Consider the following 230,686-nt stretch of genomic DNA (forward strand, 5'->3'; position numbering starts at 1 on the left):
ATCTCGTAGGCCGTCTTCTGCTTGAAAAAAACCATATATTGCAGGAGAATCCGATTTATCTCCGACTGGTTCTCCCTGATCACGGTATTCAAGGCGCGTTTCCACTCCTGGTCGGAGGGACGGACTCCCATGGTGATGCGATAGGACATATGGCTGACCTTCTCCTTGAGAAGCGGCACCACGACAAGATCCGGATTTATTTCCTTGACATAGTAGCCGGCCATCGGCCCCCAGAGAACGGCCACATCGATGACGTCGTTCTGAAGATCCTTCAACATTACCTCGGCCATGGACGGCATCGAGCGCGTATCCACCATCAGAGGATAGGTCTTGGCATTCCGCATCAGGTTGGCCTTTGCCATGCTGGCGCTCGGCGGCGTTCCGGCGACAATGCCGAGCCGTTTGCCGGCCAGTCTGGGATCTTCGATGGCTTCTGCGCCATCCAGGCCGCTACCCTTCTTGAAAACCATGACATAGGTCGAGCGGTAGTAGGCATTGGTGTTCTGCACGAGTTCGTCACCTTGGGCGTAACCCATGATGATATCGCAGCGGTTGGCCCGCAGCGTATTCCGGACGAAGCCGGTTGCCATCGGATACCATGTGTAGGTGACCGACTTGCGGCCAGTCTTCACCGCAACGAGTTCCGCCAGCTTGTTTTCGAAGCCTTCCCCGCTTTCATCCGTGAACGGCATGTTGGAAGGGTCGGCGCAGACACGCAGCACGTCCGGATCCACCAATTCGCCTGCGGCGCCGAGCCCGGCTGTCTGCGTGAATGCCGCGGTGGGAACCGCGGCAATCGCCGCGATCACGCAGAGCATATAAAGACCGCAGGATTTGCGTGCAGGCATATGCTCAGCTCCCCATGCACGATGCTTCTTGATCTTTGGCGGCCTGCGGCTTGTCAGCTTTCTTGGGAGGTCTGCCGCGCGGGATCCCATCGACGGCACGCGCTCGCAGATAAATGTAGATATCGTCCATATAGCAATAGACGTTCTTGTTGTTGCCGAAAGCGGGCATGACGTTTTCCTTGCCGCCGCCGACATTCTTACGCCCCTCGGCGACGATCGAAAGAAACGTCGCGTAATCCATCGTCTTCAACGAGTTGACCAGCGCCGGAGCATAGCTGGAACCCATTCCGTCTGGTCCATGACAGGTGTGACAGTCCGAATGATAACGGCGATATCCACTGAACGTGTACCAGTCCACCGTCCCATCATCCTGAAGCTTGAACGTCGGGTTTCCATCGGCGTCAAAATACTTACCGTCTTCATCGGTAACGGCTGCAGCCTTTTGTTTGTCGTCAGCGGCAAAGGTGATGCTGGAGCTGATGACAATAGACATAGTGATAACCGAGACTGTTTTGCAGACAGACATTCCTACCTCTTTCTCATTTCGCCACGAACACAGCTTGGCTGTCGCAATGCGGCGTTGACAGGTGGGTTGTGGGTTGCGTGGCAAAATCGAGAGCCCGCCAGGGAATTCCCGGTGATCCGGGCCCTCGTTTCTCTGCCTGCCGCCTCTTTAAGCGAGGTCGGCGTGCCTATGGTTCCCGTTTATCAATCCGGGAGGCCGAAGACGGTGAGCTGACCGCCCAGCGTCGTATAGTCGGCGAGAGCGGCATACCCACCGACCGCGCCGAGACCTGCTGTTGAAATCGACTGCTGTTCATCGGTGGGCGCTTTCTGGCCGGCGACAGCCGTTTGCCAGGCAGCCGCGCCTTCGGCCTGGAGCAGACCACCTGCGAGGCCGATACCAGCCCAGCCGCCAACACCCGAAAGCACGGCGATATACTGTTTGCCGTTGTGCTCGAAGGTGTTGATGTTGCCGATGATCCCGGACGGCGTCTTGAACTTGTAGAGTTCGTTGCCGTCCTTATCGACAGCCTTGATGTAGCCTTCCAGCGTGCCGTAGAAGATGACATCGCCTTCGGTCGACAGCGCGCCTGACCACACCGAGAACTGCTCGGGCTTGGACCAGACGATCTCACCCTTGGCAGCATCCCAGGCTATGAAGTTGCCCATGCCGCCATGGCTCTTGGGAGCCGGATACATCGACACTGTCGCACCCACATAGGGCTGACCTGCCGTATAGCTCACCCTGTATGGCTCGTAGTCCATGCAGACATGGTTCGTCGGCACGTAGAACAAACCGGTTTTCGGTGAGTAGGTAGCCGGCTGCTGGTCCTTGGTACCAAGCGCTGCCGGGCATACGCCCGTCGTGTTGGTATCCTCGCCGTTCTGCTGGGTCGAATACTGAGCCACGACCTGCGGACGCCCATACTGATCACTCTTCGGGTCCATCACGACTTCCGTCGCCCAGTTGACCACCGGATCGTATTTCTTGGCAACCAGCAACTCGCCGTTTCCGCGATCCAGCGTATAGGCAAAGCCATTACGATCGAAATGAACCAGTACATCCCGGGCTGCACCGTTGATCTGCATCCCGTCGACGAGGATCATCTCGTTCACGCCATCGTAGTCCCATTCGTCATGCGGGGTCATCTGATAGACCCACTTCGCCATGCCGGTGTCGGCGTCACGGGCGAAGATGGTCATCGACCATTTGTTGTCGCCGGGCCGCTGTACCGGGTTCCACGTCGAGGGATTGCCGGTTCCGTAATAGACCAGGTTCAGCTTCGGATCGAAGGCGTACCAGCCCCAGGTCGTTCCGCCGCCCTGCTTCCATTGCTCGCCTTCCCAGCTGCTGATGCCGGAGTCCTTGCCAACCGGTTTGCCGAGCTGGGTGGTCTTCTCACCATCCATCAGGGTTTCCGAGTCGGGCCCGGTCGAATAGGCCTTCCAGGCAACAGAGCCATCCTTCAGGTTATACGCGGTCACATGGCCGCGAACACCGAACTCGCCGCCCGATATGCCGATCAGAACCTTGTCATTGAAGATCATCGGTGCGGACGTTCCACTCTCCCCCTTGCCGCCAGCGGTATCCTCGCCGTTCTTCGCCTGCCAGGCGACTTTGCCTGTCTTGGCGTCGAGAGCGGTGACGGTCGTATCCGCTTGGTTGAGGATGATCTTGCCGTCGCCATAAGCAACGCCTCGGTTGACCGTGTCGCAACACATGATCGGAATGACGTTCGGATCCTGCTTGGGCTCGTATTTCCAAAGGATCTTGCCGTCATTGTTGAGGTCGAGCGCATAGACTGTATTGGGGAACGGCGCATGAACGTACATGACGTCGCCGATCACCAGAGGTCCACCTTCATGACCGCGCAGCACGCCTGTCGAAAACGTCCACTTGACCTGAAGGTTCTTCACATTGTCCTTGTTGATCTGGTTCAATTTTGAATAGCGGGTGTTGGCATAATCACCCGTCGGAATCGCCCAGTTCTTGGAATCGGAGATCAACTTCTGGACTTCATCATTGGCAAACACTCCTCCAGCCAACGACAAAGACACCGCAGTCGCCACTAATCCCGATTTTATGAAGTTTGCACGTACACGCATTTAGTCCTCCCGAAGTTCGCACAGATGACTTATTGCGGCGGCACCTGTTTCATAACAGAAGCCCGCGTCACCGGTTCAGCATGTGGGAAGTATTTCCGGCAGCGTGTCACGACCTAAGCCAGGCGCGCGGAGGGCACCGTTACCGCCCACCCGCTTGGCCTACGAAGACTGTCACCACTCCCTTGACGGCAACGTCCTTGAAGCCGGAAACAACCTAACCATAAGAGATAGAATTACTTTCCGCAAGCGTGTTTCTCAGCAATATTCGCTGCGACGCAGCATATTATTCTGCAATGCAGCAATTTATATTCGGAAAATTATCCTATGTTGCTGGATATTGACGCGATTTTGGAATTATACTTAGGAAAGTATTTGCCCCTCTTGCCAGAGGCGACAACTGCGCTATACGGAAAGGACATCCCATGGTTACGCTTGCGAAGTTTCCCGTCGCCGTGTTCGCATCTGCAGCAATAGGTTTCGCAGTCCCAGTGGCAGCGGCGACCACCTATCCGACCAATGTCATCGCTGAATATGTCTATGCCTGCATGAAAGCCAATGGTGAGAACCGGGCCACTCTCGATCGCTGCTCCTGTTCGATCGATGTCATCGAATCCATCATTCCCTACGACCGCTACGAGACAGCCGCCACATTCAGGCAAATGGGGTTGGTCGCTGGAGAAAACGGCGCACTGTTTCGCGAAAGTGCCCCTGCCAAAGCCGCAATAGCGGAACTGAAAAGGGCACAGGCCGAAGCGGATATACGCTGCTTCTAAGTCAGGTAGCGGCCCGTGCCGGAAATTTCTCGTGGAACGAGCGCAGGATGTCGCTGCAAACTTGAGCATTTCTGGATTGCCGGGGAATGCGCACCAGAAACGAGCCCACGACATGGGATGGGCGTGGCGACAGTACAATGATCCGGTCGGCCAGCATGATAGCCTCGAGAAGGTTATGCGTCACCATCAAGACCGTCGTCGGACGCTCCGACCAAATTTCGAGCAGCAGATAACGGAGCTGCTGTGCGGTCGCTTCATCAAGGGAGACGAAGGGTTCGTCGAGAACCAGGAGATCGGGCTCGATTGCAAGCGCCCGGGCAAGAGCAGCGCGGCGTGCGAGCCCGAGTGAAAGTTCTCCGGGATAAAACGCGCGCATCCCCGACAGACCAAGCGCATCGAACAAATGGTCGAGGTTTTTGCCAGACAGGCTTCTCGGTAATCCCAGACGCACATTTTCCTCGACCGTCCGCCAGGGCAGGAGAATCGGCTCCTGAAAAACCATGCCTATGCGCGGCTCCCTTTCTCCCGGAAGCTTTATGCGCCCCTCAAAGGAATGGTCCAAGCCGAGGAGCAATCGCAGCGTCGTGGTCTTGCCACAGCCGGAAGGACCGACCAGGCAGACGAATTCGTTCCGCTCCACCGCAAAGTTCAGATCGCGCAGGACTTCGATGCTGCCGCCCCTGGACGCCTCGAACGATTTGTGCCTGACTTCGATTTCAAGCTGCGCGTCTGCGCCAACGGGTTGAAGTGTGTTCAAGGGGCTGTACCAGGAGAAATTCGATGACAAGCATTACGCAGACGAAGGCCAGCGTATAGGCTAGGATGGAAGCGACGTCGAAAAGCTGAAAATAGAGATTGATCTGGAAACCGACACCATTCGACCGACCCAGAAGCTCTACGACGAGGACGATCTTCCAGATCAGCGAAATGCCGGAACGTGAGGCCGCAGCCAGATAAGGCTGCAGCTGTGGCAGCAGGACATGGCGCAATCGCGCAAGAGGCCCGAACTTGTAGACCTTTGCCATGTCCGTGTAATTCAGATCGAGCGCACGAGCCCCTTCCCTCATCGTGACAATCACATTCGGGATCTTGTTGAAGGCCACGGCGCCGATAGCAGCCACCTCATTCAGCCCGAACCAGATATAGGCAAGAACGATGATCACCAGTGCCGGGATGTTCAGGGAAAGAATGACCCAGGGATCGAGAAACCGGTCGGCGCGCGGATGGCTTCCGAGAAAGATGCCGATCGCCGAACCAATGATCATGGCGAGCAGGAATGAGACCGCTACGCGACCAAGAGTGATCGCCAGATGATAGGGTATCTCACCCCTCGCCGTCTCGCGGGCCATGGCGCGCAGGACGTCAAGCGGTGGCGGGAAGGCATGACTCGGCCACAGGGTCGCTGACAGATGCCACACTATGGCCAGAACGACGACCGATGCCACGACCGTCAGGAACGGCCCGAAGCTGCGTCTTCGTGCCGTTTTCTCTGTTTGCCCTTGCGACGATGAGCCAAGAGAGGCCGAACTCACCTATTCCGCCCCCCAGAAGGTGCCCGGCGCCAGTTCTTTCGACGATCCGACGAGATCCTCGCCGCCGATCGTCGCCAAGACGGAATAAAGCGTTTCCGCGTCCTTTTCCGCTTCTGCGGGCGGGCGTTTGGGAATGCCTTCGCGATAGCGATCGCGCATGACCTTCTGCTCACTCTCGTCACCCCGAAGCATCGGGGCAAGCATTTTCCACTCGTCATCGGAACTTTCGAGCAGCGCCTTTGCATCGGCACTTGCCGCTACGAAGCCGTCGATCGCGGATGGATGAGCCTTGCCCCAGGCTTCATGAAAGATATATCCCAGAGCAACGATCGGCCCGGAGGCGCCAAGCGCGGCGGCGGCCTCATGTCCTCCGGTCAGTCTGCGAAATCCCTTCGCCTCCAGCCGTGCACAATAATTCCAGAAATTGAGAACCGCATCGAGTTCCCCCTGCTGCACCTTCTCCGTCAGCAATGGCGGAGCGCCGTAGACGATCGTGTTTGTCTTGGCCAGGTCCCTGGAATAATCCTTCTTCGCCATGGCCTGGATCAGAAGCCAGTTCTTGTCCAAAGGACCGCCCGCAACGCCTATTTTCTTATCGGTGAGATCGCCGAGGTTTTTGATCGGAGAGTCTGGCGGAACCATGATAGCTCCGACCGCCGTGGAATAGGGAACGAAGGTCAAGTCGATGCCTGTGGCGCGCTGCCGCGAAACCCACAACCAGTCCGAAACGATCACATCGACCGCTCCGGCCATCAACGCGACATTCGTGGCGTCTTCGCCGGCAAATTCCTGCACATCCACGGTGATCCCGTGTTTCTCGTCGAGCTTATGCCGTTTGATCGTATCGAGCTCCCAACTCACCGTACCGAATTTGAGAACGCCGACACGAACGACCTCCGCGGCCGCGGCCTGCCCTATCGCTTGGGTAGAGAATGTCGCCAGCGACAATAATGCAATCCGAAATAACCGGCCGATCCCGCCTCCCATAAGTCCTTCCTCCCATGCGCCGCATCCGATGTTTCGTTTCTAGATGTCCCGGCTCTTCGTCGGGTATTCACATCGCCATCTGACAACACGCAGACGCGGATGTTCCGTAGACCACTTCGCAATCTGCGGGGGTGCCTGGAGCATACAGGTTGTCAGGCTTCCCCTATCTTCGAAATGGAGGTGCTCCTCCCGACAGCTCAAAGGCTTGTCCGCAAGACAAATTGTCAAAATGAGTTCGATAAAAGGCATATCGCACCTTTCGACCCACGGGCTTGCCGCAGCCGTTCCTTCTGCACAGGCGGCTGCATGCGCCGCCACCAGCCAATCACAGCCTCTTCCGGTGCCGGGAAGAGATAATGGGGAAGTTAGGAGCATCACGTCGGCCCGTCAATCACAACTTCCGATCCGTGCCATCCATGGCAGGCCCGATTGGCGTATCAAGGGTTGACTTACATTCGCCGGCAGGTAACTTTTTTGAATGGATCAAAAGTCCCTGTCGCCATTGCGCGAGAGGTCCAGCGATCCGGATGGCCGGTGCCACAGGAGGAATAGCGGCACCTGCCCTCGTCAAAGGGCACCCTTGGCGAACGAGGAGATACCATGAAATATCAAATCCTTCTGATCGGCGTGTCAGTTGCGATCTTTTCTGCCTGCGGGGTTAATGCTCAGGAGGGCGATGCCAACGCGGGAGCAACGGTGTTCAACAAGTGCAAGGCCTGCCATGACGCCGAGACGGATAAGAATAAGGTAGGTCCGTCCTTGAATGGTGTGATCGGCAGGGTTGCCGGCACCCATGCCGGGTTTGCCTATTCCAAGGCGATGGTCGAAGCAGGCAAAGCCGGCCTCCAATGGGACGAGGCATCGTTGCGTGACTACCTTCACAATCCCAAGGCGAAGGTGAAAGGTACCAAGATGGCTTTTGCCGGCCTGAAGGACGAAGGCGAGATCAGCAATCTGCTCGCCTATCTCGAACAGTTTTCGAAAAAGCAATGAAGCAAGGGGCTGCCGGTCTTCCCGGTAGCCCCATCATGCATTTCGCATCACTCGCAATTGAACTCAGGCCGCCCGACGCGCCAGTGACCTGTCCGCTTGCCGGCGGATCGCCTCGATATTGCCAGCATAGGCGGTTCTATCGTTGCCCGCGAACACGGCGGAGCCGGCCACGAGGACATTCGCGCCGGCGGCCGAGACCAGCGGCGCGGTTTCAGGAGTAACTCCCCCGTCCACCTCGATATGAATCGGACGATCGCCGATCATTGCGGCGACGCGGCGTACTTTCTCAACAACGGCCGGAATGAAGGCCTGCCCACCGAAGCCTGGATTGACCGTCATCAGCAGGATAAGATCCAGCCGGTCGAGCACATATTCGATGGTGCTTTCGGGCGTCGACGGATTGAGCGACACACCGGCCTTCTTTCCCAGTCCACGGATCGCCTGAAGCGTCCGGTCGAGATGCGGACCGGCTTCGGCGTGAACCGTGATGACATCGCAGCCTGCATCCGCGAAGGCGGCGATATAGGGGTCCGCCGGCGCAATCATCAAATGGCAGTCGAAGACGGCGTTCGTGCGCTTGCGGATGGATCGGATGACCTGCGGCCCGAACGTGATGTTGGGCACGAAATGGCCGTCCATGACATCGAGATGAATCCAGTCGGCGCCCGCCTTGACGACGTCTTCTACTTCCTCGCCCAGCCGGGAAAAATCCGCGGACAGGATGGAAGGTGCGATGATCGTCTTTGTGCTCATGATGCGGCCTCCTCTTGCATCGTCCCGCTGTTGAAAATGCGGCTTGCCCTGATATCGACGGCAACGATCGTCGACAGCGCATCGGCACCGATCGATCCGTTGGACGTTTCGAACAGCCGGTTTGCCTGGCGCAGGCGTGCCCTGTCGAGCGCGTTGCGGATGGAGCGGGCATTGGCGAAATGCGGCTGTCGACGGCGCAGCGCGATATATTGCTCCATGGCGGCCCGCCCCTCGACGTCAAGACTGTAGTTCTGCTTGGCGAGCATTACCTCCGCGATCCGCAGCAGCTCGTCATCCGTATAATCGGGAAAGTCGATATGATGGGCGATGCGCGAACGAAAGCCTGGATTGCTTTCGAAGAAGCGATCCATCCGGTCGGCATAACCCGCCAGTATGACGACGAAATCCTCGCGCTGATGCTCCATGACCTGCAGGAGAATTTCGATCGCCTCCTGACCGTAGTCACGCTCGTTTTCCTGCCGATAGAGATAATAGGCCTCGTCGATGAAGAGGACGCCACCCATAGCCTTTTTCAGGATTTCCTTCGTTTTCGGCGCGGTATGGCCGATATATTGCCCCACCAGATCGTCGCGGGTCACCGACACCAGATGCCCCTTGCGGATATAGCCGAGGCGATGGAGCAGATCGGCCATGCGCAGCGCGACCGTGGTCTTGCCGGTTCCCGGATTGCCGCTGAAGCTCATGTGCAGGGTCGGCGTCTCATGGGCGAGACCGAGACGCTTGCGCGCGCGCTCGACCAGGAGCAAGGCCGCGGTCTCCCTGATCCGCTGCTTGACCGGAGCAAGGCCGATGAGCGAGTTGTCCAACTCTTCCAGCACGTCCTTGACACCGGATTCGACATATTCCGCCCGCAGGTCGATGGTGGAAGGCACTTCGCCGTCGACCTTAGGTCTCATGGAAACCGCCTCAGCCATAGCGCTCTCCCGCCGGCTTGTCCGCCGCATAGGACCGGGTGGTGTAGCGGATGCTTCTGCCGCCCGCCTCCTGCCGCTCCAGCCGGAAGCCCGGCTCTGCCGCAGGACGGTTGACGATGAAGGAAAGGCGGACGGATTCCCATCCGTGGGTGCTGTCGAAAGCGACGAAGCGGATATAGCGGTCGCCATAGACCTTGCGGCACTCCTTCAGCTCCATGATCAGCGCAGCCGCATCCGGATTGTCGAACATCGGGTGGCCCCACATGTCCCAATAGGTGTTACGGGGATGCGGATCATCCGTGAATTCGAGGCTCATCGCCCAACCCTTGTCGATACAATACTGGGCCTGCCTGGCGATCTGCTCGTCCGTCAGCGGCGGCAGGAACGAGAACGCTCCCTGAGTGATATGCATGTCGCTTCTCCTATTCTGCTGCGGTGGCTGTCGGAACAAAGTCCGGCGTGTCGGTCGAGGTGTAGTCGAAGGTCACGTCCTTCCAGACATCGAGCGCCTGCTGCAGCGGCTGGCAGTGGCGCGCGGCGTCGCGCAGGATCTGTGGTCCTTCACGCAGGATATCCCTCCCCTCGTTACGGGCGAGCACCATGCATTCGAGCGCCACGCGGTTGGCCGTGGCACCGGCGGCGATACCCATCGGATGCCCGATCGTACCACCGCCGAACTGCAGCACGACGTCCTCGCCGAGGAGGTCCAGCAACTGGTGCATCTGTCCGGCATGGATGCCACCGGAAGCGACCGGCATCATCCGGTTGAGCGATGCCCAGTGCTGGTCGAAGAAGATACCATTCTCCAGCCTCATCGGATTGAAGTCCTCGCGGCAGATGTCGTAATAGCCGCGGGTTGTTGCGGGATCGCCTTCCAGCTTGCCGACAACGGTGCCGGCATGGATGTGGTCGACGCCCGCAAGCCGCATCCATTTGGCGATGACGCGGAAAGACACGCCATGCGTCTTCTGCCGCGTATAGGTCGAATGGCCGGCGCGATGGAGATGCAGGATCATGTCGTTGCGGCGCGCCCATTTCGCCATGGACTGGATCGCCGTGTAACCAATGACGAGATCGATCATGACAACCACCGAACCGAGCTCCCTGGCAAACTCGGCGCGCTCATACATGTCCTCCATGGTGGCGGCTGTGACGTTCAGATAGGTTCCCTTGACCTCACCGGTCTCGGCCTGGGCCTTGTTCACCGCCTCCATGCAATAGAGGAAACGTTCGCGCCAATGCATGAAGGGCTGCGAATTGATGTTCTCGTCGTCCTTGGTGAAATCGAGCCCACCCTTCAGCGCCTCATAGACGACGCGGCCGTAATTGCGCCCCGAAAGCCCAAGCTTCGGCTTCACGGTCGCGCCGAGCAGCGGGCGGCCGAACTTGTCCAGGCGTTCGCGCTCGACGACGATGCCGGTCGCAGGTCCCTGGAAAGTCTTCACATAGGCGACGGGGAACCGCATATCCTCCAGCCGCAACGCCTTCAGCGGCTTGAAACCGAAAACGTTGCCGATGATCGAAGCGCTGAGGTTCGCGATTGAACCCGGCTCGAACAGGTCGAGGTCGTAGGCGATATAGGCGAAATACTGCCCTTCGCCATTCGGCACGGGATCAACCCGATACGCCTTTGCGCGGTATTTCTCGGTCGCCGTCAGGCGGTCCGTCCAGACCACTGTCCAGGTCGCCGTGGAGGATTCGCCCGCGACGGCTGCCGCCGCCTCGATAGGATCGACGCCATCTTGCGGGGTGATCCGGAAGAGCGCGATGACATCGGTATCTTTTGGCTCGTAGTCGGGCTCCCAATAGCCCATCTTTTTATATTCCATCACGCCCGATCTGTAGCGCGCCGCGCCTTTGACGGTTTCGGATTTGCTGTCCATGGCTTGGTCCTTTCGTTGTCTTCCGGACCGCCGCTCAGGCGGCTTCCGCGGTTGTGATCTGCGGATCGAGCTCCCCGGTGGCATAGCGGCTCGCCATCTCGTCCAGGGGAATGACCTTGATTTTCGAGGCCTTGCCAGCCGTACCGAAACGTTCGAAACGGTCGCGGCAGAGATTGCGCATTGCCTCCATCGCCGGCTTCAGGAACTTGCGCGGGTCGAATTCCTCCGGATGTTCCGTCGCGATCCTTCGCAATTGCCCCGCCATCGCCATGCGGCAGTCGGTGTCGATATTGACCTTGCGGACCCCATGGCGGATGCCGCGCTCGATCTCCTCGACGGGAACGCCATAGGTCTGCGGCATCCGCCCTCCGAAACGGTTGATGATGTCCTGCATCTCCTGCGGCACCGAGGAGGAGCCGTGCATGACGAGATGCGTGTTCGGCAGCTTGCGGTGGATTTCCTCGATCACGTCCATCGCCAGGATGTCGCCGTCCGGGGCCCGCGTGAATTTATAGGCGCCGTGAGACGTGCCGCAGGCGATCGCCAGCGCATCGACACCTGTGCGGGCGACGAAATCGACTGCCTGATCGGGGTCGGTCAGAAGCTGGTCGTGCGACAGGGTGCCTTCCGCGCCGTGACCGTCCTCGGCCGCTCCCGTGCCGCTCTCCAGGGAACCCAGAACACCGAGTTCCCCTTCCACCGAGACGCCCACCCAATGGGCAATACGGGCGACCCGTTCGGTGATCGCTACATTGTATTCATAGGAGGCAGGCGTTTTAGCATCCGCTGTGAGGGAGCCATCCATCATCACCGACGTGAACCCGTGGCGGATCGCCGTCATGCAGGTCGCTTCGTCACTGCCATGGTCCTGATGGACGCAGACGGGAATGGCCGGGTAGATCTCCGTCAGTGCTTCGATCATACGCGCCAGCATGATGTCCTTCGCGTAGGAGCGAGCTCCTTTCGACGCCTGGAGGATGACGGGCGCATCGCACGCCGCCGCCGCCTCCATGACCGCCAGCCCCTGTTCCATGTTGTTGATGTTGAAGGCCGGAACGCCATACCTGTATTCCGCCGCATGATCGAGCAGCTGCCGTAATGTAATGCGGGCCATTGGACCTGCTCCTTTCTACCGATCTGTCCGGTCTGTGCTCGATCCACGGGCAGCAAACTCAAGCGCTGCTTCCACGACGGCCTCGGCGGTGATGCCGAAATGATCATAGAGTGCGGCAGCCGGAGCGCTCGCTCCAAAGCCATGCATGCCGATGAAGACGCCGTCTTCCCCGAGATACCGGTCCCAACCGAGGCGCGCCGCCGCCTCTATGCCGATCCTGGGCGCCGTCCCGAGCACGGCCTTGCGGTATTCGGGCGATTGCTGTTCGAACAACTCCCAGCAAGGCATTGAGACGACCGCGGCGGCAATGCCGTGTTGGGCCAGCAGCTTGTCGGCCGCAACACAGGCAATTTCGACCTCGGAACCGGTCGCAAGGAGAGAGAGGGCGCGTGGCTCCGAGGTCGCGCGCAGGATGTAAGCTCCGCGCGCGGAAAGGTTTTCTTCGCTGTTTTCCGAACGAGCCATCGGCAGGTTCTGGCGCGACAGTACGATAAGACTCGGCCGATCGCGTTCCTTCAGCGCCTGCTCCCAGCACTCCGCCGTCTCGACGATGTCGCAGGGACGGAAGACGTTGAGGTTTGGCGTCGCGCGCAGCATCGCCAGATGCTCGATCGGCTGATGGGTCGGTCCGTCCTCGCCGAGGCCGATCGAGTCATGTGTCATGACGTAGACGACCTGCTGCCCCATCAGCGCCGACAGGCGGATGGCACCACGTGCATAATCGGAAAAGACGAGGAAGGTGCCGCCATAGGGAATGAAACCGCCATGCAGGGCAAGACCGTTCATCGCAGCCGACATCCCGTGTTCGCGAATACCGTAATGGATATAACGTCCGGCGTAGTTCCCCGGCCTGATAGGCTCCATCCCAGCAGTCAGGGTGAGGTTGGAATGGGTGAGGTCCGCCGAACCACCGATCGTCAAATCCGTCGCGGCGTTGATGACGCCGAGCACCATTTCCGAAGCCTTGCGAGTGGCGACCTTCGTTGCCTTCGTCTGATGCTCCCGGCGAAATTCGGCAAGCGCGTCGAAAAGCGACGCCGGGATTTCCCGTTCGATCGTCCTGAGGAACGCCCGGCCTTCGGGAGCCGCGGCAACCCGATTGAGCCATTTACGCCGTTCCGCAGCCCCACGCACGGCAACTTCGCCCCAACGATCCAGGATGGATTCGGGAATGTGGAACGGCGCATAAGGCCAATTCAGCTGCTGCCTTGCAGCAGCGATTTCGCTCTCGCCAAGCGGCGCTCCGTGGGTTTTCTCCGTGCCCTGAAGATTCGGAGCGCCTTTGCCGATCACTGTCCGGCAGGAAATCAGAGACGGTTTGTCCGAACCCCTTGCCCGCGAAATCGCACGACCGACCGCGTCGAAATCATGACCGTCGATCTCTTGCACATCGAAGCCTGCCGCCTGAAAACGGGCAAGTTGGTTCATCGAGGTCGAGAGACTGGTGGGACCATCGATTGAGATCGAATTGTTATCCCACAGGACGATCAGCCGCGACAGCTTCAGGTGGCCGGCAAGGTCGATCGCTTCGTGGCTGATGCCCTCCTGCAGACATCCATCACCGGCGATGACATAGGTATAGTGATCGACGAGCGCGTCGCCGTAACGCGCATTGGCAATGCGCTCGGCAAGCGCCATGCCGACGGCCGTGGCGATGCCTTGGCCCAATGGCCCCGTCGTGGTCTCGATGCCGAGCGTATGCCCAAATTCGGGATGTCCGGCGGTCGTGGCGCCCAACTGGCGGAACCGCTGCAACTCCTCGATCGTCATATCCTCATAGCCGATCAGGTAATGAAGCGCATATTGCAGCATCGAGCCATGACCCGCCGAAAGGACGAAGCGGTCGCGATCGGGCCATTTGGGATCGGAGGGATCGATTTTGATGAAACGGCCGAATAGGACCGTGGCGACATCAGCCATGCCCATAGGCATGCCCGGATGGCCGGAGTTGGCTTTTTGAACAGCATCCATGGCAAGCGCCCTGATAGCATTCGCCATGTCCTGTTCCGTTACGATATCGGACTCGATTATGTCCTGCGGCTGAAGTTGCGTGTTCATCGCTTTCATCCTCACGAGGCTCGGTTCTTGCGTTCGATCAGTTGCATGATCAAAGGTGTCAGGATCAGCTGCATCGCGAGATCGAGCTTGTTTCCAGGCACCACGATGGAATTGGCGCGCGACATGAACGAGTCGTGGATCATCGACAGCAGATACGGGAAATCGATGCCACGCGGTCTCGCGAAGCGGATCACCAGCATCGATTCGTCAGGGGTCGGAATCCAGCGCGCGATGAACGGATTGGACGTGTCGACGATCGGCACCCGCTGGAAATTGATGTCGGTCAGCGTGAACTGCGGCGTGATGTAGCGGACATAGTCCGGCATGCGCCGCAGGATGACGTCCATGACCGCCTCCGTCGAATAGCCGCGCGCTTCGCGATCGCGATGGATCTTCTGGATCCATTCGAGATTGATGACGGGCACGACGCCGATCTTCAGATCGGCATGGCGAGCGAGATTGACCTTGTCCGTCACCGCGCAGCCATGCAGCCCCTCGTAGAAAAGCAGGTCGCTTTGCGGAAAATCGCGCCATTCCGTGAAGCTCCCCGGCGGTACATTGTGGTGTGCGGCCTCCTGTTCGTCGTGGATGTAGGTGCGGGTGCGGCCTGTGCCGTACCGGCCATATTCCTCGAAGACGGATTCGAGGATTTCCAACTCGTTGGCTTCCGCATGGAAATGCGTGAAATTCGGATTGCCGTTCCTCTCCTCTTCGGCGACCTTTTCCTTCATGGCCTGCCGGTCGTAGCGGTGAAATGCGTCCCCTTCGATGAAGGCCGCTTCGATTTGCTCGCGCCGGAAAATCTGCTCGAAAATGCGCTTGACCGAGGTGGTTCCCGCGCCTGACGATCCGGTAATCGAAATAATGGGATGTCTTGCCGACATTGCCGCGTCCTCCCGATCAGGCTCTGAAAAGGCCGCGATTGCTGAAAAGCGGCGCCCGTTCAGCGATATTGCTGGGCTCGGTATGGTAGCGGCCGACGCGAGCCACCTCCCGAGCTGAGCCGAAGACCAGCGGAACACGCTGATGCAGTGCCGTTGGCGTCAGGTCCAGAATGCGGTTGATCGTGTCGGTGGCGGCTCCGCAGGCCTGTTCGATGAGAAAGGCGATCGGGTTGGCTTCATAGACCAGCCGCAGCCGACCCTCACCGTAGCCCCTACGCCGGTCGCCGGGATAGAGGTAAACGCCGCCGCGCATGAGGATGCGGTAGGCATCGGCTGCAACGGCTGCGATCCAGCGCATGTTGAACTCCTTTTCGCGGGGGCCTTCCATCCCTTTCAGGCAGTCATCGACATAAAGCCGGACGGCCTCGTCCCAGTGGCGGTAGTTGGCCGTATTGATCGCAAATTCCTGCGTCCGCGGCGGGATGACCAAGTTTTCATGGGTTTGGACGAACACGCCGAGCTGCGCGGAAAAAACAAAGACATGGGTGCCGCTCCCGACGCTGAGAACCAGCGCAAGCTGCGGGCCGTAGATGAAAAAGCCGGCGGCGAGCTGGGCGTCTCCCGGGTGGAAGAAGGAGGCGTTCGGCTCGCCGACCGGATCACCAGCCGCTGGGAGGATGGAGAAAATAGTCCCAATCGAGACATTGATGTCGATATTCGAGGAGCCGTCCAGTGGATCGATGGCAATCGCGAGCGGGGCCCTCGGGTCAAGAAGAGCAGCCTCTTCAAGCTCTTCGGAAGCGTAGAGGCAGACAGGCGCCCGCCGCATCGCCTCGATGAACAGGGCATCGGCCAGAACGTCGAGTTCCTTCGGGACATCACCGCCAGGGCCGACATCACCGCGTTCCCCAGATAGGGCCAAACCAAAGGCGCCTTGGTTGATGGTTCTGCCGAGCGTGACCGCTGCCGTAACCAACTGCCGGATCGTCGACGCGGCAGCTTCGGCGAATGGCGCCCCACCCGCGACATGGGAATTCAAAAAGGCATCTAGCGTCGACGAAGTCATGATTTACCCTCCCTGCCCGCTCACTGCCTTCCTGGGCATGGCGGTATCGAACCAAAAAACTCGGATTAAGTAAAATTTATTCCATTTACCTTCTGGATAAATTTCACTAATCTTCAAGCATGAGAAATCTGACGCTCAGACATCTGCGCGCGGCGCAGGAGATAGCGAGGCACGGAACGATCGTCCGGGCGGCCAACACGCTTGGCCTCACTCCGCCGGCGATCACCATCCAGCTGAAGCAGATCGAGGAGGATGCCGGCGTCATCCTCTTCGACCGGACCAACGATGGACTACGCCCTACAGCCGCGGGCCTTGCCTTCATCGATGCGGCCCAGATGATCGAAGAAAGGCTGCGCCAGCTGGACGACGAGATCGATGCCATCAAGGGCGTGCGCGCCGGCACGCTGGCACTCGGCGTCGTCTCGACCGCGAAATATTTCGCCCCCCGCCTGATGGCCACCTTCAAGAAAACCCATCCGGACATCGCCGTCTCGCTGACGATCGGCAACCGGGCGGAAATCATCGCCAAGCTGAAGAATCATGACGTCGACATCGCCCTGATGGGGCGCTCGCCCAGCGACATGCCGCTGCACTCCGTGGTGTTCGGCGATCATCCGCTGGTGATGATCGCGCCGCCGGATCATCCCCTGGCAAAGAGGCGCGATATCACCAAGGAAGAGATCGCCAGAGAGCACTTCCTCATTCGCGAGCCAGGATCGGGCACGCGCATCTCGCTCGAAATCTTTCTCGGAGAAATCCCAGGAAAGCTGGAGGATCTGGGTACTGAAATGTCGTCGAACGAGACGATAAAACAGGCCGTCATGGCAGGGCTCGGCATCGCCTTCATCTCCGCCCATACCATCGCCATGGAACTGGAGTTCGGAAAGCTCGTCACGCTGGACGTCATCGGCATGCCGATCCGCAGGCAATGGTTTTCGGTAACGCGGACAGACAGGACTATCTCCCCGGCGATGAACGCCTTTCAGGTTTTCCTGCGGCAGAGAGGGGCTCAATGCCTGCCTTTCTTCGACAAGCTTTATCCGATGCAGCAGGAACCGGTTTGAATACCTTCGGTCGATCCCGAGCCGGGCAGCCACGGCTCACCCTCGCGGAAACATGATTTCACCCTTGCCCAGAACGGCATTGTCACCGCCCAAACGGGTGGGTTTTGCGCCAAGCAGCGGCCGGTCGAGGATCTTTTCCTCCATCAGATAACGATCGAACAGCGCCGGAAAGGCGATATCGACCCGGCCGCAATCCATGAATGTGGGTGAAAGGTCGGCCGGCCGCCGGTCGAACAGGAGCGATCCGCGCTTCATCAGGTGGCCCGGATAGTGGCCGACGCGGCCGGTGACGACAATCGTCCCGGCAACCATGTTGAGGCCTGCATAATCGCCGCAGCCTTTCAGGAGCGCGATGATGCCGCGCCGCATCCTCTCGCCGGGACGATGCCCTGCCTTGCCGCGCACGATGATGAGACCGCCGGTCATGCCGTGGATTTCACCTGCCATCGGCCCGCCGATCCCCTCGCCTGCATCGCCATTGATCTCGATGCGTCCGTTCTTGAGGCCGGATCCAGCCTGCAATCCGGCTTTGCCCTCGATCACAAGTGTACCGCCGGCCATGCGGCGGCCGGCGCGGGCACCGACATCGCCGTCAACGCGGATGCGCCCTGTCTTCATTTCCGCGCCGACAAAATCGAAACGCCCGCTGCCTCCGGCAAAGACGATATTGGCGGCATCGGCACCGGTAATCTTGAAGATGTCTCCGACGATGGCGGGACTCCGACTGGTGCCGATCGGCAATCCGGCGATTTCGGCCACCGGCATGCCACTGAGCCGGTCGGGGATCAGGCCGGACAGGTCAAGCCTTTCCCCCGGCTCGGAGCGAAGCGTGAAGGTCAGCGGCTTCATGGCAGGAGATCCTTCAGATGATAATGGAACTTGCCGAGCTTGCCGCCGTAGTTTCCCGCGCTGATGCGCAACGCACCGCGCTTGGGCCCGAAATCGATGACGGCCTTCAGCCCGGCCCGCATCGCGGCGTTCACCGCGTCGTTGTTCTCGCCATCGATCACGATCTCCAGGACCGCATTGATCTCCGGGCCAAGCGCACTCTTGACCACACCGCGCAGCGTCGGCGCATAGGCATCGTTGGTCGAAGCCATCATGCCCTTGTACTTGCCGCCAACCTTCGAGCCGGACCGCACGATGCCGCCCGGAAAGGGCATGATCGCACCCGGAACCTTTTCGATCGCCGCCACGGCCCGCTCGGCGGCGGCCAGTGCCTTTTCGGCATCCGCGGCGAGAAGCAGAAAGTTCCCGCCGCCGACCGCATCTTTGGTCAGGCCGGTCTTCGCCTCGCAAAGAAATTCGCCGTCCATGACCGGCACGCGCCAATAATGCCTTCCGCCGAACTTCTTCGAAATCTGCCAACCATCTCCGAAGTAGCGCAGCGACGAACCGAGATCGAGGGAGGCACTGCCTTTGAGGTCCGCGAAGCAGGCGCTGCCGGGCGACGTCAGAACGCACTGGCCGAGCCTCGTCTTCAACTGCTTCTGCAGATCGTCGGTGCTCATCGCGAAGATCATCACGCGGCAGCCGGGACGCCCGTCCGGCGTCTCCGATGCCGGAATGTCGATGTCGATCGCCGCTTCGCAACCGCAACCGATGACGGAGGTCGCAAAGCCGGTCATGGTGATGGCCGCCTGACGCGCCCATTTCAGGGTCGGCGCCGTGATGATGATCGCGGTCGCCCGCATGCCGAACGCTTCCGCGAACGTGTCATCGATCACAATGCCATTACGGGTCAGCTCTTGCATGCGACCTCCGCAAACGGGTTTTCGCGAGAAATCGCCGAATCCGGGAAGGTGAACCAATCGAGCGACAGCCCGTAGCGGTCCTCGTGATAGGCTTGCATACGTTTGACGATCCCTTTGTCGGACGGCGGATTGAGCCGCAGCGCCCTCCCCCAGCGATAGTGCGTCACCACGCCGTCCTGAACGACCAGATCGCCGTTCTTGAACACCAATGCGGCGTCGCGGAACATCTTCTGGACATCTTGCCCCTTCCGGTAGACGGCGATATCCGCGATCGCGCCGGGACCGAGATGACCGCGATCATCGAGCCCGAGCAGTTTGGCGGGCGCCCCTCTCGTCATAACGGCAATTTCATCAAGCGTATATTCGCGCGAGATCGAGGCAAGCGTGGTCAGCTCCAGCGCGGACTGGTCGAGTTCCGCCATCTTCGCGTTGCGGACATCGCGGCGCATCAACAGCTCGAAAAGTTCCGGATAGGCCGTGAAGGGAGCACCGTTTGGATGGTCGGTGGTGAAGAAGACCCGCCAGGGGTCGTCGATCAGCAGGAAGAGCTCCAGCCCCACCGCCCATTGCAGCGAACCATAAAAATCCTGGCGATAGCGGTAAGGCACGATCCCGCCGCCATTGCCGTCCCCATCGAAGAGAACGGATTTTTTCGGACTGGCGGTCCGCATTCCGGAATATTGCCTGATGACGTCAGCAGAAATCGTCACGGTCTGCCCGAACATCACCTGCCCGACATCGATTGTCACATCCGGATTGCCGTTGACCAGTTCGGCCAGACGGGCGGCCTCCGACGAGAAGCCACGTTTTCCCTCCGTGCCGTAACCATAGAACTGCAGGTGCGCGAGATGGAGCGGCCGACCATTTGACGCGCCGATTGTCTCAGCGGCCGTCGCGGCATTTCCCGCAACTCCAAGGTTGTTGGCATGAACATGGAGGGGATGGGGGATACCGAGACGACCGACAGAGGCCTGCAGCACCTCCACGATCCTGCGGGAACTGACGCCGTAGGAGGGGACAACGTCGTCGAAGGAGAAAGTGCGGATGTTCTCCTTGAAGGCGGCCGAGGCGCCGGCATTGATAACCTTCACACCAAGCGCCCTCGACCTCGATACGGTCCAGGCCACGTAGTCGTCGATCATTGCCGACGAGGCATTGTCGCGGATCATCGACAGGAGGAAATCGTCGTTGCCGAGGATCGCCAGCGTCGCCTTGTCGATGATCGGGATGTCGGCGAGCTCCATATGGGCATGCAACGCGTTCGTCGGCGACATGGCCGGTTCGACCACGGTCGTGAACCCCATCTGCGCGTAGAGGCACCCCGTCCGGAACGTCGACCACCCAGCATTCGAAAGCGGCGTATGTTGCGGCCGCTTGAGATGCGCGGTGTGTTGTTCCGGCAGCAGAAGACGCGCAGTATTCACATTGCCGCCGCCGATATGGGAATGAATGTCTATCGCCCCGGCCATGACGAAGCAGCCTGAAAGATCATAGGTCTTGTCCGCCCTTTTGGAGACGGGTTTCTCGACGATGATGCCGTCCTTGATCCAGACATCGCGCTTGCCCGCCAAGCCGTTGACCGGATCGATCACTTCTCCCCCTGCAAGACGGATCAGCATGAGGCCACGTCCTCACCCTGCAAGGCATGCTGAAGCTGCTCGACGATCGCGTAAACACTGGGAAGATCGGACGGCGCTTTTGCCGCAGCGGACCTCAAGGTTCCGATGCGGCTCGAATAGACCACGCCATCATGGTCGAGACCCGCTTTGCCGATGCGGATGGCAACCGCTGCGCCGGCTACCGGCCGGTCGCTTCTCGTCAGCACGATCGTCGGCAGGCCGCTACGCCTCGGCGGGTCCACATCATCACGCTCCGAGACCCACAGATGCAGATCTGCCTCCTTTCCGGCTATCATCCGATCCACATCGCAAAGCCATGGGTCATAAACTGGCGATCCGCTCGAAAAGCCGGTTCGCGGCGGGAATCCCGTCATCCAGGTCGATGCGAGGACCATGCCCCAAGCAGCGTCGTCGGAAGGCAGGAAAAGAGCCGTCGCACGCTGTTTTTTATTGATGTCGATGAGCATGCCCTGCAGCATCGTGAGGCTGGCGGCATCTCCGAAATGAGAGAAGACGAAAACGGGAAAACCCGCGTTCGCCACCGCCCCCAGAAAGGCGTCGATATTGTCGAGCACAACAGATGCTTTTCTCGCAGCCAGTGATGCTCTGAGAGCCCCAAGCACCGCATCGATGGGAAGATCGGACGAACCGGCGTCGACAACCTTTGCCCGCCGCCGCAATTCGCCGCTCAGGGCCGCAGTCTCCTTGCCCTTGATGTGAAACCAGCGTCGCTTGCCAGACCGAGGCAGGTCCGGCGTCGTGGCCGCAAGAGAAAGAAGCAGATCGTGATGAGCGGCAGGAACCTCTCCGACGACGACAATCACATCAGCGCGACGCTGTACTTCCGTCGCCGTCCCAAAGAACCCGCCGATATCCGTATGCAGAGCGACCTGATGAACGAGATCGCGACCGTTCACATGGTCATAGGTCGCCCCGACCTGCTCTGCCAACGCTATCAGGCAGCGGCATCCATGGATGTCCGAATCGAGGGAGAATACCGGGCAGCGGCTTTTTGCCAGAAGCTTTGCCACCTGCTCGATTGCTGCCGGCAAAGGAACTGTTCGGCTGCCGATCCATGCAACCATCACACTCCGAAACTTTCTGGTGCCGACCTGAATTTATCCGTTCTTCGCCAAATGTGAAGTCCATCCGGCGAAAAATGCAGTCAGCTATCGTATTTCAAGTACGCAAATCGCTGATCGGTATTGGGGGTACCTTCCAGAGCCCCACCTTCCTTGCCTGGCTCCCACTGGACGACGTCCTCAATCTTCCTGGCGAGTTCGAAATCCTTGTCGGTAACGCCTTTTGCCGCATGATTCGTCAGCAAGACCTCCACCCAGGCGTAGGATGCCTTGATATCCGGATGATGCCATGCCGCCTCTGCCAGATGGCCGACGGTATTGATGACCATCAACGTGGATTTCCAGCCATGCGTTTTGTATTTGCGGCGAATCCAGCCGTTTTCGTAACGCCAATGCGGAAGCTCCGCCTGCAGTTTCGAGACGATCTCGTCCTCCGAATAAACGTGCTCCCGTCTCCGTGCCGTCTCGTCGCTCATCGCAGATGCTCCTCGTTTCTTTCACCCGCCGCTTCACGCCGGCTTGCGCCGGTAGCAAAATAGGATAACATGAACTGAGGGCCCGATTATCAAAAAGTTCAGAATTGAACCGATGTCGGACTCCGTCTCCATTCAAGTTCCTGGCCGCTTGCACCTCGGATTTTTGGATATCCCTGGAAAGGACAGCTCGCGCTTTGGAAGCATCGGCCTGCCTCTCGATGGCATATCAACCAGGCTGGAAGTATCGAGGGCGACGAGGACCAGTGTTCATGGCAATGAGAGCGCCCGCGTATTCTCGCACCTGGCGGCTCTCCGATCCCATCTCGATCTCGCCGATCATCATCAGATCACCGTGTTCGAGACCATTCCCGCTCATGCCGGATTGGGATCTGGGACCCAGCTCGCGCTCGCCGTTTCGGCGGCTCTTCGGACATTGCACGGTCTGCCGTTTCGCGTCAGCGACGATGCCGCCTTTCTCGGGCGCGGCGCGCGATCGGGGATCGGCATTGCGGCTTTCGAAGAAGGCGGTCTCATTTTTGACGCCGGCAAGGCCAAGGACGACCTGACGCCGACCGTCATTTCCCGCATCCCGTTTCCGAACGAATGGCGCATCATCCTGGTCCTGGACAGCAGCGCCCAGGGCATTCACGGAGACGCAGAAATCAAAGCCTTCCGCACACTTCCACCGTTTCCTGAGGAGAGCTCCGCTTCGATCTGCCGCCATGCGCTGATGGAGATCATGCCTGCCTTGATTGAGAAGGACATCGCGACGTTCGGCAATGCGATCACGGCGATCCAGCAGAAGCTCGGCGATTATTTCGCGCCGGCTCAAGGCGGGCGTTTCGCCAGTCGGGCGGTAGAGGAAACGCTCACGAGGCTTGCTGAATGTGGCGCAGTGGGTATCGGACAAAGCTCCTGGGGGCCAACAGGGTTCGCTTTTGCTGAATCGCAGGTTGCGGCCGAACGCATCACCGCCGCCTCTGCGCTGCAGGATACCCAGACGACGATCCGTATCGTCGCCGCCAGAAACAATGGGGCGACGATCACGCGAAAGACAAAACCAGCCGAATTTGAGCTGGCATACAAGAACCGCTGCTAGGGGAGGCAAAGCAATGGGCCGGAAAACCATTCTTCATATGCTCACGCCGCTGAGACAGATGAGCCCCTTCGACGTCAACATGGCTCTTGATGCGGGTTATGATCATGTCATTCCCTACACGGATGTGGCGCTCGCCGACGTGACCGGCCTCGTTCAGGATGCAATCTTCTCGCGCCCACCGGATGCCGGTGTCTCCACCGGTGTTTTCATTGCCGGGCGAGATACCGTCCTGGCGCTCGACATGATCGATGCCGCGAGAGCGGCAATGGTGCCTCCCTTCGAAATTTCGGTTTTTGCCGATCCCGCCGGTTCGTTCACGACGGCTGCGGCAATGGCGGCCAAGGTCGAGGCGGCGCTCAAAAAACTGCATGGCCGAAGCCTTGCCGGAACAAAAGTGACGATTTTCGGAGCGACCGGCGTCGTCGGTTATTGCACGGCCGTGATATCCGCCAAGGAAGGCGCAGACGTCACGCTGGCGGGCCACGACGGAACGAGCCGCGTAGAAGAGATAGCGAAAGCCATCGAGGCCCGTTTTGGCGTCACGGTGACGGCGGCCGATGGCTCGACGGAAGAGAAAAAGACGGGCTTGCTGCAGGAGACCGAGGTTGTCCTGGCCGCAGCAAAAGCCGGCGTCAGAGTAATCTCGGCTGGGCAACTTCACTCGGCGACGCATCTGCTCATCGCGGCGGATGTCAATGCCGTACCGCCCTCGGGTATCGAAGGCCTGGCGGCCAATGCAAAGGCCGATAAACTGGGCGAGACATCGGCGATCGGCATCGGTGCTCTCACCATCGGAAACCTTAAATACAAGACTCAATCCGGCCTGTTCAAACAGATGATCGGCACCGAAAAACCGGTCATCTACGATTTCCAGGATGCTTTCGCCCTTGCCCGCAGCATCGAAAAATAGCCCTGCCATCCTGATCGCGGCCATTTCCGGCCGGTCACTTGCCGCAGCAGCGCGCCGCGCCGGTTTCAGACCGCTGGTGGCCGATCTCTTTGGCGACTCCGATACTGTCGCTCTGGCTGAGAGGACTGCACAACTTCCCGGCAGCATACGCGATGGAATCGACGGCGGAAAAATAGTCGACATCCTGATGGGGCTGGCACGAGAGGAGGAGCCGGTCGCACTGGTATATGGCTCAGGTTTCGAGCGTAGCCCCGACATCCTCGATATGCTCGCCCAAACCTTTCGGATTGCCGGAAACAGTGCTGCGACGATACGCGCGGTCAAGGATCCGGCAGGCTTGTCTCGCCTCTGCCGGGATCTCGATATCAGGCATCCGGCAATCCGCTTCTCCGCGCCGGAGCAGAACGGCTGGCTTATAAAGCTCGGCGGCGGCGCCGGAGGCTCGCATGTCCGGCCCGCAGGGGCGACAACCCTGGAAAATGGCTATTATTACCAGAAGTTCGTCCAGGGCAGCAGCATCTCGGCTCTCTTCCTGGCGCAGTCGGGAAGCGCCCGCATCGTGGGCTTCAGCCGGCAATGGTCCGCGCCCTCACAGTCTTCGCCCTATCGCTACGGCGGCGCCGTGCGGCTTAGGCGCTTCGACCGTGACAAGAAAAGGCAGATCACCAGCTGGCTCGACAAACTGACGAAGCGCACCGGCCTCGTCGGTCTCTGCAGCGCTGATTTCATCGATGGGCCGGACGGCCTGCACCTCATCGAAATAAATCCACGGCCGGGCGCAACGCTCGATATCTTCGACAGCGAAGACGCACCGCTGCTCGCCGCGCATTTGAGTGCCGTGCGGGGCGAGAACATCACGGTGCCGACCTATCGCGGAACGAAAGCTTCGGCAATCGCCTACGCACCCTATGACATTTCCCGTTTTCCCCAGATCGAATGGCCTAACATGACGGCCGATCACCAGAACCCGGGATCGACGCTATGCGCCGATGACCCCGTTTGTACCGTCCTGGCCCAGGCACGATCCGCCGCCGCCGCCGAACGGGCCGTGAAACGTCGTGTCAACGAAATGGCGGAGCATTGGAAGGAGGGTTTCCAATGATGAACGGCAAAGCCCACCTCAATAGAAGTGCCCAGCGCATCGTAGATCGGATCATTGCCGATGGAGAGCGGCTCGGCATTACCCATACTCGCGGAACGCTCGGAGAACATCTGATCGATGCCGGCGCGGACAGTCCCGGCGGGCTCGAAGTGGGGCTGCGGATGACGGAAATCTGCATGGGCGGCTTGGGGACCGTCTCCATGGCGCTCGATCGCCACAATGAACAGTGGCCGCTAACCGTCACAGTCCATTCCTCGCAGCCGGTCCTTGCCTGCCTCGGCAGCCAGTACGCCGGCTGGCGCCTCACGCACGAGAAATATTTCGCCATGGGCTCCGGTCCTGCACGCCTTCTGGCACGCGTGGAGCCGTTGTTCGAGGAAATCGCCTATAGCGAAACCGACGCTTCCACATCCGTCCTCGTGTTGGAGGCAGACAAACCTCCTCCCCCCGCCATTGTCGAGAAGGTGGCGGCTGCGACCAGGCTGGCGCCTGAGGCCCTGACTTTCATCTATGCCCCGACACAAAGCCTTGCCGGCTCCGTGCAGATCATCGGCCGCTCCCTGGAGGTCGCCCTTCACAAGGCACACAGCCTCCACTTCCCCCTGGACAACATCATCGACGGGGCGGGATGCTCGCCGGTTCCGGCTCCTCATCCCGATTTCCTGCAGGCCATGGGGCGGACGAACGACGCTATCATCTATGGTGGGCTGGTGCAGCTGTTCGTTCGTGGCAGTGCATCCGCCGCACGAGAACTCGCCGAGCAACTGCCGAGCAACAGGTCACGCGACTACGGGCAACCTTTCGCGGAAACCTTCAAGAAATTCAACGGCGACTTCTACGCGATCGATCCGCATCTCTTCAGCCCGGCCGAAGTGATCGTCACGGCTGTCGAAACCGGTGAGACTTTCCGTGCCGGCGAATGGAACAGGCAGATGCTGGAGCAATCTCTTGGCTGAACAGATAGCAATTTCCGATAAAATTCTCATCGTTTCCGACAAGCCCGACGGTCAGGTGAAACAGCTACGGCGCTCCTTCCGAGAACTCGGTTCAGAGACGCTCTTCTGCCCGCTTGCCGATATCGCGTTCGATACGCGCTACCCTTCGGGCATCGACATTCCGGCACTCGAAGGCGCTCTTCCGGCAGGTGTGATCGTCCGCTCCATCTCCGGCGGCACTTTCGAAGCGGTCACGCGCCGCCTCGGCATCCTGCACGCCCTCACCCATCTCGGAGTACCCGTCTGGAACTCGGCCAAGGCGATCGAGCGCTGCGTCGACAAATCGACAACCACGTTTTTTCTCGCGAATGCCGGCATCCCGACGCCGCAGACCTTCGCCGTGGAAGGTCCCGACAATGCCAAAACCATCGTCGAGCGCGAGGCGTCTCACGGTCCGCTCGTGCTGAAACCGCTCTTCGGCTCGCAGGGGCGCGGAATCAGACTCATCCGTTCGATCGAGGACCTGCCCGATCCTGATGATGTCGATAACGTCTATTACCTGCAGCGTCTGGTCGTGCGGAATGGGCCACCCTATCGGGACTACAGGATATTCGTCAGCAACGGCGAAATCCTCGGCATGATGGGACGTTGCGCCGACGGCTGGATCACCAATATCGCACGCGGAGCAAAGGCGGAATCCGTCGCAGGGCCATTGCGTCAGAAGCTTGAGGAACTTGCGCTTGCCGCGACCTCGGCCATCGGCACCGACTTTGCCGGCATCGACATCGTTCAAGGGTGTGAAGGCAATCTCCTCGTGCTGGAAGTCAACAGCATGCCCGCCTGGACTGGTCTGCAATCCGTCGTTCCCGTCCGCATCTCCGATTGCATCGCCCGGGCAATGGTCGAGCTTCTCAATCCTGACATCAAGGAAAGACCTGCCGCATGACGCTGACGCGGCAGCAGATCATGATCGCCTATCTCGGCGCTTGCCGGGCCGAGATCGAAGCCTTGAAACCCGGCAATGTCCATCGCTTCGCCGATGGCCACCGGATGACCGCGACCCAGTTCATTGAAAGCGCCGAGGTCAGCGCGCCGCTGGTTTGCGAACCACGAACATCGGTCGGCCGGCGCATTCTCGGCGCAGTGACGGCGACGCGCGAAAAGGTGGGAACGAACACCAATCTCGGCATCCTCCTGCTCTGCGCACCGCTCGCCAAGGCCGCCGAAAGCACCACGACAGACTTCCGTAAGGACCTCGTCCGGACATTGGACGACCTGGACGCCGACGATGCGCGCGACGTCTTCGCCGCCATCCGGTTGACCAATCCGGGAGGACTTGGAAGCGCCGAAGAACAGGATGTCCGGGAGGAGCCGACCGTGTCCCTCCTCGAGGCAATGGGCATGGCCGCCGACCGCGACATGATTGCGAGACAATATACGACCGGCTTTGCGGACATATTCACCGGCGGCCTGTCTGCATGGACGGGAGCGGCAGACAGGGGCGAAGAGGACATGTGGCCGACGATCTTTGTCTACCTTCATTTCCTGTCGTCATTTCCCGACAGTCATGTCGGGCGCAAGCACGGCATCGATCTCGCCGAAGAAATCCGGAAAGAGGCGGAGATGATACGCCGCACGGTAACGGACGAGATGAACCTATCGAGGCGGGAAAAGGTTCTGCTGGCCTTCGATAAACGGCTCAAGGACATGGATATCAATCCCGGAACCTCTGCCGATCTCACCGTGGCCACGCTTTTTGTCTGCAACATGAACTTCGGCTTGCATAATCCCGACTTAAATGGTTGAATTTGATCGGCGAACAAATCTTACTCGCTGCTATCTGGCCAACCGACCCAGTCAAAGGGTGCTGCGAACAAGGATAGCTGTCCATCGAGCGCGTGTCTCGTGTGGTACGGCTTCTTTGGACGAACGCATTTTTGACCATACGGTACAAGGGAGGAATTGGCCGTGGCAAAGATTAGCAAGGTAATGGTTGGTGAGTCTCTCGTTGGTGAGGGAAATGAAGTCGCTCATATCGATCTTCTGATCGGACCGCGCGGAAGTGCCGTGGAAACGGCATTCTGCAACGCACTCACGAACAACAAGGACGGGTTTACATCGCTGCTTGCGGTCATCGCGCCGAACCTGGCATGCAAGCCTAATACGATACTGTTCAACAAGGTCACCATCAAGGGTGCAAAACAGGCCGTGCAGATGTTTGGCCCGGCACAGCACGCAGTGGCAAAGGCAGTGCAGGACAGTGTTGCCGAAGGCATCATCCCTGCGGAAGAGGCAGACGACGTCTTCATCTGCGTCGGCGTCTTCATCCACTGGGAGGCCGAGGACGATGCCAAGATCCAGGACTATAACTACCGGGCGACGAAGGAAGCGATAGAACGTGCCGTGACGGGCAAACCGACCGCGGCGGAAGCAACCGCTCAGCGGGACACGGTCAAGCATCCTTTCAGCGCTTAGACAAGCAGCAACCCCGCACAGAGCGAGTCGCCCGTGGAAACAGGCGGCCTGTTGCGCCGGTTGTCGAGGCTTCTAGGCTTCAGCAGCGCGCCGTCTTCAAGCGCGAACCGTTGAGGATGGCAACGCTTCGGGTTCGTATCGAAAGAATGGAGTGGGAGGTTGAGCATGCGCTCATCCCCGCTCCACAATCAAAGCCATATTGAGAGGCTGTGTACCCGAGAGAAGAGGCAAAAACTTCTTCTCTCGGATATATTTTACTTATCCATGAAAGCGGAGATTTCCGCCCCGTCGAGCTCACCGCTATGCAACGAGGTCGCAACGAGAGCGCCTGCAATACCCATGCTGTACAGCCGTTCCAGGTCATCCACGTTGCGGACACCGCCCGCCGCGATGATCTCACGGTTTCCGGAGGCATCCTTGATGGCCTGCAGACGATCGAAATCGGGTCCGCGGCGCGCTCCCACCTTGTCGAGGGTCATGACAATCACCCGTTTTGGCCAAAGGTGAGGATGCGAAAGGATGGACGGAGGCCCCAGGAAGGCACCGCCACGAAAATCGAGGGAGAGGATCAGTCTCGGATGCGTGCCGAACGCGCCGAGAACATCCGTATCGGCCTGGCTTTCCGAGCCAAGAACCGCGAACGTCTGCGAATCTGCAAGCACCGCTCCGACGTCCTTCGCCTCTCGAAAGCCGGCATCGAGCCAGACATCGGGTTTCGGCCGCAGAAGAAACAGAGGGTCGGCGGTCGCGGAAGGGCTCGAGCCCTTCTCGATGGCATCGAGATCGGCCACATAGAAAACCGGAAATGGATGGATTCGGCGCAATCCGTCGGCGACGCTTTCGATCGTCGGCGTCGAGCTGAGTGGCGTCTCAATGGGCTTATAGCTCTCGCGCATGCCCATCTGCGCGCGCACCACAAGGCCGTCTTTGACGTCGAGAACTGGAATGATAAGCAATGATCAAACCTCGGCAGAAACGATGACTCCCATGAAAGCCGGAACTGCAAGAGAAGAAAAGGAAACAATTATCGGTTGGGACATCGGCGGCGCGCATTTGAAGATGGCGCGGGCCGAACACGGCCAGATTACGCTTGCCACGACCCTCAAGGCATCGATGTGGCTCGGGCTTGACCAGGTGCGCAAGGCGCTGAATCGGTTGCGACCGCTTTTTCAAAGCAATGCCACCCATGTCTTCACCATGACAGGCGAGCTGTCGGATGGCTTTCCGTCACGAGAAGACGGTATTCGCGGTATCCTGGACTTCATCGATACAGAGTTCGGCCGCGACAGTGTCCGTATCTATGCTGGCCGTGCGGGCTTTGTCGATCTTTCCCGTGCCTACGATCTCGGCCCCGACATCGCCTCGGCCAATTGGCATGCAACGGCTGAATTGAGTGCGAGGACGGAGACGGACGGCCTGTTCGTCGACATGGGGTCCACAACCACCGACATCATTGCGTTCCAGAATGGAAAGCTTCGCAACGCGGGTTATTCCGACGCGGAGCGCTTGTTGACCGGCGAGCTCGTCTATACCGGCTTCACACGTTCCGCGCTGATCGGAATAGCCGAACGGGTTCCTGTGCGCGGCACGATGACGCCGCTGATGAACGAATACTTCGCCAACACCGCCGATCTGGGGCGCATTCTCGGAACTCTGGATGAGGCGGATGATCACTATCCGGCCGCCGACCGCAGAGCCAAATCGCTTGCAGGCTCGATCGGGCGCCTCGCCCGCATGGTCGGCCGCGACAGCACCGATCTCGACGAAAGCGAATGGATCGATATCGCCCGCTGGTTCAGCGAGCATCAGCTGCGCATGATCTATAACGGCGCATTCATGGTCGCCGGCAATGCCCGGCTGAACCAGGCCGCTCCCATCGTGGGGGCGGGGATCGGCCGCCCGCAGATCATGCAGCTCGCCAGGCGCCTGGAGCGGCCCTATGTCGATTTCGGCTCCCTCATCGCATCCTCGCAGGAAGCTCGGGACCACGCCAGCAAGGCAGCACCTGCCGCTGCCGTTGCCCTGCTCTGGTCCGGACGCGAAAAGCCATAAGGCGGCCTTTTGCTCGCGGCCTTCCGGCAAACGCTTCAATGCGTGGCACGGTGCGCGTTCACCCGTTCCATCAGCCAATCCCAGGCCTGCCGCTCGTCCGGCCCGGCCGTCTTCTCGATCGCGATCGTCAGATAAGCGATTTCCGAATCGATCTTTTCCTTCGGCAGCATTTGCAGCCTGCTCACCAGGATCGCGAGTTCCAGAACAGCGGCCTTGGCGCGGTTCATTCCCGTGAAGGGTGCGTGCGTGGCTTCGGCAACGACCTTGCAGAAATAGCGGGGGCGTATCTCGTCCTCTTTGACGGAGGCGACCTGCAGGACGGAATGGCTGAGCGCCGCCTGCAGATGCGGGACCGGGCAGCCTTCCACCGCAACGACCGGCCAGTCCCGCCGCCCGGTGAGGCAGCCTGCGAAAATCCGCATGTCATCCGTATAATTGGCGATGGCGAAAGGCACGGCAGTGAGGTTTTCAAGCGTCGTGGAGGGCCGGAACGGCGCGATAACCCAGCCGTCATCCTGTGCGATGATGCCGAGCGGGGCGATATGCACGCGCCCTTCGGCGCTCACCGTCGTCACGATCGTTTCCCGAATATAGGTCATGAGCCTTCCTTCTTCGCCCGGAGCGTATGCCCGGCCTCGGCAAGCCGGGTGCGGTCCTCGCTTGTCCGAGGGCTCGCCACGCCCCAGGCAAGCGGCTCGTCCTGCGAATAGCGTTTGCCCAGCTTCCAGGCGATTTGCGCCTTCATCAATTCCGCGCCGAGATAGAAGGCATGCGCACCGTCCTGCGCGACATCGAGGGAAGGAAAGAGATCGAAAGCATCCTTCGCCGTCCAATGCCCCTGATTGCTGAAGACATGAATGCCGTCCGGAGCGGTCATGATCCGGAAATTGGCGTCGCGCACGGTCTCAGCCAGCGCATTGATATCCGCGACGCTGCTGGCGAAAGGCGAGCGGTCATGGATCTGCAGGAGGCCGGCATCGTAACCGCGCGGCAGCGCATGGTCGTTCTTCGCAGCAAACATGATCCGGCGCGCCCGATCATGCTCCTCCACTGTGCGCACCGTATGCGGACTGACGTTGACGACCAGCACGTTGGCGATCGCAAGCTCGGAACAGAGGCCAGCAAGGATCGCTGTGACCCCTGACGAGTCCGCGTCCGTCAATTCGGTCAGATTTCCGGTGCCCATCATCATCTCGACATCCGGCCAGCGGCGCCGGGCCTCGATGAAGCGTCCCACAGAGGCTGCAAAGCCGAAATGGATCGGATCGAGAACCGGATCGGCGATGAAGGATATCCCGGCTTTCCGTGCCGCATCGATGGCACGCCCGAGGGAATCAAGGTCTCCCGGGATCGCCGGAACGAGGATGGACGTCCCCTCATATCGAGTGGCGATGTCGATGGTCTTTTCGTTGAGGCTCAGGAGATAATCGACGCCGGATCGTGCGGCGAGTTCCAGCTCGCCGGGATTTGCCGAGTCGACGCTGACGGAAAGTCCCTCGGCCTTGAGTCGACCGACCGCTTCCGCCAGATGGAGGAAGGGCGTGTCGGGAAGACAGCCGAGGTCGATCACGTCCGCCCCGGCAGATGCAAGGGCTTTGGCTCGTTGCAGCAGGTCATCCAGCGAAAGGGTCGATGCATCGACGATCTCGGCGAAAATGCGCATATCGTGGCGCGAGAGGTCGGGCACCTTTCCGGCCCGGCCAAGATAGATGGGTAGGTCCGCAACCTCGTCCGGTCCGCGGACGAAAGGGACGCCGAAGGTATCGCTCAACCGCTCCAGATGCCCTCTGAAACGCCCCGGCAGGACGACCCGGTCCGCCTTCAATGAACGAGGCAGGCGCCGGCTGACGATCTCCTCCGTCATCAGGGCGGCGACCTTCACGCCAATGTCGATGATCTCGTAAGTGAATGGCGTCGCTCCCAGTCCGGCGAGAACGTTTTCGAGCCTGGTTTTTGCCAGGTGTCCGGTTAGGAAGACGAGATGCTCAGCCACTGCCCTCGACCACTCCCTTCCGGCGCGCCACCGCCAGTTTTAGATCGGCAAAGGATTCGACGACTTCGGTGTATTCAAAGGCCTTGAGACGTTCGGTGTTCTCCAGATCGATTGGCCGGGGATAAACTTTCACCATTCCGTGCGGCGCCATCGTCTCCAGTTCCGGCGCAGTGTCGCATGCGAATACGATCGACGGCAGACGGCATTTGCCGGCCTGTGCATAGACATTCGTGGCGATCGTATCGGAGATGCCGGCCACGCATTTGGCAACCGTGTTCGACGTCGCCGGAGCGATCACGACGCTATGGTAGACGCCGTGATAGAATTCGCCGACCGGAACAGCGCTCGCCGTCTTGTCGCGCAGCACGCGCGTCGTGTCCGAAAAATCAAGCTTCAGCCCGTACATCCTCAAAACCTCGTCCGCCGCCTTCGTCACGAAGACGTCGCAATGGTCGAGCGATCGGATCAATTCGAAACATTCGACGAAGAAATGGCCCGATCCGGTCAGAACCCAGGCCCAGCGCGGCGTATGAAGCCGCGTCATCCGCGAGTTTCTCCTCCAGCCGCCTCGCGCATCCGCACGCGGCGTCCCGGTATGCGCGTCATAGGCAACTCCGCCAGCTGCAAACGCAGCGATGACGGTCCGGCAATGTACAAGCTTGTCTCCTCCCCAAGCAGTTCCGGCAGCATGGCATCCACCACGCCATTGTCAACCAGCGCTTGCAAGTCCCGGGCGCCCGGATCGACCTGCTTGCACAGCAGGAGATGTCGGCTGTCGATCTGCCAGCACAGCCAGGCGGCAAGCGAGTCGGACGTGACATCCCAGGATTGTGCGATATCGGCACTGCGTGTCATTTGCGAAGGAAGCCATACCGGTACTCCGCCTTCCGCAACGATCATTTCGAGATCATGGAGCGAACGGGCCGGCTGAAAGCGCGGATGCCGTTCGGCAATCACGATGCCGAACTGCTCCATGGCGAGTATGGCCATCTCATGCGCTGCTGCATCCGAAAAATGCATCTCCTTCTGCGAGAAGCGCACCTGATCGGCAAACGGCCCACCGCCGGGGACGATCACCAAGGGCAAGGTCGCCGATGCCAGCACGGCAATCCATTGTTCCATCTCGATGCGACCGGCCGTGCTTCCTCCAAGCTTGACGACCAGCGGCGTCATACCACTTTCCTTCCTCCGTCGCCGGACGCCACGACCCGAAGCGGGTTCGACGACCGGGCGCTTTCCCTTTTCCGCTCGATCTGCACTCCGACACCACCTGGCCCAAGTTCCAGCTTCTCCACCCGCACGACCACACGGGCTACACGCGGATTTTCGAGAATGAATGCGGCTATCTGCTCGACAAGCGTTTCGACCAGGTCGACATGACCTCGTCCGATAATCGCACGGATGCCGTCCATGATGAGGTCGTAGGATACGATATGGTGCATGTCCTTCGGATCGCGGGTTACGCGAAGTACATCCGCCGTGACGTCGAACCGCACCTTCTGAGGCTTGCCGTGTTCGAAACTGTAGGCACCGATATGCACCGGCAGGACGAAATCCCGCACGAAAATCTGATCCGTGCCGAGATCCTCGTCTGCCGAACCGGGAAAATATCCCCGCGCCGCCAGGAGCTTGAGGTCGACGCCGGAAGGCTTTTCGGCGGGCCGGTCTCCAGGAATAAGAGCGCGGATTTTTGCCGTCGCTTCGGCGTCGATATCGCCATTCCTGGACAGGCCTTCGCAGAGCGCGCCGCGGAAGCCAAGGTAATCCGGCTTGCTCGGCAGCAGTCTTGGAATGTCCGGCGCTTCCAGCGATCCCGCAAGACCGACCATCAATCCGTGCCGGTGCCCTTCGGCCACGAAATCCGGAATGTGATCAGGCGGCATATGATCCAGCAATCGCCCTTTCGATTTGTCGTCGGTGTCCAGCATGATGCCGTAGAAGCCGGCTTTGGCGAACGATGTCATGACGTTCTCCTCATATCGATGATCGGCAAAAAGGACGGCGATCAGTTTCTTCCGGCCGGCAATATCGGCCAAAGCCTCCACGCCTGCCGCGATGGGAGAGGATGGAAGAAATCCTATCTTGATGAAATCCACCCCTGCCGAGGCTATCTCCTCGACCTTTGACCGCAGCGCCGCGGGATCGCCGGAAAACTCTCCGCAGGCGGCACTGACGAGCCTTTTGCCGGAGACGAAACCGACCACATCGACGATGTGCCGGATATCGGCCGATCCAAGCGCGCCGCGCGCCGGATCCTTGAGATCAATGATATCCGCTCCCGCCTGCAGAGCGATCTCCGCTTCCTGGCGATTTTGAACACTGGCCAGCATCAACGTCATAAGACGCCTCTCCGCGTACCGCATTTCTCACGGCAAGGACGAGAAAAGCTGAGTACAAGTATTGAGTTTATCGGGGATTGGGCTACAAACATAATGGGCACCTCATCTGTACAGCGCGTCTGCCTTCGCGGAAGGCCGGCGCAGGGCGTGGTATGATCATGAAGAGTACGGTGCCTAATACTCTTATATTTTTATTCGCTTGTTTTTTGCTCTTCGTCAATGCGCCGCAGTCGATGGCGCAGCAAAACCCGGCCGCTAAGCCCGCGACCGAGATCCGGATAGGCTATATTCGAGCTTATGAGCCGCAACTGGCCCTTTCGGTTTTGGATATCCCTCCGGCGGATGAAGGTGTCGCGGGGGCAAAGGTTGCTATCAACGACAACAACACGACCGGCAGGTTTCTCGGGCAATCCTTCACTCTGGACGTGGTTCAGACGAAGCGGGATGAGGATGTTGTCCCCGTATTCCGGGAAATGCTGGTCCGGGGCGAGAAATATGTGCTGACCGACATCTCGGCCAGGCAATTGCTTTCCATCGCCGATCTCGCCAAGGAAAACGGCGTGCTTCTTTTCAACGTAGGATCGACGGACGATATCCTGCGTGAACAGGAATGCCGCTCCAACGTCTTCCACACCGCTCCGACCCGGAGCATGCTTGCCGATGGCCTGGCTCAGTATCTGATCTGGAAGCAATGGCGCACCTGGGTCCTTCTCTATGGTTCCCACGAACCGGATCAGCTTTTCGCCGACGCGATCCGGCGGTCGGCGAAGCGCTTCGGCGCCAAGATCGTCGAGGAACGGCTCTACAAGGATACCGGCACAGCCCGCCGCACCGACAGCGGCGTCGTTCAGGTCCAACGGCAGATGCCGGTCTTCACCCAGAACCTGCCGGCACACGACGTGGTGATCGTCGCGGATGAAAGCGAAGTCTTCGGCAGCTATGTTCCCTACCGGACCTGGGATCCGAGGCCGGTCGCCGGAACAGCCGGCCTCATCCCATCCTCCTGGCATCCGGCCAGCGAGCAATGGGGCGGTTCTCAGATCCAGAACCGCTTCGTGAAAGCGACCGGACGCCGCATGCTGGGCAAGGACATGCAGGCTTGGACGGCCGGCCGCATTCTCGGCGAGGCGGCGACGCGGACCAACAGCAATGACCCCGCAAAAATCGAAGCCTTCCTGAAAGATGAAAATTTCTCGCTGGCGGCATTCAAGGGGCAGAAGGTGACCTTCCGACGGTGGAATTGGCAGCTTCGCCAGCCAATCTTCCTCGGCGACGGCCGCGGCGTGATCTCCACTTCACCACAGGAGGGATTTCTTCATCAGTTTTCCGAACTCGATACATTGGGGATAGATCAGCCGGAGACGGCCTGCAAACTGAATTGATAAACGGGAATGGGAGGAGAGAATGCGCAGACATGCTTACCTGCTTGCGGGAACCATCGCGGCTGTCGTCGATGTAGGGCCATCCTGGGCCAATGCCGTCTATGTCTCGAATGAGAAGGACAATACCGTCACAGTCGTCGACTCCAAGACGATGGAAGTAACGAAGACGATCGAGGTGGGGCAGAGACCGCGCGGGATCACGATTTCCCATGATGGGAAGCATCTTTACGTCTGCGCCAGCGACGATGATACGGTGGAGATCATCGATACCGCGACTCATCAGATTATCGGAACGCTGCCGTCCGGTCCGGACCCTGAACTTTTCGTGCTCTCTCCAGACGGCAAGACCCTTTATGTCGCCAATGAGGACGACAATCTCGTCACCGTCATCGACGTCGACAGGAAAAGCGTGATCTCCGAGATACCGGTCGGCGTGGAGCCTGAGGGTATGGGCATCAGTCCTGATGGCAAGACGATGGTGAACACATCAGAAACCACCAACATGGCGCATTTCATCGACACGTCGACCCACGAGATCGTGGCGAACGTGCTCGTTGATTCACGCCCGCGTTTCGCCGAGTTCAAGCCGGACGGATCGCAGGTCTGGATATCCGCGGAAATCGGCGGCACGATCTCCGTCATCGACAACGCCTCCAGAGAGGTCGTCAAGAAGATCACCTTCGAAATCCAGGGCTTACGCTCGGAGGCGATACAACCCGTGGGCGTGCGAATCACGGCGGATGGCAAGAAGGCCTATGTCGCGCTCGGGCCTGCCAACCGGGTGGCGGTTGTTAACACGGAAACCTACGAGGTCGAAAAATACATCCTCGTGGGCCAGCGCGTCTGGCAATTGGCGTTCACGCCGGACGGCAAGAACCTGATCAGCACCAACGGCCTTTCGAACGATATCACCTTCATCGACACGGAGAGCGATGAACCGATCAAGTCCGTCACTGTCGGGGCGCTGCCCTGGGGTGTGACGGTCGCACCCGACTGATCCATATTTCGATTTTTTCAAAGGGAGGAAGACATGTCGAAATTCACAGCTATTGCCTTTGCCGCGCTCATCGGCGCTCTTTCGGTGCAGAATCAGGCCTTCGCCCAATCCGCCGATAGCGACGATGATGACGATGCGCCCAAGGTCACGCGCGCCAGCCAGAATGTTCCGGAATTGATCCTCGGATCGAAAGACGACAACTTCGCCGTGAACCAGAAGGATTTTGAACTTATTGCAGGACAGGGCTACCGCTGGAAAATCACATCTGCGGCCGGCCTCGAATACAAATTCATGACCGATCTGTTCCGTAATGTCTGGATGAACCAGATCGTCATCAACGATCTCGAAGTTCACATGAACGGCGCACCTGCATGGCTGGAATTCGATTCCGAAGGAACGATAAACGTCCAGTTCACGACGGTGCGGCCAGGCGAATACACGTGGTCGGTTCCCGATTTGGCGGGCAAGGGCATGACGGGCAAGATCATCATCAAGTAGCCGAACCAGGTGAGGCCCCATTCGGGCCGCGGCCAAGCCGCCGCTTGTGAAAGGCAATACGATGAAGCTGCAATCCCGTTTAACAGAAACGTCCCAAGATGAGGAGAGAGCGGCGGCGGCCGCTCTCGAACTCGCGTCTGTCAGCTATAGCTATGGCCAGCGAAAGGCGCTCGACAATGTCTCGTTTTCCATAGAACCATCGCGGTTCACCGTGCTTCTTGGGCTCAATGGCGCCGGCAAGACGACGCTCTTCTCGCTCGTCAGCCATCTTTTCTCGCCGCGAACGGGCCGCATTCGCGTTTTCGGCCAGGATATCAACCGCAATTCGGGTCCGGCGCTCAGGCGCCTCGGCATCGTGTTCCAGGCACGCACCCTCGATCTCGATCTGAGTGTCCGGCAGAATCTCCTCTACCACGCCGCCTTGCACGGTATCGGGACGCGCGTGGCGCGGCCGCGGATCGACGAACTTCTTCAGTCGATCGATATGACCGACCGTATCGAGGAAAAGGTGCGCGGCCTTTCCGGCGGACAGATCAGGCGGGTCGAGATCATTCGCGCCCTGTTGCATCGCCCCTCCCTGCTGTTGCTCGACGAAGCGACGGTGGGACTCGACATCAAGTCACGCGCGACCATCCTGAAAGACATCCGCGCGCTCGTTCAACAGCAAGGGATCAGTGTGCTTTGGGCGACCCATCTCATCGATGAGGTCGGACAGGCGGATCAGGTTCTTGTTCTCGACCAGGGAAGGCTCGTCGCCGATGGCCAGGTGTCGACCATTCTTTCTGAGACAGGCACGGAGACAATCAACCAGGCATTCTCAAAACTGACCGGCATCGCGGATTTGAATGTTCGGGGAGGAAGGCCATGACCGATGCAGCCAGAACGTTCGCGGGTTCACCGTCGGAGAAATGGAAGGGGTTCACCCCGATCCAGTATCTCGTCTGTCTCAAGGGTATTCTCCAACGAGAATGGCTTCGATACCTTTCGCAGAAGGAACGTTTCGTCTCCTCCCTTGTTCGTCCCCTGCTCTGGCTCTTCATATTCGCGGCCGGTTTCCGGCAGGTGCTCGGTGTTTCGATCATCCCACCCTACGAGACCTATGTTCTATACGAGGTCTACATCACGCCGGGATTGTGCGGGATGATCCTCCTCTTCAGCGGCATGCAATCCTCACTGTCGATGGTCTATGACCGCGAGATGGGCAACATGCGCATCCTGCTCGTCAGTCCCTTTCCCCGCTGGTACCTGCTGGCCTCCAAGCTTCTGGCGGGCGTCGCCGTTTCCCTCCTCCAGGTCTATGCTTTTCTGGCGATTGCCTGGTTCTGGGATGTCAAAGCACCGGTCGGGGGTTATATGCTGATCCTGCCTGCGCTCTTCTTCTCCGGATTGATGCTCGGAGCGCTCGGCATGCTGCTGTCGTCCCTCGTCAAGCAGTTGGAGAATTTTGCAGGCATCATGAACTTCGTGATCTTTCCCATGTATTTCGCCTCCTCGGCACTCTATCCGCTCTGGCGAGTGCAGGAGGCGAGCCCCCTGCTCTATCAGATATGCCTCCTGAACCCGTTCACCTATGCGGTTGAGCTCATCCGCTTCGCCTTTTACGGCCGTATCGAATGGATATCGCTGATCGTCGTCGTGGCCGTCACGCTCGCCCTGCTCGGCGGAGCTATTCTGGCCTATAATCCCGCACGCGGTCTCACCGTCCGCAAACAGGATATGGGAGGAAGCCAATGAGCCGATATGTTCCTCTGATCGCAATGCTCGCCGCGCTATCGGCCATACCGACGGCCTTCGCCGCGGCTAATGCCGATCCCGACTGGCCTTGCATTCAACGCAAAGTGCCCGAGATCTCGATCGGCCAGGTTTGGAACGGGGACGAACTGCCCGAAACGGCCAAGCAGTGGGACAGGGATCCTCGGGTGTCCGATCTTGCCGCCGAACTCGTCAAGCGCAGCAATCCGATCGAAAATGCTCGCAAGCAGGTTTCGGATTATGCCGCGACCCTGCCGAAAGAGCAGGTGCATGAAAAGCTGGAGCAACTTTTCATGGGGGTGTTCGACAAGATCAATATAGAGCGCGGCCAGATCATCTCTGGCATTGCACGCTATGCCGAAAAGCAACGGCAGCTTGCGGCAGATGTCAGAAAGAAGGCCGCGGAAATCGACAGGATGCGAGCCGCAGCCGATACCGACCAGGCGGAGCTTGCCAGGCATGACCAACAGCTGACATGGGAGACGCGCATCTTCGAAGAACGCGTCCAGTCGCTAACCTATGTCTGCGAAGTTCCGACGCTGATCGAGCAGCGGCTCTACAGCATTTCGAAGATTATCGATGAGACGATGCAAAAGAACTGACATTCCGGTCGGCGAGAGATCAGATCAAACACGATGACCGGTGTGTAGCCAGCCATCGAATGGCTCACGTCCATCTCTCACGCAATATGGCCGAGACGTTTGACACGCCTCGGCCATTGATCGTGGTGGCAAAGCCTCAGTTCTGCCAGCTCTTCACGAGTTCGTCGTAGTTGATGGTGATCGGCTTTTCTTTCTCGTTCTCGACCTTCAACTGCGGCGCGAGATTGCCTTTCGAGACGGCGTCCTTGTTCCAGTATTCGAGGTCATGCTCCTCGGCAAGCTTGGGACCGATATCGCCCTGGACGCCGGCACGTTCGAGGCGCTGCAGCACCTTCTCCTGTTCGGCGCAAAGCGAATCCATCGCTTCTTGTGCGGTTTTTGCACCCGAAGACGCATCACCGATCGCCTGCCACCACAGCTGGGCAAGCTTCGGATAGTCCGGGACGTTGGTGCCGGTCGGCGACCACTGCAGACGAGCCGGCGAGCGATAGAACTCGATCAGGCCGCCGAGCTTGGGCGCACGGTCGGTGAAGGACTTGTGGTCAAGCGTGGACTGACGAATGAAGGTAAGACCGACATGGCTCTTCTTCACGTCCACGGTCTTTGATGTCACGAACTGCGCATAGAGCCAGGCTGCCTTTGCGCGATCGTCCGGGGTGGATTTCATGAGCGTCCAGGAGCCGGCGTCCTGATAGCCGAGCTTCATGCCATCCTTCCAGTAGACACCATGTGGGCTCGGAGCGAAGCGCCACTTCGGCGTGCCGTCCGAATTGACCACCGGCAGGCCTTCCTTCACGAAGTCAGCGGTAAAAGCGGTATACGTGAACATCTGTTGGGCGACTTCGCCCTGCGACGGTACCGGACCCGATTCCGAGAAGGTCATGCCCTGTGCAGCCGCCGGCGCGTAGGCCTTCATCCAGTCGAGATACTTCTGGATCGAATAGACGGCCGCAGGACCATTGGTGTCGCCACCGCGCGCAACGCATGAGCCCACCGGACGAGACTTCTCGTCGACCTTGATGCCCCACTCGTCGACCGGCTTACCGTTCGGAATACCCTTGTCGCCGTTACCGGCCATCGAGAGCCAGGCATCCGTGAAGCGCCAGCCGAGTGACGGATCCTTCTTGCCGTAATCCATATGGCCATAGACCTTCTTGCCGTCGATCTCACGGCCGGTGAAGAACTCCGCGATATCTTCATAGGCAGACCAGTTGACCGGAACGCCGAGATCGTAGCCGTACTTCGCCTTGAAATCCGCCTTGTTCTTCTCGTCGTTGAACCAGTCGTAGCGGAACCAGTAGAGGTTCGCGAACTGCTGGTCGGGCAACTGATAGAGCTTGCCGTCCGGCGCGGTGGTGAAGGACTTGCCGATGAAGTCGTCGATGTCGAGGTTCGGGTTGGTGACATCCTTGCCTTCATTCGCCATGAAGTCAGTCAGGCTGCGCGCCTGCTGATAGCGCCAATGCGTGCCGATGAGGTCGGAGTCGTTGATGTAGGCGTCGTAGATGTTCTCGCCCGACTGCATCTGCGTCTGCAGCTTCTCGACCACGTCGCCTTCGCCGATCAGGTCGTGAGTAATCTTGATACCGGTGATTGCCGTGAAGGCAGGCGCCAGCACTTTGGATTCGTATTCATGAGTGGTGATGGTTTCGGAGACGACCTTGATGTCCATGCCGGCGAAAGGCTTCGCCGCGTCGATGAACCACTGCATCTCCTTTTCCTGCTCGGCGCTGGAAAGCGTCGACATGTCGCCGATTTCCTTGCTCAGGAACTGTTTTGCCTCCTCCATCCCGGCGAAGGCCGAGCCGGTCAGTGCCAGCAGCATGGCTGCCGTTGTCGTCATAAGATGCCGTCGCATGATATCCTCCCAGAGTTTGCGATTGCACGTTCAGTTCGAGGCAGCCGGTATTCTGGTCGCCCGTATCAGCTTGCCTTTAGACGAAGCGGAAAACGCCGATGGCGTAGACCACCGCTATGGCAAGAGCCCACCACAGGTTGGGACCGACCAGCCCCAGCCATGCAAGATGAATGAATGCAGCCCCGAGCAGCGAGATGAAGAGCCGGTCTCCCCGCGTCGTTTCAAACCGCAGGATGCCGACGCGCGGCGAGCCTCCCGGTGCAAAATATTCCCAGACGCTCATGCCGATCAGCAGCATGAGGATCGTCAGGAAGAACAACGCCGTGGGAAGCGTCCAGGCCATCCATGAAAAGTTCATGCGTGCTTCCTCCTTGTCAGACGCGGCCGAGCGCAAAGCCCTTGGCGATGTAGTTTCGGACGAAATAGATGACCAGCGCGCCCGGCACGATGGTGAGCACACCCGCGGCGGCGAGCACGCCCCAGTCCATCCCGGCAGCAGAGACCGTACGCGTCATGATTGCGGAGATGGGTTTTGCCGCCGTCGTCGTCAGCGTGCGGGCAAGAAGCAGTTCCACCCACGAAAACATGAAGCAGAAGAAGGCGGCCACCCCGATGCCGGAGGCGATCAGCGGCGTGAAAATCCTGACGAAGAAGCGCGGGAAGGAATAGCCGTCGATATAGGCCGTCTCGTCGATTTCCTTCGGCACGCCGGACATGAAGCCCTCCAGGATCCAGACGGCAAGTGGCACGTTGAACAGGCAATGCGCCAGCGCAACCGCAATATGTGTGTCGATGAGACCGAAGGCGGAATAAAGCTGGAAGAAAGGCAGGGCGAAGACCGCAGGCGGCGCCATCCGGTTCGTCAGCAGCCAGAAGAACAGGTGCTTGTCGCCGAGGAACCGATAGCGCGAGAAGGCATAGGCAGCCGGCAGCGCCGCAAGCACCGAAATCACGGTATTCATCACCACGTAGATGATCGAGTTGATATAACCCGAATACCAGGACGGATCGGTGAAGATCACCGTGTAGTTCCTGAGCGTCGGGTTCTGCGGCCAGAGCGAAAAGGTGCCGGTAATCTCGGCATTTTCCTTGAAGCTCATGTTGATGAGCCAATAGATCGGCAACAGCAGGAAGATGATATAGATCGTCGAAACGAGCCAGGAGAAATTACCGGCAGGCTTGTATTTCGTAGGCGAAGCCATGGCTCTCTCCTTTCTCAACGGTTCGCGTCGCTGCTAGTCATCACGGTGTAGAATATCCATGAGAGCAGCAGGATGATCAGGAAATAGATGATGGACATGGCAGCCGCCGGCCCGAGATCGAACTGTCCGACCGCCATCTTCACGAGATCGATCGACAGGAAGGTGGTCGAATTGCCGGGGCCTCCGCCGGTCACCACGAAAGGCTCGGTATAGATCATGAAGCTGTCCATGAAGCGCAGGAGCACGGCGATCAGCAGCACACGCTTCATCTTCGGCAATTGGATGTAGCGGAAAACGGACCAGCGCGAAGCGCCGTCGATCTTGGCTGCCTGATAATAGGCGTCCGGGATGGAGACCAGACCGGCATAGCACAGAAGCACGACCAGGCTCGTCCAATGCCACACATCCATGATGACGACGGTAATCCAGGCGTCGATCGGATCGCGGACATAGTTGTAGTCGATGCCGAGCGCCCAGAGCGTGTGGCCCAATAATCCGATGTCGACCCGGCCGAAGACCTGCCAGATTGTGCCGACCACGTTCCATGGAATGAGGAGCGGAAGCGCCATCAGGACGAGGCAAACGGGAACGCCGATGCCCTTCTTCGGCATGTTGAGCGCAATGAAGATGCCAAGCGGGATTTCCAGCGCCAGGATGATGAAGGAAAAGAGGAGGTTGCGCTGCAGCGCTTCCCAAAACCTATCGGAATGCAGGATATCGTCGAACCAGTCCGTACCGGCCCAGAAAAATTCGTTGTTGCCGAAGGTGTCCTGAACCGAATAGTTGACCACGGTCATCAACGGGATCACCGCCGAGAAGGCGACGAGCAGCAGGACCGGCAGCACCAGGAACCAGGCCTTGTTGTTCCAGGTCTTCTCCATGATCAGCCCTCCCCGCCGACGCGCCACGAATCGGCATAGATATTGATGGCTGCGGGGTCGAAGGTAACGCGTGGCTCGGATGGGATTTCTGCATCTTCTTCCGCAACAATGGAGATCGGCTGGCCTGCGAAGCTCGCGCGCACGATCTTAAGCCGGCCGATGTCCTCTATGCGGGTTATGCTTACCGGCATTCCCTCGCTGCCGATCCGAACAAATTCCGGGCGAATGCCGAGTTCAATCTTGCCGACGCCCGAGATATCGGGAGCGTAATCAAGCGAAATCTTTTCGTCGCCAATCGTCACGGTGCTCCCGTCGATCTTGGCGGGCAGCACGTTCATACCGGGTGAGCCGATAAAATAGCCGACGAAAGTATGCCGAGGACGCTCGAAGAGTTCTGCCGGCGTGCCGATCTGGACAATCTGGCCATCGTACATGACCACGACCTTGTCAGCGAATGTCAGTGCCTCCGTCTGGTCATGCGTCACATAGACCATCGTAAAGCCGAACTGTTTGTGAAGCCGCTTCAACTGCGAGCGCAGCACCCATTTCATATGAGGATCGATCACCGTCAGCGGTTCGTCGAACAGGATGGCGTTGACGTCGTTGCGCACCAGTCCGCGCCCGAGCGAGATCTTCTGCTTCTGGTCGGCTGTGAGCCTCTGGGCCTTGCGCTTCGCCCAATCCGAAAGATCGATGATCTCCAGCATCTCGCGGACACGCCGGTCGATTTCTGGTTCAGGGACACCGCGGTTTCTCAATGGAAACGCCAGATTGTCGTAAACTGTCATCGTGTCGTAGATGACCGGGAACTGGAAAACCTGCGCGATGTTACGGGCCTGAGTGGACAGATTCGTTACGTCCTTTCCGTCGAACAGGATACGGCCGTGGGACGGCTGCAGGAGGCCGGAGATGATATTGAGCAGGGTCGTCTTTCCACAGCCGGACGGGCCAAGCAGCGCGTAGGCGCCACCGTCGTGCCATTCATGATCGATTTCGCGCAGCGCGTAATCCTGATCGGATTGTGGGCTGGCTCCGTAGGCGTGGCGGATATGGTCGAGGGTGATGCGTGCCATATCTTTCCCCTCAATAGGCCGCGGCGGTCGCGATGGCGCGCCCGTTCGTTCCGAAAGCCATCAGATGGCGGGTGTCCAGGAAGACCTCGATTTCCGTGTCAGGATCGATATCGTGGATTCCCCGCGCCAGCATGACCCAGCGAATCCCCTTGAAATCGAGGTGAACGAAGCTTTCCGAACCGGTGATCTCGGAAATCTGGGTCCTGGCCCTGATATGCGCCGAACTGGACGTCTGCGCCGAAAGTCCGAGATGATGCGGGTGAAAGGCGACCGTCATCGGTCCGTCCGCGACGTTAGCGAGATGCGATGGCACCGGCATGCCATCGGAGTCCCCATGCCGGAACGAGCCGCCCGACTTGATGACTTCAATGAAGTTGAGCGGCGGATCGGCGAAGGTCTTTGCGGTAATGAGATCAGCCGGTCGGCGATAAACATCAATCGTCGGACCGAACTGCGTCACCCGGCCTTCGCAGAGTGTGACTGTATTGCCGCCAAGGAGAAGCGCCTCCGAGGGTTCGGTCGTCGCATAGACGAAGATCGCACCAGATTGCGCAAATATCTTCGGCAGTTCGACGCGCAATTCCTCGCGCAGCTTGTAATCGAGGTTGGCGAGCGGCTCGTCCATCAGCACAAGACCGGCATTCTTGACGAGGGCACGGGCAAGTGCCGTCCGCTGCTGCTGGCCGCCGGAAAGGTTGAGCGGCGTGCGGTCAAGATAAGGCGTCAGCCGCAGGAGGTCGGCAGTCTTGCGCACTTCCCGGTCGATCGTCGCCGCGTCCTTGCCGGCGATCCGCATTGGGGAAGCAATATTCTCGTAGACGGTCAGGGACGGATAGTTGATGAACTGCTGATAGACCATCGCAATGTTGCGCTTCTGTACCGGCACGCCGGTGACATCCACACCATCGAAATTGATGGATCCATCCGTCGGGCGATCAAGGCCTGCCATCAGCCGCATCAACGAGGTCTTGCCCGAAAGGGTAGGGCCGAGGAGGACATTGAGCGTTCCCCGCTGCAACGTCAGATCGGTGGGGCGAATGTGGTATTCGCCTCCTGCCATTTTCGACACATTGCGCAATTCGAGCATTGATGCCTCGGGCCTCCCAACCCTCGGTTCAGTTCCGGTCCTTGCTTCGCCTATGCTGCGCGGCGGATTCCAGCCATATAGTCCTCCAGTCGCGCAGCCTCATCAGCCATCAGGAACAGTCCCTGCTTGGTGCGGCGCCACAGAACGTCCTCCGCCGTTCGGGCCCACTCTTTCTCCATCAGCCAGCGTATTTCGATCTCGTAGAGTGAGCCGCCGAAATGGCGACCGAGATCGCCCGCGACAGCGGCGTTGCCGAGAATGACCGCGGCATTCGTACCATAACAGCGCACGAGGCGTTCGGCATGTCTTGTCTCGATGAACGGATAGCGCTGCCGAAGCGACTTCACTTGATCCTTGTAGCCGACGACAGAGAAATCACCGCCCGGCAGTCGGCTTTTGGCCGTCCAGGGTGCCCCCTTGGCGCCGATCGCCTCGCGAATCTTCTCCAGAGCGTGCTCTGCGAGCCGGCGATAGGTGGTCAGCTTGCCGCCAAACACGTTGAGCAGCGGAGCACCCTCGGCTTCGTCAACTTTCAACACATAGTCGCGCGTGGCTTCCTGCGCTTTTGACGCGCCGTCGTCATAGAGTGGCCGGACGGCGGAATAGCTCCAGACGATGTCCTCCGGCCGCACGGGTTCCGAAAAATATTCGCTGGCCGCGCCGCAGAGATATCGGACTTCTTCATCGCTGATCTTGACGTCCTTTGGATCGCCTTTGTAGTCGCGATCCGTGGTGCCGATCAGCGTGAAGTCGCGTTCATAGGGAATGGCAAAGATGATGCGATTGTCCGGATTCTGAAAGAAGTAGGCACGCTCACCGTCGAACTTCTTCTTCACGACGATATGGCTGCCCTGAACGAGGCGGACATTGTGAGCCTCGTTACGGCCGAAGACACCGCGGATGACGTGGTCGACCCACGGGCCAGCGGCATTGACAAGCATTCTCGCTTGATGGCTTGCGGTCTGGCCGGAAATAGCATCAACCGTATCGATCGACCAAAAACCGTTCTCGCGCTTGGCGGAGACGACCTTGGTGCGCGGCATGATCAACGCACCCTTGTCTGCCGCATCGCGGGCGTTCAACACCACCATCCGGGCATCATCCACCCAACCGTCGGAATATTCGAAAGCCTTGGTGAAAAGCGATTTGAGCGGCTTTGCAGCAGGGTCTGACCGCATGTCCAGCACGGCGGTCGGAGGCAGCAGCTTGCGGCCGCCCAGATGGTCGTAAAGGAAAAGGCCGAGGCGGATCATCCATGCCGGCCGAATTCCGCCCTTGTGATAGGGCAGAACGAACCGCAGCGGCCAGATGATGTGCGGCGCCATGGCCCAGAGGGTTTCGCGCTCCATCAGCGACTCGCGCACAAGCCGGAATTCGTAATGTTCAAGGTAGCGCAAGCCGCCATGGATGAGCTTGGTGGCGCCTGATGATGTGCCGGAGGCAAAATCGTTCATCTCGGCGAGAGCGATGGAATAGCCGCGCCCGGCCGCATCACGCGCAATGCCGCAGCCATTGATGCCACCGCCAATCACGAAAAGATCGAAAACCGCTTTGCCCGACATTTCTTATGCACCAATTTCGCATTGCAGCATTATGCGCGATTACGAAAGATAAATTCATCTAAATCGAAACAAAATCGAATGTCAAAAGATATTCTTCGAAACCGCTTTCGCACCTTCATCGCCATTCTGAACATTCGTCTCGATCAACCGAACGTCGCGTTCCGCGCAGATTTGTCTGATAGACGGGACAGGGCAGTGATCGGTGATGAAGGTGTGGACCTGGGATATATGGCCGATACGGACCGGGGCGGTACGCTCGAACTTGGAGGCATCGGACACGAGGATCACGTGCCGGGCGTTGGCGATAATGGCTTGGGCAACCTTCACCTCCCGGTAATCGAAATCGAGGAGCGCTCCGTCTTCGTCAATCGCCGAGACACCGATCACGGCGAAATCCACCTTGAACTGGCGAATGAAATCCACTGCCGCCTCGCCCACAATACCGCCGTCCGATCCGCGCACGACGCCGCCGGCAATCACCACCTCGATGAAGGGGTAGACCCTCAATCTGTTGGCAACGTTGATATTGTTTGTGATGACCATCAGGTCCTTGTGGTCCGCCAGCGCCTCGCCGACGGCTTCGGTCGTGGTGCCGATATTGATAAAAAGGGACGAGTTGTCGGGGATAATCGCGGCCGCCATCCGGCCGATCGCCTGCTTTTCCGTCGCAGCCATGGAGCGGCGCGCATCGTACTTCACGTTCTCGTTGCCGCTCGGGAACACCGCCCCGCCATGGATCCGCGTCAATGCCCTGCTGTCGCACAGATCGTTGAGATCCTTGCGGATCGTCTGAGGCGTGACCCCAAAGCGGGCGGAGAGGTCATCGACGAGAACTCGTCCGTGCTCCTTGGCAATGGACATGATTTCCGACTGCCGACTGCTGAGCAGCATTGGGTCTCCTCCGGCGGTTTCGCTTTTTTCATTTTACGGCAAAACGAAAGATCGCCAAGTACCCGTTCTCACTGTCCTGACTTATCCTTCCCGTGTCGGAGAAGGGGTTATCCGCCCTTTTGGGGGAGGCGGATACATCCTTTCCTGCGAGCCCGGGCATTCATCCACTTAGCGGTGCGTAACGCCGACGGCTTGGAGGATAGCCTGTGCTTGCAAGCGACCTTCATAGGCCGCATGGTACACGCCTTCCTGCGCATGTTGGTGGCTTCGCTGCTCTGCGCAAAATTGTGCCCCGTATCGGCGGGGAAGATCCGGAGATGCTTCTATGGAATTGAAATGGCTGGAGGATTTTCTTAGCCTTTCTCATTTCATGAACTTTACGCTTGCGGCTGGCGACAGGCACATCACCCAGTCGGCATTGAGCAGGCGCATCCGGCAGCTCGAGGAATGGGTCGGGCTTCCGTTGATAGATCGTTCCACCTACCCGGTGCGACTGACGCCTGCTGGAGAAAGCTTCCTGCCCCGCGCGCGCAAGACAGTTGAAATGTTGATCGCGCTTCGCGAAGAGACACAGGAGCAGCATGCCGCTCCTCAAGACATCCTCTCCTTCGCCACCATGAGTACGCTGGTTCTCACGTTCTTTCCGGTCTGGATGGAGAAAATCGAGGCAGACGGGGAGTCGTTCCGGACGCGCTTCACGGAGGCTTACTCCTCTTTTTCCAACAATGTATCGAAGCTGTTCCGCAATGAATGCGACTTCCTTCTGACCTACGCGCATGAGTGTGTCCCCGCGATCAAGGAATTGTCCGACTATCCCTATCTCACCCTTGGGTCGGAACGCGTCATCGCCATTTCAGCCCCGACCGACGACGGTGCTCCCATTCACCAGGTATGCGCCGACGGAACGCCCGTAAATTATCTGAGTTATCGGGATAGTTCCTTCTTCGCCCAGGCACTTCCCAAGACCATCTTTGACAAGACTGCAATCCGCTTGAATACCGTTTATGAAAACGCGATGTCGGCCGCCCTGAAGGCCATGGCCGTGTCCGGTCACGGCGTCGCCTGGATTCCCGAAAGTCTGGCAGTCAACGAAATGAGCACAGGGCAGCTCGTTCGGGCAGCGGACCCGTCACTCGACATGGAGGTGGAGATCAGGCTCTACCGTTCCTACCGTTTGCGCAGCAAGCGTGCAGGACAGTTCTGGAGACGTGCCGAAGAGGTCGGCATGCTCGCCGACCGCGTCGTTCCTTGATCCAGCCGATATTTGCCCCGAGGCCTGCTTCTTCAAGCCGCTGTCGTGCGATTGTCGAAGAGCTGTTCAAGAAAGCTCATATTCGTCAGTTCGTCGAGCGCTTCGAGAGTCGCGTAAAGTGCTTCTGCGTCCTTGAGGCCTGCGACACAATCAAGGAACTTCGTCCTGCGGTCCTCTTCTGAAAAGGGGTCGGCAAGACCACCCCGCGCGAAGAAACGTTCCTTTTCGTAGACATGGCCGCCATCGAGTGTGATCCTTAACCGATGTGGCAGCTGTGTTGCGGCACGTTCTTCTGCCGGAGTGTAATGGGTCATCGAAATCTTCGCGAGCAGCGGGTCCCGCACCAAAGCGGCCACGCTTGGCGGCGTGAAATCCGACAATGACAGCTTCTTGCGGCGCAAGGCGAGCGCCAGGCAATATTGCATGGAGAAGCGTGCCTCCATCTCGTTGACTGGCTTGGTATAAGGGAGGTTGCGAAAATTCGCGATACCGACATGGCATTCCGCGGAGACGACGGCGTCGGCATCAAGCGGCACCTCATGCAGAAGGTCGAGCGCCATGTCGATGACCAAATGTGTCGAGCCGCAGCAGGGGTGTCGCTTCGGCATGAGCCCGACAGTCTCGATGACATGATCACGGGTGCACGCGATAGACTCGCGATCATAGCCCACAGGGTCCGAGCCGCCGAACATTTCGAGGAATCCCTGCGGCCCTTCGAGAATGTCCGATCTGCCATATAATCCTTCGGCTGCCAGCAAAGCCGCTTCGACAGCGTTGCGGGCCGCCATTCCGGCATGGAACGGCTTGGCCGGAGTGCCGAATTGTCCCTTCGTGCCGGACGCCATGCTTGCTCCCAGGGAAAGGGCCCGGGCAATCCCGCCGGCGTCCAGTCCCAGGAGCTTTGCCGCTCCCGCCGCGGTACCGATGCTGCCGATCGTTGACGTGCCATGCCATCCGGCGGTGTAGTGTGATCCGGCAACGCCGCTGCCGACAAAGGCCTGTGCCTGGAGCGCCACAAGATAGGCATCCACCAGCGCACGGCCGCTTGCTCCGGTCCGGCCGGCAATAGCGAGCAATGCCGGCACGATGACCGCCGAGGCATGGCTCATGCCGGGTTTGAAATTGTCGTCGTAATCGAGCGCATGTGCCGCCGTGCCGTTCACAAGAGCTGCAACGGAGGGAGACTGGCGCGCGCCGGTCACGAGCGGTGCTTCGTCCACGGACTGCGACCCGAAGGCGCGGCTGACCGCCAGGGTGCTGATATCGCCCCGGCCCGCGTAGAGACAGGCAAGCGTGTCGGCGATCGCCTCGCGGGCAAGCCTCCGGGCAGTATCCGTGGTTGCCGGTGGTGCGGCGCACCATGCCGCAATGGTTTCGATAACGCTCATTGTCATGGGACTCATTGGTAAACCGTTCGGAGGAAACACAAATCCAGCTGCGGCCGACGAGAGACGCAGATGGCAGGAAGCAGGAATTCGGAAAGCCGTGCTCAGGACGTATCTATCGCGGCCAGCAGATGCCGCAGCAGCCGTCCCATACCAAAGTTCTTGACCTCGCGTCCGGGTATTTCGGTATCGACGCGGTGGATCACGACCATATCCAGTGCCGGCATGACCAGGCAGTAATGACCGCCGGCGCCAAGCGCCGCATAGCTGCCTTTCGGCGTGACGACACCGGGCAGGAAGACGCCGTCCCTCTCCAGCCACCACATGTAACCATAGGCGCCGCGGGTACCGGCGTGCGAATAGGGCATGACACACTCATGTGCCCATCCGACCGGGAGCACTGGCGCTCCGTTCCAGACCCCCCGCTGAAGGAAGAGTTGCCCGAAACGCGCGAGGTCGCGGCTCGACATACGGAACGGATAGGCGGGATGGTCGCTGATGTCGAACCTCTCGTGCCACCCATCCGGTTTGTCACCGCCAAGCGAGAAGTCCTCCATGCCGGTCGGGCCGGCGATGCGGCGAGCGAAGGCCTCATGAACAGTCTCACCGGTCAAGCGGGTGAAGATCGTGCCGAGCGCGTTGAAGTCCCAGTTGTTGTAACACCAGAAGGTTCCGGGCGCGTGAGAATGTCGCGTCTCCTTGATCCGTCGCATCCAGACGGTTTCGTAACCGGCCGGATGATAGATGCCGGAACGGGCGGTCAGCAAGTCATAGACGGTGGCCTGCCTCTCGATGTCGCTCAGCCCCTCCCGGTCGTCGATGCCGAGGCTTTCCAGCGTCGCCGAAAGATCGATCCTGCCGCTTTCCACCTCGAAGCCGATCAGGGCGGCAAGGAAACTTTTGCGGATGGAATGGCAGAGGAATTTTCGCGCCGGATCGCCGAGAGAGAAGGCCACCTTGCCGTGACGAATGACGAGCAGCATGTCGGTCGCCTGCGATGCCGCGCAGGCGCGGACCGCCTCCAGCGCCCCCGGCCGGAAGCCGGCAGAGCCTTCGCTGCCATGCCATTCCCATTCAAGGTCGATCGGATCGTCTTTCTTGAACGCGACCTCGACATTCATGCTCCAACCTCCTCGCGGCGCGCCACCGCCTCGATGCTGGCTTCGAGAAACGCTCGCGTGTAATCCTCCCTCGCCTGGAAATGGCGGATCTGTTCCGCGCTCAGTTCCTCGATGATCCGTCCCTGATGCATGATCCCGGCGCGCTCGCAGATATGGGCGATCACCGCAAGATCGTGCGACACCATGAGATAGGTCAGGTTGCGCTCGCGGCGCAGGCGCTTCAGGAGGTTCAGGATTTCCGCCTGCACGGAGACATCGAGAGCCGAGGTCGGCTCGTCCAGCAGAAGCACGTCCGGCTCGATGATCAGCGCCCTTGCAATCGCCACGCGCTGGCGCTGTCCGCCGGACAGTTCATGGGGATAGCGGTAGCGGAAGGACGGACCAAGCCCGACGGCCTCCAGTGTCTCGGCGATACGTTCCGACGGGCGGTCGAAGCCGTGGATGGCGAGCGGCTCGGCCAGAACCCGTTCCACGATCTTGCGCGGATGCAGACTGCCATAGGGGTCCTGGAAGACCATCTGCACGCGGCGGAAAAAATCCTTGCCGCGCTTCTTCGGCAATTCACGAGCCCCGAGGACGAGCGCACCCTCGTAATCGCTGTTCAAGCCGGAAAGAGCGTGCAGGATCGTCGACTTGCCGCAACCCGATTCACCGATGAGGCCATAGGCCTCCCCTTTCTGGATACGGAAGGACACATCATTGACGACGCGGGTGCGCATGTTCTGGGCACCGAAGCTGATGGAAAGGCCGATAGCCTCTATCAGGGAACGATCGGGCGCGCTCATACAAGGACTCCGTTGCGATAAACAGGCCCGTCGAGCCAGGAGGGATCACGGACTGGTACCCTCAACTCGTCCACCGGATGGTCGAGGCGTGGCAGGCTTTCGAGAAGCGCCTGCGTGTAGGGATGGCGGGCCTGATGCAGGTCCCGCGCGGGAAGATCCTCCATGATCCTGCCGGCATACATGACGAGAACCCGATCGCAGAAGCTGGCAACCAGATTGAGGTCGTGGCTGATGAACATCAGGCCCGTTCCCCTCCGGCTCACCAGTTCGTCAAGGATCGTCAGGACCTGGCGGCGCACTGTCACATCCAGCGCAGAGGTCGGCTCGTCGGCGATGATCAGGTCCGGCTCGGGGATCAGCATCATGGCGATCATGATGCGCTGCCCCATGCCGCCGGATACCTCATGCGGAAAAAGATCGAAGACGCGCTTCGGCTCGCGGATCTGCACCGCTTCCAGCATGGCAAGCGCCTTGGCCTTGGCTTCGGCAGGCGGCGCATTGTGATGCAGCCGGTAAGCCTCGACGATCTGGTTGCCGATGCGCATCAGCGGGTTGAGCGAGTATTTCGGATCCTGCAGGATCATCGAGATATGATTGCCGCGAATCCGGCGCATGTCCTTTTCGCTGGCGGCCAGGAGGTCCGTGCCGCGGAACTGCATGCGGGTTGCGGTGATTTTCGCGCCCTTCGGCGTCAGCTTCAGCAGCGAGCGCCCGGTGAGCGACTTGCCGGAACCGGACTCGCCGACAACCCCGACCTTCTCGCGGCCGATGGTGAAGGATATCCCCCGGACGGCGTCATGATTGCGATGCGCGCCGTGAAAGCGGATCCTGAGGTCCTCAACGTCAATGAGCGGCTTATCCATGGCGGGGGTCCAGAACGTCGCGCAGTCCGTCGCCGAAGAGATTGAAGGCGAGACTGGTCAGCAGGATGGCGGTACCGGGAATGGCAGCGATCCACCAGCTCGTCATCACGAACTCCCGGCCGGAGGAAAGCATGGTGCCCCATTCCGGGCTCGGAGGCTGTGCCCCGAGGCCGAGGAAGCCGAGGCCGGCCGCCGTCAGGATGATCGCCGCCATGTTGAGCGTCACGCGCACGACGACGGAGGGGATGCACATAGGCACGACGTGCCCGAAGATGATCCGCAATTTCGACGCGCCCTGGAGGCGGACCGCCGCGATATAATCGGACTTGCGAATGGTCAGGGTTTCGGCACGGGCGAGACGTGCGATCGGCGGCCAGGATGCAAGCGAAATCGCGATGATCGCGTTCTCGATGCCGGGACCCAGGGCAGCGACGAACGCCAGCGCGAGAATGAGGTTCGGGAAGGCGAGGAAAATATCGACGATGCGCATCAGAACCGTATCGACCCAGCCCCCCAGGTAACCGGCTGTCGTGCCCACCAGCAAACCGATGGGCGCAACGATGACGGTGGTCAGAAGAGCGATGTAGAGGGTGATCCGCGCACCATAGATCAGGCGGCTATAGACGTCGCGGCCGAGTTCGTCAGTACCCAGCCAGTGTTCCGCCGAGGGGGGCAGGAGGCGCATCGCGAGATCCTGCTCGAAGATGTCATGGGTCGCCAGAAGCGGCGCCAGAAGCGCAGCGGCAAGAATGACGACGATGACGGCAAGGCCGAACAGCGCCGAAACATTGGAACGCAATCGCCACCATTGCAGCCAGAGCTGCTGCATGCGGGCGTGAAAAGGGGAAGTGGGCACGGGCGCATGCAACCATGCGCCGAGGCCGGAGAGTGAAATGTTCTGAGATGTCATGGCTTTGTCGGTCATGGCGGCCTCACCGGGTTCTGGGATCGACGACGCGATAAAGGACATCGCAGAAGAGATTGAGGGTGACGAAGATGATACCGACCAGAAGCGAGCACCCGACCACGGCGTTCATATCGCCGACCAGCAGGGCGTTGGTCAGGTATCGGCCGAAACCCGGCCATGCGAAGACCGTTTCGGTCAGTACCGCGCCCTCGAGGAGGAAGGCATAGGAAAGGGCAACGACGGTCACGACCTGCACGGCGACGTTGCGAAAGGCGTGGACCCAGACGGTCCGTCCCCAGGAGAGCCCCTTCACGCGCGCGGTTATGATGTATTCCTGGCCAAGCTGCTCCATCATGAAGCTGCGGGTCATGCGGCTGATATAGGCAAGAGCGCCGAAGCCGAGAATCGAGGCGGGCAGGATGATGTGACCGAAGGCATTGCGAAAAACATCCCATTTCCCCGTGATCGCCGTGTCGACCAGATAAAAGCCGGTAATCGGCTCGATATCGAACTCGTAGATGAAGTCGATGCGCCCCGGTCCGCCGATCCAGCCGAGCGTGGCGTAGAAGATCACCAGTCCCATGAGGCCGAGCCAGAAGTTCGGCGCCGAATAGCCTATGAGGCCGGTGAAGCGGATCACATGGTCGATCCAGGAGTTCCGGTACATCGCCCCAAGCACGCCGGCCGGGATGCCGAGCCCCGTGCCGATAATGATCGACAAGGTGGCGAGCTCGATCGTCGCGGGAAACACACGAGCGATATCTTCGATAACCGGTTTTCCGGTCGTCAGAGCCTGTCCGAAATCAAGCGACAGTATGCCCTTCAGATAGATGCCGAACTGATACCAGAGCGGTTTGTCCATCCCGAGCGAGCGGGCCATGTTGTCATAGGCTTCCTGGGTGGCATTGTCGCCGAGAATGGCGACAACCGGATCGATCGGCAGCATCCTGCCGATGAAGAAGGTCAGGGCCGCAAGACCGAACAGGGTCACCAGAACCGGCAGCAACGTCTTGCCGATGATCCTCCCAACGAGGAATAAGGGGTTCGGCCTGAGGTCCGTCCCCGCATTGTCGCGGGGAACGGAGGTGGTGATTTCCGCCATGGACTCGCCTCCCCTATTTGGAGGCGGACGTGTAGTAGACGCGGAACCCGTTCCAGCTCCAATCCTTCACCTTGTCGCTCATGCCAAGGATGTTGTACATCTGAAACATGATGGCCATCGGGCCTTTTTCCATCACATCCTTCTGAAGCGCATAGTAGATTTGGTTGCGCATTTCCGGATCGCCTTCGAGAAGCGCTTCCTGGACACGCTTGTTGAAGTCCTCGTTCTGGAAGGCGGCGCGCCATGCTGGAATCTGCGTCAGTTTCGCTTCCGCGCGATTGTCCGGGTTGTAGACGAGGCGCGAGGCATTGCCATGCGCATCGGGAACGCCGGTCTGCCAGGCCAGCATGCCGCTCTTGAACTCGCGGCCGCGAATGCGGCTGAAGAGCTGGGCATTGGCCATGCGTTCCAGATTGAGCTTGACGCCCACCTTGGCCGCGTTCTGCTGGATGCTTTGGGCGATCGGCGCCGAATGCGGCAGGGTGCCGAACAGGACATCGCTTTCAAAGCCGTTCGGATAACCCGCTTCGGAGAGAAGTGCCTTCGCCTTTTCGAGATCGAGCGTAAAGGGCTGGCCTTGCTTCTCATCCAGAGCGCCCACAGCGCCGAGCTGCGCAAAGCTTGCACGCGGCACGCCGAGATAGGTCATGACCGACTTGGCGAGCCCGTCATAATCGATGAGATAGCGCATCGCCAGGCGCACTTTTTCGTTCTGGAAGACCGGGTCGGCCACGTTGAAAACCCAGAAGAAGAGCTGCGGCTTCAGTACGCGCTCGATCTTGAGGCCCGGCTTGCCGTCGAGATCGGCCAGATCGTCAGGTGAAAGATCGCGCGCAATGTCGACATCGCCCTGGGTCAGCAGGAGGCGTTGCGTTCCCGGCTCGGCGACGTGGCGGATCAGAACGCGGGAGAGCTTTGGCTTGGTGCCGTAATATCCGTCGTTCGCCTGAAGAACGACGGATTCACCCGCGTTCCACTGCACCAGCCGATAGGGACCGACGCAGGCAGTGTTGGTGGCGAGATACTTGTTACCGAGGTCGCCATTCACCTGCTTCTCCATGAGCGTCTTCATGTCAAGAAGCGAAGAGACGCGGTTGGCGCCGATCGCCTGGAGAATGAGGTTGGTCGGATAGGGCTTGTCCAGCTTCATGACGAGCGTGTTGTCGTCCGTCGCCGCGATGCGTTCCTTCACATTGTCCTTGCTGAAGCCATATTCGGTAAGTGTCGACGCATTGCCGTAACCCAGCTGAACGACACGTTGCATGGACCAGGCAAGCTCCTTGGCGGTTGCCGGCTCGCCGCTCGGGAACTTCATGTTCTCATTGAGATGGAACGTGATCTGCATGCGGTCCGGCGAAACATCCCAGCTCTTCGCCAGAAGAGGAACGACCTTCGATTCGTCGGCGGGATCGAAATCGACCAGCGAGTCGCAGGTGTTCTGCATCAGTTCGCTGGTCACGACTTCACCGATCTGCGCCGGGTCGAAGGTGCTGATCGCATCGATATTCCAAGCCATGACGAGCGCGGAATCCGGCGTCGCGGCAAGGGCCGGCGGGCTGATTGACGAAAGGAAAACGCCGGCTGCTGCGGCAATCAGGCGGCGGCATTTGATAATTTGCTTTCTGGTCATGTTCTCAATTCCCCTTTTTTGATTGTTGACTGAAACAGGTGCCACTCGAAGCAATGCTGAAGGAATTTCAGGCCGCCTCCTTCGGGCGCGGCTGCAGCGGGGGCGTCACGTCGGCCGGAATGGGGCACACATAGGGCGTCCTGCCGACGCGCTCCTGATGATCCTTTTTCGCTGCAGCAAGCAGCTCGGCGTCGCTAAAAACGTCGATCGCGGTGGTGGCCATCATCTTGGCGGCATGGGTCATCCCCTTGTGAGCGGCGGGCATCTTGCCCTGCGCCGTCACCTGCCAGGAATGGCCGGGCGTGCCGATGGCAATCGTCGCGGCATGTGCCTGCACGGTCGGCATCACCCAGCTCACGTCACCGACGTCCGTGGAGCCGATCATTGGTTCGCCGCGGACATCGAGCGGTACGATGAAATCGCAGAGCGGTGTCTCCTGCCGGCGCGGAATGCCGACGGCGCGATAGGCGTTGTTGATATCCTCTTCGCTCAACGTCGCCTGAATCTTCGCCGCGAAGGCCTTGTCTTGCGCATCGAAAGGTATAGGCCCAAGGCGCTCAAGATTGCGCTGCATGGCTTCTTCCAGCGGGCGGTTCGGCAACAGATTGGAAACAGCACTCATGATGGAGATGTGAACCGTCGTCCCCGTCATCATTGCAGCGCCTTGCGCAACCTGTTTCACACGTTCGTTGAGCTCCTGCATGCCCTTGAGATCTCGAGAGCGGATGGCATAGCGGACGGCGGCCGTTGCCTGCACCACGTTCGGCGCGATGCCGCCGGAATCGAGCATCGCATAGTGGATGCGGCTGTCGGAGGGAACGTGCTCGCGCAGATAGTTGACGCCGACATTCATCAGTTCCACCGCGTCGAGCGCGGAGCGGCCGAGATGGGGCGCTGCGGCGGCATGCGAGGCCCGGCCGGTAAATCGGAAATCCATGCGGGTATTGGCGAGCGAAAGTGCGCGTGCCACTTCCGTGAAGGCGCTCGGATGCCAGGTAATGGCGATGTCGACACCATCGAACGCGCCCTCGCGGGCCATGAAGGATTTCGCGGCACCGCCTTCCTCGGCCGGGCAACCGTAATAGCGCACGCGGCCGGGTTTGCCGGACTTCTCCAGCCAGTCCTTGATCGCCGTCGCCGCCAGCATTGCAGCGGAGCCGAGCAGATTGTGGCCGCATCCATGGCCATGCCCATTGCCGGGCAAGGGGCGCGGCTGAGCGACACCCGCTTCCTGGCTGAGCCCTGGCAGCGCATCGTATTCACCGAGGATGGCGACGATCGGGCCGCCCTCGCCTGCCTCGCCCATCACCGCCGTCGGAATACCGGCCACGTTCTCGGTCACGCGGAAGCCCTGCTGGCGCAGCATGGCCGCATGCTCGGTCACGGAACGATATTCCGCATAGGCTATTTCCGGCATGCCCCAGACGCGGTCGCTCAGGGCCTCGAACTCGGTCCTGTGATTATCGACCAAGTCCCAGATCAGGTCGCTGTTCTGCATCGCTCACTCTCTCCAATCCATACTCGTCATCAAAGATGTTTTTCGAGGAACCGGGCGAAGGCGGAAAACACCGTTCGGCGGTTCTCTATCCGGGCAAAGCCGTGGCCCTCGTGGTCGACGCGCAGGTACTCGCAAGGGTGACGCAGACCGCTGAGGCAGGAATAGACGGTCTCGCTCTCTCCGATCGGTACGCGCGGATCACGATTGGCGTGGACAAGGAGCAGCGGCGCCTTCATGCGGGCGATCCGGTTGATGGGGGAGAAGCGCTCCAGCGCCTCGCGCATCACCGCCGGCTCGCCATATTCGGCGGCACGCTGCTGGCGCCCCCACGGACCGGTGGCGAGCAGATGGGTCAGGAAATTGCAGACACCATAGAAATCGACGCCAAGCGCCCACAGATCCGGATCCTCCGTCAGCGCGGACAGCACCATGAAGCCGCCATAGGAGCGACCGAAAATGCCGATACGTGCCGCGTTCACGTCCTTACGCGCGCCGATGGCAAGCCGAATGGCCCGCAGGTCTGCGACCGAGTCCATGCGCTTCTCACGGTCATCGAGTTCATGCCAGGCGCGGCCATAACCGGTGCTGCCGCGGACATTCGGGGCGACCACCATCACACCTTGAGAGACCAGGAACTGCACATCGGCGCGGAAGTCCGGTTTCCATTGCATCTCCGGGCCGCCATGCACGATGAAGAGCACGGGATATCCAGTTTCGGGGGGTGGGGAAGTCGGCTGATAGACGAGAGCCGGCACCATCCGCCCATCGAAGCTTTCGAAGCGTTCCACGAGAGGTTCGACGAAGGACCCGGTATCCGTCCCCGCACCATCGACCGTCACCAGGGGTTCGAAGCTGCCGTTCTCCGGATCGAGTTTCCAGATACCGGGCAGCGTCGCCGCACCTTCGAGCGGGAAGACAAGCGATCGGCTGTCGGGAGTAAAGGCAAGCGATGTCACGACGCCGGGCGGATGCCCCTCGAACATCCGGATGGAACGGCCCTCGCGGTCGCAGAGGCCGATACGGCTCCACCCCTCATCATTGAGGACGAAAGCGATTTTCTGCTGGTCGGGCGAAAGCGCCAGCGCCTCGATATTGCGTCCGGACATATCGAAAATGTTTGCCGTCTCTCCGCCCTCGGCTGGAAACTGCCGGATGCCCATGAAATCGCTTCCCTGATCGCAGACGGCAAGGCCGCCGCGGCCGTCCTTGAACAGGCGGGCGGCGAGATAGCGAGCACGCCCTTGATGCGGCATAAGCGGCGTCAAGCGTCCCGTCGCGATATCGAGGCGATACATGTCCTGATCATTGCCCGAACGCAGGGACTCACGGACGAGCAGCGATTGCCCATCGGGAAAGAAAGCCAGGACTTCCCGCATGCCGTCCCCCTCGCGGACGCAGGTCGCCACCTGCGTCGAGAGGTCCATGACATGGATGTCCATATCGCGAGGCGAGCGAGCGTTGGAGGCATAGGCGATGCGTTGCCCATCCGGAGACCAGGCACCCCATAGATGAACGACACCGAGCGCATCCGTCAGCGCGACGGGTGGACCGGATGTGTCCGGCAGGAGCCAAAGCTGATGGCGTTCGTCGCCGCCGCAATCCGTCGTGAACAGGATATCCCGACTTTTCGGGTTGAAGGCCAACGCGCCGACTGGCTCCGGCATATCCGTGACCTGTCGTGCCGCGCCACCGGCAAGCGGCCTGATCCATATCTGGTTGAAGCCGCTTGCGTCGCAGAGATATGCGAGAAGTGTTCCATCAGGGGATATCGCCGGCGATTTCACCGAACGGATTTCAAGAAAGGGCGCGATGGCGGCCGCATTGAAGGTAGACATCATCCTGCTCATGCGTATTCCCCCTCTTTGGGGGTGATCGGGGTCATTCGCTTGCGAAGCCGCTCGGTCGCCGCCTTCAGCTCATCGAAAAGAGGGCCTTTGGTGGATTGGTGGTTTGCTTCGGTGACGATCGAAAAGCCGGCTTCCGGCCAGGCACGATGCAGTCGCCAGGCGGAAAGCATCGGCGTGACGGTGTCGTATCGTCCCTGCACGATTTCACAGGGAAGATGTCTGATCCGATCGATGTCGCGCAACAATTGTCCTGGTTCCAGAAAAGCACCATTCACGCAGTAATGAGTGAAGAGTCTCGCCACGGCGAGCGCTGCTGTCGGTTCCATCAATGCGGCCACATGGCCCGGATCGGGAAGGAAAGTCTGGGTTTTCGCGGAAAAGCCGCGCAGGCTTAAGGCAGCCGCCACTTCCTCATGTGCGTTGCCGCTTGTCAGGCGTCGGTAATAGGCAGCAAGGAGGTCGGCGCGTTCCTCTTCCGGCACGAAACTCGCGAACTCTTCCCACTGATCGGGAAAGATCGAACGTGCGCCATGGAACCACCAATCTATATCTTCCTGTCCGCCCAGGAAAATACCATGCAGTCGAAAGCCGAGGCATCGTTCGGGATGCGCCTCACCATAGGCCAGCGCAAGACAGCTACCCCACGAACCACCGGCCACAAGCCACCGATCGATCCCAAGCTTTTCGCGAATAGCCTCAATATCGGCAATGAGGGCATCGGTCGTGTTGTCGTGGAGGCTTGCAGACGGGACGGAACGCCCGGCACCACGCTGATCGAAAGTGACGACGCGGAATGCCGATGGGTCAAATGTCTCTACATGCTTGCGGGAAATGCCGGCGCCCGGCCCTCCATGCAAAACCACGACCGGAATGCCGTCATGAGCACCATATTCCTCGATATAGAGCTGGTGACATTCGTCGACCGGCAGATAAAAACGGTGCCTTGCCTTTTGTTCGTCCATCGCAAAGACTCAAGCCCAATAAAATGGTCCACCGGCTAGCCACCGGAATGCCTACAAAATAGGCGAGACGATATTTTGGGCATGATGATCCAGATCGGATAGAGCGTCTAATGCTAATTGCAAATAGCTCATTCCGATTTGGAATAGTTTTATCTCCGCAAATAGGCTGGTTGCCTGGACGCGCCGCAAAGTGGACTTTCCGGTCACCGAAGCCCCGAAGTCGGTCCGTCTTTCGGAGGTTCTATTATGCTGGAAATCTGAAGAACTGGGTCAGCAGATCGTTCTGTTGCGGACAATCTATTCTGCCGCAAGGTCAAAGCTTTTTTCGCCGGAGCATCGAATTGGAAATTTGCAACGGTCCGTTCAAGCATCCGGACGACCCGCCCGGGGGCCGCACAGATCCCCCCTACCAGGGCGGACCGCTCTGCGCTTGTTCAGGTCAGGTCAGACAACAATGACCGCGATGACCGCCACGCAATCGCCGGCCTTCATCAATCCCGGGAAATGCCGTGCGCACAAGATACCATCCATCTTTGCGCGGACTTCGATAGGCGGTGCCCCGGTTCGTCCGGTTGGATAGATACGAGCCACCACGGCACCCTCGCGGACCTCGTCTCCGAGGTCAAAGATAGGCTCGATCAACCCGCCCTCCTCGGCGAAGGAAAAGCAGTTGCCGTCCGGCATATCGAGCCAGGTCGTTTGTCCGGCCTCAGCCCCTCCCGCGACGATGCCGGTATGGCGCAGCACGTTCATGACGCCGCGCTTGGCGATGCCCGCGCTTTTTGCCGTCGCCGTGCCGCCGCCGCCAAGCTCGGTAGTGATGAAGACCTTGCCCATTTCCTCGGCCGCGGTGTCGTACATGCCGACCGCGTCGATTTCGAGCATCTTCATCGAATAAGGTGCGGAAAACGCCTCCACCAACTCGAAGGCACGAGCTTCCTGATCCTTGTCCGGCAGGATGTGCGCGGCGCAGAACGGTAGGAAATCCAAAGTTCTACCGCCCGAATGGAAGTCGAGGACGATATCGGCGCGAGGCAAGAGTTCCCGCTGGAAGTAGTCCGCGATCTTCTGCGTCACCGTCCCGTCCGGACGGCCGGGAAAGCTGCGGTTGAGATTACCCCTGTCGATCGGCGACGTCCGCGTTCCTGCTACAAATGCCGGATAGTTCATCGCCGGAACGATGATCACCGTGCCGCTGACGTCCTCCGCCTTCAGGCAGCGCGCGAGATCGAAGAGCGCAATCGGCCCTTCGTACTCGTCGCCGTGATTGCCGCCAGTCAGGAGTGCGGTCGGTCCGCTCCCGTTGCGGATGACCGTGATCGGGATCATCACCGATCCCCAGGCGGAATCGTCGCGGCTGTAGGGCAGCCGCAGGAAACCGTGCTGCACACCCTCGGTGTCGAAATCCACCGTCGGGCTGATCGGCGACGGCCGTAAAGCTGTCTCGCTCATCGCCGTCTCAATCCTTGACCATCAGCTTGCGCGGCACGTTCGCCAGGCATTCGACGCCGGTATCGGTGATGAGGATGCTCTCCGTCGTCTCGAAACCCATGTCCTCCAGCCAGAGGCCGGTCATGAAATGGAAGGTCATGCCGGGCTTCAACTCGGTGCGGTCGCCGGGGCGCAGGCTCATCGTGCGCTCGCCCCAGTCCGGCGGATAGGAAAGACCGATCGGGTAGCCCGTGCGGTTGTCCTTGACGATCCCGTATTTCTTCAGCACCGCAAAGAAGGCGTTGGCGATGTCCTCGCAGGTATTGCCGGGCTTGGCGACCGCGAGACCGGCTTCCATGCCTTCCAGCGTCGCCTTTTCCGCATCGAGAAAGGCTTGCGTCGGCTTGCCGAGGAAGACCGTGCGCGACAGCGGCACATGATAGCGATTGTAGCAGCCGGCGATCTCGAAGAAGGTGCCCTCACCCTCCTTCATCGGCCGGTCGTCCCAAGTCAGATGCGGCGCCGATGCCTCCCTTCCCGACGGCAACAAGGGCACGATTGCCGGATAGTCGCCCCCGATCCCGTCGACGCCGCGCGTGCCGGCATCGTAGATCTCGGCGACGAGATCGCATTTGCGCATGCCGACCTCGATCTTGTCGAAGATTCGCGCATGCATCGCCTCGACGATGCGTGCCGCATTGCGCATGTACTTGATCTCCGTCTCGCTTTTGACCGCGCGCTGCCAGCTCACCAACGCCGTCGCATCCACGAAGCGGGCATTCGGCAGGTGTTTCTGCAGGGAAGCGAAAGCGGCGGCCGAGAACCAGTAATTGTCCATCTCGACGCCGATCGTCAGCGTGCCGAAGCCGCGATCCGTGAGGATGCCGGAGAGGTAATCCATCGGATGGCGCTCGGTCGACTGCACGTAGTGGTCCGGATACCCGACAATGTTTTCATGCTTCAGATACGCCGTGAGCTTGGCACCGTTGGCGTCCTGTCCGCGGCCAAACCAGATCGGCTCGCCGGACGGCGGCACGATGACGGCCTGGTGCACATAGAACGACCATCCGTCATAACCCGTCAGCCAGGCCATGTTGGATGGATCGCTGACGATCAGCAGGTCGATCCCCTTCGCCTCCATGGCGCGCCGTGTCTTTTCCAGCCGCGCGGCATATTCGCCGAGCGAGAATTTGAGATTGGGCTGGGTCATGTTTCTTCCCTTCATTATCCGGCACAAGGTCGGCTCAGCTTTCGAATGCGGTGCCAGCGCCGGCGGCATCCGCTCGCGCGAAGGCAAGCGTGGCGATGGCGGTATCCTGGATGCCCGTACCGGTGAGGTCGGCAAGCGTGATCTGTCCGACGCTCTCGCGACCGCGGCGAAGGCCGGCGACGACTTCACCGAGTTGCGGAAACTCCGCATCCGGTGAAACGAGCCCTGCCTCTATGGCATGATGTAACTCCCCTAGCCGCCGCGTCTGTTTCAGGCTGTCGGCGACGTAGACATCGACTTTGGCAATCGCCGCCGGATCTATCTCGTTCTTGTGCTCGGCATCAGAGCCCATGGCAGTCACATGTTGACCGGGCCGCAGCCAGTCTGCCTTCAGGATCGGCTTTTCCGACGGTGTGGTGGTGACGATGATATCGGCACCCGCGACCGCGGCCTCTGGATCGGCCTCGGCGCGAACCGGAAACCCGAGTCTGGTCGTCAGATCGGCAGCCACGGCCTCTGCTTTTGCGGCGTCGCGTGCCCAGATGCGTGCCTCGCGGATCGGACGGACCAGCGTCAGAGCCTCAAGCTGAAGGCACGCCTGCATACCCGCACCGAAGATCGCCGCAACGGTCGAATCCGGACGCGAAAGATGTTTTGCGGCAACCGCGCCGGCCGCGGCCGTCCGGACATCGGTCAGATAGCCGTTATCGAGCAGCAGCGCCTGCACGAGACCGGTGCGGCTGGACAGGAGGACCATCATGCCGTTCGTGCTCGGCAGGCCGATCTTCGGATTGTCGAAGAAGCCGGGGCTGATCTTGATGGCAAAACCTTCGATGCCCGGCACATAGGCCGTCTTCACATCCACCTCGCCGCGATGTTCGGGAATATCAAGTCGCAGGATAGGCGGCATGGCGACCGGCTTGGTGGCGAGCGCATGGAAGGCATCTTCGACACAAGCAACCGCCTCACGATCGAGCGGAACGAGCTTGCGCAGGTCTTTTTCGGTGAGAATGACCATCCGGCTCATGCGGCGTCCTTGCCATAGATCACGTCGCCGTTGATCACCCGCCGATGCTGTTCCATGTCGACGTTGCGGCCGGAGAGAATGGCGACGATCGGGCCTCGACTTGCGACCTTGCCCGCCAACAGCGCCGCGATGCCGACGGCTGCAGCACCTTCGATGACTTCGCGCTCAACGGCATAGGCATGCCGCATCCCGGCCGCGATCTCGGCTTCGGAAAGCAGAACCACGTCATCGAGAAGTTCGCGGCACATGGGGAAGGTGACGCGGTTATCGAGGCCTATGCCGCCGCCGAGCGAATCCGCAAGGCTCGGCAGTTCCTCAACCAGAACCGGCCCGCCGGCATCAAGACTCGCCTTCATTGCCGCACCGCGTTCCATCGTCAGGCCGATGACTCGAGCCGATGGTTTCAAACCTTTCACAGCAGCGGCAATGCCGGCCGCAAGCCCGCCACCGGACAGCGGCACCAGAACAGTCTCGACCTCCGGCACCTGCGCGACAATCTCAAGGCCGAGCGTGCCTTGCCCCGCGACGACCGCCGGATGATCGAAGGGCGGCACCACGACCAGCCCCTCTTCCGTGACCAGCCTAGCCACCTCCTCCTGCGCCTCGTCCTGCGAACGCCCGATGATGCGAACACGTGCGCCGAGACGACGGATTTCCGAGACCTTATTCTCCGGCACGAGCGACGACATGCAGATGGTCGCAAGCGAACCTTCCGCTCTCGCGGCAAAGGCGAGCGCCCGGCCGTGATTGCCGGTAGACGCGGCCACGACGCCCCGTGCGCGCTCTTCTGCAGAAAGGGACAGAACGGCGTTGGTCGCGCCGCGCAGCTTGAAGCTGCCGGTGGTCTGGTGATGCTCCAGCTTCAGATGAACCGGCGCACCAACGCGTTCACTCAGCGCCCCCGACTCCACCATTGGGGTGCGGAGTACGCGGCCATCGACACGCGCGGCGGCGGCGCGGATATTATCGATCTGAACCGGCAAGGTCTTCTCCCTCATCAGCTCAGCCTTCCGGATAGGGCTTCGTCATCAGCATGCCCAGTTCGGGACGCGGTGCAATTTCGCCGCAGAGCCGCAGACAGGCCCAGGCTGTGGCGAGATTGCTGCTGACGACCGGCTTGCCGATCTCGGCCTCGATGCGTGCCGCGACCAGTGCAGCGCGGACCGCCGTGCAGGAGATGAAAAGCGCTTCCGACTCCGGCGCCATTGCCTCGCAGGCAAGCGAGACGATCTCGTCCGGGGCGATGCGCGCCATTTCGCGATCGTCCTCGAAACCCAGGCAGGTGAAACGGTCGATCGTGAAGCCGAGGCCGGCAAAATAGTCGGCCATCGGCCGGCTCGTTTCCACGGTATAGGGCGTCAGGATCGAGATGCGGCTTGCGCCCACCCCCTTGAGGCCCTTCACGGATGCCGCCGTCGGCGTCACGACGGGAACATCCGGCTTGGCGACGCGGATCGCCTCCTCGATCCGTGCATCGCCGATCACCACCGAGGCGGAGGTGCAGGAATACATGACCGCATCCAGCGCCTCGTCCGGTAGGATAAGCGAGGCGCCTTCGGTCAGCACCGGCTGCATTTTTAACAGGTTCTCCGGCGTCGTCGGATTGGCATAGGGAATGCGGCTGACATAGACGCCGATGCGCTCGCTCGCGACCATGCGCTGGAAATCGGCTTCCGTCGTGTGGTCGGTGGCGAGAATGATGAGGCCGATCCGCTTTTGGAGCGGGCGGTCGTCCAGTCGCGGCTTCCTGCCGGCGAGGCTTATCTCAACAGAAGTCATCTCAGTCATCCATCCGGGCATAGCGTTCCTCGAGCCAGCACAGTCCGACGACTGAAACCAGGCTGACCGCGAGGAAGAAGACGCCGACCAGTGTCATCGGCTCGATGTAGCGGTAGTTGCTGTTGGCGATGCTCTTCGCCTGGTTCATCAGCTCCAGCACGGTGATGGCCGAGAGCAGCGGCGTTTCCTTGAACATCGCGATGAAATAATTGGCTAGCGCCGGGATCATCGGTGGCAAGGCCTGCGGCAGGATGACATGGATCCAGGCTTGCCGTGTGGTGAGATTTGCCGCTCTCGCCGCTTCCCACTGGCCGCGCGGCACGTTCTCGATGCCGGCCCGATAGACTTCGGCCGTATAGGTCGCATAGTGGACGCCGATGCCGATCACGCCCGCGACCAGCGGAGACAGCCGGATGCCGATATCCGGCAGCACGTAGAAGATGAAATAGAGCTGCACGAGAAGCGGCGTGCCGCGGATGAATTCCGAGACGAAGCCAACGGTGCGCGAGACCGCGGCGATCGGCGAACGGCGCGCAATGGCGAGCGCGAGACCGATCACCGCAGCCACCGCCGCACCGAGAATGGTCGCCAGTATGGTGATCTTGAACCCTTCGAGAAGGGTCGGCATGATCTGCCAGACGAAATCCCAATCCCATTCCATGGTCAGGTCCTCACGCCATCGAGGCTGCGCGTCATCCGCCGCTCCAGCCAGCGCATCGCCGTTGAAATCGCCCAGGCCATGACGAAGTAGAGAATGAGGATCGTCGTGAAGGGGACGAGCGTATTGCCGGTCTGAGCACGGACGACCTGCGCCTGAAAAGTCAGGTCCGTCAGCGAGATCAGCGATACGACGGCCGTGCCCTTCAAAAGCTCGATGGCGTTGTTGCAGAAAGTGGGCAGCATCAAGGGCAGCGCCTGCGGCAGGATTACGTGGCGCAGGCGCTGATAGCGGGAAAGATTGAGGGCGATACAAGCCTCCCCCTGCTCCCGTCCAATCGCCTTCACGGCACCGCGGACAACTTCTGCGCCGTAAGCGCCGACGTTCAGCCCCAGCGCCAGAACCCCCGCCTGAAGGGGCGTGAGAGTGAGCCCCGCAAAAGGAAGCACGAAATAGACCCAGAAGAGCTGCACGAAGATCGACGTGCCGCGGAAGAACTCGATGTAGGTCGTAGCAAGCGCCCGCACGACGAAGAAGCGCGACAGCCGGCCGAGCCCGGCCAGGAAAGCCATCACCAGCGCGAGAGCCGACCCCATAATAGTCAGCTGCAGCGTTACCAGTGCGCCTTCCAGAATCAGCGACAGATAGCCGGACCAGTCGATCATCAGGCCTTGTTTCCCAGTCTCTTCCGACGAGTTTGCCCCTCATCCACCTGCCGGTACCTTCTCCCCGTGAGCGAGGGAGAAGGCCGACACGGCACCGCCGGTGCACCCGGCGTAAGGGGTAAATTCATTACTGCGCGGCAGCACACTGCTTGTCGCGGGTGGTCGACATCGCAGCCTTGGCGGAGAATCCGTAGGGTTCGATGAGCTTGGCGAACTCGCCAGAATCCTTCAGCTTCTTGAGCTCCACATCAAAGGCATCGCGCAGCGCTACATCCTGCTTGCGGAAGGCCGCGCCATCGCAATAGACCGGCGCACCGACGACCGGTGCGACGACCTCAAGGTTTGGATCCTTCGCCTTGTCGAGCAGATCGTGGATCGAAAGAACCGGAAGCGAATAGACATCGATGCGACCGTCCTGAAGCATCTTGAGACCGCTCTGCCCGTCCGGCACGACGATGACACGATCGCGAGGCACGCCGGCCTGAAGCGCGAGCTTCTCCTCGGTGCCGCCGCCGGGTGCCCCGATTTTCGCATTGGTGTTGTCGGCGATGTCCTTGTAGCTCGTCAGCTTCAGCGGATTGCCCTTCTTGACGGCAAAAGCTTCCGCATCGCAAAGGATCGGCTCGGAATAGGCAACCGCGTTGCAACGCTCCGGCTTCATGAACAGACCGGCGGTAATGGCATCGTGACGGCCGGCCTGAAGGCCGGGGATCATCGCGCCATATTCGGAGATCGAGGCAACGACCTCCTTGACGCCGAGACGCTCGAAAATGACGCGGGCGACATCAGGCGCCGCACCCGACACCTTACCGTCGGCACCGACTGCCGTATAGGGCGGCTCGTTGGCGATGGCGATACGGGCAAACCCCTGCTCCTTAAGCTCCTCCAAATCCGCTGCGGATGCAGACATGCCGCCGGCAACGGCGATAAAGGCCGCAATGCTGGCAGCGGTTGCGAGAATTCTTGTCTTCATTGTTCCCTACTCCTCTGGTTTCCTGATTATGTCTTCGGGCTATGTCGCCGCCGCCGGCGGTCAGACGCGGTGCCCCGCCGCGATGATCTTGCGAAGGAACGTCTGCGTGCGCTCCTGCCTGGGATTGCTGAAAATCTCCTCCGGCCTACCTTCCTCAACGATCTTGCCGCGATCGAAAAACAGCACGCGATCCGCAAAATCGTGGGCAAAGCCCATCTCGTGCGTCACGAGAAGCATGGTCATGTCGGTCTCGGCCGCGAGCCGCTTCATGACACTCAGCACTTCTTCGACGAGTTCGGGATCGAGCGCCGACGTCACTTCGTCGAACAGCATGATCTTCGGAGAAAGCGCGAGCGCACGGGCGATCGCCACACGCTGCTTCTGACCGCCGGAAAGCTGCGCCGGCACGCTTTTCGCCTTGTCCGCCATGCCGACCATGTCCAGCAATTCCATCGCCCGCTTTTCGGCGTCTGAACGCGCCACGCCCTGGGTCAGCATCGGCGCCAGCGTGATGTTGTCGAGAACGCATTTGTGCGGAAACAGATTGAAGTGCTGGAAGACCATGCCGATCTTCTTGCGCATGCGATGAAGATGGTGCTCGTCGGCGGGAACCAGATCGGCGCCCTTCTTCATGTGATAAAGCTGCTCGCCGTCGACCTCGATATGTCCGCCGCTGATCGATTCCAGCGTCATCAGGATGCGCAGGATCGTCGTCTTGCCCGAGCCGGAAGGGCCGATCAGCGCCAGCTTCTCCCCCGGCATCACATCCATTGATAACCCGTCGAGAACGGTCAGCGGACCGAACCTCTTCACGATGTTGTCGATACGGATGATGGGTGACGGCATTCATGTCTCTCCCTGTTGAGACAAGCAATGCATCAACGATGACGGCCTCTCGAAATCATGTCAATTCGGAAAATAATATCATGACAATATTTGTTTACCTGCACAAACCACAGGCGCCAGCATCAAATCGCAAGCAGCAGCTCTTGAGGGTTTCCCTGCGCCAGCGAAGCAACGATCCCGAGCCCGGTACGCAGTTCGCTCTCCGTCGTCGATCCGAGCGAGATGCGGACGGCGGGCGTCCACCCGTGATCGGTCGTATGGAACGACTTGCCGGGCGCGATCCCGACGCCGCGCAACCGAGCCTGCGCCACGAAGGCATCTTCGGTATGACCGCAGGAAAGCGGTAGCCATACATGCAGACTCTGGGGATGCGCCCGATACGGCAAACCCGCCAGCATTTCGGCAGCGATGGCATGACGGCTGGCAAGCGCGCGGCGCTGCCAGGCGACCAATTCCATGGCCGTGCCATCGGCGACCCAGCGCGTCGCGATCTCCGCCATCGCCGGCGTTGCCATCCAGTTGGAGACCAGATGTCGGTTCGCGACGGCGGCAACATAGCGGTCCGGCGCGACAAGATATCCGATCCGCAATCCTGGAACAGTCGTCTTGGTAAATGTCGTCACGTAGAGCGTCCGCTCCGGCGCAAACGCGGCCATCGGCGGTGCGCGGCCCTCGACCATCGGACCGAGAACGTCGTTTTCGATGATGGCGATGTCATGCCTGGAGGCAACCGCCGCAAGCGCCTCCCGACGACCCGCGCTCATCAGAGCGGCCATCGGGTTGATGACCGAAGGCTGCAGAAAGATCGCCCGGATCGGACCCTTGCGGCAGGCCTCGTCCAGCGCTTCGGGGATCATGCCCTCCTCGTCGATCGCCAGCCCTTCGAGATGCAGGCCGAGATAGGTCGAGAGCGGAACGAGCGTATGGTGGCTGACTACTTCTGTGGCGACCGTCGAACCGGGCGGTGCGACGCTCATCAACGCCGTTGTCATCCCCGACGTCGCCCCGTTGGTCAAGCTGACATTGAGCGGCGAAACGTCCAAACCGCAACGCGCCAGCCATTCAGTGGCGACGGCGCGATGACGCGGGAAGACCATGTTGGGCCGGAACGACAAGGCGGAACTCGCCGGCAGGTTTTCAGAGAGCCAGGCAAAAGCCTGCCGCATCTTCTCGACATGGATCTGCTCGCAGACCGGTTTCAGGATCGAAAGGTCGATCACCTCGCCAAGCCTCTCCGGCAGGTAGGGTGGTTCCGGCTCGCGTGGCTGCGTCTGCACGAAACTGCCACGCCCGATCTCGCCGGAAATCAGCCCGCGGCGGATGAGATCGTCATAGGCCCGGCTGACCGTCTGGACCGACAGGCCAAGATCCTCGGCCATACGGCGATGGGTCGGCAGCTTGGTCCCGTTGACAAGCTTGCCCTCCTGAATAGCGCGCGCGATCTGCTCGGCGAGCGAAAGATAGGCCGGTCGGCGGAGCTGGGATGGATCGGGACGCCAATTTGTCATGAATTCGACTGTGCTTAAAATCAGTTCAATTGACAATGGCAAAACGAATTTTCATTGTCTTTCTCAACAGTGATGCAGACGGGAACCTCCATGAAGCTTGACGCCATAGACTTACGCATTCTGGAAGCAGTCCAGAATGATGGCCGCATCACGAAGCTGGCGCTGGCGGAAAAGGTCGGCCTCTCTCCGACCCCCTGCTGGATGCGCCTGCGCAAGCTTGAAAAGGCGGGCATCGTCGCCGGCTATCATGCCCGGCTTGCGCCGCGAAAGATCGCGCCGATCGCCAGCGTCATGGTGGAGATCACGCTCGCCAACCATCGCCAGATCGATTTCGACCGTTTCGAGCGGGTCGTGGCGGCGATTCCGGAGATCACCGCCTGCTGGTCCGTCGGCGGCGGCGTCGACTATATCGCGAAGATCGTTGCTTCCGATATCGACGCCTACCAGCGCCTGATCGACAACCTGCTCAACCGCGAACTCGGCATCGAGCGCTATTTCACCTACATCGTCACTAAGACCGTGAAGGAGGAAACGGGCGTGCCCCTTGCTGCTCTCTTCGGGAGAGACGATAGTCAGCAGCCCTAGACAATCTCTCTGCAAGGCCGGGTCAGTTTAGACCATCTCTCTCTTTTCCCGCTCAGGAATGGACAATCTCTCGCTTCAGCGAGGCGATACTTGGGCCACGACCCTGAACGAGGATCTGGCCATGACCGCAATTTTTGCTCGCCCCGCCTATCACGAGGCCCTGACGCGTCTCACCGACCGTCACCTGCTGCGCGATCTAGCCTATGTGGATGGGCGCTGGGTTGCCGGCGCCGGGGGCAGCAGCTTTCAGGTCACCGATCCCACCTCTTCTGCGACGCTTGCCTGGGTCGCGAGCCTCGGCGCGGAAGAGACCAGCGCGGCAATCGATGCCGCCACGGCCGCCTTTCCTGCTTGGCGGGCAAAGTTGCCGCAGGAACGGGCAGCAATCCTCAGGGAATGGTGCCGCCTGATGCTGGCAGCCAAGGAGGATCTAGCCCTACTCATGACGCTGGAACAGGGCAAGCCGCTCGCCGAATCCCACGGAGAGATCGACTATGCGGCCTCCTTCATCGAGTGGTATGCCGAGGAGGGCAAGCGCGTGAATGCGGAGAGCGTCACCAGCCATCTCCTGGGCGCGGAAATGATCGTCCGGCGGGAAGCGCTTGGCGTCGTTGGCGTCGTCACCCCGTGGAACTTCCCCTCCGCCATGGTGACACGCAAGGTGGGGGCAGCGCTTGCCGCCGGCTGCACGGTCGTTGCCCATCCCTCCTCCGAAACGCCGCTTTCAGCACTCGCGCTTGCCGAACTCGCCGAACGCGCCGGAATACCGGCGGGCGTGTTCAACGTCGTGACGGGCGATGCCGCCACCATCGTCGGTCGACTTTGCGAAGATACACAGGTGCGGGCGATGAGCTTCACCGGTTCCACCGAGGTCGGCCGGCTGATCGCCACTCAATGCGCACCCACGATGAAGCGGCTGGTGATGGAACTCGGCGGCCATGCGCCCCTGATCATCTTCGACGACGCCGATATCGATCGCGCCGCCGATATCGCTATTGCCGCCAAGTTCGCGACCTCTGGCCAGGACTGCCTCGCCGCCAACCGGATATTCGTCCAGCGACCCATCCTCGATGCGTTCAATGCGGCTTTCGCCAGGCGGATCGCCGCTCTGAGGGTCGGCGACGGGCTTGCCGAAGGCGTGGATATCGGCCCGCTGATGCATGAGCGGGCCGTGATGAAGGTCGAGGCGCAGGTGAAGGATGCGCTCGACAAGGGCGCAAGACTGCTGGCTGGCGGCGAGCGGCACAAGGCCGGTCCGCTTTTCTTCGAACCGACGCTTATCACCGATGTGCCGGCAGATGCGGCCATCATGCGCGAGGAAACCTTCGGACCGGTCGCGGCCGTCACGGCCTTTGACACGGAAGAAGAAGTCGTCGCCCGCGCCAACGACACCGAATACGGGCTCGTCGCTTATGTGGTCACCGAAAACGGCGCGCGACAGATGCGCCTTGGGCGCGCGCTCGAATATGGAATGGTCGCGATCAATCGCGTGAAGATCACCGGCGGGCCGATCCCCTTCGGCGGCTGGAAACAGTCCGGCGTCGGACGCGAGGGCTCCCGCCACGGCATCGAGGCCTTCACCGAACTCAAATACCTCTGCATCGACACCACCGCCTGAGTGGTCCCATAACCTTGAAGGATAGAACCATGCTCGAAAGAAACAACGAACTCACCGCTTGGGACCGGGACCATTTCTTCCATCCGTCGACCCATATGGGTATGCATGCGCGCGGAGAAACGCCAACCCGGGTGATCGGCAGCGGCGAAGGTGTCTACATCACCGACAAGAACGGCCGCACCAGCCTCGATGCGTTTGCCGGTCTCTACTGCGTCAATGTCGGCTACGGCCGCCAGAAGATCGCCGATGCCATCGCCGAACAGGCAAGGAATCTCGCCTATTACCACGCCTATGTCGGGCATGGCACGGAAGCCTCGATCACGCTTGCCAAGATGATTGTCGACCGGGCGCCGGAGGGCATGTCCAGGGTCTATTTCGGCCTTTCCGGCTCCGATGCCAACGAGACCAACATCAAGCTGATCTGGTACTACAACAACATCCTCGGCCGGCCCGAAAAGAAGAAGATCATCTCGCGCTGGCGTGGCTATCACGGCTCCGGCGTCATGACCGGCAGCCTCACCGGCCTCGAACTCTTCCACAAGGCCTTCGATCTGCCGCGCGTGCCGATCGTACATACAGAAGCGCCTTATTATTTCCGCCGGCCGGACCGGTCGATGAGCGAGGAACAGTTCTCGCAAAATTGCGCCGACAAGCTGGAGGAACTGATCCTCTCGGAAGGTCCAGAGACGATCGCCGCCTTCATCGGTGAGCCGATCCTCGGCACCGGCGGCATCGTTCCGCCGCCGAAAGGTTACTGGGAAAAGATCCAGGCCGTGCTTCAGAAATATGAAATCCTGCTCGTCGCCGACGAGGTCGTGACCGGCTTCGGCCGCCTCGGCACGATGTTCGGCTCCGACCATTACGGCATGAAGCCGGACCTCATCACCATCGCCAAGGGTCTGACTTCCGCCTATGCACCGTTGTCCGGCACAATCGTCTCCGACCGTTTCTGGCAGGTCCTCGTACAGGGTTCCGATCAGCTCGGTGCGATCGGTCATGGCTGGACCTATTCAGCCCATCCGATCTGCGCGGCAGCCGGTATCGCCAATCTCGAACTGATCGACGAGATGGGACTGGTGCGGAATGCCGCCGAAACCGGGGGCTATTTCCGCTCCAGGCTTGCCGAAGCCGTTGCCGACCACAAGCATGTCGGCGAGGTGCGCGGTGACGGCCTCATGGCAGCGGTCGAATTCGTGGAGGACAAGGACGATCGGAGATTCTTCGATCCCTCTCAGAAGATCGGACCGCAGATTGCAACTGCACTTCTGGAGCGCGGCGTCATCGGCCGCGCGATGCCCCAGGGGGATATCCTCGGCTTTGCGCCGCCCCTTTGCCTCACGCGTAAGGAAGCGGATATCGTCGTAAAGGCGACGGCTGAAGCGATCGAAAATGTCTTCGCCAACCGCTGACGGGAGAAAAGACATTATGGTTTCAATCCCCGAAACGATGGCGGCGGTCCTGCTGACCGGCCACGGTGGGCTCGACAAGCTCGTCTACCAGCAGGACGTTCTGGTGCCGAAACCTTTCGCGGGTGAGGTTCTCATCCGCGTGACAGGCTGCGGTATGAACAATACCGATGTCTGGGTGCGCCAGGGTGCCTATGGCACCGAGGATGACCCCGGCGCCGTCTCCACCTGGCGGCGGCAGGGCAACACGCTCACTTTCCCACGCATCCAGGGCGCCGATACCGTCGGCCACGTCGTCGCTGTCGGCGAGGGCGTCGATCCGGCGCGGATCGGCGAACGGGTGATGGTCGATTTCTCCATCTATAACCGTGAGGACGACAGCCTCGCGGACATCGATTACATGGGGCACGGCCGCGACGGCGGTTATGCCGAATACATGACGCTGCCGGCCGAGAACGCTCATGTGGTTGACACAGACATGAGCGACATCGAGCTTGCCACGTTCTGCTGTGCCTATCTGACCGGCGAGCGAATGCTGGAGCGGGCGAGGCTCTCAGCCGGTGAACGGGTGCTTGTCACCGGTGCTTCGGGCGGCGTCGGCTCGGCGATCATCCAGCTTGCGCGGGCGCGCGGCGCCATTCCCATCGCCGTCGCAGGCCCCGGCAAGGAAAGCGCCATGCTCGATATCGGTGCCGAAGCGGTGGTGACGCGCGGCAAGGGCGATCTCATCGATGCCGTGGCCGAGGCGACAGGCGGCGAACCGATCGATGTCGTCGCCGATCTCGTGGCCGGCCCTATGTTCAATGATCTCCTGAAAATCCTACGTCCCGAGGGCCGCTACACGACCGCAGGCGCGATTGCCGGCCCGGTCGTGCAACTCGATCTACGCACGATGTATCTGAAGCAACTGGAACTGCACGGCTCCAGCCAGGGCAGCCGCGCCGATTTCCGTCGCCTCGTCGGCTATATCGAAAGCGGAAAAATCCGGCCGCTGGTCGGCGGCGTCTATCCGCTGTCGGAATTCCACCGGGCGCAAACGGATTTCATGGCCAAGAACTTCGTCGGCAAACTGGTCGTCGTTCCCGACCCCTGAAACGCTTCGGTCGTCAACGTCCGGAAGGCGCCGAAGCCGAACCTGGGAATGCGGCGCCCTTTATCTTGATCGTTCCACGATTTCCACGCATCGGAGCACCCTTTGGCACTCCGATGCGTGGAAATGTTATTGCAGGGGCCATCTTGCGGTCCGGGCCGTATCACTGTGGCGAGTTCACTGCAGCAGAGCTTCCGCTGCCGTCGTGCCGCACCGGAGATCAAGCCACGAGCACGTTGTCTCCCAGATTGAGGCCGATCAGCAATGGGTCGTGGTCCGACGTTCCATAGACATCGTCATTGTAGAAGGCCGGGTTCTTGAACTCGGTGGAATAGCTGAGCAGATCGGGTTCCTGCGCATTGATGTGCCATTCCGCCACACCGCTGACCTGGCTGGCAAGAGACTGCGAAGATAGCCCCTGATCGAGCGTTCCTTGCTGTCCGTCGAAGATGTAACTGAACGCGTTCTCCTGGCCGATGAAGCTGTCGATCAGATCGGCATAGCCTGCATCCCGAAGGGCATCGACCGGATCTTCCTGGGCATAGGAATTGAGGTCACCGATAATCAGGACATCACTATCGCTGACGTCGTTTTGCGCAAGATAGCCGTCAGGATTGTCAGCCGACAGCCATTCGGCGAGTTGCTGTGCGGCTGCCGTCCGCGTGGCGTTGAAAGCGCCCTGCCCGTCCCCCTGATCGGCATCGGCGCCCGTACCGGTACCGCCCTTCGACTTCAGATGATTAACCGAGACGGTGAATTGCTCGCCGGTGCTAATCTCCGCAAATGTCGCCGTCACGGCCGGCCGGCTCTGCTGCTGGTCACCGTCGTCGAAGACAAGGAAATCAGATGCGACGAGGCTGACCTCGTTGGTCTTGTAGATGAGGCCGGTGGTAATGGCATCCGTCCCGATAAAGCCGTCGGAACCGGGTTCGGTCGGGTCTACGAAGGCATAGGTTACGCCTGGTTCGGCGGCCGCGTTCAAGGCGTCGACGAGGGTTGCGATTGCCGAAGCATCGTCGAAACCATTGTTCTCCAGCTCCTGCAGGCCGAAGACGCTGGCGTCGATCTGCAACATTGCTTCCACGATCTTGTCGGTCTGACGCGCCAGATCCTCCGCAGTGGTCGCACCGCGAGGCTCTAGATTGTTGGGACCCGACCCCGCACCGGAGCCATCATCCAGGGTGGTGAAGAAGTTGAGAAGATTGAAGCTGGACACCGTCAGCCGGCCACCGAGATCGTCCGGCGCATCCGGACGGGCAAGCCCGTTGGTCGTCTCGTCGACCGGCAGGACGCCGTCGACCAGCATCTTGTATTCACCGAAACTATAGCTGAGGACACCGTCGACCGATCCGACGAGCTCCGCCCCGAGCCTCAGCGTCGGCCCGTCCTCGGTGAATGTATCGCCGGCATCCAGATAACCGTTGCCGTTGTCCCCGACAGAGGCAGGGACATAACGGAACTCGTCCGGATTCTGGGCGGACGAACCGTCGTCCAGGGTCAGCCGATTGTTGGCATTGGCCTCCATCAGCGCCTGGATCTCTTCCTGCTGCGTGGTGGGGTCATAAATCTGAGTGGGCTGATATTGGGAGCCGGCAGACACCGTGATTTCGCCATAACGGTCGAGATCGAAATTCTCGATCACGGTCAGCGGGTCATCCGTGCCGCTTGCCAGCGTAATCGCCATTCCCTCGTAATGTTCGAGATTGGCGGCAAAGTCCGGTGAAAGAGTGATCGCCGCCGAGCTCGGCTGAGCGTTGCCGCTCGAAATGGAGATGATGTCGGTGACATCGGTGATTTCGGTAAAATCGAAATATTCGGCCACCGTTCCGGCGACTTCCACATAGTCGCCGACGGTCACGCTCGGAGTTCCCCCGGTAAAGACGAAGATGCCTTCCGAAGTAGTGCTGTCCCCATCGGCATCGCCGTCTTCCTCCTGAAGGTAGAAGCCGTCTGCAACCGTGTAAGTCACGATTGCAGAAACGAGCACATATTCGCCGACGAGGAAGCTGGCAGTACCGCTGCCCTGAACCTCGGAAATGAGATAGGCGGTCGGCTCACCGCCACCGCCGGGATCACTTTCATTGGCGGCACCTGGGGTCTGGTCCTGGGGACCGACCCAATCGGCCGGACCGTCACCGGTCCGCTGCAGCGACAGGCCTGCAGTCTCGTTGCCCGCCTCCGCCACACCGATATCGGTCGAGGTCGTGCCCGCAGCCGCTCCGTTCGACGCCGTAAAGCTGCCTTCATAAGACAGGAATTCGATCAGCGTTCCGTTATCGGAGAGCGCCACGCCGTCCGGCGCGCCGTTCTGGACGCCGTTGGCCGGCAACTCCCATACGTAATAGTCGTATTCGCCGTCCGAGGTCATCGAAAGGCTGGAAACGTCCGCCGAACCATAGGTGGAGCCGCCATTTCCGTTATAGAGTTCGACCAAGAGTCCGGAGACATCGGCGCCGACAGCGACGCGGATCTCGATGAATTCGCCCGTATCGGTGCCGGCATTGTCGTAGTGGATTTCGTTTATGCGCGGTGCGACGGGAGCGGCTTCATCCGCCCCGTTGATAGTAATCGTAACGTCCTGTTCGGTCCCGTCCGTACTCACGACTGGGAAACTGTCGGTGAGGCTCTCACCATCGCCGAGCGCATCGACATCTGCATTGTCGTTGTCGAGCGTATAGGTCCAGTTGCCTTCTTCGTCGATGCTGTAGGTACCGTAGCCCATAACGCTCGACTGGTCGCCCGCAGCTCGGAAGCGATCGTCATTATCGACGTCGTCGGCGACGAGCCGGCCGGTCGCGGCCGGCGTTCCCGATCCGGCACCACCAGCCTCGGTTACCAACCCGCTAGCATCTCCGGTAATGACAGCGGCATCATTCGCACCGGTGATCGTCACTTCCACGGTTGCAGTGCCGGTGCCGCCCCTGCCGTCGTCAACCGTATAGGTGAAGCTGTCGACGGCGGTTTCGCCTTCGTTCAGGTGCTGGAAAATACTGCCTGGATCGTAGGAGACGACACCGCTCGCAAGCGAGACGGATGCGCCGGCCGTGCTTGTCCCCGAAACGGCAGTGACCGAGATCTGGTCTCCATCGAAGTCCCGGTCGTTCGCAGTCAGGTCGCGCGCACTGATCGCAAGTGCGCCGTCCTCATCCGTCGACACTGCATCGTCGCCGGCAAGCACGGCATTGTTGCGGCCATCGAGATAGAGCGTATAGCTGCTCGCGGTAAAGCGGATGGCTTCGATATCGTTGAGGATATCCTGATCACCATCGGCGTCGGTCATCGTAAAGAAGATGTCGGACAGGCGTGTGATCTGCGGCAGGCGATAATCGGATATGCTTCCCGAATAGATCGCAGTGTCGAAACCCCGCCCGCCGGAGATCAGATCGCTGCCGTCGCCGCCCTCGATCTGATCATTTCCGTCCCCCGCAATGACTAAGTCATTCCCCGCGCCTGCCTCGATGCGGTCATCACCGCCAAGACCGGTGATGATGTCGTTACCTGGGCTACCCTCGATATGATCGGCCAGGCGGGTCCCAAAATAGAGCCGTGGGAGGGAAAAGAAGAAGGACATCTATGCAACCCCTTGTTGGAGGACGATGGATGGCTTGACATAGCAGCCGACTACGACAGTCGCTTGACATATGCTAATTAGCAAGGACGGGCAGGTCCTACGTGCCGATCGTCTATGCTTAGCGACGTCTTCGGCTTAGTCCTCCCGAAACGCCCGATTGAAGCTGTCAACGATCGGTCTCGTCAGATACTCGAAAAAGGTGCGCTCGCTCGTCTTGATGTAGGTTTCCACCGGCATGCCGGGATAGATCTGCTCCATCTTGATTTCCGGCGGCAGCGCATCGGTCATGCGCAACCGCGCGGTGTAGTAGGGCTGGTCATTGTTGTTCTGATCGACCAGCCGGTCAGCCGAGAGGTAGAACACGGTCGCATCAACGGTCGGCGTCGTGCGTGTATTGAGCGCGCTGAAGCGCAACCGCGCCTCTTGCCCCACCTTGATGACGTCCACATCCTGCGGGGAAACGCGTGCTTCAATCATCAGGCTGGATGCGGTTGGAAGAAGTTCGAGCAGGGTGTCGCCCGGACGGACAACACTCCCGCGGCTGTTAAATGCCATTTCAACGATGATCCCGTCGCTCGGCGACCGGATCACGATCCGGTCTAGAATGGCCTTGGCCGCACGTCGCTGCTCATCGGCGTCAGCAATTTGGACGCGCACCTCGTTGAGCTCGGAGATTGCCGTCTCGACGCGCTGCGTCTTCAGCCTGGCTATTTGTTCCTCGGCTTCGGCGATTTGTGTGCGCGATGTCAGAATGGACGCCTTCGTCTGGCCAAGCTCGCCCAGAAGGTCGGCCTCGCTTCGCAGCAGAGCCGTATACTCGGACCGATCCGTCAGGCCTTTGTCCAGCAGCCCCTTCTTCCGTTCTGCTTCCTCCTGGACGACCTCGATCTGCCGTTCCACTGCGATCTGCTGAGCTGCCATTCCTTCGATCTGATCATTCAGCGCATTGATACGTTGCTGCAGGATGGCAGCTTCCTGACGGTGGCGTGCCAGGCGTGCCGTGAATTCGGCCGACTGCTCGGCAAGGACGTCGCTTTCGCCTCCCGGCCCGGTCGTTCTTTCGAGACTTTCCGGAAAGACAAGCTGATCGACGCCATCCCGCTCGGCCGTAAGCCGCGTGGCGCGTGCCGAAAGGGCAACGAGTTGCTTCTGGATTCGATTGTACTGGACGAGAGCACTGGTTCCATCGAGTTCGAAGAGCGGTTGCCCGGCTTTGACGCGGGCGCCTTCCTGAACGAGAATCTTGTCGACGATACCACCTTCCAGATGCTGAACACGCTGGTTTTGCCCGGCAGCAGCAACGACACCCGGCGCAACGGCGGCGCCGGCCAGCGGAGCAAGCGATGCCCAGGCGCCAAAACCAAAGATGAAAAGAAAGGTCGCGCCAAGCCCGACAGCCGCGACCCGCCGCGTACTGGTCGGAACACCTCTGGCCCAATCTGCTTTGTCGTTCATCTCCGTCATTCTCCGGCAGCTGCCTCAACGCCTGACATCGGTGACACTGGCAAACTGTCCAAGCACAACAGGCTGCGAGGCATTGCCGGCACCCCGCCTTTGGCTCTCCCGCAGAGCCTGCGCCTTTTCGGCCTGACGCCGAAGTACCTCCTCGCGAGGGCCGTATTCTTCCAGGCTTCCATCACGCATGACCATGATGCGGTCCGCTGTTTCGACGACCGAGCGTCTTTGCGTTGCGATGAGGACGGTGATCGCCTCCGCTTTCGCCATCGCAAGCGCTCGCTCTAGAGCCTTCTCGCCCTCAATATCGAGATTTGCGTTCGGCTCGTCGAGGACCAGGATCTTCGGCTTGCCGAAGAAGGCCCGGGCGAGGCCAACACGTTGGCGCTGCCCGCCGGAAAGCTGGAAGCCGCCGGGTCCGATCATCGTGTCGTAGGCTTTCGGCAGTTTCAGAACGAGATCGTCCACCTGCGCTTTCTGGGCTGCGCGGACGATGGCCTCGCTGGAGGCATTCGGATCAAAGCGGGCGATATTCTGCGCGATGGTTCCCGGCAGAAGCTCGACGTCCTGCGCGAGATAGCCGATATATTGGCCAAGATGATCAGGGTCCCAATTGCGAATGTCGGCGCCGTCGATCCGCACAGCACCCGATCTCGGCTCGATGGCTCCGATCAACGTGCGCATGAGGGTGGTTTTTCCCGCCCCGGAAGGCCCGATGATGGCCACACATGCGCCTGCGGGAATCGTCGCGCTGATGCGTTTCAACAATGGCTCGCCGGCCTGCGCACTCGCGCGGCCCGCTGCCTCACTTGCCGGAGGAAAGACAATGACGGCTTCGAAGCTCACCTCACCCCGCGGGGCAGGAAGTTCCGTGCGCGTCTCGGCCGGTCTCACGACGGCAAGAGCCTCGGTCAGGCGCTTCCACGCCTTGCGCGCTTCGATAAACCCCTTCCAGCCACCGATTACCTGATCGATCGGCTGGAGACCGCGCCCGGAGATCAGTGAGGCGGCGAAGATCATCCCTGCTGTCATCTCGCCGGCAAGCACGAGATAGCCGCCATAACCGAGGGTGGCGATCTGGAGGCTCAGGCGCAGGACGCGCGAAAGGCCGGCAAAGAGGGCATTGGTTGAATTCACGCGATCCTGTGCGGCGAGAGACAGAGCCTCTTCCGAACCCCAGCGATGGACGATGTTGGGCCTCATTCCCATCGCCTTCAGGCTTTCCGCATTCCGGACGAAAGCCTGGGCGGCAAGCGTCGCATTCATCTGACGAGTGCCGGCATCGCCTGCTGCCTTGTCGCTCGCCCACTGGTTGGCTATCGCGATCGCGACGAGGGCGACCACCCCCATCACTGTCAGCCAGAAGAGATTTGGATGGATAAGATAGAGAAGCGCGATGAAAAAAGGAGCGAAGGGCAGATCGAGAAAGGCGAAGAGCCCTCGCCCGGAAGTAAAGCCTCGGACGGTCTGAAGGTCGCGAAGCGGCTGGACATCGCCAAGGCTTGCGCGGGGACCGGCCATCGAAGCCTGAAGTGCGTCCGCGCCAACCGCGACTTCGAGACGGCTGGCAAGCCGGCTGGCCATGATCGCACGCACGCTATCGACGATACCAAGCAGAAAAAGAGTGCCGAGAGCGATGATGGAAATATAAATCAGCGTCTCGATGGAGGCCGATGGCAGCACTCGATCGTAGACTTGAAGCATGTAAATCGGCTGAATAAGCAGCAGCAGATTTACGACGAATCCAAAACCGAAGAGCCCCGCAAGACCCCGGCGAAAAGTGGCGGCAAGTCGCTCTCCGCCCCGCATTCGTAGATGGTCTCCTCGCAATATCTTCTCCGATTTGCCGAGCGCCATCGGTCGTCGCCGGCGATGATCCCTTTCCTGCATCATACGCATGTGACGAAGAAATGACACACGGATGATATGCCCCAAGTTTGCGGCTGCGGCATCGCCTTAACGTCAGGCGATCAAGTGAGGCGACGAAAGAAACAGCACGAGTTGCGAATATCCAGGCCCTGACATGCTGTTCCTGACTCTAAACTTGGTAAGATGGTCCCCCGAGCGACAAGGCGCCAACGGATGGGAAAACGGCTGGCCCGCCAGCCGTTACCGTCATCGCTGGCGACGAGTGACGGGAGCGCATTTCAAACGAGCAAGTCATTCGCCGTTTGATCATTCAGGGAATAGGCGTGAATGTAATCTATCTGGAATTCCGCTCCGTCATTGAAATCCTCGGACGGAGTCCCAGCCAGTCCCCCAACCGCGAGGTTGACGAGCATATACATTGGATCATGCATGTCGGAGGGGGTGTCGGCGTGCGCAACGGCCACGTCGTCGAAATACCAGACAATCTGGTCCTCGCCCCAAAGAACACCGTAGGTGTGGAAGCCATCCGTGCTCGGAACCTTGACCGCCGTGGAATCCTTGGTCTGCGAGCCCGTCTCGTTTGAGTGGACAGTGACATGCACGGTATTTGGGTCCTGCCCCCGCATCTCAACGACGTCGAGTTCAGGAGGCCAGGAACCGTCTTCGGGCAATAGCCAGAATGCCGGCCAGGCGCCCTGCTCCGTTGGCATGTCGGCGCGGATCTCGAAATAACCATAGGTCTGGGTGAAAGAGGAATGCGTGGTGAGGATGCCGGATGTGTAGTCGTAGCCATCGATCTGCGACTTGAGAGCATCCGGCGTTGGAGCAGCCGTGATGGTTAGAACGCCGTTATCGACCGAGAATGGATTGACGGCGGCAGTCCCCGCATAGGAGGGATTGATATACCATTGCAGTTCATCGTTTCCGGGCAGCGTACTGCCTTTTTCGGGTGCCCACCAGAACTTCGAATCCCAGGTGCCTTCATCGCCGTCGCGCAACGACAAGGTGTTGAATTCGTCGGCGAAAGTCAGCGTGAGAGCCGACCGATCGAGCGTGAGCTGGAACTGATCCGCACTGAGATCGTCGGCGGTCGTGTCTGCAAGGACAAGGCTCTCGCCGCCACCAAGATCCAGCCGCAGGTCGGCGCCCTCCTGCGTGGCGTGGCTGAGGACCTGATCGAACGTCGACAGCCCGTAGCTGTTCAATCGGATCGTATCGTCACTGCTGAAATCGACAATGAGGTCGCTGCCGTTGCCGCTGGTGAGGATGAACGTGTCGGAACCGCCGCCGCCGATGAGGACATCGTTTCCATCACCGCCATCGATCGTCTGGCTGCCTGAAGCACCGGAGATGATATTGTCGGCATTGTTGCCGAAGGCGTAACGGCCGTTGCCCGTGACAGTCAGGTTCTCGAAGTTCTCGGGTAACGTATAGCTCATCCAGGTATTGATGGTGTCGATACCCGCGTCCGAGGCTTCCACTGCACGATTGATGCTGGAATAGAGATAGTAGATATCGTCGCCGGTACCGCCCCGCATCGTGACATTGACCGAACTGTCGCCCCATATCGAATCGTTGCCGGCGGTGCCATAAAGCACGGGGCCTGAGCCGGTCGCCGAGAACCAGGCGCGTGATGCACCGCTGTAGTAGAGTGTTTCACCTACGGCATTCTGTATCGACTGCGACATGGTCAGCTCCTTTGGTTGCCTCCCATGTCGACGCTAACATTGCAGCACCATCATGGCACGCCTAAAACGTCCGGGTGGCTGATTCTCGGGCATAGCCTCCCCTCATGCTTACCATCCCCTCATTATCGGCACATGGGCTGTTCCGATCTGGAGCACGCGTCAACGGCTGCTCCTCGCCAGGCTCGGCAACATCGGGCACGGCGGTTTCGACATGCTGAGTTCTGGCGGCATAAGATCTCGGTTCACCTGTTACAAGCACGAAACCAGGTTGTCGGTCTGCGCCTGCGTCAGCCTGCCATTGGCTGTTTTGCCGTCGTGCTCTGGTATATCGAGAAGGCCCGCCACAATGCTGTCTACGAAACTCTCGGCATAGACTGCGTTATCGTGCTTACTCATCTTGGCAAGCGGGCTTCAGGCTGAATGCTGCTTTAGGATCGGTGCTCGATCAGCACCAATTGAGCTACGAGGAGAGTTGTGATGTAAACGCCTCGTCTTCGACTGCAATGACGAGGCCAAGGTGCCGAACACTCGCCGCCAACATGGTTACTTCTGACGGTTTCACCCGGCTGACCCTCAAGGCGAGATCCTAACAGGCTTTCCCTCTTCCGCCTTGTAGAAATACTGGCTCGCCACCAGCCACCCCTTGAGCAGCCGAAGCGGCGGGATGCAGGTCAGCAGCATGAAAGGGATGGTGATCAGAAGGTGGACCCACCAGGCCGCCTGGAACTGTACCTCCAGCCAGACACCGAGAAGGACGCTCGGCACGCAGGCGAAGCAGATGACGAAGAAAGCCGGACCGTCCGCCGGATCGGCGAATGAGTAATCCAGTCCGCACGCTTCACACTTTTGATTGAGCGTCAGGAAACCCTTGAAGAGGTGCCCTTGGCCACAACGCGGGCAACGGCCGCGAACACCGGTCTGCATCGGAGGGAGAGGAGGCCATTCGTTGTCCATGACGTCATTCCTTGTAAAGCCACTCAACAAGCACATTGAATGCAATCATTTTCATACATGACTGCATTCAATATGTCGATTGGCCAGAACGCCGCAGCCATCCTGGGGCATCACGCCTCGCAATGATGAAGGATCGAATCAGAAAAAGGAGCCTGCCATTTCGGGCGAATTCTCGAGCGCATGCCCCATGAATTCGAGGGCGCCCTTGAGGGTATCCCTCCGAATCGGGCCGCCGAGGCACACCCGGACCGCTTCCGGCGCAGGGCCATCCACGGTGAAGGCATCGCTCGCTACGACGCCGATACCGGAAGAGCGCATGTGACTGCCGAAGGTGGAGCGGGTCCATCCTCCGGTCAGCGGCAGCCAGATGTTGAAGCTGATCGGATCGCCGCGATAGCTTCCCTTTGGCAGAATATCAGCCACAAGCTCCTGGCGGGCAGCCGCCTCCGCGCGAATGAACCGTAGGATACTGTCAGCCGTACCGTCCTCGATCCAGCGGGTGGCAAGCGCCACCGAGAGCGGCGAAGCCATGACACTGTTCGCGCGCATGGCGCTCACGAAAGGCCAAGCAGCCTTGGTATCCGGCGCCACGACATAAGCGAGCCGAAGACCGGCGCCAATGCATTTGGCAAGCCCCCCGATGTGCCAGGTGAGATCCGGCGCCATCGTTGCAAGCGGCGGCGGCGCATGCTGCGGAATGAAACCGTAGGCGTCGTCCTCGACAATCGGAACATGGTATTTCCTCGCAACCGCGCAGATCTCTTCCCGGCGCTTTTCCGGAATCGTCAGCGTCATCGGATTCTGAAGCGTGGGGTTGAGATATAGCGCCTTAGGCTTTCTCATCTCGCAGGCCTCGGCAAAAGCGGCAGGGATGATCCCCTCCTCATCCATCGGCAGGCCTGAGAGGTTCAATCGGAGTTGGGCAGCGATCGAGCGCATGCCCGGATAAGTGATATTTTCCGAGAGCACCGTCTCGCCGGGCTTGGCCAGCATGCCGAAGATGGAAAGCAGCGCGGGATGTGCGCCGGGGGTCACGAAGATACGCTCTTGCGAGGGCACCAGACCACGCCGGCTGAGCCAGGCGGCAGCCGCCTCCTTATCCATACCCGCGCCACCAAAACCCTGATAGCGCAGAAGCGGGACAAGGTTTGTGGCAACGGCGGAAAGCCCTTCCCGCATGCGGGCAATGAGATCCGGATCATCAGGCTCCGGCGGCATGTTCATGGAAAAGTCGACGACGGACGTGCGTCGGGGATCGGGAGTCGCATCGGAAACAAAGCCGCGACGCTCCCTGTCGGCACCGCCGGTGACGAAAGTTCCACGTCCGACATGCGAACTGACGAGGCCGCGCTTCTGTGCTTCCAGATAACCGCGTGCCACGGTGGTGAAGTCGATCTCGAGCTGTCTGGCGAGATCCCTCTGCGGCGGCAGCCTGTCCCCGACAACCAGGTGCCCGCTTCTCAGATCCATCTCGATGACATCGGCGATCGCCATATAGCGAGGGCCATTGCTGCGGGTCAGATCGGGTGTCCAGGTCTTCATGGCATGCGGCATCCGGTAAATCAGGTACAATTGACCGTATATTGTTGCCCTATACCGATGTCACGTTCAAAAAACGGACATTGCGCCGCACCGCACGCCCTGCACGCGCGAAACTTTCTCTACAGCGGCAAACCTCTACCGCAATGATCGCATATTGAATGCATTCATTTCATTCATTACTGATCTCGTTTTTTGCAGGGAACTGCTCGTTATTTCGCCCATACAAAAACCGCCGCCCGCCATTGATCGCATAATTGAATGTAAAAATTGGTATTTTGACTGTATTTTAGGCAAACTCAATATTGGCACGGTGCTTGCAATTGGATGGCAGTACCCCGCAACGGGGCCTGACTTCAAACACAGGAGCCATTCATGCCCGCAGTTACCGCACCGGCCCATGCTGATGGGGACTTTTTCGTCGACTACGAGGAAAAGGTCTTCGAAGACGTTCAGGCCAAGGAGGGCGAAAAAGCCCTCATCACCTTCCACACCGTTGCCTTCGAAGGTTCGATCGGCCTCGTAAACCTGCTGCAGGCAAAGCGCCTCAAGCGGAAGGGTTTCGAGACCTCGGTCCTGCTTTACGGCCCTGGCGTTACGCTCGGCGTGCAGCGCGGCTTCCCCAAACTCGGTTCGGAAGCCTTCCCCGGCCACCTCAATTTCAACAACCAACTCAAGGGTTTCATGGAGGAAGGCGGCAAGGTCTATGCCTGCCGGTTTGCGCTGCAGGCGCTTTACGGTCATGGCGAACCGTCACTGATCCCCGGCATTACGCCGATCAGCCCGCTCGACGTGCTGGACCTCATCCTCATCCACCGCCGCGACGGGGCCTTCATCCTCGACACCTGGACGCTCTGAGCGGCGGGGGGCGGAGTCTCCTCCGCCTCCTTCATCTGAAACCGAAGGATTCCGTCATGGAGAACAAAACGATCGCCAGGAAATCGATGGTAAGGGCCGCAGCCGCGCAGATCGCGCCGGACCTCACCTCCCGCGAAAAAACCCTTGCCCGTGTGTTGGAAACGATCCGCGAAGCGGCGTTTAAAGGGGCGGAACTCATCGTCTTTCCCGAGACATTCGTCCCCTGGTATCCTTATTTCTCCTTCGTGCTGCCTCCGGTCCTTTCCGGCCGCGAGCATCTGCGCCTCTATGAGGAAGCCGTCAGCGTTCCCAGCACCGCGACCGATGCGGTCGCAGCCGCCGCCCGCGAACATGGCATCGTCGTGGCGCTTGGCGTCAACGAGCGCGACCACGGCTCGCTCTACAACACCCAACTTCTCTTCGATGCCGACGGCAAGCTCATCCTGAAGCGCCGCAAGATCACGCCCACCTTCCATGAGCGGATGATCTGGGGCCAGGGCGACGGCTCCGGCCTGACGGTGGTCGAAAGCAGCATTGGCCGGCTCGGCGCACTCGCCTGCTGGGAGCATTACAATCCGCTCGCCCGCTACGCGCTGATGGCACAGCACGAGGAGATCCATATCGCCCAGTTCCCGGGCTCTATGGTGGGGCCGATCTTCGCCGAGCAGATGGAAGTGACGATCCGCCACCACGCGCTTGAGAGCGGCTGTTTCGTCGTTAACGCCACCGGCTGGCTCACCGACGAACAGATCGCTTCGATCACACCGGACCAAGACCTGCAGAAGGCGCTGCGCGGCGGCTGCATGACGGCGATCGTCTCGCCGGAAGGCAGACACCTCGCCCCGCCGATCACCGAGGGCGAGGGCATCCTCATCGCCGACCTCGACATGAGCCTCATCGTCAAGCGCAAGCGGATGATGGATTCGGTCGGCCACTATGCCCGCCCCGAACTCCTGCATCTCGTCATCGACGGCCGCGCCGCGGCACCGATGGTCGCATCCCAGAATTCTTTCGAAACCGCACCCGTTAGGAGCAGCACCGATGGACACCACGACGACGCGTCTTCCGACCGAGATCCTGATCAACGAGTTGCAGTCCTTCGGAGCCAGGCTGGTTGATCCGAAGGCAGGGCACGAGAGCCGCCGGGGCGGTGCCGGCCCTTCCGACCACAAACCGATGACCATAGACGGCGTGACGGTCATGGTGCCGGTCCACACAGCGCCGGCTTTCGAAAGCCCCTATCTCGTCGAAAAACCGGACGAGACGGGCAAGAGCCGCATCAGCCGCGACGGGCTTATCCTCGGTGAGGTCTCGTTCCCGCTCCGCCCGCGCTTCTACGAACGCTCAACGGCAGACGGCATTCCCTATTCGCAGATCGCTGTTCTGCACGGCCGCGATGTACTAGCGACGACCGTGCTCCAGACCTGCATCCGCTATCAAAGCCGCACGAAAACCTGTCAGTTCTGCGCCATCGGTCAGTCGCTGGCCGCCGGCCGCACTATCGCCCGCAAAACACCGGAACAACTGGCGGAAGTTGCGAAAGCCGCCGTCGAGTTGGACGATGTCAAGCACATGGTCATGACGACCGGCACGCCGAAAGGACCGGATCGCGGCGCGGCCGTGCTTGCCGAAAGCGCCCGCGCCATCAAGGCGGCCGTCGACTTGCCGATCCAGGCGCAATGCGAACCGCCGGAAGACGACATCTGGTTTTCGATCATGAAGGGAGCAGGCGTCGATGCGCTCGGCATGCATCTCGAAGTCGTCACGCCGGAGGTCCGCGCCCGCATCATGCCCGGCAAGGCGCAGGTCTCGATCGGCAAATATATGGCATCCTTCAAGGCGGCCGTGGAAATCTTCGGCCGAGGCCAGGTTTCGACCTATATTCTCGCCGGCCTCGGCGACACACGCGAAGCGATCCTCGACATCTGCGAGAAACTGGTGGCGATCGGCGTCTACCCCTTCGTCGTGCCTTTTGTTCCCATCTCGGGAACGCCGCTCGAAAGCCAACCGGCGCCGAAGCCGGATTTCATGCATTCGATCCTCGCCCCCCTTTCGAAAATGCTGGTCGACGGCGGCCTGAAGGCTGTCGACATCAAGGCGGGCTGCGGCAAATGCGGCGCCTGCTCGGCCCTTTCCACCTATGAAAGGATGCTGGCCAGATGATCTTCGAGCCCTTCGCACCCTATCAGGCCGGCGAATTCCAGGTGAAGTTCGCGAGATCCGCTTGGGAGCGGCAGGAGGCGCATGCGCTCCGCCGCGCCGTATTCTGCGAAGAGCAAAGGATCTTCGACGGCGACGATCGTGATGCGATCGACGACCAAGCAATCCCGATCGTCGCGCTCTCGATGATGGGCGTCACAGCCGACAGGCTGGTCGGCACGGTGCGCATCCATCAGGCCGAGCCTGGCCTCTGGTGGGGCTCACGGCTCGCGGTACATGCAGATTTCCGCAAGATCGGTGCGCTCGGCGCAACGCTCATCAAGCTCGCCGTGTCATCGGCCAACGCCATGGGCTGCCATACCTTCCTCGCCAATGTGCAGGTGCAGAACGGTCTGCTCTTCCGCCGCCTGCACTGGGACGTGGTCGAGGAATTCGAGATCTACGGCAAGCCGCATCTCAGGATGAGGGCGGATCTCGCCTGGTATCCGCCCTGCCCCAAGCCGGAAGCAGGCTTCGTCGCCCTCCCGAAAAAGGCGGCATGACCATGGCGGCGATCGATATCCCGGCGCTTGCCGCCAGACTTGCCGCCTCTTCGGGCATCGCCGCCAAGGCGGATATCGGCACGGTCGCCGCCGGCCTTAGCCTTGCCGGCCAGCCGGTTGCTGTCGGCGACGATTGCGCCGCGCTGCCGGATGGTGACGGCTTCCTCCTCTTCGCCATCGAGGGCTTCATCAACGAATTCGTCGCCGCCGATCCCTGGTTCGCCGGCTGGTGCGGTGTGATGGTCAACATCTCCGACGTCGCTGCCATGGGCGGACGACCGGTCGCGGTCGTCGATGCTGTCTGGGCGAACGGCGAGGCGGGTGCCACTCCTGTTCTGGAAGGGCTGCGGGCGGCGGCAAGGGCCTATGGCGTGCCGATCGTCGGCGGACACACGAATATCCGCACTGATCGCGGACAGTTGTCCGTCGCTATCCTCGGCCGGGCAAAAAAACTGCTGACCAGCTTCGACGCAAAGCCCGGCAATCTGCTGATCGCCGCGATCGACCATCGTGGTCGTTACCGCGAACCTTTCAACAACTGGGAGGCGGCGACAGACGCCCCGCCTGCCCGACTGCGCGGGGATCTCGAAATCCTGCCCGAAATCGCCGAGGCCGGGCTGGCTTTTGCCGCCAAGGACATCAGTCAGGGCGGCATTCCCGGCACTGCGATCATGCTGGCGGAATGTTCCGGCGTCGGCATCGAGATCGATGTTTCCGCCATTCCCGTTCCGGATGGTGTTGTGCTCGACCGCTGGCTCGCCACCTTCCCGAGCTTCGGCTACCTGATCTCCACCTCGGCGGAAAATGCCGAAGCCGTTCTTCAGAAGTTCACCGCGCGCAGCATCGTGGCCGCCGTCATCGGCACCGTCACTGCCGGCAGCGAGGTCGCCATCAATGCCGATGGCAACCGCGCGGTTATCCGCGACCATGCCGAAACGCCGCTCCTGCGGCTTGGGCGACGGGAGGATGCCGCATGATTCGCCCACTCCGCATCGCCATGCTGGCCCATTCCACCAATCCGCGCGGCGGCGTGGTACACGCCATGCAGCTTTCCGAGGCATTGACCATTCTCGGTCACGAGGTCGTGCTGCATGCGCCGGATGCCAAGGGAACGGGCTTCTTCCGCACACCCGCATGTGGGACCATGTGCATTCCGGTCGAGCCGGCACCTGCGGACATGACGGCGATGGTAGAACGGCGGATCTCCGACTATGTACGACATTTCGAAAGCTCCGCAGCCCGCCACTTTGATATCTTTCACGCCCATGACGGGATTTCCGGCAATGCGCTTGCGACGCTCAAGCAACATAGCCTCATCCCCTTCTTTGCCCGGACCGTCCACCATATCGATCAGTTTGCCGATCCCCGGCTGATGGAGCTGCAGGACCGCTCCATCGATCCGGCGGACATTTTCTTCACCGTCAGTGCAGCATGGCAGCGGGTGCTGTGGGACCGCGGGCTTAACGCCACCGTTGTCGGCAACGGCGTCGATGTCGAACGCTTCGCGCCTGTCTGGAGCGGTGAGCAGACGGCGCTCCGCGACCGCCTGAAGCTGCCCCCGGGCCCGATCTTCCTCAGCATCGGCGGCGTGGAGGCGCGCAAGAACACGATCGGCATTCTCGAGGCATTCCGCCAGCTCCTCGCCGTTCGACCCGATGCCCTGCTTGTCGTCGCGGGCGGAGCTTCGCTGCTCGATCACAGCGGTTACCAGGAAGAGTTCCGGTCCGAGCTCGCCCTGCTGCATGATAATGCTGCCGCCGTGCATCTGATCGGCCCCGTCGCGGACGATGATATGCCCAATCTCTACCGGCTTGCCGATGCCTTGGTTTTCCCCTCCCTGAAGGAAGGTTTCGGTCTGGTGGTACTGGAAGCAATGGCGAGCGGCGTGCCGGTCATCGTCTCTTCGATCGCGCCATTCACCGAATACCTCACCGCCGACGATGCGATCTGGTGCGATCCCCATCATCCGGCATCGATCGCTGAAGCCATGGCGCTTTCCCTCGTGCCGCGGATCCGCGAGCGCGTCATCCCGTGTGGCCTGGAGGTCGCTGGCCGGTTCTCGTGGCGCCGCGTCGCCGAGGCCCATCTCTCCGCCTATGCGACATTGAAGGAGGCTGCCAATGCCTGAAATGCGGTTCGTCATCGCCTGGCCGGATGGCCGGGAGGAAACCTGCTATTCCCCTTCGCTGGTCATCAAGGACTTTTTTGAAGAGGGCCGGACCTACCCGATCCGCGAATTCCTCGACTTGAGCCGCAAGGCGCTGACCATCGCCAGCGATCGCGTCGAAGCGAAATATGGCTATCCCTGCTCACTCGCACGCGGCCAGCTTGCCCGCATCGAGACGGCCGGCGCACTTTTCCTCAACGACGCCGAAGCGCGTGTCCGCTGCCAAAGCTTCATCCTCTGAAAGGATCTCTCCCAATGACCTTGTCCCTCAAGCCGCATTATAGTGCCGTCGTCATCGGCGGCGGGCAGGCCGGGCTTTCAGCCAGCCATTATCTCAAGAAGCACGATATCGATCACGTCGTCTTCGAAAAAAAGACTGTTGCCCACAAGTGGAAGGACGAACGCTGGGATGCCTTCTGCCTCGTGACACCGAACTGGCAGTGCCAGCTTCCCGATCATCCATACGACGGCGACGATCCGCACGGCTTCATGGTCAAGGACGAGATCCTTGCCTATGTCGACCGCTTCGTGAAGAAGGTGAATGCGCCGGTTCTGGAAGGCACGGCAGTCACCTCGGTCGAAAAAATCGGCGATCTCTTCAAGGTCGAGACTTCGGCGGGTATGGTCACCGCCGACAGCGTTATCCTCGCCACCAGCCTTTATAGCCGGCCTGCGATCCCGCGCGCCGCCGAGCGCCTGCCGGAAGAGATCGTTCAGCTCCACACGATCGATTACCGCAATCCGAACCAATTGCCGGAAGGCGCTGTCGTCGTCGTCGGCTCCGGCCAGTCCGGCTGCCAGATCGCCGAGGACCTGCATCTTGCCGGCCGCAAAGTACATATGGTCACCGGGAACGCACCGCGCTGCGCCCGCTTCTACCGCGGCCGCGACGTCGTCGACTGGCTCTCCGACGTCGGCCAGTACGACATCACCGTCGAACATGACGGCATGACGAAAAAGAAGCACGACACCAATCATTACCTCACCGGCCGCGATGGCGGACGCGACATCGACCTCAGGAAGTTTGCACTGGAAGGCATGTCGCTCTATGGCCGCATGTCTGGCGTGGCGGCAGGAAAAATGCTGTTCTCACCGAATCTGAAGGATAATCTGGACGCGGCCGACCGGGTCTATAATGGCATCAACGCACTGATCGACCGCCATATCGCCGAGAAAGGTATCGATGCGCCGCCGGCAAGCGTCTACATGCCCCTCTGGGAGCCGTCGAGCGAACCCGTCGAACTGGATCTCAAGGTCGAAAACGTAACCTCAGTCATCTGGGCGACCGGTTTCAGTCCGGACTGGTCCTATGTCGGCCTGCCGATCTTCGATGGCACCGGCTACCCCGTCCAGCGGCGGGGGGTGACCGGCATCGACGGCGTCTATGTGCTGGGCCTGCCCTGGCTCTGGACCTGGGGGTCCGGTCGGTTTCTCGCCGTCGGCAAGGATGCCGAGCATGTCGTCGACCATCTCGCCGATTATCTGGAAGCCGGTCAGCCGGCGCTCAGGCAGGCGGCAAGTCGTTGACGCTGCACCTCGCCATCGATATCTCGCCACACGCGCCTTCTCCCCGCGAGCTGATGGAACGTGCGCTCGAACCTCATGTCCTTCTCGGAATGCCGCACCTCAATCCTTACGGTCTTTCCGAGACCTGGCTGATGAAGGAACTGGGGCACCGGCATTGGGTGCTGCTGGCCATGCGGCTTGGCATGGAGAACGCGGACTTCCGAACGCCCGATGGTCGGGAGGTTTATGCCTCCCTATGCGCGACGTCGCTGCGGAAGGCGCGCCTTGAACTCGCCGCGGCAAATGACGTCCTGACCATCCGCTCGTCCGTGGCACAAGTGTCCCGGACGCAATGGTCCAGCCGTCACTGGCTGGAAATCCGCGGCTTCTGCATCGGTGAAGTGGAGCTCGTTTCCGCTTTCGTCCATCGCACGGTTGAGGGCGATAACCGCACATTGGCGAGAGTGGGCCATTGGGGAGCACTGGCCGAACCGTTTACCAGGAGCGAGCTCGCAGCCACGGCGGCCTCCTTCCGCCGCGGAACTGCCGAGAGCCATCTCGGCATGTCGATCCCGTTCGATGCGGCTCTGCTCAGCCATAGCTTCAGGCCAAGCCCCCATCAGGAGTTCAACGGCGCCGGCCTGTTCTATTTCGCGGAATTCCAGGCAATTGCAGACCGCGCCGTTGAAACATGGTTTCCCGACGAAATCGGCTCCTTGACCCGCCGAGATGCCTTCTTCACGGGCAATATCGTACCTGGAGAAATGGTGACGGCCCGTCTCAGATATCTTCAGAAATCGGAGAGCCTCCGATATGCCTGCGAATTGACGCGAGAAGATGGAACAAGGATAGCCTGCCTGTTTGTGGAGGGGACGAAAGCGACTCGGCGCGCTATTCGTTAATCACCGGCTCGACAAGCCTTGCCAGATTTCGCAACGACTCCCGCCAGCCGAGATAGCAATCCTCGACAAGAATGACGTCCTGCCTGCGCCATATCCATTCGGTCCCGAGGGCGTCAATCAGGCGCAAAGGTCTTCTTGACCTTCCCCTGTTGGAAGGCTCAACATCTCCATCCTGGATCTAGTAGGCAGCCAGCCTGTTTGACGAAGGTCAAAGCCGGCAGCAACCGTTTTTATTAGCATGTGACAGCGGCGGGAATGAGCTGAGAATGGATCTGTGCATGCAGAAAAGGCTGATCTGGAGTGCGGTCGCGGCGCTCATCGCAGTCGCCGTTCTTTTCGGTGCCGGGGCATCCCATGCGTTGCTTCGGCCCTGCTCCAGCGAGCACGCCTCCATCAGCCATAACAACGTGGAGGAGTACCGTTCCACGAAAGGAGAGCCGGCTCCGGCGGACAAAGCCTGCTGCGCTGATGTCTGCGGCGCGTGTGTCCTCATCATCCCGGTGCGGAATACCGTCGCGGTGCGGCAAACACCTATGATCGCCCGGTTCGGTGAACTGCACGACCATCTCCTGGGACAGGTGCCTTCCCCCGGGCTGGAGCCTCCTCGACCTGCTGCCTGATGACATGCTCGCCTGACCGGTGAGCCAACTTCCTTCATCAGCATTGTCGGCACGCCGACACAGATCGAGAGGCATATCATGTATCGCCGTCAATTCCTGAAGACGCTGGCCAGTGCGGCAGCCGTCTCGCCTATCCTCAATTTCACCCCCGCCTATGCAAATCCCGCTCCCACTGATCTGGTCATCGGAAGGAGAATCCTGGAGGTCAATGGCAAGGCCGCGTCCGTCTTCGGACTGGCTGACCGCAATGGGAACCCTGGCCTCACTCTGGACGCGGGCGCCGATTTCAACGTCCGCCTCATCAACGAGACATCCGAAGGCACCCTCATCCACTGGCATGGCCTGACGCCGCCGTGGCAGATGGATGGTGTTCCGGACAATCCGGCCGCTCTGCTTCCCGGCAAGGAGATACGGGACTACGAGTTCCCTGTCGGTCCCGGCGGCACCCATTGGATGCACGCCCACACCCTGCAGGAACAGAGCCTGCTCGCCGCACCTCTGATCGTGCGGACTGCCGAGGATCGCGCCCGCGATGAACAGGAGGTCGTCATCCTGCTTCACGATTTCTCCTTCAAGTCACCCGAAGAACTGTTGGAGGGACTGAAGGGTAGCGGTTCGGGTCACGGCGGAATGCCGATGGATCATCAAGCCATGATGTCGATGATGACGAACATGCACGGTCAGCATCAGATGCCGAGGAACGGCACGCCGGGGATGGGCATGTCGACTATGGACCTCAACGACATCGAATACGACGCCTATCTCGCAAACGACCGCACCCTTGACGACCCGGAGGTCGTCAGGATCGAGAACGGCGGCCGAGTTCGCCTGCGGATCATCAACGGTGCAACCGCCACCGCCTTCACCATCGATACCGGACGCGTTGTCGGCAGCCTTATAGCTGTGGACGGCATCGATATCGCGCCCATCTCGGCCAGCCACTTCCCGATCTCGATGGGTCAACGCCTCGACATCCGGCTGGAGCTTCCTCCAGGCTCCGGTTCGTACCCGGTCCTGGCACTGCGCGAAGGTGCAAGGGAGCAGACCGGCATCATTCTCGCGACCAGGGATACGACCGTTGAAAAGATCGACTCCACAGCTTCGGGAACCGGTCCCGCTCTCGACCTCGGCCTGGAGCAAGAACTCCGGGCTGCGACACCTCTTGCCGCCCGGTCGCCCGACCATCAATTTGTGATGGCACTAACCGGCGACATGGCTACCTACACTTGGAGCCTCGAAACCAGCGAACCGCTGAATGTAGCCAAAGACCGGCGGGTAAGGCTCATCATGCGCAATATGTCGATGATGGCCCATCCCATGCATCTGCATGGACATCATTTCCAGGTCGTCGGTATCAACGGCCAAGTCCTGAGCGGAGCCGTCCGGGACACCGTGATGCTGACGCCGATGGCAGAGATCGTCGTCGACTTTGATACCCGCAATCCCGGACGGTGGCCGCTCCATTGCCATCACCTCTATCATATGGCCACGGGTATGATGACGTTCATCACCTATGACGGCGCGATCTGATCAGGAGACCGACATGGCACACGACCATCATGGACATGCCCACCACGATCATGATCATCAGCATGAAACGAACAAGACGGGGCCTGCAAAGGCTCCGTCACAACCCTCTATCGGAGAAGGCGTGGTCTACACCTGCCCGATGCATCCGCAGGTCAGGCAGATAGGACCAGGTAACTGCCCCATCTGCGGCATGACGCTTGAACCGGAAATGCCTGCGGTCGAGACGGGGCCAAGCCCGGAATTGGTCGACATGCAGCGTCGCTTCTGGATCGGGCTGATGCTGACCTTTCCGGTGCTTGCGCTGGAAATGGGCGGTCACCTGACGAACCTCCACATGCTCCTCGGTGCGCAAACGTCGAACTGGATCCAGATGGCTCTAGCCACCCCCGTCGTCCTCTGGGCAGGCTGGCCGTTCTTCGAGCGGGGTTGGAAGTCCATTGTGACGCGCCACCTCAACATGTTCACCCTCATCGCCATGGGCACTGGGGTCGCGTGGATTTACAGCGTCGTGGCGACAATCCTGCCGCGCATCTTTCCGGACACGTTCCGTTCCGCCGAAGGCGCGGTCGCCGTCTATTTCGAGGCAGCGGCCGTAATCACGGTCCTGGTGCTGCTCGGTCAGGTTCTGGAGTTGCGAGCCCGCGAACAGACAGGCGACGCGATCCGTGCCCTTCTCGATCTCGCCCCCAAGATGGCGCGGCGCGTGAGGGCTGACGGTGCCGACGAGGACATCGGTCTTGACGCGGTGGCCGTCGGAGACAGGCTCCGCGTTCGCCCCGGCGAAAAAATACCAGTCGACGGTACCCTTCTGGAAGGACGAAGCTCCATCGACGAGTCCATGATCACCGGGGAATCCATGCCGGTGACCAAGGAGGTCGGTTCAAAACTCATCGGCGGGACGATGAACCAGACCGGTGGCTTCGTCATGGAAGCCGGAAAGGTCGGGCGCGATACGATGCTGTCGCAGATCGTCCGGATGGTCGCCGAGGCACAGAGGTCCCGGGCTCCCATCCAGCGCCTGGCGGACGAAGTGTCCGGCTGGTTCGTTCCGGTAGTGATCGCAATCGCCATCGCATCCTTCATTACCTGGATGCTGATCGGTCCGGAGCCCAAGTTCGCCCATGGCCTGGTCGCGGCTGTCGCCGTCCTGATCATCGCATGCCCCTGCGCGCTTGGTCTGGCGACCCCGATGTCGATCATGGTTGGTGTCGGACGCGGCGCGAGGCTCGGCGTGCTGATCAAGAACGCAGAGGCATTGGAACGTTTCGAGAAGGTCGATACGCTGGTTGTGGACAAGACCGGAACCTTGACCGAGGGGCGACCGAAGGTCACGGCAATCGAACCGTGCGAAGGTATTTCCGAAACAGAGTTGCTCCGGCTTGCGGCCACTCTGGAACGGTCGAGCGAGCATCCGTTGGCGCTTGCCATCGTCAATGCCGCGCATGAACGTAGCGTTCCCCTTGGCGATGCCCAGGATTTCGACAGTCCAGTCGGCAAAGGCGTGACGGGCACTGTCGAGGGCAGGAAGCTCGTCCTCGGCAGCCACAGGATCATGGCCGAGGCCCATATCGATGTGTCGGGCATGGCATCGAAAGCCGAGGAACTTCGCAACGAAGGCGCGACGGTGATCCTCATGGCCGCCGACGGTGTCCTGATCGGTCTTTTCGCCATCGCGGATCCCATCAAGGCAACCACGCCGGAAGCCGTACGACAGCTCGTCACCGAAGGCGTCCGGGTGGTGATGCTGACCGGCGACAATAAAACGACCGCTCAGGCCGTTGCCCGCAAGCTCGGCATTTCGGAAGTCGAGGCGGAAGTTCTTCCAGAAGACAAGAGCAAGATTGTCGCCCGGCTTCGTAGCGAAGGCCGGATCGTTGGGATGGCCGGGGACGGCGTAAACGACGCCCCGGCGCTTGCCGCCGCCGATGTCGGCATCGCCATGGGTACAGGAACAGACGTGGCCATCGAAAGCGCGGGGGTCACCCTCCTGAAGGGCGATCTCCAGGGTATTGCACGCGCCCGACAGTTAAGCCGGACGACGATGCGGAACATCCGCCAGAACCTTTTCTTCGCATTCATCTACAATGCAGCGGGCGTCCCTGTCGCGGCGGGCATCCTCTATCCCGCCTTTGGCATCCTGCTGTCTCCCATCATCGCTGCTGCCGCTATGGCGTTGTCCTCCATCAGCGTGATCGGCAACTCCCTCAGGCTCAGGAGTGCTCGGCTATGACTTCATCCCGCGTATGGTTGTTGATGGCGGCCTCCTTCGCCGTCATCGTCGTTTTCTTCATCCTCCGCGAACACTGGGCCCATGCATTGGGTCTCGCACCATACCTCCTCCTGCTGGCCTGCCCGCTCATGCACCTCTTCCACGGCCACGGCCGGCATGGAGGACACGATCATAAGGACCGCACCCCGTGAGCTATTTGCGCTCCGCATCCAGCACGAACTGCCGGAATATGCCTTCAACGCCCGGAAGGCGGCCGAAAGCGGAAGGTTGACCAATCCTGCGAGGTCACTCACCATCCAGGAGGACCTGGTGTCGGTTCTTCTCCTTGGCGGTCGTAACAGAGGAAAAGCACGGACAAGCCAAGCTTCCCAGCTAATTCCAGCCCTTGCTGCTTGCCGAGAACCATCATCGCGGTCGCCCAGGCATCGGCGCTCGTGCAATCTCCTGCGATCACCGTCGCCGAGGCGGGTGGCTCTTTGAGCGGCATCCCGAGCCGTGGATCCATTGTGTGGGAGAGGCGGCGTCCGCCGACGTCCACCCAATGGCGATAGTCACCGGATGTAGCGACAGCTGAATCCGTAAGCTCAATTATGGAATGCGCGGCGCGTTCGTGAAGATCAGGTTTCTCGACCGCAATCGCCCAGCCTCTGCCATCCGGCTGCTTGCCGAGCGCGCGCAGCTCTCCGTCGATCGCGAAAAGGCCCGCTTCTATGCCGTGCTGGCTTGCGGTTTCCGCCAGCCGATCGACACCATAGCCCTTGGCGATGCCGTTGAGGTCAAGGCGCATGTCGGCATGTTTGCGCGCTCGCTGATTGGCCGGATCTAGCTCCAGCATGTCATAGGCCGGATTGCGGCGTGCGAGGCGGGCAACCTTTATTGCCGTTTCGTCAGCCTCTGCAACTCCAAAACCCCAGGCGGCGACGGCGTCGCCCATGCCGATGTCGAAGGCTCCGCCCGAAGCTTCGCCGATGGCCAAACCGATCCCGAGCACCTTCATCAGGTGTTCGGGGAGGGCTACCCATTCGCCGGATGCGGCAGCGTTCAGGCGATTGAGATCGCTTTCGAGCTTCCATATGGACATCTGCCGGTCGACCTCTGCAACAGCGTCCGCCATGGCAGCGTGGACTTCTACGGTCTTGAAGTCGCCCGGCATGTGGAAGAGCGCCGACCAGCGGGTCCCCATGGAAGGCCCGTTCAGGGCATGACGGGTGAGATCAGTAAACGTCTTCGGCATAACGGCCCTCCGCCTTGAGTGTCGCGAGACTGACGCCTTGGGGCGCCAGGATATCGGAAAGAGCAGTGGCCACCCCCGCTGCCATCTCACGACCGCCGCAGACCAGGATCTGGCCGCCCGCCGCAATCAGCTTGCCGATCCTTGCGCCGTCTTTGCGCAGGATGTCTTGAACATAGGCCGGGTTCGCGGTTCGCGAGAAAGCGGTGGCAACGTCCGCCAGACGGCCTTCCGTCTTCCAGTTCGACAATTCCTCCGCATAAAGGGCGTCGCTCGCCGGATGGCGGGTTCCGAAATAGAGATACATGGGTCGGCTCGCCTTGTTTGCACGGGCAAAACCCGCAAGCGGTCCGAGGCCGGTACCGGCACCGATGAGGATGACCGGCTTGCGACCGCGTGCCGGACGGAAGCCCGGGTTGGAGCGAACGAAGGCGGTCACCGACTGGCCCGGCTCAAGTGCCGTGAGTTGCCGGGAACAGAGGCCGCCCGGCTGCTTGCGGACACAGATCTCGAGGAACCCGTCCTTTGTGCCCGAAGCGAGCGAATAGAAGCGCGGCACGTCCGAACCTTCGGGCAGGACGCCGACCAGGTCGCCCGCCTCGAACCGAAGAAACGCCTTGCCGGTCAGGCGCTGCCGGAAGGATGTCTTCGGCAGGGAAAAGCGCAGGATGACGGTGGTCGCCTGAACGTTTGCGCCGTAGTCGCGGCGCGCGATCAGCGACAGTTCCCAGGCCTTCGGTCTGGTCGGCAGATGGTTGAGCTCGAAGCCGAGACCGAGTGTCCGGGCAAGATCGCGGCCCCAACGGGCGAAATCCTGTGGCGACTGGCGATCCACGGTGTCGTAGGGCAGCAGCGTGTCCCAGCCCTTTTCTTCCGCGGCCCGGGCGACGTCGGCCGCGAAACCGCAATAAGCGGGGAAGCTGCGGTCGCCGAAGCCGAGAACGGCAAGCGAAAGACCCTGCCTGACGGGTGTACGTCGGAAGCACTCGATAAAGCCGCGCGCCGATGCCGGAGCTTCGCCGTCGCCATAGGTCGCGGCAAGCAAGATCAACCGCCGGGCGCTGGTCCATCGCGCCGGATTGAATGACGACATGGGTCCAACATGCACCTGCATGCCCTGCTCGGAGAGGGATTTCCGAAGCGTTTCGGCAAAGCCCCAGGTCGCGCCGCCCTCACTGCCGACAAGAATGATGGTGTCGGCGTGATTTGCTGGAGCCGAAGCTCCCCTCCGTTCACCACGCCCCCTGAGCCAGACGGCCAGGCCTGTCCAGCAGAGGATGGGAACGGAAAGCGCGGAGAGACCGAGAAGCAGGCCGAGCCAGGCCATGCCCTGACCTGTGTGCAGCATGGCGAGGAAATTCGTCACGCGATCGAACCAGTTCGCATCGTTCCAGGCCAGCAGTTCGCCATTGCCTTGGTCAATATAGCCTTCGCCCGCATCCGTCTTGATGGTGAACGCGTCGGTTGCATCGCCGGCAGCAGGAAAGCTGAGAGAACGAAGTGTGCCGACCGGGGTCTCCTGCAGAACGGTTATCGAGGCGATCTGAATGCCCGTAGCGCCGCTGACTTCCGACGGAAAGGGCGGAGCGCCGGCGCCCTCGGGCAGATAGCCGAACGTTGCGGCGGTCATCCAGAGAGCCGTCAGCGACGACAGCAGGAGGCCGGGTAGCGCAAGCCGCGATATGACCGCATGAAGGCGTCTATCGCCCGTACCCTTGGCGGGTTTCAGGATATGGCGCCAGCCGCCCGCGCGGCGTGCCAGCAGCAAAAGACCGGAGAGGGCCAGCGTCAGCATCGCCGCTGCTCCACCGGCGACTACGAGGCGGCCGGTATCGCCGAGAAACAGCGAGCGATGCAGATCGGTAAGCCACCGCTCGAGGCCGGATGTGTCGGCGCTGCCGACGGGCGTGCCCGTTGCCGGATCGATGACGGAGGAAACCGGTTGGTCGCCATCGAAATAGTATGCCGTGATCCGGCCGGACGGTGCGCGCCTGATCTGCTCCACCGTGGGTTCTACGGCCTGGATCCGCGCGGCGAGTTTGGCCACGCTGATCTGCTGAGCGGCAGGGGTAGTGAGCGCCTCGGAGGTCGGGAAGACCGAAAGTGCCGTACCGCTCAAGGCAATGACTGTGAGGAGCGCAGCGGCGACCAGCCCGAACCAGCGGTGGAGCGACCGGATCATGGCAATTTTCCTTCGTGATTAACGCGTATAGGTGAAGTCGGCGACGTAGCGGCTGCCCGTGGCCGCCTGGCCAGATCCGGCCGAGGTCAACGGCACGACAACCTCGTTGGGGCTGTCGCGCATGTCTTCGACGGCGGAATCGATGTGCAACTGATAGCCGGCATCAAAGAGCGTATCGGCAAGATCGAGTGTGATCTTGAGCGAGCGGCCGGAACCGACGCTGGCGCCGGTAATGCCGCTGATTTCGCCCGTGTCGCCACCTGTGGCGCGATACCAGCCGCTCAGGTGCTCGTAGTAACGGGCCTTGCCGCCGGCCATCCACAGGCTGCCGACATATTTGCCCTGCGCATCCGTGACGTAATAGGCGAGATAGGCTCCGTCTCCGCCGTAGCTGCGCATATTGGTGGTGAAGGTCACCTCGCCTGCAAGCGCAAGACCGGGCGCCGTCAGTGCGGTTGTGACAGCCAGCATGGCCAGAAAGGATTTGATCCTCATTGTTATTCTCCGGTTCGGGACTTGTCAGTTCATCTGGGCACGCGGCTTGCTGCCGGGCATGAAGAGGCCGTTGCCCGGAGGATTGGTAATTTGCTGCACGGGAGCGCCACGATCGCCGTAGGCAGCACGGCCTTCGTCATCATCATCATCATCATCATCATCGTCGTGGGCAGCGTAGCGGCCGTCCTCGTCGCCGTGGCGGCGATGTCCCTCACGATGGCCTTTGCTCTCGTGCTCGCGGTAGTCCGCCTTTACGATGTCATTCCTTGTGCCGTTGAATCTCAGTTCATCGAGTGGCAGGGCCTGGCTGGCGAAGGCGGCGAGAATGGCGGTGCCGGCGACAGCGGCAAGAAGAAGTCTGCGGTTGATCATGGGTGGATCTCCTTTGGGGTTGGCGACCATCGGGATCACCGGTGGCCGTGGTGTTCCTCGATTTCGATGACATCGAGCGTCACTGGATCGATTTTCGCTTCGAAGCGACGACCGGTCTGGTCCGTGCCATAGACCTCGTAGCAGCCGTCATCGATCTTGATGCGTCTCAGCGTCCAGCCGCGTTCCTCGGCAAGTGCGCGGACCGCCTCGCGTCCTTTCCAGTCGCGGAGCGGAGCGTCGCAATCTTCCCTTGCCTGGGCTGACGTTGCCGCCATGATTGCAAGGGCCACGGCTGGCAGGATGCCGGTCTTCATCGTCATTTCCTCTCTTTGTCGGAACGATCATTCAGCCCGCAAACTGACCGCCACCTGACAGACGCCGGAACTTTGCTTCAGCTTCCCGTAAGCTGCCGGGTGGACTAGAGAGGAGGGTAAAGGGAGAAATCCGGCATGAGAGTTCTGCTGATCGAGGACGATACGGCATTGGGGGCGGCTATCCGGGATCAGATCGCCGCGGATGGTCATTCCGTCGACTGGATGGGTCGCCTCGACGAGGCGAGCGATGCGCTCGCCACGACCGCCTACGATCTCGTACTGCTCGACTTGATGTTGCCCGACGGCCTCGGCATTCCCTTCCTCAAGGCCTTGAGGGCCCGCGGCGACGTCACCCCCGTGATCATATTGACGGCGCTGGATCAGGTCTCCGACCGGATCGCCGGGCTGAACGCCGGCGCGGACGACTACTTGGTCAAGCCCTTCGACCTTGCCGAACTCTCCGCCCGTATCGGCTCTGTCGCCCGTCGCTATACGGGGAACCCGAACCCGATCGTTACGCTTGGACCGCTGGAAATCGACCTCGCCGCCCGCAGCGTCAGGCTTAACGGCAAGCCGGTGGTTCTGACAGCGCGCGAATGGGTGCTGTTCCAGGCCTTCGTCCAGCGTCCCGGCCAGTTGCTGTCGAAATCGCAGCTTGAGGAACGGCTCTATTCCTTCGACCAGGAAATCGACAGCAACGCTATCGAGGTCCATGTCAGCCGCTTGCGCAAGAAGCTCGGCGCGCACGTGATCGAGACCGAGCGCGGACTGGGCTATCGATTGGGGCGGCCATGAAGATGATGTCCTCGCTTCAGGCCCGGCTAGCGATCGCGGTCGGCGTTTCCGTGACCGTCCTTTGGCTCGCGGCCGCCATCGCCACCGCGCATCGACTCGGACAGGAAATGGAAGAGGTTTTTGACGACGGTCTGAAAGCGACTGCGGAACGCATCCTGCCGATCGCCCGGCATGACCTTCGAGAGGGACATCCGGGACGTGAAAGCATCGACGATGATGACGAAGACGACATCAGTCGTGACGCGCGACCTGAACGAGAAGCTCGCTACGGCGAGGATGTCACCTTCCTCCTGCGCGACAAGCAAGGCCGTGTGTTGCTGAGTTCGCGGGGAGCGGACGCCTCGATCTTTCCTCCATTTGAGAGACAGGGATTTTTCCGGACCCGGACACATCAGCTCTACTATACGGCAAGCGCTGACGGCAACTTGACCATCGCCGTGGCCGAACCGCTGGATCACCGCCGGGAGCTGTCGCAGAAAATGCTGCTCGGTCTGCTGTTGCCGCTTTTTATCGTCATTCCGCTCAGTCTGGTGGCGATCCTGTTCGCGGTCCGGGTTTCGCTGCGTCCGGTCCGCGCTCTCCGACAGGAACTGTCCCTGCGCGGAGCACAGGATCTGTCACCTTTGCCGGACAATGGCTTGCCGAGTGAACTCCGGCCTATTTCCGCCGGCATCAATCAGCTTCTCGCCCGGCTGAAGGCCGCTTTCGATGCTGAGCGCACCTTCGCGGCAAACGCGGCGCATGAACTTCGGACCCCTGTTGCCGGTGCGATCGCGCAGGCACAGCGCGTCCGCACCGAGACGAAGGAAGCGCTGACGGCGCAGCGTGCGAACGAGATCGAGACAACGCTCAAGCGGCTGATGCGCATGTCGGAGAAGCTGATGCAGCTCGCGCGTGCAGAAGGTGGTAGGCTTCGTGCCGACGAGCCCTCCGACCTTCGGATCGTGGTCCAGATGATCACCCAGGATTTCGAGCAGGCCGGCGAGAGGCGGCTCGCGCTCACCCTGCCGGCAGCGCCTGTGCTGTCGCTGCTCGATCCCGACGCAGTTGGCATTCTCGCCCGCAATCTCATCGAAAACGCATTGAAACATGGTGCGCAGGATCGTCCGGTCGAAGTGACGCTTGAGGCGGACGGCATGCTTTGCATTGCAAACGATGGACCGCCGCTTCCGGCCGGGGCGATGGACCGGCTGACGCGCCGGTTCGAGCGCGGCACTGGCAAGATCGGCGGTGCGGGCCTGGGACTCGCGATCGTCAAGGTGATCACCGACCGGGTCGGAGCCACCATCGACGTGATATCTCCCCGCCCGGTCATGAACCAGGGTGTTGAGGTCCGCGTGAGACTACCTGTCGTTCGCCAATGATCCGCGGTTGCCTGGTGTTTAAAGAGCGCTCGATATCGAACGCAGATGAGCTTCACACCTTTGCGCTTGGCTGCAGGACGGGGGCCATCTGAGCTCCCGGAATGCGGACCGAAAGGAAATTAGTTCACTCTCTTCCTTCAAAACCAGCATCATCAATACAACCACCCAACGGCCATTGCCCGCCCCGATGATCAGGTTGCATCGCTCCGAATTGCCGATTTTGCGCCTCAATTCACGCAGCAGCGCCCTAATAATTCGGACAGGCCGCGCATGAATTAGTGCTGGTAAAATCCGGTTCCTCCGGCAGATTAGGCAACCTTAGATAGGCGCACCGATTCACAACCAGCGGAGCAATCCCTCCATTGTGAAGGCGAATTTTCATCGTAGCCAGCCAGGAGCGGTAAATGACAGCCACCACATCCACCTTGCAGTTCTATCTCAATGGGAAATCGGTGACTATCGAAAGTCCCTCTCCCTCGATGTTGCTCGTTGACTATCTGCGATCACCCGAGGTGCGGCTAACGGGTACAAAAAAGCCCTGCGGGCAAGGCGGCTGTGGTGGCTGCACCGTCATTCTTTCTGATTGGCCGGATGGGGGTCTCATCAGGCACCGCGCCATCAATTCCTGCCTGCGCCGGCTCTGCTCGCTGAATGGAATGGCGATTACAACGATCGAGGGGACAGGCAGCCTGGCCGCCTCGTTGGCCGCTTATCCCGCCCATCATCCGACGGCCTCACGCGGTGGCCCGGATTTCCACGATTCCTTACCCTCCAGCCTGATCGAAGCGGTCAGGCTGGTGAAGGCAAGCACCAAGGGTGATCTCGCACTTGCCGCCGGGCCCGATATCTCTCAAATCAATCCCGTTGCCCATGCACTCTCAAGCAATAATGGCAGCCAATGCGGCTATTGCAGTGCTGGATTCGTGATGAACATGTCGGAGTTCATCACGAACAACCCCCAGGCCACCAAGCAAGATATCGAGGACATTTTCGACGGCAATCTCTGCCGTTGCACGGGATATCGCCCAATCCTCACCGGCATGAAAACGATGGCCAGCGACTGGAACTCGGAAGATGAGGACAGTCGGATGAAGTGCCTGGAGGACCCGGAAATCGATATTCCGAAAGGTACACCGGTCAAAATCGACGCACCGGCCTCGCCATTTCCGGTGGAACCTCTAGATGTCCCGGGGTCGGTGCAATGGTTTACACCATCGAACATGGATGAACTGGCAGCGGACGCGGCCGACCTTACGAATAGCGGCAAGACATTCCGTTTCATTCACGGCGGAACGTCCTACGGGGTCTACAAGACCGAATTCGAAACCGTCGATGCCTTTATCGACCTGCGATACGTGCAGGAACTGCAAGGCAAACCCAGCCCGGCATTTCACGACCAGCTTGATTACACGCTTCCCGCCGCCACCACCTACAGTGAGCTCATCGAATTTATCACCAACCTCGACGATGACTCTCCCGATTTTGCCGCCATCCTGTACATGGCGAAACGAACGGCTGGACGGATCGTGCGGAATGCCGCTTCGATCGGCGGAAACTTCATGCTTTGGCTCCACCACATCGCGAACGGCAGCGGCGAACCGTTCCCGTCTGACCTGACGCTTGCCCTGATCGGCACAAACATGACGATCACCTATTACGAACTGGATCTCGTCAATAGAGTACCTGGACAGCAGTCGACCGAGCAGGTCGATACGCTGCTTGCCAAGATCCAGACTGATCCCACGTTCCCGAGCAGAATTGTAGTCGTCAGCTTTCAGATCACTCCCGCCCGTACTTCCATCACGGATCTTTATGAGCGCTATCACTCCTTTGCCCAGAAGGCGGCGCTGCGGGAGGTGAATTCGCATTCGATCGTGAATTCGTTCATTTCATTCGATGTCGATACCCAATCGGGGACTTTGGATAGCCCTTCCAAGATTATATTCGGAGGGATCAATGCCTCGTATTGGAGGGCATCGGCCATTGAGAACTCGTTTTCGACTGGCAGTATCTTCTCGTATGAAAACCTGCTGTCCGCCTGCGCGCAACTCAAGGCAGACGTAACGCAAGCTCTGGCGGATTCCGCAGCTCGAAGGAGCGAGGCTCCATGGGAAGGTTTCACCGACGAGTACAAGGCGAACCTTGCCGTCGCGATGCTTTACAAGGCGGGAGTTGCGGTCTTTGTAAAACTGGGCTTCGCCATGCCGGTCAACGCCAATTCCGCCGGAGAAATGACCTGGGGAACCTGGCCGGTCAGCGATGGCCGCCAGGATTACACGGCGCAGAATTTCAAGGCGCCAGTCGGTCAGCCATATGTCAAAACGACGGCTCTGGAGCAGTGCTCGGGCCGCACACACTATACCCACGAACTCGCCTATCCCCAAGGAACCTTGCATGCCGCTTTTGTGCAGAGCCGCAATGCCCTGGCCCGGTTTTCATTCCAGTGGGAAGGCTACGGGATTCAACCCGGTGATCTCAACGACAAGCTGGCGGACATGTTCCCGCACTTCCGCCGACTGCTGACATGCGAGGACGTACCGGTCCGGCCTGCCAATTTCCAAGGCATGGGCGGCGATCAACCCATGTTTGCCGAAGGCTCCGTTCTTTATTTCGGGCAGGCGATCGCAATGGTGCTTGCCGATACCGAGGAGGATGCCAACCTGATTGCCGACTATGTTTCCGAACATTGCCTCGGCTATCAGCCGATCAATTGGGATGCGAACTGGCAAGAACCGATCTTGACGATTGAGGACGCCATCACAAAGGAGAGTATCTTCCCGGACACTCCATCCACAGCAGCGTATCTCTGCCACATTTGGAAGGTGACCCGCCTGCGCAGCCGATTTGATTGGATGGCCTCCCAGCCAGCCATCCCGAGCGACTTCGACGCAGAACCAGTGACGACAGACAACGTGCCTGTCGACGGAGCGAATTGCATTCGGGTGGTGAATAACCAGAAAACCGGCGGTCAAGCGCACTTCTACATGGAAACGCAAGCCTGCCTGGCAATTCCGGCGGACGAAGGAAGGATCATCGTCAACTCATCGACCCAGAGTCCGATGGAGATGCATCAGACAGTCGCCTCGGCACTGGGACGACAATACAACAAGGTCAAGATCCAGACGCGATTGCTGGGTGGCGCCTTTGGCGGAAAAACCGAGCAGGCGCGTTTCACGACGGGGCCGACGGCCGTGGCCGCGGCAGTGATGGATGCGCCCGTTCGGCTGGCGATGGCTCGCGACAGCGATATGACGATGATCGGCAAACGGCACGCCCTTTATGGAGTGGGACAGATAGCCGTCGATGACGGCTCGGCGCGTCCGGAAGACAGGGGGAGGATTAAGGGCACGCATCTGACTCTCTGGGCAGACGGTGGCGCATATTATGACTGTTCCTTCGTGGTCACGAACTGCATCCAGACCCGCATCGATAACGCTTATATGATCGACAACTTCGAGAGCCAGATCGATGCTTGCAGGACCAATACGCCGCCAAATACGGCGATGAGAGCATTCGGGGACGTTCAGGCGACCAATATCCTTGAGAACCTGATAGACGATGCCGCGACCGCGCTTGGCCTTCGCCCAGAGGATTTACGGGAGAAGAATTTTTACCAGCGGGGTGAAGTCACTCCTTACGGCCAAACCCTGACTGCCTGTTACATGCTGGAGGTCTGGAACTACCTGAAGGCAAAATGTCAGTTCGAATATAAGCTTATGGACGTCCAAGCCTACAATGCGCAGAACAAATGGAGGAAGCGAGGCATTGCGCTCATTCCCGTCAAATACGGGTCGGGATACAATTTCGAGCAATTGAAGCAATCCCCCGCGATCGTCGTCGTCAACCAGTCGGACGGCTCGCTGGTCATTCATCAGGGCGGCGTCGACATGGGCCAGGGCTTGTTGACCCAGGCCAGGCAGGTGGCTGCGTATGTGCTCAATATTCCACAGTCGCTCATCCATGTGGAAAGTCCGCAAACGGATACGACTCCCAACACCAGCAGCACCGGCGCCTCGACGGGAACGCCCTATAGTGCGGAGGCGGTCAAACGCACCTGCGAGCAGCTTCGGCAAGAGCTGACCGAATTCGGCTATAGGCTGCTCAAAGACAATGGAAATGACTGGTGTCAAGCGCACGGGTTTGACTTCTGGAACTATGGCGAGGCCGGCTGGAACACGGAAGTCACCATCAACAACAACACAGCCTTGATCTGGCAAAACCTGGTTAATTACGCCTATGTACAGCGACTGCCGCTGACCGCGACGTTCAACGCCAATATCGAGCACGGCGACTTCGATATGCCGGTCCTGACCTTCAAGCAGGCCGGAGATCAGCCGAATATCCCAGGCATCACCCGGGCGAACGTCCCAACGGTCACAGATGTGCAGAACCAGTTCGTGGGGTTCACCTACTCGGCAGCCTGTTCGGTTGTCGAGGTCGACATCCTCACCGGTGAGACCAAGATATTGAGTTCCGATGTCGTTTACGATGTTGGCTGGAGCCTGAATCCTGCGCTCGATGTCGGGCAAGTCGAGGGCGCCTTTGTCCAGGGCATAGGCTTCCTCATGACCGAAGATCTCGTCTATCAGCCTGAAACCAATGCAGGAAACGAGAAGGGGCAACTCAATACGACCAACACATGGCGATATAAGATCCCTGCTCAGGTCACGATTCCGCTCGAATTCAATGTGTCGCTGTTTCCGCGAAACGATCCATCGGTCGTCAACATCCCACCGGACGATCAGGGGATCTTCTCCGCCAAGGAAGTCGGCGAGCCGCCCCTGGTGCTTGCGAATTCGGTTTTCTTTGCCATCAAGGATGCAATCCGGGCGTCGAGAGTAGAACGCGGGCTCTCCGGCCTATTCAACTTGAGAGCACCTGCCACGGTTCAGGAGGTGCGTTGCGCATGTGCCGTCGACCTGCCTAGTTAGGGCAGACCTTCCAGGGACGGCCGGCTTCGGAGACTTCAATCAGCGTGTATCGGACGCGACGGTCGGCGCGGCCGAGCGCCTGTTGACGGTTACATAATCCATGAACTCGTTCTTAAGGACTTCGATAAATGCCGCCAGATAGCTGGGATGGACGCGTCCCCCCGGTATGAGCATGGAGATCCGGGCAGGCTCGATCGTTCCCTCGGAAAGCGGAACCCAGGCCAACGCCCCTTCGCTGACTTCCTTCTCGACGCCAAGCGAGGTAAGAAATGCAATGCCGAGGCCAGCGCGCACGAGCGCCTTCAATATGCCGGGACGCTCGGCGTGAGCGATCACTTGGCCAAGGGGATAATTGCCCTGGAACAGGACGTTGAGCCCGCTGTGGGAAAGCCAATCCCGCCCCGGAGCGATCAGCGGATAATCGGCGCAATCGGATAAGGAGACGACCGATCGCCGTGCGAGCGGATGGTCTTGCGTCATGATGACACCGATCGGCTCGCTCACCGTGTAAACAGTCTCGGCCCTGACATTGTCGCTGACGTCGTAGGCCAGCACCACATCGGCATCCTTCGCCAACAGCTCATTGGTGATGCGCTGATTGTCACCGGAGATGATCGTGTAGTCGACGTGCGGAAAGCGCTGATGCAGTTTCGTCATTGCGCCTGGAAGCACATGTTCGGTGAAAGTCTCCGCGGCCGCAATTCTGATCGTACCTCGAACCCCGCCGCGCAGGCTGCCGATCTCCTGCTTCAGCAGTGCACTTTCGCGGTTCCAGCGTCTGATATGTCCGAGCAGCACTTCTCCCGCCGCCGTCGGTCGTATGCCACGCGGCAACCGCTCGAACAATTCGATACCGAGTTCTTCCTCGAGCAGGAGGAGTTGGCGATTGATCGCCGAGGACGCCACATGCAGGCTTTCGGCAGCCTTTCTGATTGAGCCATGCCGAATGGCAGTGTCGAAATGAAGTAATGCCGTGCGTAAAAGGGCCATCGCTTACACCCCGAAGCGATCCAATAATTCGTGCAGTAAGCGCGAAATTTACTGCTGGTGCAACGCTTTTGATGATGCTTCTATTCCGATGCTTGAACGAAAGTGCCGCTAGAGCACCGTCAGGCGATGCCGGAATGCCGCCTTGCCGTTCTTATCCTTGCCGGCTTCCACATGGGGAACAGGATGATAGCATCACCTTTGGCAGTAGGAGGCGGCGACTTCGCTTTATCGCCAAGCGCCGCTGAGGTTGCGAAAACGATGCCCGCGGCCATAGAAATCAGCAACGTATCCATGTCCTTTCCCGGCAATGGCCGCCAGGTTGATGTGCTGGAAGATATCAGCCTGACCATCCCCCGCGACCAGTTCGTTTCGGTCGTTGGCCGTAGCGGATGCGGAAAATCCACGCTCCTGCGCATCATCAGCAATCTCATCGCGCCATCGAGGGGTAACGTCCGCATCAACGGGATGAGCAGCGAAGATTACCAGCGTCGGCGCAAGTTTGGCTTCGTGTTTCAGGAGGCGTGTCTCTTCCCCTGGAAAACCGCGCTCCAGAACGTGGAATTGCCGCTTGAGATCATGGGGATGAAGTCGACGTCCAAGCGGCGCGAAAGAGCCCGCGAGCTTCTCGGTCTGGTCCGTCTCGATGGATTTGAGGATCACTATCCGGCCCAGCTTTCCGGTGGAATGCGCCAGAGGGTCGCGATCGCCCGAGCTCTATCCTACGAGCCGGAGTTCCTGCTTATGGACGAGCCCTTCGGTGCGCTCGACGATTTCACACGTCGCGAGATGCATGACGAGCTCATCAACATCTGGAAATCGCGCAGCCTGACGGTGCTGTTCGTCACGCATTCCCTTTCCGAAGCGCTGTACCTCTCCGACCAGATCGTCGTGATGGCACCACGTCCGGGCCGCATAAGGGCGGTCGTGCCCGTGATCGAACCGCGTGTAGCCGATCCCGCGATCCGGGCGAGCGCCAATTATGCTCGCCAGATCCAGCAACTGGAGACGCTGCTTCATGAGCAATGACAAGACGACACCCGGCTCTCGCAGCCGTTCCGGCGCGTTTCGGCGTGCTGCGGAACTCGGCCCCTCTCTTGCATTGTTTCTGGCCGTTGCCTGCCTCTGGGAAGCAGCAGTGCGCCTGTTCCAGATTCCCGGATACCTTTTGCCCGCACCGAGCGCGATTGTCGGCAAGATGTACGCCGTGCACGGAATGCTGCTCGATAATCTGATATCGACAATGACGGCCGCCTTTCTCGGCTTTGCGATCGGCACGGCCTTTGCCGTTCTTCTGGCTGTTCTTTTCCTCTACTCGCGTATTGCAGAACGCGCGCTTTTCCCTTGGGCAATCACGCTCAAGACAATCCCCATCCTTGCGATTGCGCCGCTGCTCACCATCTGGCTGGGTTTCGGCCTGGCGCCGAAGGTCGCCATCGCTGCGATCGTCTGCTTCTTTCCGACACTCGTGAATGCCACGAAGGGTTTTCGCACCATCGATCGCCAGTCGCTCGAATTCATGACGATCATCGGGGCCTCGCGCAGCCAGACGTTCCGTCACGCCAGGCTTTACGCCGCCCTGCCCTACATCTTCGCAGCCGCCAAGATCAGCTCCAGCATGGCTGTCATTGGAGCGATCGTCGCCGAATTCACGGGAGCCAATCTCGGGATCGGCACGGTTATCGTCACCGCCGGCTATCAGCAGGATTCCGCGATGCTCTTTTCCGCAATCGTCGTCTCTTCGGTTGCCACCATCCTCATGTTCTATCTCGTCGTCGCCGTCGAAAAACTCTGCCTCTTCTGGCCGGAGGCCACCGCCGATGTTTGATCAACCCTTTCCGGAGAAACCCGTCATGACAGCTGGCTTCAAGACCCTGCTTGCCCTCGTATTCCTATCGGCGGCCTGCCTGTCGAGGGCAGTACCTGCCTCTTCCGCCGATGAGATCTCGCTGCGCCTTCCGTGGCTCCTCAACGTCCAGTCGGCAGGCTACGTGATGGCAAAGAAGCAGGGCTTTTATGAACAGGCAGGACTAAACGTCGAGATCATGGCTGGGGGGCCGAATCTCAATTCGACGGCACTGGTGGCCTCTGGTGCCAATACCTTCGGGACCAACGACGTCAGCCAGATCATCCTGGGCGCAGCGAACGGCATGGACCTTGTCATGGTGGGCGCCTGTTTCCAACGTCATCCGGGCGGCGTGATCTCGCTGGCATCGGAAACCATCGAGAAGCCGAAGGATCTCGTCGGCAAAAAGCTCGCGTATAACGAGGGAGGGCCATGGGTCCTCACACGGGCAATGCTGGCAAAGGCAGGTGTTGCCCTCGACCAGGTTCAGCTTGTGGTCTCGCCCAGCACCGAACTGCTGCTCAACGGTTCAGTGGATGCAAAAACCGGCTTTGCCATCAACGAGGCCGTCGCACTCGATCTACAGGGCCAAAAAACCTCAGTGCTCCTGCCCTCCGACTACGGCGTGCAGACCTATGCCGAAGTCATCTTCACGACCCGGAAGATCGTCGATGAAAATCCCGATCTCGTGAAGCGGTTCGTGGCGGCGACGCAGAAGGGATACGACTACGCCTTCGCCCATCAGAAGGAGACGGTGACAGCCGTCCTGGAACTCAACAATCAGCTCGATCCGAAACAGCAGGCCGAGCAGCTCAAACTTCAGGAAAGCTACGTCTACACGGACTTTACCAAAGCCAGCGGCGCGTGCGCCTTCGATGGTGATGTCATTCGCGAGACGAAGGCGACGCTCATGGAGTTCGGCGGCCTCACGACAGATGTCGATGTGGAGACGCTCTACTCCACCGACTTCGTTCCCCACAAATAAGGTTTCAAGAGGAAACACGGCCATGAACGTTCAGCACACGCCCATCCATCCGGACGGGGTTCAGATGCACCTGAAGATCAAACCGGGCGACGTCTCGCGTTACGTGCTGACACCGGGAGATCCGGGACGCGTCCCCGTCGTGGGAAGCAGTTGGGATACCTATGAGGAGGTTGCGCATTTTCGTGAATATCGGACTGCTCGCGGCACGCTCGACGGCGTGGATATCACCGCATGTTCCCACGGCGTTGGCGGCCCTTCGACGGACATTGCGGTCGTGGAACTGTCGAACTGCGGCGCCGACACCTTCATTCGCGTCGGCTCTTGCGCGGCTTTGCAGCCGGAAATCGAGCCCGGCGACCTCGTAATCTCGACCGGCGCATTGCGTCTGACGGGCACGGTGGATGCCTATGTCGACAGGTCCTACCCGGCTGTCGCCAATCACGAAGTCCTTATGGCGCTGATCCAGGCAGCGGAAGAGATGGGCGAAAAATACCATCTGGGTCTGGCAGCCAGCGTGGACAGTTTCTACGCCGGCGAAGTCAATCCTATGCCCGGAGGTTTCTGGCAGTCGAAGATGGACCACGTTCTGGAGGACCTGCAGCGGTCCAAGGTTGCCAATTTCGAGATGGAAGCAGCAACGATCTTTACGCTGGCTCAGCTCTTCGGCTTCCGGGGAGGCATGATCTGCTCAGTGGGAGCAAACCGCATCACGCGCAAGCGCGCGGATTCGGCGGACTCTATCAAGCGCTGTTGCGCCGTCGCGAGCCGCGCTGTCGTGATCCTGGCTGGCTGGGATGCGAGGAAACAAGCGGCCGGCAAGCCTCATTTCTTTCCATCGTTGATTGCCGATCTGGCTTAGGACGACGACATGTCGCCCAAGATCATCTTTGACACTGACCCCGGCATCGACGACGCGACGGCACTGCTGTTTCTCAACGCGTGCCGTAACATTGAGCTGCTCGGCATCACCACAGTGTTCGGCAATGGCAACATCGATACGGTCACCCGCAATGCGCGCTACCTGAAGCGTCGTTTTTCCATTGCCGCACCAATTGCCCGTGGAGCGGATCGTGCCCTGGGACTCAGCGCCTCTCCGCCGCCGATCCATGTGCATGGGATCAACGGTCTGGGCGATGTGCCGATCGACGAAAACGACCTTCCCCCGCTTGATCCGCGTCCGGCCCATCGCTTCATCATCGACCAGGTGCATGCCTTTCCGCATGAGGTCACGTTGCTCGCCGTGGGTCGACTGACCAACCTCGCCTTGGCACTTTCGGAAGACCCGACGATTGCGAAGCGAGTGAAGGAAGTGGTGATCATGGGAGGGGCGTTCGGCCTTGCCGGTCCCAACGGCAACGTCACCCCTGTGGCGGAGGCCAACATCATAGGCGATCCGCATGCCGCCGACTTGGTGTTCGCTGCGTCCTGGCCGGTGACGGCTGTCGGACTTGATGTGACCCGGCAGGTGATCATGCGACCTGCAGATATCGAGATATTGGCCCGCGACGGCGGCGATGCCGGCCGGTTCATCGCCGAGATATCGCGACACTATATGACCTATCATCGGCGATTCGGGCTCGACGGCTTCTACGTCCACGATTCAACGGCGATGGCCTTTGTCCTTGATCGCTCGCTATTCGAGACTCGAAAAGGACCGATCAGGGTCGCTACCGACGGGATAGCAATCGGCCAGACCATTATGAAGGACCGATCGACTTTCCATCCGCCGGGCGATTGGGACGATGCACCTGATCAGTCGATCGCCACTTCCGTTGACCGCGATGGTGTGCGGCGTTTGCTCATGGAAGCCTATCTGACGCCAGATGCCGCTCACCTCAGGACTGCGTAAACCGGAGATTGTCCGGCCGCAGGTCCATGAAATAGAACGTGGTCGGGCGCCAGCTGATCGAGCGCTTGATGGCATAGGCTTCGGAAGGTTGATAGAGGATGGTGCCCGGAGTTTCCTCTTCCCACTGATCGAGCATCTTCACGAAGAGTTCCTTGCGCTTGGCCGGATCGGTCTCGGCCTCCAGCGCGCGGCCGGCATCATCAAATGCCTTGGCCGACGCCGCCTCCCAGATGCCAGCGGTCTGGATCTCGCCTGCCGGGCCCCAGGCAACCCAGAGGGCACCAAGCGGATCGGGCAGACGGGTGGAATTCGACCAGTTGAAAACCTGCGATCCCGGGCCGCGCAGCGCCGCACCCTCGACCACCTGAAGCTCTGCGTTGATGCCTACGGCCTTCCACATCTCGATGAGAATCTGGGCCGCCTCCAAAGCGTTGGTATAGTAGCCGGCCTGGGTGCGGTAGGTGATCTTCTGGCCGTTATAACCGGCTTCCTTGAGAAGGGCCTTCGACCTCTCCGGATCGTAAGGCAGCTTGCGGCCTTCGACATACATCTGGCCATATTCCGGATAGTTGTGGCTGGCTGGAACCTTCGCATTGCCGAGCCAGAGCGTGTCGACCAGCTTCTGGCGATCGATGGCGCTGGCTAGCGCCTGGCGCACACGCTTGTCGGCGAGAACGGGATCGCGGGTATCGAAGACCAGGACATGCGAATTGGCCAGAACGACCGAACGCACGTCAATATCTTGATAGGCGCCGACGACAGCTTCTTGATCCGGGGGAATGTTGGTGATGAGGTCGAATTCACCGGAGACGAGGCCGGCGACGCGGGCGGCAAGCTCCGGAACCGCCCGGAAGGTAACCCGCTTCGCAGTCGGTTTGCCGAGGAAGTAGTCGTCGAAAGCCTCGAGAACCGTGGCATCACTCTGGTTGTGCGAGACGACCTTGTAGGGACCTGTGGCAACCGGCGCACGTGAATAGCCTTCGAAGCCCATTTCTTCATAGGCACGCTTGTTGACGATCCAGGCACACCAGGAGGCGAGGCGCTGCTCAAGCAGGACATCCGGGACACGCGTCGTGAAGCGAACAGTGTATTTATCGACAGCTTTCACATCGGAAAGGATGCTGAAATAGGCTTTACCGCCGGGAATCTGAGCCTTTTCGCCACGCAGGCGACCATCGCGGAATGTATAGGCCACGTCATCGGCCGTCAGCTCGTCGCCATTATGGAACTTTACGCCCTGGCGCAGCGTAACGATGAGCTCGGACGGGCTCTTGCGCTCCCATGAGGTGGCCAGATGTGGCTTCAGTTCGGAACCACCGCCATCTGGAGAACCCAGGAAGTCTCGGCGGATCAGTGTGTCGAAGATCGAATAAGTTACACGCGTGCCGACATTTGAGAGCTCCCGCGCCGGTTCCAGCGTTGCGGGCAAAGCCGCAACGGCCACCGTGAAGTCGGGGCGCTCCCCGTCCGCGGCAAAGGCAAATGGAGCATTGAGGATGAATGGGGTGACTGCCGCCCCTTGCATGAAATGACGACGCTTGATCGAATACATGGAGTGCTCCAACGTTCCTGGAATATATTGGCGAAATCCGGATGGTGGCCCCCTGTTAGGCGGGCTTCATAACAGGGCGGTGACCCCAAAATGAACTTTAAATGACCGTTTTCAGACAGGTTGCGTCGCCTGTCCAATGACCTCAACCGCAAGTGAAGGATCATTGACCATCACTGCGTCGGGACCGTTGAAGCAGAGCTCCGCCAAGGCATCCGCCTTGATGAGCCCGACGCTGCCATCCATCGGATCGCCGGTCATGATCACCGTTTTCAAACCGAGCCGTCGCAAGTTCGCGAGATTGTCTGCGGAAGCGTCCGCCTCCCAGAGGCGGGCCCAGGTCCCCCCGCGAAGTGCGAGCGCCGGATAGTCCCCGATGTTGGAAAACAGCCCGAGAGTCGGACATTGTGGAAGATGGGTGTGGACGACGTCGAATGCGTCGAGCGATCGCACACCGAAAGCAATCCGCCCGTCAGCTGTCCTCGATTCCAGAGCTGCGATGCATCGTTCCAGCGCTACCTGTTCATGAAGCTTCGTATCCAGCAGGATGGAAGCGCGTCCGCCGATCATATCAATAGCGTCCGTCATTGCGACGATGCCGGAACGAAGGCTGCGCAGCTCGTCCATGTCGAGCTCGGCAACCTTTCGCGGATCGCCGCAAAGACGTTTCAGGTCCGCATCATGAAAAGCGACCGGAATACCATCCCGGCTGAGACGTAAATCGGTTTCGATGAAATCCGCCCCTGCCGCAATCGCCGCCTCGAAAGCCTCGAGGGTGTTTTCTGGCGCGACGGCGCTCGCCCCGCGATGGGCGCCAACAAGAGGCGAACGAGCAGGGTATCCGGTCCAGATTGTCGTGCGCAGCGCCATACCTTTCAATTAGCCCTCTTTGTCGATGGTGGGATCGAGGCGATCCCGCAGCCAGTCGCCGAATAGGCTCATGGCCAGTGTTGTGAGGAAGATGATGATGCCGGGCAGAACTGCGATCCACCATGCGTTGAGCAGATAGCGACGGCCCTCGCCGAGCATGAGGCCGAGCGACGTATCGGGAGGCTGGACGCCGAGACCGAGGAAGGACAGCGAGGTTTCGAGCAGGATCGTACCCGGGAAGTTGAGCGTCGCCTGCACGACGAGCGACGCGGCGATATTCGGCAGTAGGTGCTGGAACACGACTCTCCCCGTTCCGGCGCCGAATGCCTCCACGGCACGGATGTAATCCGCAGTTTGCTCCGAAAGCACCAGCCCGCGCGCAAGGCGCGCATAGCGCTCCCATCCCTCGAAGCTCACCAGGATGATGAAGAGCACGATGTTGTTGCCGAAGAAGGCGAGAAAGGCGATGGCGATGAAAAGCGAGGGAAGCGCCGTTTGCACGTCACAGAGCATCATCGCGACCATGTCCACGATCCCTCGGAATCGCGCTGCGGCAAGTCCCATCAGCGTTCCCATGACTGCGCCGATCAGCGTGCCGAGGGTTGCGATCAGGATGGATGTCCGCAGGGCATAGATCATCCGGCTCAGCACGTCGCGGCCGAGATGATCCGTGCCGAGCAGGTGATCCGCGCTGCCGCCGGTCATGAAAGCCGGAGGCCGGAAGCGGGCGGTCAGATCCTGCGTCGTATAATGGATTGGCGCCAGCAAATCCGCGAATATGGCGATGAGGATCATGGCCAGGAGCCAGCCGATGCAAAGCACGATGACGGGCGACGCACCCCAGAGCCGCAGTGTCGAGCGGATGTCGACCTGTTCCGATGCGCTGCTCATCCGGTACCTCCCAATGTCCGCGCGAGAGAGACCTTCGGGTCCAGCAGCGCATGCAGAATATCGACGAAAAGATTGGAAAGGACGATGATCAGCGTGATCATCAGGATGACTGCCTGGACGACGGGTAGGTCACGCATGTTGACGGAATCGACCAGCAGGCGCCCGAGCCCCGGCCAGGCAAAGATGGTTTCGGTGACGACCGCGCCCGAGAGAATAAGGCCGATCTCGATACCGAAGAACATCAGGAGCGGCACCATGGCATTCGGCAATGCATGGCCGAGGATCACCGCAAGCTGGCTCAGCCCTTTCGCGCGGGCCGTGCGGATGAACGGTTTTCCCATCACTTCCAGCGTAGCGGTTCTGGCAAAACGGGCGACCCGGCCGGCAAGCGGCAGCGCCAGAGTGATGGTAGGCAGGATCAGGTGGACTGGGCTCGACGAACCGGAGGATGGGAGGACACGAAGCTGCAACGCGAATACCAGGATCAGCAGGATGCCGAGGAAGAAGACCGGCATGGAATAACCGAGCACGGCGGCCGCTATCAACGATCGGTCGACGGCGGTTCCGTGGCGAAGAGCGGCTGTGACGCCGAGCGACATCCCGATCAGTGTAGCAAGCAAAAAGGCCGAGCCGCCGAGGAGAATGGTCTTCGGTATCGCTTGCATGACCAATTCCGTTGCCGGTAGATCGCTGGCGAAAGATTCACCGAGATCGCCGCGGGCAACGCGGCCGAGGAAGTTGAGATACTGGACGACAATCGGCCGATCGAGTCCCCACTGCACCCGGTATTCCTGGCGTATGTCCGGCGGTGTTTCCGGGGGCAGCAGCTCTTCGGAGGGGTCGCCGGCTGCGCGCAGGATCACGAAGACCAGAGTGACGCAGAAAAGCAGCGTGACCAAGGAGCGGACGGCGCGAAAGCCTATCGCCTTCAGGCTCGACATCTTCATCTTACGCAACGTCCTCGCTGGCTGCTCTGACAGGATTCAAAGGCGCGCGCGTTCGGGCGGGCGACGGGTCCGCCTGGTTTTCCGAGGGCGAACCGGCCAGATGGCAGGAAACCTTCCGACCGCCGCCAAGCTCGGCAAGCACCGGCATCTCGCTTTTGCAGCGGGCGACTGCGGCGGAGCAGCGCGGATGAAATGCACAGCCACTCGGTTGATTTGCCGGATTGGGTGGCTCACCCCGCAGCATGATGCGTCCGCCAAGCTTCGTGCCGGGAACCGGAGCCGCCGAAACGAGTGCACGCGTGTAGGGATGAGCCGGGCGAGCAAAGAGATCGTCCGCTTCTCCTTCCTCGACAATGCGTCCCAGATACATGACGGCGATCCGATGGCTGACCTGACGAACAACGCGAAGGTCGTGACTGATGAAGATCATCGCCAGTCCCAATTCGGCCTGCAGATCGGACAAGAGATTGACGACCTGAGCCTGGATCGAGACATCGAGTGCGGAGACCGGTTCATCGCAGACCAGCAGGTCCGGACGGGTGACCAGCGCCCGCGCCAGTACCACGCGTTGGCGCTGCCCGCCGGAGAGTTCGTGCGGATAGCGGCGGGCAACCGCATCGGACAGGCCGACGGCGCGCAGCAGTTCGCTGACGCGGGCGTCGCGCTCCCGCAGGCTGCCGGCTTGATGGATGTCCAGCGGCTCCCGCATCTGCTTCGCAATCGGCAGTCTACGGTCGAGCGCGGCCAGCGGATCCTGATAGATCATCTGCATGCGCATCCGTGATTTCCGCCATTCGGGCGAGCCGATGACGGGAAGCGGCCTGCCGTCAAAAGAGATCGCGCCACGCGTCGGCGGCTCGAGCCCGAGGAGGAGCCGTCCCGTCGTCGATTTGCCGGAGCCCGATTCCCCGACGATGCCGAGCGTCTCGTTGCGGCCGACCGAAAGCGTCACATCCGAAACGGCATGGACGACGGAAGCGTTGCCCCAGATATGCCGATTAAGCTCATAGCTGCGCGCGATATTCCTTGCGTGTAAAAGCGGTGCACTCATGCTTCGATCCGCTGTTCTTTCTGCCTGGAATAATGGATCGCTGCGGGCGGTTGCGCCTCGCTTACCAGGCAAGCGACACTATGGTCACGGCCGATGCCGGCAAGCAGCGGAATCTGTTCATGGCATTGCGTCTCTGCAAATGCACAGCGCGGGGCAAAGGAACAGCCGGCCGGCAGACTGCTCGCGTCCGGCACGGTTCCGCCGATCGCCGTGAGCCGTCGTCGCGGCCCATCGATGGCGGGCAAGGATCCCATGAGGCCTTGGCTATAGGGATGCGCCGGGTGCTCGAAAAGGCGTTCCACCGGTGCCTCTTCGACGATGCGGCCGGCATACATCACCGCCACCCGATCACATACCTGCGATACGACTCCGAGATCGTGGCTGATAAGGACGAGCGCCATTCCGGTTTCGCGTTGGGTCAGCGCCAGGAGATCGAGGATCTGCGCCTGGATAGTCACATCGAGCGCTGTCGTCGGCTCGTCGGCGACCAGCAGATCCGGTTGTCCGGCAAGTGCCATGGCAATCATCACCCTCTGGTTCTGGCCGCCGGAAAATTCATGCGGATAGGCATTGAGTCGCCGCTCGGCATCGGGAATGCCGACGAGATCGAGCAGCCGCTTTGCTTCCGCCTTGATCGCGGCACCGGACAGGCCGCGATGCAAGGCGAGCGTTTCGCCGATCTGGCGTTTCACTGTCAGCATCGGATTTAGCGCGCTGACGGGATCCTGGAAGATCATCGCGATGCGCCCACCGCGGATACCGGTGAGCTTGGAGTCGGGCATGTCGAGAAGATTCCGGTCATTCAGCATGACCCGGCCGGAGACTTTTGCCTTGGGAGGCAGGAGGCCTAGCGCTGCAAGCCAGGTCACCGATTTTCCCGACCCGGATTCGCCCACGAGGCCGAGGGTCTCGCCCCGACCAATCGCCAGATCGATTCCGTGGAGAACCCTGACGCCGTTGAAGGAAACGGTTAGTTCTTCGAGCGTGATGCTGCCGCGCATGTTGGTCGCTCCTGCTTGGGACGGCGAAGGGGTCCGTCGGCAAACAGACGGACCATTCGTCAGCTAGACAAATCGACTCATCCGCGCATACCCGGGGCACGCGCGGATCATGTTTTGGAATTTTCGACGATCGGCGACTGCAGGAAGACACCGCGGTCTCTTCTACTGCAAGCGCGCCATGTGCCCGTTGGTGTGCAGCTACTAGCGGAGGCAGATGACCGTTGCATGACGGTCTGACGGAAAAGAGGGACCACTTCGCCGTTTTCGAGTATGGCCGTAGCCCACGGGTATTCATATCGTTTTCATCCCACTTGGATGCCTTCCGACCTCCCTCACTTCACAGTCGGGTCGATCCGGTCGCGCAGCCAGTCGCCCATGATCGAGACTGACAGTGTTGTGACGACGATCACCGCTGAGGGCATCAGCATGATCCACGGCGCCGACTGGACATAGTCGCGGCCGTAACCCACCATGTTGCCAAGGCTGGTCTGCGGGGGCTGCAGGCCGATGCCGAGGAAGGACAGGCTCGATTCCAGGAGGATGACGCCGGGAACATTGAGCGTCATGGCAATCACGATCGTCGCGGAAATGTTCGGCAGGATATGGCGCAGATAGATGCGCTCGGGTGATGCGCCGATCTCGCGCGCAGCCGCCGCATAGCCTTGTGTATTCGCGGAAATGGCGAGACCGCGCGCGATGCGCGTCACCTGTTCCCAGCCGTAGAGACCGAGCAGCATGACAAAGATCGGCAGCGAATTGCCGAGGAAGGCGAGCACGGCGATCGCGATGATCATGAAGGGCATGGCAAGCTGTGCATCCACGATCGTCAGGATGACCTGGTCGACCCAGCCGCGGAAATAGGCGGCGATGAAGCCGAGCGTCACGCCGACGATTGTCGAAATGAGCGTGGCGCACAGCGCGATCGTGATCGAAACACGGATCGAGGCGATCGCCCTCGACAACACATCGCGGCCGAGCTGATCGGTGCCGAGAACATGGTTGAAGGTGCCACCAAAAAAGACCGGAGGTTTGAGCCGCGCCAGCACGTCCACGGCCATGAAATCATAGGGCGTCAGAAGCGGCGCGAAGATGGCGATGAAGACCATCAGCGCCAGCCAGGCAATCGCCAGGATGACCATGGGCGGCCAGTCCTGCAGAAAGGCCTGCAATCCGCTTTTTTCGGTGAACACACTGCCATCGGTCGAAAGTCCGTCCTGTTCGATGGCCATGTCACGCCGCCTGTGTTTTGCCGCCGCGCATGCGCGGGTCAATCAGACCGTAGAGAAGGTCGATGAAGAGATTGGAGAAGACCATCATCACGCCGATCAGAAGCAGGATGACCTGCACCACCGCCAGATCGCGTGACTGCACCGAAGAGACCAGCAGCCGGCCGATGCCGGGCCAGGAGAAAACGCTCTCTACGACGACTGCCCCGCCCACAACATTGCCCAGCATGAAACCGAAGACGGTTACGATCGGTATCGCCGCATTCGGCAGAACATGCCGCGTCACCACCTGTCTCGAGCGGACGCCCTTGGCGGCGGCGGTGCGCACGAAAGGCCGTCCGAGCACTTCCACCATGGAAGAGCGGGTATAGCGTGCGACTGTCGCCGCTCCCGCGATGCTCAGCGTCGCGATCGGCAGGATCATATGGTAGGGCGTCGCATAGCCGCCGGAGGGTAGCCAGCGGAGCTGCACCGCGAAGATCAGCGCCAGAACCAGGGCCAGGACGAAGGCAGGCACGGTGAAGCCGAAAACGGAGGCCGACATGATCAGCCTGTCGAAAGTCGAGTTGCGGTAGAGCGCCGCGGTCATGCCGGCAGCAACGCCGATGATCGTCTTGAGGAACAGCGTCGGCACCATGATCCACAGCGTCGCCGGCAGCCGGGCCAGTACGGTTTCCATTGCCGGCCGGTTCTCGCGCATGGAATTGCCGAGGTCGCCGTGAAGGACCGCGATGATATAGCGATAGAACTGCACCCAGATCGGCTGATCGAGTCCCCATTCGTGACGGAAGGCATTGACCACTTCCTGCGGCGTAGCCGGATCGAAGAAGCGTTCGGCCGGGTCGCCCGCAAGCCGGAGGACGATAAAGGCGAAGGTGACGATGATGAACAGCGTCACCAGGGCGCGCAGGAAACGCGTCGAGACGAATTGCAACATCAGGCAGCCTCCCCATTGGCAACCGCTACGCCGGCGGTCGACGGATTGTTGACAAGATGGCAGGCAACCGCCCGCCCGCCTTCCGACATGAGTTCCGGTCGCTCGATGCGACAGACGGGCTTCACCTGCGGGCAGCGGGTATGGAAGGGACAGCCGGGCGGAACATTGACCGGGTTCGGCGGATCGCCGGCCAGGATGATGCGCTCGCGCGCCGACCGACCCTTTCGCGGCACGGCGGAGACGAGCGCACGGCTGTAAGGATGCAGCGGCTGATGGAAGACCTCGCCCGGCCGGCCGATCTCGACAATGCGCCCGAGATACATGACCGCCACCCGGTCGGCGATCTGGCGCACCACTTTCAGATCGTGGCTGATGAAGACGCCGGTAAAGCTGTTGCGGGCGCGGATATCCTGGAAGACGTTCAGAACCTGCGCCTGAACCGAGACGTCAAGCGCCGAGACCGGCTCGTCGCAGACCAGGAGTTCCGGCTCCATGACCAGCGCCCTGGCGATGATGACGCGCTGCCGCTGGCCACCGGAAAGTTCGTGCGGGAACCGATCGCCGTGGTGCGAGGAAAGGCCGACATTGCCCATCACCGCCCGTACTTTGGCACGACGTGCATCCCGAGTAAGGTCCGGGAAATGGACGATGAGCGGCTCGCCGATCTGCTCACCTATGGTGATGCGCGGATCGAGCGCGCCGAGTGGATCCTGGTAGATCATCTGCATGCGCCGGCGCATCCGTCGCCAGGCGAGATCGGGCACCGCGCCGACCTTCTCGCCGCCGAACACGACCTCGCCCGAGGTTGGCGGGATGTGGCCGAGCAGCAGCCGCGCCGTGGTCGATTTGCCGCTGCCGCTTTCGCCGACGATGCCGAGCATCTCACCCGGCGCCACGTCGAAAGTCAGTCCATCGACCGCTTTCAGCGTTTTTGTGCGGGCAAACAGATTGCCCCGCTGGCGGAGCCTGTAATGGCGCGTGAGGTTCTTGACGGTAAGCTGACCTTTCATCACACCAACTCCGCAGTGATCTCTACAGAAGCAGGCAGGCGAGCATTGGCCGGCGGTAGTATGTCGCCGAGCTTCACGCAGGCGGCCCTGTGGCGTCCGTCTGTCCCGGCAGCGATCATCGTCGGCACGGCCCGCAGGCATTCGGGACCGGCAACGGCGCATCGGGGTACGAAGGTACAGCCGGACGGCAGCCGGTCCGGCGGCGGCACAGAGCCCGGAATGGCGAGAAGCCTCTGGCGCGGCCCGTCGATCGACGGAATGGCATCGATCAACCCACGCGTATAGGGATGGGCAGGATTGTCGAAGAGATCAGCGGTCGGGCTGTCCTCCACGATACGGCCGCAATACATCACCACCACCCGCTCGGTCATTTCGGCGACCATCCCGAGATCGTGGGAGATCAGAACCAATGCCATGTTGCGCTCGCGGCGCAGATCATCGAGGAGATCAAGGATCTGCGCCTGGATGGTGGCATCGAGCGCCGTCGTCGGCTCGTCGGCGACAAGCAGGTCCGGATTGCCGGCAAGCGCCATGGCGATCATCACCCGCTGGTTCATGCCGCCGGAGAACTCGTGCGGATATTCGCCGAGCCGCTGGCGCGCATTGGCGATGCCGACGCGGTCGATCAGGCGCTCGGCCTCCCTGCGGGCTGCCGCGCCGGTCAAGCCCTGATGCAGGCGCAGCGCCTCGCCCAGCTGCCAGCCGATCTTGTGAAGCGGGTTGAGCGAGCTCGAGGGGTCCTGGAAGATCATCGCGATGCGGCCGCCGCGGATTTCGCTGAGCCGGGCATCGTCGGCGCCAAGGATTTCCCGCCCTTCAAGCCTTGCGGAGCCACCGACCCGGGCGTTACGACCGAGAAGCCCCAGCACCGCCATCCAGGTGATTGACTTGCCGCAGCCGGATTCGCCGACGATACCGAGCGCCTCGCCGCGCTTGAGTGTGATATCGATACCGTGCAGCGCACGGGTGAAGCGATAGCGGCCTTCAAACTCGACGGTGAGGCCACGGATATCCATGAGATCGGTGGATCCGGTCATGCGCCTGCCTCCGTAGCTGGATCATTGGGGGATACTGGAACGCCAGGCCCGACCTGCAGCAGATATCGCTCGGCGCCTTCGAGGATGACGCAGCTCAGCACCTGCCGCATATAGGCGCCGGTATCCACATTGATGCGGTTCGGGAGGCTCTCGACCTCCTGGCGCGGCGTATGGCCATGAACCACCACCTTGCCGAAATTCTTCCGCGAGAGGAGAAATTTGTCGCGTATCCATGTGAGGTCATCGAGCCGCTGATCGGCAAGCGGACGATCCGGGTCGATGCCGGCATGGGCGAAGAAATAGTCCCCATCGTCGTGCCACAATGGCAGCGAAAGCATGAATTCCTTGTGACGAATGGGGATTACGGCCGCAAACATCTGCTGCAATGCGACGGCGCGGCCGATATCGGCAATGCCCGCGAGAATCTCGCCTTCCTTCAGCCCGTAGGAGACGAGCGTTTCAAGCCCGCCCTTCACCGCCCAAGCCGAGAGGACAGAAGGATCGGTCAGGAAGGTCGCCAGCCAATGATCGTGATTGCCGCGCAGGCACATGATCTCGATACCGTCTCCCCGCCGCTCCTGAGCGTTGATGATCGCTTCGACAACGCCCGCCGAATCCGGGCCGCGATCGATGAGGTCGCCGAGGAAGATGATCAGGGCCCGATCCGCCGGATGGCGCTTCATATCCTCGGCGATCGCAGTCCACATGGCTGCGAGAAGGTCTGCTTGACCATGCACATCACCGACCGCATAGACGCGCCCGCCAGAGATCGCAGGATTGACGGCATCCTCGAATTCCGGCCAGGGCTCTCCCTGACGTTCAATGGCAAGCGGGCGGCGATGATGGCGCATGGCAACGAGAGCTCCGGATGACAAAAGCGGGGCGCTGAAGCACCCGCCGCCCTTCGATTACTTCTTGATTGAGAAGGAGCCCGGACGGAAATCCATCACGAACATCGCCGACGGCTTCCACTGGATGTCGGCGCGCTTGCCGTAGAGGATGGCATTCTGGTGCAGGACGACCATCGCCGGGTCTTCAGCCTCGATGATCTCCAGTGCGCGGGCAAAGGACTTCTTCACTTCAGTCTTGTCGGTTGAGGTGTTCAACACGTCGCAGAGCTTATCGAACTCGTCGTTCTGCCACATGCCGCTCTTCGGATTGGTCTTTGTATTATACGAGCCGTAGGGGCAGTTATTGGCAAGCAGCGCAACCGGATAGGCGAAATAGGCCGTGTTCGACAGGTCGGCCATCATGCGATCCGGAGCCGGATCGTTCGGGTTATCTATGACCGAGAAGTCGATGTTGAAGCCAATTTTGCGCAGGTTGTCGAGGTCGAATTGGGCAACAGTCAACTCGTTCGGATAATAGTCGTTGTGGACGCGATAAGTGATCTTCTCGCCCTTGTAGCCGGCTTCCGCGAGAAGCTTCTTGGCAAGCTCCGGATCATAGGCCGGCGACTTGAAGTCCTCGACGAAAAGATCGCCGAACAGCTTGTGCTGGAAGCCCTGCGGCACGGCGGTCATGCCACCCCAGAGCGAGTTGACGATCGTGTCGCGGTCGATCGAATGCGAAAGCGCCTGGCGGATCAGCTTGTTCTTCAGTGGACCGTTGTTGGTGTCGAGCGCGATGAAGCGGATATTGGCGACGGGCCCGCCGACGACGTCAAAATCCTCGGTATTCTTCAAGAGTGGGACCTGGTCCGGGCCGAGGTCGCTGACGATATCGTATTCGCCGGACATCAGGCCGTTCACGCGGCTCGCCGCTTCCGGAACGACCATGAAGTCGAGCTTGGCGATCGGCGGCTTGCCGCCCCAGTAATCGTCATGGGAAACGAGATGGATTGCCGAACCCTGGTCGACACCGACGACCTTGTAGGGGCCGGTCGCAACAGGATGAAGCGCGTAGTCTGCCCAGGACTTGGCCTCCTGGAAGCCGCGCTTGGAAATGATCGCCGCATAGTTGACGCGGGCAAGACGGGCTTCCGTATCGAGCGTCGCCTTTTCCATGACGAAGCGGACCGTATAGTCATCGACCTTCTCGACCGACTTCAGCAGCGGCCATTCCGACTTCCGGTTGGCGGCGGTGATGGCCGGCGGGACGATGCCCTTCGTGCCGTCGGCGTGGGTGAAGGTTGTCTGGCCGGCCTCACGGGCTTTGACCTGTTCCGGCAGGCGGCCGTAACGTTCGTCGGAGAACGAGAAGACAACGTCATCGGCCTTCATCTCGTCGCCGTTGTGGAACTTGACGCCATGGCGGAGCTTCACTTCCAGCATCGTGTCGTTCAGCCACTTCCATTCGGTGGCGAGGCCGGGCCGGGCTCTAAGATTGGGGTCGGAAAGATCAAGCTCGATGAGCTGCTCGAAGATCATGTTCTGGTATTTGCGGGCGGCGGTCCCGCCGTTGTCGCTCGTGTCGAGCGTACCGGCCGTGCCCATGCTCTGCAGGGCGACTGTGATGTTTGGCCGGTCCTCGGCAAAGGCGGCATGGGAAAGGAAAGTGCCGGCGAGCAAGGCGCCCGCGAGCGACAGGGTTTTGAGGTTCTGGATCATTGCGAAATCTCCTTCAAGGGGACATGCAGTGGAAAGTGAGACCGCCTTGTCGGGCGGCATGGCTTCGCCGCTCGCCGACTGGCGCTGTCCCGCCGGCGCTCGGTATCTCGAGGTCTCGATGTCTTACCGGGGCGCCCGGTCAGGCCGGGCGCATCGTCATGGAACGATCAATCCTGCAGTTCTGCGACCCTTGCAGCGTCCATTCCAGCCGCCCTCTCGGTCACAAGATCAGCTTCGTCGACATAGGGACGTTCGCCGACATGGCCGATAATGATGCGCGACACCTTGCCGTCGATGGCCGCCGTGAATTCCTTCACGACCGGGGCCGGCACGGCTTCGCCGTCTTCGAGGAGCTCGAACATCGGCCGGCCGGTCATGCTGGCTGCAGGTTCGAGGCCAAGAAGTGCGAGAATGGTCGGCGCAAGATCGTAAATCGCCGTGCGCGAGGCGACGACCTCACCGCCGCTCTTCAAGCCGGCGCCCTCACCGATCAACACGGCCGCCAGTTCCGCGGCATGCAGACCTCCGTGCGACCCGCCGCCGAGCGGAATGCCGCTGTAGCTGCCGGCGTCGCAGATCGACGTGCCTGGAACGCCGAACTCGTTTTCAGCGTCGGTGCCTCGAAGGTTGATGTAGAGGTCCGGTGCACGGTCATGCGCGGCACCGGTCAGTTCCAGCGCCAGCGTGCCGGCGATGATGCCCTCCTGCGCGCCCGGCTCGACCGCCCGGGTGAAAGTGGCGCCATACCAGGGTTGCGCGGCGAGCACATCGAAAACGCCCTGCAACAGGCCCTTGTCAAATTGCTTGAGCCAGAAGCCCGGTGCGCGCCCCCGCCGATATAGCACGTCGATGTCGTTGTCGAAGCGCGTGTCGGCGGCGATGCCGGCCTGCTTCAGGGCATCGCCGACGGAAATGAATTCGTTGATTGTCGAGTGGCCGTGGTCGGAGGTGACGAAGATGACAATGTCGTCCTTTTCCGGCTGCCTGTCGCGCCATTCGAGAAGATTGCCGATCGCCGCATCGCAATCGCGCATCGAGGCGAGCATGCCTTCGGCGCCGAGACCATGACGATGTGAAGCGCTGTCCACTTCGGTGATCCAGATGATCGCGGCCGCCGGCTTTCTCTGCGGCCAGACGGTATCGGTGAAGGCGGCAACGGCCTGGCGTTCGGCGCCACGGTCAAAGCCGTTGGCCGGAACCCGGTGCTGCTCGGCTATGTCGACGGCGAGCTCGGGCGGGAAGCCGATCGCCGGATGGCGGACGTTGAAGCCGGCTTGTCCCCAGTCCGCCCCTTTCCAGTTGAGCGCAGTGAACGAACCCTGCCCGCTCGAATTGACCACCGCGAAGGACTTGCCGTTCTTGGCGAGCGTTTCGGAAAGATTGGTGGCCGTCACCATGCCGCCAACAATGCGGCGCTCGCCGGCACGCCAGTCGTGGACCGTATCCGTGCCGGTCAGGCGGCCCGAGCCGTCGCGGGAATAGAACTCATTGCCGAGAATACCCGTCGTTTCGGGGCGGGCGCCGCTCGCAAGTGCAGTCAGCGCCCCGCGCGTCTCGCTCGGGAACACCGTGCGATGATCCTTGCTCGACACGCCCCGCGCCCGCATGGCGGCGAGATTGGGCATGGTGGTTTCGTTGATCATGTCGGGGCGCAGGCCATCGATGCCTACAACGATTACATGGCGGATATCAGCCATTGTCATTGACCTTTTCTTGCAGGTGCGGAAATTCGGACACCTCGGGTGAGGCGGATTGCTCAGGATAGAAAACGCTGGCGCCCGCCTCGGTCAGAAGCCCGGCAAACGGCTCGTCGAGCGGCATATCGGTCACGAAGGTTTCTATGCCGGCGAACGGAATGCTGCGATAGCGGCCGACGGCGCCGATCTTGGTGTGATCGCCGACATAGATGCTGGCGCGGCTCTGCGTCGCAAGCCGGGTCTTCAGCTCCATATTGTGCTTGGTCCGCTCCACGAGCCCGAACTCAGCGTCGAGCCCATAGACGCCGATGATCGACAGGTCGAAGCTGCAATTGCGGATCGCGCCGAACACTTCGTCGCCGAACAGCGTCTTGGCGTTCCAGTCGTAATCGCCGCCGGTCAGGATCACCTTGTGGCGCTGGCCTGCCTGCAGCGCGTCGCCGATCGCCGGCATGTTGGTCATGACGGCGACCGGCGGACCGTTGCGCATCGCCTGCGCGACCGCAAGAACCGAACTCCCGCCCGTCATGAAGATCCACTGGTCCGGCTGGATCATCGCCGCTACCAGCGTGCCGATGGCCTGCTTTTCCGCCCGTTCCATGTTGACGCGCTCGTCAAGTGCCGCCTCGCGGCCGGAGGGGATGGCTCCCCCATAGACCCGCTGCAGCGATCCGCCCCGCTCTAGGGCGACCAGATCGCGGCGGATCGTCTCGGTCGATACCCCGAAGGTTTCGGCAATCGCGCTGATCGACATGCCGCTGCCGCCATTGACCAGGCGGATGATGGTTTGGTGTCGGCTGGCTGCCGGAATCTTCGACATAGACGATCGCCTCTTCTGATGGCGGTGTTCTAGGACGCAAACATTGCAGCGGCGTGACACATTTTTGAACTTATGTTGTCAGTTCAACAAAGCCACACAAACTCCCACATTTTTCTCTGCGCATCGTCCAACGGTCAGTTCAGATAGGTGCATCTAACTAAGCCGAACATACGCGCATATCCGGATTGCTAGACCGCAATTGCAACCAGGCCCTCGCCTTCAATTTCGTAGGCACACCCTCGTTCGTCATCCACGGGACAACCTTCGGCAGCGTCCTGGATGAAAAGGAACTGAAGGTGGCGATCGCCGAGGCCCGGGCAGCCTGATTCATGATTGCAGGAAAGTTGGGTCTTGGCCGAACGCAGTCCGCCTCAACATCCTCGGCTCCGCACTGGACACGTTACCCAGTGCGGTTGCGGACGGTTGTTTCAGATCAATGAATTTGACCATGGATAGGATATGCTAAAACCGAAACCGCGGAGTGGTAATGGACACCCGTCGCACGGAGGCATCATGGCGAAGATCGTCCCCTGCCCCAACTGTGGGCAACTTAACCGGCTGGATGACAAGCGGGATGGAAAATTGGCCCATTGCCCGGCCTGCAAGTCGCCGCTGTTCACCGGCCGGCCGATTTCCCTGCACAAGGGAAATTTCGACCGTCAGACTGGCTCCGACGATCTCCCGGTAGTCGTCGACTTTTGGGCATCGTGGTGTGGTCCCTGTCGTGCAATGGCTCCTGCCTTCGAGGCCGCTGCCGCCGATTTCGAGCCCAGGGTGCGATTCGCCAAGGTGGACACCGAAGCGGAACAAGGCCTTGCTCAAAAATACGGAATTCAGGCCATTCCCACCCTGATATTGTTCAAGGGAGGAAGGGAACTCGACCGGCGCAGCGGCGCGATCAGTGCCGGCGCGCTGAGGGAATGGCTGGAGCAAGCCGGCGTCGCATAAACTACCGATCCGCAGCAAGCTCCGAGCATCTGATTGGTGCGCTTATCCTGTCAATTACCGGATGCCTCGCGCACGAGGTCGTCAAGGAGACTGTTGACGTCATCCCGGGCCTCTCCTTCCGGTAGTCGGCGAAACCCGACCTTCACGGTTCCGGGCGCTGCCTCTGCCTCATAGGCGAAGAGCACGTAGGGACAGAAGCCGATGTTTGCGAGATCTGCCTCCATTGCCTTGCGGGAAACGGTCGCCGAACAGAACTGCATGAACTCCGCCTCGCGGTAGAGCACTTTCCCGGCGCCGACATCGCCTGCCGTACGCGCCAGCATCTCGGCAACGTGGCCGTGATAGTCCACCACATAGCCTCGATTGACGATGGCGTCCTCCAGATCGGCTAGTACCTCCGCAAAGGGTGCCTTGCTTTCATAGATCTTCAAAACGTCCGACGCCGTTGCCCCGGTGCACCCCAGGGCCGCCGGCAGAGCGACCAGCGATGCCATCACGATCTTTATCATCTTCTCCTCCCATATCCTCATCGCAGAAAAGATCAGCCTAGCCGAGACTTCAAAAACATGCAAAAATATAAATGTATAAATAGGAGGAGCATCATGGCGTCGTTGAGTGTCTATGAGGCATCGGGGCGATCAAGCCGCAGGGGGTTTCTGGCGGGCGGTCTCGCCCTTGCGGCATCCGCAGTCCTGACGCGGCCGGCTCATGCGGTCGGGCGAGTTTCGATGGGCGACAGCGAATTCATCACGGTCAGCGACGGAACACTGACGTTACCCATGGGGTTCCTGTTTCCGGATGTTCCAAAGGATGAATTGCAGTCGTTCCTGGTCGCCCAAAACATGCCGACCGATGCTCTGCATCCGGACTGCAATGTAACGCTGCTCAGACAGAAAGAGCGTCTGGCCATATTCGACGTCGGCTCAGGCGCCAATTTCATGCCGTCTGCCGGAACGCTTATCGACAATCTCGCCGCCGCCGACATCGACCCCGGCAGCGTCACCGATGTTGTCTTCACCCACGCGCATCCGGATCACCTTTGGGGCGTAACCGATGATCTGGACGAGCTGGTCTTTGCCAATGCCCGTTATCACATCGGGCAAGCGGAATGGGACTTCTGGTCTTCGCCGAACGCCCTGCAAACCGTCTCTGCGGATCGGCAGACCTTTGTGGTCGGCGCCCAGAACAGGTTTGCCGCACTGAAGGACCGGATCGCGTTCCTCAAGCCCGGGCAGGAGATCCTGTCGGGGGTCGAGGTCATCGATACCGCCGGCCATACACCGGGGCATCTGTCCTTCATGGTCCATGGTAGCGGTGACCAGACACTGATTGCAGGCGACGCGCTCAGCAATACGGCCATATCTTTCCGACATCCGGAATGGCGTACGCAGAGCGATCATGATCCGGAGCGCGGCGTCGCGATGCGCCGGCAGTTGCTTGCTCGCCTCGCAGGCGACAAGGCGCGGATCATCGGCTATCACTTTGACCACGAAGGAATTGGCCGCGTAGAGCAGCGAGAAGGTGCCTACGCTTTTGTACCGGGGGCCTGAGCGGCGACCGTCTCGAGCTATCGGTCAAGGCTGACGGAACTCTCGCGAAAGATTGCCAATCCGGAGCCCTCGATGAGATAGGCGAGACCGATTCTGGCGCCGAGCGCTATCGAAGCGAAAGCGAGCGGTGCCGAGATGGCGAGTGCGGAAACGCCGGTAATCCCTTGTCCGATCGTGCACCCCATGGCGAATACGCCGCCGACCCCCATCAGGAGCGCGCCCAGCAGATGCCGGCTCAGTTCCCGTGCATCGTCGCAGGCTTCCCAGCGCACGGTGCGGCGAACCTGCGCATTGATGGCCGAGCCGACGATGACGCCCATGACCAAACCGACACCATAATCGGGCACACTCCCCGTAAATGTCATGAGTTGAAGCAGGGCATCGCCCACCGGAACGACGAAGGAGCCGGCTTCGAGCTGGACGATTTCGAAGGAATTCCTCGAGGCCAGAGTGGTGGCAACCCAGCCGAAGGCAATGACTGCTCCAATGGTCATTCCCGCGCCAATCGACCACCACCGACGCCGGTAATCGGAATCCCGGAATACCCAGCCGAACATGGCAGCCGCGACGATGCCGGCAATGGCAAGACGAAGATCGACGCCAGTGAAGTAGGACGCAACAAGCCCGACGGATTGCCCGCCGGCAAAACCGAAGTCAATCGCCAGGTTGTCCACGATCGGCACGCGCGCCTGGGCGATCAGCCCCTTCTGGGCGGATAGCGCGCTGACGCCGAGGATGATGAGAACGACAAGGGATCGCAGGCTTCCGCCGCCAAGCCTGACGAGCGCGCCGAAGCCGCAGGTGCCGACGAGCGCCATGCCGAAGCCGAACATCACGCCACCCAGGATCGCTCCGGTCCAAGCGAAGCTCGAACGGATGTAGAAGCTCTCGTCGGATGCGGCAAGCCCCAAGGCCTGAAGGCTCTGGGTCAGGACAAGAGCGGTCGCAGCGGCGAGAATCCAGGTTCTCAGGCCGGTGCTGTCATTGGCATACCAATAGCGCTCCAACGCGGACATCGTGCAGAAACGCTGATTGCGGGCCACAAATCCGAGCACGCAACCGGCAAGCAGCCCGGCAACGGGCAAGAACCATGCCGATGCAACGATATTATCCATTTTATCCTCCCGCGAACCCTCCCCGGTTCGCAAAGGTCGTAACGCCAGTCCCTCCGTTGACTGGTGTTACGATGGCTTCTCACCCTGTCGCACCGGTGCGCAGAAGAGCTCGTAGAGAGAGCCTATCACGGGTGCGATCTCCTTGTTGGCAAGTGAATAGTAGATCACACGCCCATCCCGGCGGGTCGTGACAAGGCGATCGAAACGGAGGCGCGCCAGTTGCTGCGATACGGCGGCCTGCGGCATTCCCATCGTGTTTTCCAGCTCCGAGACGGATTTTTCGCCTTCGGTGAGCAGGCACAGGATCAGCAATCGGTCCTCGTGCGACAAAGCCTTGAGCAGCTCACTCGCCTTTCGCGCCTGCGCGAAGAGCTTCTCCCGCTCTTCCGGCGTTTGCAGCGTGTTCAACTGTGGCAGGCTCATTCGCCCATACCTCCTAATTCGCATCCGAGGCCATATTGGCAGAAAGGACCACGCAATGTCCATTTCCTACGGAAGCTTGGCGATCAACTCATCGATTGAAAACCAGAAAAACTCATCTCCCGCGTAGCCGCGCAGGCGGCCGATCTCCTCACCCTCATCCATCAGGATGAAAGTCGGCGTAAACCGCTCCCGCTGTATATGGTCGAGATCCTCAGGCCACGCCTCGGTGATGTCAACGCGGCGAAGAGGCGCGCGTGCACCCTCTTCCGTCTTCGGCCATGCGGGGGCAATCTCGGCATTGAAGCGTGCGCACCAGACGCAACCCGGCTGCTCCAGCATGACCAGCTCGGCCGCCTTCCCCGAAGTCGCACCGGCGAGGATGAGCACCGCAAGAAGGGTCGATGTCCGCAAGGATGGAGAAGCGTCCGAAATCATCATTTGCAACATATAGCATTTTCTGAATACATGTGGCAATGCTGTGATGCAGGGTGGTCTTGGGAGGGATCGAATGCTTGATATTAGCGTGGGGGGCGCGTTACTGGCTGGGTTGCTGTCATTCGTATCGCCTTGCGTTCTGCCCATCGTTCCACCTTACCTGGCCTGGCTTGCGGGGGTGAGCTTCGATCGATTGCGGGATGCCCAGCCGAACCCGGACGACCGGCGACAGGTCATATTTTCAGCAGTCTCTTTCGTTGCCGGCTTCTCGACGGTTTTCGTTGCCCTGGGTGCGACAGCGAGCCTGATCGGCAAGACGATCGCCCAATATTTCAATGTGCTTTCGGTGGCGGCAGGCGTGGTGATCATCGTCATGGGCCTGCACTTCCTCAAAATCCTTCAGATCGGGATGCTCTATCGGGAAGCGCGGGTACAGGTTACGGAGAAGCCTGCTGGTTTGGCTGGCGCCTTTTTGATGGGTCTGGCCTTCGCCTTCGGCTGGACGCCGTGCGTGGGACCGGTTCTGGCCGCAATTCTGTTCGTCGCAGGGGGAGAAGGGACGGCGACGCGCGGAAGTATTCTGCTGGCTGCCTATTCCCTTGGCATCGGACTGCCCTTCATCGCTTCGGCCGTTTTCGCCAGCCGGTTCCTTGGTTGGGCGGCGCGCTTCCGGCGACACATGCGTAAGGTGGAGGTCGCGCTCGGCCTCTTCCTGATCGTGACGGGACTGCTTTTCATGACCGGACAGATGTCGACGATTTCGCTTTGGCTCCTCGAGACATTTCCGGCGTTTCAGACAATCGGTTAGGAGGTCGCAATGCTGCAATTCATTTTTCTGGCGTTCTTCGCCCTCTTCGTCAGTGCTTCCGCCGGAGCGGCTGCAACGATCGGCGAGGATGGCCTTCACAAGGAAGAGTGGTTTTCGACGACCTTTCGCGACATTGCGGAGGATATTGCCGAAGCCAAAGCCCAGGGTAAGCGCCTGGCGATCGTGTTCGAGCAGCGAGGCTGTATCTATTGCCGCCAGATGCACGAGAAGATTCTCTCCGATCCGGAGGTGCGCGACTATATCAAAGCCAACTTCCTCGTCGTGCAGTACAACATGTTCGGTGACGAGGAAGTGACGGACCTCGACGGCGAGGTGCTAACGGAAAAAAGCGCTGCCCGCAAATGGGGTTATATCTTCACGCCGACGATTGTCTTCCTTCCCGAAGATGCCGGGGCGCGGGTCTCCGTCAGCAAGGCCGCCATCGCGACGATGCCGGGAGCTTTCGGCAAATGGACCTTCCTCAACATGTTCCGCTGGGTGCGCGAAAAGGCGTATGAAGGAAGCGAACATTTCCAGACCTACCACGCGCGCATTATCCAGGAACTCCGCAACTCGGGGAAGCTCATCAGCGAGGACTGATCCGTGTCGGCAGCCGATATATTCAAAGATTTATATTTTTCTATTGATGGCTGTTGAACATAGCGCTATCGTAAAAATGGAGGCTTGAACCGGTCATGCCGGTTCGGTGAGTTTGGGAGGACTCATGGAAATGAAGCGTTTCCTGACCTGTGTCGCGGTGCCTGCTTTCTTGTGCAGTCAGGCTGCGGCGGTAGAAATTGCGCCGGACGCCGTCAAGATCGACGAAATGAAGGTCTCTCAGTCTCTGACTGGCGCGACCGGGAATGCCGAAGAGGGCGCGAAAGTTCTGGCGAATCGCGGCCTTGGAAATTGTCTTGCCTGTCATGTCGTCACACCGCTTGCCAAGGAACAGTTCCACGGCAACGTAGCCCCTGCCCTGGATGGCGTCGCCGATCGCTGGTCCGAAGCCGAGCTGCGGGCAATCGTGGTCGACGCCAAGCGGGTTTTCTCCGAAGAGACCGTCATGCCCGCCTTCTACAGCCTCGAAGTCGGCATCAACGTCCGCAAGGACCTGGCTGGAAAGACGATATTGACGGCACAGCAGGTCGAGGACGTCGTCGCCTATCTCACGACGCTGAAGGGCTCAAAGTAATTTTCCGGAAGAGGAGATGAATGCATGAAGATCAACAGGCGACAGATGCTGAGCCTCTCGGCGGGCGCAGCACTCTTCTCGATAGCGGGACATCGCTCCACATGGGCGGATGTGCCGGCTGCCGAAAAGCGAATTATGGACTTTGCAGGCGGCAAGACGCCCGCATCCGGCAAGATCACCTTGACTGCACCCGAGATCGCCGAGAACGGCAACACGGTCCCGATCTCGGTAAACGTCGAAAGCGCGATGACTGGCGGAGACATGGTCGACTCCGTCATCATCATCGCGGATGGCAATCCGAATCCGGAAGTGGCCACCTTTCACTTCACCGCACTGAGTGGCACGGCTGTCGCGACGACCCGCATGCGCCTTGCCAAGACACAGAACGTCATCGCCGTCGCGAAGATGGCCGACGGCTCGGTTTTCATGGACAAGAAGGAAGTCAAGGTGACGATCGGCGGTTGCGGCGGCTGACGACAACAGAGGTGGAAGGAGACTAGTCAAATGGCAGCGCAACCAAAACCGCGTATCAAGGTTCCGAAGGAAGCGAAAGCTGGCGAGGTGGTGTCGATAAAGACCCTCATCAGCCATGAGATGGAATCGGGCCAGCGCAAGGACAAGGACGGCAAGGTCATCCCGCGCAAGATCATCAACAAATTTGCATGCGAGTTCAACGGGGCTCCCGTTTTCTCCTGCGATATCGATCCGGCGATCTCGGCCAATCCCTATTTCGAGTTCAGCGCGAAACTGACCGAAAGCGGCACGTTCAAATTCACGTGGATCGATGACGATGGCGCTATCTACACGGATGAACAGAAGATCACCGTAAACTGAGCATTCCACTCGCCGCAACGGGCGGCGAGTGGACACCCATCGGTCGTCATCGCCTCATTGGGGAGGTTATCTTGGGAGGGATAACGATGAAGAGACTATCCGTCTTGCTGCTGGTGTCGGTGGCATCTATCTCGGGATTGGCAGTGATGGCCTACGCCGATCCTGTCGATGATACCCTGACCATCGATGATCGCGAGATGATCATAAGGGCGAAGGCGCCGGAAGGGCATCCGTTCGATGAAGTGCTGTCCGGTTGGCTTTTCCGGGAGTCGGAAACCCGTGCGACGGAAGCCGATTCGTTCGCCAATCCAGGAATGCTTGCGGTGGAGCGCGGCGAGGAACTCTGGAACACCGTCGATGGATCGATGGGGAAATCCTGTTCCTCTTGCCACAATGATGCATCCGCGACGATGAAGGATGTCGGCGCGCATTTTCCCAAGTGGGATGCGAAGGCCAGGAAGCCCGTCAACATCGAGATGAAGATCAATGACTGTCGTACCGAGCGTATGGGTGCCGAACCCTACAAGTTCGACGCGGAGGAGCAGGTGGCGCTGACCACCTATATCAAGCACCAGTCCTTGGGCACTCCGGTACAGATCGACCTGTCTCAGGGCGAAATGCAGTCGTGGTGGGACAAGGGCAAGGAACTCTACTATACCCGTACGGGCCAGTTGGATTTCTCCTGTGCCTCCTGTCACGAGAAAAGCATGGGCAAGTTCATTCGCGCCGATCACCTCAGCCAGGGGCAGGTCAACGGATTTCCGACTTACCGCTTCAACACCGCCGGCATGGTCTCCCTCCACAATCGCTTCCGCGGTTGCATCCGGGATACCCGCGCCGAAATGCCAAAGGCCTTTTCGGACGAATTGATGGCGCTTGAGGTCTACGTCACCTGGCGCGGCACCGGCCTTTCGGTCGAGACGCCTGCGGTTCGCCAATAACAGGACCGAAGACCAAGATTGTTTCTCATGCGCGGAGGGTTCGAAGCCGTCCCCTCCCCTGGTTATGGAGTCCTTGATGTTATCGAGACGTGAAATGCTCATGGCCGGCGCAGCGCTGTCGGCCATCGTCGGCTCCGGGCTTGCCGGCAAGTGGTCGAGGGTCGCCGCACAGCAGTCTCTGAGCGAGGACGATCTGCTCCGCTTCGAACCGCTCGGCAATGTGACGATCCTTCACCTCACGGATATACACGCCCAGCTCATGCCGATTTATTTCAGGGAGCCGTCGGTCAATCTCGGTGTGGGTGATGTGGCGGGCCTGCCGCCGCACGTCACCGGTTCCGATTTCCTTCGCCTCTATGACATAAAGCCTGGAACCCCCGAGGCTTATGCATTCACCTCCGAGGATTTCGTGGCGCTTGCCCAAGGGTACGGCAAGATGGGTGGGCTGGACCGGATTGCGACGATCGTCAAGCGGGTCAGGGCCGAGCGCGGCGAAGATGTCTTGCTGCTCGACGGCGGTGACACCTGGCAGGGCAGTTACACCTCCTACCAGACCAAGGGTCAGGACATGGTGGACGCCATGAACGCGCTTGCACCCGACGCCATGACGGGGCACTGGGAGTTCACCTATGGTACGGAACGCGTCCAGGAGATTATCGAGACCCTTCCCTTTCCATTCCTCGGAGGAAACATTTTTGACGCCGAATGGGATGAACCCGCCTTCGATGCCTATAAGATGTTCGAGAAGGGAGGCTCCAAGATCGCCGTCGTTGGACAGGCGTTTCCCTATACGCCGATAGCCAACCCGCGCTGGATGTTTCCCAACTGGTCCTTCGGTATTCGCGAGGAGCAGGTCGCAAAGAACGTCGCGGCCGCACGCGCGGATGGCGCGGACATCGTCGTGCTGCTTTCCCACAACGGTTTCGACGTCGACCGAGCCCTCGCATCACGCGTGGGCGGAATCGACATCATCCTGACTGGACATACCCATGATGCGATTCCGGAGCCCGTTCTTGTCGGCAAGACCTTGCTGATTGCCTCAGGCTCGCATGGAAAGTTTATTACACGGCTCGATCTCGATATCCGGGATGGAGCTCTGAGGGGCTATCGGCACCGGCTCATCCCGGTGTTCTCGGATATCATTGCGCCGGATCCCGAAATGTCGAAGGCAATATCCGACATTCGGGCGCCGTATCAGGCTGAACTCTCGCGAGAACTTGCGACCTGCGACGGTCTCCTATATCGGCGCGGAAACTTCAACGGGACGTTCGACGACCTGATCTGTCAGGCTCTGCTCGACATACGCGAGGCGGATATAGCCCTCTCTCCGGGCTTTCGCTGGGGCACGTCAGTTCTGCCCGGGCAGAAGATTACCGTCGAGGACCTGCACAATGCATGCTCCATGACCTACCCGAACGCCTACCGCAACATGATGACCGGTCAGATGCTGAAAGACATCCTGGAGGACGTGGCCGACAACCTGTTCAACAAAGACCCCTACTATCAGCAGGGCGGCGACATGGTCCGGGTGGGCGGCATGGGATATTCGATCGATCCCGAAGCGGCGATCGGATCCCGCATTTCCAGCATGGTCTTGCTGAAATCGGGCGAGCCGATCGAGGCTTCGAAAGAATACGTCGTTGCGGGTTGGGCCTCGATCAATGAAAGCACGCAAGGACCGCCGATCTGGGACGTCGTGGAGCAGTACCTGGCGCAAAATCCGGTCGTCAGCGTGGAAGAGAACCAATCCGTAAAAATCATCAATCGGAAGTCATGAGGCAAAGCCTCGTTGGCAGATGGATTGCGGCGTGATATATAGAAAAAATTGAATATGTTTTATGAGTCATCTGTTCGGGAGGAACTGATGAAGACCGAGACAACCAAGACAACGCGCCGTGCCCTTCTCAGGGCCGGTTTCGCAGGCGGCGCGGCGGCACTTGCCACCGGCACGGCGGCCGGTGCGCGGGCCGCCGGCGATCCGGCAATTACCGAAATCCAGGATTGGAACCGCTATCCGGGAAAGGGGGTGGATGCAACGCCTTATGGGTCGCCTTCTTCATTCGAGGCTCATGTCATCCGCAAGAACGTCCCCTGGCTGACCTCCGATCCCATCTCGTCAGTCAATTTCACGCCCCTGCATGAGATCGACGGCATCATTACCCCGAGCGGCCTGTGTTTCGAGCGTCATCATGGCGGCATTGCCGAGATCGATCCGAACGCGCATCGGCTCATGGTCCACGGCATGGTGGACAAGCCCCTTGTCTTTACGATGGCCGACCTGAAGCGCTTCCCAAGGGAGAACCGCGTCTACTTCCTGGAATGCGCGGCGAATTCGGGGATGGAATGGCGCGGAGCGCAACTGAACGGCTGCCAGTACACGCATGGCATGGTGCACTGCGTCATGTACACCGGCGTCTCGCTCAAGACTATCCTGAATGAGGCAGGCGTGAAGCCGGAAGGCAAGTGGCTTCTGGCGGAAGGAGCAGACGCTTCGGCGATGACGCGATCGATCCCGCTTGAGAAGGCATTGGACGACTGCATGGTCGCTTTCGGAATGAACGGAGAGGCGCTCCGTCCCGAACAGGGCTATCCCGTCCGCCTCGTGGTTCCCGGCTGGGAAGGCAATATGTGGATCAAATGGCTAAGGCGCCTCGAAATCGGGGACCAGCCCTGGCAGCAACGCGAAGAGACGTCGAAATACACGGACCTTCTCGCCAACGGCAAGGCGCGCCGTTTCACCTTCCTGATGGACGTGAAATCCGTCATCACCAACCCCAGCCCGCAGGCGCCGATCAGGCATGGCAAAGGTCCGCTCGTGCTGACCGGGGTTGCATGGTCCGGCAACGGGCGGATCAGGCGCGTCGACGTCTCCGTCGACGGCGGCCGCAACTGGCACACGGCGCGTATCGACGGGCCGGGCCTGCCAAAGGCGTTGCACCGCTTCTACTACGAATTCGACTGGGACGGCTCTGAACTGTTCCTGCAATCCCGCGCGATCGACGAGGCTGGTTTCGTGCAGCCGACAAAGGACCAGTTGAGAAGCGTGCGCGGCACCAATTCCATCTATCACAACAACGGCATCCAGACCTGGCACGTCACCGAGGAAGGGAGGATCGAGAATGTCGAAATTTCGTAAGCCGCTGCTCATCATCGGCCTATCCGTTCTGGCTAGCGCCGCCACTGCTCTGGCGGGAGATGGAGAACATTTCAAGCTCGGGCGCGTCGCAACTCCCGATGAGCTGCTTGCCTGGGACATCGACGTTCGTCCCGACGGTCTCGGATTGCCTGATGGACGGGGTACAGTGGCCCATGGGATGGAAATCTTTGACGAGAACTGCGCGTCCTGCCATGGCGATTTCGGCGAAGCCGTCGGCCGGTGGCCTGTCCTGGCGGGCGGGAAAGGGACGCTTCAGGCAGATCGGCCGGAGAAGACCATCGGTTCCTATTGGCCCTATCTCTCCACCGTTTTCGACTATGTCCGCCGTGCGATGCCATTCGGCAATGCCCGGTCACTATCGGATGACGACGTCTACGCTTTGACCGCATATCTCCTCTACCTCAACGACGTCGTGACGGATGACGAGTTCGAACTCTCCAAGGAGAATTTTGCCGACATCAAGCTACCGAACGAGGTCAACTTCACCGACGACGACCGTACGAAGGAACCGTTCTATGCCGACAAATCGGAGCCGTGCATGGAAAATTGCAAACCCGACAAGGCGACCATAAAGGCGCATGCCGCGATCCTCGACGTGACGCCGGAAGATGCCGGCGAGGATGACCAGCCGGCGAGCGGTGGAATAGAATAGACGGGTCGCCAGTTCGGATCCGATCCGCTCTGAAATCGATGACAAAGCCGTTGCTACACGGCCGCCGATGACCAACCCGCGATCAAGATCAGATCCCCATTCATACAAGGGAGAATTACATGAAGAGGATTATCCTGGCAGCCGTATTGGCCCTGATGACTGTAACCCCTGGTTTCGCGATAGCCGCCGATCACAGGGTCGAGATGAGGAACAAGGGCTCTGATGGGAGCGCGATGATATTCGAACCGCGCCTGGTCAGGGCTGAGGTCGGCGACACGGTGACCTTCGTCGCGATCGACAAGGGCCACAATTCCAGCGCCATAAAGAAGGGCGTTCCCGACGGCACTGCTGAGTGGAAAGGCGAGATCAATCAGGAAATTACCGTAAAGATCGAGGCTCCCGGCGTGTATATGTTCCAATGCACGCCGCATTTCGGCATGGGAATGATTGGCGCCATCGTTGCAGGCCAACCGGTGAATCTCGAAGCTGTCAAGGCAATAAAATTTCCCGGCAAGGCGAAGCAGGTCGCATCGGAAATATTCGCGGAGATCGAGGCGGATGATTGAGCTCGATTTGAGGATTGGCCGGCCGGCCTGCTCGAAAACGCCACCAAATGGGCGCGCACGGCGATACGGCGGTTTCCGCGCCGATATTCTGTTCCCCCCGAACTGATGTCCGAAATCAGGGCTGCATTGCGCAAGATCAGTGCCCGCCATGATGGATGCCCTACATAACCCAATGCGACGTAGAGTTGGGAGTTGAGATAATGGCTTATACCTTAGACAAGACAATCGACGGGTCGACATTCAACGAGGTGGTCGAAAGGACCAAAGCGGCTCTTTCGAACAATGGCTTTGGCGTTCTCACCGAAATTGACGTCAAGGCGACGATGAAGAAGAAGCTGAATACCGATCTTGATGATTACCTCATCCTGGGCGCATGCAATCCGGGCATGGCTTTCGAGGCGATCAAGATGGAGCCAAAGGTCGGAGCGATGCTGCCCTGCAACGTCATCATTCGATCCCTCGGCGATGAGGGCGTCATGGTCAGCGCCATCGACCCCGTAGCCTCCATGCAGGCGATCGATAATGACGCCTTGAAGGAAACGGCGGGGAAGGTTAGGGGAATGCTGGCGGTCGTCGTTCAGGCGATATAACCGGCCCTTCGGAGATCGTGATGAAAAGGCAGAAGTTGGGTGGAAACACCGAGGGCGGATGCTGCCGGGGCCGGAATCGGCAATGATGACATGCTGCATGATTCGGCCGAAGTCTCCGACACGAATTGGACCGGCATCACCATGGTCAGGATGGCAGTGTCTGCTCAACGCGCTTTTCTGACGGACAAAATAAGGTGGTGTCCGTCATCTGAAAGTTGGGCCGCTGTTTTTCGGAGCGCCTGCGGCAATCGCCTCGGCCGAGGGAGTTGAGCCGCGTGGAATATGCAAGCGCCGATCGATTGAAGAAGGCCCTCCTTTTGATTGCGCTGGCCGGCCTCGTGACGGGACTTGCCCTTTACTCTGCAGGCAGGATCGATGCGGCCGGCATCGTATGGTCGGCAGGGGTCGTCCCCGTCCTGGCCGCGCTTCTGGTGGAGATTCTGCGCAGTCTATTCAGGGGAGAGGTCGGGCTCGACATCGTGGCGGCCTTGTCCATGTCGTCGGCGCTGGCATTCGGCGAGACGCTGGCGGCCGCCGTCGTCGCTGTGATGTTTTCCGGCGGCACTTTCCTCGAGAGCTTCGCCGAAGGCCGCGCTAGGCGCGAAATGCAGGATCTCCTCTCGCGCGTGCCACGGGTCGCGACCCGGCATCGCGACGGGGCGCTGGAGGATGTACCGCTCGACGATATCGAACCGGGCGACCGGTTGCTGATCCGGCAAGGCGATACGGTGCCCGTGGACGGCACGATTGCGTCCGACACGGCCTTCCTCGACACCTCCGCGCTGACGGGAGAATCCCTGCCCGTCCGGCTTGCTCGCGACAGGGAGGCGATGAGCGGTTCGACCAATGCGGGCGAGGCATTCGACCTCAAAGCAATACGCCGCGCGAGGGAAAGCACCTATGCCGGGATTGTCCGCCTCGTAGAGGAGGCGCAGAAGTCGAAAGCACCCATGTCGCGGCTGGCAGACCGCTGGTCGCTCGGCTTCCTCGCGGTGACGGTCGCGCTGGCTTCGACCGCCTGGTGGTTCACAAGCGATCCGATCCGGGCCGTTGCCGTGTTGGTGGTGGCCACGCCCTGCCCTCTGATCCTTGCAGTGCCGGTGGCGCTGGTGGCGGGCCTTTCGCGCGCAGCGCATTTCGGAGTTCTCATCAAGGGTGCCAAGCCACTCGAGGCGATGGCGCGAATACGAACCCTGATTGTTGACAAGACAGGTACGTTGACGGAAGGGCGTCCGCGGATCGTCTCGATCGACAGTCACATCGGCATCTCCGAAGTGGAGATCCTCCGCTTCGCCGCGGCGCTTGAGCAGGCATCGCAGCATCCCGTCGCACAGGCTATTGTCGCCATCGCGAAGGAACAGGGCCTCACTCTGCCGGTACCCTCGGAAGTCGCCGAGATTCCCGGCGAGGGCGTCGTTGGAAGTGTCCAGGGTCGCAAGATTGTAGTGGGTGGCGCAAGTTTCGTGGCAAGGCGCATCGGGCAGACATCGGACAATCATTCATCTCTCGCGGCAGGATCCGTTCTCGTCGCCGTGGCGGTCGACGGTAAGATGGCGGGACATCTGGTAATGGCCGATCCCTTGCGCAAAGGGGTGGAAACCATGTTCAAGCGGCTTCGGCAGGAGGGCGTGGCGCGGATCCTTCTGGCGACCGGCGATCGTCCCGAGGTGGCCGAACGCGTGGCGGAAGGTCTTGGTCTCGATGGTCTTCGGGCCGGGCTGACCCCGGATCAGAAAGTTCTCCTTGTCCTCACCGAGCGCAAGAACGGCCCTGTCATGATGGTCGGCGACGGAGTCAACGACGCACCGGCGCTCGCCGCTGCGGATGTGGGCGTCGCTATGGGGGCTCGAGGCGCTGCCGCCTCCGCCGAGGCCGCCGACGTCGTGCTGCTCGTCGACCAGGTCGACCGGCTCGGACCTGGGATCGTGATCGCCCGGCGCGCCCGCCGCATCGCGATTGAAAGCGTCGTCGCCGGGATCAGTCTGTCCGTGCTTGGCATGGTCGCTGCAGCCTTCGGCTACCTCACGCCGGTTCAGGGCGCACTGCTTCAGGAAATCATTGACGTTGCTGTCATCCTGAACGCCTTGCGCGCTCTGCGCATCACGCCGCCCGAACTCCCGGACGGCTAAGGCATGAATCACATCTCAATTGATAGACCCTGAGCCTAGCTCGCTCACTGCTGGCAGAGTTAGCTCAATCATCGACATCAGCTCAGTTTATATCCGATATTGTGATATAGATCACATTATATGTTGACTTCTATCTCCGGCTGTTAGACTATCACTCCCGTTCGGATAGCCGATGAGCACGCTGGAAACTGGGAGGATAACGGCATGCTTTCGAGAAGGACATTCATGTGGCTCGCGGGTACATTTCTCGCGACCAGGCCGGCGCTTGGGCAGGTGCCGGGCGGCGATTTGCCCCGAGATCAGTTGCTGATCCTGGAAAATCCAGAAGGCACAATTAAGAATGCCGGCTGGTTCAACATTTGGGCCATCAATGCAGGTGGCCAGACTACCGGCCTGCACCAGAACGCGATGGATACATTCTGGTATATTGACCCAGATCACGGGATCAACGGCGTCTGGGACAATTCTCTAGCAACCGAAAAGCCGATCTATAATAAAAACTTCACGGAAATGACCGTGAAGTTGAGGTCGGGTATCTTCTGGAGCGACGGGGTGGAATTCACGGCTGACGACGTGGTGTTCACGATCGAGACGCACATGAAGACCAGTGGACTGCGTTGGAGCGCTCCGGTTCAGGTCAATGTGGCCGCGATCGAGAAAAAGAGCCCGACTGAGGTACTCTTCAAGCTCAAGAAACCCAACTCACGCTTCCACGCTCTGTTTACCGTCCGCTGGAACGCGATGTGGATGATGCCGAAACACGTCTTCGAGAAAGTTGGCGACGTGCTGAAATTCGACTTCAATCCGCCAGTGTCGCTGGGCGCATATACGCTCCACAATTTCGACCGTGGTGGCAAATGGTTCATCTGGAAGAAGCGGGACGATTGGCAACGGACGACAGTCGCGCGCTATGGCGAGCCCGGTCCTGGCTATCTCGCGTACATCGATCCGGGACCACCTGAAAAGCGCGTCATCGAGCAGCTCAATCACCGGCTCGACGTCATTCACGATCTTTCGCCCGAAGGCATGTTTACGCTCGCGAAGGATTCTCCGTCTTCGGTGAGTTGGTTCAAGGGTTTCCCTTATGCCCACCCGGACCCGACGCTTCCTTCTGTCATCTTCAATCATCGGCTGGAGAAGTTCCAGAACAAGGATGTCCGCTGGGCACTCGCGTTGCTGATCGATATCAAGGCCGTCAGCATGGCTTCCTATCGTGGCGCGGCGACAATCTCGGCCATCGGCGTGCCGCCTACGGGACTATATCCGAAATATTACTTCGAACCAATGGAGCAATGGCTTACTGGCTTCGAGCTCGATACCGGCAAACGGAAGATCAAACCTTACGACCCGACGGTGGGCAAGCAGATCGCCGATATGCTTCGGCCTTCGCTCAAGGATCAGATACCATCGGACCCCGCGGATATTGCGACCGCCTTCGGCAGAGGCTGGTGGAAGCCCGACCCGGAAGCGGCAACCGAGCTCCTCCAGAGGGCAGGCTTCACCAAACAGGGTGAGCGCTGGTTCCAGCCGAATGGCGAGCCGTTCACCGTGAAGGTTATGGTCGAAGGCGACCTTCGACCCGTCATGACGCGTGCAGGCTCGATCATTGCACAGCAATGGCGGCGTTTCGGCATCGATGCCAATATCGACGTCGCTCAGGGAACAATGCTCGACCGTCGTGGTGTCGGCGACTTCGATACGTTCATCGGCTGGAGCGTCGAAACCTGGGGCGGTCACCCAGACCTCTCCTTCTTCCTTGACAGCTGGCATTCGCAGTTCGTGGTCGATGTCGGCAAGGTGCAGCCGCCGAGAAACTGGCAGCGCTGGGCCGAACCTCGGCTGGACAAGATCATCGAAGAGATCCGCACGATTGATTTCGACGATCCGCGCGGCGTTGAACTCGGCCTCGAGTATCTGAAGCTGGCGGCGGCTGAGATGCCGATCATTCCGCTGATGGCATACAACGTGTTCGCGACGATGGACACAACCTATTGGACCGGCTTCCCGAGCCTTGCCACGAAGCCCTACACGAATCCGGTCTCCAACTGGGGCAACACAAAATACATGATGGTCAATCTGAAGCCGACCAAACCGGCGAAGTGACCGGGCCCGTCCGGCGTTCCCAGCACCGGGCGGAACCTCTTTCCAAGACATGAGGCATCAATGCGATCCTACGTCATCTACGTGGGCAAGCGCGTTTTGCAATTCGCGCTTGTCGTTTTCGTCGGTATCAGCATCACGTTTCTGATCACCCATCTGACGCCGATCGATCCGGTCGAGCATGCCGTCGCACAAGTCAGTACATTTGGCTTTTCCAGCCCTGAATCCATCGAGCTTCTCCGGCAGTCGTTGCGGGAGCTTTACGGAGTGGGCGACAATCTATGGGAGGAGTATCTCGTCTTCTGGCAACGACTTGCCACGCTCGACTTCGGTCCATCGTTGTCGGCATTCCCCACACCCGTGAGTGAACTGATCGGAAGAGCCATCCCCTGGACGATAGGACTCCTTACGGTATCAACCATTTTGAGTTGGTTCATCGGCAATATCATCGGCGGACTGGCCGGCTATTACAGCCGAAATCGGGTCCTCCGGATAATTGGCATGATCATGATGGGCCTGCATCCGGTCCCATATTACATCGTCGCCTTCGTCCTCTTGATCGCCTTTACCTTCGTGCTGCCGATCTTGCCAAGCAGCGGCGGCTACGAGATGAACATGAGGCCCGGATGGACGCTTCAGTTCATCGGCAGTGTTCTGCTTCATTCCATCCTGCCTTCGTTTTCCCTTATCCTTGTCGGTGTCGGAAGCTGGTTCATGGGCATGCGCGCGTTGGTCTCAAACATCGTGACCGACGATTATGTTACCTACGCGTCTCTTGCCGGAGTACCCGAGAGACGGCTGGTGACCTCCTATGTGATGCGCAACGCCTTCCTGCCGCAGATCACCGGCCTTGCGATGTCGATTGGTGCGATCTTCAATGGCGCAGTCATCACCGAACAGGTCTTCGGATATCCAGGGATTGGCCGCCTTCTGGTCGAGGCGGTTCATGCGGCCGATTACTCGCTCGTCCTCGGTATCACGTCGATCGCCATCATCGCGGTGTCGGCCGCCGTCTTCATCATCGACATTATCTACCCATTGATCGATCCACGCGTACAGGTGACCCAATGATTGCCGTCTTTAGGGACCTGTTCCGCTACAACGGCGAATTCGCCATCGGCTTCATGATCATGGTGATCATCCTCGGCATCGCCGCCGCGTCGTTTTTCTCGCCCTATGAGCCGATCGATTCCTATCTGGTCGCAATGGACGCCCCACCGTCAGCCGAATATGTGTTCGGCACCAATTCGCGCGGCCAGGACATCTTCTGGCAGCTGACGTTCGCGATCCGCAACACGCTCGCCTTCGGCTTCATCGTCGCGCTGATCAGTCGCATTCTCTCTTTGGCGATCGGGCTGGTCTCAGGCTATGTCGGGGGAGCCGTCGATCGCGTCCTGATGTCGATTAACGACACCTTCATCGTCATCCCACTGTTCCCCCTTCTGGTGCTCCTCTACTTCGTCCTGCGGGACGACATGACCTGGTTCGTACTTGCACTTGTAATGGCAGGGCTTGGTTGGGCTTATGACGCCCGATTGATCCGATCAGTCATGATCAGCCTGAGGACCAGGGAGTTCACCAACACCAGCGTTTTTTCCGGCATGTCGATGCCGAGGATCGTCACCCAGGAGCACCTGCCTTACGTGCTGCCGATTGTCTTTTCGACCTTCATGAACAACATGAACTGGTCGATCGGGCTGGAAGTCACGCTTGCGGTGCTGGGTTTTACCGATGTCGATACGCCGACAATCGGCGGCATGATCTTCTGGGCCAACCAGCACAGCGCAATGGTGTCAGGCATCTGGTGGTGGTATTTCTTCCCCACCCTGTTCGTGACGCTGACGTTCATCGGCCTCTTCCTCCTATCCATTTCCATGAACGAGTACATCGATCCGCGAAGCCGGCTCGACCGGATGGGGAATTCGTGATGGCCCAGATCCCCGCCTCATCCGTCCGGCATAGTTCGCACGTGTTAGAAACGCATGATCTGCGCGCCTATTATCGTATGAAATATTTCGGTATCGACCGCGAAGTGCGGGCGGTCGATGGCATCTCGATGCACGTGCGCAAGAACGAGATCTACGGCATCGCCGGCGAATCCAGCTGCGGCAAAACAACTTTCATAAAGGCGATCGCCGCAGCGATCAGGCCGCCCTTGGAAATCGTCGCAGGGCAAGTGAAATACAGCTTCATCAAGGACGGTCTGTATGAGCTGCCTGCGGCAGAACGCTCCGCCATTCGCTGGCGCCACCTATCCTATATTCTTCAGGGCTCGATGAACGTTCTCAATCCCGTTCGGCGGATCCATAAGACGTTTGAAGATTTTGCGTTCCGGCACATGCATTTGGGGCGCGCCGAATTCGATCTCGAGGTTAAGCGTCATCTTGAGCGGCTGCGCCTTCCTGCCGAAATCCTTCGTGCCTACCCGCACGAATTGTCGGGCGGCATGCGACAGCGCGTCTGCATAGCGCTCGCCACCCTCTGCAAGCCTGAATTCATCGTCGCCGATGAGCCCACGACCGCTCTTGATGTCGTTGTCCAGAAAGACGTCCTCGCCATGATCCGCGAGACGCAAAGTCAATTCGGATCATCGATGATCTTCGTGACCCACGACCTGGCGGTTCACGCCAACGTCACGGACCGGCTGGGTATCATGTATGCCGGAAGGCTTGTTGAGGAAGGTCGAACGGCGGATGTTTTTTCCAACCCGATGCATCCCTATACCGCTCATTTGATTGCGAGCCTTCCGAAGATCGGCGACACGCAACCACGTAGCGCACTAAGCGGATCTCCACCCAACCTGGCCGATCCACCCAAGGGGTGCCGCTTCCATCCCCGCTGCCCTCTCGCCATGGAGATTTGTCGGCATGAAAACCCGGCGCTGACGACGCTTGCCGAGGATCATCGGGTGGCATGCTTCGCAGCGAGCGCAAATGTCCAGCCGAGCGACCACGAAAAGCCCGTCGAGGCGGGAACGTTGGGGGCGGTTTGATGAACACGCCTCTTTTGCACCTCGATAGCGTGTCGAAACTTTATAAACGCGGTGGTCTTCTCGGCCGTGAAGAATTTCGGGCTGTCGATAACGTCTCGTTCCATCTCGATGATAAAGAACCGCAGGTCTTCACGATCATCGGCGAATCCGGAAGCGGCAAGACCACGTTGGCCAGAATGATCCTCAACATGGTCCGGCCGACCGCCGGGACGATTTTCTTCAAAGGGCAGGATCTGGCATCGATCCACGGCGGAGGTGCGCGGCGAAGATTCATGAAGGAAGTACAGCCGATCTTCCAGAACCCTTTCGAGGCATTCAATCCCCTGAAGCGCGTCGATCGTTATCTGTTCATGACCGCGAAGAACTTCACAGGCGCAAGCTCATCCGCACAGCATGAAGCGGCGGCCGATGCAGCCTTGAACAAGGTTGGCCTTTCGCTCGGCGAGGTTCGCGGCAGGTTTCCTCACGAGCTGTCCGGAGGACAGTTGCAGCGGGTTGCGATTGCCCGCGCGCTCATCCCCGGCCCTTCGATGATCGTCGCCGACGAGCCTGTCTCGATGGTCGACGCCTCATTGAGAATGTCCATAGTCAATCTGTTTCGGACGCTTCGCGACGACCTGAAGGTGTCGATCATCTATATTACGCACGACCTTGCGACGGCCTATTACGTCAGCGACAGGATCATCATCATGCGCAAGGGCGAAGTTGTCGAAAGTGGTCCGGCACGCACTGTTCTGGAAAACCCGCAGCATTCCTATTCCCAACTCCTGAAGTCCGCCGTTCTGTCCCCCGATCCGCATGGTCACGGCGTGTTGATCGGCGACAGCGCCGCTTCGCAGCAGGCGCGGGCATCGCCACACCCGCATGTCAGCAGTTCAGAGCCGCAGGTGCGCTAGCGGCTGAAATATCCTTTTTTCTTTCATCGGAGCGAGATTTAAGATGATCAAGGCCCAAGTCCGGTTCGACCGGGACTTCATTATTGGTGAAACCGACAAGCGTCTTTTCGGTGCATTCATCGAGCACCTCGGCCGTTGCGTATATGGCGGGATTTTCGAACCCGGCCATCCGACGGCCGACGGCAAGGGGTTCCGGCGAGATGTTCTGGAGCTCGTACGGGAGCTCAATCCGACCATCATGCGCTACCCTGGCGGAAACTTCGTCTCCGGCTACAATTGGGAAGATGGCGTGGGGCCGATCGAGCAGCGCCCCCGTCGGCTCGATCTCGCATGGAAGTCGGTCGATACGAACCACTTCGGGACCAACGAGTTCATGGACTGGTGCCGGGCTGCGGATATCGAACCGATGTTGGCAGTCAACCTCGGCACGCGTGGTCCTGACGAAGCGCGTCACCTGCTCGAATATTGCAACCATCCATCGGGCACCCATCTTTCCGACCTTCGCCGCAAGCATGGCTGGGAGACGCCGCACGACATCAAATTCTGGTGCCTGGGCAATGAGATGGACGGAGGTTGGCAGATGGGGGCAAAAACGGCCGAAGAATACGGTCGCATTGCCACTGAGACAGCCAAGATGATGCGGATGACGGACCCAACGATCGAACTGGCGGCATGCGGATCCTCCGGCCGAAAGATGGCGACCTATGGCGAGTGGGAAAGGATCGTGCTTGAACACACTTTCGACCATGTCGAGTTCATATCTCTGCATACGTATCTCAACAATTATGCCGATGACACGCCTTCCTTCCTGGCAAGTCCTGACTTGATGGACAGCTTTATCGATGAGGTGGTTGCGATCGCAGATGCGGTGGCCGCGCGGCGCCGCTCGCGCAAACGCATTATGCTCAGCTTCGACGAGTGGAACGTCTGGTACCGCACAAGGCGCGGTGAGCATAACCGCGTCAAGGAGGGCTGGCCGGTCGCCCCGCCCATTCTGGAGGAGGAGTATAACATGCAGGACGCGCTTGCCTTCGGCGGCGCCTGCATTTCGCTCCTCAATCACGCCGATCGGGTCAAGGCGGGCTGCCTTGCCCAGTTGGTCAACGCGATCGCCCCGATCATGACCGAGACCGGTGGCCCGGCCTGGCGCCAGACGATCTTCTGGCCATTCTCGGATTTCAGCAACCTCGGCAGAGGTCGGGTGTTGAGAACCAACGTTGACACGCCGACGTATTCAACGCGTTATTATGATCCAACCCACACGGAAGATCTTTATGACAAGATCGATCCGGTGCCTTATCTCAAATTTTCAGCCGTGCATTCGGAGGCGGACAAAACCGTTACGCTGTTCATCTTGAACCGGCATCTCTCCGACGACATGCAAATCGATATTGCTGCGACAGGTTTCGGAAACCTGGGGCTGCAGCGCGCCCATACGCTTCACCACGAGGAGCTTAAGGCCAGCAACACGAAAAACAATCCTGACAAGATCGCCCCCCGCACCTTGCAGGGCGTGGAGGCACTGAGTTCTCGGACCACCGTGACTGTCCCGCCGGCTTCATGGAATGTCGTCCGGTTTAACGCTGCCGCATAAGCTCCGGCTTCAGGCGATATAAAGACGCATCACGATGTCCTGGTCATAATTGCCGAAGCCGCGGCCAAAGATGTTGATGCCTCCCGGATGGGGGGCATTTTCTTCGATCCCGATCTTCATTCGAATGGAATGATGGTCGGCCATGCCGACATCGTCGATAGTGACATTCGAGATGGAAACTCCATCAACAAATGATCCCTGTTTGGTAATCCGGAAGGTTTTCAGCTTGCCGTATTGCGAACCTTCGAGCTTCCACCACTTGGGAGTATAAACGCCGCGCTTGTCACCGTAGTCTCCAGGAGATGTCCACGTCCCTACCTTGTGATCATTGACCCACAACGTGATATCGGACGGCCAATTGACATTCGTCCCTGGAACTTCAGACGACAGCTCCATGGAAAACTCCACCGCCTCGATGGTCGAGTTGAGAAGCCTGGCGTTATTCGGGAACTTGTATTCCACATTCCCGCGCCCGAACCAAATGAGCGCCGCCTGGACCCGACCGGGATCCAGGAAAAAGTCCGGCACGTCAAGCAATCCGATAACACCCTCGGGTGAGCAGAGGCCGCACGGCGCCGACACCTCACAACTCGTGAAGAGGCCCAGCGGCATCGCAACCTCGATCTGGTTACTGTTCTGGCTTTTCTCGGGGGTATCGAAACGAACTATGATCTCGTCATATCGGGCGCTGCATACTTTCTGATTCCCCTTGGTCGCCTTCACCGAATGAGCATCAATCAGCCCCGCCTCTTCCAGCGTCAATATATTTACGGCCACAGTCGATTGAGGCAGCGACAGTGCGGCACTGATCTCGTTGACATTCATTTTGCCGCGATCGTGCAGGAGCTGCAGAATGTTGATCCGGATAGGAGACGCAAGGCCTTTAAGTACCGAACCGCCTGTATTTGCGGATATGGTAAGAAAATTAGGTTTCATGTTCAAAACTGCTGTTGTCGGTCCTTTGTATCAGGATTTTTGATTTGGTAAGAGCGAAATTTTCCAGGCAATAGGCGAGAGCGCGGCAGGTGAGGCAATGAACAGGCTCCCTGTTAATCAACAAGGCTTCGCAATTTCTGGAAATACCCAAATCCACGATCAGCAGACACCTTCATATGGCGGCTGTCGTGAATCCTGACCATGGAGCTTGATAACTGGCAATAAGCATTATTTCAGCAATTTCTTCTACAGGTGTGAAGAGCGCACGAATGGGAGATTTGGCTGGTGACTCGTACAACGATTTTAATGATGGCATTCCTGTCGTCCTGCACGGTTATGCCCGACCATTCCCAGGCTGTGACGTCGATGACGTCGTCGGCGACCGGTTCTGCAAAGAGGGATATGACGGTCACTGCAGCAATCAACAAAACCACGGTTGAGCGCTCGAGGTTCCAGTCTTCGCAGTCGGTACTGGCCTATGGCGGACCCAGTCCTTGGATTTGCACCCCAAGCGGATTTGGCATGAAATCACAGTGCACATCGAAAGCTTCCCTCGACTATTAATCAGGGCGACGGTTGAGATCGGAAGTCCGGAGGCAGACGAGAGAGCCGGATGCCTCGTTCCGTCCGACATGTCGTGCGCCTTTCACCGCCTCTCGGCATTCGGCGAGCTGATCCGTCGGATCGAGCTGGGAGCAGGCACTCCGACCCGGCATCTGACCGGCGGCTCAAAGGAACTTGGTTTCCACGGAGAGTGTACTGAGGCTGGCGGCCATATCCGACAAGGCCGAGAATTTCCGCGGTATTGCCAAGGTTCTACGACAGCATTGGTAATTGGACGCACGCGAGCGCCGAGAATTGCATCTCGAAACCTCCCCCGAGACAAGAAGTAACTGAGAAAATTATTATTTCGCTGGCGGCGTGGCATTGAATGCAACACGTTTTGCGATATTTATTCAGAAATAACTAAATTAGAAAATGCAGTTGAGCCGCATCAAAGCCAAGCGAATGTAAATGGATTAGCAGGATTGTTTTCCGAGAGGACCTTATGGAAGGGGAGGAAAGGATGCCGGACCGGGATGCGACACAGTCTGCTTCTGTCGAGACCGATCTCCTTGCCGACACCGACGACGTGGTCTCTCTTTATGACGAGAGCTTTCATCTTACGGAATATTCGGCAAGGTGCCGACAGAAATATGGCCTCCCGTCTCTGGTCGATACGACCTTGTGGCACGTGTATCCGGAGCTGCTGGCTCCTTTAACGAAATCTGCGGTCGAACTCGTACTTTCGAATGGATTCCCGCGAAAGATCGAGGTTGCAAACGCGAAAACAGCAGATCAGCGCACACTCATCGTTTTCCGCAGCCCTCACGGCTTGGGTGTTGTCGAAACGAATGGTGACTCAAGCCTGCGCGGGACCTACAGCCAGGCTGAGAACGACCGAGCGCTTCTCTTTTACCAAGCTACCCATGATGTTTTAACAGGGCTGCCAAATCGACGGCAGTTCAGCGATCAATTGCGAGACGTTCTGGCCGCATCGAAGAGGGAAAAGTTCGCCCTCATGCAGATCGACCTCGACGATTTTAAACCGGTCAACGACACACTGGGCCACAGTGCAGGCGACATGGTTCTGAAGATGGCTGCCGAACGGATAAGGAGCGTGCTCGGAGAGCAGGAATTCGCTTATCGCTTGGCCGGCGACGAGTTTGCAATCATTCAGCGGAGAAACGCTCAACCTGGGGAAGCGGAACGCCTGGCAGAAGCCCTCGTCCATGCTTTCAGGGAGCCATTCATGGTCGAGGGCCTTAACGTCTTTGTCGGTGCAAGCGTTGGAGTTGCGGTTGCCCCAGCAGATGGAGACGAATTCGAACAGCTCATGAAAGCGGCAGACATTGCACTCTACGCTGCGAAGGAGGATGGCCGGCGCAGGGCGAGGAGGTTTAATCGCTCCATGCTCATGGTTCTGGAACAGCGGGAGACGTTGCGTCGCAGTTTGCGAACTGCGCTCAAAGAGGGGCAATTCTTCATTGAATATCAGCCACTTGTGCAGCCGCCTTTCTCGATCGTAGGCTTCGAAGCGCTATTGCGATGGCGCCATCCCGTCATGGGCATCATTCCACCCGGTCTCTTTATTCCGATGGCCGAGACGGACGGTTTGATGAGCGATATCGGCCAATGGGCTCTTGAACAATCCTGTCGCGAGGCAATGACGTGGCCACCCCACTTCACGGTTGCCGTCAATCTCTCTCCGGCGGAATTCCTGCACGCAGGGCTTACCGATCGTATTGCTCAAACCTTGGATCTTGTCGGAATTCGCGCCGACCGGCTCGAGCTCGAAATCACCGAATCTGTGCTTCTAGAGCGAACGATCAACAATCTTGATACACTCAATACATTGAAAATGCTGGGAGTGCAGATATCGCTTGACGATTTTGGAACCTACTATTCGTCGCTCAGTTATCTGAAAAACTTCCCCTTCGATACGATCAAGATCGACCAGTATTTCATCAAGGATCTCGAGGTCGATAACAAAAGTCAGACGATCGTCCGATCCATTATCGCGCTCGCCCACGGGCTCGGCATGAGCGTCACCGCCGAAGGTGTAGAAACGGCAGAACAGGCCGCTTGGCTCAACAAGAAAGCATGTGATCGGCTGCAGGGATATTTTCTGAGCAAGCCGATGCCCGCCGGGAGGATAGGCGCGTTCCTCAGGAAGTTTACGCTGCCCGTCCCTTTCGGGAATTTCCCCATTCCCAAACCAATGCGACCTTTGGATCCTCGGCGAATGTGACAGTCAATTTTTGAACTTCCTCGGAGTGGATATGGAAGGAGGGACCGGCATGTGTGCAGCCAGCAAGAAGCCTGCGGAAGCGGCCTTCGCGCCTCTGCTCCAGTTCGAGATGGACATGCGAACCTTTCTTTCGGACTGGCAGCATTGCGATCAACTCTCGACCTTCATCGCGCGGATGATCAGCCACAACCGCACGGATCCCATCCGGCATTCGAATTTCTTCTCGTTTGCTCTCAATGAACTGCTGGAGGTATCATTCCGGGGCGGTTCGCCCGAAGGCAGAATAGATTGCATCGTTTATCGACGCGACTTGATGGAGCGTGTGAAGCTCAGCTTCACGTGCCCTTCAGGGCAGCAGGAATTCTACCGTGAGGCGGTTGCGAGAACCCATCAGGAAGATGCGTTCTCGCGCTATCTCGGTGCCATTTCAACGGATCAGACGCCAAACAGGGAAGTCGTTCTTCTTGATCTGGCGATCAACTTCGACGCCGACGTGCATCTGGAGGAACGTGCTCCGGCATCCATAACGTTCGTCGTCGACCTGCCACTTGAAAGGGCCATAAATTGAGTACGACTGTTTTCTCAGCGCCCTTCAATGCGGAGTTCGACGCCAATAGCCAGGAGTTCTCGCTGGCCGGCGTCATCCGGCCGCGCTCGGTCGATGAGATCGCCGCAAGCATTTCCGTGCTCAAAGGGGCTATCGATGACGTGCGCGGGGTTCTCTACATCAATGTGAAACGTCTCGTCCAGATGAACAACACAGCATTCCAGGCCTTTGCACGTGTCGTTCTGGACGCTTGTCGGGCGAGGTCCGATCTTCGCTTCGTGGTAGTGACTTCAAGCGTCGTCGGCTGGACCGAACGCATGTTCAAGCACCTGAACAGGATCGAGCCGCGGGTAACAGTGGAGGTCTACGATTCAAAATTCTATCCCGGCCAAGCCTTCGTCGAGGATACGAGTTTCATTCCGATATTGCGCACGCAGACCAAGATGACCTGGCGCCACGAGCGAACGATCCTTCCCCGTCACGGCATGCGGCCGGGAATCGTGATGGCCGATATCTGCTGCGGCATCGGCGATTTCGCCATGCTTGTCAAAAGGGAGTTCCAGCCGACCCGCATCGTGGCGCTCGACCATTCGAAGGCGAGCCTCGCCTATGCACGCGATATGGCAGCCAGCTTCGGCATTGCCGATATCGAATATACCTATGGCGACGCGTCCGAAATGTTGCTCGAGGACAATCAGTTCGACTTCGTGACCTGCCGCCATTCGCTTCAGATATTCAACCGGCCAACCGTGCTTTTGAAGGAGCTTTACCGGATCTGCAAACCGGGCGGGCGGGTATATATAACCAACGAAAAGAATTCGCACTGCCTGGGAGAACCCCGATCGAAGAGTATTCAATGGACATATAACGAGGTTGCGAAGCTGTTCAGCCACTTTGACATGGATGTGGAGCTTGGGCCCAAGAGCCGCCGATATCTCGTTGACGCCGGCTTTGACGATATCCTCATGGAATCCTTCATGGTCACCAACCTCGACGGAGACCCGCAGGACTTCGCCGATGTCATCGCGGCCTGGGAAAACGTCTACGCCGGAGAAATGGCCATGAAACGTGGCGATCCTCCCGAGTTCATGGAACGCTTCCGCCAGGGTTTCAGCGACCACATCTTTGCAGCCCTTCATCCCAAGGGCTATGCCGGCTGGCCAATCTGGGCGGCATCCGGACGCAAACCGCCATGAGCACGCCCAGTCAGCAGATCGCACGTTTTGGCTTGCGCTCGTTCCGCGCGAAGTTCGTTCTCGTCGTCGGGAGCGCCGTGCTCTTCGATCTGCTCGTGACCGGGGGCCTGGCGCTTTGGAATGTGCAAAGGCTCTCCCGCGATGCAACCGCCGAGGTCGGCCAGGGGCTGGAACAGGCCAATCAGGGCTATATCCGTTCCTACGCGGAAACGACGGCCGAACACGTCAATCTGCTCCTGAACCAGGTCCACTCCGACGTGAACACATTGGCAGGCGTCCTTCAGTCGCAGATCGATCGCCCCTTGAGGGAAACCCAGATCGGGGAGGCAATGGCCCGCGGCGCTCCGGGAACCGTCGACGTGGTTTACGATGCGAAAGGAGGATGGGCCCAGAACCTGCCCGGCCCGTTATCCGTCGTCAGCGTCTGGGGATATCTCTTAGGCCCCGATCACGTTCCGTTGCCCGAAGTTGAGAGGGACATCGAAAACAGTGCCGTCCTTGATCTGGTCGCACCGAGCCTCCTGGCAAACGGTCTTTCGAAGCTGCAGATGTATTACATCGGCCCGAAGGAACGCCCGATCTTCAGGACAGCACCTTACACGGAGCAGGCCCAGACGTTCGACAGGCTCTATCCGGGCCATAACAGCGCGGAATTCTGGACTTTCTTCTTTCCCGGGCTCTACGAGTCCTGGGAGCAATGGGCCACGGATCCGGGGCAGCGTCCGGTCAGCGACGTCATCACTCAAACGGCGCCTTATACGGATGCGATCACCGGCAAGCTCATCGTCAGCTTCTTTCAGCCTCTCTGGTCCCCGGACCGCACGAAGGTTGCAGGCGCCGCCGGCACGGACATCACCCTCGACCAGTTGGCAGAAATCGTCGAGAACGTCAAAGTCGCCGACAATGGCTTCGGCTTCCTGACCATGTCGGACGGCAATGTCGTCGCCATCAATCCCATCGGCGAGAAGATCATCGGCCTGCAGGCATCGAGCGATACGGGTGGCGAAGGCGTGACGGGCCTGAACCGCTCTCTGAGAAGAAGCCTGCAGCCCGAAATCGCGCAACTGCCGCTGGGGGAGGACGGACTGCTGCGCCACATTCTCCTTGATGAAAACGGCGAGAAGGTCCCCTACCTGGTCGTCCTGAAACAGCTGCAGCCGACGAACCTCTGGGTTTCCGGCCCTGTCCGGCGTGAGGCCATGCTGCTCGGCATCGTCGTGCCGGAGCGCGAGATCTACGCCTCGTTGTTTGCCGCCCAGGCAGGAATTTCACAAGCGACGAACCGGATCCTGATCTACCAGATTCTCGCCCTCCTCGTATCCCTGTGCTTCGTCATCGGAGCCGTTTTCGCCATATCGAAGCGTATAACCAGAGGCATCAGCGCGCTCGCCGATGCCGCCAAGCGCATACAGGCCAAGGATTATTCAGTCAGGCTCGATATCCCGACACACGACGAGGTCGGCGAGGCGGGCCTAGCCTTCAATCGCATGGCGGAACAGATCAGCTTCCATACGGAAAATCTCGAGCAGCTCGTCGAGGACAGAACCAAGGAGATCGAAGAGGCAAACCTGCAAATCTCCGCCTTGAATCATAAGTTGCGCAGCGAAAATTTGCGCCTCGGCGCAGAACTCGCCGTCGCACGCCGCATCCAGATGATGGTCCTCCCCAAGGCCCGTGAGCTGGAGGAAATTACCGATCTGGAAATCGCAGCCTATATGCGGCCAGCCGACGAGGTCGGAGGCGATTACTACGATGTCCTGAGGGACGGAAAGCGCCTGAAAATCGGCATCGGCGACGTGACCGGACATGGCCTCGAAAGCGGCGTCCTGATGCTGATGGTCCAATCGACCGCACGAGCCTTGCAGGAAGCGGGCGACATGGATCCGTCGCAATTTCTGAACAGTGTGAACCGAGCCATCTACAAGAACCTCGTCAGGACCAGCACCAACAAACACCTGTCGCTCGCCTTCTTGGATTATGACGGAAAGCGCCTGACCCTTTCGGGCCAGCATGAGGAACTGATCGTTGTCCGCAAGTTGGGAAAGGTGGAGCGGATCGATACGCTGGATCTCGGCCTGCCGATCGGGCTGGAACCGGATATTTCGCCATTCGTGGTAACGCGTGAAGTCTCCTTTGATCGCGACGACATGATTATTCTCCACACCGACGGCGTGACCGAGGCCGAGAATCGCGCCGGTGAGCTTTTCGGCATCGAGCGACTTTGCGAAAGCGCCGGTCGGCGATACGGCCAGAGCGCCGAGGATGTCAAAGTCGGCATCATCGACGACCTGATGACCCATATCGGAACTCAGAAGATTCATGACGACATCACACTCGTTGTTATGAGACACAGGTGAGCGAATGACGACTTTGTACGGATTGGAAGATCTGGCGATCGGAACAGGCGAAAATATAACCAGGCTTTGCCTCTTCGAGGGGCCTCTCGATCTTGGCTGGAAGCACTGCGCGATCACGTCGGATTTCGTCGCCGAGTTCGTCGCCCTGCGCTACCGCGCATCCCGCAGCCTCTACAAGGAGGTTCGGCACAATGTCGGCTATCTGACGAATGAACTCATTGAGAACGCGGTAAAGTTCCGGGCTGCCGGCGAAATCGTCGTGGAAGCCTCGATTGAGGACAATGTCTTCCGGGCAAAAGTCTCCAATCTTATCGAGGAGAAACCAGCCACGCAGTTCCAGCATTTGCTGTCGCAAATCACCATGGGAGATCCTGGCGAGCTTCTCATAAAGCGGATCGAGGCGAATGCGATCGGCACGAACACAAGCAGCTCAGGCCTCGGGCTTCTAACGCTAATGAGCGATTATGGCGCCCACTTTGCGTGGGTTTTTGGATCTGAAGAGCCAGACGGCAAAATTCCGCTGGAAACCTATGCGTCTATCGCAGTTCCGAATGTCTCGAATTGATTGGGCTGTTCAATATGGAAATCAAGCAAGAAGAATATCGCGTCTGGTCGGAGGGTACGGAGATCTATTTCGACGGGTCCATGCGCCTGCCCAGCACGGAAGCCTATGCGCCGATTTTTTCCCTCGTCATGAGTATTCTGGAAACCGAGCCGGATCACATTACCGTGGACCTTACCGGGTTGCAGTTTCTCAATTCATCCGGAATCAACCTGCTCGCGAAGCTCACGATTGAGATACGCAATAAGCCGAATGTTCACTTAACGGTACGCGGAAGCTCCGAATATCATTGGCAATCAAAGTCTCTTCCAAACTTGAAGAAGTTGCATCCGGCGATCGATCTCAGACTTGGTTGACGAAAGCCCTGGCAATAACCCCGGATCAACCTCCAAGGGTTAGCCAGTCGCCGATCGTCGTCCCGTAACGTTGCGTGGCACGAGCGACCGGACCGGTCGGGTGCTCGCTTGCCGCAGTCTTCCGGATCTCACGCGGGCTGAGCCCGAACTCGTGGCTGAAAGCGCGGGTAAAGTTGGCGGCGACGTCGAAACCTGCCGCCTCCGCGATCTGCGAAATCGGCCTGTTATCTGACGGGTTGCTAAGATCGGCATATGCCTGCAGCAATCGACGTTTGCGAATGTAGTTGAGGACGCCCCCGTTCGCTTCGAACAACTGGTAGAGCCGTGTACGGGAGATACCCAACGCGCGGCACATGACGTCAGGCGTCAAATTATCTGAATGAAGGTTGAGGTGAATGTAGCGATGCGCCCGCTCCATCGGGCCCATCGTCTGATCCTGATTGTTATTCAATTTTGTGGACGATGCAGCGCAGGCAACGACCATATCGCCGATCGTTCGTATGATCCGCGGCACCTCCGCTGCCGTCAAATTGCTCAGGTTCGTCTCCAGGCCGTTGATATAGCTGATGAGCAATTCAGCCAGACTGCCGGAGAGGACCACGTTGTTGGCGTTCTGAAGAAGACTTGCATCGCCAGCCAACAGTTCATAGGGCAAGAAGACAAGCACAGTGGTCGAATCGGTTATCCGCCCGCGGTACGGATAGCCAAGGGACCTGAAAAATATCTCATCCGGGCCGGTCTCCGTCACATGGCGACTGACTTCGGTCCAGGCCCGCCCGTTGCGAAGCACACCGACATTCCAATGATCGATCGGGCTCGACCGCAGCATCGCCTGATCCCGGACATAGCTGTATGCCTGCGCGCGCTGCTGGACGATGAGTATCTCGCCGAGGCGCCAACCAATCTGTTCGGCGAAAAAACCGTCGTCCGATGATCTTTCGTCCGGCAGATGAACATCCACAAGCGGCGCCATATGCGACCGCCAGGCTTTGAATTGTTCTTTCGGCGGCAGGTCTTGCGTCGAAAATCGCAATGGCACCAAAGCAGGTGGAACATCCAGGCGATCTTCTTTCTCCGGCGACGGTTCGCGCGGCCAGCGCCGTCGCTCCATCTGGGCCGGCCATTCCTGTTCCTCAGCGGGTTTATCTTCAGACCCGGACTTTGTAGCCATCCAATTTCTCCAGCGCGTAAGTCGATCCCAGCCGTTGAAATCGAGAGCAGACACTCGTTTTCGCAGCTGAACCTCCGCACAATCCGCCTGGAACAACGGAAGTGGCTGAAACGTCACGCACATAAGCCTTCTATCATATTCCATTTTAAGCAGAAATGTACGGAACGACAATTTTTAGGATGCGGGGATAACGACAATTGCGTCTTGAGACTGTATCTAAGTAAGTAATGATTAATTCCGAACACAAGCCGGAATAATCAAACATTCACATTCCAGCGCGATGTAGTTTCGTGGCGCTCTCAATGTGAAACTACGCATATCCAAAACAAAATATGAAAACATGGGAGGATAGCTGTGAACTATCTTGGTAACATTCGTGCGCGTTCTGCACAGGCTTTGGTCTACGGCAGGAATTCTTCACCACACAGCCATCAATCGCGAAAGAGAGTTCTTGTCGCCGGAGGTGCAGGTTTCCTCGGATCACATCTATGCGAGGCGCTACTGGCAGCAGGGCATCAGGTAATCTGTCTCGATAATTTCTCCACAGGTTTGAGGCGCAATATAGCTCGTCTGAACCACCTCGATGCCTTCAGCGTCGTCGCCCACGACATCGTGCTGCCCACCGAGTTGGAAGTTGACGAGATCTACAATCTCGCGTGCCCGGCATCTCCCCCGCACTATCAATCCGACCCGGTCCACACCACGAAGACCTGCGTGATAGGGTCGCTCAACCTGCTGGAGCTGGCCGCGCGCACCGGTGCACGCATCCTTCAGGCTTCCACCTCGGAGGTCTACGGAGACCCCAATGTCCACCCGCAAGTCGAAAGTTACTGGGGCAACGTCAATCCTTTTGGCCCGCGCTCCTGTTATGATGAAGGTAAGCGTTGCGCAGAGACTTTGTTCTTCGACTTTCACAAAAAGCACGACGTCGAGATCAAGGTCGTCCGCATCTTCAACACATACGGTCCTCGAATGCGCCCGGACGACGGCCGCGTAGTTTCGAATTTCGTCGTCCAGGCACTGACGGGACAGGACATCACGATATACGGCGATGGTTCACAGACCCGTTCGTTCTGCTTTGTCGATGATCTGATCGATGGCCTCATTCGCATGATGGCGTCCTCGGCGTCGCTGACGGGGCCGATCAATCTCGGCAATCCCGGAGAATTCACGATTGGAGAACTGGCTGAACAGGTGATTGAACTGACCAGATCCCGGTCGAAAATCATCCATCGCCCGCTGCCCGCCGACGATCCTCGCCAGCGCCGCCCCGATATTTCGCTCGCCACGCAGGAACTCGGCTGGCGTCCGAATGTGGATTTGGCGAGCGGCCTCGTGCAGACGATCGGCCATTTCGATCGCCTTCTCACCCGCGCGACCCCCGAATTGGCGGAGGCGATCTGATGGGTGCGCCCCGGGTCCTTGTCACAGGCGGTGCCGGCTTTATCGGCAGTCACACTGCCAAGTTGCTTCGATTGGAAGGGATCGAGCCGATCGTCTACGACAATCTCACGACCGGGAACCGATCGTCTGTCCGCTGGGGGCCTTTCATCGAGGGCGACATCCTCGATTCCGACGGTCTGATCGAGGTCATCGAAAAATATGCCCCCGACGCCGTCATTCATTTCGCGGCATCGGCTTATGTCGGCGAGTCGGTGCAAAATCCCGCAAAATATTACAACAACAATGTCTGCGGTGCATTGTCGCTTGCCGATGCCTGCCGGCAGACCGGGCTTCAGAACATCATATTTTCATCGAGTTGCGCCGTCTATGGGATCCCTCCCACACTGCCGATTGATGAGGCGACACCAAAGGCTCCGATCAATCCCTACGGCAAGACCAAGCTGATCGGTGAGAATGTGCTCGCCGACTACGCGGTTGCTTTCGGCCTGCGTTACGTCGCGCTGCGCTACTTCAACGCCTGCGGAGCCGATCCGGAAGGCGAGCTTGGTGAATGGCATTTTCCAGAAACCCACCTCATTCCGCGGGCAATGCAGGCCGCAGCCGGCCAGATCCCGCACCTGGAGATCTTCGGTGACGACTACGACACGCCGGATGGTACCTGCATAAGGGATTATATTCACGTCGCCGATCTCGCACGCGCCCACGTCCTGGCTTTTGATCATCTCGTCAGAGGCGGGCCAAACCTTGCTCTCAACCTTGGCACCGGACGTGGTTTTTCCATCAAAGAAGTCTTGCTCATGATCGAGGAAACGACCGGGCGCGAGGTTCCGATCGTGATCCGTCCGCGCCGGCCCGGCGATCCGCCCAGCCTTTACGCGGACCCCGGCTTAGCGCGTGAGACGCTGGGCTTCCGGCCTCAACACTCCGACCTGAAGACCATCGTGCGAACGGCCGCTCCGTTCTTTGGATTGGAGGTGCGCTCGTGAACGAACCTTCAATCGTCAGAACGACGGATGCCTCGGAGCGATCCCAAGAGCCGCTGCTCGTGCCGGTTCTGACTGGGTATCGCCGAGCGGAATATCTTTCCGGAGCGGGCGTATGGGCCGTTGCTTTCATTTATTTTTGGGCCTGGTGGCTGGAGCCACGCCATCACATAGACGCGTTCGGCTCCATTATCGTGAGCCTCGTGCTGGCCTGGATCACCGTTCTGCCGGCCTATTTCATCATCGTCTTCTACCGGGCAGCAAAACCAAACGGCCCTTTGCGTCTACCGGCCGGCAGTCGCGTAGCCATGGTCGTGACCAAGGCACCGTCGGAGCCCTTCTCCGTCGTCAGGGAGACATTGCAGGCGATGCTTGCCCAGGATGTACCGCATGATACCTGGATTGCCGACGAGGACCCTTCCGCCGAAACCCTCGACTGGTGCAGCAGGCACGGCGTCTTCGTTTCGACCCGCAAAGGACGATCCGACTACCACAGGACCTCCTGGCCCAGGCGCACGCGTTGCAAGGAAGGCAATCTCGCCTTCTTCTACGACCAGTACGGGTACGACCGCTATGACTTCGTGGCACAGCTTGATGCGGATCATGTTCCTGAGCCCGGCTATCTTTTCCAGATGCTGCGCCCCTTCGCCGATCCGAAAGTCGGCTATGTCTCGGCGCCCAGCATCTGCGACAAGAACGCGTCCGAAAGCTGGTCGGCACGCGGAAGACTCCACGCCGAAGCCAGCATGCACGGCTCGCTGCAAGCCGGCTACAATGGGGGGCTGGCGCCGCTGTGCATAGGATCGCATTATGCGGTTCGCACGGCGGCGCTCAGGGGGATCGGCGGTCTCGGCCCGGAACTGGCGGAAGACCACTCGACGACACTGATGATGAATGCTGCCGGCTGGCGGGGCGTACACGCTCTCGACGCGATCGCCCATGGCGACGGACCCGGCACCTTCAGCGACCTTGTGACACAGGAATTCCAGTGGTCGCGGAGCCTCGTCATGCTGCTGTTGAGGTACTCACCCCGCCTTGTCGGCCGGTTGCCGCTCAGGCTCAAGTTCCAGTTCCTGTTCTCCCAGCTCTGGTACCCGCTTTTCGCATTCTTCATGCTGCTCATGTTTGCGATGCCGATCATCGCCCTGGCGCGCGGCGAAAACTTCGTGACCGTGACCTATCCGGATTTTCTGGCGCATTTCGCGCCGCTCTCGGTCATTCTCGTGCTGATGGCCTACCGCTGGCGGGCCAGCGGTTCGTTCCGGCCCTACGACGCGAAGATCCTGAGCTGGGAATGCATGCTCTTTCTTTTTGCGCGCTGGCCCTGGGCAGTCGCCGGTACCTTGGCTGCGATCTATGACTGGTTCACCGGATCGTTCGTCGATTTCCGGGTCACCCCGAAAGGTCGATCGGAAGTCGATCCGCTGCCGCTGCGCGTTCTGGGGCCTTACGTCTTCCTCGCAATCGCAGCTGTGCTGCCCGCCCTGTCCATCAATGGTGCCGGAACGCCCAAGGGGTTCTATCTCTTCACCATTTTGAACGCGGCAATCTACACGCTGCTGCTTGTGGTCATAGTCGTCCGGCATACGCGGGAAAACACGATCGCAGCAGCCCCCCGTTTCTACCGCCCGGCAATGGTGACGGCACTCCTGGCGCTTATCGCACTGCCGGGGGTCGCGACGACCATACACGGGAAAGACGGGGCCGAGGCGCTCGCCTGGGGAAGTGGGCGCCTGCAGATCTTCGAAGAGCGTTACGCAGTTGCCGGCGCCGGCAAGGGCGGAGCCGCATTACGCAGAACCATACTGAAGCCACGATGGATTTCCGTTCCGGCGGGAATCGAAATGAGAACAGAGGCCGCTCATCCGGATTGGTGGCGTCTAAGCCTGAAGGAGGTTGACAATGCATAGCCTGTCAAAAGTAGTAGCCTTGTCGCTAACCAGCCTGTTGCTGTCCGGAGCCGTGCTCACGGCAACCGCCCCGCGCGGGATTCCAAAAGCGCAGTCACCTGCGATGACCGCGCCATCAACGACGCCGTCGATCAAGAGGCCGATCGTAACTCCTGAATCGATAATTCTCGGCGCCTATGATCCGCATGGCGATTTCGCCGAAGCGACCAGTTCGAAGATCGAACATCTCTTTCTGCCATGGGAAGACGTCGACCTCTCCACGCTGGCCTTTGCCGATGACTATGCGCAAGCTCGCGGCCGCACCTTACTGATCTCCGTCGAACCCTGGTCGTGGTCGCCCGACTGGCGCCAGACGTCGCAAGAACTGCTGCACAGCATCTTAAACGGTTCGCGCGACGGCAACATGGCCGCCGTTTGCTCGGCCGCCGCTACACTGAAAAGTCCGGTCATCATAAGGTGGGGGCAGGAAATGGACGAGACGGACAATCAGTTCTCCTGGTCGCACTGGCGTGGTGCGGATTATGTGGAAGCTTTTCGCCGGGTGGTTCGTGTCTGCAAGACTCATCTGAAGACGGCCAAATACATGTGGTCGCCCAAGGGCAACGAAGGACTCGAAGCCTTTTATCCTGGCGACGATGTCGTTGATCTCGTCGGCCTCTCGGTATTTGGCCTGCAGCAGTACGACAGGGATAAAACCGGCCGTGACCAGACGTTTTCCGAGCGCCTCTCGCCCGGATATGCTCGTGTCGCGCGCTACGGCAAGCCGGTCATGGTTGCCGAACTCGGCTACGAGGGCGACGACTCGTATGTGCGAAACTGGGCCGAAAGCGTGACGAAGCGATATGCCGAGTTCCCTGCGCTGAGCGCCGTCATCTACTTCAACGATCGTGAAGTCTACCCGTGGCCAGACGGCTATGGCCGGCCTGACTGGCGGATTGTCCGCCAGTCCATCAATTGACCAAGAAGGAACCCAATCATGTCGACAGTTCAAAAAGTGCTTCTTGCAGTCGCATTAGCCGGCAGCATCGCCACGGCCGCGTCTGCGGCCGGAACTCGGGAACCCGCCGGAATCGAAACCTCGAAGCCTCTGAGCAATGCAGAAATCTACAAACTCTACGGCCAGAATTCTTGGATCTGGAAAGCTGGCGCAGGCTATTTTTCAGTAAAGGCCCGCACCTTCACTGCCTGGTCGCGGGAAAATGGGGCAGCGTCCTACGGCATAGGCCGCTGGTTCATCACCGCGCCGGGTAAACTCTGCTTCAACGCCGATTGGCACGCCAAAAACGGAACGGCAGCTGCAATCACCTGCTTCAGCCACCGCAAGAAGGGAGGCCTGATCTATCAGAAGCGTGAGCCCGATGGCCAGTGGTACGTTTTCAAAAATGCGCCGGCACAAACGACCGACGAATTCGCAAAGCTTCGGCATGGCGATTACGTAAGCTCGCGACTGCGGAGCATTGAGGCAATCGTCGGTCAAGGCAAGTGACGGCGAAGCGAGAGGTTGCTCGCAACCCTCGCCATTCCACCGATGTTACGAACTTTCATATCAAGCAGCCCCTCTCATGTGGCAAACGGAGGCTAGGATGATTACCAGTTGCAAAGGGAACCTCATCGAACTGAAACTGATTTCGAACTGCAGAAGAGAGGTCGAAATCGCAATGATGGAAATGCTCGATAATCTGGAGAGACGCGGATGGTCCGCAGCGGAATTGGCACTGACGCTTGCGGATGCCTCCGAGGACCATGTTATGCTGATGGCGAGGAAAGACCCTGCATCGCATTATGCAAAGCGTCTTTAGCTTGTGAAAGCCAGGCGGCGCGAGCAATAACATCGACCGGGAAACGGCCGCGTCGGTAGATTGAAGCGCGATACCAGGTCATTGGCCTACTGCCCTTAATACTCGCTAAGGCGGGGATAATGCGGGCTCATGAGGTTATCGATTTGGGTACCGCAGGATTCCAATGGTTCGACGCTCTGCGAAGCCTTGGCCATAGACATGGCACCCGAAAAGCTGGCCACAATCAAGGTGGCCATTCTTCCGGGGTCAAGGGATTGTGCGAGACCAAGCTCGACATCCTTGCCGATACGCTCGGCAATCGCTTCTCGCCATTTCTGAAACAGCCTGTCGAGTTCCTCTCGGGCTTCAACATCGAGCGTGGAAAGCTCAAGCGCAAGATTGTTCAAAGGGCAGCCGGTTATCACTTCGGCATCCCTTAGTTCCGATCGAACGACGCCGAACATGGCGCGCACCCCGTCAAGTGCGTCAGGCGCTGTGAGAAACGGTTCAATGCACGTGCGATAGACGGCGCGGCCAAGCTGGGTGCGAATGACTTCCAGGAGCAAGTCCCGTTTTGCAGGAAAATGGTGCGCCAGCGCGCCTCCGGATACGCCGGCGATTTGCCTGATGTCCTGCATGCCAGTGGAGGCATAGCCGCGCTGCGTGAAAGCGGCAAACGCATCTTCCGCAATCCGCTCTCTCATTCGAATGGGGTCGTTCCTGCGTTTGGTCATCGCGCCCAGCCAAAAATATCGACACCCTGATCTAGACGCTTGACAATTACAGGTCAATCGTCCTGTTATAAAAACAGGTCAATCAACCTGTTTTGGAGAACCGAATGCCGGAAGGTCCTGTCTTTGAATTACGCCGCTACCGCCTGAAGCGCGGCAGGCGCGATGACCTCATCGAATTGTTTGAACGCGAATTTATCGAAAGCCAGATTGCCACCGGCATGACCCTGCACGGCATGTATCGTGATTGCGACGATCCCGACGCTTTTGTCTGGGTCCGGTCATTCCCTGACATGCCCTCCCGGGCCAGGTCGCTTGCAGAGTTCTACGGCGGCCCCGTATGGAAGGCGTTCGGAGCGACCGCCAATGATACGATGATCAACTCCGACAACGTGCTTCTGCTCCACTCTGCCGGGCAACCGCCGTTCACCGCGGCGCGTTCGGCCGACGGCGGCAAGCCGCTTGTAACGGTGACGACCTATTCTTTGGCGCCTCGGCGCGAAGACGAATTTGTGACGTTTTTCGGCAACTATGTCGCCCCCCTTATGCAGCGAGCTGGTGCACGCAGCGATGCGTGCTTCGTAACCGAACGGAGCGAAAACACCTTCCCCAGATTGCCGGTTCGCGAGGGAGAAACGGTCTGTGTGCAGGTCGACGCTTTTGAATCGGCACATGCCTATGCGGTATTCAAGGCAGATCTGGCCGACAGCACTGAATGGGTCAGCGATGTCCAACCCCGCCTGGACCAGTTCGTCTGGCGGCAACCGGAGACGATGCAGCTCTTGCCCACACGCAGATCCGCTCATGTCTGGTAGTCCGCTTCTGGAGCGGTTGAAGCCGCAACATTCAGCTTATCTGCCGTTTCGCCAGAGCCCTCCTACGGTGGGGCCGGCATGTCGGTCTCGGAGCCTGAGTGACGCGGTTCGCCGGTATCGATTTTGAATTCAGCGTGAGATAACTGTTGTCGCGGCGCTGTGCCTCAAATCAGAAGCTCCCCACGAAGCGCAGGGTGATGCGATCTTCCCGCCCGCCGTCACTGTCGCTGCCATGTGCATATTCAAGCGAGAAGCTTGCGGCGCCGGGGCCTGCTATCTGCCCCAAGGCGGCCCGGAACCCCACTCCGAAAACCGCAGCCCGCACGATCTCCGACTCCAGTGCAGTGGGTTTGTGCAGAACCGCAGACCCGCCGGACGCAAAAACATAGGGTGTGAAGGCTCCCCCGAGAGCGGTCTTGTCGGCAAGGGGAGAGAAGGCCAAGGGAAAAGCCAATTCGGCTCGCGAAACAATGCCGCTGTCGCCCTCAAGCGTGCCGGAATCGTAAGCGGAAAGCCCGTCCGGCCCGCCAAGACCGAGCTGCTCGGAAGCCGCCAGCGCCTGCCCGAAGGACGTCTGCGCGCGACCGTCGATACTCAAAAGCAGCCGGCCATCCATCACCGATTGGCTGTAGCTCCATCGGACATCCATCTTCTGGAAATCAGGTTCTGCGCCGTAACGCGTCATGGGCAGGTCAAACGTCGCCTGGCGCGCGCCCAATGCATCCAGGCCGAAGGATGCGGTAACCGCGCCCCGTAAAGAGGCGCCCCAGGGCGTTTCCGCATCAAGCGACTGGCCAAGGCGCAAAACACGCAAGCGATCCTCGTTAAAAGGAGACTCGCTGGAACCGAGAACGATCGTCTGTCGTTCGTTTGCCACATCCAGTGCCAGACTGCTCGAAAGATTGAGATCGCGCGAGCGGAGCCAGTCATAATTCAACCGCAGCGATAAGCGCTCGTAATGGTCGCTGAGGCGATAGCCCATTTCGGAGTCCGGATTGGTTTTCGTATCCGTCGCCTCGACATTCAGCGACAGCCCGTCGAGCCCCAACGGAAGAATGAAGCCTGCTGACATCTGGCGGTTGCGCGGATCGGCGCCGAAGAGATCATCGTCCGGGTAGCCTCCAATGCGGAGGTATATCTGTTCGCCGAGGCCAAACACGCTGTTGAACTGCGTTCCGATGCCAAAGACATAGCGCCCGAGATCCTCCGACAGACTGTTGTCCAGCGAGAGATCGGTCGTCACCGGATCGTAGCGACCGCCTATGACCAGTAATGTCGAACCCGGCTTCGCTCCCGGCTTGAGTGTTGAGTTCAGCACGACGCCCGGCGTGTCGTCCGCCAGAAGGAGCCGCTTTTCCAGTTCCTGCCTTTTTACGCGCCGCGCACCGACAAGCGGAGCAAGAAGGTTTCGAATGCGCATGCGTGCATTGGAGGGGAGTGCCGAAACGTCGATTGCTTCGACGTAACCGTCTGTAACCACCATCCTCAAGCGTGCGCCATCCCGGATCGTCTGAGGGGGAAGGCTCACACGCACCAGCAAGTAACCAGCTCGTGCATATGCCGCCTCCAGGTCGCGCGCCGCGGCAAAGAGATCCGAACCGGAAACCTTCCGCCCCTTTAGCCTGGCCTCGACCTCTTTGCCGGCGGCGGCCAGTTCGGGAAAGCCGTTCTCAACGTCAATACCGTCCAACGTCACAAAAAGCCGCTCGGCACCCGCGGGCGTGTCGAGGCCGGTTGTGGCGGGCAGGGAAATGCCGCCTGGCTGCCGCGTCTGCGGCGGCGCGTAGGAGGGCTGTGTGATCTGGCTCGCAGTCTGCCCGAAAGCTGGACTGCAGGCCAAGGCCATTGAGAGCACCGCCGCAGCGGAAACGTAAACGATTGGAAACGCCAGAGCCGCCCGGACGGAGAGCCTTTCTGCCCGGCTCTCAGAGCAGATCATTCAGTTCTTCCTCCAGAGTGCTGTTACCGCTGTCTCCGTTTCTGTCACCGCTGATGCCGGATGATTGCACACTCGGCTTGCTCGTCGGCTTCTCCGACTCGTCATAATCCGTGCCGTCCATTATGCCGGAAAGAGCCTGCTGCTGCCGGATGAACTGCTCGACGATTCCCGCAGGACTTTGAATGGTCGGCCCGCTTGTAACCGGGGGGAGTGTGGCAGACCCCTGTTCGACCACGGTCAAGGTTCCCGGCCGGAAAGTCATGGCGTAATTGGCAGAGCCGCTGAGACTGCCTTGCGAGATATCGTAGCGTCCTGCGGCCGATCCGATACCGGCTGCCGTTGCAAGGCTGCCGGTCAGAACGTCGCCGTTGGCCAGGCCAGGCCCGCCAATGGAGTAGGTGAGCGCCGGATTGGCGCTACCGCCCCTTCTGACGATATCATTGGCCGTGACCGTGATATCTCGCGGCAGTACCGTCAGCACATTGCCCTGATAGCTGATCGCATAATTGTCGCTGTCCAGCGTGCCTTGCGTAATAAGGTAGCTGCCGGCGTCGGACTGTGCCGTCGCCTCCGTCGCGAGCATGCCGCCGAGGCTGTCGCCGTTCACCAGCCCTTGGCCACCGATGCTATAGGCGAGTGCCGGATTCTCGTTGCCATAGATCCGGCTCGCTCCGCTTGCGGTCACCGTGATGGCCCGGGGTGTCACTGTCAGGGTGCCACCCCGATAGGTGACGTTGTAATTGGAGGAAGCGGCGAGGCTGCCCTGGCCGATCGCGTAGAAGCCAACACCCGAGGTGGCGGTGGCCGTCGTCGAAAGCGCACCGGAAAGCATGTCGCCGTTGACGAGCCCTTCGCCGCCAACCGTGTAATCGAGGACGGGATTGTTGTCGCCATAGGTGCGGCTCGTGTTGCCGGCGATGACGGTGATGGCGCGTGGGATGATCGTTAACGTCCCTCCCTGATAAGTGACGTCGTAGTTGGAGGAAGCGGTGAGACTGCCTTTGCCGATCGTGTAGGAACCAACACCCGAGGCGGTACTGGCCGCCGTCGACAGAGCGCCGGAAAGCATGTCGCCATTGACGAGACTTTTGCCGCCGACCAGATAGCCAAGAGCCGGATTGGCATTGCCATAGGTTCTGCTCGTGTCGCCAGCAGTGACAGTGATGGCACGCGGCGTGATCGCCAGCGTCCCGGGCGTGAAGCTGATATCGTAATTGCCGTTGTCGAGCGTGCCCTTGGAAATCGTGTAGCGGCCAACTCCCGACGCCCCCGTCGCCGTGGTTGAAAGAGCACCGGAGAGCATGTCTCCGTCTAGCAGCCCGCCGGCGGTATAGGTGAGTGCTGGATTCGCGTCGCCGTAGTCGCGCGTCAGATCGTCGGCCGTGACCGTGATCGACCGCGGCACGATGGCGAGTGTTCCACCCACATACGTAAGCGTGTAGTTTGACGAAGCCGCCAGGCTTCCCTGCTCGATGGCGTAGGAGCCGACATTGGACCTTGCCGTAGCGTCGGTTGAGAGTGTCCCGCCGAGACTGTCGCCATTCACCAGTCCCTGACCGCCCACCGAATAGCTGAAAATGGGGTTGTCGTTGCCATAGATGCGGCTCGCGGCATGCGCCGAGACGGTGATAGCCCGCGGCGTCACCGTTAGCGTTCCGTCCTGAAAAGTGACGTCGTAATTCGACGAGGCCGCAAGGCTGCCTTGTCCGATCGCATAGGAGCCGACACCGGAGGAAGTGGTAGCCGCGGTCGAGAGAGCCCCCGAAAGCGTTTCGCCTTCGACGAGACCTGCGCCGCCCACCGTGTAGCCGAGTGCCGGATTGACATCGCCATAGGTCCGGCTCGTATCCCCGGCGATGACGGTGATGGCGCGTGGTGTGATCGTCAGCGTGCCGGAGGCATAGCTGATGTCGCTGCCCTGTTGGCTGGAATAAAGGCCGGAAACGGTCAGCTCGTGGCTGCCGACATTCCTGCCGGATCCGGCATATGAGGGGGTGCCGAGAAGCTCTGCGCCATCAACCGAAATGCTGTAGCCGGATTCGCCGCCCTGGTCCGTGCCGTCATAGACCTTGCTGGCATCATTGGCCTTGACGGTGACCGGCGTCAGGAAGCTGCGCAGCAGGGGCGAGGTGTATCCGTCGTAGATTCGCCAAACGGAACCGGTGCCCCCTGCGTCGTCTATATCCCAGCCGGCCATTTCAAAGCTCGCCAGCTGCATCATTTGCGCGTCATCAAGACCCGTCGCTCCGGCGATGGTGCCCTTGCCAAATCCATTGGCGAGGCCTGAGGACGTGGTGTTCCAGAAACTGCCAACCACGGTTCCGAGATTGTTTCCGACAAGCCCTCCGAGATCGAGCTGCCCGCTCACGGCGCCTGTCGAATAGGAGCCACTGACCGTAGCGTCCTGGTTCAGTCCGACCAGCCCACCGATCAGGCTGAATCCCGTAACATCGCCGGTTGCGTAGGAACTGCTGACAGCGCCGCCGGTACCGTTGACCCCGATGAGTCCGCCTGTACCATATCCGCCGTTCACATTGCCCGCTGCATAGGCATTGGAAATTGTCGCCTCACCGCCGCTCGTCGATGCAATATTCAGGCCGACAAGCCCCCCGGTCCCGTATCCCATCTGCCCACCGTCCGCACCGCCGGTATTGGTATCCACGTCCCCGGTCGCAAATACGTTGCTGATGGCACCGCCGTTCTCACCGATCAATCCGCCGACAAACTGGTAGATCACACCTTGAAACCCGGTCACCGTGCCGGTGACGTCGCCGGTGGCATAGGCATCGGTGACCACTCCGCTGTTGAAACCAACCAGGCCGCCGACCTTCTGTATGCCTCGCAGGTCGGTAGTTTGCGGGTAGGAACCGTGAACGTTATCCCCGAAGATGGGCATGAAAAGATCAGGAATGGGATCATTGACGATCTCGCCGCCAAGATCCTGGGTCGCTTGAACGTTTCCCGTCGCGTAGACATCGTGGACCTGGCCGGAATTGGAGCCGATCAGTCCTCCGGCGGCCGCAACCCCTGTGCCGCCGCCCACTCCGACACCGCCGGTCGCATATGCGCTGGAGATCGCCCCCTTGTTGTCGCCAACCAGTCCGCCGACATTGTTTGCTCCGTTGGTCGCGCCTGTGGCATAGGAATCGGTGATTGTCCCGTTGTTTGTGCCGGCAAGTCCGCCAACGGAGATAACACCGCTGACGCTCGATCCTGCATAAGACGAGGTTATCGTCCCGTTGTTTTCGCCGACAAGTCCGCCGATCGACGTTCTTCCGGAAATAGTGATTTCGGCATGACTCTTTTCAATCGTGCCGTCATTGCGTCCAACCAGACCGCCATTGCCATATCCGGTCTGGGTGCTGGAGAGCATTGCTTCAGTGTATGACCCATAAATCGTACCGGTGTTGAGGCCGACAAGCCCTCCCGAATACAGGCTACCACCCGCGAACACGCCGCTGGAGGAAGCGTTCTTGACGATGCCGCTGTTGACGCCCACGAGAGAGCCGACATATTTCGCACCGCTGGCGACGCCCAGATGGAGATTCACGTCGCGAATGGTGCCGGATGAAACGCCGAAGAGACCGGCGGCCTCCCGGTCGGGCTTCATCAAAAAGAGCCATTCGATGCTATTGCCCATTCCGGTAAACGTGCCTGTAAACGGGTCGGCATAATCGCCGATTGGGACCATGCCGGTCTCGTCATTCCACGCCATGGCGGGTTCGAGATCGAGCGTGCCGGCCAAGGCATAGTTGCCGCCAAGGTTGCCATTCATCGCCTGCAGCCGTTCGGCGCTGCGGATGATCGTATACGCCTCCCCGTTGATCGTCAGACCGGCATTGGCGCCTGAAAGAGTGACCGGCCGGTGGACGAAATAGTCGCTGCCGGTCGACGCGCTGCCGCTCGTGGCGAAGTCGCCATAGTTCAGCACCAGGCCGGCATTGGCGCCGGTGGCGACGATGGGGGAATCGATATGAATGTCGCCATAGGCAGAAAGAGTGAGAATCGAGTCGCTCGACCAGAAAAGATCGCCGGCAACCGCCACGGTAATGTCGCCTGCCTGGCTGCCGGGCGACCCAGAGCCACCAGTTGCAATCGTGACATTTGCGGTTGCCAGCGCGTTCTGGAGCGTAAGGACGTCTATGACACTGTCGTTCCCCGTGGGGGTCATGCCGTTGGAATTGCTGGACGGCCTAAGGGCAATGGTGACGTTGTAGGGATCGAGAAGCAAATTACCGAAGCGGCCGTTTTCAGCGGTCAGGTCCACCGCGCCGGCAAAGTCGAGCTTCGCCTTGCCCGAGACCTCCACTTCTCCGCCCGATCCGGGACCGGTGCCCCTTGCCGTAATCAACCCGTCAAAAACAGTCATCTCGTCGGACCAGATGACGACGTCTCCGCCTGTACCGCCTTCGGTCGCATCCGCACGGATTATGCTTTTCCGATCCGCCGCAGTGGTTTCAGCTCGCTGCAACAGTCCCTTGCCCTGACGATTGCCACCGACTTCCACCGTGCCGCCTCCCGCCGCGCCGGATGCATCGACTACGGCACCATTCAGCTTCACGGATTTGCCGGTGATCTTCACCTTTCCGCCCTTGCCGCCGCCTTTGGCGGTCGCATTCAGACGGCCGGATACGGAGACGCTCCCCCCTGCTCCACCGCCGATGACGATCTCGCCCTGCCTGCCGCTGATCGTTCTGGCCTCGACCGTTCCGGGAAGGTTGATGGCGTTTCTCGCCGCCTCTCGCGCAGTAGCCGCCGAAATGACGACACGGCCTCCATCGGCGGAGATCCGGCCCCCGTTCTTGACAAGCGCATCCGCACCGCCTGCTTTGGTTGGCACTGCGACCTGCAGAAAGCCGTCGCCGGACAGGTCGAGCGTGGCCTCTTCGCCCGATCCCAGTCCCACCTTGCCCATCGGCACGCTGATCAGCCCGTCATTGCTGACCCGCCCACCTATCAAGGCTGCATATCCGCCCCGGCCGATGGTGATCACGCCGCTGTTCTCGACTGCCGCGGAAGCCCCCTTGCCGGCAAATGTCCTCTTTCCCTTCAGGAACTCCTCGTCGCTGGTATCCAGCGTCGAAGCCACGAAGCCTCCGCCGACCTTGACATTGCCGGTCTTGGTGATCGCGATCCCGTTGGGATTGATCAGATAGACATGGCCGTTGCCGGTGAGCGATCCGGCAATCGTCGATGTGGTCGATCCGGTGACGCGGTTGAGGATTGCGGAGGAGCTTCCGGGCTGAACGAAGTTGACGGCATGACCCTGGCCGACCGAAAAGCTGTTCCAGTTGACGATGGCATTCTGCGAGCCTTGCGTGATCGTCATCGACTTTCCTGCGGAGCCGACCGATACCTGCCCCGCCGCAACACTTGCCCCGGCGGGAAGCGGATCGGCCAGGGCCGGCCGCGCGAGGCCGGCGCCTGCGGCAAGCGCAAGCGCCAATCCGGTCGTCGACAACAGTTGCGCCTTCAAGCCTGCAAAGCCGAATGGAATCATGATCCCTGCCCCGGTGGCCGCCAGCCCATGAACAGTCCACGGAAAAATTCCCCGTGTTGCCTTTGGTGCAAGTGTACAGGGTTCCTCGCCGCAAAAGCGTTCACACCCTTCTACTCTTGCCCGTCGGTCAGTCCGCGGACGACATCAAGTTGAGTTCTTTTTAGCCCCGCGTCTTATAGGAGACAGGCACGCTGGGTGGCAGTCCAAACTTTGCATCGATCCATGACGCGATGCGGCAATGTTAATGACAAGCGATGTCGCGGGTTTGATCTGCCTCAGGGGTGTGCAGAAATTGTCTCGGTCCCGGCCAAATCACGCATTTCTTCCGCAAGCAGCCGATAGTGGGCCATCTGCCCGACAGACCATGTTTCGAACTCGTCGACGAGCGCCGGACTGATTTCGGAAAGTTGGCCGCTGCTGACGGCAAACACACCGTTTTCTCTTGCTTCCGAAAAAAGATTACGGACGTGCTGGCGCGACACCCCGAAACGCCCGGCAAGGTTCTCCGGCGCCAAGCCGCCCTGCCATGGCTCGTCTTCGTGTATTTTGCTGTAATAAGATCCGATCACTGCCGTGAGTATGAGGTAGCCGGCATCGCGCGTGCTGAACTGCACGACATTAGGGAAAGGCCGGAAGACGATATCGAGCTTCTTGAATTCCTCTATGGATCGGGCGATCCATAGAGCAAGGAGATCTGAGTTTCCCACAAGAAGATCGGCGAGCGACCGATCGGCTGGTCTCATGCCTTCCGATATTTTCAGGAAAGACAGCGGTGAGCGCGCCACTTCGAGCAGAAGCTTCGGCGACGGGATGAGATAAATCGAACGACGGTCCGTCGCCTGCCGTTGGGCGGTGACGTGGTTGCTGTCCCGCAAAGCCGCAATCAGGTCGGCGACATGCCGGGGGCTGGCGGAAACGGTTTCCTGTAACGCCTTCAAGGTTGGTGGCTTTCCCTCGCCCCGTTTCCAGCTCATATAATTGCTGATCAGATTAAAGCAGGTCATATAGCGGAACTGCTGAGCGAAGATCTTATTCGAAGACTTTCGTGGTGACGGCTCCTGGTTCATCGTCGCGCAATATTGCAGAATATGTCGCCCCAGATGCTCATGCTGCAAGAATTCCGTCCCAAGCCGCCAGACATGCCGCTGCTCGTATTGCCGGACGGTGTGATAAGGCTCTTTGCGTGCCAGGGGGGCGGGCGATGAATTTGTCGTCAAGTGCTTCTGCAGACAGTGATTCTGATCAGGAATTGATATTCATCATCTCATTCATAAGAGATTTTCTCAATGGATGCGGCATCGAATGGAAGCCCTGCCTATGGACGGGCGGTCTTGAGACTAGCTTCCTGCAAAAGTTGGATCGTTGCCACCGTCCCCCATTCCCTCGGATTTGCATATTGGAGCAGCCGGCAGGCGCAGTCCGGACAAAGCTCATATTTGTCGTGGGCAAGTTGGGCCCCTGAGGCCGACGTGACGCTGATAGTGGTCCATCGGAATTCGTCGATCTTGCGAAGTCGCCTCTTTTCGCCACACCCGTCACAGCGCCAAAACAATTGCTTCTCCAAATTCCAGGACGAACGAAGCTAATTAAGGCGGAGCTAATGCAGCAAAAAAGCAATTCAAGAGGCGTCAGAATCGCCTGGATAACGTCAACAAAAGATCAGAGCCTCTTTCGGAGAGGCATCATTTCTCAGCATCGGTATGCGATGGAGGAGATTTCCATTGGCCAGATCATCGAGATAACCCGACCTCGGACCTGGGCCATTTACGGGGATCCGCCATATTGACGAGACGATTTTGACAGTCCGGACAAAGCTCGAAGGTCTCGCTCAGGCGTGGGGGACCTCGCCTGGACGAAATCTCCACGTGCAACATTCTCCACTGATCGATCTTTCTTAATTCGAACTCAACATCACATCCAGCGCATATCCATGTTAATTTTGCCATACCCCTCCTCCTTCTTTGTTTTTTTTTGGGTATTTTTTACGAAAGCAGGCATCACGCGATGCATATTTCCATTGGCATTCGCGACTTCGACCGGAGAGTGAATACGCTCCCGCAACTGGCAAGAATAACTTTACCAGAGAAATCCAGAGGCTGGCAAATCATATTGTATGTTAATATTAATACCTAAGAATATTTTGATATATACATTGATAGCAAACATCCACAAAGCATAAACCGCTATCACCGAGTATTTCGAATCGTGGGTGAAGTGCTGTTTTGGTGGGCTGGTTCAATAATGAAAAGTCGCCGCTGTCCCTGCCGCATCGGCCAATGCGTGCTCAGCTATACTTGCATGATCCGCCGCCTGCGATCCGGTTCAGCGCAGCTGACTTGGCGTCTTGCCCCTATATGTCTTCATCATGTTGGTAAGATGGCTTTGGCTGGAGAATCCACTCAGGAACGCCACTTCGGAGATGGGAAAAGCAGTTTGCGTAAGAAGGCCCTCAGCAAATTCCAAGCGTCGTTCAATAAGATAGCGATGTGGAGTGGTCCCGAACGTTTTCACGAAAGCGTGAGCGAAATGCCCCGGAGAAAGCCCGCAGATGTTGGCAAGCTCGGCAATCGTCAATTTTCGTCTGAAATGCACATCCAGATACTCCCGCACCCGACTGGCCGCGATGGTGGAAAGCCCCGCTCTCACCGGACGTTGTAGCTTTGCGATGCAATAGTTGCGAAGAATATGAACGCCGAAGGCGGTGATCAGGGAGTCGAGATAGAGCTCGTTGGCGTAATCGGGATGCTTGAGTTCCGCTTTCATCAATTTCGCGAAATGCAGAGCAGTATGATCAACGGCCTGGTTCGCCAGCCTGATCTCGAAGTCCACGCGATCCAGCGCATGTCCCGCGAGATCGAGCATGCTTTCTTGCGAAATCGCTACGACAATGTTTTCCCGCCGCGAATTCCAGCTCGTCCTGCTAACCACCCCGGCGGGGATCACGACGGTCTGGCCCGCCGTCGCGTCAAAATTCTGCACCCGATCAGCCCCGAACGTCACGCTGATACCCGCGCAGGGAGCCAGCATGACGACGAAAACGTGACCTTCGGATACGAATTCCTGCGATCCTGGAGACCGCACAGAGTGCATCGCACCGCCTCGAAAAGTCATTTTCCGTGGCCCCGCGTCCTCGGGCAAAGATCCGAACAGGCGCGCGTCTGCAATTTTTTTCAGCATTTAATTCGATAACCCGCCACCCCGCGAACGCGCATCCCACCACACAGGGCGTCAGTAGAAAAGGATGCAGTTCGTCGACGATTACAATTTAGACGACATGGTTTCTTGTACTCATAGTTGTGTATCGATGTGGCACTGGCGCATCAGAACGACCAATGAACGCAGAAGTGGAATCAGCCGATGTATGGACCGTGTCGCGTTCAATAGTGCGAATGATGAGGCACCAGCATGACCGCTGCCTGAGGATCACAGATCAACCAGGCAGGCTTCGCCCGGACGTCTCTGAGGAGACCGTTGGAGCCGTCGCTGCCAGGGACATGTCCCGCGGATCAGAACTTTCCCACGACGTTTAGGAAGACGCCCTCATCGTCAAAGGTAAGATCACGCAGATCGTCGGAGAACCTGCCGAAGTTGTAGCCTACGCCGACCTTGAAGTTGTCTCCCACATGGCGGTAGACCGCTGCGAGCGCCCCAAAGTCGGTCGTCTCAGCTTCGGGCATATGCATGACGCGGCCTTCAACCAACAAATCCCAGCTCTTGATGACGTGAAGATCGGCCCGGACGATGCCAAGATGGGCGGTCGATTTTTGCCACTCCTCCTCAAAACCGGAACCTGAGCCGTTGCTGGTCCGGTAGCGGACCTCGCTCAGGCGAAACCCGTATTTGCCTCCGATGGTAAGCCAGGGCGTCAGGTCGTAATTGACGTCCGCCGAGAGGATATGACTGCGCTGCGCCGGAGCGAACTGGTCGCCCGTGGCGCCGCTGATCAGCTGGTTGTTGCCCGGCAGGTCATAGAGCCAGGTGTATTTGAAAAGGGCGTTGAGACGTTCATTGTCCACCGGCCGATAGGCATATCCGATCGATGCTTCCACGTAGTCGGTATCTGCAAACGACGCATCGGATGACTGGCTGTCGGAAAGAACGGCATCCAGATGGGTGACCAGCCGCCAGTCGGGATTGGTCTTCCAGCCAAGCCCTGCCGCGAAGAGATAGGTATTCTGGTCGCGGGTACCATTGTCGGAACGTTCGATGCGCACTTCCCCTCGCACACGAGCGTTGATGCCCCTCTCCTCGTCCTTGTAGCCGACGGAGAGCGACGGCGCGTACCGCTCGAAGTCTTCATATTGTAGATCGGTATCGGCATTGACCGTCTCGTCGCGCACCTGGCCGATTTCCAGCCCACCGTCCAGGGTCCACATGGCATCCGGTGTGTACATGACGCCATAGGTCTGGGTGAGCGAGTTGCGATTGCCGAACATATCGTAAGTGCTCTCGCTGTAGGCAGAGAGCAGATCATTCATCTTGCGGCGCATGCCGAGAACAACGGTCCCCTTGTCGTCGCCGAACAGGTCATGGGTATTGTGGAGATCGAACGCGCGGTCGGGATCGAGCTTATAGCCTAGGTAGTAGTGACTGTCGGCATTCGGATCATAGGTAAGGCCGGCAAGACCGCCCAGGCCGTTCGTGCCATAAGAGACCTCACCTTCCGCCCCGATCGTGTCGGTAAGCTGAACCTTGGCACCCACGCCGGCCCTGTCGTTGCGGTCGATGTCACCGGAGCGATCAAGGGTCCCTTGTGCGAAGGCATAAATCAGCCGGTCGTCATCTATCCGGTAATCCAGACGCATCCCCGCATCCAGACGTGAACCGTCATAGCCGGATTTGCCGGATGCTATGGCCAAGGGAGACATCAATTCAGTGTAGTCGAGGCCGAGCGACAGCTTCCAATGTTCGTCGAATTTATAGCTGACACTCCCGGTACCGTCGCGGCGCACCTGACCGCGATCGTCGGTCAGATCGTCATAGGTGAACTTGACACCGGTTTTCGGGGTAAGATCGAGATCGGCATGCGCTCCCCAGATACGCTGATCGACGGTCACATCGTCAAAGAGGGTTGAGAAACCGGCCTCTTTCTTCTCGTAATACCCGCCGATCTTGCCTTTAATGCTTGTCCCAAGCTCCTCGAGATCGACCTGACCTTCCACGCGATAGGCCGATCCTTCATCGTCGTTTGGATCGCCATAATAGCTTGTTTCGTCGTTGCCCCAGGTCAGACCGCCATCGCTCGAGTGCGACAGGTCGAAGCCCCGCCCTTTTGAATGGGCGACCTCGGCCTTCAGAAAGGTATTGTCGGAGTGCCGGAGAGTGACATCGGCGCCATAGGCTTTCTGATCCGCCAGTTCGGTACTGTCGTTCATGCCGGTCACGCCGACACGTATCTTGTCGTTTATCCAGTGCTGCGCACGGCCACCATAGACATAGCCGTCGACGTCGCTCACGATGGGTTCGAACTCGTACTGCACGGCCAGATAAAGCTTGCCGCCGCCAAGCGCTCCATTGCGGACCGGTTCGGAAGTCCCGGTCATGGAGGACATCGGCCGACGCAGGATGATGACGCCTTGCATGTAATCGAACGAGTAATCCTCGCCATAGGTAAGCACGCGCCGTTCGAGGACCCGGCCGGTCACCGCATCACGGGTCTCTACGGTTACCGTCTCGGAACCTTCGACAATGTCCTGGCGCTTCAGGAAATAGGCAGAGCCGCCAGTGCCCAGGAACTCCTCGCGCTGCGGCAGCGTGTCAGGTTGGGCGGCATAGGCGGTAATCTCCGTCCGACGCTCGCCGAAGGACGTCGTCTCTTCCGATCGGTGGACGGCGGAGGCCCCATAAAGCGCACGGTCGGAAGGAAGGAACTCGGTGCCGGTAATCTGGGTCTTGTAGTTGCCCCACATCACGTGGCTGTCTCCGCGCTCCAGCCGAACATAGAACTTGCCCTTGGTGGGTGCGTCTTCCGTGAAGGTGGAATCGTCGCCATAGACGGGGTAATAGTCATCGGGATCAAGCCGGCGCAGGATCTGCCTTGGATCCTGGCTGCCGAGATTGCGGAAGAGCTTTTCAAGGTCGTCCTCCCCCGTGTCGGCGGCGGCCGTAAGCAGGTATTTCCCCTTGACCTTGCCCTTGAGATAGAAAGCCAATCTTCCCTTCGAATAAACCTCGTCATATTCACCGGGGCGGACTTCCTCGATATGAGCATCGCCCGTGCGCTTTCCGATCGTGAGATCGGCGAGTGCCACGTAGAACCAATCGTTGTCAGGGATGTTGACATCACGGCTGAAGGACAGCCCACCGGTTTTTGACACGCCTTTGATGGCGACATCAACGGCGTGGTCCCCGGGCGGCAAGATCCGCTGGACCACAAAGGCCTGTTTCGGATCGACGGGGATCTCCTCGCCCAGCACGCGTACCGCATGTCCGGCCGGGACTTGCTTCCCATAGACCGTCACCGCCCCTCCCACAACGGGAATGTTGCGGAAGGCCGTCCGGTCTTCGCCTGTCCCCGGTGCCGTGGCCTTGTCCTGCTTCCGATCGGGAGCAAACCCGCGATCGGTTCTGGCGATGGTCAGCGGTACCGTCTCGTCGTAACGCCCTTTGGCATCGTAGACGCGCAGCACATACGCAAAATCGGCCTCCTTCGCCTCGGGCATGATCCAGGCTGCCTCACCGTTGACCGCAACGGGAATCGTGGCGATTGGCCGATCTTTATCGCGCCCCTTCGTTTCAAAGATGCGGACTTCCGCCCGTTCGATGAAGGCCGGATAGTTGGAGGTTGCAAGAAAGCGGACCTCCTCTCCGGCCCGATATGTCCTTTTCACGGGCACGGTCGAGACATTGAGCAGAGGATCGGTATCGAGCCCATCGAACTTAACCTGAATATCGACCGCGGACAAATCGAGATCCGTCTGCCGCTGCCGGTCCACCGGACGATCGCTCGGCTTTGCTTCGCCAGACGTCAAGCGGCTGGTTTTGGCGGCCGGCCGATCGGTTGCCTCCGGCTCGGCGCTCTTGTCCACTGTTTCCCCATCGACCTCGATCATGAAGGGAATGGCGGGAGCATCCGCAGGTGTTTCGGCTTCCGTATTTTCGCCGATCGCCAGACGGTGCACCGAACTGTCCGCAGAAATTCTGCCGCCCTTTTCGGCCTTCTCCTGCGCTGCCGCCGGCGGCGACATGGCAAGCAGGCCTGCCATCGCGGTGCAGCGGAGGAGGCCGAGCCGGCGGTTCAGGAGCAGCCGGGAAAGATCGATGTTCGTGACAAGAAGCCTCATTGTCCCGCCTCCACGCGCGTCTCGATGTTGAGCGGATAGGCCCGCTTCCGCTGCCGCCATCGGTCGGCAACCAGCTCCTTGATGTGGCGCACGCGCGCCTCGGCGAGTTCGGGCTCAGTGGCCGCATCGATGTAGGAGAGACGGAGCACCGACTGCTCTTGAGCCAGGACGGTTATCAGTTGGTCGATGCCATCCGCCCAGCGCTTGTCGAGTTCGGCCTTTCCTGACACGAAGGCTTCGCCCTTGAGGTCGAGCCGGACCACGCGGCCGATCGAAGCCCCAAAGTTGAGCTCGGTCATCTTGCCGGCCGTCAGGCGTACGACACGCGGGTTTTCCGTCGTCAGGCGGTAGCCGGTCGGCAGGGTTCTGGGATCGAGCTTCATGATGAAGTTCGACCCTATGCGTGTCTCGGGAAGATCCGCGCAGGCGACATGGAAGCGGCCATACTGGTCGGTGGTGATCAACCAGCCCTTGACCGTCGCGATCCTTACGCCGGGGAGTCCCGGCTCGCCCTCGTCCTGATAGCCGTTGCGGTTGGTATCATCGAACACCTTGCCGATGATGTCGCCGCAGTCGAAGACCGGTTCGACGATGATCTCGACGACCGCGCGGGCTTCATTGCCGACCTGATCGCCGCTGGGATCCACGACATGGGCAAGGTTCACATGCTCACCCGGCCCGGCCGTGCTCAGCGCCAGCAGCCTGATCTGAATCTCGACCGTGGATTTGCTGCCGACGGACACGTCGCGGAAGCGGATTTGTCGGCCGACCACTTCAGGCGTCACCTTGGTGCCGTCGACGGTCGCCGAGCCTTCCACATAGCGGAAGCCTGCCGGCATCGTGTCGATGACCGTCAGAGCATCCACCCGCGCGCCCGAGTTGTTGGTGACGCGGATGGTGAACGGTGCCTTTTCACCACGACGGATGAACCTGAGGTTGGCAATCTTCGTAACGGAAATGTCACCTGGAACGGCTGCGGGCGGTGTGACAACGGACGTGGAATTGTCCGAACTGACTTCGCCGTCGGGGGTGCGACCGCTTGCTGTGGCAGAGTTGGCGATGCCATCCGGGATGCCCGCCGCGTTTTCGACATCTCCCTGCGTCAGCGTGTAGACTGCAGTGAAGTCCTGACTTTCGCCGGGAGCCAATGTGACAGGTTCCGGTGTGAACCTGGACAGGGAAGCTCCGGCTGGTCGCCCATTGAAGGTAGGCCCTGCATCTACCGGCCAGACATTGGTGATCGTCTGCCCGCCGTCGTTGGTGACCGTGAAGGTATAGGTCACCGTATCACCAGTGTTCGTATAGCTGTTTCGATCAGTATCGGTGAAGCGGCCGGTCTTCTGCAGTTTCAGGCTGGCAGGCTGAGGCGGCACGACAACGGTGTCGGGCGGGCTCTCCGTCGGCGGGCCGGATGGCGGCGTGCCGGTGCCGGTCGCGGTGTTCTCAACACGGCCCGCGTCGATATCGGCCTGGGTCGGCGTATAGGTCGCCGTAAACGTCGCGCTGCCGCCGGGCGCCAGCGTCTGGGGTCCCGGCGTGACCGATATGCCGGCATTGGCGAGCAGCGGATCGTTGACCGTGACGTTGGTCAGCGTCACGACACCGGTATTGCGGACCAGGAACGAGTAGCTGATCGTCTCGCCGGCATCGAGAAGACCGTCGCCATCGGCATCGTTGAGAGTGCCTGTCTTCTCGATCGTCAGTCCCTGCGTCTGCTCCGGAGGCACGACAACGGTATCCGGCGGGCTTTCGATCGGCGGCCCGGACGGAGGCGTGCCCGTGCCGGTCGCGGTGTTTTCAACACGACCCGCGTCGATGTCGGCCTGGGTCGGCGTATAGGTCGCCGTGAAGGTCGCCGTTCCGCCGGGCGCCAGCGTCTGGGGTCCCGGCGTGACCGATATGCCGGCATTGGCGAGCAGCGGATCGTTGACCGTAACATTGGTCATCGTCACCGCCCCGGTGTTGCGCACCAGGAACGAGTAGCTGATCGTTTCCCCGGCATCGAGAAGGCCGTCGCCATCGGCATCGTTCAGCGTGCCGGTCTTTTCGATCACGAGATCCGATGCCGGATCGGGCGGCACAACGACGGTGTCGGGCGGGCTGTCGATCGGCGGCCCGGAAGGCGGCGTTCCGGTACCGGTCGCGGTGTTCTCGACACGGCCCGCGTCGATGTCGGCCTGGGTCGGCGTATAGGTCGCCGTGAAGGTCGCCGTACCGCCAGGCGCCAGCGTCTGGGGTCCCGGCGTGACCGATATGCCGGCATCGGTGAGCAGCGGATCGTCGACCGTGACATTCGTCATCGTCACGGCACCGCTGTTGGTGACGAGGAAGGAGTAGCTGATCGTCTCTCCGAGATCGATGAACCCGTCGCCATCGACATCATTGAGCGTGCCGGTCTTTTCGATCGTCAGTGCGGGCGTCTGGTCCGGAGGGACCACGACGGTATCCGGTGGGCTCTCCGTCGGCGGGCCGGATGGCGGCGTGCCGGTACCGGTCGCCGTGTTCTCGACCTGGCCCGCATCGATCTCCGCCTGGGTCGGCGTATAGGTGGCAGTAAACGTCACCGTTCCACCAGGCGCCACCGTCTGCGGGCCAGGTGACACCGAGATCCCGGCATTGGCGAGCAGCGGATCGTTGACCGTGACATTCGTCATCGTCACGGCACCCGTATTGGTGACGAGGAACGAGTAGCTGATCGTTTCTCCGGCATCGAGAAGACCGTCACCGTCGGCATCGTTCAGCGTGCCGGTTTTTTCGATCGTCAGTCCGGACGTCTGGTCCGGCGGCACGACAACGGTGTCAGGCGGACTGTCGATCGGTGGCCCGGACGGCGGCGTGCCGGTGCCGGTCGCGGTGTTCTCCACGCGGCCCGCGTCGATATCGGCCTGCGTCGGCGTATAGGTCGCCGTGAAGGTGACACTCCCCCGCGGAGCCAGCGTCTGCGGTCCCGGCGTGACCGAAATCCCGGCATTGGTTAGCAGCGGGTCATCGATGGTGACATTGGTGAGCGTCACGGTGCCGGTATTGCGGGCGAGGAAGGAGTAGCTGATCGTCTCGCCGAGATCGATGAGCCCGTCGCCATCGGCATCATTGAGTCTGCCGGTCTTTTCGATCGTCAATCCGGGCGTCTGGTCCGGAGGCACGACAACGGTGTCAGGCGGGCTCTCCGTCGGCGGGCCGGACGGCGGCGTGCCGGTACCGGTCGCGGTGTTCTCGACCTGGCCCGCGTCGATATCGGCCTGGGTCGGTGTATAGGTCGCGGTAAAGGTCGCCGTTCCGCCGGGCGCCAGCGTCTGCGGACCTGGGGACACGGAAACGCCGGCATTGGTCAGCAGCGGATCATCCACCGTCACGCCTGTCATGGTCACGGTGCCGGTGTTGCGGACCAGGAACGAGTAGCTGATCGTTTCTCCGAGATCGATGAGGCCGTCGCCATCGGCATCGTTCAGCGTGCCGGTCTTCTCGATCGTCAGTCCGGGCGTCTGGTCCGGGGGCACCACGACCGTATCCGGTGGGCTGTCGATCGGCGGGCCGGACGGCGGCGTGCCGGTGCCGGTCGCCGTGTTCTCGACCTGGCCCGCATCGATATCGGCCTGGGTCGGCGTATAGGTCGCGGTAAAGGTAGCGGTTCCGCCGGGCGCCAGCGTCTGCGGACCGGGCGTTACCGAAATCCCGGCATTGGCAAGCAGCGGATCGTCGACGGTCACGCCCGTCATCGTCACCGCCCCGGTATTGCGGACCAGGAACGAGTAGCTGATCGTCTCGCCGAGATCGATGAGGCCGTCGCCATCGGCATCGTTCAGCACACCCGTCTTCTCGATCGTCAGTCCCGGCGTCTGGTCCGGCGGCACCACGACTGTGTCGGGCGGGCTTTCGATCGGCGGACCTGACGGCGGCGTGCCGGTGCCTGTCGCCGTGTTTTCCACCCGCCCCGCATCGATGTCGGCCTGGGTCGGCGTATAAGTCGCAGTGAAGGTGAAGGTCGCCCCCGGTGCCAGCGTCTGCGGCCCCTGATCCAGCGCGATGCCGGCATCGGTGAGCAGCGGATCGTTCACCGTCACATTGGTGAGCGTCACGGCGCCGGTGTTGCGGGCCTGGAACGAGTAGCTGATCGTCTCGCCGAGATCGATGAGCCCGTCACCGTCGAGATCATTCAGCGTGCCGGTCTTGTCGATAACCAGGCCGGTCGACTGATCCGGAGGGACCACGACGGTATCCGGCGGGCTTTCGATCGGCGGCCCGGATGGCGGCGTGCCGGTGCCGGTCGCCGTGTTCTCCACGCGGCCCGCGTCGATATCGGCCTGGGTCGGCGTATAGGTCGCCGTAAACGTCGCCGTTCCGCCGGGCGCCAGCGTCTGGGGTCCCGGCGTGACCGATATGCCGGCATTGGCGAGCAGCGGATCGTCCACCGTCACGCCGGTCAGCGTCACCGAACCGGTGTTGCGCGCCAGGAAGGAGTAGCTGATCGTCTCGCCGAGATCGATGAGCCCGTCACCGTCGGCATCATTGAGCGTACCCGTCTTGTCGATCGTCAGCCCGGGCGTCTGGTCCGGAGGCACGACAACGGTATCCGGCGGGCTGTCGATCGGCGGGCCGGACGGTGGTGTGCCGCTGCCGATCGCGGTGTTCTCCACCTGCCCCGCATCGATGTCGGTCTGGGTCGGTGTATAGGTCGCTGTAAAGGTCGCGGTTCCACCGGGTCCAAGCGTCTGCGGGCCGGGCGTTACCGAAATCCCGGCATTGGCAAGCAGCGGATCGTCCACCGTCACGCCGGTCAGCGTCACCGTACCGGTGTTACGCACCAGGAAGGAGTAGCTGATCGTTTCTCCGAGATCGATGAGCCCGTCGCCATCGGCATCGTTCAGCACGCCGGTCTTCTCGATCGTCAGCCCCGGCGTTTGGTCCGGCGGCACGACGACCGTATCCGGCGGGCTGTCGATCGGCGGGCCGGACGGCGGCGTACCGGTGCCGGTGGCGGTGTTTGACACCTGTCCTGCATCGATGTCGGCCTGTGTCGGCGTATAGGTCGCCGTAAATGTCGCCGTCCCGCCGGGCGCCAAAGTCTGCGGGCCTGGGGACACGGAAACACCGGCATTCGTGAGCAGCGGATCGTCCACCGTGACATCGGTCAGCGTCACATTGCCGGTATTCTCCACGACAAAGCTGTAGCTGATCGTCTCGCCGGCATCGATGAGCCCATCACCGTCGAGGTCGTTGAGCGTGCCGGTCTTCTCGATCGTCAGTGCCGGAGCCGCAGCGGTGTCCGTGTCCGTTGCCGAATTGTTGCTCGTATCGGGGTCAGGCACGCTCGAGGGATTGGCTACCGTAGCGGCGTTCACCAGATCGCCGGTGAAGTCCGCTGGCACCGTCAAGGTCAATTCGAAGGTGACGGAGCTGCCTGCGGGCAGGCTCACCTTGACGTCGCTAATGGCGCCTGTGCCGCTCGCCGTCCCACAGACACCGCCATTCGTTGCGCCGCCGCAAGTCCAGCTCGCCCCGGTGATACCGGCGGGCAGCGGATCGTTTACCGACGCGTTCTGAACGCCGAACGGACCGCTGTTCGAGACCACCATCGTGTAGGTGACGTTGGTGCCCGGCGTATAGGTGTTGCTGCCGTCGGTCTTGGTGATCTGCGTGTCGGCGGGAAGACTTACAGCCGTGACAGGGCATTTGGCACCGTCGCCGGCACCCGATGGCGCATCCGAAATGAGTGTCGCCACGCCTGTTGCAAGGTCGAACTGATAGAACCCACCGCTATTGTAACGGCCAAAGATACCGTTCGAGGCGCTGATCAACGATCCGAACGCGTCCACGGAAAGACCCGACTGCCCGATGGCAGTTACCGCTCCCGTCGTCGGATTGATCGAATAGAAGATGCCCGAAGTGCTATCATGCGTATAGATGAGCCCGTTGTGCCAGGCCAGGTCCGCGTTCGAGATCGTGCGGTTGAGCGGAATGCTGGTAGCCGTCCGGGTGGTCAGGTCCACGCGCCACATCACGTTGGAGGCGGAGTTCTCCTTCACATAGTAGTAGCCGTCCGGGCCCACAACACCCGAGGCTACCTGCCCCGAACCGTTATTGATGCCGCCGCCGACGATGGGACCCTGGTCGCTGACGGAACCGTTGCTGCCGATCCGCAACAGGCGGTATCTGCTCGTGGTGCTGTCCCAGCGCGTCGCGTAAATATAGTTGCTGACAACGTCGTAGCCCATCGCATTGTAGCCGGGGCTGTTCACTGCGCCGATTCCGGGAAAGGTGAACGGATTGGTGCTGGTATCGGCCCGATGAAGCCGCGTGGGCGCATTGATTCCGAAATACATCGTCGAATCGCACACGAAGTTCGGCTGGGTGCCGAACGTGACCGAGGTGCTGCCTGGCGGGTTGATGCCGACGGCCGACGTGATGTTCGATGCGTCGTTGGTATAGGTTCCGGCGGAACTGGACGTTACCGGCACGGTCGCCGTGCACGAAGCCATGCCGGCGGTGAGATTTCCCGAGACGTCTATGGTCGATCCACCGACGGCTGCCGTCACGACACCCGATGGGCAGGTCGTGCTGATCTCATCGGATGCCACCCTCAGGCCGACCGGAAGAGCATCCGTGAACGACCACCCGGTCTTTGCCCCCAACTCGCTGGTGTTGGTGATCGTGAATGTCAGGGTCGACACGCCCCCGACGGCCACGCTGGTCGGGCCGAACTCCTTGTCGAGCTGCGGCGTTGCATCGAGGACGCTGACATTGTCGAACGCGTGGTCGTTACCGGTCCCGCTGCCGTTGTTGTTGACCATGCGGATGCCGAAGGAGGCGCCGCTGATCAGCACCGCCCCGTTAGACGTGTAGGTTCCCGTGGTAATCGTGGAAGCCGGCGCGCCGCCGAGCGCTGGCGGCGTCTGTGTCGTTCCACTTGAGCAGCCGTTGATCTGCGTGCCTGCCGGCGTAGCGTTGCCTGCTTCGTTCACGAGTGAGAATTGCAGCAGCGGCGGAGATACCTGGCAATTGACGGCCGCGACATCGACACTGAAGGTCAAGAAACGATTGCTTGTGGGGAATGCTATATTCGTTGCCGTCTGGAACTCTACAAGTCCGGCGCCAGGATTGCCTGCGGTCATGGCCGAAACCGCAAAATTGCCCTGTGCGGTGGCCTGCGTCTGGCCTGCATGAAGTCCAAGCGCCCAGGAAAGGCGCTGAACCGTGTTCCAGGTCGCTGTATTCGTGCATTCCGTGGCACCGGCTGGGCCGGCAGCAGTTGTCGACTGGTTGGCGGAGGCGATCCAGCCATTGCAGTTCGTCAGCCATTTCGGATCGGCCGTGTAGGTCTGGCCGGAAGTGCTGGTGTAGGTGTTCAGCTTGACGATCGGGGTGGGGCCGGGCCGGTTCTGGAAGTTATCCGCATAGATCGCAACGGGAGCCTGCGGAACGCCGGGCGTTCCCGGATCTGCCGATGCATCGAACGGAAGCGCGACGCTGCCGAGCAGGGCCAATGCCGGAAAACCGAAAGCCGAAAGCTTCGTTGATAGCGACGGCGACGCGCCGGCTCGCGATCCCGCGCCCGAAAACCGGTCTTTTCGATTGTGTTTTTTTGCATCCGCAACATGCCTCGAGCGTGTACGTCGATCATCAGATGCGATCTCTGCTATGCTGCACGAATGACGCGCGATATCGCGCAGCGAAATTGGCTTCCGCATGCAAAGTCCCCTCGTCGAATTAAGCTATCCTCAACCAGGGGTCCCGATATCGCTCGCGGCTATAAAGTTAGGTCCGCCAAGTGCCGCGATTGATTCCCCAGAACGGATAGCGCCGCATCGATAGGGGTGCATAGGCCGGAGTGATTTGTCTTTCAGGAAACCAATATCTTTTGCAGAATCTTCCGATATGGATGAAAAAAATCTCCGCTGCCCTCCCTTTAGTTGCCAACGCGTTAAGCGCCGCAAGCCGTTTCTCCCGGAACGGAACAGGGAAGGAGCGACCTAACAGTTGCCAAATGCCACGCCTTGGAGATCGGCTGTAAGGGCGTCGGCGCGACCACCGCGTTTCCTTCCTCCAGCGTCACTGATCATCCGGCAACTTTCGCTTCCGTTACGGCAACAAGCGCTGAAGAGAGGATAAAGTCGAAACGGGCGTTCGCACATTCTTGCTGCCGACCGCTCAGTTGCAGCCGCCGGCCTTGGCGCCGTAAAGCCTTTTGCATCCGCCCGTTCGATAAGCGCGACTTGCCGCGAGGCCATGTTCATCTGCTCGATACAGGCCATTTCGCGCTGGAGACGCACGCGGGCGAGATCGCGGCGATCATGCGCACCTTCCTAACCGAGCATCTCTAGAACGCCGCGCCCCAGGCTGGGACCCACCCGCTCTTGACATTCGTTCGCTACCTTGCAATTATTGTATGGTAGCGAACGAAATGGCGAGACTTTCACATGCGGGATCAGGCGAACACCGAGCACCTCTCCGTGGGAGCGTGGACGAAGCGGTGCTACTTCGCGGGCCGCGCCCTTATGGACGCAACCTTGCGGCCCTACGATCTGGGATCCACGCAATGGTACGTTCTCTGGCATCTCGCGAACCACGGCCCGTCCGTTCAGCGCGACCTCGGACGCGCCCTCGAACTCGAACGGGCGACCTTGAGCGGCATCATCGCGACCCTCGTCCGCAAAGACCTGGTCGAGCAGACCTCGATCGGAGAAGATCAGCGCCAGCGTCTGCTGACGTTGACAGCCGCAGGTAAGGCGCTGTGGCGCAAACTTCCCGATCTTTCTTTCATTCACGAAGCTGCTTTCGGCGGCATCGATGAGGCCGAGCTGGCCACGACCATCCGTGTCCTGCGATCGGCGACCGAACGACTGCAGAACCTGTTGCGAAAGGATTGAGCAGATGACCGTACTGATAACCGGAGCCACTGGGCTCGTTGGCGAACGACTTCTTCCGCGGCTGGTGGAAGCCGGGTTTGCCTGCCGTGCCTTGCTCCGGGCGGGCAAAGCCTGCCCTGATGGCATAGAGGCCATGACGGGCGATATTCTCGACCCTTCGACCCTCCCGAACGCCGTGCATGGCGTTTCCGCCATCGTGCACCTTGCCGCGGTGTTTCGCACGCAGGACACCGATCTCATCTGGAAAAGCAACCTCGATGGGACACGCAACCTGATTGCCGCCGCGAAGGCTCATGCTCCCGACGCGCGGTTCATCCTGTCGAGCACCAGCCATGTCTACAACAACGACAATCCCCATCCGGGACGAGAAGACGATCCGGTCGATCCACAGCACGCCTATCCGGCGAGCAAGGTGGCCGCAGAGAAGGAACTGCGCGAAAGCGGTTTGAACTGGTCCATCGTCCGGTTTCCATTCGTGTATGGCGACGGCGACGGACATCTCGAATCTCTTCCCAAATACGTCGGCACCTGGCATCCGGCGCAACGAATGAGCACGATTCACCATCGTGACATCGCCAAGGCGATCAAGCTTGCACTGAACGGTACATTCGATCGCCGTATCGTGAACGTTGCGGACGAGGCGCCCTCGTCCATCTACGAGCTCGCGGGTCTGCTGGGTAACCGGTTGGAATCAAGGTTCGAGTCTCTCCCAAATCCGTGGTATCTGCATGTTGACACGTCTCTCGCCCGCAGCCTGGGTTTTCGACCCAGCGTCCGAACCGTTTATCAGGCCCAGCAAGAGGGTTTGATGTGACAAGTATCGCAGGATCGCGGCCCAACTCCGAGCCGATCATTTCGGCCTTCGGCGGTGTCTGGTCTGGCTCCGCGATGGACGTAATGGGCCCCCCGGACCTTATCAATCGGTCGTCTGCCGCCCCCTGGCACCAGCCCACGGCCTAGGTTAGGCAGCCACGGGCGAGATCGCGGCCGTCGGTGGTTCATGACCGTTTCGTCGACCAAAAGGTCGCAAGCTTTGACATGCGCGGATCGCATGCATCCTTGCGGGCGGTCAAAGCGGCAAGAACCTGGGTCGTACCGGAGACCCTGGGAATGGCGGCTGCGGCCGCCTTGCCCATTTCCTTCGGCGTCGCCGCGATCGAAGCATCGGCTCGTCGCAGCGATCAGGGATACGTAGGTGGCACAGCGCCTTTTAGGCCCCTTGTTCCATGGCTTCGAGCGATTTTGCGGGCAGCGGGACGCGCTCTAGCAGCGGATGCACCTTGTTCAAGAACTCGGGGCTTCCACATGCGAAACGAAGCTTCGATGACAGGTCGATCCCATCCCAATCGATCGTGTGCAAGATACCGAGATTGTCGAGGATCGGCAGTGCTGCCATCACATCCCAGGTCGAATCCCCAAGCGACAGATAGCCATCCGTTTCGCCCATCGCCACTTCGACCAGCGAAATCGTGGCTGCCCCTCCGACGCGGAAGCTGATGCCAAGGTCGTCCGAGATGAAGCGTATGACTTCAAGCCGGTCAGCCGTCGATACCGAGGGATGGAAGCTCAACCCGATCGAGGCTCGCGACATGTCGAGGGCGGGAAGCGGCTTGACCGGTTTGCCGTTGAGCCGTGTCGGCACCGTCTTGCCTCCGACGAGGGTCAGGCCCCGTGCAGGCGCATGGATCACTCCGAATACCGGCCGACGGCTTTCGTAAATACCGATGGAAACCGCCCAGTTCTGGCCGCCCCGGACGAAGTTGAATGTCCCGTCGATTGGATCGATAACCCAGATACGACCGGAGGTTCCGGGGATTTCTCCGCCCTCCTCGCCGAAGATGCCGTCATCGGGAAAGGCTTCCTGCAGTCTGGCGATCAGCAGTTCCTCAACCTGCTTGTCGGCCTCGGTCACGAGATCGAGGTGACCTTTTTTCTCGACTGGCAGGCTCGCCAGCGATTGAAAGTAGGTCAGGGCCAGCTTTCCGGCCTCCCTTGCGATGTCCTCGACGACAGCCTTGACCGCGCAAGCGGCCGAGGCCGAGTTATGCATATCAGCCACGGGCTCTATCCCTGAGCCTTGTCACTTGCGCCACGTCGTCGCCGAGAAGCTGGTCCAGTTGGCCCTCGCGAACCCATTGCACGACCTGGGCTTCGATATCGGTGCCGTATTGCATGAGCTTCTCGTGATACAGGGCCGGCAGGTAGGTGAATACGGCGAAACCATCCTCATGAAGCTGGTGTGCCTCGCCGCTGGCGAAGTGGTAGACCTCGATGTTCATCGCATCGAGATTCGCCTGCCGGGCAATGGCGGCGGGGTCGATCAGTCGGGAGTGCATCAGGCCAACGGTCGGCACTTCAGGGATCGCTTCCTTCACCGCCTTCAGCTGAACGTAGTCGAACGAGGAAAACTGCAGAAGGTCGGCGCAGCCCAATTCATCGATAAGCGTCCTCAGCTTCGGGAAGAAGACGTCATTGCGGTCGTAGATCTTCAGCTCGAGCTGATAGATGATGCCGAGCTCGCGGGCGAGCTGCAGCGCATCCCTGAGAAGCGGCACCCGTTCTCCGGCGAATTCCTCGCTGAACCAACTCCCCGCATCAAGCCTGGATATCTCCGAATACGTCATCTTTTGCACGATACCGTGACCGTTGGTGGTCCGGTCGACGGTCTTGTCGTGCATCAGCACCAGTTCACCATCGCTCGTGATGCCGAGATCGGTCTCGCACGTGACGAGGCGGCCGGCGTATTCAAAAGCCTTTCGAAACGCGGCGAGCGTGTTTTCCGGAGCGCCTGCGCTATGACCGCGATGGCCGCCAAGGCGCATCGTCTCAATGGTCATTCTAAGCGGATTCATCATATTTTCCTTTTCGTTAGCGGAGCCGCGCATCGAGGCGATCGCGCAGGTAGTCCCCGAGCAGACTGATGGAGAGGGTCGTGAGGACGATGACCGCACCGGGGAAAGCTGCGAGCCACCAGGCGATCGCCAGATAGTTCCGGCCGTCGGCCACCATCAGTCCCAGGCTTGTTTCCGGCGGCTGGATGCCGAGCCCAAGGAAACTCAAGCCGCTTTCCAGCAGGATGATTTCAGGGAAGTTCACGGTGAACTGCACGATGAGCGGGCCGGCGATGTTCGGCAGCATGTGACGGAGGTAAATGCGCATCGACGGGACGCCGACAATGCGGGCCGCTTCCGCATAGCCCTCTTCCTTGGCGCTGATGACCAGGCCGCGCGTCAATCGCGCATAACGTTCCCAGCTCGCGAAACCGACGAGAAAGACAAACAGCAGCGGGCTGGTTCCGAACAGGGCGAGCACGCTGAGGGCGACGATGATGAAAGGCACCGCCGCCATCGCATCGGCGAAGCCCATGATGGCGTTGTCCACCCAGCCGCCGAAATGGGCGGAGAGCAGGCCGAGGCTTATTCCGATCAACGCGCAGATCACCGATCCCACCAGCGCGATCATCAAGGTCGTCTGGGTGGCGACCAGCAGGTTGCTGACCACATCCCGCCCCAGATAGTCGGTCCCGAGCAGATGCGCGGCAGATATGAATGGGCGCGCGAACCGTGCCAGAGGATCCTGATGCGTATAGTCGTAAGGTGCCGACCAGTGGGCCGTAATGCCGATGATCACCGCGATGGCGATCCATGCGCAGCACAGGGCGATGCTGGCTGGCATGCGGTGGAACGGCGTCCACACCATGCTCCTGAACGAGCGGAATGATGTCGCAACCGCCATGTCAATGCTTCCTGATTTTCGGATCGAGGACCGCGTAAAGGACGTCGACGATCAGATTGACGGCAACCATGAAGGCTGTGAACAGCACGATCATCGCCTGTACCACGGGCAGGTCGCCGGTGTTCGTCGCATTCACGAAACCGCTGCCGAGGCCGGGCCAGGCGAACACGGGCTCGATGAGCGCAGAACCGCCGAGCAGGCCACCGGCAACGAAGCCGAGCGTGGTCACCATCGGGATCGCGGCGTTCGGAAGCGCGTGACGGATAATGATCTCCCAGCGCGGAATGCCGTCGGCGCGGGCGGCTGCGATATAGGGCTGGCCCAGCACGTCGATCAGGGTCGAGCGCATGAAGCGCGCCACCGCAGCTGCATTGAATAGGGCGAAAGTCGCGACGGGCAGGATTGCATGGTTCCAGGTCGAACTGCCGGAACTCGGCAGCACCCGAAGCCAGACGGCGACGACGAAGATGAAGGTCAGGCCGAGCAGGAAGTTGGGAACGCTATAGCCCAGCACAGCGCCGGCCATGACGCCTTTGTCGAGCGCGGTCTCTCGGCGCATCGCCGCAAGGATTCCGGCAGGTATGCCGATCAGCATGCTGACGATGAAGGCCGACACCGTTACGATCAGGGTTTTCGGAATACGCTCGCTAACGACCGTGAAAACCTCGCGGCCGTCCGCGAACGAGACCCCGAAATCGCCACGAAGGACGTTGGTGACATAGTACAGATATTGTTCGGGGATCGACCGATCCAGGCCCCATTTGGCGTTGAAGGCAGCCAGGGCTTCGGGACCCGCATTGTCGGATAGCATCTGCTGGGCGGGATCTCCGCTCAGGCGCAGAACGATGAAGACCAGCGTGACGGTGAACACGAGTACCGCAATCGCTCGAACCAGGCGAGCAAGGATAAAGGCCGTCACAGTGCCATCTCCTTCTGTGATGCCGTCCCCCTCTCCGTCACCATGTCGATTTGCGGTGCTATCGATCGCGGGAATTCCTCGGCACGATGACATGCGGCATGCTGGCTGGCGCCATGTGCTGGAATTGGACGGAGTTCGGGTGTTTCAATAGCGCACCTGTCGATCGCGAAGGGACAGCGTGACCAGAAAGAGCAGCCCTGCGATATTTTCGACGCGTCGAGTTCCCCCTTGATCGGCGGCTCGATATTGCGAACTGTCGAGTCCATGGTCGGGACCGAGGCGAGGAGCGCCCGCGTATAGGGATGGCGCGGCCATTCGTAGACGGATCTGATGTCGCCGGTCTCGACGACGCGGCCGAGATACATGACGGCGATGCGGTCGACGAGATGACGAACAATGCGCAGGTCGTGGGTGATGAAGACATAGGCGAGATCGAGCTCCTGCCAGAGCGATCGTAGAAGCGCGACGACCTGGGCCTGAACCGATACGTCGAGAGCGGATACCGCCTCGTCGAAGACGACCAGTTTCGGGTCGAGGACCAGAGCTCGGGCAATCACGACACGCTGTCGCTGGCCACCCGACATCTGGTGGGGATAACGGGTCATCATCGCGCTCGACAGGCCGACGCGCTCAAGCATTGCGGCGACATGTTCGTAAGCGCCCGCCCGGCCAGCGATACGATGGACCAGAAGTCCTTCCGCGACCTGCTGTCCGATGGTCATCTGCGGGTTGAGGGCGGAGAGCGGGTTCTGTTGCACCAGGGAGGTGCGAACCCGAAACTCTTTCCAGTCCCGCGCGCGGCGCTGCTTGTGGTTGATGCCTTCAAACCACACGTCGCCCTGCGTGGGCTCCGTCAATCCGAGCAGAAGCCGGCCGAGTGTCGACTTGCCGCTTCCGGATTCGCCAACGACGCCGATGCGTTCACGAACTGCAAGTTCAAAGCCGATCGAGTTCACCGCGAGCTGAGTGGTCGGCCGTGCGAAGAGCCCGGTCTTGTGGCGGAATGCCTTGGTCAGGCCGCTGGCTTGAAGAAGAGGAGTGCTCATGCCGCCACCGGATGGTAACAGGAGGCCTCGTGGGCGAAGCCGATGTTAGCGGGCGCCGGGAAGCGGGCGGAGCATTCGCCGCTCGCACGCGAACAGCGCGGGTGGAAATGGCACCCTTCCGGAAGGCTGTCGAGAAGCGGGACGGAGCCAGGAATCGGAACCGGCGGTGCGAGGTCATCCGGATCGATGCTCGGCATGCAGTCGATTAGCGCGCGCGCATAAGGGTGCGACGGTCGCTCAAGCAGTTCGGCGACGGATGCGGTCTCGACGATCTTGCCGCAATACATCACGGCCGCCCTGTCGGCGAGGCGGGCGATGACACCGAGATCGTGCGATACGATCATCAGCGACATGCCGGTTTCCGCCTTCAACTCTTCCAGCAAATGCAGGATCTGGGCCTGCATGGTAACGTCGAGCGCCGTCGTCGGCTCATCGGCAATCAGCAACTGGGGCTTGGCTGCAAGCGCGTGGGCAATCATGACGCGCTGGTTCATGCCGCCGGAGAACTGGTGCGGATAGGCACGCAGCCGGCTCCTGGCGCGGTCGATGCCGACGCGCTCCAGAAGTCGCATGGCCTCCATCCGGGCATCCCTGCCCTTCAGGCCCTGGTGGCGGTAGAGCGCCGATTCCAGATAATAGCCGATTGTATGGACGGGATTGAGGCTGCTGGTCGGGTCCTGAAAGATCATCGCGATTTTCGGTACAGCCGGCTTGCGGGTGCTCGGGCCACCGGGTTCGAAGGTCACGCTGCCGCCGCTACGAACGATGCCGCGCGGAAGCATATTGGCCACCGCACAGCAGGTCACGCTCTTGCCGCAGCCGGATTCGCCGACGAGACCGAGCGTCTGGCCTGCCTCCAGAGAGAAGCTGATGCCGTCGAGGATTTTTATGTTCCGCGCCGGGACCTCGACGACGAGGTCGCGAACGGTCAAGAGTTTGGACATGGCGAATCTCCAGGCGCGGTGCGCACGGATGCGCACCGCCGGTTCGACAGGTTAGGCTCAGCCGAAGGTAAGGTTGTCGCGGAATTCCATCATCTCGAAGCTGATCGGCTTCCAGTGAACGTCCTTGCGGGCCGCGTAGACATCGAAGGGCTGGTAGAGGATCACGGCCGGCGCTTCTTCTTCGAAGATGTCGCGGAGGCGGTTGAAGGCGTCGAAACGCTCCTTGCCGTCAGGCATCTGCGATACCTTCGTGCACAGTTCGTTGAATTCCGCCGGAGCCTTCCAGCCCCACCGCTTCTGAACCTGGCCTTTGGGTCCGAATTCGCAGATCATCGTGGCCCAGGCATCTGTCATCCACTGGCCGTTGGACCAGTTGCGCATATAGCTGTCCTGATCCTTCGGTGCTCCGCCCGGTGCATAGACTTTCGGCACCACGGTAACGCCGATCTGCTTCCACATCTCGATCATCATCATCAAGGCGGGAATGGCGTTGGCATAATAGTTGCCCATCGTGTGATAGGTAATCGGCGTGCCGTCGTAGCCGCTTTCCTTTACCAGGCGCTTGGCTTCCTCGACGTTGTAATCCATGGCGCGGCGGTTCGGATCGAAGGTCTTGCCATAGTTCGGGAAGTTGAAGCCGTGTGGGATCGTCGCCTTGTTCTTCCAGAGGGATTCGACGATCAACGGACGATTGACCGCAAGCGCCAGTGCGCGACGAAGGGTCTTCGACTGAAAGACGGACTGGTTCATATTGAAGGTGAACATGTGGAAGTTTTCGACGATATTTCCACGCGTCTCCAGGTCAGGGTAGCTGTTGATCATCGCCATATCGTCCGGCGTCAGCGTCGTAACGATATCGTATTCGCGGCTGATCAGTCCGGCGACACGCGTAGCCGGCTCCGCAACGAGCTGGTAGGTGATTTTCGATGCGGTCGGCTTCAGCCCCCAATAGGCGTCGTTGGCTTCCACGACGACACGGTCGTTGGCGACGAATTCCACGAACTTATATGGACCCGTGCCGATCGGCTTGTTGCCAAAGGCAACCGTTCCGAGCTTCTTGTAATATTCCTTGGGAACGATGCGTCCCATCCAGGATGCCACGTAGGATTCGGTCAGAGGGGTGGGAGTCTTGGTGCGCAGTACGACGGTGTACTTGTCCTCGACAACGGGCTCGTCGAAATCGAGCGAGTAGGAACCGCCGAGCGGGATCGTCTTGATCGCTTCCGGACCCCATAACCGTTCCGAGGAGAAGGTGTAGGCGACATCGTCTGCCGTCATCTCGACGCCATCGTGGAACATGACCTTCTGGCGCAGCTTGAAACGCACCGACTTGTCGTCGATCCGCTCCCAGCTTTCGGCCAGCGAAGGCATCAGATCAATGCCATTGCCCGGCGCGCCCTTGCCGAAAAAGTCGCGCACGAGGAGCGTGTCGAAAATCTGGTTGACGATGCGAGGGCCGACATTGCTGATGGCGTTGATCGGCTCCAGCGTAACCGGGATCCCGTTGACGCCGATTTTCAGCGCGCGGCGCTCGGCAGCGAAGGAGAACCTGGCACCCGCTGTCGAGGCGAGTGCCGTGACGCTTGCGCCGATCATGAACTTTCTACGGTTGGTCTTGAGCATCTGCTCTCTCCTGGTTGGAAGATGCTGTTGATGGAAACTTGGATTTGCCTAGTTCGCGATGACGAACTTCTTCCGCAGCTTCTCCGGCGCGGCATCGATGATGGATTTCGTGCCGGAGTCGGTTACGATGACGCCGACGTCTTCGATCTTCGCGACGACTGAAAGGCTGGATTTTGTGAACTTGGAATGATCCGCCACGACGATCACCCGCCTCGACACCTCGATCATGGCGCGAGCCACACTCGCGTTCACCGGTGAGACCGTGCAGATCAATCCGCGATCGACATCGATCGACGCGGCGTTGAGGATGAGCTTGTCGACATTGAACTGGCGAATGAACTGCTCCGCCAACGGTCCCCGGAAGGACCGGTTCGTTTCGGTATATTCGCCTCCGACCGAATAGATGCTCTGCCCGTCGACACGCGTCAGTTCGGCGACGATGTCGAGACCGTTCGAGATGAACGTGAGGCTGCTTCGTCCGGTTAGCTTCTTGGCGACTTCCAGCGCGGTGGTGCCGGCATCGAGGAGCACCGTGTCGCCATCGACGACCATTCCGGCAACGACCGCGGCGATGGCGGCTTTCTCCGTCTGTTTCCAGACCAGACGCGCGGCATTCGTCACATCGAGCGCAACCTGGTTGAGATTGACGGCGCCGCCATGCGTCCTGCGCAGAAGGCCGGCCTCCTCGAGCTCACCCAGGTCGCGGCGAACGGTCGCCACCGAAATATCGAAGCGCTCCGTCAGAGTGCGAATGTCGACGAAGTTCCGTTCGCGCAACAGCTCGACGATTTTCGCCTGACGATCTTCCGCTTGAGTCAGCACCGGCTTACCCCATGTCACCAAATTGACGCATATCGCTCATTCGTGTGAGCGATATCTATCTTCCTTGAATGACATTCACATGACGGAAGGGCCGAAATTGAAGGCGATGACCGTGAAAAGATATTCGCTGGCAGGGAATGATCGAAAACGATCATTTTTGTTGGATGAGAACCTTTGCGCGAAATACTGGTGGTTCAAACAACACGAAGATATCGATGCGATAAGGCTTTGGAGCAGCGCCAGTCGCAAAAAACTGGAGGAACCGACCTCGGGATCTTGTTAACCCCGCGTCCTTGCACTTCTGCAAAATCGAAGACCAAGAACCGAGTCGCTGCCGGCCCCATCTATTTCCTCTTTTGTTCGTTGATGAGATCAACGAAGGCGCGCAGCTTGGCGGGCATGTGTCGGCCTTGAGGATAGTAGAGATGAAGCCCGGGGTAAGCTGGGCACCAGTCTTCCAGCACCGGCACAAGTCGACCAGCGGCGATATGCAGGGCCACGGAATGCTCGCCGAGATAAGCGAGGCCGGCACCCGAAAGAGCCGCGTCCAGAATCAGGCCGGTCTCGTCCAGCGTGAGATTTCCCGGAACATCGACCATCTGCGCCTCGCCCCGCCGTTCGAACTCCCAGCGGTAAAGCCGACCGCTTGTCATGCGCATCTGGATACAGCGATGATGCAACAGATCGCTCGGAACGGCCGGCTTGGGCCGCTCCTCGAAATATTCGGGTGACGCGACAACGAGGGAACGGAGTGTCGGGATAATCGGGACGGCTACCATGTCGGGCGAGATCGACTCGGCAAGTCGGATACCGGCATCGAACCCCTTGCCGATAATGTCGACAAGCGCATTCTCGGTTACCACCTCGAGATCGACCTCCGGATAGCGGTGGTTATATTCGAGAATGAGGGGCTGAAGCAGCATTCGCGCAGCGCCGGGCGCCATGTTGAGCCGAAGCCTGCCCGAAGGACGAGCGGAGTGTTCGCCCGCGTGTTCGATCGCGTTTTCGATTGAACGTAATGCCGGCGCGATCTCCAAGAGGAACTGCTCGCCCGCTGCCGACAGCGCGACGCTGCGCGTGGTTCGATTGAAGAAGCGAACCGACAGACGTTCTTCCAGAGCGGCGATCGCATGGCTGAGGGCCGATGACGACATGCCGAGTTCCCGTGCGGCGGCACGAAAACCTCCATGGCGCGCCACCGCGGCAACCGCTTGAAGTTCAATCAGGCTCGCCCTCATTGCTCGATATAGCTCATCAGTCTGTCAAACTTTATCCTACTACAAACAACAGATAGCGCACGCCATTTCTTCCGTGAAGGCAACATGGGAGAATGAAATGCGTATAATCGACAAGATCTATATCGACGGGGCGTTCGTCGAACCTCACGGCCGGGAATGGGCGCCGCTCTTCAATCCGGCGACCGAGGAGCAGATCGGCACCGTTCGTCTCGCCGACGCGCAAGATGCCGAACGCGCCGTGACTGCGGCGAAGCGCGCTTTCCCGGCATTCTCCACAACGACGAAGGCGGAGCGGATCGACATGCTGAAGCGGCTACATGCCGCGGTCGCGGCGCGGGCAAGCGATCTTGTCGACGCCATGCGCGAGGAATATGGCGCACCGTCCACATTCATTGATTTCGCAGCGCCGCGGGCAGGCAACGTCTTTCTCGACATGGCGAACACGCTGGAGAGCTACGATTTCCGGCGCCATATCGGTCGCGCCGAGGTGGAGATGCGTCCCTCCGGTGTCGCCGTGGCAATCACACCGTGGAACAGCAACTACAGCTTCATCTGCGGCAAGCTTTCGGCGGCAATCGCTGCGGGAGCAACCATGGTCATCAAGCCCTCGGAAATGAGTGCGATCCAGACGCAGGTGGTGACTGAATGCTTGCACCAGGCGGGCTTGTCGAAAGGGGTGCTCAACATCGTAACCGGCTACGGCAATGTCGTCGGGTCAGCCCTGACCGCGCATCGTGACGTTTCCAAGGTTACGTTTACCGGCTCGACCGCCACCGGCCGGGCAATCGTCCACTCGGCAGCGGCGACGATGAAACGGGTGACCATGGAACTCGGCGGCAAGAGCCCGAGCATCATTCTGGATGATGCCGATCTGGATGTGGCGATACCTCAAGTTCTTTCCGCCGGCTTTCTGAACAGCGGCCAGGCATGTATCGCCGGAACCCGCATCCTCGTTCCCGAGCCTATGCAGGGCGAGATCGAAGCCCGCCTCAAGAGAGCGGCCATGGCCTTCAAGGTCGGCGATCCCGCCGACAGAGAAGTCCGTGTCGGGCCGATGGTCAGCCGCAAACAGTGGGAGCGCGTCCAGAGCTATCTGCGCCTCGGCCAGGAAGAAGGCGCCATCCTGCTGACTGGTGGCGAAGGACGCCCCGAAGGTCTCGATCGTGGCTGGTTCGTGCGGCCGACAATCTTTGCCGGTGTCAGAAACGACATGCGCATCGCCCGCGAGGAAATCTTCGGGCCGGTTCTCTCCGTCATTTCCTATCGCGACGAGGACGAGGCGATCAGGATCGCCAATGACACCGACTACGGTTTGCAGGCGCATGTCTTTTCCTCCGATCCCGATCGGGCGAAACGGGTCGCGGATCAGATCGAAGCCGGGCGGGTCATCATCAATGGCGCACCGCACGAGCCGCTTGCACCCTTCGGCGGCTTCAAGCAATCCGGCTTCGGCCGCGAATTCGGAGTCTTCGGTCTCGAAGCCTTCCTCGAGCCTCGCGCGGTGATTAGGTAAGCGGCGGTCGCAGGGTGGAAGGAGCAGACCCGCCTGCCTGTACGGCCCGACGCCACGAGTAAGACGGGCATCGCCGCGGCGGACGCATGCCCTGTCCCGACGGAGGCAACAATGATACCTCAACGATAAGGAACAGGCGCCTGGTGACGATGGTTTCTTGACAGATCATTCCAATATAGCTACATGCCGGCTATGGCGCGAACCAAGGAATTCGACAAAGATCAGGCACTGGACGCCGCAATCGACGTGTTTCGCGAACATGGCTTCGAGGGCACGTCGACGGAAATGCTGGTGCGCGCGATGAAGATCGGCAGGCAAAGTCTCTATGACACGTTCGGCGACAAGTGGACGCTTTATTGCCTCGCCGTGGAACGCTATTCGGCCGCGGAGACCGATGCCCATATCGCGATGGTGCGCGGCGGACCGCGTGCCCTCGATGGTATCCGGGCGATGATGGAGCGGGTCGTGGAGAATGCCGGCCAAGCCTGTCTCGGTGTGAGTTCGATCTGCGAGTTCGGCCAGAGCCAGCCGGAACTGACAGCATTGCATCGCGCAGCCGATCTTCGTCTCAAGAAAGTCGCCACCGAACACATCAGGCAAGCGCAGGCCGCAGGTGACGTCGACACCTCATTATCCGCGGACGCCGCAGCCGATTTCCTCTTCGCCAGCGTTGCCGGAATTCGAATTGCAGCTCGCGGGGGCGCAAGCCGGGAGCAATTGCATTCCATCGCGGGGCTGGCGCTTCGGACCCTCACCTGAAGCAAAAAATTTGGACAATTCTGGAATAAACGATCAAGAAAGGAAATCCGATGAAAGCCGTGGTTATGAACAAGGTCGGCGGGACCGACGTGATGGAATTTGTCGATCGTCCGGAGCCCGCAGCAGCACCCGGGCATGTTCTGGTCGAGATCGCCGCCGCCGGCGTGAACTTCATGGATATCGGCGTGCGTCAAGGCATGGCCTGGGGCGAGATCCCGAACCCAAAGGTCCTGGGCGTCGAGGGCGTCGGCCGTGTGCTCACCGTCGGCGAAGGAGTGAACGATTTGGGGGCCGGCGACCGCGTCGCCTGGGTCTATGCGCCGGGAAGTTATGCGAAGTACCACTCGATTCCGGCGACGTCCCTTGTGAAGGTTCCCGATGCCATTGACGACAGGACAGCCGCGTCTGTGATGATGCAGGGGCTGACGGCCAGCCACTTCGCTACCGATTTCTATCCTGTGCAGCCAGGCGACACGGCTCTCATTCACGCCGCGGCAGGCGGAGTGGGCCTTCTGCTGACCCAGATCATCAGGCTGAGAGGCGGTCGTGTGATCGGTCGCGTTTCGTCCGATGACAAGATCGCAATCGCCAAAGAGGCGGGCGCCGAGCACGTCATCGTCGATACCCAAGGACGCTTCGCCGATGAGGTTTTGCGCCTCACCGACGGCAGGGGTGTCGATGTCGTTTATGATGGCTCAGGTCCGGCGACCTTCAAAGGTTCGCTAGAGGCGCTACGCCGTTCCGGTACGTTCTGCTGGTACGGTCCGGTGCTCGGCGGCCCGGGACCGCTCGACATCATGAGCCTGCCGAAAAGCATCAAGATCGGCTATGCGACCTTCTTCGATCATATCCACACGCCCGAACTCCTTCGGGTCCGTACGCATCAGCTTTTCCGCTGGATCGAGGACGGATCGCTCAAAGTGAGCATCGGCGGAACTTATCCCCTCGCCGACGCGGCCCGCGCCCATGCCGACATGGAAAGCCGCGTGACCACTGGTAAACTGCTTTTGATCCCGTAGCCGCTGGTTGCCGTGATCGCTTCCGCCCAGGAGGCGGGCGAGATCGCACCGGGAAATGCTGCCGAGATTTGTGGAGTTCTCGTCGATCTGCTTGAAGGCGCCAACAACCGGATGCGTCTTGGTCTGTCGAAGAGCCTCAGCGAAGCCGAATGCCTGATGCTCTTTGAGAGCCGCTGGACAATTTTCAAGGCGGCCATGAACTCCATTCCCAGCGACAAACCATGAGAAGGTCGAACGAGGCGGCTATCTGCAATATCGCCTCGTTCAGCATCATATCCGTTTGCGGACGCATTTTACGCAAACGGTGGCGGCCGCGGTTATCGCTGTAAATTGCCGGAAATCGCCGACATCGCCACGAGACCTGCGAGCGGCGAGGGTTCCGGTGAGAACACGTCATAAGCGCAAGGCGCCGCAAAAATGGCCATCGCCAGCATGCCGACAAGGATGATGCGCCTCATCGAACGCTCCTTGGATGCGACACGAAGGTCAAGCGACATTCAACTCGACATGAATGTTACCGCGCGTCGCCTTGGAGTACGGGCAGGTCTCATGGGCTTCCCCGACGAGCGCCCGGGCGAGTTCCGCATCGAGGCCCGGCAAGCTGACATTCAAGCGGGCTTGCAGGAAATAGGCGCCGTCCGTCGTGCCGAGATCGACTTCCGCGTCGACCGCCGTATCGGCAGGAAGCCTGAGCTTGCGCTTGCCTGCAGCCAGCCCCATCGCACCGATGAAGCAGGCCGACCAGCCGGCTGCAAAGAGCTGTTCGGGATTGGTGCCCGGCTGGGTTGTGCCCGGAGGAGACAGTTTGACGTCGAGTTCGGCATCGTCGCTGCGCGCAAAGCCGTCGCGCCCGCCGGTCGTGTGGGTCTTGCCGGTGTAGAGAACCTTTTCGATCTTCGTCATGGAACACTCCTTCGTTTGTCGCTCACCGCGACGTTTGTTGACGAAAGGTGATTTGAAGGATTGACGTATCCGGCATGTTTCACAGAACGGCCGAAGTGTATCGAAGCATAGCAGCGGACCGGAGGGACATCTTCTCATACAAGGTGCCGAATGTCCGTCAGCGGAGTGTCACTTCCGCCGCCAGTCCCCCGCCGGAGCGATTGTAGAGCTTGACCGAACCGCCGATGGTCCCGGCGAGCTGCTGGGTGATGGCAAGCCCAAGCCCCGCGCCACCAGTCTCGCGGCTGCGGGATTGCTCCAACCGAAAAAAGGGTTGCATCGCAGCATCCAGCATGTCCTTCGGAATACCCGGCCCGCGATCCAGCACCGTGATGACGGTGCTGCCGTCCTCTTTTTTCTCGACTCCGACCTCGGCGCTACCGGCAAACTTCAGGGCATTGTCGATGAAATTCGTCAGGATACGCCGCAGCGCATGCGGCTTGGTCGAGGCCGTGCCTTGGACGATGCCGAGGACGGTGACCGCTTTTCCGGTGTCCTGATAGTCATAGACGATGCTGTCGATGAATGAGGCAAGATCGATGCGGGCTGTCTTTTCGCCATTGCCGTGGGAGCTGCGGGCATAGGCTATCCCATCCTGCACCAGTCTTTCGATCTCACGTAGGTCGTTGATGAGCTTGTCCTTCTCCGGCGAATCTTCGGCCATGTCCGCACGCAGTCGCATGCGGGTAATGGGCGTCTGGAGATCGTGGGAAATCGCCGCGAGAATCTGCACCCGCTCTTCGAGATAGTGGGCGATACGCTCGCGCATGGAGTTGAAAGCGCGCGCCGCATGCGCGACCTCGCGTGGTCCCGCTTCGCCGAGAGCCGGCCCCGGCCGGTTCGGATCGAGTGCATCAGCGGCATCCGCAAGCGCACCCAGCGGCCGGATCGCCTGCCGGACGGCGAACCAGGCGCACAGAACGAGCAGCACCATCTGCAGGGCGAAGACGTAAGGCAGCCAGTCCGCAACGGGCATGACGCCGCGCGGCGTGATATCGATCGTCAGCGGGCTTCCGTCGGTGAGCGCCAGATGCGCCTGAAGCCGCATCACATCACCGGGAATGGCCTCAACCCGCAGCGGAAAACGATGACCGACCGCATCCTCGATCCTGGCGGCGATTTCGGCGCTCCGAGGCGATGCGTCCGGGACGCCCTTGAGCCCATCGCCCAGCACGAACCGGTAGTTGCCGCGACTGAGCCAGTTGGTGAACTTTCCTCTCTCGTTCGCCGGCAGCCGGTCGAGAACAGCGATCGACGTGGCGACGTCATTCTCGAGCGTGCCGAGCATCACCGCCTTCGCCGACATGTAGCGCTCCAGATAGAGCACGCTGAAAGAGAGACCGTACGCAATCGCAAGCCCGACAAAGAGGATGACGAAGATGCGGGCGCGCAGCGTGCTCGGCCATGGCAATGAGCGGACCAGATCACCGGCCTTCATGGCCGCGGTTCCGATATCTCGACAGGCACCGAAAATACATACCCCTCGCTGCGCACCGTCTTGATGTAGGTCGGTTCGCGCGCGTCGTCGCCGAGCCGCTGGCGCAAACGGCTGACCAGAAGATCGATGGAACGATCGAACAGCTCGGCTTCCCGGCCCTGAGTCAGATTGAGAAGCTGGTCTCGATTAAGAACGCGCTGAGGATGGTCGATAAAGACCCGCAGCAGACGGTATTCTGCACCACTCAAAGCGATCTCCGTGCCTTGCGGGTCGAGAAGATGGCGGCCGATGGTGTCGAGTCGCCAATCGCCGAACGCCAGCACCTGCCCGGCCTCGCTGATCTGGAGATTGGGCGGCAACATGCGCGTCCGCCGCAGCACGGCCTTGACGCGCGCCAGCAGTTCGCGCGCGGCGAAGGGCTTGGCGAGATAGTCGTCGGCCCCCATCTCGAGGCCTATGATCCGATCCATTTCGTCGCTGCGAGCCGTCAGCATGAGGATCGGGATCGCCTTGTGCTTGCCGGCGCGCAGTTCGCGGCAGAGCACGAGCCCGTCATCACCCGGTATCATCACATCGAGAACGATCAGATCGACGGCGTTGGCTTCCAGAAAATTGCGCATCTGACGGCCATCGGCGGCCATCGATGCCCGCAAGCCGTTCTTCTTCAAATAGGACGACAACAATTCGCGGATTTCGCGGTCGTCATCGACGATCAGAATATGGTCAACATGCTCCATGGATAGCTCTTCAAATCCCTCGCCCGCTATGGCTGTATGCTTTGTTCTTTTCTAACCCTGAAAAATGCCGCCGCGAAGCGGAGAAATGTCCTCGCGGCAGCCAACGGTCTTCTAGAATTTCGCAACGTCGAGAACCGCCTGGGCGAAGGCCTGCGGCGCCTCCTGCGGCAGGTTGTGGCCTATGCCGCCGGTGATGGTGCGGTGTTCGTATTTGCCGGAAAACTTCTTGGCATAGACCGCCGGATCGGGATGGGGCGCGGCGTTCGCATCGCCCTCCATCGTGATCGTGGGAATGGCGATGACCGGAGCCTTGGCAAGTTTTTCCTCGTAGGCATCGTATTGCCCCTCGCCCTCGGCAAGACCCAGCCGCCAGCGATAGTTATGAATGGAGATCGCGACATGATCCGGATTGTCGAAGGCGACGGCCGACCGCTCGAAGGTCGCGTCATCGAATTTCCAGGTCGGCGATGCCGTCCGCCAGATCAGCTTGGCAAATTCACGCGTATTCGCCCCGTAACCGAGACGGCCTCGCTCGGTTGCGAAATAGAACTGGTACCACCAGGAAAGCTCCGCCGCCGGCGGCAGCGGCTTCTTGTTCCCTTCCTGGCTTCCAATCAGATAGCCGCTCACCGACACCATGGCCTTGCACCGTTCCGGCCAGAGCGCCGCCATGATGTTGACAGTGCGTGCACCCCAGTCGTAGCCGGCAACGATCGCCTTCTCGATGCCGAGTGCGTCCATCAGCGCGATCATGTCGGCGGCGAGTGCCGATTGCTGACCGTTGCGCGGTGTATCCTTGGACAGGAAGCGCGTCGTGCCGTAACCGCGAAGGTAGGGGATGATGACGCGATAACCGGCCGAAGCGAGGACCGGTGCGACATCGACGAAACTGTAGATATCATAAGGCCAGCCATGCACCAGCAGGACGGCAGGGCCGTCCGCCGGACCGGCCTCGGCATAACCGACATTCAGCACACCGGCTTCGATCTGCTTCAGCGCTTCGAAAGAAGTCTGCGCACCGGTCTTGGTAGCGGATTGCTTCGATGCCGATGCCGCGGCGGACTGCGCTTTCGCCAAAGAGGTGACGCCGAATTCAACGGCAGCAATGGTCATGGCGGCCATGCCGAAGAAGCGGCGGCGCTGATGATTGATTTCGTTCGACATGTTTTCTCTCCGATCTCAGTTGAACACGATCGAGAAAAAGCCGGCGGCATGTATCCCCTGTGTGTCCCATGCGACCCGCTATTGCATGCGGATGTAGCACGTGGTCGTCAGGATACGTGCTGATACAATTCGACCACCATCGCGCGGGCCGCGCGCCCACCTCCTTGGGCAAATTGTCTCACTCTGTAGCACCCAAGGGCAATTCCTACACGTCGATACACTTCGCCTTCACCCCGGACACATCCGGGATACGTCACGTCGACCAGATTGGCCCCGTTGCTGGTCGCGCCGCATTGCCGTCCAGAGCCCGAACCCCGGTTTCAAAGGAAACGATGATGACGCTTCTTATCATTGCCTATCTCGGAGGGGCGCTGACCATCCTCAGCCCTTGCATCCTCCCGATCCTTCCCTTTGTGTTCGCCCGCGCCGGACAACCCTTCCTGCGCAGCACCTTGCCCATGCTGGCCGGCATGGCTGCCACGTTCGCACTCGTTGCGACGCTTGCGGCGGTCGGCGGAAGCTGGGCGATCCATGCCAATGAATACGGACGCCTCGCGGCGCTGCTGCTCCTTTCCGTTTTCGGCGTCAGCCTGCTTTCGGCGCGCGTAGCGGCTACTGTCACCCAGCCGCTCGTCGATTTGGGCAGCCGACTGCTGAATGCTTCCGGCAAATCCGGTTCCGCACCAACCGCGGCAAGCTCGCTGATGCTCGGCGTTGCGACTGGCCTGCTCTGGGCGCCCTGTGCAGGGCCGATCCTCGGTCTCGTGCTGACGGGCGCAGCACTCCAGGGCGCCAATCTCCAAACCACCCTCCTGCTTACTGCCTATGCCGCCGGCGCCGCTACCTCGCTTGCCGTCGCACTGCTTGTCGGAGGCAAAGTTTTCGCAGGTATGAAGCGCTCGCTCGGCGCCAGCGAACGGATCCGTCAGGTCCTGGGGGCTGCCGTGCTTGCCGGCGTTTCGGTCATCGCACTCGGCCTGGATACCGGCCTTCTGGCACGGCTTTCCTACGCCAGCACCGCATCCTTCGAACAGGCCGTGCTCGACCGGCTGCATGCAAAGCAAGCTTCCGGCGCGCCGTCCGAAGTCGCCAGCAATGGCACGATGATCACAGCCGCCGACGTGTCGCGACCTTTCCGCAGCGACTTGCCCGTCGAAGGCCGCGCGCCCTCGTTGGACGGCGCGGTCGAATGGCTGAACTCGCCGCAGCTTGACCTCGAACAACTTCGGGGCGAGGTCGTACTCGTCGATTTCTGGACCTATTCCTGCATCAACTGCATCCGCACCGTGCCTTACGTCAGCGCCTGGGCTGAAAAGTACAAGGATCAGGGCCTTGTCGTGATCGGCGTGCATGCCCCGGAATTCGCTTTCGAGAAAAAGATCGACAACGTCACAAAGGCGGTCGGCGACTTCAAGATCAGCTATCCGGTGGCGATCGACAACGACTACAAGATCTGGCGCGCTTTCGAGAACAGTTACTGGCCGGCCCATTACCTGATCGACGCCAAAGGGCAGATCCGCTACCACCACTTCGGCGAAGGCAATTATCGCCAGACCGAGCAGGCAATCCAGGACCTGCTGCGCGAGGCCGGCAGCGATATGGCGGCGAGCGCACCGGTGACGCCAGATGCGAAGGGCGCCGAGGCAAGCCCGGACCTGAAGAACATCCGCTCGGCCGAAACCTATCTCGGCTACAAGCGCGCCACCAGCTTCGCTTCGCCGGAAAGCCTGCATGCCGATGCCGCAGCCAGCTATTCGATTGTCGAACCGGGCCTCAACCAATGGGGCCTTTCCGGAACCTGGATCGTCGGCGCCGAGCAGGCGACCCTTAGCCAGCCAGACGGCAGCATAGCCTACCGCTTCAGCGCCCGCGACCTGCATCTGGTTCTCGGGCCGGGGCTCTCCGGCAAGCCCGTTCGCTTCCAGGTGAAGATCGACGGCAAGGCCCCCGGAGCCGACCACGGTGCCGATACCGATGCCAACGGCAATGGCATGGTGACATCGACCAGGCTCTACCAGCTCGTCCGCCAGTCCGGCGACGTGGAGGCACGGAACTTCCAGATCCGTTTCCTCGATCCCGGCGTCGAAGCCTACGCCTTCACCTTCGGCTGAACGTCTCCTCCCTTCACAGCAACCTCAAACCACAGGAGTTGAACCCATGAACCGCCGTTATATCGCAACCCTCGCACTTGCATTCGCCACCAGCATGATCGCTTTCGCCGCCCAGGCCGCCGGCGTGAAGAACATCGTCATCGTGCATGGGGCGCTGGCCGACGGCTCCGGCTGGCGTAAGACGACTGAAATCCTCGAAAAGCGGGGCTTCAACGTTACGATCGTGCAGGAACCGATCACCTCGCTCGCCGACGATATCGCCATGACCAACCGGATACTGGAGCTGCAGGACGGTCCGACACTGCTTGTCGGTCACAGCTATGGTGGCATGGTGATCAGCGAAGCGGGCCACAATCCCACTGTCGCCGGCCTCGTCTACGTCGCGGCCTTCCAGCCGGAAAAAGGCGAGAGCCTGATCGGCCTCGCAAGTTCCCGGCCGGCCGGGAGCATGAACATCCGCGAGACGAAGGACGGAAAATATCTCTATATCGACCCCGCCGCCTTCGCGAACGACTTCGCCGCCGACTTGCCGAAGGACGAGGCTGCATTCCTGGCGAAATCGCAGGTCTTCGCCTCCAAGGAAGCGTTCTCGGCCAAGGTCGGCGAGCCCGCCTGGAAGACGAAGAAGAGCTGGTCGATCGTCGCCACCGAGGACCGCTCTATCAATCCCGACCTTGAGCGGGATATGGCGCAGCGCGCCGGCAGCGACGTGACCGAAATCAAGGGTAGTCACGCGATCTTCGCCTCGCAGCCGGAAAAGGTGGCCGATGTCATCGAAAGGGCGGCGAAAGAGACCAGCCGTTGATCCATGACTGCGGACCGCTGTTACCCGGCGGTCCGCATGACCAGAACCTGCTTCATCATAGGAGACCTATCAACCCCTACGCTGGCGCAGTAGATCGCAGGTCCTGCTATCGTGGCGTGCTGTGATTGGGATTTTTGGTTGCGGGGGCTCGCAACACCCGATTCCTGCGATTGGTAGAGCGCGAAATACCGAGGTTGGCAGCATAGCCAACTAATGGTGTCGTCTTGTATTAAAACAGAACCTGAGTATCACGATGCGCATTTCCTGGGCATGGCTCGAAAGCTGTCCTCGATGGCTGTGCCCGATCATCTAGTGGCTGATGGCGCGGCGGGAAACACACAGCCGGATTGAGAGCCCGTTTGACATCCACTCACGCGAGATGTGAGCTTCCAGACCCAGTCCGATTATCTGCTCTGCTGTGGACTTTATCGACTGGCTGTCGAATCCGGCCGTGCGGCTCACACGCATAAGCAGGATCCGGATAAATCCCGAGCTTACTTTTTCGCCGCCTATGGCGAACTTCGCATGAAGTCGAAATGAACCGCGTCGCCGATGGCATCTGCGCCATCGGCTTTCAAATCAGGAATGCGGCATTTGGCGGTCCCCCGGCCTGCCGGCAAAATGCAGACACCCCGGCATCTCAGACTATCGAGAACCTCGCCCCGATGAACGAGGCTCAATCAGTCATGCTCACCGCGGCGAGCCGCATCTTTTGCATTGACAATGGTGCAGTACATTTCAGCCTGTTTTTCGGACAGGTCCACAAGAAACCATGTCGATGGTTTGGCAGGCAGGCCCGTGAAGACGTCATAGACGGTCCAGCTACGATCTCTTTCCTCACGAACGGCGTACCGCGCTGTCATATCCGCTATGCGATCCTCCTGAAGGATGGCAAGCGGCCGGAACGGTCTTTGCGTTCATCGATCTTTGGGAATCTAGCATGCAGGACGTCGCGAGTCCTTTGCGTCCTTTCACAATGGTTGCGGGTTATGGCACGCTGATTTGATCAGCGACTCCGCCCCTCCAAGGGAAGTGATGGTTCCATATTTTCATCTTCGGTAGCCCACGACTTGTTCTGAACACAATGGCCGCCTATATGATCTGCATCGGCATTGCTGATGAGCGCTGGAATGAATTCGCCGCTCGCAATCGCCGCCGTCGCTTCAGACTTTTGACCACGGATGTACTGGCACTGGTGAGTTAGCGATGATGAGGAAGGTCGGTGCGGTTTCGCCCCGGCCTTTTTTGTTGCCGTGAGGGATTATCACCGTCCTGAAGATGCAACATCGTCCTCCTAGATCACGGTCGTCAAATCGGATCGCGTGGGAGGCCGCAATGGCGGGTAATCTGTTTGACCGCCCTCTTTTCGTGAAAAGAAAGCACTTCATTCAAGAAATTGGATGCCTGGATGACATCTTCGATTTTCTGGAGGATTGGCCGGAGGAAAAGCGGGATATCACCTATGAGACAACCCTGGGGGCATGCCGGGATGCCGTGGCAGGTCGGTTCCCACCGGATGTCGTCCGCGACAATTTCGAACGGTTTCTCCAAAAGAACGGCATGCTCGCGGAGATCGAGGACATCCATTCCTCTGGCGGCGCATCAGCGACCGCAACATCGGCGGAGTGTAGGCGCTGGTGGCGATCCTGACATAATCGTGTCTGGACATCACTGAGCCATCGGGTACCGCCAAGGCGGTCAGGCCGGCCTGACTTGCCGCATGCTGGATGGGGCTCATGCAGTCATTGCCGAGGATGCTGTGGACGGGAGCCATAGGACTCCGGCCCCGGGAAAGGTAGATCGGCCAAATCAACAAGTTCCGTTGCGCGTCAACTTGACATGATGAACTAATTCCCAAATTTCATTGACATATTTAATCAACAATTCTGCAGGAAACAGAAAATAAACAAAAAATATTTTTACCACCATGCAATAATTGCAGACATTCATATGAATTATAATATACCGTCTTCACAAATAATATTTTCTGGCAATTCTACCAATCGAGTGCCAGAGGTGTTATATGAATAAACGCAGCCGCCCTATGCGCGGGCCGCAGAAAGATTTCCCATGACATTCCGTCCCCTCCACGACCGCGTCGTCATCAGGCGCGCGCAAGGCGATCTCACATCCAAGGGCGGGATCATCATTCCCGATACCGCCAAGGAAAAGCCGCAGGAAGGCGAAGTGATCGCCGTCGGGCCTGGCCTGCGTGACGAAAGCGGCAAACTGATCCCGCTCGACGTCAAGGCCGGCGACGTGATCCTGTTCGGCAAATGGTCGGGGACCGAGGTCAAGATCGACGGCGAAGACCTTCTGATCATAAAGGAAGCCGACATCATGGGCATCGTGGAGAAGACCGGAGTGGCCGCCGAAAAGGCTGCCTGACAGGACGAATTCCGATCCCGTACCTCAAGACCGAACTGGACCCAGCATCATGTCTGCCAAGGAAATCATCTTCTCCACCGATGCCCGCGACCGCCTGCTGCGCGGCGTCGAATTGCTCAACAATGCCGTCAAGGTGACGCTCGGTCCCAAGGGCCGCAACGTCGTCATCGACAAGTCCTATGGCGCGCCCCGCATCACCAAGGACGGCGTCTCGGTCGCCAAGGAAATCGAACTCGCCGACAAGTTCGAGAACATGGGCGCGCAGATGGTGCGCGAAGTCGCCTCCAAGACCAACGACCTTGCCGGCGATGGCACGACGACCGCGACCGTGCTCGCAGCCTCCATCTTCCGCGAGGGCGCCAAGCTGGTCGCAGCCGGCATGAACCCCATGGATCTCAAGCGCGGCATAGACCTTGGCGTTGCCGCCGTGCTCACGGAAATCAAGGCGCGCGCCACGAAGGTCAGTTCGTCGAGCGAGATCGCCCAGGTCGGCACGATCGCCGCCAATGGCGACGCGAGTGTCGGCGAAATGATCGCCAAGGCGATGGACAAAGTCGGCAACGAAGGTGTCATCACGGTCGAAGAAGCCAGGACGGCCGATTCCGAGCTCGACGTCGTCGAGGGCATGCAATTCGACCGTGGCTACCTGTCGCCCTACTTCGTGACCAATGCCGAGAAGATGCGCGTGGAGCTGGAGGATCCTTACATCCTCCTCCACGAAAAGAAGCTCGGGAATCTGCAGGCCATGCTGCCGATCCTCGAAGTCGTGGTGCAGAGCGGCAAACCGCTGCTGATCATTTCCGAGGATGTCGAAGGCGAGGCTCTGGCCACATTGGTCGTCAACAAGCTGCGGGGTGGCCTGAAGGTCGCGGCAGTCAAGGCTCCGGGTTTTGGCGATCGCCGCAAGGCCATGCTGGAAGACATTGCCGTGCTGACGGCCGGCCAGATGATCTCCGAGGATCTCGGCATCAAGCTGGAGAACGTCACGCTCGATATGCTCGGCCGCGCCAAGCGTGTGCTGATAGACAAGGAAACCACCACGATCATCGATGGCTCGGGTGAAAAACCCGAGATCGCCGCGCGCATCAGCCAGATCAAGGCGCAGATCGAGGAGACGACCTCCGACTACGACAGGGAAAAGCTGCAGGAACGGTTGGCGAAGCTCGGCGGCGGCGTTGCGGTGATCCGCGTCGGCGGCGCGACCGAGCTTGAAGTCAAGGAAAAGAAGGATCGCGTCGACGATGCGCTCAACGCCACCCGGGCGGCGGTCGAGGAAGGTATCGTTCCGGGCGGCGGCGTGGCCCTGCTGCGAGCGAAGGTGGTCCTGACCGGATTGACCGGGGAGAACGCCGATGTGACGGCGGGGATTTCGATCGTGCTCAGAGCGCTCGAAGCCCCGATCCGACAGATCGCCGACAATGCCGGCGTCGAGGGTTCGATCGTCATCGGAAAACTCACCGACGGCGTGAATCACAATCAGGGCTTCGACGCACAGACGGAGACCTATGTCGATATGATCAAGGCCGGCATCATCGATCCCGCCAAGGTGGTCCGGACTGCCTTGCAGGACGCCGGCTCGATCGCAGCGCTTCTGATCACCGCCGAGGCGATGATTGCCGACATCCCAGCAAAAGATTCCACCTTGGCGGCCAGCAACGGCGGCATGGGTGGCATGGGATACTGAGGACAGTGCCTGAGCCGTATGGCTGGAAATTCCCAGGCGGCGGAACCCAACAACAATCGACAGGAGAATTCCAATGGCTATGCAAAGCAGCAGCAAGACCTCGATCTTCCAGCGCTTCGATAACTACCAGCCATCCAAGACGATCCTCGTATGGACCTGCGTCGTGACTGCGGTCGCCACGATGATCATCGGATTCACCTGGGGCGGCTGGGTGACGGGCGGCACCTCCCGCACGGCGGAAGCGACCGCAGTCGAGAACGCGCGCGGAGAACTTGCCTCCGCCATATGCGTCGAGCGGTTCAACGCTGCGCCAGATGCGTCCGCGAAGCTTACGGAGTTCAAGGCAATGACCGACGGTTATGCGAGGCGTCAGTTCATCGAGGCCGGTGGCTGGGCAACCATGCCGGGACAGACCACTCCTAACAGGCTCGGGGTTCAGGGGTGCACCACGGCACTTGCCGGCTGAAGAAGCCCGGCCTTGAAGGCGCCCGCGCTCCGGCCAATGCCGGAGCGCCTCCGCAATCCATCAAATTAGGAAATACGGCGAATGATCCGCTTCGAAAAAAAGGCCGACCCGCAACCGACGCGGGAGAAAGATGATCCCCTCGAACAACTCCGCGAAATAGCGCCTGAGGAACCAAAGAAACCGGCCACGAATGGCACGCGTCGTCGTGCCCGCCAACAAGCTGAAGACGACCGCCTCATCTGAGAGAGCCTTCAGGTTCGGGGCACACGTGAGGCTGCATCTCTCTTTCATCCCTTAACTCACCGCTGACGAGACCACACCTCAGCCATCGAGTGTCTTGAGAAGGTCGGAAATCTTGATCGTCGAGAAATTCGAAAACGTGTCGCAGACCGCATAGGGCAGAACGATCTGGTCGTTGTGGCGCATCGCACCACAGGTATAAACGACGTTCGGCACGTATCCTTCCCGTTCGGACGGCTCCGGCCGGACCAGCGGTTCCTTCGAGCGAGCGAGAACCTTGGATGGATCCTTTTTATCGAGAAGGGCCGCCCCGATCGCATATCGGCGGACGGGACCGACCCCGTGGGTCAGCAACAGCCATCCCTCGTCAAGCTCGATCGGCGATCCACAGTTTCCCATCTGAACGAACTCCCATGGAAATTTGGGCCTCAGGATCAATTGCCCTTCCTCCCAGGTGTAGAGATCATCGGAGTAAATGAGATAAAGGTTCTCGTTGTCCTGCCGCCCGATCATGGCGTAGCGGTCATCGATTTTGCGCGGAAACAGCGCCATTCCCTTGTTTCTCGCTGCGGTCCCCTTCAGCGGGGTCATGCGAAAAGATATGAAATCGCTGGTCTCCAGCAATTCGGAGCGGATCGCCTTGCCGCTATAGGCCGTGTAGGTTGCATAGAATGTGCTCTGTCCATCGTCATGGAACTCCACGAAGCGGGCATCCTCGATACCGTTCGATTGCGCCGGTGTGATGGGAAAAATCACCCGCTCGCTGATGTGTTGCTGCGAGCTGAAGCTTACGTCGATAGGCTCGCCAAGGTGCTCCGATATCCGGGTGTGCAACGTTGGAGTGGACGCCAACCGCGCGGTCGGCTCGATCTCCACGCTTCCATCCGCCGCAATCAACCCGGTTCGGAATGTCAGGGAAGACACATGCCCCTCCCCGACCGCGCGCAGGCTGAGAATGAAACGCTGGCTTCCCTGGGGCACGCCGGATTGATCCGGATGCATGACGATACTGGGGTTGAAGAGCGCCGACGCTTCGAAGGAATATTCGTGAAGGAAATAAGCGCCTATGAGCTGACGTTGCACTTTCGAAAACGCAACATGAGCCGCGAATGCCTCCTCCATCTCGCCCGCCCGATTTTCAAACGTCGCGAGCAGGTTTCGGTGGCGCCCGTCGAAATTTTCCAGCACATCCGCAAGCAGGCTTTCCGCCGTCTCCGAATCGAGCGCCAGAACCCGGTCTACGATATGATTTGCCCGGCTCTTGTCCGTCGGATTGAAATCCCGCGGCTCAACCGCGGGCTTGAACGGCCGTACCACGACGCGCGTGGAATCAGGTCGTAGAAAAAGGGCTTGACGATTCAGAAAAGTGGCTTGTGACAAAGTAACCTCTGTTTATCCTACTGGATTTAAAAGAGAGCTTCAGGCACTCAGGGTGCGAAGCGGGGTGAGCGCTGCCGCCTGGTTGTTTAGGCGTGCAAGCTTGCGAAGCTCGATGAGGCCCAAAAGGTACGACACAACGGACTCACCGCCTCTATTCTCATTGACGCGCGCATGGTGCAGCCCGTCCCGGCAGCTTCCCGTATCGAGATCGACGAGCGGCAATGACAGATCATTGGCCCCCAGGAACCACTCAAATGCACTTGCCGCGTCGGCCCTCCATTCGGCACCGTGATCGGCACGCCACGCAGCAAGACAGGCGGAGATGGTTGCTGTCGCTTCTAGGGGCTGTTGGTCGAACCCTCGGGGCGGCATTCGTCTATCGCTGAAGCCGTCCGTGCCGATTGCTTTGAAATGGCCGCGGGGAGCGGTTTGCAACGTCATGAGCCAACGTAGAGTTTTCAGCCCCGCCGCGGTATAGGCAGGAATTTCAGTGGCAAGCCCGGCGAGGATGAGCGCCTGAGGCAGACGTGCATTGTCATAAGAAAGACCCTCCTCGAACCAGATCCAATCCTCCGTCTCCACACGAACAAGGAGATCCATCAAACGATCCGCGAAAAGCCGCCGCATGCGTTGGGCGAAGACGTCCTCCTCAGAAGCCTCGCAATATCCGTCCAGTCCGAGCAGCGTGAAGGCCCAGGCGCGCGGCGAGAGAAAACCTTTGGCGGTCGGCAGGGCTTCGGCGAACAAGGAGGCAGCCCAGGTCCGTCGGGACGGATTGCTATCGCCTCGGGCGCATTCTCCCAGAGCCCAAAGCGTCCGGCCATGGCTATCCTCGGAGCCCTTGTCTTCGAGCCAACGCCGGTCGAAGCCCATGAAGTTGCGGAAGTGCTTCTCGCCAGGATTCCAGGCGTGCTGCACGAAGGAGGCGAAGCGCGTCGTCAATGGCTCCGGCAGGGGCGTTTCGCCTGCTGCGTTAAGAGCGCTCGCCAGAAGCAGGGCCCGCGCATTGTCATCGACGCAATAACCATGTGAGCGGTCCGGCACTGAGTGGACGGCATGCTGGAGCAGTCCGGTATCGTCGCACATGGAGAGAAAATAGGTGAGCTGCGGCTCTGGCGGGCCAGCAGGTTTACGCGTGGATGCGTTCCGACTTCCCGGCAACAGCGCATTGGGGAGAGGCCTGGGTTGGATCGCTTCCTCGAATAAACCGAGATAACGCTCCGCCGTCCTTTGCCACGTCATCGACCGGCTGCTGGCGTAAGCGCGCGTACGCATGGCGTCCCGCCTTGCATCGTCGATCAGTAATCCGGCGATCTCGTTGCCGATGGCTTTCGCATCACCGAAAGGCACAAGAATGCCGCGTCCGCCGGACAAAAGTTCGCGAGCGTGCCAGTAAGGGGTCGAAACGACCGCTTTTCCGAGGCCAAAACTGTAGGCCAGCGTGCCTGACGTCATCTGCGCCTCATTCAAATAGGGCGTGGTGTAGACGTCGCACATGGAAATGAAGTCCAAGAGCGTTACCTGGTCGACAAACTGATCGAGGAACACCACTTGGCTCTCGATCCCGAGATCCCGCACGCGCGCGATCAGGCTTTCGCGATATGCTTCACCCTCACGAAGGACAAGATTGGGATGGGTCGCACCAAGCACGACATAGAGGGCGTCGGGCCGGCTTTCCAGTATCCGGGGCATCGCATCGATCATGACCTCGACGCCCTTGTTGGGTGAGAGCAGGCCGAAGGTTAGGATAACGGACCGGCCCTCGAACCCGAGCTTTGCCTTTGCGACAGCCGGCTCACTGAAGGCAATGTCCGGAATCCCATGGGGGATCACCTCGATCTTCTCAGCCGGGACCCCGTATATCTCACGTAGGAGCGCGCGCCCTTTCTCTGCCATGACGACGATCTTCGCTGAACTCTCGACAATTCGTGCCAAGACCTTGCGTTGCGCCGGGCTGGGTGCGGCAAGAACCGTGTGAAGCGTCGTCACGACCGGCATGTCGAGCCGCGAGAGAAGTGTAAGGATATGGCTACCAGCTTCGCCTCCAAAAATTCCAAACTCGTGCTGCAGGCAGACGACGTCAAACCGGCCGGCATTCAGGGCTTCCGCTGCGCGGATATAATCGTCGGGCCTCTCGTCTGGAATCTGAAGCCAGACGCTTGCGGGATAGTCATAGGCGTGACCATGGTCGGTCATTGCCACGATCGCCGTCCCCACCCTCGCAGGTGAATTTGAAACGGCCTGCTGCAGATCGGTGGTAAACGTCGCGATGCCGCAGCGGCGAGGGAGCGAGTTGCCGATGAACGCAATATTCTTGAACTTGGTCATGATTGCCCCTCCATCGAGCGGAACGGCAAGCCGGTCGGTTTTTCATGGTGAATGAGTGCCGGGACACGGTCCTGACGGGCTGGAAGATCTGCCTTCTGCACATCGAGATCGCGCAACAGGCCTAGCTCAGGCGCACTATCGGCATAGGCCAGCAAAGCCGTCAGGCCATTTTTCCCAACTTTTATGTCAATGCGATCTGCGTCGGCAAAAAACGCATCGCCGACACCGGCATGCATCGATCCGACATTTGCAGCGCCGGCGATGACCAGAGCCCAGGTCTCACGCTCGGCCAGTAGCTCCCACCTCGCATTCGCAGGAAGGTCGATCCGCTCAAGAGTGAAGAAGGGACACGATACAAGCTGCGTCCTGGCAGGCGTAAGACGTATGGGGGCAGCCTCTGCTTTCGCCGGCTCCAAATCGGCCGCTGCGACGGCTTCATCTACATGCAATTCGCGCAAGCGCCCGTGGTCGAAAAGGCGAAATGTCGTGTCGCTTCTCTGCTGGATTTCGGCGATGACGAGACCAGCGCCGATCGCGTGGATGGTCCCGGCCGGGACGAAAAACACATCGCCAGCCGCAGCGTCCCGCCATTTGATGAGATCAGCAATCGAACCATCGGCGATCACAGCCCGCAACTGCGCCTGGTTTAACGTCCGCTTCAACCCCACAGCAACCTGGGCGCCGGGTTCCGCCGACAGCACATACCAAGCCTCGGTCTTGCCGTTGGCCATTCCGTTCGATTGGGCAAAGGCTTCATCCGGGTGAACCTGGATCGAGAGCGTTTGCTTTGTGAACAGCAATTTCAGAAGCAAGGCGGGATCAGGCGCCTGTTTCTCGCTGCGATCAAACCTGAGCTCCCCGATTGCAGCTTCGCGGCTGTCGCAGCCGTTCCAGGGTGTAAGATCGTGGCTGCCCCACGGTTTACGGGCGATCCGCACGCTCGCATGCTCGAATGTCACGATGAGGCCTCCTTGATCTACCGCTAAGATCGGAACGATCTGAGATCGGAGCAGCCTTCCTTCGGGCGCCGAATCGGCCGAAAGGTTCACGTAATCGGGGCCAGATTTGGGGCTTCGATCAGGCAAATGCCGTCAGTTTCTTAAAGAAAAGAAACAAATTTACAGACATGACAACGCACAATTACGAATAAAGGGCGTCATTCGTTTACTGAATATGTGGCCATGCCGGAAAACTACAAGGCGTATTCTGCTGATTAGCGCATTTAGGCGGATTTAGATTTAATTCCCCTGGAAATTTCGCTGCACTCAACGAGTGATTTCCTATGGATTTTTTTCAACTCGACTTGTAATTGGGAGACCGGCGCACGACATCCACGAACAATGGCAGCTCGTTTCACGGGCGCTGCCATCGAGGTGTCACCCTCGCCCCAACAAAGGAGGACCATATGTCTTCCAATTCACCACAGGAATCCATCGATCCCGTCAATGTAGCGATGCTCAGGGATGTCTTGAGAGCTGCAGGCTTCAGAGGTGTTGAAGCCGAAGCCAGTTCAGACGCCAAACGCGAAGCCTTAGTCTTCTTGAATTCGGAATTCCGGAATGGAAACAGAACAAGGAAAGCCCTGCTGTTGGCGCTGGAACATCGAGATACTGGGCTTACCGCCGATCCACGGCCTGAAAGTTCACCGAAAAACGAAGCCATCGATCGATGGCAGGATGAGGGAGGTCGTTAGTGCCCCTCTCCTTTCCGAACTCGGCACGCAGTTATGATGATGCACATAGGCGGGTCCGCTTCCTCGGGCATGACGGCATGTTCGAGGTTCACTTTTACGTGCCCGCAGAAGTGCTGGCCGGCGCGCTGTCGCAGCGAACAGCGAGCGAGGACGATTACCTCGCTTCGTTCGATGCGCTCCGGCCCCGAATTCTGAAGGTCGCGAAGGCGGTCTATGCAGCAACCCGCAACGGCACAATCACCCTTGGTCTCGAACACTTCCGGTGAATCCATCTCGTGCCAAAAGGATCTCGGCATGCAATATCCCATTCCTCCAGACAAAATCGGCCGACCTGGGAAAGAAAAAATCTGGTATGTCAGCGAGTTTGCACAGCGATTTCGTCTTGATAAAGTGGAAGAAAATCGCCTGAGGAAACTGCTGGGACCGATAGCCAAGGAGATCGACTTGCTCAGAAACGCCGGCAGATTCCGATAATGGCGACCCCGGTGATTCCAATCGCCTTTTCCGCATTTTGGCATCTACCGGTAGCCATCGAGCTGGCGGACCGGTCCAAGGTGGAAGTTCGCGGTCCCCGCGACGCTCTGCGCTATTTGGCTGAAAACATCCCCCATCAGTATGGCCCCTGCTACAGCCGAGAGAGAAGGCGCTTCCATGCAGCCCTCCGGAACGAGATCACGGCGGAGGACATGCGCGAAGACTTCCTCGCCGCCTTCGCCGAATCCCAGATGCGATCGAGATAGCTGCGCCGGACTACCCGTCTGTGCAGCAAACGAAGAAGCCGGTCTGGGCGATCCCCTCAGCCTGAGGTGGGGGACGGGAAACAGCCCGCAATGTGGAAGCTATCCCGCCAAGGCGCGTCTCCAACAGATCTGGGATTAGTGCGACCCTGAAAGCTCCCCATCCCACCTCCTTAGCTTCACGTGATTCCATATTTCAGGCTGTGTTGCGGCATCCCTGATGGTTACAGAGCCTGAGCCGATGCAGCCCGACGGAAAAGTTCAAGGCGCTCTGCTCATAAGCGGGTGCCATCGGCCGGCTTCGACCAGGGAGAGCGATTTCGGGGCTTGGCTTGAGCGACGGGTGTTTCGCTTTCCAATTGCGTATCACGGGAATTTACTTCACGCAGAGCTTCGCGAAGAGCCCTACCCTCGGGACGCCCGCCGGTGACGTGAAGAAAGCTTGAGACAGCCATCCTGGTTTCCGTACCACCGGAGGCAAGGTTGGCGCGGTGGATAACGATATCCTCGCCCGCTGCCTGGGCGCGCTCGAGGAACCATCGGTCGCCGTTAGAGCTTACCGCAAATTCAATGGGTTCTTGTACCATAGGCATTCTCCTCTCGTTAGGATTGACGGTCATTCACCACGACTGCCTGGTGGTTGCCATTCTTCGCTTGCCTCATGTCCGAGACGTTCCCGGAAAGCACTTCGACGTCCACCTGCATAAATGCGCAGGCATCTGATGGACCGAGAGAACTTCCTGCCACCGGCACCACCTGGCTGATATCCCGGCCGACCGCGACAGGAATAAGGTCCTCGCCGCCCATTCTTCGGTTGGTGGGGTCGAAAGGAATCCAGCCGGCGCCTGGGACGAAGATCTCTGCCCAGGCATGGGTCGACCCCCTGTCCGGCGAGCCTTCGAGGCCCCCGACGGGATTGAATAGGTAGCCGGAAACGATACGGGCGCCCGAGCTCGGTGCCGTCGATATCTCGTGAGCCAGCAGATGTAACTCCCTCCGCTCCCGAGGCCGAAGCATCAGGCGATGCGGCGCAAGCTCCACTTTCCTGCGATAGCTGTAGGTCGTGCGATGTCGTACCGTAAGCTTTGTCATCTGAGGTCAACCAACACGAGAT

General features: G+C 59.9%; 205 protein-coding genes and 3 pseudogenes. 95 read left to right on the plus strand and 113 right to left on the minus strand.

The window, feature by feature from the left end; genetic code table 11:
* The 3 genes from ABK249_RS13030 to ABK249_RS13040 all read right to left on the minus strand — a co-directional run.
* The coding region (locus tag ABK249_RS13030) for a substrate-binding domain-containing protein (RefSeq protein ID WP_348863139.1) at positions 1-848 on the minus strand (848 nt) is incomplete at its 3' end.
* Positions 849-852: 4 nt separating this feature from the next.
* Positions 853-1,341: a c-type cytochrome, methanol metabolism-related gene (locus ABK249_RS13035; RefSeq protein ID WP_227704084.1), complete on the minus strand. Its 489-nt coding sequence runs from the start codon at positions 1,339-1,341 to the stop codon at positions 853-855.
* A 215-nt stretch (positions 1,342-1,556) separates the two neighbouring features.
* Positions 1,557-3,458 carry a methanol/ethanol family PQQ-dependent dehydrogenase gene (locus ABK249_RS13040; RefSeq protein ID WP_227704085.1) on the minus strand — a complete coding sequence of 634 codons (1,902 nt, stop codon included), beginning with the start codon at positions 3,456-3,458 and terminating at the stop codon, positions 1,557-1,559.
* Positions 3,459-3,880: 422 nt separating this feature from the next.
* Between ABK249_RS13040 and ABK249_RS13045 the strand changes: the two genes are divergently transcribed.
* A complete protein-coding gene (locus tag ABK249_RS13045; protein ID WP_037153147.1) occupies positions 3,881-4,231 on the plus strand; it encodes a hypothetical protein in 351 nt (116 codons plus the stop codon).
* A 1-nt stretch (position 4,232) separates the two neighbouring features.
* Here the strand turns inward: ABK249_RS13045 and ABK249_RS13050 are convergent, their stop codons facing one another.
* Genes ABK249_RS13050 through ABK249_RS13060 form a run of 3 tightly spaced genes read right to left on the minus strand, consistent with a single transcriptional unit; the run spans position 4,233 to position 6,711 of the window.
* Positions 4,233-4,988 (minus strand): ABC transporter ATP-binding protein, encoded by a 756-nt coding sequence (locus ABK249_RS13050; protein WP_227704086.1) that lies wholly within the window; start codon positions 4,986-4,988, stop codon positions 4,233-4,235.
* The gene (locus ABK249_RS13055) at positions 4,948-5,763 is read right to left on the minus strand and encodes an ABC transporter permease (RefSeq protein ID WP_081952879.1); all 816 of its coding nucleotides are present in this window, start codon (positions 5,761-5,763) and stop codon (positions 4,948-4,950) included. The genes ABK249_RS13050 and ABK249_RS13055 overlap by 41 nt, the downstream gene beginning before the upstream one ends.
* Entirely contained in the window at positions 5,764-6,711 is a 948-nt protein-coding gene (locus tag ABK249_RS13060; protein WP_227704087.1) for an ABC transporter substrate-binding protein, read from the minus strand.
* A 639-nt stretch (positions 6,712-7,350) separates the two neighbouring features.
* Here ABK249_RS13060 and ABK249_RS13065 point away from each other — a divergent pair.
* On the plus strand, positions 7,351-7,743 hold the full coding sequence (locus tag ABK249_RS13065; RefSeq protein WP_210050187.1) for a c-type cytochrome: 393 nt from the start codon (positions 7,351-7,353) through the stop codon (positions 7,741-7,743).
* A 63-nt stretch (positions 7,744-7,806) separates the two neighbouring features.
* Here the strand turns inward: ABK249_RS13065 and rpe are convergent, their stop codons facing one another.
* The 8 genes from rpe to ABK249_RS13105 are packed head-to-tail and all read right to left on the minus strand — an operon-like array spanning position 7,807 to position 16,436.
* Positions 7,807-8,496 (minus strand): ribulose-phosphate 3-epimerase, encoded by a 690-nt coding sequence (gene rpe, locus ABK249_RS13070; RefSeq protein WP_037153160.1) that lies wholly within the window; start codon positions 8,494-8,496, stop codon positions 7,807-7,809.
* Positions 8,493-9,413 (minus strand): CbbX protein, encoded by a 921-nt coding sequence (gene cbbX / locus ABK249_RS13075; protein ID WP_037153770.1) that lies wholly within the window; start codon positions 9,411-9,413, stop codon positions 8,493-8,495. Before cbbX ends, rpe begins: the two co-directional genes overlap by 4 nt.
* Positions 9,414-9,423: 10 nt before the next feature.
* Complete coding sequence (locus tag ABK249_RS13080) at positions 9,424-9,843, minus strand: ribulose bisphosphate carboxylase small subunit (protein WP_037153163.1); 420 nt, start codon at positions 9,841-9,843, stop codon at positions 9,424-9,426.
* A 10-nt stretch (positions 9,844-9,853) separates the two neighbouring features.
* On the minus strand, positions 9,854-11,314 hold the full coding sequence (locus tag ABK249_RS13085; protein ID WP_037153165.1) for a form I ribulose bisphosphate carboxylase large subunit: 1,461 nt from the start codon (positions 11,312-11,314) through the stop codon (positions 9,854-9,856).
* A gap of 34 nt (positions 11,315-11,348) precedes the next feature.
* On the minus strand, positions 11,349-12,428 hold the full coding sequence (gene fba, locus ABK249_RS13090; RefSeq protein WP_037153168.1) for a class II fructose-bisphosphate aldolase: 1,080 nt from the start codon (positions 12,426-12,428) through the stop codon (positions 11,349-11,351).
* A 15-nt stretch (positions 12,429-12,443) separates the two neighbouring features.
* Positions 12,444-14,486 carry a transketolase gene (gene tkt, locus ABK249_RS13095; RefSeq protein WP_052182971.1) on the minus strand — a complete coding sequence of 681 codons (2,043 nt, stop codon included), beginning with the start codon at positions 14,484-14,486 and terminating at the stop codon, positions 12,444-12,446.
* Between the two features lie 11 nt (positions 14,487-14,497).
* On the minus strand, positions 14,498-15,370 hold the full coding sequence (locus ABK249_RS13100) for a phosphoribulokinase (protein WP_037153172.1): 873 nt from the start codon (positions 15,368-15,370) through the stop codon (positions 14,498-14,500).
* 16 nt (positions 15,371-15,386) lie between these two features.
* Positions 15,387-16,436 carry a class 1 fructose-bisphosphatase gene (locus tag ABK249_RS13105; protein ID WP_227704088.1) on the minus strand — a complete coding sequence of 350 codons (1,050 nt, stop codon included), beginning with the start codon at positions 16,434-16,436 and terminating at the stop codon, positions 15,387-15,389.
* A gap of 119 nt (positions 16,437-16,555) precedes the next feature.
* Here ABK249_RS13105 and ABK249_RS13110 point away from each other — a divergent pair, with 119 nt between their 5' ends.
* Complete coding sequence (locus ABK249_RS13110; protein WP_037153176.1) at positions 16,556-17,500, plus strand: LysR family transcriptional regulator; 945 nt, start codon at positions 16,556-16,558, stop codon at positions 17,498-17,500.
* 36 nt (positions 17,501-17,536) lie between these two features.
* On the opposite strand, the gene ABK249_RS13115 is transcribed toward ABK249_RS13110, so the two are convergent.
* From ABK249_RS13115 to ABK249_RS13135, 5 genes are all read right to left on the minus strand, one after another.
* Positions 17,537-18,349, minus strand: coding sequence for a formylmethanofuran dehydrogenase subunit C (locus ABK249_RS13115; RefSeq protein ID WP_037153178.1), 813 nt, complete (start codon positions 18,347-18,349; stop codon positions 17,537-17,539).
* Complete coding sequence (fhcD, locus tag ABK249_RS13120; RefSeq protein ID WP_227704089.1) at positions 18,346-19,254, minus strand: formylmethanofuran--tetrahydromethanopterin N-formyltransferase; 909 nt, start codon at positions 19,252-19,254, stop codon at positions 18,346-18,348. Before fhcD ends, ABK249_RS13115 begins: the two co-directional genes overlap by 4 nt.
* Positions 19,242-20,873 carry a formylmethanofuran dehydrogenase subunit A gene (locus tag ABK249_RS13125; protein ID WP_227704090.1) on the minus strand — a complete coding sequence of 544 codons (1,632 nt, stop codon included), beginning with the start codon at positions 20,871-20,873 and terminating at the stop codon, positions 19,242-19,244. The genes fhcD and ABK249_RS13125 overlap by 13 nt, the downstream gene beginning before the upstream one ends.
* Positions 20,867-21,958 (minus strand): molybdopterin-binding domain-containing protein, encoded by a 1,092-nt coding sequence (locus tag ABK249_RS13130; RefSeq protein ID WP_227704091.1) that lies wholly within the window; start codon positions 21,956-21,958, stop codon positions 20,867-20,869. Before ABK249_RS13130 ends, ABK249_RS13125 begins: the two co-directional genes overlap by 7 nt.
* Positions 21,959-22,038: 80 nt before the next feature.
* Positions 22,039-22,431, minus strand: a complete 393-nt coding sequence (locus ABK249_RS13135; protein WP_037153188.1) for a 4a-hydroxytetrahydrobiopterin dehydratase — start codon at positions 22,429-22,431, stop codon at positions 22,039-22,041.
* Between the two features lie 112 nt (positions 22,432-22,543).
* Here ABK249_RS13135 and ABK249_RS13140 point away from each other — a divergent pair, with 112 nt between their 5' ends.
* From ABK249_RS13140 to fae, 7 genes are all read left to right on the plus strand, one after another.
* Positions 22,544-23,530: a beta-ribofuranosylaminobenzene 5'-phosphate synthase family protein gene (locus ABK249_RS13140; RefSeq protein WP_037153191.1), complete on the plus strand. Its 987-nt coding sequence runs from the start codon at positions 22,544-22,546 to the stop codon at positions 23,528-23,530.
* A gap of 13 nt (positions 23,531-23,543) precedes the next feature.
* Positions 23,544-24,440 (plus strand): NAD(P)-dependent methylenetetrahydromethanopterin dehydrogenase, encoded by an 897-nt coding sequence (locus tag ABK249_RS13145; RefSeq protein WP_037153194.1) that lies wholly within the window; start codon positions 23,544-23,546, stop codon positions 24,438-24,440.
* Entirely contained in the window at positions 24,406-25,542 is a 1,137-nt protein-coding gene (locus ABK249_RS13150) for an ATP-grasp domain-containing protein (protein ID WP_227704092.1), read from the plus strand. The genes ABK249_RS13145 and ABK249_RS13150 overlap by 35 nt, the downstream gene beginning before the upstream one ends.
* Entirely contained in the window at positions 25,539-26,498 is a 960-nt protein-coding gene (gene mch / locus ABK249_RS13155) for a methenyltetrahydromethanopterin cyclohydrolase (RefSeq protein WP_152601156.1), read from the plus strand. The genes ABK249_RS13150 and mch overlap by 4 nt, the downstream gene beginning before the upstream one ends.
* Positions 26,491-27,423 carry an ATP-grasp domain-containing protein gene (locus ABK249_RS13160; RefSeq protein ID WP_227704093.1) on the plus strand — a complete coding sequence of 311 codons (933 nt, stop codon included), beginning with the start codon at positions 26,491-26,493 and terminating at the stop codon, positions 27,421-27,423. The genes mch and ABK249_RS13160 overlap by 8 nt, the downstream gene beginning before the upstream one ends.
* Positions 27,420-28,283: a triphosphoribosyl-dephospho-CoA synthase gene (locus ABK249_RS13165; protein WP_227704094.1), complete on the plus strand. Its 864-nt coding sequence runs from the start codon at positions 27,420-27,422 to the stop codon at positions 28,281-28,283. Before ABK249_RS13160 ends, ABK249_RS13165 begins: the two co-directional genes overlap by 4 nt.
* Before the next feature lie 162 nt (positions 28,284-28,445).
* Positions 28,446-28,952, plus strand: coding sequence for a formaldehyde-activating enzyme (fae, locus tag ABK249_RS13170; RefSeq protein WP_037153787.1), 507 nt, complete (start codon positions 28,446-28,448; stop codon positions 28,950-28,952).
* Between the two features lie 254 nt (positions 28,953-29,206).
* On the opposite strand, the gene ABK249_RS13175 is transcribed toward fae, so the two are convergent.
* Positions 29,207-29,908 carry a HisA/HisF-related TIM barrel protein gene (locus tag ABK249_RS13175; protein WP_227704095.1) on the minus strand — a complete coding sequence of 234 codons (702 nt, stop codon included), beginning with the start codon at positions 29,906-29,908 and terminating at the stop codon, positions 29,207-29,209.
* Positions 29,909-29,939: 31 nt separating this feature from the next.
* Between ABK249_RS13175 and ABK249_RS13180 the strand changes: the two genes are divergently transcribed.
* A complete protein-coding gene (locus tag ABK249_RS13180; RefSeq protein WP_227704096.1) occupies positions 29,940-31,004 on the plus strand; it encodes a hydantoinase/oxoprolinase family protein in 1,065 nt (354 codons plus the stop codon).
* A 35-nt stretch (positions 31,005-31,039) separates the two neighbouring features.
* On the opposite strand, the gene ABK249_RS13185 is transcribed toward ABK249_RS13180, so the two are convergent.
* The 5 genes from ABK249_RS13185 to ABK249_RS13205 are packed head-to-tail and all read right to left on the minus strand — an operon-like array spanning position 31,040 to position 35,336.
* Positions 31,040-31,603 (minus strand): DUF447 domain-containing protein, encoded by a 564-nt coding sequence (locus ABK249_RS13185; protein ID WP_227704097.1) that lies wholly within the window; start codon positions 31,601-31,603, stop codon positions 31,040-31,042.
* Positions 31,600-32,997 carry a DUF6513 domain-containing protein gene (locus tag ABK249_RS13190; RefSeq protein ID WP_227704098.1) on the minus strand — a complete coding sequence of 466 codons (1,398 nt, stop codon included), beginning with the start codon at positions 32,995-32,997 and terminating at the stop codon, positions 31,600-31,602. Before ABK249_RS13190 ends, ABK249_RS13185 begins: the two co-directional genes overlap by 4 nt.
* Positions 32,990-33,541 carry a flavoprotein gene (locus ABK249_RS13195; RefSeq protein ID WP_037153215.1) on the minus strand — a complete coding sequence of 184 codons (552 nt, stop codon included), beginning with the start codon at positions 33,539-33,541 and terminating at the stop codon, positions 32,990-32,992. Before ABK249_RS13195 ends, ABK249_RS13190 begins: the two co-directional genes overlap by 8 nt.
* Complete coding sequence (locus ABK249_RS13200; protein ID WP_037153218.1) at positions 33,538-34,170, minus strand: amino acid kinase family protein; 633 nt, start codon at positions 34,168-34,170, stop codon at positions 33,538-33,540. Before ABK249_RS13200 ends, ABK249_RS13195 begins: the two co-directional genes overlap by 4 nt.
* Complete coding sequence (locus ABK249_RS13205) at positions 34,167-35,336, minus strand: (5-formylfuran-3-yl)methyl phosphate synthase (RefSeq protein ID WP_227704099.1); 1,170 nt, start codon at positions 35,334-35,336, stop codon at positions 34,167-34,169. The genes ABK249_RS13200 and ABK249_RS13205 overlap by 4 nt, the downstream gene beginning before the upstream one ends.
* A gap of 233 nt (positions 35,337-35,569) precedes the next feature.
* Between ABK249_RS13205 and ABK249_RS13210 the strand changes: the two genes are divergently transcribed.
* From ABK249_RS13210 to ABK249_RS13235, 6 genes are all read left to right on the plus strand, one after another.
* Positions 35,570-36,718, plus strand: a complete 1,149-nt coding sequence (locus ABK249_RS13210) for an ABC transporter substrate-binding protein (protein ID WP_227704100.1) — start codon at positions 35,570-35,572, stop codon at positions 36,716-36,718.
* A 22-nt stretch (positions 36,719-36,740) separates the two neighbouring features.
* Positions 36,741-37,715 carry a YVTN family beta-propeller repeat protein gene (locus tag ABK249_RS13215; protein WP_037153223.1) on the plus strand — a complete coding sequence of 325 codons (975 nt, stop codon included), beginning with the start codon at positions 36,741-36,743 and terminating at the stop codon, positions 37,713-37,715.
* Between the two features lie 33 nt (positions 37,716-37,748).
* A complete protein-coding gene (locus ABK249_RS13220) occupies positions 37,749-38,213 on the plus strand; it encodes a cupredoxin domain-containing protein (RefSeq protein ID WP_037153226.1) in 465 nt (154 codons plus the stop codon).
* A 61-nt stretch (positions 38,214-38,274) separates the two neighbouring features.
* A complete protein-coding gene (locus ABK249_RS13225) occupies positions 38,275-39,081 on the plus strand; it encodes an ATP-binding cassette domain-containing protein (protein WP_037153792.1) in 807 nt (268 codons plus the stop codon).
* Positions 39,078-39,947, plus strand: a complete 870-nt coding sequence (locus ABK249_RS13230; RefSeq protein ID WP_227704101.1) for an ABC transporter permease — start codon at positions 39,078-39,080, stop codon at positions 39,945-39,947. Before ABK249_RS13225 ends, ABK249_RS13230 begins: the two co-directional genes overlap by 4 nt.
* A complete protein-coding gene (locus ABK249_RS13235) occupies positions 39,944-40,567 on the plus strand; it encodes a hypothetical protein (RefSeq protein ID WP_037153230.1) in 624 nt (207 codons plus the stop codon). The genes ABK249_RS13230 and ABK249_RS13235 overlap by 4 nt, the downstream gene beginning before the upstream one ends.
* A 136-nt stretch (positions 40,568-40,703) precedes the next feature.
* Here the strand turns inward: ABK249_RS13235 and ABK249_RS13240 are convergent, their stop codons facing one another.
* From ABK249_RS13240 to ABK249_RS13275, 8 genes are all read right to left on the minus strand, one after another.
* A complete protein-coding gene (locus ABK249_RS13240) occupies positions 40,704-42,425 on the minus strand; it encodes an ABC transporter substrate-binding protein (RefSeq protein WP_037153234.1) in 1,722 nt (573 codons plus the stop codon).
* A 76-nt stretch (positions 42,426-42,501) separates the two neighbouring features.
* A complete protein-coding gene (locus ABK249_RS13245; protein ID WP_037153237.1) occupies positions 42,502-42,783 on the minus strand; it encodes a DUF2160 domain-containing protein in 282 nt (93 codons plus the stop codon).
* A 16-nt stretch (positions 42,784-42,799) separates the two neighbouring features.
* On the minus strand, positions 42,800-43,627 hold the full coding sequence (locus tag ABK249_RS13250) for a carbohydrate ABC transporter permease (protein WP_227704102.1): 828 nt from the start codon (positions 43,625-43,627) through the stop codon (positions 42,800-42,802).
* A 14-nt stretch (positions 43,628-43,641) separates the two neighbouring features.
* Positions 43,642-44,508: a carbohydrate ABC transporter permease gene (locus ABK249_RS13255; protein ID WP_037153244.1), complete on the minus strand. Its 867-nt coding sequence runs from the start codon at positions 44,506-44,508 to the stop codon at positions 43,642-43,644.
* A gap of 2 nt (positions 44,509-44,510) precedes the next feature.
* Complete coding sequence (locus ABK249_RS13260) at positions 44,511-45,581, minus strand: ABC transporter ATP-binding protein (protein ID WP_037153247.1); 1,071 nt, start codon at positions 45,579-45,581, stop codon at positions 44,511-44,513.
* Between the two features lie 10 nt (positions 45,582-45,591).
* Entirely contained in the window at positions 45,592-46,668 is a 1,077-nt protein-coding gene (locus ABK249_RS13265; RefSeq protein ID WP_037153250.1) for an ABC transporter ATP-binding protein, read from the minus strand.
* 50 nt (positions 46,669-46,718) lie between these two features.
* Positions 46,719-48,230 (minus strand): glycerol-3-phosphate dehydrogenase, encoded by a 1,512-nt coding sequence (gene glpD / locus ABK249_RS13270; protein WP_227704103.1) that lies wholly within the window; start codon positions 48,228-48,230, stop codon positions 46,719-46,721.
* Positions 48,231-48,311: 81 nt separating this feature from the next.
* A complete protein-coding gene (locus tag ABK249_RS13275) occupies positions 48,312-49,121 on the minus strand; it encodes a DeoR/GlpR family DNA-binding transcription regulator (protein ID WP_227704104.1) in 810 nt (269 codons plus the stop codon).
* Between the two features lie 325 nt (positions 49,122-49,446).
* Here ABK249_RS13275 and ABK249_RS13280 point away from each other — a divergent pair, with 325 nt between their 5' ends.
* The gene (locus ABK249_RS13280) at positions 49,447-50,373 is read left to right on the plus strand and encodes a LysR family transcriptional regulator (protein ID WP_037153258.1); all 927 of its coding nucleotides are present in this window, start codon (positions 49,447-49,449) and stop codon (positions 50,371-50,373) included.
* A 32-nt stretch (positions 50,374-50,405) separates the two neighbouring features.
* Here ABK249_RS13280 and ABK249_RS13285 read toward each other — a convergent pair whose 3' ends face one another.
* The 20 genes from ABK249_RS13285 to ehuR all read right to left on the minus strand — a co-directional run bounded on the left by ABK249_RS13285 (position 50,406) and on the right by ehuR (position 72,570).
* Entirely contained in the window at positions 50,406-51,761 is a 1,356-nt protein-coding gene (locus ABK249_RS13285; RefSeq protein ID WP_227704105.1) for an MmgE/PrpD family protein, read from the minus strand.
* A gap of 101 nt (positions 51,762-51,862) precedes the next feature.
* Positions 51,863-52,879 (minus strand): serine hydrolase domain-containing protein, encoded by a 1,017-nt coding sequence (locus tag ABK249_RS13290; RefSeq protein ID WP_227704106.1) that lies wholly within the window; start codon positions 52,877-52,879, stop codon positions 51,863-51,865.
* Positions 52,876-53,664 carry an ABC transporter ATP-binding protein gene (locus ABK249_RS13295; RefSeq protein WP_227704107.1) on the minus strand — a complete coding sequence of 263 codons (789 nt, stop codon included), beginning with the start codon at positions 53,662-53,664 and terminating at the stop codon, positions 52,876-52,878. Before ABK249_RS13295 ends, ABK249_RS13290 begins: the two co-directional genes overlap by 4 nt.
* Entirely contained in the window at positions 53,661-54,527 is an 867-nt protein-coding gene (locus tag ABK249_RS13300) for an ABC transporter ATP-binding protein (RefSeq protein ID WP_227704108.1), read from the minus strand. Before ABK249_RS13300 ends, ABK249_RS13295 begins: the two co-directional genes overlap by 4 nt.
* Entirely contained in the window at positions 54,520-55,452 is a 933-nt protein-coding gene (gene nikC, locus ABK249_RS13305; protein WP_227704109.1) for a nickel transporter permease, read from the minus strand. The genes ABK249_RS13300 and nikC overlap by 8 nt, the downstream gene beginning before the upstream one ends.
* A 7-nt stretch (positions 55,453-55,459) precedes the next feature.
* The gene (locus ABK249_RS13310) at positions 55,460-56,527 is read right to left on the minus strand and encodes an ABC transporter permease (RefSeq protein WP_407722134.1); all 1,068 of its coding nucleotides are present in this window, start codon (positions 56,525-56,527) and stop codon (positions 55,460-55,462) included.
* Positions 56,528-56,549: 22 nt separating this feature from the next.
* A complete protein-coding gene (locus ABK249_RS13315; RefSeq protein ID WP_227704110.1) occupies positions 56,550-58,166 on the minus strand; it encodes an ABC transporter substrate-binding protein in 1,617 nt (538 codons plus the stop codon).
* 67 nt (positions 58,167-58,233) lie between these two features.
* On the minus strand, positions 58,234-59,664 hold the full coding sequence (locus ABK249_RS13320) for a M20 family metallopeptidase (protein WP_227704111.1): 1,431 nt from the start codon (positions 59,662-59,664) through the stop codon (positions 58,234-58,236).
* Positions 59,665-59,693: 29 nt separating this feature from the next.
* Positions 59,694-61,511, minus strand: coding sequence for a S9 family peptidase (locus ABK249_RS13325; RefSeq protein WP_227704112.1), 1,818 nt, complete (start codon positions 61,509-61,511; stop codon positions 59,694-59,696).
* Entirely contained in the window at positions 61,508-62,473 is a 966-nt protein-coding gene (gene pip / locus ABK249_RS13330) for a prolyl aminopeptidase (protein WP_227704113.1), read from the minus strand. Before pip ends, ABK249_RS13325 begins: the two co-directional genes overlap by 4 nt.
* A 444-nt stretch (positions 62,474-62,917) precedes the next feature.
* A complete protein-coding gene (gene doeB / locus ABK249_RS13335; protein WP_227704114.1) occupies positions 62,918-63,925 on the minus strand; it encodes a N(2)-acetyl-L-2,4-diaminobutanoate deacetylase DoeB in 1,008 nt (335 codons plus the stop codon).
* A 7-nt stretch (positions 63,926-63,932) separates the two neighbouring features.
* Positions 63,933-65,114, minus strand: coding sequence for an ectoine hydrolase DoeA (gene doeA / locus ABK249_RS13340; RefSeq protein ID WP_227704115.1), 1,182 nt, complete (start codon positions 65,112-65,114; stop codon positions 63,933-63,935).
* Positions 65,115-65,148: 34 nt separating this feature from the next.
* Positions 65,149-66,141, minus strand: a complete 993-nt coding sequence (eutC, locus tag ABK249_RS13345) for an ectoine utilization protein EutC (protein WP_227704116.1) — start codon at positions 66,139-66,141, stop codon at positions 65,149-65,151.
* Positions 66,138-67,139: a hydroxyectoine utilization dehydratase EutB gene (gene eutB, locus ABK249_RS13350; RefSeq protein WP_227704117.1), complete on the minus strand. Its 1,002-nt coding sequence runs from the start codon at positions 67,137-67,139 to the stop codon at positions 66,138-66,140. Before eutB ends, eutC begins: the two co-directional genes overlap by 4 nt.
* Before the next feature lie 4 nt (positions 67,140-67,143).
* Complete coding sequence (gene eutA, locus ABK249_RS13355; protein ID WP_227704118.1) at positions 67,144-67,920, minus strand: ectoine utilization protein EutA; 777 nt, start codon at positions 67,918-67,920, stop codon at positions 67,144-67,146.
* 1 nt (position 67,921) lies between these two features.
* Positions 67,922-68,581, minus strand: coding sequence for an ectoine/hydroxyectoine ABC transporter permease subunit EhuD (gene ehuD / locus ABK249_RS13360; protein ID WP_227704119.1), 660 nt, complete (start codon positions 68,579-68,581; stop codon positions 67,922-67,924).
* A 2-nt stretch (positions 68,582-68,583) separates the two neighbouring features.
* On the minus strand, positions 68,584-69,243 hold the full coding sequence (gene ehuC / locus ABK249_RS13365; RefSeq protein WP_037153298.1) for an ectoine/hydroxyectoine ABC transporter permease subunit EhuC: 660 nt from the start codon (positions 69,241-69,243) through the stop codon (positions 68,584-68,586).
* 127 nt (positions 69,244-69,370) lie between these two features.
* Positions 69,371-70,216 (minus strand): ectoine/hydroxyectoine ABC transporter substrate-binding protein EhuB, encoded by an 846-nt coding sequence (ehuB, locus tag ABK249_RS13370; protein ID WP_037153300.1) that lies wholly within the window; start codon positions 70,214-70,216, stop codon positions 69,371-69,373.
* A 60-nt stretch (positions 70,217-70,276) separates the two neighbouring features.
* Positions 70,277-71,062 (minus strand): ectoine/hydroxyectoine ABC transporter ATP-binding protein EhuA, encoded by a 786-nt coding sequence (gene ehuA, locus ABK249_RS13375; RefSeq protein WP_227704120.1) that lies wholly within the window; start codon positions 71,060-71,062, stop codon positions 70,277-70,279.
* A 122-nt stretch (positions 71,063-71,184) separates the two neighbouring features.
* The gene (gene ehuR, locus ABK249_RS13380; RefSeq protein WP_227704121.1) at positions 71,185-72,570 is read right to left on the minus strand and encodes a MocR-like ectoine utilization transcription factor EhuR; all 1,386 of its coding nucleotides are present in this window, start codon (positions 72,568-72,570) and stop codon (positions 71,185-71,187) included.
* A 90-nt stretch (positions 72,571-72,660) separates the two neighbouring features.
* Here ehuR and ABK249_RS13385 point away from each other — a divergent pair, with 90 nt between their 5' ends.
* From ABK249_RS13385 to ABK249_RS13400, 4 genes are all read left to right on the plus strand, one after another.
* Entirely contained in the window at positions 72,661-73,155 is a 495-nt protein-coding gene (locus ABK249_RS13385; RefSeq protein WP_037153800.1) for an Lrp/AsnC family transcriptional regulator, read from the plus strand.
* A 121-nt stretch (positions 73,156-73,276) separates the two neighbouring features.
* Positions 73,277-74,773 (plus strand): NAD-dependent succinate-semialdehyde dehydrogenase, encoded by a 1,497-nt coding sequence (locus ABK249_RS13390; RefSeq protein ID WP_227704122.1) that lies wholly within the window; start codon positions 73,277-73,279, stop codon positions 74,771-74,773.
* A gap of 29 nt (positions 74,774-74,802) precedes the next feature.
* Positions 74,803-76,182: an aspartate aminotransferase family protein gene (locus ABK249_RS13395; protein ID WP_227704123.1), complete on the plus strand. Its 1,380-nt coding sequence runs from the start codon at positions 74,803-74,805 to the stop codon at positions 76,180-76,182.
* Positions 76,183-76,198: 16 nt separating this feature from the next.
* Positions 76,199-77,272: an alcohol dehydrogenase family protein gene (locus ABK249_RS13400; RefSeq protein WP_037153311.1), complete on the plus strand. Its 1,074-nt coding sequence runs from the start codon at positions 76,199-76,201 to the stop codon at positions 77,270-77,272.
* 217 nt (positions 77,273-77,489) lie between these two features.
* On the opposite strand, the gene ABK249_RS13405 is transcribed toward ABK249_RS13400, so the two are convergent.
* The 7 genes and pseudogenes from ABK249_RS13405 to ABK249_RS13430 form a co-directional block, all read right to left on the minus strand.
* Positions 77,490-80,840, minus strand: coding sequence for an ExeM/NucH family extracellular endonuclease (locus tag ABK249_RS13405; protein ID WP_227704124.1), 3,351 nt, complete (start codon positions 80,838-80,840; stop codon positions 77,490-77,492).
* A gap of 135 nt (positions 80,841-80,975) precedes the next feature.
* The gene (locus tag ABK249_RS13410) at positions 80,976-82,295 is read right to left on the minus strand and encodes an HlyD family type I secretion periplasmic adaptor subunit (RefSeq protein ID WP_037153315.1); all 1,320 of its coding nucleotides are present in this window, start codon (positions 82,293-82,295) and stop codon (positions 80,976-80,978) included.
* A gap of 24 nt (positions 82,296-82,319) precedes the next feature.
* Positions 82,320-84,104 (minus strand): type I secretion system permease/ATPase, encoded by a 1,785-nt coding sequence (locus ABK249_RS13415; protein WP_227704125.1) that lies wholly within the window; start codon positions 84,102-84,104, stop codon positions 82,320-82,322.
* A 338-nt stretch (positions 84,105-84,442) separates the two neighbouring features.
* The gene (gene eglC / locus ABK249_RS13420) at positions 84,443-85,852 is read right to left on the minus strand and encodes an endo-1,3-1,4-beta-glycanase EglC (RefSeq protein ID WP_037153316.1); all 1,410 of its coding nucleotides are present in this window, start codon (positions 85,850-85,852) and stop codon (positions 84,443-84,445) included.
* 258 nt (positions 85,853-86,110) lie between these two features.
* Positions 86,111-86,233, minus strand: a pseudogene (locus tag ABK249_RS33920) (AraC family transcriptional regulator); the annotation flags it as partial.
* 192 nt (positions 86,234-86,425) lie between these two features.
* Positions 86,426-86,806: a DUF983 domain-containing protein gene (locus tag ABK249_RS13425; RefSeq protein WP_037153318.1), complete on the minus strand. Its 381-nt coding sequence runs from the start codon at positions 86,804-86,806 to the stop codon at positions 86,426-86,428.
* Positions 86,807-86,944: 138 nt separating this feature from the next.
* Positions 86,945-88,348, minus strand: coding sequence for an aminotransferase-like domain-containing protein (locus ABK249_RS13430; protein ID WP_227704126.1), 1,404 nt, complete (start codon positions 88,346-88,348; stop codon positions 86,945-86,947).
* A gap of 372 nt (positions 88,349-88,720) precedes the next feature.
* On the opposite strand from ABK249_RS13430, the gene ABK249_RS13435 reads away from it, so the two are divergent.
* From ABK249_RS13435 to ABK249_RS13475, 9 genes are read left to right on the plus strand one after another with little or no spacing between them, the layout of a single operon-like run.
* Entirely contained in the window at positions 88,721-89,203 is a 483-nt protein-coding gene (locus tag ABK249_RS13435; RefSeq protein ID WP_037153320.1) for an MSMEG_0572/Sll0783 family nitrogen starvation response protein, read from the plus strand.
* A gap of 56 nt (positions 89,204-89,259) precedes the next feature.
* A complete protein-coding gene (locus ABK249_RS13440) occupies positions 89,260-90,321 on the plus strand; it encodes a Nit6803 family nitrilase (RefSeq protein WP_265105711.1) in 1,062 nt (353 codons plus the stop codon).
* Positions 90,245-91,366: an MSMEG_0568 family radical SAM protein gene (locus tag ABK249_RS13445; RefSeq protein WP_227704127.1), complete on the plus strand. Its 1,122-nt coding sequence runs from the start codon at positions 90,245-90,247 to the stop codon at positions 91,364-91,366. Before ABK249_RS13440 ends, ABK249_RS13445 begins: the two co-directional genes overlap by 77 nt.
* A complete protein-coding gene (locus ABK249_RS13450) occupies positions 91,363-91,905 on the plus strand; it encodes an MSMEG_0567/Sll0786 family nitrogen starvation N-acetyltransferase (RefSeq protein WP_227704128.1) in 543 nt (180 codons plus the stop codon). The genes ABK249_RS13445 and ABK249_RS13450 overlap by 4 nt, the downstream gene beginning before the upstream one ends.
* A 2-nt stretch (positions 91,906-91,907) precedes the next feature.
* Positions 91,908-92,882, plus strand: a complete 975-nt coding sequence (locus ABK249_RS13455; protein ID WP_348863140.1) for a sll0787 family AIR synthase-like protein — start codon at positions 91,908-91,910, stop codon at positions 92,880-92,882.
* Positions 92,879-94,033 (plus strand): MSMEG_0565 family glycosyltransferase, encoded by a 1,155-nt coding sequence (locus ABK249_RS13460; RefSeq protein WP_227704130.1) that lies wholly within the window; start codon positions 92,879-92,881, stop codon positions 94,031-94,033. The genes ABK249_RS13455 and ABK249_RS13460 overlap by 4 nt, the downstream gene beginning before the upstream one ends.
* Positions 94,026-94,313: an MSMEG_0570 family nitrogen starvation response protein gene (locus ABK249_RS13465; protein WP_037153326.1), complete on the plus strand. Its 288-nt coding sequence runs from the start codon at positions 94,026-94,028 to the stop codon at positions 94,311-94,313. The genes ABK249_RS13460 and ABK249_RS13465 overlap by 8 nt, the downstream gene beginning before the upstream one ends.
* A gap of 14 nt (positions 94,314-94,327) precedes the next feature.
* A complete protein-coding gene (locus ABK249_RS13470) occupies positions 94,328-95,599 on the plus strand; it encodes an MSMEG_0569 family flavin-dependent oxidoreductase (protein WP_037153329.1) in 1,272 nt (423 codons plus the stop codon).
* The gene (locus tag ABK249_RS13475) at positions 95,596-96,480 is read left to right on the plus strand and encodes a Pnap_2097 family protein (RefSeq protein ID WP_320443033.1); all 885 of its coding nucleotides are present in this window, start codon (positions 95,596-95,598) and stop codon (positions 96,478-96,480) included. Before ABK249_RS13470 ends, ABK249_RS13475 begins: the two co-directional genes overlap by 4 nt.
* Here ABK249_RS13475 and ABK249_RS13480 read toward each other — a convergent pair.
* Positions 96,470-96,559 (minus strand): annotated as a pseudogene (locus ABK249_RS13480) (toxin); the annotation flags it as partial. The gene ABK249_RS13475 and the pseudogene ABK249_RS13480 overlap by 11 nt on opposite strands.
* A gap of 199 nt (positions 96,560-96,758) precedes the next feature.
* On the opposite strand from ABK249_RS13480, the gene ABK249_RS13485 reads away from it, so the two are divergent.
* From ABK249_RS13485 to ABK249_RS13500, 4 genes are all read left to right on the plus strand, one after another.
* The gene (locus tag ABK249_RS13485) at positions 96,759-97,100 is read left to right on the plus strand and encodes a hypothetical protein (RefSeq protein WP_037153331.1); all 342 of its coding nucleotides are present in this window, start codon (positions 96,759-96,761) and stop codon (positions 97,098-97,100) included.
* A 78-nt stretch (positions 97,101-97,178) separates the two neighbouring features.
* Complete coding sequence (locus ABK249_RS13490) at positions 97,179-98,630, plus strand: multicopper oxidase family protein (RefSeq protein WP_348863141.1); 1,452 nt, start codon at positions 97,179-97,181, stop codon at positions 98,628-98,630.
* Positions 98,631-98,643: 13 nt separating this feature from the next.
* Positions 98,644-100,860: a copper-transporting P-type ATPase gene (locus ABK249_RS13495; RefSeq protein WP_227704132.1), complete on the plus strand. Its 2,217-nt coding sequence runs from the start codon at positions 98,644-98,646 to the stop codon at positions 100,858-100,860.
* Entirely contained in the window at positions 100,857-101,051 is a 195-nt protein-coding gene (locus ABK249_RS13500; RefSeq protein ID WP_081952881.1) for a DUF2933 domain-containing protein, read from the plus strand. Before ABK249_RS13495 ends, ABK249_RS13500 begins: the two co-directional genes overlap by 4 nt.
* 98 nt (positions 101,052-101,149) lie before the next feature.
* Here ABK249_RS13500 and ABK249_RS13505 read toward each other — a convergent pair whose 3' ends face one another.
* Genes ABK249_RS13505 through ABK249_RS13525 form a run of 5 tightly spaced genes read right to left on the minus strand, consistent with a single transcriptional unit; the run spans position 101,150 to position 105,460 of the window.
* Positions 101,150-102,094, minus strand: a complete 945-nt coding sequence (locus tag ABK249_RS13505; RefSeq protein WP_227704133.1) for an FAD:protein FMN transferase — start codon at positions 102,092-102,094, stop codon at positions 101,150-101,152.
* Entirely contained in the window at positions 102,075-104,273 is a 2,199-nt protein-coding gene (locus ABK249_RS13510) for a PepSY domain-containing protein (protein WP_227704134.1), read from the minus strand. The genes ABK249_RS13505 and ABK249_RS13510 overlap by 20 nt, the downstream gene beginning before the upstream one ends.
* Positions 104,274-104,291: 18 nt before the next feature.
* On the minus strand, positions 104,292-104,762 hold the full coding sequence (locus ABK249_RS13515; RefSeq protein WP_227705220.1) for a DUF2271 domain-containing protein: 471 nt from the start codon (positions 104,760-104,762) through the stop codon (positions 104,292-104,294).
* 30 nt (positions 104,763-104,792) lie between these two features.
* Positions 104,793-105,140, minus strand: coding sequence for a hypothetical protein (locus tag ABK249_RS13520; RefSeq protein ID WP_227704135.1), 348 nt, complete (start codon positions 105,138-105,140; stop codon positions 104,793-104,795).
* A gap of 35 nt (positions 105,141-105,175) precedes the next feature.
* On the minus strand, positions 105,176-105,460 hold the full coding sequence (locus tag ABK249_RS13525) for a PepSY domain-containing protein (RefSeq protein WP_227704136.1): 285 nt from the start codon (positions 105,458-105,460) through the stop codon (positions 105,176-105,178).
* Positions 105,461-105,589: 129 nt separating this feature from the next.
* Between ABK249_RS13525 and ABK249_RS13530 the strand changes: the two genes are divergently transcribed.
* The 3 genes from ABK249_RS13530 to ABK249_RS13540 all read left to right on the plus strand — a co-directional run bounded on the left by ABK249_RS13530 (position 105,590) and on the right by ABK249_RS13540 (position 112,544).
* Positions 105,590-106,249, plus strand: coding sequence for a response regulator transcription factor (locus tag ABK249_RS13530; RefSeq protein WP_227704137.1), 660 nt, complete (start codon positions 105,590-105,592; stop codon positions 106,247-106,249).
* Positions 106,246-107,613, plus strand: a complete 1,368-nt coding sequence (locus tag ABK249_RS13535; protein ID WP_227704138.1) for a sensor histidine kinase — start codon at positions 106,246-106,248, stop codon at positions 107,611-107,613. The genes ABK249_RS13530 and ABK249_RS13535 overlap by 4 nt, the downstream gene beginning before the upstream one ends.
* Before the next feature lie 404 nt (positions 107,614-108,017).
* On the plus strand, positions 108,018-112,544 hold the full coding sequence (locus ABK249_RS13540) for a molybdopterin cofactor-binding domain-containing protein (protein WP_227704139.1): 4,527 nt from the start codon (positions 108,018-108,020) through the stop codon (positions 112,542-112,544).
* Between the two features lie 39 nt (positions 112,545-112,583).
* Here the strand turns inward: ABK249_RS13540 and ABK249_RS13545 are convergent, their stop codons facing one another.
* Both ABK249_RS13545 and ABK249_RS13550 read right to left on the minus strand, forming a co-directional pair.
* Entirely contained in the window at positions 112,584-113,534 is a 951-nt protein-coding gene (locus tag ABK249_RS13545; protein WP_227704140.1) for a LysR family transcriptional regulator, read from the minus strand.
* Positions 113,535-113,653: 119 nt separating this feature from the next.
* A complete protein-coding gene (locus ABK249_RS13550) occupies positions 113,654-113,827 on the minus strand; it encodes a hypothetical protein (RefSeq protein ID WP_200883979.1) in 174 nt (57 codons plus the stop codon).
* Here ABK249_RS13550 and ABK249_RS13555 point away from each other — a divergent pair.
* The 5 genes from ABK249_RS13555 to ABK249_RS13575 are packed head-to-tail and all read left to right on the plus strand — an operon-like array spanning position 113,826 to position 118,211.
* Positions 113,826-114,560: an ABC transporter ATP-binding protein gene (locus tag ABK249_RS13555; RefSeq protein WP_227704141.1), complete on the plus strand. Its 735-nt coding sequence runs from the start codon at positions 113,826-113,828 to the stop codon at positions 114,558-114,560. The two genes, ABK249_RS13550 and ABK249_RS13555, sit on opposite strands and share 2 nt — an antisense overlap.
* The gene (locus tag ABK249_RS13560; RefSeq protein WP_052182949.1) at positions 114,550-115,359 is read left to right on the plus strand and encodes an ABC transporter permease; all 810 of its coding nucleotides are present in this window, start codon (positions 114,550-114,552) and stop codon (positions 115,357-115,359) included. Before ABK249_RS13555 ends, ABK249_RS13560 begins: the two co-directional genes overlap by 11 nt.
* A gap of 25 nt (positions 115,360-115,384) precedes the next feature.
* Positions 115,385-116,362 (plus strand): ABC transporter substrate-binding protein, encoded by a 978-nt coding sequence (locus tag ABK249_RS13565; protein ID WP_348863142.1) that lies wholly within the window; start codon positions 115,385-115,387, stop codon positions 116,360-116,362.
* Between the two features lie 22 nt (positions 116,363-116,384).
* Positions 116,385-117,221 carry a nucleoside phosphorylase gene (locus ABK249_RS13570; protein WP_052182950.1) on the plus strand — a complete coding sequence of 279 codons (837 nt, stop codon included), beginning with the start codon at positions 116,385-116,387 and terminating at the stop codon, positions 117,219-117,221.
* A 9-nt stretch (positions 117,222-117,230) separates the two neighbouring features.
* Positions 117,231-118,211, plus strand: coding sequence for a nucleoside hydrolase (locus ABK249_RS13575; RefSeq protein WP_227704143.1), 981 nt, complete (start codon positions 117,231-117,233; stop codon positions 118,209-118,211).
* On the opposite strand, the gene ABK249_RS13580 is transcribed toward ABK249_RS13575, so the two are convergent.
* The 14 genes from ABK249_RS13580 to ABK249_RS13645 form a co-directional block, all read right to left on the minus strand.
* The gene (locus ABK249_RS13580) at positions 118,198-119,763 is read right to left on the minus strand and encodes an ABC transporter substrate-binding protein (protein WP_227704144.1); all 1,566 of its coding nucleotides are present in this window, start codon (positions 119,761-119,763) and stop codon (positions 118,198-118,200) included. The two genes, ABK249_RS13575 and ABK249_RS13580, sit on opposite strands and share 14 nt — an antisense overlap.
* 111 nt (positions 119,764-119,874) lie before the next feature.
* Entirely contained in the window at positions 119,875-120,630 is a 756-nt protein-coding gene (locus ABK249_RS13585) for a glycerophosphodiester phosphodiesterase (protein WP_227705221.1), read from the minus strand.
* Between the two features lie 9 nt (positions 120,631-120,639).
* On the minus strand, positions 120,640-121,521 hold the full coding sequence (locus ABK249_RS13590; RefSeq protein WP_227704145.1) for an ABC transporter permease: 882 nt from the start codon (positions 121,519-121,521) through the stop codon (positions 120,640-120,642).
* The gene (locus ABK249_RS13595; protein WP_227704146.1) at positions 121,518-122,468 is read right to left on the minus strand and encodes an ABC transporter permease; all 951 of its coding nucleotides are present in this window, start codon (positions 122,466-122,468) and stop codon (positions 121,518-121,520) included. Before ABK249_RS13595 ends, ABK249_RS13590 begins: the two co-directional genes overlap by 4 nt.
* 1 nt (position 122,469) lies before the next feature.
* Entirely contained in the window at positions 122,470-123,519 is a 1,050-nt protein-coding gene (locus ABK249_RS13600) for an ABC transporter ATP-binding protein (RefSeq protein WP_227704147.1), read from the minus strand.
* Positions 123,516-124,520 (minus strand): ABC transporter ATP-binding protein, encoded by a 1,005-nt coding sequence (locus ABK249_RS13605; RefSeq protein WP_227704148.1) that lies wholly within the window; start codon positions 124,518-124,520, stop codon positions 123,516-123,518. Before ABK249_RS13605 ends, ABK249_RS13600 begins: the two co-directional genes overlap by 4 nt.
* Positions 124,521-124,852: 332 nt before the next feature.
* Complete coding sequence (locus tag ABK249_RS13610; protein WP_407722137.1) at positions 124,853-125,659, minus strand: ABC transporter permease; 807 nt, start codon at positions 125,657-125,659, stop codon at positions 124,853-124,855.
* Between the two features lie 91 nt (positions 125,660-125,750).
* Positions 125,751-126,683 (minus strand): ABC transporter permease, encoded by a 933-nt coding sequence (locus ABK249_RS13615; RefSeq protein WP_081952885.1) that lies wholly within the window; start codon positions 126,681-126,683, stop codon positions 125,751-125,753.
* Positions 126,683-127,693 carry an ABC transporter ATP-binding protein gene (locus ABK249_RS13620; RefSeq protein WP_227704150.1) on the minus strand — a complete coding sequence of 337 codons (1,011 nt, stop codon included), beginning with the start codon at positions 127,691-127,693 and terminating at the stop codon, positions 126,683-126,685. The genes ABK249_RS13615 and ABK249_RS13620 overlap by 1 nt, the downstream gene beginning before the upstream one ends.
* Positions 127,693-128,730: an ABC transporter ATP-binding protein gene (locus ABK249_RS13625; RefSeq protein ID WP_227704151.1), complete on the minus strand. Its 1,038-nt coding sequence runs from the start codon at positions 128,728-128,730 to the stop codon at positions 127,693-127,695. The genes ABK249_RS13620 and ABK249_RS13625 overlap by 1 nt, the downstream gene beginning before the upstream one ends.
* The gene (locus ABK249_RS13630) at positions 128,727-129,581 is read right to left on the minus strand and encodes a metallophosphoesterase family protein (RefSeq protein WP_227704152.1); all 855 of its coding nucleotides are present in this window, start codon (positions 129,579-129,581) and stop codon (positions 128,727-128,729) included. Before ABK249_RS13630 ends, ABK249_RS13625 begins: the two co-directional genes overlap by 4 nt.
* 57 nt (positions 129,582-129,638) lie before the next feature.
* A complete protein-coding gene (locus ABK249_RS13635; protein WP_227704153.1) occupies positions 129,639-131,279 on the minus strand; it encodes an ABC transporter substrate-binding protein in 1,641 nt (546 codons plus the stop codon).
* A gap of 167 nt (positions 131,280-131,446) precedes the next feature.
* On the minus strand, positions 131,447-132,982 hold the full coding sequence (locus ABK249_RS13640; protein WP_227704154.1) for an alkaline phosphatase family protein: 1,536 nt from the start codon (positions 132,980-132,982) through the stop codon (positions 131,447-131,449).
* Positions 132,969-133,796 carry a DeoR/GlpR family DNA-binding transcription regulator gene (locus ABK249_RS13645; protein ID WP_227704155.1) on the minus strand — a complete coding sequence of 276 codons (828 nt, stop codon included), beginning with the start codon at positions 133,794-133,796 and terminating at the stop codon, positions 132,969-132,971. Before ABK249_RS13645 ends, ABK249_RS13640 begins: the two co-directional genes overlap by 14 nt.
* Positions 133,797-133,981: 185 nt before the next feature.
* On the opposite strand from ABK249_RS13645, the gene ABK249_RS13650 reads away from it, so the two are divergent.
* Positions 133,982-134,122, plus strand: coding sequence for a thioredoxin domain-containing protein (locus ABK249_RS13650; protein ID WP_280107464.1), 141 nt, complete (start codon positions 133,982-133,984; stop codon positions 134,120-134,122).
* A gap of 187 nt (positions 134,123-134,309) precedes the next feature.
* Entirely contained in the window at positions 134,310-134,744 is a 435-nt protein-coding gene (gene trxC / locus ABK249_RS13655) for a thioredoxin TrxC (protein ID WP_227704156.1), read from the plus strand.
* Positions 134,745-134,794: 50 nt separating this feature from the next.
* On the opposite strand, the gene ABK249_RS13660 is transcribed toward trxC, so the two are convergent.
* Complete coding sequence (locus tag ABK249_RS13660; RefSeq protein ID WP_227704157.1) at positions 134,795-135,253, minus strand: DUF302 domain-containing protein; 459 nt, start codon at positions 135,251-135,253, stop codon at positions 134,795-134,797.
* Between the two features lie 93 nt (positions 135,254-135,346).
* On the opposite strand from ABK249_RS13660, the gene ABK249_RS13665 reads away from it, so the two are divergent.
* Positions 135,347-136,294: an MBL fold metallo-hydrolase gene (locus ABK249_RS13665; RefSeq protein WP_227704158.1), complete on the plus strand. Its 948-nt coding sequence runs from the start codon at positions 135,347-135,349 to the stop codon at positions 136,292-136,294.
* A gap of 17 nt (positions 136,295-136,311) precedes the next feature.
* On the opposite strand, the gene ABK249_RS13670 is transcribed toward ABK249_RS13665, so the two are convergent.
* From ABK249_RS13670 to ABK249_RS13680, 3 genes are all read right to left on the minus strand, one after another.
* Positions 136,312-137,409 carry a YeeE/YedE family protein gene (locus tag ABK249_RS13670; RefSeq protein WP_227704159.1) on the minus strand — a complete coding sequence of 366 codons (1,098 nt, stop codon included), beginning with the start codon at positions 137,407-137,409 and terminating at the stop codon, positions 136,312-136,314.
* Positions 137,410-137,475: 66 nt separating this feature from the next.
* Positions 137,476-137,832 carry an ArsR/SmtB family transcription factor gene (locus ABK249_RS13675; protein ID WP_037153397.1) on the minus strand — a complete coding sequence of 119 codons (357 nt, stop codon included), beginning with the start codon at positions 137,830-137,832 and terminating at the stop codon, positions 137,476-137,478.
* A gap of 66 nt (positions 137,833-137,898) precedes the next feature.
* Positions 137,899-138,267 (minus strand): thioredoxin domain-containing protein, encoded by a 369-nt coding sequence (locus tag ABK249_RS13680; protein WP_407722139.1) that lies wholly within the window; start codon positions 138,265-138,267, stop codon positions 137,899-137,901.
* 73 nt (positions 138,268-138,340) lie between these two features.
* On the opposite strand from ABK249_RS13680, the gene ABK249_RS13685 reads away from it, so the two are divergent.
* The 18 genes from ABK249_RS13685 (at position 138,341) to arfA (ending at position 156,718) form a co-directional block, all read left to right on the plus strand.
* A complete protein-coding gene (locus tag ABK249_RS13685) occupies positions 138,341-139,075 on the plus strand; it encodes a cytochrome c biogenesis CcdA family protein (protein ID WP_227704161.1) in 735 nt (244 codons plus the stop codon).
* Positions 139,076-139,084: 9 nt separating this feature from the next.
* A complete protein-coding gene (locus ABK249_RS13690) occupies positions 139,085-139,675 on the plus strand; it encodes a SoxW family protein (RefSeq protein ID WP_227704162.1) in 591 nt (196 codons plus the stop codon).
* 130 nt (positions 139,676-139,805) lie between these two features.
* On the plus strand, positions 139,806-140,267 hold the full coding sequence (gene soxX / locus ABK249_RS13695) for a sulfur oxidation c-type cytochrome SoxX (protein WP_037153837.1): 462 nt from the start codon (positions 139,806-139,808) through the stop codon (positions 140,265-140,267).
* A 24-nt stretch (positions 140,268-140,291) separates the two neighbouring features.
* A complete protein-coding gene (gene soxY, locus ABK249_RS13700) occupies positions 140,292-140,741 on the plus strand; it encodes a thiosulfate oxidation carrier protein SoxY (RefSeq protein ID WP_037153410.1) in 450 nt (149 codons plus the stop codon).
* Positions 140,742-140,771: 30 nt separating this feature from the next.
* Positions 140,772-141,101, plus strand: coding sequence for a thiosulfate oxidation carrier complex protein SoxZ (soxZ, locus tag ABK249_RS13705; protein WP_227704163.1), 330 nt, complete (start codon positions 140,772-140,774; stop codon positions 141,099-141,101).
* A gap of 86 nt (positions 141,102-141,187) precedes the next feature.
* Positions 141,188-142,042: a sulfur oxidation c-type cytochrome SoxA gene (gene soxA, locus ABK249_RS13710; RefSeq protein ID WP_227704164.1), complete on the plus strand. Its 855-nt coding sequence runs from the start codon at positions 141,188-141,190 to the stop codon at positions 142,040-142,042.
* Positions 142,043-142,118: 76 nt separating this feature from the next.
* Entirely contained in the window at positions 142,119-143,819 is a 1,701-nt protein-coding gene (soxB, locus tag ABK249_RS13715; RefSeq protein ID WP_227704165.1) for a thiosulfohydrolase SoxB, read from the plus strand.
* Positions 143,820-143,906: 87 nt separating this feature from the next.
* Positions 143,907-145,178 (plus strand): sulfite dehydrogenase, encoded by a 1,272-nt coding sequence (soxC, locus tag ABK249_RS13720; protein ID WP_227704166.1) that lies wholly within the window; start codon positions 143,907-143,909, stop codon positions 145,176-145,178.
* Positions 145,162-145,851: a c-type cytochrome gene (locus tag ABK249_RS13725; RefSeq protein ID WP_227704167.1), complete on the plus strand. Its 690-nt coding sequence runs from the start codon at positions 145,162-145,164 to the stop codon at positions 145,849-145,851. The genes soxC and ABK249_RS13725 overlap by 17 nt, the downstream gene beginning before the upstream one ends.
* 119 nt (positions 145,852-145,970) lie before the next feature.
* Entirely contained in the window at positions 145,971-146,417 is a 447-nt protein-coding gene (locus tag ABK249_RS13730; RefSeq protein ID WP_227704168.1) for a pseudoazurin, read from the plus strand.
* Between the two features lie 200 nt (positions 146,418-146,617).
* The gene (locus ABK249_RS13735) at positions 146,618-147,007 is read left to right on the plus strand and encodes a DUF302 domain-containing protein (RefSeq protein WP_227704169.1); all 390 of its coding nucleotides are present in this window, start codon (positions 146,618-146,620) and stop codon (positions 147,005-147,007) included.
* A 275-nt stretch (positions 147,008-147,282) separates the two neighbouring features.
* Positions 147,283-149,136, plus strand: coding sequence for a heavy metal translocating P-type ATPase (locus ABK249_RS13740; protein ID WP_037153427.1), 1,854 nt, complete (start codon positions 147,283-147,285; stop codon positions 149,134-149,136).
* Between the two features lie 204 nt (positions 149,137-149,340).
* Entirely contained in the window at positions 149,341-151,239 is a 1,899-nt protein-coding gene (locus ABK249_RS13745) for an ABC transporter substrate-binding protein (RefSeq protein ID WP_227704170.1), read from the plus strand.
* Between the two features lie 60 nt (positions 151,240-151,299).
* Entirely contained in the window at positions 151,300-152,307 is a 1,008-nt protein-coding gene (locus ABK249_RS13750; RefSeq protein WP_227704171.1) for an ABC transporter permease, read from the plus strand.
* Complete coding sequence (locus ABK249_RS13755) at positions 152,304-153,164, plus strand: ABC transporter permease (RefSeq protein ID WP_037153437.1); 861 nt, start codon at positions 152,304-152,306, stop codon at positions 153,162-153,164. Before ABK249_RS13750 ends, ABK249_RS13755 begins: the two co-directional genes overlap by 4 nt.
* Entirely contained in the window at positions 153,164-154,228 is a 1,065-nt protein-coding gene (locus ABK249_RS13760; RefSeq protein ID WP_227705222.1) for an ABC transporter ATP-binding protein, read from the plus strand. Before ABK249_RS13755 ends, ABK249_RS13760 begins: the two co-directional genes overlap by 1 nt.
* Positions 154,228-155,124 carry an ABC transporter ATP-binding protein gene (locus tag ABK249_RS13765; protein ID WP_407721597.1) on the plus strand — a complete coding sequence of 299 codons (897 nt, stop codon included), beginning with the start codon at positions 154,228-154,230 and terminating at the stop codon, positions 155,122-155,124. The genes ABK249_RS13760 and ABK249_RS13765 overlap by 1 nt, the downstream gene beginning before the upstream one ends.
* A 46-nt stretch (positions 155,125-155,170) precedes the next feature.
* Positions 155,171-156,718 carry an arabinosylfuranosidase ArfA gene (arfA, locus tag ABK249_RS13770; protein ID WP_407722142.1) on the plus strand — a complete coding sequence of 516 codons (1,548 nt, stop codon included), beginning with the start codon at positions 155,171-155,173 and terminating at the stop codon, positions 156,716-156,718.
* Between the two features lie 9 nt (positions 156,719-156,727).
* Here arfA and ABK249_RS13775 read toward each other — a convergent pair whose 3' ends face one another.
* Positions 156,728-157,654, minus strand: a complete 927-nt coding sequence (locus ABK249_RS13775) for an ArsR/SmtB family transcription factor (protein ID WP_227704174.1) — start codon at positions 157,652-157,654, stop codon at positions 156,728-156,730.
* Positions 157,655-158,720: 1,066 nt separating this feature from the next.
* On the opposite strand from ABK249_RS13775, the gene ABK249_RS13780 reads away from it, so the two are divergent.
* From ABK249_RS13780 to ABK249_RS13805, 6 genes are read left to right on the plus strand one after another with little or no spacing between them, the layout of a single operon-like run.
* Positions 158,721-160,445, plus strand: a complete 1,725-nt coding sequence (locus ABK249_RS13780) for a putative bifunctional diguanylate cyclase/phosphodiesterase (protein ID WP_227704175.1) — start codon at positions 158,721-158,723, stop codon at positions 160,443-160,445.
* A 49-nt stretch (positions 160,446-160,494) separates the two neighbouring features.
* Complete coding sequence (locus tag ABK249_RS13785; protein ID WP_227704176.1) at positions 160,495-161,013, plus strand: ubiquinone biosynthesis methyltransferase UbiE; 519 nt, start codon at positions 160,495-160,497, stop codon at positions 161,011-161,013.
* Positions 161,010-162,188 (plus strand): class I SAM-dependent methyltransferase, encoded by a 1,179-nt coding sequence (locus ABK249_RS13790; protein ID WP_227704177.1) that lies wholly within the window; start codon positions 161,010-161,012, stop codon positions 162,186-162,188. Before ABK249_RS13785 ends, ABK249_RS13790 begins: the two co-directional genes overlap by 4 nt.
* Positions 162,185-164,545: a SpoIIE family protein phosphatase gene (locus tag ABK249_RS13795; protein WP_227704178.1), complete on the plus strand. Its 2,361-nt coding sequence runs from the start codon at positions 162,185-162,187 to the stop codon at positions 164,543-164,545. Before ABK249_RS13790 ends, ABK249_RS13795 begins: the two co-directional genes overlap by 4 nt.
* A 4-nt stretch (positions 164,546-164,549) precedes the next feature.
* Positions 164,550-165,110: a slr1658 superfamily regulator gene (locus ABK249_RS13800; RefSeq protein ID WP_227704179.1), complete on the plus strand. Its 561-nt coding sequence runs from the start codon at positions 164,550-164,552 to the stop codon at positions 165,108-165,110.
* A 14-nt stretch (positions 165,111-165,124) separates the two neighbouring features.
* Positions 165,125-165,463, plus strand: coding sequence for a slr1659 superfamily regulator (locus tag ABK249_RS13805; RefSeq protein WP_037153852.1), 339 nt, complete (start codon positions 165,125-165,127; stop codon positions 165,461-165,463).
* A gap of 25 nt (positions 165,464-165,488) precedes the next feature.
* Here the strand turns inward: ABK249_RS13805 and ABK249_RS13810 are convergent, their stop codons facing one another.
* A complete protein-coding gene (locus ABK249_RS13810) occupies positions 165,489-166,634 on the minus strand; it encodes a helix-turn-helix domain-containing protein (protein ID WP_227704180.1) in 1,146 nt (381 codons plus the stop codon).
* 354 nt (positions 166,635-166,988) lie between these two features.
* Between ABK249_RS13810 and ABK249_RS13815 the strand changes: the two genes are divergently transcribed.
* Genes ABK249_RS13815 through ABK249_RS13835 form a run of 5 tightly spaced genes read left to right on the plus strand, consistent with a single transcriptional unit; the run spans position 166,989 to position 172,417 of the window.
* The gene (locus ABK249_RS13815) at positions 166,989-168,038 is read left to right on the plus strand and encodes a UDP-glucuronic acid decarboxylase family protein (RefSeq protein WP_227704181.1); all 1,050 of its coding nucleotides are present in this window, start codon (positions 166,989-166,991) and stop codon (positions 168,036-168,038) included.
* On the plus strand, positions 168,038-169,024 hold the full coding sequence (galE, locus tag ABK249_RS13820; protein WP_037153459.1) for a UDP-glucose 4-epimerase GalE: 987 nt from the start codon (positions 168,038-168,040) through the stop codon (positions 169,022-169,024). The genes ABK249_RS13815 and galE overlap by 1 nt, the downstream gene beginning before the upstream one ends.
* Positions 169,021-170,931, plus strand: coding sequence for a glycosyltransferase family 2 protein (locus tag ABK249_RS13825; protein WP_227704182.1), 1,911 nt, complete (start codon positions 169,021-169,023; stop codon positions 170,929-170,931). The genes galE and ABK249_RS13825 overlap by 4 nt, the downstream gene beginning before the upstream one ends.
* Positions 170,924-171,889: a glycoside hydrolase family 26 protein gene (locus ABK249_RS13830; protein WP_227704183.1), complete on the plus strand. Its 966-nt coding sequence runs from the start codon at positions 170,924-170,926 to the stop codon at positions 171,887-171,889. Before ABK249_RS13825 ends, ABK249_RS13830 begins: the two co-directional genes overlap by 8 nt.
* Before the next feature lie 18 nt (positions 171,890-171,907).
* Positions 171,908-172,417, plus strand: a complete 510-nt coding sequence (locus ABK249_RS13835) for a DUF995 domain-containing protein (RefSeq protein ID WP_227704184.1) — start codon at positions 171,908-171,910, stop codon at positions 172,415-172,417.
* Positions 172,418-172,825: 408 nt separating this feature from the next.
* Here ABK249_RS13835 and ABK249_RS13840 read toward each other — a convergent pair whose 3' ends face one another.
* On the minus strand, positions 172,826-173,443 hold the full coding sequence (locus ABK249_RS13840; protein ID WP_037153475.1) for a TetR/AcrR family transcriptional regulator: 618 nt from the start codon (positions 173,441-173,443) through the stop codon (positions 172,826-172,828).
* A 104-nt stretch (positions 173,444-173,547) separates the two neighbouring features.
* On the opposite strand from ABK249_RS13840, the gene ABK249_RS13845 reads away from it, so the two are divergent.
* Complete coding sequence (locus ABK249_RS13845) at positions 173,548-174,255, plus strand: NIPSNAP family protein (protein WP_037153479.1); 708 nt, start codon at positions 173,548-173,550, stop codon at positions 174,253-174,255.
* Positions 174,256-174,424: 169 nt separating this feature from the next.
* On the opposite strand, the gene ABK249_RS13850 is transcribed toward ABK249_RS13845, so the two are convergent.
* The 6 genes from ABK249_RS13850 to ABK249_RS13875 all read right to left on the minus strand — a co-directional run bounded on the left by ABK249_RS13850 (position 174,425) and on the right by ABK249_RS13875 (position 196,458).
* Complete coding sequence (locus ABK249_RS13850) at positions 174,425-176,194, minus strand: ShlB/FhaC/HecB family hemolysin secretion/activation protein (RefSeq protein ID WP_227704186.1); 1,770 nt, start codon at positions 176,192-176,194, stop codon at positions 174,425-174,427.
* Positions 176,181-181,694, minus strand: a complete 5,514-nt coding sequence (locus ABK249_RS13855; RefSeq protein WP_227704187.1) for an MBG domain-containing protein — start codon at positions 181,692-181,694, stop codon at positions 176,181-176,183. The genes ABK249_RS13850 and ABK249_RS13855 overlap by 14 nt, the downstream gene beginning before the upstream one ends.
* Before the next feature lie 275 nt (positions 181,695-181,969).
* Positions 181,970-182,809, minus strand: coding sequence for a MarR family transcriptional regulator (locus ABK249_RS13860; protein WP_227704188.1), 840 nt, complete (start codon positions 182,807-182,809; stop codon positions 181,970-181,972).
* A 1,207-nt stretch (positions 182,810-184,016) separates the two neighbouring features.
* On the minus strand, positions 184,017-184,871 hold the full coding sequence (locus ABK249_RS13865) for a helix-turn-helix domain-containing protein (protein WP_227704189.1): 855 nt from the start codon (positions 184,869-184,871) through the stop codon (positions 184,017-184,019).
* A 329-nt stretch (positions 184,872-185,200) separates the two neighbouring features.
* Positions 185,201-188,977: a TonB-dependent receptor gene (locus tag ABK249_RS13870; protein WP_227704190.1), complete on the minus strand. Its 3,777-nt coding sequence runs from the start codon at positions 188,975-188,977 to the stop codon at positions 185,201-185,203.
* A complete protein-coding gene (locus ABK249_RS13875; protein WP_227704191.1) occupies positions 188,974-196,458 on the minus strand; it encodes a DUF11 domain-containing protein in 7,485 nt (2,494 codons plus the stop codon). Before ABK249_RS13875 ends, ABK249_RS13870 begins: the two co-directional genes overlap by 4 nt.
* 720 nt (positions 196,459-197,178) lie before the next feature.
* On the opposite strand from ABK249_RS13875, the pseudogene ABK249_RS13880 reads away from it, so the two are divergent.
* From ABK249_RS13880 to ABK249_RS13890, 3 genes and pseudogenes are all read left to right on the plus strand, one after another.
* Positions 197,179-197,295, plus strand: a pseudogene (locus ABK249_RS13880) (alpha/beta hydrolase); the annotation flags it as partial.
* 96 nt (positions 197,296-197,391) lie between these two features.
* Positions 197,392-197,841 carry a MarR family winged helix-turn-helix transcriptional regulator gene (locus ABK249_RS13885; RefSeq protein ID WP_037153496.1) on the plus strand — a complete coding sequence of 150 codons (450 nt, stop codon included), beginning with the start codon at positions 197,392-197,394 and terminating at the stop codon, positions 197,839-197,841.
* A gap of 4 nt (positions 197,842-197,845) precedes the next feature.
* On the plus strand, positions 197,846-198,655 hold the full coding sequence (locus ABK249_RS13890) for an NAD-dependent epimerase/dehydratase family protein (RefSeq protein ID WP_037153503.1): 810 nt from the start codon (positions 197,846-197,848) through the stop codon (positions 198,653-198,655).
* 396 nt (positions 198,656-199,051) lie between these two features.
* Here ABK249_RS13890 and ABK249_RS13895 read toward each other — a convergent pair whose 3' ends face one another.
* From ABK249_RS13895 to ABK249_RS13935, 9 genes are all read right to left on the minus strand, one after another.
* Positions 199,052-199,891 carry an inositol monophosphatase family protein gene (locus tag ABK249_RS13895; RefSeq protein ID WP_037153516.1) on the minus strand — a complete coding sequence of 280 codons (840 nt, stop codon included), beginning with the start codon at positions 199,889-199,891 and terminating at the stop codon, positions 199,052-199,054.
* A gap of 1 nt (position 199,892) precedes the next feature.
* Complete coding sequence (locus ABK249_RS13900) at positions 199,893-200,693, minus strand: glycerophosphodiester phosphodiesterase family protein (protein WP_037153518.1); 801 nt, start codon at positions 200,691-200,693, stop codon at positions 199,893-199,895.
* Between the two features lie 16 nt (positions 200,694-200,709).
* Positions 200,710-201,576, minus strand: a complete 867-nt coding sequence (locus ABK249_RS13905; protein WP_037153520.1) for an ABC transporter permease — start codon at positions 201,574-201,576, stop codon at positions 200,710-200,712.
* A 1-nt stretch (position 201,577) separates the two neighbouring features.
* On the minus strand, positions 201,578-202,495 hold the full coding sequence (locus ABK249_RS13910; RefSeq protein WP_227704192.1) for an ABC transporter permease: 918 nt from the start codon (positions 202,493-202,495) through the stop codon (positions 201,578-201,580).
* Positions 202,492-203,541, minus strand: a complete 1,050-nt coding sequence (locus tag ABK249_RS13915; protein ID WP_037153523.1) for an oligopeptide/dipeptide ABC transporter ATP-binding protein — start codon at positions 203,539-203,541, stop codon at positions 202,492-202,494. The genes ABK249_RS13910 and ABK249_RS13915 overlap by 4 nt, the downstream gene beginning before the upstream one ends.
* The gene (locus ABK249_RS13920) at positions 203,538-204,485 is read right to left on the minus strand and encodes an ABC transporter ATP-binding protein (RefSeq protein WP_037153525.1); all 948 of its coding nucleotides are present in this window, start codon (positions 204,483-204,485) and stop codon (positions 203,538-203,540) included. Before ABK249_RS13920 ends, ABK249_RS13915 begins: the two co-directional genes overlap by 4 nt.
* 57 nt (positions 204,486-204,542) lie before the next feature.
* Complete coding sequence (locus tag ABK249_RS13925) at positions 204,543-206,108, minus strand: ABC transporter substrate-binding protein (protein WP_037153537.1); 1,566 nt, start codon at positions 206,106-206,108, stop codon at positions 204,543-204,545.
* A 48-nt stretch (positions 206,109-206,156) separates the two neighbouring features.
* Positions 206,157-206,930: a DeoR/GlpR family DNA-binding transcription regulator gene (locus tag ABK249_RS13930; protein ID WP_227704193.1), complete on the minus strand. Its 774-nt coding sequence runs from the start codon at positions 206,928-206,930 to the stop codon at positions 206,157-206,159.
* 344 nt (positions 206,931-207,274) lie between these two features.
* A complete protein-coding gene (locus ABK249_RS13935; protein ID WP_037153540.1) occupies positions 207,275-208,168 on the minus strand; it encodes a LysR family transcriptional regulator in 894 nt (297 codons plus the stop codon).
* 97 nt (positions 208,169-208,265) lie between these two features.
* Between ABK249_RS13935 and ABK249_RS13940 the strand changes: the two genes are divergently transcribed.
* From ABK249_RS13940 to ABK249_RS13955, 4 genes are all read left to right on the plus strand, one after another.
* Complete coding sequence (locus ABK249_RS13940; protein WP_227704194.1) at positions 208,266-209,681, plus strand: aldehyde dehydrogenase family protein; 1,416 nt, start codon at positions 208,266-208,268, stop codon at positions 209,679-209,681.
* A gap of 192 nt (positions 209,682-209,873) precedes the next feature.
* Positions 209,874-210,440, plus strand: a complete 567-nt coding sequence (locus ABK249_RS13945; RefSeq protein ID WP_037153548.1) for a TetR/AcrR family transcriptional regulator — start codon at positions 209,874-209,876, stop codon at positions 210,438-210,440.
* A gap of 50 nt (positions 210,441-210,490) precedes the next feature.
* The gene (locus ABK249_RS13950) at positions 210,491-211,459 is read left to right on the plus strand and encodes a quinone oxidoreductase family protein (protein WP_227704195.1); all 969 of its coding nucleotides are present in this window, start codon (positions 210,491-210,493) and stop codon (positions 211,457-211,459) included.
* 12 nt (positions 211,460-211,471) lie between these two features.
* On the plus strand, positions 211,472-211,684 hold the full coding sequence (locus tag ABK249_RS13955) for a hypothetical protein (protein WP_052182961.1): 213 nt from the start codon (positions 211,472-211,474) through the stop codon (positions 211,682-211,684).
* Between the two features lie 92 nt (positions 211,685-211,776).
* Here ABK249_RS13955 and ABK249_RS13960 read toward each other — a convergent pair whose 3' ends face one another.
* The 5 genes from ABK249_RS13960 to ABK249_RS13980 form a co-directional block, all read right to left on the minus strand.
* Positions 211,777-211,917 carry a hypothetical protein gene (locus ABK249_RS13960; protein WP_200883973.1) on the minus strand — a complete coding sequence of 47 codons (141 nt, stop codon included), beginning with the start codon at positions 211,915-211,917 and terminating at the stop codon, positions 211,777-211,779.
* A gap of 28 nt (positions 211,918-211,945) precedes the next feature.
* Positions 211,946-212,362, minus strand: a complete 417-nt coding sequence (locus tag ABK249_RS13965) for an organic hydroperoxide resistance protein (protein ID WP_037153564.1) — start codon at positions 212,360-212,362, stop codon at positions 211,946-211,948.
* Between the two features lie 157 nt (positions 212,363-212,519).
* Complete coding sequence (locus ABK249_RS13970) at positions 212,520-213,839, minus strand: ATP-binding protein (protein WP_037153567.1); 1,320 nt, start codon at positions 213,837-213,839, stop codon at positions 212,520-212,522.
* Positions 213,836-214,576 carry a response regulator gene (locus tag ABK249_RS13975; RefSeq protein ID WP_037153578.1) on the minus strand — a complete coding sequence of 247 codons (741 nt, stop codon included), beginning with the start codon at positions 214,574-214,576 and terminating at the stop codon, positions 213,836-213,838. The genes ABK249_RS13970 and ABK249_RS13975 overlap by 4 nt, the downstream gene beginning before the upstream one ends.
* A 111-nt stretch (positions 214,577-214,687) precedes the next feature.
* The gene (locus ABK249_RS13980; protein ID WP_037153581.1) at positions 214,688-215,740 is read right to left on the minus strand and encodes an alpha/beta fold hydrolase; all 1,053 of its coding nucleotides are present in this window, start codon (positions 215,738-215,740) and stop codon (positions 214,688-214,690) included.
* 335 nt (positions 215,741-216,075) lie between these two features.
* Here ABK249_RS13980 and ABK249_RS13985 point away from each other — a divergent pair, with 335 nt between their 5' ends.
* The 8 genes from ABK249_RS13985 to ABK249_RS14020 all read left to right on the plus strand — a co-directional run bounded on the left by ABK249_RS13985 (position 216,076) and on the right by ABK249_RS14020 (position 223,437).
* Complete coding sequence (locus tag ABK249_RS13985; protein WP_227704196.1) at positions 216,076-217,851, plus strand: cytochrome c biogenesis protein DipZ; 1,776 nt, start codon at positions 216,076-216,078, stop codon at positions 217,849-217,851.
* 46 nt (positions 217,852-217,897) lie between these two features.
* The gene (locus tag ABK249_RS13990; RefSeq protein WP_227704197.1) at positions 217,898-218,656 is read left to right on the plus strand and encodes an alpha/beta fold hydrolase; all 759 of its coding nucleotides are present in this window, start codon (positions 217,898-217,900) and stop codon (positions 218,654-218,656) included.
* A 536-nt stretch (positions 218,657-219,192) separates the two neighbouring features.
* Positions 219,193-219,657, plus strand: coding sequence for a hypothetical protein (locus tag ABK249_RS13995; protein ID WP_227704198.1), 465 nt, complete (start codon positions 219,193-219,195; stop codon positions 219,655-219,657).
* Positions 219,658-219,991: 334 nt separating this feature from the next.
* Complete coding sequence (locus ABK249_RS14000) at positions 219,992-220,306, plus strand: DUF982 domain-containing protein (protein WP_320443036.1); 315 nt, start codon at positions 219,992-219,994, stop codon at positions 220,304-220,306.
* Positions 220,307-220,726: 420 nt separating this feature from the next.
* Positions 220,727-221,044 carry a co-chaperone GroES gene (locus tag ABK249_RS14005; protein ID WP_227704199.1) on the plus strand — a complete coding sequence of 106 codons (318 nt, stop codon included), beginning with the start codon at positions 220,727-220,729 and terminating at the stop codon, positions 221,042-221,044.
* 49 nt (positions 221,045-221,093) lie between these two features.
* Positions 221,094-222,728, plus strand: coding sequence for a chaperonin GroEL (gene groL / locus ABK249_RS14010; protein ID WP_227704200.1), 1,635 nt, complete (start codon positions 221,094-221,096; stop codon positions 222,726-222,728).
* Positions 222,729-222,801: 73 nt separating this feature from the next.
* Positions 222,802-223,194 carry a hypothetical protein gene (locus ABK249_RS14015; protein ID WP_227704201.1) on the plus strand — a complete coding sequence of 131 codons (393 nt, stop codon included), beginning with the start codon at positions 222,802-222,804 and terminating at the stop codon, positions 223,192-223,194.
* An 81-nt stretch (positions 223,195-223,275) separates the two neighbouring features.
* Entirely contained in the window at positions 223,276-223,437 is a 162-nt protein-coding gene (locus ABK249_RS14020; protein WP_227704202.1) for a hypothetical protein, read from the plus strand.
* Positions 223,438-223,515: 78 nt separating this feature from the next.
* Here the strand turns inward: ABK249_RS14020 and ABK249_RS14025 are convergent, their stop codons facing one another.
* Genes ABK249_RS14025 through ABK249_RS14035 form a run of 3 tightly spaced genes read right to left on the minus strand, consistent with a single transcriptional unit; the run spans position 223,516 to position 228,191 of the window.
* Positions 223,516-224,814, minus strand: a complete 1,299-nt coding sequence (locus ABK249_RS14025) for a glycoside hydrolase family 130 protein (protein ID WP_227704203.1) — start codon at positions 224,812-224,814, stop codon at positions 223,516-223,518.
* A 39-nt stretch (positions 224,815-224,853) separates the two neighbouring features.
* Positions 224,854-227,142 carry a glycosyltransferase family 4 protein gene (locus ABK249_RS14030; protein WP_227704204.1) on the minus strand — a complete coding sequence of 763 codons (2,289 nt, stop codon included), beginning with the start codon at positions 227,140-227,142 and terminating at the stop codon, positions 224,854-224,856.
* A complete protein-coding gene (locus tag ABK249_RS14035) occupies positions 227,139-228,191 on the minus strand; it encodes a class I mannose-6-phosphate isomerase (protein ID WP_227704205.1) in 1,053 nt (350 codons plus the stop codon). Before ABK249_RS14035 ends, ABK249_RS14030 begins: the two co-directional genes overlap by 4 nt.
* Before the next feature lie 356 nt (positions 228,192-228,547).
* Between ABK249_RS14035 and ABK249_RS14040 the strand changes: the two genes are divergently transcribed.
* From ABK249_RS14040 to ABK249_RS33925, 4 genes are read left to right on the plus strand one after another with little or no spacing between them, the layout of a single operon-like run.
* Complete coding sequence (locus ABK249_RS14040; protein ID WP_227704206.1) at positions 228,548-228,835, plus strand: hypothetical protein; 288 nt, start codon at positions 228,548-228,550, stop codon at positions 228,833-228,835.
* A complete protein-coding gene (locus ABK249_RS14045) occupies positions 228,835-229,101 on the plus strand; it encodes a DUF1488 family protein (protein WP_227704207.1) in 267 nt (88 codons plus the stop codon). The genes ABK249_RS14040 and ABK249_RS14045 overlap by 1 nt, the downstream gene beginning before the upstream one ends.
* Before the next feature lie 28 nt (positions 229,102-229,129).
* The gene (locus ABK249_RS14050) at positions 229,130-229,309 is read left to right on the plus strand and encodes a hypothetical protein (RefSeq protein WP_227704208.1); all 180 of its coding nucleotides are present in this window, start codon (positions 229,130-229,132) and stop codon (positions 229,307-229,309) included.
* Entirely contained in the window at positions 229,309-229,575 is a 267-nt protein-coding gene (locus tag ABK249_RS33925) for a DUF982 domain-containing protein (protein WP_227704209.1), read from the plus strand. Before ABK249_RS14050 ends, ABK249_RS33925 begins: the two co-directional genes overlap by 1 nt.
* 600 nt (positions 229,576-230,175) lie before the next feature.
* Here the strand turns inward: ABK249_RS33925 and ABK249_RS14055 are convergent.
* Positions 230,176-230,664, minus strand: a complete 489-nt coding sequence (locus ABK249_RS14055; RefSeq protein WP_227704211.1) for a transglutaminase family protein — start codon at positions 230,662-230,664, stop codon at positions 230,176-230,178.
* Between the last annotated feature and the right edge of the window lie 22 nt (positions 230,665-230,686).

It is taken from the genome of Neorhizobium phenanthreniclasticum (genome assembly GCF_040066075.1).
Taxonomy (GTDB): Bacteria; Pseudomonadota; Alphaproteobacteria; order Rhizobiales; family Rhizobiaceae; genus Neorhizobium; species Neorhizobium petrolearium.

Coding starts and splice junctions, on each gene's coding strand:
- ABK249_RS13810 (WP_227704180.1), bottom strand. CDS start 166,634: ATGGCTACAAAGTCCGGGTCTGAAGATAAACCCGCTGAGGAACAGGAA.
- ABK249_RS13830 (WP_227704183.1), top strand. CDS start 170,924: ATGCATAGCCTGTCAAAAGTAGTAGCCTTGTCGCTAACCAGCCTGTTG.
- trxC (WP_227704156.1), top strand. CDS start 134,310: ATGGCGAAGATCGTCCCCTGCCCCAACTGTGGGCAACTTAACCGGCTG.
- ABK249_RS13390 (WP_227704122.1), top strand. CDS start 73,277: ATGACCGCAATTTTTGCTCGCCCCGCCTATCACGAGGCCCTGACGCGT.
- ABK249_RS13940 (WP_227704194.1), top strand. CDS start 208,266: ATGCGTATAATCGACAAGATCTATATCGACGGGGCGTTCGTCGAACCT.
- ABK249_RS13580 (WP_227704144.1), bottom strand. CDS start 119,763: ATGTATTCGATCAAGCGTCGTCATTTCATGCAAGGGGCGGCAGTCACC.
- ABK249_RS13510 (WP_227704134.1), bottom strand. CDS start 104,273: ATGATCCGGTCGCTCCACCGCTGGTTCGGGCTGGTCGCCGCTGCGCTC.
- ehuC (WP_037153298.1), bottom strand. CDS start 69,243: ATGATCGACTGGTCCGGCTATCTGTCGCTGATTCTGGAAGGCGCACTG.
- ABK249_RS13145 (WP_037153194.1), top strand. CDS start 23,544: ATGGGCCGGAAAACCATTCTTCATATGCTCACGCCGCTGAGACAGATG.
- ABK249_RS13110 (WP_037153176.1), top strand. CDS start 16,556: ATGAGAAATCTGACGCTCAGACATCTGCGCGCGGCGCAGGAGATAGCG.
- ABK249_RS13500 (WP_081952881.1), top strand. CDS start 100,857: ATGACTTCATCCCGCGTATGGTTGTTGATGGCGGCCTCCTTCGCCGTC.
- ABK249_RS13795 (WP_227704178.1), top strand. CDS start 162,185: ATGAGCACGCCCAGTCAGCAGATCGCACGTTTTGGCTTGCGCTCGTTC.
- ABK249_RS13140 (WP_037153191.1), top strand. CDS start 22,544: ATGTCGGACTCCGTCTCCATTCAAGTTCCTGGCCGCTTGCACCTCGGA.
- ABK249_RS14030 (WP_227704204.1), bottom strand. CDS start 227,142: ATGACCAAGTTCAAGAATATTGCGTTCATCGGCAACTCGCTCCCTCGC.
- soxB (WP_227704165.1), top strand. CDS start 142,119: ATGTTATCGAGACGTGAAATGCTCATGGCCGGCGCAGCGCTGTCGGCC.
- ABK249_RS33925 (WP_227704209.1), top strand. CDS start 229,309: ATGGCGACCCCGGTGATTCCAATCGCCTTTTCCGCATTTTGGCATCTA.
- ABK249_RS13675 (WP_037153397.1), bottom strand. CDS start 137,832: ATGAGCCTGCCACAGTTGAACACGCTGCAAACGCCGGAAGAGCGGGAG.
- ABK249_RS13590 (WP_227704145.1), bottom strand. CDS start 121,521: ATGAGCAGCGCATCGGAACAGGTCGACATCCGCTCGACACTGCGGCTC.
- ABK249_RS13410 (WP_037153315.1), bottom strand. CDS start 82,295: ATGAACGACAAAGCAGATTGGGCCAGAGGTGTTCCGACCAGTACGCGG.
- doeA (WP_227704115.1), bottom strand. CDS start 65,114: ATGACCCAGCCCAATCTCAAATTCTCGCTCGGCGAATATGCCGCGCGG.
- ABK249_RS13595 (WP_227704146.1), bottom strand. CDS start 122,468: ATGAAGATGTCGAGCCTGAAGGCGATAGGCTTTCGCGCCGTCCGCTCC.
- ABK249_RS13245 (WP_037153237.1), bottom strand. CDS start 42,783: ATGAACTTTTCATGGATGGCCTGGACGCTTCCCACGGCGTTGTTCTTC.
- ABK249_RS13230 (WP_227704101.1), top strand. CDS start 39,078: ATGACCGATGCAGCCAGAACGTTCGCGGGTTCACCGTCGGAGAAATGG.
- ABK249_RS13165 (WP_227704094.1), top strand. CDS start 27,420: ATGACGCTGACGCGGCAGCAGATCATGATCGCCTATCTCGGCGCTTGC.
- ABK249_RS13585 (WP_227705221.1), bottom strand. CDS start 120,630: ATGGCGCTGCGCACGACAATCTGGACCGGATACCCTGCTCGTTCGCCT.
- ABK249_RS13660 (WP_227704157.1), bottom strand. CDS start 135,253: ATGATAAAGATCGTGATGGCATCGCTGGTCGCTCTGCCGGCGGCCCTG.
- ABK249_RS13300 (WP_227704108.1), bottom strand. CDS start 54,527: ATGGATAAGCCGCTCATTGACGTTGAGGACCTCAGGATCCGCTTTCAC.
- ABK249_RS13325 (WP_227704112.1), bottom strand. CDS start 61,511: ATGAGCAGGATGATGTCTACCTTCAATGCGGCCGCCATCGCGCCCTTT.
- ABK249_RS13680 (WP_407722139.1), bottom strand. CDS start 138,267: ATGATTTCGGACGCTTCTCCATCCTTGCGGACATCGACCCTTCTTGCG.
- ABK249_RS13495 (WP_227704132.1), top strand. CDS start 98,644: ATGGCACACGACCATCATGGACATGCCCACCACGATCATGATCATCAG.
- ABK249_RS14005 (WP_227704199.1), top strand. CDS start 220,727: ATGACATTCCGTCCCCTCCACGACCGCGTCGTCATCAGGCGCGCGCAA.
- soxY (WP_037153410.1), top strand. CDS start 140,292: ATGAAGATCAACAGGCGACAGATGCTGAGCCTCTCGGCGGGCGCAGCA.
- ABK249_RS13215 (WP_037153223.1), top strand. CDS start 36,741: ATGCGCAGACATGCTTACCTGCTTGCGGGAACCATCGCGGCTGTCGTC.
- ABK249_RS13180 (WP_227704096.1), top strand. CDS start 29,940: ATGAAAGCCGGAACTGCAAGAGAAGAAAAGGAAACAATTATCGGTTGG.
- ABK249_RS13985 (WP_227704196.1), top strand. CDS start 216,076: ATGACGCTTCTTATCATTGCCTATCTCGGAGGGGCGCTGACCATCCTC.
- ABK249_RS13935 (WP_037153540.1), bottom strand. CDS start 208,168: ATGAGGGCGAGCCTGATTGAACTTCAAGCGGTTGCCGCGGTGGCGCGC.
- ABK249_RS13840 (WP_037153475.1), bottom strand. CDS start 173,443: ATGACCAAACGCAGGAACGACCCCATTCGAATGAGAGAGCGGATTGCG.
- ABK249_RS13445 (WP_227704127.1), top strand. CDS start 90,245: ATGGACACCACGACGACGCGTCTTCCGACCGAGATCCTGATCAACGAG.
- ABK249_RS13575 (WP_227704143.1), top strand. CDS start 117,231: ATGTCGCCCAAGATCATCTTTGACACTGACCCCGGCATCGACGACGCG.
- ABK249_RS14015 (WP_227704201.1), top strand. CDS start 222,802: ATGGCTATGCAAAGCAGCAGCAAGACCTCGATCTTCCAGCGCTTCGAT.
- ABK249_RS13535 (WP_227704138.1), top strand. CDS start 106,246: ATGAAGATGATGTCCTCGCTTCAGGCCCGGCTAGCGATCGCGGTCGGC.
- ABK249_RS13080 (WP_037153163.1), bottom strand. CDS start 9,843: ATGCATATCACTCAGGGAGCGTTCTCGTTCCTGCCGCCGCTGACGGAC.
- ABK249_RS13285 (WP_227704105.1), bottom strand. CDS start 51,761: ATGAGCGTTATCGAAACCATTGCGGCATGGTGCGCCGCACCACCGGCA.
- ABK249_RS13295 (WP_227704107.1), bottom strand. CDS start 53,664: ATGAGCGCGCCCGATCGTTCCCTGATAGAGGCTATCGGCCTTTCCATC.
- ABK249_RS13455 (WP_348863140.1), top strand. CDS start 91,908: ATGGCGGCGATCGATATCCCGGCGCTTGCCGCCAGACTTGCCGCCTCT.
- ABK249_RS13555 (WP_227704141.1), top strand. CDS start 113,826: ATGTCCTTTCCCGGCAATGGCCGCCAGGTTGATGTGCTGGAAGATATC.
- ABK249_RS13085 (WP_037153165.1), bottom strand. CDS start 11,314: ATGGACAGCAAATCCGAAACCGTCAAAGGCGCGGCGCGCTACAGATCG.
- soxX (WP_037153837.1), top strand. CDS start 139,806: ATGAAGCGTTTCCTGACCTGTGTCGCGGTGCCTGCTTTCTTGTGCAGT.
- ABK249_RS13620 (WP_227704150.1), bottom strand. CDS start 127,693: ATGAAAGGTCAGCTTACCGTCAAGAACCTCACGCGCCATTACAGGCTC.
- ABK249_RS13635 (WP_227704153.1), bottom strand. CDS start 131,279: ATGATCCAGAACCTCAAAACCCTGTCGCTCGCGGGCGCCTTGCTCGCC.
- ABK249_RS13465 (WP_037153326.1), top strand. CDS start 94,026: ATGCCTGAAATGCGGTTCGTCATCGCCTGGCCGGATGGCCGGGAGGAA.
- ABK249_RS13210 (WP_227704100.1), top strand. CDS start 35,570: ATGGCGCAGCAAAACCCGGCCGCTAAGCCCGCGACCGAGATCCGGATA.
- ABK249_RS13100 (WP_037153172.1), bottom strand. CDS start 15,370: ATGTCGGCAAGACATCCCATTATTTCGATTACCGGATCGTCAGGCGCG.
- ehuD (WP_227704119.1), bottom strand. CDS start 68,581: ATGGAATGGGATTGGGATTTCGTCTGGCAGATCATGCCGACCCTTCTC.
- ABK249_RS13505 (WP_227704133.1), bottom strand. CDS start 102,094: ATGCCGAAGACGTTTACTGATCTCACCCGTCATGCCCTGAACGGGCCT.
- ABK249_RS14000 (WP_320443036.1), top strand. CDS start 219,992: ATGGCGGGTAATCTGTTTGACCGCCCTCTTTTCGTGAAAAGAAAGCAC.
- ABK249_RS13895 (WP_037153516.1), bottom strand. CDS start 199,891: ATGCATAACTCGGCCTCGGCCGCTTGCGCGGTCAAGGCTGTCGTCGAG.
- ABK249_RS13785 (WP_227704176.1), top strand. CDS start 160,495: ATGTGTGCAGCCAGCAAGAAGCCTGCGGAAGCGGCCTTCGCGCCTCTG.
- ABK249_RS13290 (WP_227704106.1), bottom strand. CDS start 52,879: ATGAATGTCGAGGTCGCGTTCAAGAAAGACGATCCGATCGACCTTGAA.
- ABK249_RS13315 (WP_227704110.1), bottom strand. CDS start 58,166: ATGACCAGAAAGCAAATTATCAAATGCCGCCGCCTGATTGCCGCAGCA.
- ABK249_RS13765 (WP_407721597.1), top strand. CDS start 154,228: ATGAACACGCCTCTTTTGCACCTCGATAGCGTGTCGAAACTTTATAAA.
- ABK249_RS13530 (WP_227704137.1), top strand. CDS start 105,590: ATGAGAGTTCTGCTGATCGAGGACGATACGGCATTGGGGGCGGCTATC.
- fba (WP_037153168.1), bottom strand. CDS start 12,428: ATGGCCCGCATTACATTACGGCAGCTGCTCGATCATGCGGCGGAATAC.
- ABK249_RS13925 (WP_037153537.1), bottom strand. CDS start 206,108: ATGCTCAAGACCAACCGTAGAAAGTTCATGATCGGCGCAAGCGTCACG.
- ABK249_RS13185 (WP_227704097.1), bottom strand. CDS start 31,603: ATGACCTATATTCGGGAAACGATCGTGACGACGGTGAGCGCCGAAGGG.
- ABK249_RS13395 (WP_227704123.1), top strand. CDS start 74,803: ATGCTCGAAAGAAACAACGAACTCACCGCTTGGGACCGGGACCATTTC.
- groL (WP_227704200.1), top strand. CDS start 221,094: ATGTCTGCCAAGGAAATCATCTTCTCCACCGATGCCCGCGACCGCCTG.
- pip (WP_227704113.1), bottom strand. CDS start 62,473: ATGGACGAACAAAAGGCAAGGCACCGTTTTTATCTGCCGGTCGACGAA.
- ABK249_RS13435 (WP_037153320.1), top strand. CDS start 88,721: ATGCCCGCAGTTACCGCACCGGCCCATGCTGATGGGGACTTTTTCGTC.
- ABK249_RS13235 (WP_037153230.1), top strand. CDS start 39,944: ATGAGCCGATATGTTCCTCTGATCGCAATGCTCGCCGCGCTATCGGCC.
- ABK249_RS13750 (WP_227704171.1), top strand. CDS start 151,300: ATGCGATCCTACGTCATCTACGTGGGCAAGCGCGTTTTGCAATTCGCG.
- ehuR (WP_227704121.1), bottom strand. CDS start 72,570: ATGACAAATTGGCGTCCCGATCCATCCCAGCTCCGCCGACCGGCCTAT.
- ABK249_RS13745 (WP_227704170.1), top strand. CDS start 149,341: ATGCTTTCGAGAAGGACATTCATGTGGCTCGCGGGTACATTTCTCGCG.
- eglC (WP_037153316.1), bottom strand. CDS start 85,852: ATGTCGCAGTCGATACAGAATGCCGTAGGTGAAACACTCTACTACAGC.
- ABK249_RS13400 (WP_037153311.1), top strand. CDS start 76,199: ATGGTTTCAATCCCCGAAACGATGGCGGCGGTCCTGCTGACCGGCCAC.
- ABK249_RS13385 (WP_037153800.1), top strand. CDS start 72,661: ATGAAGCTTGACGCCATAGACTTACGCATTCTGGAAGCAGTCCAGAAT.
- mch (WP_152601156.1), top strand. CDS start 25,539: ATGATGAACGGCAAAGCCCACCTCAATAGAAGTGCCCAGCGCATCGTA.
- ABK249_RS13755 (WP_037153437.1), top strand. CDS start 152,304: ATGATTGCCGTCTTTAGGGACCTGTTCCGCTACAACGGCGAATTCGCC.
- ABK249_RS13490 (WP_348863141.1), top strand. CDS start 97,179: ATGTATCGCCGTCAATTCCTGAAGACGCTGGCCAGTGCGGCAGCCGTC.
- ABK249_RS14020 (WP_227704202.1), top strand. CDS start 223,276: ATGATCCGCTTCGAAAAAAAGGCCGACCCGCAACCGACGCGGGAGAAA.
- ABK249_RS13850 (WP_227704186.1), bottom strand. CDS start 176,194: ATGATCTGCTCTGAGAGCCGGGCAGAAAGGCTCTCCGTCCGGGCGGCT.
- ABK249_RS13065 (WP_210050187.1), top strand. CDS start 7,351: ATGAAATATCAAATCCTTCTGATCGGCGTGTCAGTTGCGATCTTTTCT.
- ABK249_RS13630 (WP_227704152.1), bottom strand. CDS start 129,581: ATGCGCCATCATCGCCGCCCGCTTGCCATTGAACGTCAGGGAGAGCCC.
- ABK249_RS13265 (WP_037153250.1), bottom strand. CDS start 46,668: ATGCTCGAATTGCGCAATGTGTCGAAAATGGCAGGAGGCGAATACCAC.
- ABK249_RS13320 (WP_227704111.1), bottom strand. CDS start 59,664: ATGCAGAACAGCGACCTGATCTGGGACTTGGTCGATAATCACAGGACC.
- ABK249_RS13885 (WP_037153496.1), top strand. CDS start 197,392: ATGCGGGATCAGGCGAACACCGAGCACCTCTCCGTGGGAGCGTGGACG.
- ABK249_RS14055 (WP_227704211.1), bottom strand. CDS start 230,664: ATGACAAAGCTTACGGTACGACATCGCACGACCTACAGCTATCGCAGG.
- tkt (WP_052182971.1), bottom strand. CDS start 14,486: ATGAACACGCAACTTCAGCCGCAGGACATAATCGAGTCCGATATCGTA.
- ABK249_RS13730 (WP_227704168.1), top strand. CDS start 145,971: ATGAAGAGGATTATCCTGGCAGCCGTATTGGCCCTGATGACTGTAACC.
- ABK249_RS13990 (WP_227704197.1), top strand. CDS start 217,898: ATGAACCGCCGTTATATCGCAACCCTCGCACTTGCATTCGCCACCAGC.
- ABK249_RS13870 (WP_227704190.1), bottom strand. CDS start 188,977: ATGAGGCTTCTTGTCACGAACATCGATCTTTCCCGGCTGCTCCTGAAC.
- ABK249_RS13780 (WP_227704175.1), top strand. CDS start 158,721: ATGCCGGACCGGGATGCGACACAGTCTGCTTCTGTCGAGACCGATCTC.
- ABK249_RS13975 (WP_037153578.1), bottom strand. CDS start 214,576: ATGGAGCATGTTGACCATATTCTGATCGTCGATGACGACCGCGAAATC.
- ABK249_RS14040 (WP_227704206.1), top strand. CDS start 228,548: ATGTCTTCCAATTCACCACAGGAATCCATCGATCCCGTCAATGTAGCG.
- ABK249_RS13545 (WP_227704140.1), bottom strand. CDS start 113,534: ATGGCCCTTTTACGCACGGCATTACTTCATTTCGACACTGCCATTCGG.
- ABK249_RS13980 (WP_037153581.1), bottom strand. CDS start 215,740: ATGTCGAACGAAATCAATCATCAGCGCCGCCGCTTCTTCGGCATGGCC.
- ABK249_RS13805 (WP_037153852.1), top strand. CDS start 165,125: ATGGAAATCAAGCAAGAAGAATATCGCGTCTGGTCGGAGGGTACGGAG.
- ABK249_RS13105 (WP_227704088.1), bottom strand. CDS start 16,436: ATGACTTCGTCGACGCTAGATGCCTTTTTGAATTCCCATGTCGCGGGT.
- ABK249_RS13035 (WP_227704084.1), bottom strand. CDS start 1,341: ATGTCTATTGTCATCAGCTCCAGCATCACCTTTGCCGCTGACGACAAA.
- ABK249_RS13760 (WP_227705222.1), top strand. CDS start 153,164: ATGGCCCAGATCCCCGCCTCATCCGTCCGGCATAGTTCGCACGTGTTA.
- ehuB (WP_037153300.1), bottom strand. CDS start 70,216: ATGAAGACAAGAATTCTCGCAACCGCTGCCAGCATTGCGGCCTTTATC.
- nikC (WP_227704109.1), bottom strand. CDS start 55,452: ATGACCGACAAAGCCATGACATCTCAGAACATTTCACTCTCCGGCCTC.
- ABK249_RS13425 (WP_037153318.1), bottom strand. CDS start 86,806: ATGGACAACGAATGGCCTCCTCTCCCTCCGATGCAGACCGGTGTTCGC.
- ABK249_RS13735 (WP_227704169.1), top strand. CDS start 146,618: ATGGCTTATACCTTAGACAAGACAATCGACGGGTCGACATTCAACGAG.
- ABK249_RS13450 (WP_227704128.1), top strand. CDS start 91,363: ATGATCTTCGAGCCCTTCGCACCCTATCAGGCCGGCGAATTCCAGGTG.
- ABK249_RS13240 (WP_037153234.1), bottom strand. CDS start 42,425: ATGCGACGGCATCTTATGACGACAACGGCAGCCATGCTGCTGGCACTG.
- ABK249_RS13200 (WP_037153218.1), bottom strand. CDS start 34,170: ATGACGCCGCTGGTCGTCAAGCTTGGAGGAAGCACGGCCGGTCGCATC.
- ABK249_RS13045 (WP_037153147.1), top strand. CDS start 3,881: ATGGTTACGCTTGCGAAGTTTCCCGTCGCCGTGTTCGCATCTGCAGCA.
- ABK249_RS13605 (WP_227704148.1), bottom strand. CDS start 124,520: ATGCGCGGCAGCATCACGCTCGAAGAACTAACCGTTTCCTTCAACGGC.
- rpe (WP_037153160.1), bottom strand. CDS start 8,496: ATGAGCACAAAGACGATCATCGCACCTTCCATCCTGTCCGCGGATTTT.
- ABK249_RS13195 (WP_037153215.1), bottom strand. CDS start 33,541: ATGACGCGGCTTCATACGCCGCGCTGGGCCTGGGTTCTGACCGGATCG.
- ABK249_RS13900 (WP_037153518.1), bottom strand. CDS start 200,693: ATGAATCCGCTTAGAATGACCATTGAGACGATGCGCCTTGGCGGCCAT.
- ABK249_RS13965 (WP_037153564.1), bottom strand. CDS start 212,362: ATGACGAAGATCGAAAAGGTTCTCTACACCGGCAAGACCCACACGACC.
- ABK249_RS13570 (WP_052182950.1), top strand. CDS start 116,385: ATGAACGTTCAGCACACGCCCATCCATCCGGACGGGGTTCAGATGCAC.
- ABK249_RS13865 (WP_227704189.1), bottom strand. CDS start 184,871: ATGCTGAAAAAAATTGCAGACGCGCGCCTGTTCGGATCTTTGCCCGAG.
- ABK249_RS13525 (WP_227704136.1), bottom strand. CDS start 105,460: ATGACGATGAAGACCGGCATCCTGCCAGCCGTGGCCCTTGCAATCATG.
- ABK249_RS13960 (WP_200883973.1), bottom strand. CDS start 211,917: ATGAGGCGCATCATCCTTGTCGGCATGCTGGCGATGGCCATTTTTGCG.
- ABK249_RS13405 (WP_227704124.1), bottom strand. CDS start 80,840: ATGTCCTTCTTCTTTTCCCTCCCACGGCTCTATTTTGGGACCCGCCTG.
- ABK249_RS13415 (WP_227704125.1), bottom strand. CDS start 84,104: ATGCGGGGCGGAGAGCGACTTGCCGCCACTTTTCGCCGGGGTCTTGCG.
- ABK249_RS13855 (WP_227704187.1), bottom strand. CDS start 181,694: ATGATTCCATTCGGCTTTGCAGGCTTGAAGGCGCAACTGTTGTCGACG.
- ABK249_RS13150 (WP_227704092.1), top strand. CDS start 24,406: ATGCTTTCGCCCTTGCCCGCAGCATCGAAAAATAGCCCTGCCATCCTG.
- ABK249_RS13800 (WP_227704179.1), top strand. CDS start 164,550: ATGACGACTTTGTACGGATTGGAAGATCTGGCGATCGGAACAGGCGAA.
- ABK249_RS13550 (WP_200883979.1), bottom strand. CDS start 113,827: ATGGATACGTTGCTGATTTCTATGGCCGCGGGCATCGTTTTCGCAACC.
- ABK249_RS13610 (WP_407722137.1), bottom strand. CDS start 125,659: ATGGTCATCCTGGCGATTGCCTGGCTGGCGCTGATGGTCTTCATCGCC.
- ABK249_RS13130 (WP_227704091.1), bottom strand. CDS start 21,958: ATGGTTGCATGGATCGGCAGCCGAACAGTTCCTTTGCCGGCAGCAATC.
- ABK249_RS13430 (WP_227704126.1), bottom strand. CDS start 88,348: ATGAAGACCTGGACACCCGATCTGACCCGCAGCAATGGCCCTCGCTAT.
- ABK249_RS13845 (WP_037153479.1), top strand. CDS start 173,548: ATGCCGGAAGGTCCTGTCTTTGAATTACGCCGCTACCGCCTGAAGCGC.
- ABK249_RS13685 (WP_227704161.1), top strand. CDS start 138,341: ATGCTTGATATTAGCGTGGGGGGCGCGTTACTGGCTGGGTTGCTGTCA.
- ABK249_RS13725 (WP_227704167.1), top strand. CDS start 145,162: ATGTCGAAATTTCGTAAGCCGCTGCTCATCATCGGCCTATCCGTTCTG.
- ABK249_RS13440 (WP_265105711.1), top strand. CDS start 89,260: ATGGAGAACAAAACGATCGCCAGGAAATCGATGGTAAGGGCCGCAGCC.
- ABK249_RS13645 (WP_227704155.1), bottom strand. CDS start 133,796: ATGTCGAAGATTCCGGCAGCCAGCCGACACCAAACCATCATCCGCCTG.
- ABK249_RS13775 (WP_227704174.1), bottom strand. CDS start 157,654: ATGAAACCTAATTTTCTTACCATATCCGCAAATACAGGCGGTTCGGTA.
- ABK249_RS13565 (WP_348863142.1), top strand. CDS start 115,385: ATGACAGCTGGCTTCAAGACCCTGCTTGCCCTCGTATTCCTATCGGCG.
- fhcD (WP_227704089.1), bottom strand. CDS start 19,254: ATGCAAGAGCTGACCCGTAATGGCATTGTGATCGATGACACGTTCGCG.
- ABK249_RS13280 (WP_037153258.1), top strand. CDS start 49,447: ATGGAATTGAAATGGCTGGAGGATTTTCTTAGCCTTTCTCATTTCATG.
- ABK249_RS13470 (WP_037153329.1), top strand. CDS start 94,328: ATGACCTTGTCCCTCAAGCCGCATTATAGTGCCGTCGTCATCGGCGGC.
- ABK249_RS13115 (WP_037153178.1), bottom strand. CDS start 18,349: ATGAAGCCGCTGACCTTCACGCTTCGCTCCGAGCCGGGGGAAAGGCTT.
- glpD (WP_227704103.1), bottom strand. CDS start 48,230: ATGTCGGGCAAAGCGGTTTTCGATCTTTTCGTGATTGGCGGTGGCATC.
- cbbX (WP_037153770.1), bottom strand. CDS start 9,413: ATGAGACCTAAGGTCGACGGCGAAGTGCCTTCCACCATCGACCTGCGG.
- ABK249_RS13640 (WP_227704154.1), bottom strand. CDS start 132,982: ATGACAATGGCTGATATCCGCCATGTAATCGTTGTAGGCATCGATGGC.
- ABK249_RS13625 (WP_227704151.1), bottom strand. CDS start 128,730: ATGACCGGATCCACCGATCTCATGGATATCCGTGGCCTCACCGTCGAG.
- ABK249_RS13560 (WP_052182949.1), top strand. CDS start 114,550: ATGAGCAATGACAAGACGACACCCGGCTCTCGCAGCCGTTCCGGCGCG.
- ABK249_RS13220 (WP_037153226.1), top strand. CDS start 37,749: ATGTCGAAATTCACAGCTATTGCCTTTGCCGCGCTCATCGGCGCTCTT.
- ABK249_RS13665 (WP_227704158.1), top strand. CDS start 135,347: ATGGCGTCGTTGAGTGTCTATGAGGCATCGGGGCGATCAAGCCGCAGG.
- ABK249_RS13905 (WP_037153520.1), bottom strand. CDS start 201,576: ATGGCGGTTGCGACATCATTCCGCTCGTTCAGGAGCATGGTGTGGACG.
- ABK249_RS13225 (WP_037153792.1), top strand. CDS start 38,275: ATGAAGCTGCAATCCCGTTTAACAGAAACGTCCCAAGATGAGGAGAGA.
- soxA (WP_227704164.1), top strand. CDS start 141,188: ATGAAGAGACTATCCGTCTTGCTGCTGGTGTCGGTGGCATCTATCTCG.
- ehuA (WP_227704120.1), bottom strand. CDS start 71,062: ATGCCGTCACCCATCATCCGTATCGACAACATCGTGAAGAGGTTCGGT.
- ABK249_RS14050 (WP_227704208.1), top strand. CDS start 229,130: ATGCAATATCCCATTCCTCCAGACAAAATCGGCCGACCTGGGAAAGAA.
- ABK249_RS13945 (WP_037153548.1), top strand. CDS start 209,874: ATGGCGCGAACCAAGGAATTCGACAAAGATCAGGCACTGGACGCCGCA.
- ABK249_RS13950 (WP_227704195.1), top strand. CDS start 210,491: ATGAAAGCCGTGGTTATGAACAAGGTCGGCGGGACCGACGTGATGGAA.
- ABK249_RS13600 (WP_227704147.1), bottom strand. CDS start 123,519: ATGAGTGCACCGCTTTTACACGCAAGGAATATCGCGCGCAGCTATGAG.
- doeB (WP_227704114.1), bottom strand. CDS start 63,925: ATGAGCGAGACAGCTTTACGGCCGTCGCCGATCAGCCCGACGGTGGAT.
- ABK249_RS13250 (WP_227704102.1), bottom strand. CDS start 43,627: ATGGCTTCGCCTACGAAATACAAGCCTGCCGGTAATTTCTCCTGGCTC.
- ABK249_RS13615 (WP_081952885.1), bottom strand. CDS start 126,683: ATGTTGCAATTCGTCTCGACGCGTTTCCTGCGCGCCCTGGTGACGCTG.
- eutA (WP_227704118.1), bottom strand. CDS start 67,920: ATGACTTCTGTTGAGATAAGCCTCGCCGGCAGGAAGCCGCGACTGGAC.
- soxZ (WP_227704163.1), top strand. CDS start 140,772: ATGGCAGCGCAACCAAAACCGCGTATCAAGGTTCCGAAGGAAGCGAAA.
- ABK249_RS13540 (WP_227704139.1), top strand. CDS start 108,018: ATGACAGCCACCACATCCACCTTGCAGTTCTATCTCAATGGGAAATCG.
- ABK249_RS13135 (WP_037153188.1), bottom strand. CDS start 22,431: ATGAGCGACGAGACGGCACGGAGACGGGAGCACGTTTATTCGGAGGAC.
- ABK249_RS13970 (WP_037153567.1), bottom strand. CDS start 213,839: ATGAAGGCCGGTGATCTGGTCCGCTCATTGCCATGGCCGAGCACGCTG.
- ABK249_RS13670 (WP_227704159.1), bottom strand. CDS start 137,409: ATGGATAATATCGTTGCATCGGCATGGTTCTTGCCCGTTGCCGGGCTG.
- eutC (WP_227704116.1), bottom strand. CDS start 66,141: ATGAGCCGGATGGTCATTCTCACCGAAAAAGACCTGCGCAAGCTCGTT.
- ABK249_RS13125 (WP_227704090.1), bottom strand. CDS start 20,873: ATGCTGATCCGTCTTGCAGGGGGAGAAGTGATCGATCCGGTCAACGGC.
- ABK249_RS13205 (WP_227704099.1), bottom strand. CDS start 35,336: ATGACGTTGATGCTGGCCAGTGTTCAAAATCGCCAGGAAGCGGAGATC.
- ABK249_RS13255 (WP_037153244.1), bottom strand. CDS start 44,508: ATGGAGAAGACCTGGAACAACAAGGCCTGGTTCCTGGTGCTGCCGGTC.
- ABK249_RS13520 (WP_227704135.1), bottom strand. CDS start 105,140: ATGATCAACCGCAGACTTCTTCTTGCCGCTGTCGCCGGCACCGCCATT.
- galE (WP_037153459.1), top strand. CDS start 168,038: ATGGGTGCGCCCCGGGTCCTTGTCACAGGCGGTGCCGGCTTTATCGGC.
- ABK249_RS13040 (WP_227704085.1), bottom strand. CDS start 3,458: ATGCGTGTACGTGCAAACTTCATAAAATCGGGATTAGTGGCGACTGCG.
- ABK249_RS13890 (WP_037153503.1), top strand. CDS start 197,846: ATGACCGTACTGATAACCGGAGCCACTGGGCTCGTTGGCGAACGACTT.
- ABK249_RS13260 (WP_037153247.1), bottom strand. CDS start 45,581: ATGGCACGCATCACCCTCGACCATATCCGCCACGCCTACGGAGCCAGC.
- ABK249_RS13915 (WP_037153523.1), bottom strand. CDS start 203,541: ATGAGCACTCCTCTTCTTCAAGCCAGCGGCCTGACCAAGGCATTCCGC.
- ABK249_RS13275 (WP_227704104.1), bottom strand. CDS start 49,121: ATGCTGCTCAGCAGTCGGCAGTCGGAAATCATGTCCATTGCCAAGGAG.
- ABK249_RS13835 (WP_227704184.1), top strand. CDS start 171,908: ATGTCGACAGTTCAAAAAGTGCTTCTTGCAGTCGCATTAGCCGGCAGC.
- ABK249_RS13995 (WP_227704198.1), top strand. CDS start 219,193: ATGAACCGCGTCGCCGATGGCATCTGCGCCATCGGCTTTCAAATCAGG.
- soxC (WP_227704166.1), top strand. CDS start 143,907: ATGAAGACCGAGACAACCAAGACAACGCGCCGTGCCCTTCTCAGGGCC.
- eutB (WP_227704117.1), bottom strand. CDS start 67,139: ATGAGGGAGAAGACCTTGCCGGTTCAGATCGATAATATCCGCGCCGCC.
- ABK249_RS13690 (WP_227704162.1), top strand. CDS start 139,085: ATGCTGCAATTCATTTTTCTGGCGTTCTTCGCCCTCTTCGTCAGTGCT.
- ABK249_RS13920 (WP_037153525.1), bottom strand. CDS start 204,485: ATGTCCAAACTCTTGACCGTTCGCGACCTCGTCGTCGAGGTCCCGGCG.
- ABK249_RS13460 (WP_227704130.1), top strand. CDS start 92,879: ATGATTCGCCCACTCCGCATCGCCATGCTGGCCCATTCCACCAATCCG.
- ABK249_RS13485 (WP_037153331.1), top strand. CDS start 96,759: ATGCAGAAAAGGCTGATCTGGAGTGCGGTCGCGGCGCTCATCGCAGTC.